Below are 226,652 nucleotides of genomic sequence, written 5' to 3'. Positions count from 1 at the left end.
GTCGGCGGCGGGGTGGTCCACCGAGGCGCGCGCGATGTGGTTGATGCTCATGCGCTCGATGCCGATGTCGCGCAGGGTCCGGGCGTCGAGGTTCTCCAGCTCCATCGCGGTGCGCCGCATGCGATAGGCGCGGCTGATCGACCGGAACGGCCAGGCGAGAAGATGCGCGACGCCGGCCAGGGCGGCATAGGGCTCGGACAGGGCCGAAGCGGCGATCATGAAGGGATTGTCGGTTCTCTGGGTCATGGCGACCTCCTGTGGGGGGACTCGGTTCGCGTCGCTGTTGGATGGCGACTCTGAGGGGGCGATGTTTCGGACCGACTTCCCGATGCTCGCCGTTTTGTTTCAATTGTTTCCGGGTGGGGGTTCATGGAACGATGGGGAATTACGGCCTCAGAGAGACCACCATGGGCGATGGCAGACCCCCGCGCGGATTCCCCGACGCAGAGTTCGAGGCCAGGCTGGCACGCGCCCAGACGCTGATGGCGGCGCGCGGCCTGGACGCGCTGTTGCTGACCACCGAGCCGGACATCCGGTGGTTCACCGGCTTCCTCACCCAGTTCTGGCTGAGCCCGACCCGGCCCTGGTTCCTGGTGGTGCCCGGCGCGGGCAAACCGGTCGCCGTCATTCCGGGCATCGGGTCGGAGGCGATGGGACGGACCTGGATCGACGACATCCGCACCTGGTCTTCGCCGCATCCCAGCGACGACGGGCAGTCCGTGCTGTCGGAGGCGATCCGCGAGGCGGCGGGCGAGGGCGGAATGGTCGGCCTTCCCATGGGGCCGGAGACCCATGTCCGGATGCCGCTGGCCGGCCTGCAGGCGCTGCGCGACGGGATGCCGGGGATCGGCTGGCAGGACGCCACGCAGGTGATGCGCACGTTACGCCAGGTGAAGTCGCCGGCCGAGATCGACAAGATCGCGGAAGCCTGCCGCATCGCCTGCGACGCCTTCGACCGGCTGCCGGAGATCGCCGGGGCCGGAATGACCGAGCTGGAGGTGTTCCGCGCCTTCAAGATCGCCTGCCTTGAGGCCGGGGCGGACGACGTGGACTATCTGGTCGGCGGGGCCGGGCCGGGGGGATACGGCGACATCATCTCGCCGCCCTCGGAGCGTCGCCTCCAGGCGGGGGACGTACTGATCCTGGATGTCGGGCTGGTGTTCGACGGGTATTACTGCGACTTCGACCGCAACTTCTCGGTCGGCCCGCCCTCGGACGCGGTCAGGCGGTCCTACGAGGCGGTCTGGCAGGCGACGGAGGCAGGGCTTGCCGTCGCGCGGGCCGGGGGCACCTGTGCCGACCTGTTCCGGGCGATGAATGCGGTGACGGCCCCCCTGGCCGATCCCTCGGCGGGCGGCGCCGTCGGTCGGCTCGGTCATGGGCTCGGCATGGTACTGACCGAGTTCCCGTCGATTGCCGACTGGGACGAGACGGTGCTGGAACCGGGCTTCGTGATGACCCTGGAGCCGGGCATGGCGACGGCACCGGGCCGCATGATGGTGCATGAGGAGAATGTGGCGATCACGGAGGGAGCGCCGCGGCTGCTGACCCGACGTGCCGCCCGTGATATCCCGGTGCTGAGCGCATCATGAGATCCGGAGACGAAGAACAGGAAGGGAATGAAGATGCCCCTGGCGTTCGAGACGGATGACGGGATCGGAACGCGGGCCACGCTTGGCCTGATCGTGCTGAAGACCGACGAGACCATCGAGCACGAGTTCCGCTGCTTCGTGCCGACCGACGGGGTCGTGCTCTATCACAGCCGGGTGCAGATGGCCGCCGACGTCACCGCGGAGTCCCTGGCCCGGATGCGCGAGGACATCCCACGCGCCACCTCGATGCTGCCGGAGACCGCTCCCTTCGACGTGATCGGCTACGGCTGCACCTCCGGCGCCACGGTGATCGGCCCCCACGGCGTGGCCGCCTGCATCCATGAGCATTATCCGCGCGCGGCGGTGTCCGAGCCGCTGTCGGCGGCGCGGGCCGCCTTCGAGGCGCTCGGACTGCGCCGGATCGCGCTGCTGTCGCCCTATGTGGAGCCGGTGTCCCGCGCCCTGCGCGAGGCGTTTCAGGCTTCGGGCACGGAGATCGGCGCCTTCGCCAGCTTCGACGAGGGGCGCGAGAGCGTGGTCGCCCGCATGACCCCGCGTTCCCTGCTGGCGGCGATCGAGCAGACGGTGGCCGGACAGGAGGTGGACGGGGTGTTCATGTCCTGCACCAACCTGCGCATGGCCCCGGTGCTGGCCGAGGCCGAGCGCCGGATCGGCGTACCGGTGCTCGCCAGCAACCAGGTGCTCGCCTGGCACATGATGCGGTTGGCCGGAGTGCAGGACGCCGTGCCGGCGGGCGGACGGCTGTTCGGTGTTTCAGGACTGGAGCAGGCGGCATAGGTCACGGCGCCCAGCCCGCGGTCCAGGCAGACGGACGCGTGGGTCCCGGCACAAGGCCGGGAAGTGCAAGTCAAAGAGAAGACGAAGGGTAGGGAAGGGCCGGACGACTGTTGCGACCCGTTACCCTTCTCACACTCCCCGGCCTTGGGCCGGGGCCTACGATTCCGCGTGACGCGCGGTACGGCATACGACTAGCCGACGCTGGCCTTGCCTAAGCCGCCAGCTTCGGCAGCAGCCGTTCGATCATCGTCGCGCATTGCTGGAGCTGGTCGAGGCTGACGAATTCGTCCGGCTTGTGCGCCTGTTCGATGCTGCCGGGGCCGCAGACCACCGTGTGGATGCCGGCCGCCTGGAACAGCCCGGCCTCGGTGCCGAACGCCACGACCTCCGCCGCGTTCGCGCCGGTCAGCTCCGACACCAGGGCCACAGCCTCGCTGTCGAGCATCGGCTCCAGCCCTTCCACTTCGCCGATGGTGTGGGTGATGATGCCGGCCTTCAGGTCGACGGCATGCATGCGTGGCAGCAGCTCCCGGTCGACATAGTCGCGCAGGATCTCCTTGGCCAGATCGGCGTCGGCGCGGTTCACCGGCCGCATCTCCCATTCCAGCGAGCAGTGGCGCGGGATGACGTTGCGGGCGATGCCGCCCTGGATCACGCCGCATTGCAGTGTGGTGTGGGGCGGGTCGAACCGGCTGTCGGCCGGCGCGCGGTGGCGCATCACCTCGCCGGTCTCCAGCAGCTTGGCGACGAAGCGGGCGGCGAACTCCACGGCGTTGATCCCGGCATCCGGATTGGAGGCATGGCCCTCCAGCCCGGTGAACTCGGTGGTGTATTCGTAGCAGCCCTTGTGACCTTCGATGATCCGCATCTCGGTCGGTTCGCCGACGATGCAGACCTTGGGATGCAGCCCGCTCTCCGCGATCCCCTCGATCAGCCGTGGCGCGCCGAAACAGCCGGTCTCCTCGTCATAGGTGAAGGCGAGGTGCAGCGGGCGCGCGAGATGGGCCGATGCGAAGCGCGGGGCGAGCGCCATGGCGGTGGCGAGAAAGCCCTTCATGTCGCAGGAACCGCGTCCGAAGATCAGGCCGTCGCGCTCCTCCACGCGGAACGGATCGGAATGCCAGGCCTGCCCCTCCACCGGCACCACATCGGTATGGCCGGACAGCACGATGCCGCCGTCCACCTTGGGGCCGATGGTGGCGAACAGGTTGGCCTTCAGACCGGTATCGTCGGTGGTGATCGCCACATCCGCGCCGAGCGACGTCAGCCTGTCGGCGCAATGGTCGATCAGGTTGAGATTGCTTTCGGCCGACACCGTCGGGAACGATATCAGGTCGCCGAGAATTCCCCGTATATCGGCCAGCGCGTCGTTCATGTGGTCAGCGTCCGTTTCACGGCGTCGCGCCAGCCGGCGAGCAGGCGCTGGCGCTCCTCGTCCTTCATGGCGGGTTCGAACCGGCGGTCGCGCTTCCACTGCTTGGCGAAGCCGGCCATGTCGGGCCACACACCGGCCTTCTGTCCGGCCAGCCAGGCGGCGCCCAGCGCCGTGGTCTCCAGCACCATGGGACGGTCGACCTGGGCGGCGAGGATGTCGGTCAGCCGCTGCATCATCCAGTCGTTCGCCACCATGCCGCCATCCACCCGCAGAACCACGTCGCCGCCATCGGACCAGTCCGCGTGCATGGCGTCAATCAGGTCGGCGGTCTGGAAGCACACGCTGTCCAGGGCGGCACGGGCGAATTCCTTCGGCCCCGTCCCTCGGGTCAGGCCGAACATGGTCCCGCGCGCGTCGGGATCCCAGTGCGGCGCGCCGAGGCCGGTGAAGGCCGGCACCAGATAGACCGCCTGTTCCGGATCGGCTTCATCCGCCATCTTCGCCGACTGGTCGGCCCGGTCGATGATGCCGAGTCCGTCGCGCAGCCACTGGATCGCGGCGCCGGCGACGAAGATCGAGCCTTCCAGGGCGTAGGTCACCTGACCGTCCAACTGGTAGGCGATGGTGGTGAGCAGCCGGTTCTTCGACAGGACCGGCGTGTCGCCGGTGTTCAGCAGGGCGAAGCAGCCGGTGCCGTAGGTGGATTTGACCATGCCCGGCTCGAAGCAGGCCTGGCCGACGGTGGCCGCCTGCTGATCGCCGGCCACGCCCAGGATCGGGATGGCGGCGCCGAACAGGGACGGCTCGGTGGTGCCGAACTCGGCCGCGCTGTCCAATACCTCCGGCAGCAGCGCCTTGGGGATGTTGAGGAGCTTCAGGATGTCGTCGTCCCAGCGCCCCTCGCGGATGTTGTAGAGCAGGGTGCGCGCGGCATTGGTCGCGTCGGTGACGTGCCGCTTGCCGCCGGTCAGGTGCCAGATGAGGAAACTGTCCACGGTGCCGAAGGCGAGCTTGCCAGCCTCCGCCTTCTCGCGGGCGCCGTCCACCGTGTCGAGCAGCCAGGCGAGCTTGGTGCCGGAGAAATACGGGTCGAGCAGCAGGCCGGTCTTCTCGGTGACCATGGCCTCGTTGCCGTCGGCCTTCAGCCGCGAGCACATCTCCGCCGTGCGCCGGTCCTGCCAGACGATGGCGCGGTGTACGGCCTCGCCGGTCTCCCGGTCCCACAGCACCACCGTCTCGCGCTGGTTGGTGATGCCGATGGCGGCGATGTCTCCGGCCGACAGGCCGGCATCGGCGAGGGCGATGCGCACGGTGGCTTCCGTGGTGCGCCAGAGATCCGACGCCACATGTTCCACCCAGCCGGAGCGGGGGAAGTGCTGCTCGAACTCCTGCTGGCCGACGCCCTTGATGCTGAAATGCCCGTCGAAGACGATGGCGCGGGACGAGGTCGTCCCCTGGTCGATGGCGAGAACGTAGCCGGACATTCGGCCTCCCTGCGGTGCTGTTCTTCTGGCCCCGGCACGGTCGGCCGGGTAATCCCCGGATGGGTCTGCGTAAAGATTAACCCTGTCGGTCGATGATTTCGTTGGTTGTTCGTTACTCTGCCGCCTCGGCCCGGCGGGTGCGAGCGTTAATCCAGTCCTCCAGCGCCTTGGCCGAGGCGTCGTCGATCTTCAGCCCGAGCTTGGAGCGGCGCCACAGCACGTCCTCGGCGCTCAGAGCCCACTCGTGTTCGATCAGATAGGCGACCTCGGCGGCGTAGAGCGTGTCGCCGAAATGCCGGCCCAGATCCGCCAGCGACGTCGCGTCGCCCAGGAAGTGACGGGCACGGGTGCCATACTGCCGAATCAGGCGATAGGCGTGCGGCTCGCTGAGGAAGGGATAGTCGCGCATAAGATCGACGACCAGATCGGAGAACCCGCCGATCGGGAAGTCGCCGCCGGGCAGGGTGGCCCCATGGGTCCAGGCCTCGCCGCGCCGGCCGAGCGCATCTTCGATCTTCTCGACCACGGCCTCGGCCAGCTTGCGGTAGGTGGTGATCTTGCCGCCGAAGATATTGATCAGCAGCCCTTCCTTGCCCTTGCCGTCGGTGCGCAGGACGTAGTCACGGGTGGCGACCTGGGCTTCCGAGGCGCCGTCGTCGTAGAGCGGGCGTACGCCGGAATAGGTCCACACGATGTCGTCGGGCGAGATGTCCTGTTCGAAATAGTCGCTGGCGCCGGCGCAGAGATAGGCGATCTCCTCGTCGGAGATCGTCACCTTGGCCGGATCGTCCTTCCAGTCGCGGTCGGTGGTGCCGATCAGCGTGTAGTCGCGCTGATAGGGGATGGCGAAGAAGATCCGGTCGTCGGCGTTCTGGAAGATGTAGCAGCGGTCATGGTCGTAGAGTTTGGGCACGACGATATGGCTGCCCTGGACCAGACGGACGTTGTGGGTGTCGTTCTTGCCGGCGGCCCGGTTCAGCACGGTGTCGACCCAGGGGCCGGCGGCGTTCACCACCACGCGCGCCGTGACGGTCGACCGGGCGCCGGTGACCGTGTCGCGCAGGGTGACCGTCCAGCGGTCGCCGGTGCGCTCGAGACCGGTGACTTCGGTGCGGGTGCGGATGTCCACGCCCCGGTCGGCGGCATCGCGGGCGGTCAGCACCACCAGACGGGTGTCGTCCACGGCGCAGTCGGAGTACTCGAAACCTTTGGTGAACTCGGGTTTCAGCGGCTTGCCGACATCGTCGGTGGAAAGGTCCACGACGCGGGTCGGCGGCAGGTGCTTTCGGCCGCCCAGATTGTCGTACAGGAACAGGCCGAGCCGCAGCAGCCAGGCCGGGCGCAGGCCCTTGTGGTGCGGCAGCACGAAACGCAGCGGCCAGATGATGTGCGGCGCGTTGGCCCACAGTACCTCGCGCTCGATCAGCGCCTCGCGGACCAGGCGGAACTCGTAGTGTTCGAGATAGCGCAATCCGCCATGGATCAGCTTGGTCGACCAGGACGAGGTGCCCGACGCGAGGTCGTTCATCTCGGCCAGTCCGACACTGTAGCCGCGGCCGACCGCGTCGCGGGCGATGCCGCAGCCGTTCACGCCGCCGCCGATGACGAAGACGTCGAGATCCATATCCTTTTGAGCGGCCGCCGGATCGGCTCCGGCATCGGTCGCGGCCATGCGGCACTCCGTTACTTGCTGTTCTTTCGACTTAGGGTCCGCGCCGCAGATTTCCATGGCGCGGGCGCGCCGGGGAGGATCTTCACCGCAGCGCAACACGGTACACAAATCTCAAGGAAATGGCCAACGCCGGGGCCGATTGGCGGCAGTCCTAAACAATCATCCGTCATCGCGAACTTGTTTCGGGATGACGATAGTGGAGGATCAGAAATCCTTCACCAGCCGGATCGCGTCGTAGATCGCGGCGTGGATGTTGCGCGAGGCCACCGCGTCGCCGATGCGGAAGAGCTGATAGGTGCCGTGCGGGTTGCGCACCACCTCCTGCGGCCTTCCGGCGATCAGGGCGTCGTAGTCCATCTCGCCGCCGTTGAGGCTCTCCGGTTTCAGCGCGACATACACCTCGTCCAGGGGCAGGGTGCCGTGCTCGACCACGACCTGATCGACCTCGCGCTCCTCCACCCGCTCCGAATAATCCGAGCCGATCTGCGCGATCAGGCCGTTGCCGGCGCGGCGCACGGCGAGCACCCGCTTGTTGATGGTGATCCGCGCCCCGGCCCTGTCGAAGGCGCGGGCATAGGCCACGTGGTTCAGGCCGCCGATATCCACGGCGAAGAACCGCTCGGGCGTGACGATCTCGAGCTGGGCGCCGGCCTGGACGATGACCTCGCCGGCGGACAGGCCCTGGTGGGCGGCGTTGTCGTCGTAGATCAGCACCCGCTCGCCCGGCTTCACGTCGCCGGACAGGATGTCCCAGGAACTGACGACCAGATCTGCCCCCTCGACGATCTCGGTATTCGGCAAGCCGCCGGTGGCGATCAGCACCACGTCGGGGTTCTCCGCCAGAACGTCGCCGGCTTCGGCATAGGTGTTGAAGCGCATGTCGACGCCCAGGCGGACGCATTGCTCGGCCCGCCAGTCGACGATGCCGATCAGCTCGCGGCGGCGCGGTATCCGGGCGGCGAGCCGGATCTGGCCGCCGGGCTTGTCGGCGGCCTCGAACAGCACGACGTCGTGGCCGCGCTCGCCGGCGACCCGGGCCGCCTCCAGCCCGGCGGGGCCGGCGCCGACGATCACGACCTTCTTCGCCGGACCGTCGCTGCGGGCGATGACGTGGGGGATAGTCCGCTCGCGGCCCGTTGCTGGGTTATGGATGCACAGGGCCTCGTGCCCCTCGTAGATCCGGTCGAGACAGTAGGTGGCGCCGACGCAGGGACGGATGTCGGCCTCGCGTCCGGCGGCGACCTTGTTGGCGATATGCGGGTCGGCGATGTGCGGCCGGGTCATGCCGACCATGTCGAGTTTGCCCTCGGCGATAGCGTGGCGGGCCGTGGCCACGTCGCTGATCCGAGCGGCGTGGAAGATCGGAAACTTCGTCTCCTCCCGGATCTCGCCGCAGAAATCCAGATGCGGCGCCGAGGGGGCGCCCTGGATCGGGATTACGTCGGACAGGGCCGCGTCGCTGTCGATATGGCCGCGGATCAGGTTGAGGAAATCGACCTTGCCGCAGGTCGCGAGGCGGCGCGCGATCTCCACCCCGTCCTCGCGGCTGAGACCCTTGTCCCAATCCTCGTCGGCGACCATGCGCAGGCCGATCAGGAAGTCGGGCCCGACCCGGTCGCGCATGGCGTCGAGCACCCGCCAGGTGAAGCGCAGCCGGTTGTCCAGCGAGCCGTTGTAGTCGTCCGTCCGTTGATTGGTGGCGGGCGACCAGAACCCGTCCAGGAAATGTCCGTAGGCCTCGATCTCGATACCGTCGAGCCCACCGGCCCGCATGCGCTCCGCCGCGTCGGCGTAGTCCTTCACGATGCGGTCGAGGTCCCAGTCCTCGGCCTCCTTGGGAAAGGCGCGGTGGGCCGGTTCGCGCACCGGGGAGGGGGCGAGCACCGGCAGCCAGTCGGAGTGGTTCCAGTTGGTACGCCGGCCCAGATGGGTGATCTGCATCATGATGGCCGAGCCGTGCTCGTGACAGGCATCGCTCATCTCGCGCAGCCAGGGCACGATCTCGTCCTTATAGGCGTAGAGATTGCCGAAGGCGGCGGGGCTGTCGGCGCTGACCACGGCGGAGCCGGCGGTCATGGTGAGTGCGATGCCGCCCTTCGCCTTTTCCGTGTGATACAGCCGGTAGCGCTCGGTCGGCATGCCGTCCTCGGAATAGGAGGGCTCGTGCGCCGTCGACATCAGCCGGTTGCGCAGGGTCAGGTGCTTTAGTTGGTAGGGCTGCAGCAGCGGGTCGGTCGACATCGTTCCCCCTCGACGGCAAGGCGCGGCGGCGTTCGGCGGCGCCTGGGTCCATGGTGTCCCAAAAGCCGGGCGGCGAAAACGGTTCTGTCACCTGTCGATGCGAGGGTTGGCGCGGCGCGGCGACCTGACCGCAGACCGATCGCCGGGGAGTGGCAAGTTGAACCGCGGGAATGCGTCGCGATGTCGGGTTCGACCTCGGCGGCTGCCATGCGCCGTCCCGTGATCACCGCCGATTCAATACGTTGAGCGGTTAGATTCTAGGCTCACCTGGTTTCCGGGCTCTCGGTTGAACCGGAATTTATACGCTGTATGAATGAAAAAATATTAATCCAGATCGCGCGTGTTCGAACGTTGCGGCTCAGGCGTGCATCCGGTCGTGTCGGCAGATAGCCCTACGTTGAAAGTGGGATCGGTATTCGGCCGTCAGATCCAACGGTCCCTGGCCATCGGGCCTGAGCGATCAGGAACTTCGACCTTACTAGCGGTATTGAACCGCGCGCGATCAGAAGTTGTTAAAACGACCCTGAGACGAGGATGCATGAAAGCATATCGGTAGTTTTGACGTTTTCAATGAAAGTAGTTCAGCATACACTCGCGTCATGGCTCCAAGGCTTGAAATTCGTCATCTTCAGATGATCCAGGCGATCGCCGACACCGGTCGGGTCACCGAGGCGGCGGAGAAGCTCGGCCTGACGCCGTCGGCCCTGTCGCACCGGATCCGCGAGGCGGAACGGCGCCTGGACGTCACCCTGTACACCCGGCTGCACAAGCGCCTGCGGATGACGCCGGCGGCGGAGCATCTGGCCCATGTGGCCGAGCGGGTGCTGGCGGATATGGAACGGGCGGAGGAGGACGTCTGGCGGACCAGCCGGGGCGTGGTCCATGTGGTGCGTATCGCCATCGAGGCCTACAGCTCCTACCACTGGCTGCCGGGTTTTCTCAGTTTCCTGCAGAGCGCGGCGCCCGATATCGACATCCAGGTCATGGCCGGCGCCAGCCGGGAGCCGTTGCAGAGTCTGTCCAACCGCCATGTCGATCTGGCGATCATGAGCGGCGAGATCGCGCGCCCGGGGGCGACGGCGGTGCCGCTGTTCGATGACGACCAGTTGTTCATCATGGCGCCTGGCCACGAGTTGGCCGGCCGGGAATACGTGGAGGTCTCCGAACTCGCGGCGGAGGATCTGATCACCTACAGCAAGACGCCGGGGACCGACGGCGAGGTCGGTCAGATGCTGCGCAACGGGGACAGCGCGAAGAGCCGGTCGGTGACCGTCGAACTGCCGGAGGTGATCGTCGAACTGGTCGCCGCCGGACAGGGGACCAGCGTTCTCGCCGGCTGGGCGGTGGAGACGGCGGTGCGGGCGGGCCGAATCAAGGCCGCCCGGATCAGCCACGACGGTGTGGTGTCGTCCTGGTCGGCCGTCATCCGCAGCGAAGATAACGAGCCGGGCAACCCGATCCGGACCGTGGCCTCGCTGCTGTCGAACTGGTGCTCGCGGACCGGCCACGGGTTCCGGCCGGCACCGGAATAGCCGGTTCTATTTCCGCGGCCTGCTGGGGTCGTTCAGAACCGCGATCGCCGGCGCGGGCCGGGCATAGAGAAAGCCCTGGGCGAACCGCACGCCCATCTGCTGCAGGAAGGCGGCCTGCCCTTCCGTTTCCACCCCTTCGACCACGATCGTGCGGCCGAGGTCCTGGACCAGGGTGACGAGGGTTTTCAGCAGCCGGCGGTCGCTCTCGCGATCCTCGATCCGGCGCAGGAACTGCCGGTCGATCTTCAGAATGTCCACCGGCAGGTCGACCAGGGCCGCCAGCGAGGAATAGCCGGTCCCGAAATCGTCCATGGCGATGGTCACGCCCTGTTCCCGGATCCGGTCAATGGTGGCGCGGATGGCGTCGCTGCCCCGGGCCATGTCGCGTTCGGTCAGTTCCAGTTCCAGGGCCGAGGCTGGCACGCCGGTCTCTTCCAGCAGGCGGGCGATCACCTCGTCGAAATTCTGGCTGCTGAGATCCTGGGCGGAGATGTTGACGGCAAGCGGGGCGGTGCGGGACCAGTCGCTGTCGGCCAGCGAGCGCAGGGTCTGGGACAGCATGTGCCGGTTCAGCGCGGTCACCAGCCCGGCCTGTTCGGCGAGCGGAATGAATTCGCCCGGCGAGATCATCGATCCGTCGGGCTGGGTCCAGCGGGCAAGCGCCTCCGCACCGACCCAACTGCCGTCGGTGATGTCCACCTTCGGCTGCAGATAGACGCTGAATTCCCGGTCTTCGATCGCCCGGTTGATGTTGTGCACCAGGCGGGTGCGCCGGCTCATTTCGTTGATGATGCTGGGCATGTAGGCGTGCATGCGCGGCAGACCCGGCTTCGGGGTCGTCGACTTGACCTCCATCAGGGCCGCGGCGGCCCGATGCATCGCCTGTCGGGGATCGGCGGCCTGGTCGGGCAGGGATACCGTACCGGCGCAGACGTCAACCACCACGGCGATGTCCTGGATCTCGATCGGCTCGGCCACCACGGACACCAGCTTGGCCTGCAGGCTCTCGCTCTCCTCGATCGGCATGACCACGTGGAAGGTATTGCCGAAGCCGCGTCCGATGAGCACCGCCGTGCCGAACACCCGCTTCAGACGCTGTGAGAAGGCGACGACGAGCTGTTCGAACTCCTCGATGCCGAAACAGGCGGTGAGCTGGCTGGTGTTGTTCAGCGAGATATGCACGAACAGCATCGGCGGCGGGATCGGGGCGGCGAAGTAGGATTCCAGATAGCTCAGGATGCCGTGCCGGTTCGGCAGCTTGGTGGCGTCGTCGTGGAAGGCGAGGAAGCGGATCTGATCCTCGCGCGCCCGTTCGTGGGTCATGTCGCGGATGGTGGCGACGAACCGGCGAGGCTCGTCGACGGAGCGCGGGATCTCGGACAGCGTGATCGAAACCGGGAACTGCCGCCCGTTCGCGTGCAGCGCCGCCAGGGTGCGGGGAAGCCCGAATGAGGGTTTGGAATGCGGACGGGAATCTCGAAGATAATGGTCGTGATTGATCGCCACCGATTCCGGCATGAGCTTATTCACCGAATGGTGGACCAGCTCGAAGCTTGGGCGGCCGAACATTTTGCAGGTCGCGTCGTTGACCGTCTCGATGATTCCGCGTTCGTCGACCACGACGATCGCGTCGTTGACGGCGTTAAAGACGGTGGACAACTGGCGGCGCTGCGCCTCGATCGTCTCCAGCGCCCGCGACAGCTTGTCCTCGACAGCGGAAAGCCGCGTGGGACGCTGTGGTCCCCCGTTGCCCTTGCTGCCTTCAGACGTCATGCGCATTCCTGAACCATCCTCGGGCACCGCATCCCACAATCCGCTTCGCCCCCCGCGATGCCGAAAAGAGCACGGGTCTCGTTAATGGACTGTGAAGACGGGGGCTTTAATCCGGGTTAACGACCCAGGACCAGAAGGACGATGCCGGCGACCACAAGGACGATCCCGACGATTTCGGCGCGGTTGGTGGTTTCGCGGAAGATGAAGACCGAGGCGATGAAGGTGAAGACCAGTTCGATCTGGCCGAGTGCGCGCACATAGGCAGCGTTTTGCAGGGTGAAAGCGGTGAACCAGCCGATCGATCCGAGCACGCCGCAGACGCCCACCGCCAGCGACCATTTCCAATGAACCAGAACGTCCACCAGGGTGCGGCGTTCGTAGATCGCCAGATAGACGCCCATGATCACCGTCTGCATCACCACCGACACCGCCAGGGTGAAGGCGGCGGCCATGACGAAGCCGTCGTAATCGAGGGTCAGCGCGGCCTTGCGGAAGAACACCACGGACGAGCCGAGCAGGGCACCGCAGAGCAGGCCGATCAGGGTCGGCTTCTCGATCAGCCCGGTGAACAGCCGGCCGACGGAGACCTTGGTCTGGCCGACCGACAGGGCCATCACCCCGACCGCCGACACGACGATGGCGATCAGCGGCACCAGGCCGAGTTCGTCGCCGATGACCAGCCAGCCCAGCAGGGCGACCTGCACCGTCTCGGTCTTGGAGTAGGTGGTGCCGACGGCGAAGTTCCGGAACTGGAACAGCCAGAGCAGGACGGCGGTGAACAGGATCTGCGAGATCCCGCCGAGCAGGCAGTAGATCAGGAACTCCGCATGCACGGTCGGCCAGGGATAGCCGCCGATCTCATGCACCGCCCCCGCATAGATCAGCGCGAAGGGCATGGCGTAGAGGAAGCGGACATAGGACGCGCCGAGGGTCGTCAGCCGGCCCTTGAGGTGCTTCTGCAACACCGAGCGGGCGTTCTGCATGAACGCCGCGAAGATCGTGATCGGTATCCAGAGTTCCATCGACGCGCATCTCCCCCTCCGCGGGTCTGCCGCCGCGGTCCGTCAGCATGGGCGCGGCGCGACGCGTAAGTCCATCGCCTGACGCTGCGAGCAAAGGCGGTTTGCGGGTATGCAGCGAGCCTGTGTTGGGAGAATGATACGTCAAACCCAGTAGGTCAGACGGATGGAGGCGGCGATGAGCGGCGTGACGAAGAGTCAGGCGGAAAAGGATCTCATGGAGCGGGCGCGGGCGGTGCTGCCGGCCGGCGGTTTCGGCAATTTCACGCCGGACATCGTGATCGCGCGCGGCGAGGGCTCCCGGGTCTGGGATGTCAGCGGCAACGAGTATGTGGACTATCTTCTGGGCTCCGGCCCGATGGTGATCGGCCACGCCCATCCCGAGGTGATCGAGGCGGTGACGGCGCAACTTCCGCTGGGCAGCACGTTCTTCGCCGACAGCGAGCCGGGCATCGTGCTGGCCGAGGAGATCTGCCGGGCGGTTCCCTGCGCCGACAAGGTGCGTTTCGTCAGCTCCGGCTCGGAAGCCGACATGTACGCCATGCGGCTCGCCCGTGCCCATTCCAAGCGCGAGAAGATCCTGAAGTTCGAGGGCGGCTACCACGGCATGAGCGATTTCGGGCTGATGAGCCTGGCGCCGAAGACGCTCGCCAACTTCCCCCAGGCGGTGCCCGACAGCGCCGGCATCCCCAAGGGCGTGCGCGACGACGTGATCGTCGCCCCGTATAACGACACCGACCTGGCGGTGCAGATGATCGCCGAATACGCCTCCGAGCTGGGCGGGGTGATCGTCGAGCCGTTCCAGCGCCTGCTGCCGCCGAAGCCGGGCTTCCTGGAGGCACTGCGCGAGGCGACCAGGAAGCACAACGTGCCGCTGATCTTCGACGAGGTGGTGACCGGCTTCCGCTTCGCCTTCGGCGGCGCTCAGGAGTATTACGGGATCACCCCGGACCTCTGCACCCTGGGCAAGGTGATCGGCGGCGGCTATCCGCTCGCGGCGATCGCCGGCAACGACGAGATCATGGCCCATTTCGACAAGAGCCAGGTGGGCGAGGAGGGCTTCACCTTCCAGATCGGCACGCTCAGCGGCAATCCGGTCGCCTCGGTGGCGGGGCTGAAGACCATGGAGATCCTGAAGCGCGACGACGCCTATACCAAGATGTTCGCCACCGGCCGCACCATCATGGCCGCCCTGGAGGAGCATCTGGGTCGGGCGGGGATCGCCGCCAAGGTGGTGGGCGTGCCGCCGCTGTTCGACGTGGTCTTCACCGACCGCGACGTGCACGACTATCGCGGCATGTTCGCCGGCAATGCCGCCATGGCGAAGCGGTTCAACGGGATCATGCGCGAGTGCGGAATCCTGAAGCCGGACAGCAAGTACTATATCGGCCTGTGTCACACCGAGGCCGACGTGGCCCTGACCATCGACGCCATCGCCACCGCCGCCGAGGGGCTGCGCAAGGCGGCGTGAGGCTGCGGCGGATGGTCAGGTAACGCTGGCTATCCGCCCGCCGCGGCCCATATCGTCCCGATTGCGAGTGAACCGACCGGGGCAGGGACGTGGATTCAGTAACTCAGATGGTGCTTGGCGCCGGCGTCGCTGCCGCCGTCATCGGCCCCCATGCCGGCGCCCGCAAGGCCGCCATCATCGGCGCGGTGCTGGGCACGGTCCCGGATCTCGACGTGTTCATTCCGCTGGGCGATCCGGTGACGGATTTCGTCCAGCATCGCGGCCCCTCCCATTCGCTGATCGTCCAGGCACTGGTCACCCCGATCTTTGCCGAGCCGCTGGTCCGGGTGATGCGCGGTCTGCGCGAGCATCGGGGTGCCACGTATCTTGCGGTCTATCTGTGTCTGGCGACCCACGCGCTGCTCGATGCGATGACGATCTACGGCACGCGGATCTTCTGGCCGGTGATGCCCGAGCCCCTGGGGCTGGGCTCCATGTTCATCATCGACCCGCTCTACACGATCCCGCTGATCGTCGCCTTCGTCTGGGCGCTGTGCGTGCGGTCCTGGACGCCGCGGATCGCCCGGGTGGTCAGCGTCGCGCTGATCGTCTCCACCGCCTATCTCGGCTGGAGCGCCATCGCCCAGCAGGTGTCGGAGAAGCGCGGCGATCTGGTGCTGGCCGATCTCGGCATCGAGCCGGATCGCACCTGGGCGACGCCGATGCCGTTCAACACCCTGTTCTGGCGGGTGATCGCCATCGACGGCGACCGCTATCTCAACCTTTATATCCCGCTGCTCGGCACCCAGGAGTCGGTGACCGCCTACGCTCATCCGCGCGGCGAGACCCTCCTGTCCTGTATCGAGGATCTGCCGAAGGCGGCGGAGCTGGCGGCCTTCTCCAAGGGCTTCTTCAAGGTCTGGGAGGCCGACGGCCGGATTCTGGTGTCCGACCTGCGCATGGGTGTCACTCCGAACTATGTCTTCCAGTTCGCGGTGGCCGAGCGCGACGGGGACGCATTGTCGGAGATCGTTCCGGTACGTCTGTCGACGGAACGCGGTGCCGCCGACCGGGACATCGACTGGCTGTGGACCGGAATCCTCGGCGAGCGTGCGGTGCGCCCGGCCGAGGAGGACGATCTCTACACCGGGGAGAGCGCGGTCAGGGTCGCGGGCCCCATGGCGCCCCGACCATCAGCTTGTTCTCCTGGCTGATCAGGTTCGGCCGCAGCTTGGCGGCGAAAGCCATGAACTTCTCGTTGGCATAGACCGCCGCCCAATGGGCCCGGCGGTCGGCGTCGTCGGTGTACTTCCAGACATGGATGAGCTCGTTCATGCCGCCGACATCGCCGACGAAATAGCCGACCAGCTTGTCCTTATGCGGGTCGAGCGCCGGCCAGCCCTCGGTCTCGTAGAGTTTCAGGACCTCCTGCAGTTTGCCGACGACGATCTTGTAGGTGCGCAGCTCGTACAGATCCATGACCCGGTTCCTCCCGTTTGGTTATGCAGGCGATCGTGGCCGAGGGGGACGGGCGGCGGCAAGAGAGCGGCTGGGTGAGCGGCCGGCGCCCCATCACGATCCTGTGTTTCAAGGGCTTCATTCGTTCCGCGTCGTGGCAGATGACTGGCCGACGGCGCCCGTTGCGGTAGTGTTCGCCGCGCCGGCACACTCGCGCCGGTCCAGTCATTCACAGGCACGCGCGACCGCCGGGGGCGGAGCCGCGTGTCCAGCGGAGGCAACGCATGCTCAAGTTCTATTACAGCCTGGCCCCGAACCCGATGAAGGTGGCGCTGTTCCTGGAGGATTCCGGCCTCGACTACGAGGCGATCCCGGTGGACACCCGCAAGGGCCAGCAGCACCTGCCGGAATTCAAGGCGCTGAACCCGAACGCCAAGGTGCCGGTCATCGTCGACGGCGACGTCACCGTGTTCGACAGCAACGGCATCCTGCTCTATCTGGCCGAGAAGACCGGCAAGTTCCTGCCGCCAGCCGGCGACAAGAACCGCGGCGAGCTGATCTCCTGGCTGATGTTCGTCGCCACCGGCCTCGGCCCGTATTCGGGGCAGAAGGTGCATTTCGGCAACCACGCGCCGGAGAAGATCGAGTACGCGATCAAGCGCTACGACTTCGAGGCGAACCGGCACTACGGCATCCTGAACGACCACCTCGAGGGCAAGGAGTGGATGGTCGGCGACACCTACACCATCGTCGACATGGCCCTGTGGGGCTGGGGCCGCATGGCCAAGTTCGTGCTCGGAGAGGAAGCGGCGGCCAAGTATCCGAACGTGACCGGCCTGGTCGCGCGGATCAGCGCCACCGATGCGGCCAAGCGGGCCGAGGCGATCAAGGAACGCCACGCCTTCAAGACCGAGATGGACGACGAGAGCTTCCGCTCGATGTTCCCGGGCACCCACCGCTAGACTATCGGGGAGGGGAGGTCGGCACCCGGCCTCCCTGACCGGACGGCAGAGGAGGATGCCATGGCGAAAGCCCGCTGCGCCTGCGGCGAGATCGTTCTGACCATCACCGGCGCGCCCAGCGCCACGGTGATGTGCCACTGCAAGGACTGCCAGCGCCGCACCGGCGCGCCGTTCGGCGTCGGCAATTACTACACGCCCGATCAGGTCGAGATCGCCGGCAACCCGAAGGCCTACGAACGCGGAACCGACAGCGGCAACCGGTTGCGGAACTTCTTCTGCCCGTCCTGCGGCACGACGGTGTACTGGCTGGCCGGCCCCGATCTCGACCGGCTGGGCATCGCCACCGGCTGCTTCGACGAGCCGGACGGCGCGCTGCCCAACCGGTCGGTCTATGAGGAGGGCCGGCACGCCTGGGTCGATACGTCCGTGATCACACAGCGGTTCCCGCGTGCTCGTCAGTAGACGGGAAAATATATGCTTTTCTTCAATCGGTTGAAGAGCATTTTTACAGTCCCGCTTGAATCTCCAATCCGGTACTTTTGAGCGATTTTCCAGCCTGGAGGGGAGTGGCATGACAGACAGCATCGGCGCCTTCGTGCCCGGCACGGATATCCGCGTGGAAGGGGCGGCCGAGGGTCCACTCACGGGCCTGACCTTCGCCGCCAAGGATCTGTTCGACGTGGCGGGATATCCGACCGGCGGCGGCAACCACGACTGGCCGACCGGACGCGCCGTCCCCACCCGCAACGCCTGGGCGGTGCAGCGGCTGCTCGACGGAGGCGCCACCCTGGTCGGAAAGACCGTCACCGACGAGGTCTCGCTCGGCATCCTGGGCGAGAGCGCCTTCGACGGTACGCCGGTCAACGTCAACGCCCCGGGCCGGGTGCCGGGTGGCTCATCCTCCGGCTCCGCCGCCGCAGTGGCCGCCGGGCTCTGCGATACCGCACTCGGCACCGATACCGGCGGCTCGGTCCGCGTGCCGTCCAGCTTCTGCGGGCTCTACGGCATCCGGCCCACCCATGGCCGCCTGCCGGTCGACGGCATGATGACCCAGGCGCCGACCTCCGACACCACCGGCTGGTTCGCCCGCGACGCCGCCACCTTCGCCAAGGTCTCCGCCCATCTGCTGGACGAGGCCATCCCGACGGACCTGCCGACCCGGCTGCTGGTCACCACCGACACCTTCGCCTTTGCCGAAGACGCGGTCGCCGAAGCCCTGGCGCCGCTGGTCGATCGGCTGGCCGAACTGATCGGCGCCCGCGAGGACGTGCTGCTCGCGCCCCAGGGCCTGTCGGTCTGGGCCCGCGCCCAGCGCACGATCCAGCCGCGCGAGGCCTATGAGACCTTCAAGCCCTGGATCGACACCAACCCCCGCATGGCCTTCGGCGTTGCCCGCGGGCTGATGCAGGGCGCCGCGGTGACCGAGACCGAGCTCGGCTGGGCCAACCAGATGCGCCGGGAGGCGCGGGGACGGCTGAAATCCCTGCTGCCCGCCGGCACGATCCTGTGCCTGCCGACCACGCCGTTTCCGGCCCCGCCCACCGGCCTCTCTATCTCCCAGCAGACGCCGCTGCGCGAGCTGATCACCTGCCTCTGCGCGTTCGGCGGGTTGGCGGGACGGCCGCAGGTGTCTATTCCAGGGGCAACGGTGGACGGCCTGCCCATCGGCCTGTCGATCGTCGGCGGCCCCGGCACCGACGCCGCCCTGATCGCCGTCGCCCGAGCCTTGGAGAGTCATCGATGACCGACGCCCCCCAGCCCGACCGCCGCGTGAACCTCCCCGAGGTCGTGGCCGAGATCACCGACATCTTCGAGCGCTACGAGGCGGCCCTGGCGACCAAGGACGTGGACGTGCTGGACAACACGTTCTGGAACTCGCCGCACACCATTCGCTACGCCATGCACGAGAACGGCTACGGTTTCGACGAGATCCACGCCCACCGGGTGCGCCGCCCGGCCGGGATCAACATCAAGCAGGAACGGCTGAAGCTGGTCATCACCACCATCGGCACGGACTTCGCCACCACCAACCTCGAATTCCGCATGCCGAACGGCCGCACCGGCCGGCAGAGCCAGACCTTCGTGAAGTTCCCGGACGTCGGCTGGAAGGTCGTCGCCGCCCATGTCTCCACCCAGGAGGACAAGTCGCTCTGGTAAGTCTGTAGCCAAGAGCATCGCCAGCCCGCTCCCCCACCCGGCCACCCATCAGGATACTTACGTGGGTGGCCGGGTGGGGGAGCGGGCTGGACCGACTTCAAGTCAACAAATTCAGCTAACCCGATATTCCTCCAGCGCGTCGAAATTCAGGGTCACGCCGTGTCCCGGCCGTTCCGGGGCGACGGCGCGGCCCTTTTCGATGAGCAGCGGGTTCTCCATGAACCGCTCCAGCCCGAAGCCGTGTCTCTCCAGATAGGAGGCGTTGGGCACGGCGGCCATCAGGTGCACATGCAGATCGTGCACCCCGTGGGAGGTGACCGGCAGATGCGCCGCCTCGGCCATGCGGGCGGCCTTCATCCAGGCGGTGATGCCGCCCAGGCAGGCCAGGTCCGGCTCGACGTAGTGCACCCCGCCGGCGGCGATGAGCTGGGAGAATTCCTGCAGGTTGTGGAAATTCTCCCCGGCGGCGACCGGCGTGCCGATCCGCGCGACCTCGGCGTAGCCGGCGACATCCTCCGGCTCCAGCGGCTCCTCCAGCCACACCAGATCGTACGGCGCCAGCGCCCGGGCCGCGGCGATGGCGCGCGGCCGGTCCCAGCCCATATTGGCGTCGGCCATCAGCGCGAAGCCGTCGCCCAGGTAGTCCCGCATGGCGGCGACCCGCTCCACATCCTCGCTGAGCTTCTTGCGGCCGACCTTCATCTTGATCGCCTCGAACCCGGCATCCAGGTTGCCGCTGGTCTGTTCCAGCAGGGCGTCCAGGGTGAAGAACAGGTCGATGCCGCCGGCATAGACCGGCACGGTGGGATCGGCCCCGCCGAGCAGGCGCCACAAGGGCAGGCCGGCGCGCTTGCCCATGAGGTCCCACAGCGCCACGTCCACCGCCGCCATGGCGAAGGCGGCCGACCCGCCGCGCCCGACCCAGTGCAGGCGCCACCACATCTCCTTCCACAGCGCCTCGATCCGGGTCTCTTCGGCGCCGAGCAGCAGGTCGGGCAGGTCGCGGGTCAGCAGGGAATGCACCGAGCCGCCGCCATAGCCGACCGTATAGGTATAGCCGAGCCCCTCGGCCCCGTCGGTCGTCCCGATCCGGGTGGCGATCAGCTCGAAATGTGTGATCTCCTTATGGGTGGAGTCCGACAGCACCACCGGCAGCGGGATGCGGTAGTGGTCGGATCGGATGCGGTCGATGGCCATTGTCGGTTTCCCCCCGGGATCATTGCTTGTAAGCGTTTGGTCACGCCCTTAGGCCCCGATCATCCGTCCGCGACCCGCCAACCGGCAACCCCGCCCCGGTAACCTCAGTATTGGAGCGCCCGTGCCCGCAGAAGCCCTCGTCCTGATCCCCGGCCTGCTGAACGACGCCGAGCTGTGGGCCAGACAGGTCCCGATGCTCGACGATTTGGTCGACCGCATCGTGATCCCGGACACCACGGCCCATGAGGATATCCGCGACATCGCCGCCCAGGTGCTGGCCGAGACCGAGGGCGAGCTGGCCGTCGCCGGCCTGTCCATGGGCGGCTACGTCGCCCTGGAGATCCTGCGCCAGGCACCGGGGCGTATCGAGCGGCTGGCCCTGCTCGACACCTCGGCCCGCCAGGATTCCGACGACCAGCGCCGCCGGCGCACCGGCCTGATTGAGCTGGCCGACAAGGGGAAGTTCAAGGGCGTGACGCCGCGCCTGCTGCCGATGCTGGTGCACAAGAGCCGGCTGGACGACGAGAGCGTGACCCGGCCGATCTTCGACATGGCCGCGCGCATCGGCAAGGACGGCTTCATCCGGCAGCAGAAGGCGATCCTGAGCCGGGACGACAGCCGGGAGCTCCTGGCCGGCGTGACGGTGCCGACCCTGGTGATGTGCGGACGCGACGACCAGCTCACCCCCGTGGATCTCAGCGAGGAGATGGCGGCGGCGATCCCCCATGCGGATCTGCGCATCGTGGAGACCTGCGGCCACCTGCCGGCCCTGGAGAAGCCGGACGCATGCGGCGAAGCCCTGCGCGACTGGCTGCAGGCCTGATCGGTTCCGCACCCGGGACGGACCCTGTCGATTTCTCCGTCTTTCGGGTGTCTGCCCGGATCGGTATATCCAGAAGGTCCGATCTTTCGACCGGCCCGCCGCAGCCAGCCTGCGGCCCTCGCGCCGGCCGCTCCAACCTGATGGATTCCGTGATGAAGAACGTCGAGCCGATCCTCACCCATATCGACACCCACACGCCGGACCTGATCGAGCTGTCCGACACGGTGTGGGGCATGCCCGAAACCCTCTATGCCGAGTACGAGTCCTGCGCCCAGCACACCGCCGTGCTGAAGGCCAAGGGCTTCACCGTCACCGAGGAGGTCGCCGGCATCCCGACCGCCGTGATGGGCGAGGCGGGCGAGGGCGGTCCGGTGATCGCCATCCTCGGAGAATACGACGCGCTGCCGGGCCTCAGCCAGGTCGCCAACATCGCCGAGCCGAAGCCGCTCACCGCAGGTGGGGCCGGCCATGGCTGCGGCCACAACCTGCTGGGTTCCGCCGCCCTGCTGGCCGCCTGCGCGCTGAAGGACTGGCTGGCCGAGACCGGCACCCCGGGCCGCGTGCGCTATTACGGCTGTCCGGCCGAGGAGGGCGGCGCCGCCAAGGCGTTCATGGTGCGCGATGGTGCGTTCGACGATGTGGACGCCGCCATCACCTGGCATCCGGCGACCCACACCAAGGTCGACGACGCCCAGAGCCTGGCCAACACCCGCATCGACTTCACCTTCACCGGCCGCTCCAGCCATGCCGCCGCCGCTCCGCATCTGGGTCGCAGCGCGCTCGACGCCTGCGAGCTGATGAATGTCGGCATCCAGTACATGCGCGAGCACATGCCGAGCTCGGCGCGTATCCACTACGCCTATCTGGATGCCGGCGGCACCGCGCCGAACGTTGTCCAGGGCCGCGCCAAGATCCGCTACACCGTGCGCGCCACCGATCTGCCGGGGATGATGGCGTTGATCGAGCGGGTCAAGAAGGTGGCCGAGGGTGCCGCGCTGATGACCGAGACGAGCGTGCAGCCGCAGGTGATCTCCGCCGTCTCCAACCTGCTCGGCAACACGCCGCTTGAGGAGGCGCTGCAGGACGTCATGGACGGCCTCGGCGGGGTGGCGTTCGACGATGCCGACCGGAAATACGCCGCCGAGATCCAGGCGACCCTGAGCGAGGGCGACATCCTGGCCAGCGCCCGCCGCTTCGGTGTCGAGCCGCGCGAGAACGAGCCGCTCTGCGACTACGTGGTGCCGCGCGACCTCAAGGGCGACGGCATGATGGGCTCGACCGACGTGGCCGACGTGTCCTGGGCGGTGCCGACGGTGCAGGCCCGGGTCGCGACCCACGCCATCGGCACGCCGGGCCATTCCTGGCAGATCACGGCCCAGGGCAAGGCGCCGGCCGCCCATAAGGGCATGACCTATGCCGGAGCGGCCATGGGCGCGCTGGCCCGCAAGCTGTTCACCGACGAGGTGCTGCTGGCCCGCGCCAAGAAGGACCACCAGGCCCGGCTGACCAAGCAGCCCTATACCTGCCCGATCCCGACCGACGTGCAGCCGCCGCTGCAGCCGCGCCCCTCGGCCGCGGCCGAGTAACTTCGGTATCGGCGGAGGGGCGGTGGCTCAGTCCCGCAGCTCCTCCGCCAGCCAGTTCAGAAGCGCCCGGGTTTCCGGGCGTTTCGCGTTTGCTGGGCCGGTATAGACGGCGATCTCCGCCGGTCGCACGACGCTCGCCCGGCAGGGACGGAGCAGCTTGCCCTCGCTCAGCATCCCGTCCACCGTCCGCCGCCAGCCGAGCGCCATGCCCTGGCCGGCGACGGCGGCCTGGAGCACCAGCGGAAAACTGTCGAAGCTCCGCAGGCGGGACCCGGCCCGCTGTTGGCTGCCGATTGCGGCAAACCAGTCGTCCCACTCCATCCAGGCCTGCGGCGCCACGCTGTGGGCGAGCAGCGGGTACCCGGCCAGGTCCTCCGGGGGAAGCGGCAGGGCGCGGCCGGCGAGGAGCGACGGCGCGCAGACCGGGAAGATCTCGTCGCCGGCGGTGAAGGCGAGCGCGGCCGAACCGGCGGGGCGCGAGGCGGTCTGCAGGGCCACGTCATAGGGCTGGGTCGCTTCGGTCACCGGCTGCAGGGTGGAGACCACCCGCAGGGCGATCTCCGGGTGGCGTTCGTGAAAGCGGGAGAGCCGGGGCATCAGCCAGTAGAACGCCTCGCAGAGCTGGCAGAGCAGGATGGCTTCCCCCGCTTCCGGTCGGCCGCGGATGCGGGTCGCTTCGGCGGCGATGTCGCCCAGGGCGGCGCTGACCGTGCGGCCGAGGCGCCGTCCGTCCTCTGTCAGGAACACCGCTCGGTTGCGCCGTTCGAACAGCGCGGCCCCGAGATCCTGCTCAAGCTGTCGGACCTGTTTGCTGACCGCCGCCTGGGTCAGACCGAGCTCGTCCGCCGCCAGGGTGAAGCTTTCATGGCGCGCGGCGGCCTCGAAGCAGCGCAGGGTGGCGAGCGGCGGCAGATGGCGGGCGATAGAACGCATAACTGTGGGTTTCTAAATATGGTGCCTTAGTCATTTGTGCTAGCTTGCGGCATCGGTTTCAACAACCGCATGGAACAGATCCTTCGTCTATGCCCCGCTGGCCGCCCGACCCTGCGCCCGACCGTCCGCGGTGCGCTGGCGATCCTGGTCGCCGTCTTCCTGCTCTCGCTGTCCGACGCTCTGGTGAAGCTGGCGAGCGATCGACTGGCGCTGGGTCAGCTCTTCCTCCTGCGCTCAGTTCTCGCGGCCGGCCTGATCGCAGGGCTGATCCGCCTTGCCGTACCGCGCCCGGCGCGCCGGTGGCGCTGGGGCCGGGCGGTGTGGCTCCGCAGCCTGTGCCTGACCGGCATGTGGGCGGCGTATTACGCCTCGCTGCCGAGCCTGACCTTCTCCCTGGCGGCGGCGGCTTTCTACACCTCGCCGCTCTGGATGGCGGTGCTGTCGCGGGTGCTGCTGCGCGAACGGGTGAGCCCGAGGCGCCGGGCGGCGGTGGCCGTCGGGTTTGTCGGCGTGCTGTTGGTGCTGCGGCCGGATGCGGGGAATTTGTCGCCCGCCGCCCTGTTGCCCTTGCTGGCGTCCTTCCTCTATGCCCTGGCCGGAGTGATCACCTGGCGCTGGTGCCGGACAGAGGAGCCGCTCGGCATGGCGCTGAACCTGAATTTTTGTCTGGGACTGGCGGGGGCGGGCACCGTGGCGGCGCTTGCTCTGTTGCGGCCGGCGACGGGAGAGCATCCGTACCTGCTCTCGGTCTGGCCGGATCTGCGCCCGGATGACTGGGCGCTGATCGGGTTGCGCGGCCTGTTCATGGCGATCATCGCCAGCGCCGTCGCCAAGGCCTACCAGCTAGCACCCGCGCCTGTGGTCGGCGTGTTCGACAACGGCTACCTGCTGTTCGCGACGGTTTGGGCGGTCGCCTTCTTCGGCGAAGCTCCGAGCGTCACCGCCAGTCTCGGCGTTGCGCTGATCGGCGGGTCGGCGGTGCTGGCGAGCCTGCCGCAGGACCGCGCTGAGAATGCACGCGTAGATCCTGACGTGCGTCAGGATGACGTCGAAAATTGAATGTTGCGCCCCACCCGTCATCCTGATGCAAATCAGGATCGAGCCACTCTCATTGGATGTTCCCTGCCCGTCGGCTATGCGCCGGCCTCAGACATCCACCTCCAGCACGAACTTGGCGTTCGCCTGGATGAAGTCGAAGCGGCGTTCGGCCTTCTTGCCCATCAGGGTCTCGACCATCTCGCGGGTGCGCTCGGTCTCGCTTTCCAGTTCCGGCTCGACCACCAGTTCCGGGCCGCCGCTCGGCGGGATCTTCACCCGCAGGAGCTGGCGGGTGGTCGGGTCCATGGTGGTTTCCTTGAGCTGCTTCGGCGGCATCTCGCCCAGGCCCTTGAAGCGGCTGATCTCGACCTTGCCGCGGGCGTTGAAGTCGGTCTTCATCAGCTCTTCGCGGTGGGCGTCGTCGCGGGCATAGACGGTCTTGCCGCCCTGCACCAACCGGTAGAGCGGCGGCATGGCGAGGTACAGGTGGCCGTCGGCGATCAGCCGCGGCATCTCGCGGTAGAAGAACGTCATCAGCAGCGAGGCGATGTGGGCACCGTCCACGTCGGCGTCGGTCATGATGATGACCTTCTCGTAGCGCAGCGCGTCCTGCTTGTAGGACGAGCCGGAACCGCAGCCGAGTGCGAGCAGCAGGTCGCTGAGTTCCTGGTTGGCCCGCAGCTTCTCAACCGAGGCGCTGGCCACGTTCAGGATCTTGCCGCGCAGGGGCAGTACCGCCTGGGTCGCCCGGTTGCGGGCCTGCTTGGCGGAGCCGCCGGCGCTGTCGCCCTCGACCAGGAAGATCTCGGTGCCCTCGTTGTCGGAGCGCGAGCAGTCGGCCAGCTTGCCGGGCAGGCGCAGCTTGCGGGTGGCGGTCTTGCGGCTGACCTCCTTCTGCTGGCGGCGGCGCAGCCGGTCCTCGGCGCGCTCGATCAGGTGTTCCAGCAGCCGGTTGGCGGTTTCCGGATCGCCGGAGAGCCAGTGGTCGAAATGGTCCTTCACCGCCTGATCCACCAGCTTGGTGGCGTGCGGGCTGGCCAGCTTGTCCTTGGTCTGGCCCTGGAAGGACGGCTCGCGGATGAACACGCTGAGCATGACGCAGGCGCCGGCCATGATGTCTTCGGCGGTGATCTGCGCCGCCTTCTTGTTGTTCACCAGCTCGCCATAGGCCTTGATGCCGCGCGCCAGGGCGGTGCGCAGGCCGGCCTCGTGGGTGCCGCCCATCGGCGTGGGGATGGTGTTGCAATAGGCGTGCAGGAACCCGTCGTCCTGGTCGTCCGGCCAGGTGACCGCCCATTCCACGCGGCCCTGTTCGCCGGGCGATTCCACGTCGCCGGTGAAGGGCTGGGTCGCCACGGTGCGGCGGCCCTCCATGGCGCTGGCCAGGAAGTCGGCGAGGCCGCCGGGATAGTGCAGGGTGGCTTCCGCCGGCGTGGTGTCGCCCTCGCGCAGCATGTCGGGATCGCATTTCCAGCGGATCTCGACGCCCTTGAAGAGATAGGCCTTGGAGCGCGCCATGCGGAACAGGGTCGCCGGGCGGAACTTCAGCGCCGTGCCGAAGATCTCCGCGTCGGGATGGAAGCGCACGGTCGTGCCGCGCCGGTTCGGGGCGGCGCCGATCGTCTGCAGCTTGCCCTGGGGCAGGCCGCGCGAGAAATGCTGGGCGTAGAGCCGCTTGTCGCGGGCGACCTCTACCTCCAGACGGTCGGACAGGGCGTTGACCACCGAGATGCCGACGCCGTGCAGGCCGCCGGCCGTGGCGTAGACCTTGTCGGAGAACTTGCCACCGGCATGCAGGGTGGTGAGAATCACCTCCAGCGCCGACTTGTCCGGGAAGCGCGGATGCGGGTCGACCGGAATGCCGCGGCCGTTGTCGCGGATGGTGACGGTCTGGTCGGCGGAGAGCTCGATCTCGATCCGCGAGGCGAAGCCGGCCACGGCCTCGTCCATGGAGTTGTCCAGCACCTCGGCGACCAGATGGTGCAGGGCGCGCTCGTCCGTGCCGCCGATATACATGCCGGGGCGCCGGCGTACCGGCTCCAGCCCCTCCAGGACCTCGATGTCCTTGGCGGAGTAGCCCGAAGTGTCGGCCGCGGCGTTGCTTGCGAACAGGTCTGACATGGGATCCGACAGTGCGAGTTGGACGAGGACGCGTTAGTCTATCGTGTAGCCGCCCACAGGGCGAGCGCAAGATATAGTGCGGTTCACACCGTGAGGGGAAGCCTGATGGAAACCGAAACGGGCCGCCAGCCGCGCGGCGAGATGCAGATCCGTACCATTGCCATGCCGGCCGACACAAACCCGAACGGCGACATCTTCGGCGGCTGGGTGCTGAGCCAGATGGACATCGCCGGCGGACTGGCGGCCGCGCACCGGGCGCATGGCCGGGTGGCGACCGTCGGCATCGAGGCGATGACCTTCATCCGGCCGGTCGGCGTCGGCGACGTGCTGTGCTGCTACGGCGATATCGAGAAGGTCGGCCGGACCTCCATCACCGTGGCGATCGAGGCCTGGAAGATCCGCTGGTTTCAGGAACGCGAGGAGCGGCTGCTGGTGACCGAGGGGCGCTTCACCTACGTGGCGATCGACGACACCGGCAAGAAGCGTCCGCTCGACCGAGCCGCCGGGTGACCGGCGGAACCACAGGGGACGCCGCGCGTTGTCGTGACACCGGGCGCCGGGACAAGGGGGCGGCTGGTCACCAGACACACATGATCCCACGGCCCGCGTTCGCATGACTTTCGACGATATCGAGTCCGCACTCCGCGCCCTATGGGCGGACTCCGCGCAGCTTTGGCAGGGCGACATCTTCGGCATCAACACCGGGCTGGTCGCCGCCGGCACGGCGGTTCTGATCGCCTGCCTGATCCTGCCGAGCCTCCTGGCGCGGATCATTTCCAGGACCGTGGTCACCGTCGCAGACGACGACGGCAGGGCCGTGCATTACCGGCGCCTGCTGAACGCCGTGAAGACGCCGCTGCGCCTGCTGCCGGCGATCATCGCCGCCCTGATCGCCCACCAGTACCTGGAAGCGGACACGGTCCTGCGCTGGACGATGGGCAATCTGGCGCGCTCGCTTCTGGTGGTGATGCTGTTCTGGGCGCTGTACCGCGCCGTCGACCCGTTCGTGCAGCTCAGCACCGGGCTGCGGCTGCGGCTCGGCGGCCCCCTGGTGGACTGGCTGGCGAAGTCGGCCAAGGTGGTGCTGCTGTTCCTCGGCGGCACGGCGGTGCTGGAGGTCTGGGGCGTCAACGTAGTCGGCCTGCTGGCCGGACTCGGCCTGGTCGGCGTGGCGGTCGCCCTGGGGGCCCAGGACCTGTTCAAGAACCTGATCGCCGGCATCCTGATCCTGGCCGAGCGGCGGTTCGAGAATGGCGACTGGATCGAGGTCGACGGCGTGATCGAGGGCACGGTCATGGAGATCGGCTTCCGCTCCACCTCGGTGCGGCGGTTCGACCTGTCGCCGGTCTATGTGCCGAACACCAAGCTGTCCGACAACGCGCTGACCAACTACTCCCGCATGACCGAGCGGCGGATCTACTGGAGCATCGCGGTGGAATACCGCACGTCCATCGACCAGCTCCGCGAGATCCGCGACGGCATCGAGGCCTATCTCATCGGCAACGAGGAATTCGTCCAGCCGGACGGGGGCAGCCTGTTCGTGCGGGTCAACGACTTCTCCGACAGCGCCATCGAGATCCTGGTCTACTGCTTCACCAAGACCACCGATTGGGGCGAGTGGCTGGAGATCCGCGAGCGCTTCGCCTACCACATCAAGCAGGTGGTGGAAGGATCCGGCGCCGGTTTCGCCTTCCCGAGCCGTTCGATCTATGTCGAGACCGTGCCGGACGACGATTCAGGGACGGGCGCCGACCCGAACGGCGACCGCGACACGCCGGAGACCTATGCGCCGCCTGGAGGAGACGTGTCCGCCCGCAGGAAGCCCCGGCCGGGCACGACCGATGATGAGCGCGGCGACGGCGGCGAGGAGGAGGGCGAGTAGCCCGGTCCCGCGGCGCGCTCACGCATCCGTTTATCGACCGGCGGGTCGGGGATGCGCATCCTGCCAACACCCTGTCCGTTCGGGAGGTCGCGATGACCCGGTCCGTCTTTCGCCTACCGCTCGCCGTGCTGTCGGTTCTCTGCGCGTCCGCCTTGGCGGGGGAGGCGCTGGCGGGTGAGGCGGATGTGGTCGGTGTCGAGATCCGCCGCAGCGGCGAGACCTGGTCCTTCGATGTCACCGTGCGCCATGCCGATACCGGCTGGGATCATTACGCCGACCGCTGGGACGTGGTCGCGCCGGACGGCACGGTGCTTGCCACCCGCACGCTGCATCATCCCCATGTCGAGGAGCAGCCCTTCACCCGGAGCCTCGGCGGCGTCGCCGTACCGGCCGGTGTGGAGGCCGTCACCCTGCGGGCCCACGACAGCGTGCATCTGTATGGCGGGGCGGAGGTGAGGGTGGTCCTGCCGCGCTGAGGGCCGGACCGCAAAAGCGAACGGGCCGCCCCGAAGGACGGCCCGCGCCTGTTCCAATCCGCGAAGGATCAGTTCGAGTAGTACATGTCGAACTCGACCGGATGCGGGGTGTGCTCGAAGCGGTACACCTCTTCCATCTTCAGCTCGATATAGCCGTCGATCTGGTCGTCGGTGAACACGCCGCCCTGGGTCAGGAACGCGCGGTCCTTGTCCAGGTTCTCCAGCGCCTCACGCAGCGAGCCGCAGACGGTCGGAATGTCCGACAGCTCTTCCGGCGGCAGGTCGTAAAGGTTCTTGTCCATCGGGTCGCCCGGATGGATCTTGTTCTGGATACCGTCCAGACCGGCCATAAGCATGGCGGCGAAGGACAGGTACGGGTTGCCGGCCGGATCCGGGAACCGGACTTCCACGCGCTTGCCCTTCGGGCTGTTCACGTGCGGGATACGGCAGGAGGCAGAGCGGTTACGCGACGAGTAGGCCAGCAGCACCGGAGCCTCGAAGCCCGGGATCAGGCGCTTGTAGCTGTTGGTCGTCGAGTTGGTGAAGGCGTTGATCGCACGGGCGTGCTTGATCACGCCGCCGATGTAGTACAGCGCCATGTCGGACAGGTCGGCATAACCCGAACCCGCGAACATCGGCTTGCCTTCCTTCCAGATCGACTGGTGCACGTGCATGCCCGAGCCGTTGTCGCCGGTGATCGGCTTCGGCATGAACGTCGCGGTCTTGCCGTAGGCGGCGGCGACCTGCTTCACCACGTACTTGTAGATCTGCAGGTGATCGGCGGTCTGGATCAGCGTGCCGAACTCCATGCCCAGCTCATGCTGGGACGGCGCCACCTCGTGGTGGTGCTTCTCGACCTTCACACCCATCTCGTCCATGACGGACAGCATCTCGGAGCGGATGTCCTGGCCGCTGTCGACCGGCGGGACCGGGAAGTAGCCGCCCTTGACGCCCGGACGGTGCGCCAGGTTGCCTTCCTCGTACTCGCGCGAGGAGTTGTACGGGCCTTCCTCGTTGTCGACCTCGTAGTAGCCCTTGTTCATGCTGACTTCGATCTTCACGTCGTCGAACAGGAAGAACTCGGCTTCCGGACCGAAGAACGCGGTGTCGCCGATGCCGAGGCTGTCCATGTACTTGACGGCGGCCTTGGCGGTCGACCGCGGGTCGCGCTCGTACGGCTGACCGGTCGACGGCTCGACGATGTCGCAGGTGATGGCCAGGGTCGGCTGCGCGAAGAACGGATCCATCACCGCGGTGGCGAGGTCCGGCTTCAGGCCCATGTCGGACTCGTTGATCGCCTTCCAGCCGGCAATGGACGAGCCGTCGAACATGAAGCCTTCGACCAGGCTCTCCTCATCGATCGTGCGCACGTGCTGGGTGACGTGCTGGACCGCGCCGCGCGGGTCCGTGAAGCGGAGATCGACGTATTTGACGTCGTGCTCCTCGATCATCTTCATAACGTTCTTCACGTCGTCAGACATGGTTTCCTTCCTAACGTTGCCGTAGCGCCCCGGAAATTTCCGTGGGGGCTACACTCCCTCTCGATATGCCGGCCTGATGGACCGGCGGGTCGGACCTTTGGGGTCCGTCAGATCGCGTCCGTGCCGGTTTCGCCCGTACGAATACGAACAATTTCATCGACGGTCGAGACGAAGATCTTGCCGTCCCCGATCCGTCCGGTGTGGGCCGCGCTCTGGATGGCTTCGACCGCGCGTTCGACCTGGCCATCCTCCATCACGATCTCCACCTTCACCTTGGGCAGAAAGTCCACGACGTACTCGGCGCCGCGATACAGCTCGGTGTGACCCTTCTGCCGTCCAAATCCCTTCGCCTCGGTCACGGTGATCCCTTGGATCCCGATCTCATGGAGCGCTTCCTTAACCTCGTCGAGTTTGAACGGTTTGATGATCGCCTCGACCTTCTTCATGGGTCCGTGCCTTCGGGGTTGCGTGCGAATGCCCCGCCGATTGGCGGGGCTACGTGGTGGTTAGCACGGTGTGTGCCAATCCTCGCACCTTGGTTAGAGCCTTGATTTCCAAGCCTTCGGCCTGGATCTCTGCGGGAGCTACAAGCGTAGTGTGCCTGAATTTTCGCCATTCGCATAAAAGTCAGTCAACATTAGCCCGTATCTTGAGCAAACGGCCTTTCGGCGTGGATCGTCAGCCCGCCAGCATCTGCTTGATGCGCCGGATCGCCTCGCGGATGTTCTCGGTGGAATTGGCGTAGGAGAACCTCAGATAGCCCTCGCCATAGGCGCCGAAGCTGGTGCCGGCGATCACCGCCACCCCGGCGTCTTCCAGCAGCTTGGTCTGCAGCGCCTTGGCGCCCATGCCGGTCCCCTCGATATTGGGAAAGGCGTAGAAGGCACCGCCCGGCTCGACGCAGCGGAAGCCCGGAATCTGGTTCAGCTCGCCGACGATGACGCGGCGGCGCTCGTCGAACGCCTTCACCATGTCCGTCACCGCGTCCTGCGGCCCGTCCAGGGCGGCGAGGCCGGCGAACTGGGTCGGTGCGTTGACGCAGCTGTGGCAGTTCACCGCCAGTTTCTCCGCATGCCCGAAGATCTCTTTCGGCCAGACCGAGAAGCCGAGGCGCCAGCCGGTCATGGCGTAGGTCTTCGACCAGCCGTCCAGCAGGATCACCCGCTCGGCGATCTCCGGATAGGTCAGCAGGCTGACATGCTCGCGGCCGTCATACAGCATCTGGCTGTAGATCTCGTCCGATAGAAGGTAGACGTTCGGCCACTTCTGCAGGCCGGCCACCAGCTTGTCGATCTCCTCCTTCGGCACCGCCCCGCCGGTCGGGTTGGCGGGGGAGTTGAGGATGATCAGCCGGGTCTGCTCGGTGATCTTCGACAGCATCTCGTCGGCGGAGAAGGCGAAGCCGGTCTCCTCCGACAGCCGGTAGGGCACCGGCTTCGCGCCGGAGAACTTCACCGAGCTCTCATAGATCGGGAAGCCGGGGTTCGGATACAGGATCTCGGTGCCGGGCTGGCCGAAGATCAGGCAGGCGAAGAACATGGTCGGCTTGCCGCCGGGCATGATCATGACCGTGTCCGGATCGACGGTCACGCCGTGGCGGGTGTTGAGGTCGCGGGCCACGGCCTCGCGCAGCTGCGGGATGCCGGCGGCCGGCGTGTAGCCGTGATGGCCGTCGCGCAGCGCCTTGATGCCCGCCTCGACGATGTGCTCGGGCGTTTTGAAGTCCGGCTGGCCGATGCCGAGATTGATGATGTCCTTGCCGGAGGCGGCAAGCGCGTTGGCGCGGGCGAGTACTTCGAAGGCGGTCTCGGTGCCGAGAACGGACATCCGGTCTGCGAGCATGGCGGGCATCGGGCGGTTCCTCGAAATCGTTCAGGTCTCAGGTGCGTTCTGGCGACGCTCGGATCGGCAGTGATACGCTGCCGGCCATAAAACTGCCAGACAGCGAAATCCCGTCCGGGAAATCGTCCGCCGCCAAAAGGAAACTGCCGCATATGATCGAAGTCGTCGAGGATATCGCCACGCCCGACGGGGCCATGGAGACCTTCATCACCCGCCCGGAGCGCTCCAGGGTAGGCGGTGAACCGTACCCGGCCGTGCTGATGCTGATGGATGCGCCGGGGATCCGCGAGGAACTGTACGACATGGCCCGGCGGCTGGCGACGGTCGGGTACTGCGTGCTGCTGCCGAACCTGTACTACCGCGCCGGCCGCGACACCAAATACGGGCCGGACGTCCTGACGGCGGGCAGCGACGACCACACCGCCATGCGGGCGATCCGTACCAAAATGACCATCCCGCCGGTGATGTCGGACGTGCAGGCGATGCTGGACTACATCGACGCGGCGGGAATCGCCCGGCCGGGATCGGTCGGCGTGCATGGCTACTGCATGAGCGGGCCCTATGCCCTGGCGGCGGCGGCGCGCTATCCCGACCGGGTGGCGGCGGCCGCCTCGTTCTATGGCACCTGGATCGTCAGCGACGCGGAGGAAAGCCCGCACGCCACCCTCGGCGAGGCCAAGGGCGAACTCTATATAAGCTGTGCGGAGACCGACGATCTGGCGCCGCCGGACATGGTGGCGGAACTCAGGCGGCTGTTCGAGGAGTCAGGGGCGAGGGGAGAGCTGGAGGTGCATTCGGGCACCCATCACGGCTTCGCGTTCCCGGGCCGCTGGTGCTACGACAGGCCCGCCGCCGAACGGCATTGGGAGCGTCTGATCGCGCTCTACCGCCGTACCATCGAATAAAACTCATGTTGCAATGCAGCAGAGTTTTCGAGAGGTCTGAAATAAGCGCGGCGCCGCCCCGGGGCGGGGGCGACGCCGCTCATTCGGTAGCCGTTAAGCAGGGATCAAACGGCTGCCGGATGGGCACCGCCATGATTGGCGGATTTGGCGTTGGCGAAGAGCGAGACGACCGGCTTGGTCAGCGCGGCGTAGGCGCTGCGGAACGCGGACTGGACCGCGAGGGCGCGCGCCCGGCGACCGGCAGCGATGCCGCGCGCGATGTCTTGCTCGGTGATGGTGCGCATCTGGATCGTCTGGGTGCTCATGGCATGTCTCCTGTCTGGGGCAACCGGGCGGGGTCCGTCGTGGTGCCGTCCGTTGCTGATACGGAAGATGATCTTCGCATCGCACAATTACAAATTCGTAATTCAAAGAAGCAAATTTAGAAAAACTCATAATGCTACCGCCCGCCGAAACAGGCCGAGAGGAGCCTTCCGATGATCACCCTGCGCCAGGTCCGCTACTTCCTCGCGGTCGCCGAGACCGAGAAGGTCTCTGCCGCGGCGACCAACCTGGGAATCTCGCAGTCGGCGATCACGCTGTCGGTCAAAGAGCTGGAGAACCAGCTCGGCGTGACCCTGTTCGAGCGCCGGGTCGGCGGGGTGGCGCTGACCCGCGAGGGCCAGAACTTCATCGGCCATGCCCGCAACATCGAGGCCGCGGTCGCCGATGCGGTGGCCGACATGCACCCGGACCGCACGGACGTGGAAGGCACGGTCAAGCTCGGGGTGACCAATGCCGGGGCCGGGTATTTTCTCATCCCGCCGCTGGCCCGGTTCCAGCGCGCCTTTCCCAACGTGAGCGTCCAGCTTCTGGAGCGCGAGCGCGAGGAACTGGAGGGGCAGGTGCTGTCCGGCGCCGTGGACATCGCGCTGCTGCTGACCTCCAACCTGTCGAACGCCCCGGATCTGGAGCATCGCGGTCTGTTCCAGAGTCCGCGCGGCGCCTGGGTGGCGACCAACCATCCGTTGGCGAGCCGCGACACGGTCAGCCGGGCCGACGTGGTCGAGTTTCCCTACCTGCTGTACCAGATCGACGAGGCCGACCGGTCGTCGCGGGTCTATCTCGCCGCCTCCGGTCTGGAGCCGAAGGTGCTGTTCGAGACCACGTCCCTGGAGGCGCTGCGCAGCATGGTGGCGACGGGGCTGGGGGTGACGATCCTGTCACGCATGCTGTTCCGCCCCTGGTCGCTGGATGGCGGGCGTCTGGAATGGGTCCCGATCACCGACGCCCCGCCGCCGATGGAGATCGGCCTGGTCTGGCGCAAGGGCCATGAATTCTCCGCCGCCGAGGCGCGGCTGGTGGAGTATCTGGAGGCGGCGATTCGTTAGGCGCGCCGTTGCCCGCCGCTGCGCCCGGTGGTAAACGGCGCGACCCATATTCGACGCACGGGGGACCGCCCGATGAAGGCCGCCAACTCGCTCCTGTCCTCCTACGGCACCACGGTGTTCGAGGTGATGTCGCGGCTCGCCATCGAGCATAAGGCGATCAATCTCGGCCAGGGCTTCCCCGACGACCGCGGTCCGGACCCGGTGCTGGAGCAGGCCTCCAAGGCGCTGTACGACCCGCCGAACCAGTATCCGCCGATGATGGGCGTGCCCGAGCTGCGCCAGGCGGTCGCCGACCACAACGGGCGGTTCTACGGCCTCGACGTGGACTGGCAGAAGGAGGTCATGGTCTCCACCGGCGCCACCGAGGGGCTGGCGGCCTGTTTCCTCGGCCTGATCGAGCCGGGCGACGAGGTGGTGGTGATCGAGCCGCTCTACGACTGCTACCTGCCGATGATCCGCCGGGCCGGCGGCATCCCGCGTCCGGTGCGCCTGACGCCGCCGACCTGGGATCTGGACCTGGAGGCGCTGGAGAACGCGTTCAGCGACCGCACCAAGATGATCGTGGTCAACGACCCGCAGAACCCGGCCTCCAAGGTCTACAGCCGCGACGAACTGACGGCGATCGCCGGTCTCTGCCAGAAATACGACGCCTACGCCCTGTGCGACGAGGCCTACGAGCACCTGGCGTTCGACGGCCGCCCGCACATCCCGCTGATGAGTCTGGACGGCATGCGCGAGCGCTGCGTGCGGATCGGCTCGGCCGGCAAGACCTTCTCGCTGACCGGCTGGAAGGTCGGCTACGTCACAGCGCCGGAGCATCTGCTGGGCCCGATCTCCAAGGCGCACCAGTTCCTGGTCTTCACCACGGCGCCGAATCTGCAGCGCGCCGTCGCCTTCGGACTGGCCCAGGACGATTCGTATTTCGACGGGCTGCGCGACGACATGGCGCGGCGCCGCGACCGGCTGACCCAGGGACTGACCGCCATCGGCCTGGCGCCGGTGACCTGCCAGGGGACCTATTTCCTGTTCGTCGACGTGGCGGCCCATCTGTACGACGCCGAGACCGACGAAGGGTTCTGCCGGCGCCTGGTGACCGATGCCGGGGTGGCCGCGGTGCCGGTCTCCGCCTTCTATCTCGACCCGCAGAGCGCGCCGCGCAATTTCATCCGGTTCTGCTTCGCCAAGCAGGATCCGGTGCTGGACGGTGCGGTCGAGCGGCTGGATACCTATTTGAAGGAGGTCGGTCTCGGCATTTAGGTTGACGCCAAGCCGGGCCTGGAATAACAAACGCGTCCGCCGAGCCAAGATGGTTCGGCGCCCGGTGGCGGGTGTAGCTCAGGTGGTTAGAGCGCCAGATTGTGGCTCTGGAGGCCGTGGGTTCAAGTCCCATCACTCGCCCCATTTCCCTATACTGTCGGCATGACATTGCCGATTGATACGGGTCCGACGACACGCGACGCGCTGCTCACCTGCGAGCAGATGGCCGCCTGCGATCGGTTCACCATCGACAACGGAACGACCGGGTTCACCCTCATGCTCCGCGCGGGGCAGGGGGCGGCGCGCCATATCCGACGGGCCTTCCGGCCGGGACGGGTGCTGGTGGCCTGCGGGCCGGGCAACAACGGCGGCGACGGCTTCGTCATCGCCCGCGACCTGCGCGAGCACGGCTGGGACGTCACCGTCGCCCTGCTGGGCGCGGTGTCGTCGCTGAAGGGCGACGCTGCGGAGGCGGCCGCACACTGGGACGGTCCGATGGCGGCCCTGTCGGCCGAGCTTGTCGGATCGGCCGACATTCTGGTCGACGCCCTGTTCGGCGCCGGCCTGACCCGCCCGGTCGAGGGCGCGGCGGCCGAGCTCCTGGCCCGCGCGGCCGGGAGGGCGGCCAGCGGCCGGCTGAAGGTGGCCGCCGTCGACGTGCCGAGCGGCGTCCATGGCGATACCGGGCAGGTGTTGGGCACCGCCTGTCCGGCCGATCTCACGGTTACCTTCCATTGCCGCAAGCCGGGTCATCTGCTGCAGCCGGGGGCCGAGCTGTGCGGCGGGGTGCGGGTCGTGGATATCGGCATCGACCCGGCCGCACCGGCGATGGCGTCGCCGGCCGCCCGTGTGATCGCGCCGGCACTGTGGCAGGACCGGCTGCTGCCGGCCGGACCGGCAGACCACAAGTACACGCGCGGACATGTGCTGGTTCTGGGCGGGGCGATGCCCGGTGCCGCGCGGCTGGCGGCCCGGTCGGCGCGGCGGATGGGGGCGGGACTGGTGACGGTCTGCACGCCGGAGGAGGCAGTGCCCCTGGTCGCCGGCGACGCGCCGGGCCTGATCGTCCAGGACATCCCTTACGACCTGGGTGCCTTCGTGTCCGCGCGGAAGGTCGCCGCCATCGTCGTCGGTCCGGGCCTCGGGACCGGCGCGTATGCTTGGCGGCTGGTGGAGGCGGCGCTGGCCTGCACTCTGCCGATCGTGCTCGATGCGGATGTCTTCTCGCTCTTCGCCGGCAGGCGGCTGCCCGATGGTGGCCCGGCGGTGCTCACCCCCCATGGCGGCGAGTTCGGCCGCCTGTTCCCGAAGATCGACGTGCGCGAGAGCGGGCGCGTCGCCGCGGTGTCCCGGGCGGCGGAACAGTGCGGCCACACGGTCCTGCTGAAAGGCCCGGACAGTACGGTCGCCGCCCCGGACGGCCGCTGTGCGCTCCTGGACGGGGCGCCGGCGACGCTGGCCACCGGGGGGACAGGAGACGTCCTGGCGGGGGCGGTCGCGGCGCTGCTGGGCCGGGGACTGCCGCCGTTCGAGGCGGCCTGCGCCGGCGCATGGTTCCACCGGGAGGCCGCCCGCAGGCTCGGCGGTACGGCGCTGTTAGCCGAGGATCTCGCCGACGCCCTGTGAGGCCGCGGGCTCCCCGGGTTCCTCCGTGCGCGGCTGGCCGAAGGCGATGTCCGTGGTCCTGTCCAGCTTGCGGACCACGTGTTTCAGCAGCAGCCGGACCAGGGTGTGGCTCTCATCGAGCACGGCCTCCAACTGATCGGGCGCCACCTCCAGCGCAATCACCGGGGAGATCGCCCGCGCGCCCCGCGTGTGTGTCGCGCCGTCGATCAGCGCCAGCTCGCCGACCACCTCGCCGGGACCCAGGCGGGCCAGCGACACGGTGCGCGCGCCCGCGGTCTGATAGATCTCGACCGTGCCGTCCTCGATAAGGAACAGGCTGGTCGCCGCGTTTCCCTGCTCGAAGAGAGGCTCATTGGGGTCGAAGTAGTACTTCGAGACGGTCAGCCCGTCGCCCGATCTGGTTCCCACCGCGATGTTCCTAAGGTTAGAGCCCCTCGGCGGTATTACGCGCGGTGCGGCGGCGGGTTCCCTGCGTGAGTATACGTCAGTAACGAGGGTGACGCAGGAACGCTCCGGGCACCGGGGTGCCGGTCAGATCCCCCGCTTCGACTGGCCGAAGGCGACGTCGTTGGTGCGGTGCAGTTTGCGCACCACCCGCTTCAGCAGCATGCGGATCAGAGCGGGGCTCGAGGCCAGGTTCTGGGCGAGCTCTTCGGGATCGACCTTCAGGGTGGTGACATGGGTGAGGGCGCGGGCGCCGCGGGTATGGGGAATTCCCTCGATCAGGGCCAACTCGCCGACGACGTCGCCGCGTCCGAGCCGGGCCATGGTGACGGAGCGGGCGCCGGACTGGCGGAACACCTCCACGGTGCCGTCCTCGATCAGGAAGATACCGGTGGGGGGGCGCCCTCTTGGAAGAGCACCTCGTTCGGCTCGAAATAGAGTTTCGACACTTTCAGTCCGGTATCCGGATTGGCTGTCACGCCGCGTCCCTTCGGGTCTGGTCTGTCCTGTGGTTCCTCCGCAGCCGGGTCGGTTGGAAACCCGGCCGCCGGGCGGTTTCAGCCGTCGCCTTGCAGGGCCGACAGTATGTGCGCGACGCAGTCGCCCGGCGGACGGACGACATCCACCGAGATCGCATCTTCCTCAGGAACCGGCGGCTCCAGGGTCGCGATCTGCGAGGTGAGCAGGCTCGGCGGCATGTAGTGGTCGGTACGCTTCTCGATCCGGGCGCGGATCAGCGCCTCGTTGCCGGCCAGCCGGACCAGCCGAACGTCCGGCCGACCGCCGATCAGAATATCCCGGTAACGCCGTTTCAGCGCCGAGCAGGACACCACCATCCCCTGTCCCGCCGCCCGCCACCGGTCGATATCGGCGGCGATGGCGGCCAGCCAGGGCTCCCGGTCGGTGTCGTCCAGCGGCGTGCCGGCGCGCATCTTCTCGACATTGGCCGGCGGATGGTAGCTGTCGCCCTCCGCATAGCCCCAACCCAGCCTCTCGGCGAGCAATGTGCCGATGGTGGTCTTGCCGACCCCGGACACGCCCATCATGACGACGACGATCGGTGCGGCGGCCGGGACCTGCATCTGCGCGCTCATGAGCCGCTCCAGTCGGCGTGATGGCTGCCGGGGGCGTCGGTTCGCTCGAACGTATGGGCGCCGAACCGGTCGCGCAGGCCCTGCAGGAAGTCGGCCGGCACCCGCGCGCGCACCATGCCGTCATGCCAGGACAGGGCGGAGGTGAGGGCGGGGACCGCATAGCCCGCCCCGATGGCCGCCGCCGCCGTCCGGCGCAGGCCGGGCAGGATCTCGGCCAGCTCGGCACGCAGGGAGGCCGCCGACAAGGGATGGGCGCCGGGCGCCAGCGAGGCGAAGGCGTCGGCCAGGCGGTCGAGCAGGGGTGCCCGCAGGATGCAGCCGGCCCGCCAGACCTTTGCCACGGCGACCGGGTCGACGGCCCAGCCGTCGCGCGCGTCGGCGGCGGCGATGAGTGCGAAACCCTGGAGGAACGACAGCAGGGTGGCGGCGCGCATGGCCGCCTCCAGGTCGGTCGGGGCGATCTGGACCCGATCCGGCGTGTCGGCGGCCAGCGCCTGCCGGTCGTCGCGGGCGGCGGAGACGGCGCGGGCGAAGACCGCTTCGGCGATGGAAGGGGCGGCGACCCCGAGATCGAGGGCGGCGAGCGAGGCCCAGCGGCCGGTGCCCTTCTGCCCGGCGCGGTCGACCACCTTGTCCAGCAGCGGCGCGCCGTCGCTGTCGCGGGTGCGGACCACATCGGCGGCGATCTCCACCAGATAGCCGCCGCCCGGCCCCCGGTTCCAGGTGGCGAAGGTCTCGCCGATCGCGGCCATCTCCAGGCCCAGGCCGTGGCGCATCAGGTCATAGGATTCGGCGAGCGCCTGCATGACGGCGTATTCGATGCCGTTATGGACCGTCTTCACGAAATGCCCGGCCGCCCCGCCGCCCATACGCTCGCAGCAGGGCGTGCCGTCGGCCGCGCGGGCGGCGATGGATCGCAGCATGGGCGCGATGCGATCCCAGGCCGCCGGGTCGCCGCCGGCCATCAGGGCGGGGCCGCGGCGTGCGCCCTCCTCGCCGCCGGAGACGCCGAGGCCGATCAGGTGGATGCCGTCCGCCGCCAGATTCTTCTGCCGGCGGGCGGTGTCGGCGGCGTCGGTGTTACCGCCGTCGATGATCACGTCCCCGGCCTGCAGATGCGGCCGCAGCCCGTCGATCACCGCGTCGACGGCGGCACCCGCGGTCACCATCAGCAGCACGGCGCGCGGCGCGGCGAGCCGTCGGGCGAGGTCCGCCGCCTCGGTGGCCCAGATCGTGCCGTCCGGCAGCTCGGATCTGGCGCGGTCGGCGAGGGCGCCGTCGCGCTCCCACGCCACCAGGGGCACGCCGTGATCGGCTAGGTTCAGGGCGAGATTGCGGCCCATGGTGCCGAGGCCGATGATTCCCAACGGGGCGATGTTCTGCGTCATGACCGTTCCTATCCCAGGCTCTCGCGCCAGGCGTCGCGGGCCTGATATCCCCAATAGACCATCTGGGCGTACCAGGCGCCGATCGGCCCGCCCACGGGGGTGAGGCCGAAGGGTTTGAACAGCTCCCACCGGTCGTCGCCCTCGGCGATGGCGGAGGCGATCAGCTCGCCGCCCATCGTGGTCGTCGCCATGCCGTGACCGCCATAGCCCTGGCTGTACCACACCCCGGGCCGCAGGCGGCCGATCTGCGGCATCTTGTGGGCGGCATAGCCCATGGTGCCGGGCCAGGCGACCTCCGCTTTCAGGTCGGAGAGCTGCGGATACACCTTTTTCAGGTCGGCCATCATGATGTCGGCGAGGTGCGAGGGGTTGGTCCAGCGGCTGATGCGTCCGCCCCACAGGATCCGCGTGTCGGGCAGGGGGCGGTAATAGTCGGCGGCGAAGCGGGTGTCGCCGACGCCGTTGGGCAGGCCCATGACCTCCGTCAGCCGCGCGCCCACCGGTTCGGTCAGCACGACATAGGTGCCGATCGGCAGGGTCGCCGCCGACAGGCGCGGCACCAGCCCCTCGATATAGCCCGAGCAGCAGACCACGACCTGCTCGGCGCGGATCGTGCCGGTGGCGGTGTGGACCAGTTTCGGATCGCGGCCCAGCTCGATCAGCGTCGCCGGGGTGTTCTCGAAGATCCGGGCGCCGGCCTCGGTCGCCAGCCGGGCGTTGCCGCGGGTGAAGTTCAGCGAGTGGAGGGTGAACCCCTTGGGCCGCCACAGGCCCTCGTAATAGCGCGGGCTGCGCCAGATCGAGCGCACCTTCTCGCGGTCCCAGACCTCGATATCGGCGCCGACCAACTCGTTCATCCAGTCGGCCTCGCGCCTCACGCCGTCGGGATCGTCGAACCAGGAGCAGGTGATCCGTCCGTCGACGATCGGCGCCACACCGCCGGCGATGGCATCGGCCCGCTTGCGCACCAGCGCCACCCCCATCTCGCTCAGGCGGTAGAGGCGCAGGGCGTGTTCCTTGCCGACCCGCGAGATCAGCGCACTCAGGCCGCGCGAGAAGCCGGCGCCGACGAAGCCGCCGTTGCGTCCCGACGCACCCCAGCCGATCCGCCGGGCCTCGACCAGGGCGACGGACTTGCCGCGCTCGGCCAGCCCCAGGGCGGTCGACACGCCGGCCATGCCGCCGCCGACCACGCAGACCTCCACGTCGAGATCCCCGTCCGGCGGCGCGAAGGGCGGCCCGTCGTCCCGTGTGCGGCTGTAGTAGCTGTCGATATAGCCGTCGAGGCCGACGCTGCTCGCTTCCATGATCCCTCCCTGCGATGCGGCGCGCAGTCTAGCGGGGAGTGGCCTCGCGATGAACGCCTCTGAAGCAGCCTCAGGCCCGGCGGATGGCGAGGTCGGTAGGGCCGGTGTCCAGAGCCTGGGCGGCGGCGGGGTCGAGCGGCTGGCCGAAGATCGGGCCGCTCGCCACCGTGCAGCCACAGCCCTGCAGGAACGCAAGCTCCTCCGCCGTCTGCACGCCATCGGCACCGACCGTGCGGCCCAGCGCCTGGGCGAAGGCGATGGTAGCGGCCACCGTCTCGTCGAGTGGGCCGAGCGTGCGAGCGGAGAGGACCAGATGGCGGAACGGCTGGCGCGCAAGGGCCAGCATCGGATTACCGCCTGCCCCGAATCCGGTCAGCGTCAGCCGTACGCCCAGGCCGTCGAGCGCGGTCAGCACGTCCGCGCTGGCATCCGGGTCGGCGGCGACCGTGGCTTCGTCGATCGACAGCTCCAGGTCGTCCGCCGGCAGTCGGCTGCGCTCCAGCAGATCGGAGACGATGTCGATCAGTTCCGGCTGCATCAGCAGATCGGGCGCGAGGGGAACGCGGATAGGCGACGGCTGCTTCCAACCGGCAGCCAGATGGCAGGCATCGCGCAGGAGCCGTTCGCAGAGATCGACCGACAGGCTCTCGGCGGCGGCGCTGAGCGCCGGATCCTGGGCCCGCTCGGACCCCGGTGCGCCGATCAGCGGCCGGTCGAGACTGTCGAACAGGCAGGCCTGGAATCCGGTCAGCCGGTGATCGGTCAGCGCGCGCAGGGGGCGCAGGCGCAGGTGCAGGCGGTCATGCTCCAGATCGCGCCACAGAGTCTTGGCGGCCTCGCGCCGGGCCTCGAAATAGCTGTCGATATCCCGGTTGCCGCGCGCCACCGGGGACACCGGCGCGCGTGATTGGACGCGCAGCCCGTGGTGGGCGGCGTGCAGGAGTGTCTCGGCATCGGCGCCGGTGTCGGGATACACGGCCAGACCGGCGCGGCATCGGGCGGTGACGGTGGCACCGGCCGTGGTGAGCGGGCGACTGCCCCGGGCGACCAGCCGGGCGGCCTCGCCTTCGAAGGCCTTGGCATCGTCCAGGTTGGGAACCACCAGGGCGAAGGTGGTGTCGTCGAATTTTGACAGGACGCACGACTCCGGCACCAGACCGCCCAGGCGGATCGCCAGATGTCGCACCACGCTGTCGCGCACGATCTGGCCCAGTTCGTCGGCGATGTCGGACAGGTTGGTGACGCCGAGCAGCACCACGCCGACCCGGCGGCCGTCGCGTCTGGCGGCGCGGATCTGGGCGCTCAGGATTTGCTGCAGGGCCCCCCGGTTGGGCAGACCCGTCATCTCGTCGAGCAGCGACAGCCGCTCCAGCCGTTCTTCGGCCGCCGTGGCGTGGGTCACGTCGATTCCGACAGTCAGCACCCGCTGCACCTGGCCCTTGGCGTCGTGCATCGCCGCCCGGGTGGTCATGAAGGTGCGGGTGCGGCCGTCGGCGTCGATCAGCTTCTCGGATCCGAGCTGGGAGACGGCGGCTCCCGTGGCGATACGGCGGTCGGCCGTGTCGATCGGCCGGCCGGCCTCGTCGCCGAGCAGGTCGGCCGCCGATTTGCCGACGGCCTCCCCGGGGTCGATGCCGAACACGTCGCCCTGATAGGCGTTGATGAACTCGTAGGTGCCGTCCGGGGTCTTGGCGCTGACCAGCGCCGGCATGCCGCTCAGGATGGCGTCGAGCAGCGCGCGTGAGTCCCGGGCCACCCTGTCGGCCTGGAGCCGGTCGGTCGCATCGAGCAGGGCGAAGACGCAGATGACGTCGTCACCCAGCCGATGCGCGCTGGCCTGGATGTCCACCGGGAAGGCGGACGCGTCCCGGCGCAGCGCCCGGCGCCGGTTGGCGCCGATGGCGATCTCCGGTTCCTGCGCGTCGCCACTGATCTTGACGGTGATCCCGGGAACGATGGCGCCGATGGGCTTGTCCAGAAGCTCGACCTCGGACAGGTCGAGGACGTCGCGGGTGTGCTGCGTCGTCATCACGATGCGGCCGACACGATCCGTGGCGATGATCAGGACAGGGAAGGACCCGATCACCCGCTCAAGCGTATGAATCGTATCGTAGAGCGACGCGAGCGTGAGCCCTGTCATCCGACGTCCAACCAGGTAAGTAGATTCCGTGCCAGCTGGAAGAATCACATTTCACTTTAAGAATTGCAATTGATTTCGCTAAATCAGTTCTAGATACTGAATGAGAAGGGCGTTTTGCCCTGTGGAAGCCTTCTGCAGAACGCATGGAGCCGTCCTGATGGATGCCGTCAAACAACGCCGCGACCTCGAACGCCTGTCCCAGGGGGACCTGGACGGGCTGATCAAGCGTCACATCCGGTTCCGCAACGGCCGGCTCGGCGGCGCGCGGGCGGTGCTCTCCTTCTTCGATCTTTCCTGGCTCGAGTTCCACGGCGCCGATCTGACGGATGCCGATTTCACCGGCGCCTGTCTGTCGCGGGCGTCCCTGACCGGCGTGACTCTGGACTACGCCTCGCTCTTCGCCGTCGACATGCGCGGTGCCAATCTCGACGGCGCCAGCCTGATCAAGACCGACATGCGGGGGGTGTGCCTGCGCGGTGCCCGCCTGGTCGGGGCGACCCTGATCGACGCCGACCTGCGGGAAAGCCATCTGGCGGAGACCGGGGAGCGCGACCGCGATCTCCACTGGATCGATATCGATCCGTCGGTGTCGGAGCTGCACCAGGCGGATCTCGCCGGCGCCGACCTGACCCGGGCGAAGATCTCCGGCGCCATCTGCGTCAATGCGAACCTGTCCGACGCGATCCTGCGCGACGCCAAACTGATCCGCTGCAACCTGCGCGGCGCCAATCTGAGTGGCGCCAACATGGACGGCGCGGATCTCAGCTGGGCCAGTCTGGAGAAGGCGGTGCTGCGCGACGCCGTCTTCACCCGGATCACCACCAACATGACAGAGCTCGGCGGCGCCGATCTGACCGGCGCGCTGACCGACCGTCCGGCCGGCCGCACCGAGGAGGATCTGGACGCCCCGCTCGACGCGCTGCTCGCCCGGCATGAGAGCTGGGTGGCCTCGTCCAGCGCCGAGGGTGCCCAGCTCGATGTGTCCGGTATGGACCTGCGGGCGATGGACAAGCTGGCCAGCGCCGATCTGACCGCGCTCGTCGCCGAGGGGAGCGTGTTCTGCGCGATGGACCTGACCGGCGTGCGTATGGCGGCCGGCCGTCTCGCTGGCGCCGACCTGCGCTTCGCCGCTCTGGAGGGTGCCGATCTGCGCGGGGCCGATCTGAGCGACGCGCGGCTGCAGAACGCCCGGCTGACCGGCGCCAATCTCCGCGCCCTGGTCACCGATGCCGGGCACAGCGTCGCCAGCCGTCTGGCCGGCGCCGATCTGCGGTTCGCGGATCTGCGCGGCGTCGACCTGCGCGGCGCGGACCTGCGCAAGGCCGACCTTTCGAACGCCGTCCTGCAAGGGACGGATCTGCGTGGTGCCGATCTGAGCGACGCAATCATGAGCGACCCCACCCGCGCCGGCGCCCGCGTGGACCAGACCACCCGGCTTGCCGTCCGATAGCCGGTCCGAGTGACTTCCCTATCCTGAGATCCTGCCTCAGACCCGCTTCGGCGGGTCTTTTTTTGTCCGGCGGATGGGTCGGATTTTAGCAATAAAAGATGAGGAATTTTCGTGGTTTAGCCGGCGTAATACAGCAGAAGGATTTGCTGGAGCGGCACCGTTTCTGTTGGTACCGTTTGTCCACGTCGAGTTTAGGGAAAAGAAACCTCCCGAGCGGGCGATCCGGCAAACACGGTTCTCGGTCGGATGTGACAGAAACTGAGACGGGGAAGCGCCCAACAGGCTGCCCCGCGCGACGGCCAGCCGCCTCATCCCAACCGCCCAGCGCTGGCCGTCGCTCCCCTTTTCGGCGTAAACCGAAAAAAGCTAACGCCAGAGCGCACCGGCCGCCGGTTTGGCGGGCGCGGAAGTGTCGAATAGCGTCGGCGCGGCGAGGGGCATAGATGGCGCGCCCGGCGTCTGGTCGACCGTCGCGTCCGCCAGGGCGGGGGCGCTGGCCTGCTGCGTCGGCGTGCCGGTCTGGGCGAGGACGTACAGTCGTCCCTCCCGCGCGGCGACGTCGGACGGATCGATCCTCAACACCATCTCATAGACGGGCAGGGCTTCGTCGAGGCGGTCGAGGTCCACCAGCACCTCGGCCAGTCCGGCGGCGGCCTCGATATCCTCGGGGTCGATGTCGAGCGCGGCGGTCAGCAGCGTGGCGGCCTGCTCCGCCGCGCCAAGCCGGGCGGCCAGCAGACCCCAGCCGGTCAGGGGAGCGCCGGCCCAGGGGAAGGCTTCCTGCGCCCGCCGATACAGCTCGATCGCCAGGCGGTTGTCGCCGCGCAGCTCGGCAGCATGGGCCAGCGCCAGCATCCCTTCCGGCCCGTGCAGCCCGACTTCGTTCAGCACGGGCTCGTCGGCCGCGGCCATGCGCGCGCCGCCGGGCAACGCCATCGCGGCGATCAGCAGCATGCCGGCCAGTAGGAGTGAACGCCTCATTTCTGTCCCGCCCCCGAGTCCGCATGGCGGACACGATTCGAATTCAGAAAACCGAAGGTAAATATACCAAAACGCTTTTCATTCTGTAATGTATTTGTGAAACTGTTAATAATTCCTTACCTGCTAGGGACGGCGAGCCGGTAGGAGGCACGAATGCGCGATGCGACAGTCCGAGCGTTCGAAACGTCCAAGACGGAGACGGACGGTTCGGTCGGCGGCCACGACGGGGACGCGGGCGCGGCGGAGGCCGCCGCCCTGTATTCCGACCTGACCGGACTGCTGGAGCGGCTGCACCGGCGGCATCTCGATGTGGTGCGCCTGGCCCTCGAGGGCATGGGCGTGACGGAGATCAATGCCAGCCAGGGCCTGCTGCTGCTCTCGATCGGCGAGGGCGAAGTGCCGGTGCGCGACCTCATCCAGCGCGGCTACTACCAGGCCAGTTCGGCCACCTACAACATCAAGAAGCTGGTGGATTACGGCTATCTGGAACAGCTCCGTTCCGAGCATGACCGCCGCTCCGTCCGCCTGCGCCTCGGCCCGCCGGGCCGTCACGTCGCCGACCGGCTGCGCGACCTGGACCAGCGGCTGGCGCGGATCGCTGTCGAGGAGGAAGGGCTGGGCGAACCGTTGCAGGAAGCGCTGCGGACCCTCAAGAAGCTCGATCGGGTTTGGGCGGATTTTCTCAGCTTCGGGTGAGATCGCGTCCTCGCCGCGCGACCGGTTTCCGGATGATTGCGTCCCACGATAGACGACGGGTTCACTTTCCTCCGTAATCCGGGCTGTGATGGCCCTTAACGAGACGGGAGGAGAGGGCGGATGCGGATCGTGGTCATGGGCGCCGGCGGCGTCGGCGGTTATTTCGGCGCATATCTGGCACAGGCCGGCCATGACGTGGCCTTCGTCGCCCGGGGTGCCCACCTGGATGCCCTGCAGCGCGACGGTCTTCGCCTGGAAGGCTCGCGCGGCGACATCGTCCTGCCCAAGGTGACGGCGACCGAGGACCCGGCGAGCCTGGGCGGCACCGCCGACGTCATCCTGTTCGCGGTCAAGCTCTACGACACCGAGACGGCCGGCGTGACCCTGATGCCCGTCGTCGGGCCCGAGACCATGGTGGTCACGCTGCAGAACGGGGTCGACGGGCCTGACCGGCTGGCCTCCGTGCTGGGCGGGGCGGCCTATGTGTCGGCCCTGATCGCCGAGCCCGGGGTGGTGCGGTATACGTCCGACATGTCGAAGATCGTGTTCGGCGAACTCGACGGCACTCAGTCCGAGCGCGCCCGGCGGCTGGCCGACGCCTGCATCGCCGCCGGTTTCAGCGCCGAGGTGTCCGGCGATATCCGCGCGACCCTGTGGGAGAAGTTTGTGTTGCTGGCCACCAATTCCGCGCTGACCACCGTTCTGCGCCAGCCGGCAGGCGAGATCTATCACGACGGCGAACTGTCGGGCATCGCCCGGGAGATGATGGAGGAGGTGGCGGGTCTCGCCGCCGCCGAGGGGATCAGCATCCATCCCGAAACGGTCGACCGGTCGCTCGCCCTGACCCGCAGCTTCCCGCCTGGAATGTACGCGTCGATGTATCACGACCTGGCCCGCGGCCGGCGGATCGAGGCGGAGAGCCTGTCCGGTCTGGTCTCCCGGCTCGGCCGCGCGCGGGGCGTTCCCGTACCGCTCCACACCATGGCCTGGGCGGCGATGAAGCCTTGGGTGAACGGCGGATGAGGGCTGCTGAGATCTGAATACACTCCCCGGCCTCGTGCCGGCACGAGGCCGGGGAGTGAAGATGTCGGGGGAGGGAGTGCTATGCCATCTTCCTGCGGCCGCTTTCTTTTGCACCCTCGTAAAGGATCCCCTCGCGGCGCCGGAATGCCTCGCGGCAGCGCGCGATATCGGCGTCCGCGAAGCCGCCCGTCGGGCGCTCGGCCAGCTCGAAATTCCCGAACCGGTCCTCGCCCCGGGCCAGGACGGCGATGGTCTTGACCCCGGAGGTCTGCCGCATGCTCGGCTTGATGTAGCGCACCGCCAGGCCGATCCGCCGGTCGTCGGACCGGTTCGGGTGCGAGGCATGGAAGATACGGCCGTGATGCAGCGACATCTTGCCGGTCGGCAGGACGACGTCGATCGCGTTCTCGTCCTTCACCTCCACGGCGACCTCCTGGCCGCGGGTCAACAGGTTGTCCGGGTCGAACGTGTCCTTATGCGGAACGATCTGCTGGAGATGGCTGCCGGGCACGAAGCGCATGCAGCCGCTCTCCACCGTGGAAGGCGACAGGGCGACCCAGGCGGTGATCTGGTCGGTGTCGTCCAGTCCCCAGTAGGTCAGGTCCTGGTGCCAGGACACGAAGTTCTTGGTGTGCGCCTCCTTGGTGAAGAACGAGCAGCCCCAGACCAGCAGGTCCTCCCCCATGATCTCCGACACCGGGCCGGTCAGGGCCGGGTCGCGCACAATGTCGTAGAACTCCGGCAGGATCAGGTGCGGCAGGCCCGTGACCATGGACTTCACCTCCGCATCGGGTGCGGCGGCCTCGGCCGCCTCCAGGGTGCGGCGCAGGGACGTGGCCACCTCCTCTGAGAGGGCGCGGATCGGGTAGACGTAGCCGTCGCGCCGGAAGGCGTCGGCAAGGGAAGAGCCAATGCGAACGGAATGCGAAAGGACGGTCATGTTTCCTCCTGTCGGCCCCCCTCGTTCTTGGTGCCTTGCCCGGATCTGCGCCCGGTGGCCGGCAGGGGGTGCGTCAGGATTATTGTTACACCACAGGTAGCGGCTGATAAGCCCGATCTTCGCCGGAAGGCCTCCGCGGTCTACGCTGCACCGCACAGCGAAATCCGTTGCGTTCCGCCCGCCGCATCGGCACTACACCTGCAGGGAATTCGGTTGCGGGTCTTGAATTCGCGGCCGCCGGCATGACCTGTCACTGACACATCGACCCAGGCAAGCGAATAGAATGAACATATTCAATTGGATGAAAGACGAAATTAAAGCTGTCCTGGAGACCATGGCGGGCTCGGAGGGCTGGCCGGAGGGGCTGCCGTTCGACCGCATCACCGCCGAGCCGCCGCGCGACGCCTCTCACGGCGACATCGCCACCAATGCCGCGATGGTGCTGGCGAAGCCGGTCGGCGCCAAGCCGCGCGCCATCGCCGAGCCTTTGGCCGAGGCGCTGAACCGGCTCGACGCGGTCGACAGCGTCGAGGTCGCCGGACCCGGCTTCATCAACATCCGGCTGTCGCCGTCGATCTGGCAGGCCCAGGTCGGCCGCATGCTGGAGGCGGGCACCGCCTATGGCGCGTCCGCCATGGGGGCGGGCCGCAAGGTCAATGTCGAATACGTCTCCGCCAACCCGACCGGCCCGCTGCACGCCGCCCATGCGCGCGGCGCGGTGTTCGGCGACGCCCTGGCCGCCCTGCTGGAGAAGGCCGGGTTCGAGGTGGCGCGCGAGTATTACATCAACGACGCCGGCGCCCAGGTCGACACGCTGGCCCGCTCGACCTACCTGCGCTACCGCGAGGCGCTGGGCGAGACGGTGACCATCCCGGAAGGTCATTATCCCGGCGAATACCTGAAGGATGTGGGCCGGGCCATCGCCGAGCAGGACGGCGACAAGTGGTTGTCCGAGCCGGAAGAGGCCTGGCTGGAGCCGATGCGCAGCGTCGCCATCAAGCTGATGATGGCCGATATCGAGAAGGACCTGATCGCGCTTGGCATCCGCATGGACCGCTTCTCCTCCGAGCGCGCCCTGGTCGAGGACCGCGCGGTCGACCGGGTGCTGGCCAAGCTGGAGGCCGACGGGCTGGTCTATACCGGCGTTCTGGAGCCGCCGAAGGGCAAGACGCCCGACGACTGGGAGCCGCGGCCGCAGCTGCTGTTCAAGGCGACCCAGTTCGGCGACGACGTCGACCGGCCGTTGAAGAAGTCGGACGGCTCCTGGACCTATTTCTCCAACGACATCGCCTATCACCTGGACAAGCTGGAGCGCGGCTTCCCGGAGATGATCGACGTCTGGGGGGCGGATCACGGCGGCTATGTGAAGCGGATGAAGGCCGCCGTCACCGCGATCACCGGCGGCGCGGGCGACCTCGACGTCAAGCTGTGCCAGCTCGTCCACCTGTTCGACGGCGGCAAGCCGGTGCGGATGTCGAAGCGCGCGGGCACCTTCGTGACCCTAGCCGACGTGCTCGAGGCGGTGGGGCCGGACGTGCTGCGCTTCATCATGCTGACCCGGCGCAACGACCAGACGCTGGAGTTCGACTACCAGAAGGTCAGCGAGCAGAGCCGGGACAATCCGGTGTTCTACGTGCAGTACGCCCATGCCCGCGCCTGTTCGGTGATTCGCAACGCCGGCGAGGCTTTCGGCGCGGACGCCGTCCTGGACCCCGCACTTTCCAAGGCTTCCATGGGTTCCTTGACCGACCCGGACGAGATTGGTCTGATCAAGCTGCTTGCGGGCTGGCCGCGCATCGTGGAGAGCGCGGCGGAGGCGCACGAGCCGCATCGCGTCGCGTTCTATCTCGGTGACGTGGCCGCCGCGTTCCACGGCCTGTGGAACAAGGGCAGGGAAGATGCCCGGCTGCGCTTCATCCTGGAAGACGACCGCGAGACGACCCTGGCCCGGATGGCCCTGGTACGGGCAACGGCCACGGTGGTCGCGTCGGGTCTCGGGGTGATGGGCGTCACGCCGGTGGAGGAGCTTAGGGAATGAGCCAGGATGGCGACGGCCTTCACGCGGACGGATACGACCGCCCCGGTCCCCCGCCGGAACTGCGCGACCCGCCGCGGCGGTCGCGGGCGGTCGGCGCGTTCCTCGCGACCTTCGCCCTTGCGGCCTTCGCCGGAGTGGTCTGGTACGCCTATGACCGCGGGCTGCATGCCGGCAGCGAGGCCACGGCACCGCTGATCCAGGCCGACCCGTCGCCGATCAAGGTGCGTCCGGAGCAACCCGGCGGGCTCGACGTGCCGAACCAGGATAAGCTGGTCTATGGCGCGCTGCGGCCGGGCCAGGGCGAGGATTCCTCGGTCGAGCGCCTGCTGCCGCCGCCGGAGAAGCCGGCCGAACCGCCGGCGCCCGAGCCGACACCGGAACCGGCGGCCACCGAGAACCAGCCGGCCCAGGACAGCGGCACCGCGGCGGACGGCGCTGCGTCTAGCACCGTGCCGATCCCGGCCCGCACGCCGCAGGCGGCACCCAGCACGGCCCAGGACGCCTCCGGACAGACCCCGCCGCCGGTGACCAGCCAGGCCGTGCCGGCACCGGAGCCGGCGGCGCAGCAGCAAGCTCAGGCCGCGCCCGCGCCACAACCCCAGGCCAGCGACATCCCGCCGGCCCGGGCACCTGAACCGCCGGCCACCGAGGCCCAGACGGCCACCGAGACCCAGACGGCCGCCGCCGTCCCGCCGCCGACCCCGGTGCCCGAGGCAAAGCCGGAACCGGTGCCCGAGGCGAAGCCGGAACCGAAATCCGAACCGGTCGCTCAGCCGGCACCTGCGCCGAAGCCTGCCGCCACCGAAGGCCGGTTCCGGGTGCAACTCGGTGCCTTCCGCGACGAGGCGGCGGCGCGCGGCGAATGGAACCGGCTGACCAAGCGCTATCCGGCCGTGCTGGGTGGGCTCAGCCTGCGGATCCAGCAGGTCGATCTGGGTGCCGGCAAGGGCGTGTTCCACCGGATTCAGGGCGGCATGCTGACCGAGGACGGCGCCGAGAAGGCCTGCGCGACCCTGAAGGCCCAGAACCAGGCCTGCCTGCTGGTCCGCCCGTAGAATGACGCGGGCGATCGTCTTCGGCTGTGCCGGCAAGGCGCTGAGCGGCGAGGAGCGCGCGTTCTTCCGCGAGGTCGATCCCTACGGCTTCATCCTCTTCGCCCGCAACATCGAGAACCGCGACCAGGTCCGCGCCCTGGTCGACGACCTGCGCGGCTGCGTGACCCACGCCTCCGCCCCGGTGCTGATCGACCAGGAGGGCGGCCGGGTGCGGCGCATGCGCCCGCCAGAATGGCGCGACTACCTGGCCCCCGGCGTGTTCACCGACGCCTTCGCCCGGAAGCCGGAGACCGCCCTGGAAGCCTTCGCCCTGTCGGCCGAGCTGATGGCGGCCGACCTGTTCGAGATCGGCGTCGACGTCGACTGCGTGCCGATGCTCGACGTGCGCCAGCCGGGCTCCGACACCCAGGTGATCGGCGACCGGGCCCTTGGCGACGATCCGCAGACCGTGATCCGCCTGGGCGAAGCGATGGTCGCCGGCATCGAGCGGGCCGGGGTGGTCGGCGTGATCAAGCACATGCCCGGTCATGGCCGCTCGGTGGTGGACAGCCATCTGGATCTGCCGCGCATCGAGGCTTCGGCCGACGCGCTTCGGGCCGTGGACTATCCGCCGTTCCGGCATTTCGCCGACCGGGTGCCCTATGGCATGACCGGCCATCTACTCTACACCGCCCTGGACGCCGATCGGCCCTCCACCCTGTCCCCGGCGGTCGTGCGGGACGTGATCCGCGGCGAGATCGGTTTCGACGGGTTGCTGTTCACCGACGACATCTCCATGGGCGCGCTGTCCGAAACGAAGGGCGGCGGCCCGATCGGGGAGCGGTCGCGCCGCTCGATCGAGGCCGGATGCGACGTGCTCCTACACTGCAACGGCGACATGAATGAGATGCGGTCGGTCGCCGATGCGGTCGGCGCGCTTGAAGGCGACGGGGCACGGCGGGCGGCCAAAGCCGATGCGCACCGAGGGGCGGTTTCCAGCGGACGGCATTCGCTCGATACTGAGGCTTCCGTCCGGCGTCTGGACGCTCTGCTGAAGGACCTGCGGACATGATGTCCGACCTCGACATCAACGGATTCCTGCTCAACGCGTCGATCTGGGCGCTGCCGGTGCTGCTGGCGATCACCTTGCACGAGGCGGCCCATGGCTGGGCGGCGGCCAAGCTGGGCGATCCGACGGCCCGGCTGATGGGTCGGGTGACGCTCAACCCGTTCGCCCATGTGGATCTGGTCGGCACCGTGCTGATCCCGCTCGCCCTGCTGCTGATGAGCGCGCCGTTCCTGTTCGGCTACGCCAAGCCGGTGCCGGTCAACTTCTCGCGGCTGCGCAATCCGCGCCGGGACATGGCCCTGGTGGCCCTGGCCGGACCGGCTTCCAATATCCTGCTGGCGATACTGGGGGCGTTGGCCTTCCACCTCGTCCCGGTGCTGCCGGACACCGCCACCCAATGGGCGGCGGAGATGCTGCAGCGGCTGGTGCTGCTGAACCTTATCCTGGCGGTGTTCAACATGCTGCCGATCCCGCCCCTGGACGGTGGCCGCATCCTGGTGTCGATCCTGCCGGACTGGGCCGCCTGGAAGGTGGCGCGGCTGGAGCGGGCGGGGCTGTTCATCGTCATCGGCGTGCTGTTCCTGCTACCGTATTTCGCCCGTGAACTGGGGTATGATTTCAACGTCACCGGCGTGCTGATCTGGGCGCCGGTGGATTTCCTGATGTCGGTGATCGCGACATTGACCGGTCACTGAGACCGGATCCGGAGGAGGGGACGCGTCCCATTGGTGACGACCGATCCGTTCGAGAGCCCGCAGCCTGAATATCGCCGGCCGGAGCCGGTGCAGCTTTCGCTGTTCCTCAACCTGGACGGCTTCGAAGGCCCGATCGACGTGCTGCTGACCCTGGCGCGCGACCAGAAGGTCGACCTGCACCAGATCTCCATCCTCGCCCTGGCCGAGCAGTATCTCCAGTTCGTCCAGCAGGCCCAGACCCTCAACCTGGAACTCGCCGCCGACTATCTGGTGATGGCCGCCTGGCTCGCCTATCTGAAGTCGCGGCTGCTGCTGCCGCCGGACGACAGCGACGAGGAGGAGATGGACCCGGCCGCCCTGGCCGAGGCCCTGCGGTTCCAGCTCCAACGGCTGGAGGCGATGCAGGATGCCGGCCGCCGGCTCATGGGCCGCGCTCAGCTCGGCGTCGACGTCTTCCCCCGCGGCGCGCCGGAGAACATCACCGCCCGTTCCCGCTCGGTCTATGACGTGACCCTGTACGACCTGCTGCGCGGCTACGGCGACCAGCACGCCCGCAAGCAGAACCAGACCCTGCGCATCGCCGCCACCGACCTCTACGCGGTCGAGGACGCGGTGGAGCGGCTGCAGGGCTTCATCGGCCGGGTCCCGCGCTGGCGGATGCTGTTCACCTTCCTGCCGGAAGGGCTGCGCGGCTCGCTGCTGATCCGCTCGGCGCTGGCCTCGCATCTGGTGGCGGGACTGCAACTGGCCAAGGACGGGGCGGCGGAGCTGCGCCAGGACGAGACCTTCGGGCCGATCTGGCTGCGCTCCGGCGATGCACGGAAGGATTCCGCCGGATGAGTGACGCCCGAGAGAACAACGACGAGGCCGAACTGCCCGACCTGCTGGTCGACCCCGCGGAACGGAACCGCTGGCTGCGCTTCGTCGAGGCGCTGCTGTTCGCCAGCGCCGACCCGATCGACGAGAGCGAGTTGCGCCGCCGCGTGCCCGAGGAGATCAACGTCAAGCAGCTCCTGACCGACCTGGCCGAGCATTATGCCGAGCGCGGGGTGGTGCTGACCAAGTCGGGGACCCGCTGGGCCTTCCGCACCGCGATCGATCTCGGCCCCATGCTTCGCCACGAACGGGCGCAGCGGCGCAAGTTGTCCCGCGCGGCGATCGAGACCCTGGCGATCATCGCCTACCATCAGCCCACGACCCGGGCGGAGATCGAGGAGATCCGGGGCGTCGCCCTGTCCAAGGGGACCATCGACACCCTGCTGGAGGCCGGTTGGATCGCGCCCCGCGGGCGTCGGGAGACCCCGGGCCGGCCCCTGCAATGGGGCACCACCAACGCCTTCCTCGACCATTTCGGCCTGGATTCCGTGAAAGAGCTTCCCGGCATCGAGGAATTGCGGGCCGCCGGCCTGCTGGACCGCCGCTCTGGCGCCACCAGCATCGCCATGCAGCAGGAGGACCTGGAGGACGACGAGGAGGAGGACGAGGACATCCAGCTCGACTTCCTGCCCGACACCAACGATCCGGACGCGGGCGACCAGCCCTGACGCCGCGATCCGCGGTGCCTTGTCCCGGCCTGTCGCGATGTGTATCTGACAGGTCATGACCGTTTCCGCGCTTCAATCCTCGCACCCGCTCGCGGCCTCGCCGCGGCGCGTTCCGCCGGCTCTGGCCTTGACCGGCATCCGCCACGCCTATGGCGCCGTCCAGGCGGTCGACGGGGTGGATGTGGCCGTGGCACCGGGCGAGGTGGTCTGTCTGCTGGGGCCGTCGGGCTGCGGCAAGACCACGATCCTGCGCCTGGCCGCGGGCCTTGAGGATCTTCAGGAGGGCGAGGTCGCCCTGGACGGACAGCGCGTGGCCGGGGGCGGCACCAATTTGGCGCCCGAGAAGCGCGGCGTCGGGCTGGTGTTCCAGGACTACGCCCTGTTTCCGCATCTCGACGTGATGGGCAATGTCATCTTCGGGCTGACCGGCTGGCCGGCCGGCGACCGGATCGCCCGCGGCGTCGAGGTGCTGGAGATGGTCGGCCTGGCGGACATGGCGGACGCCTTTCCCCATGAGCTGTCCGGCGGCCAGCAGCAGCGGGTGGCGCTGGCCCGGGCGCTGGCGCCGAAGCCTCGGGTCGTGCTGCTCGACGAGCCGTATTCCGGACTGGACGCGCGGCTGCGCGACCGGGTGCGCGACGAGGTGCTGCACATCCTGAAATCCAGCGGGTCCGCCTGCCTGATGGTCACCCACGATTCCGAAGAGGCCATGTTCATGGCCGACCGAATCGCCGTGATGCGCGACGGTCGCATCGTCCAGCAGGGTAGCCCGGCCGACCTCTACTGCGCCCCGGCCGACGCGTTCGTCGCCGCCTTCTTCGGCGAGGTGAACCTGATCGAGGGGCGGGTGCAGGGCGCGGCGGTGGACACCCTGGTCGGAACCGTCGCATCCGACGGGATCGCGGACGGCACCGAGGTCTCGGTCGTTATCCGGCCGGAAGGCGTGCGGATCGAGGCGCTGTCCGAGGGCTTTAGCCGCGATCCCTGCGGCGAAGTCGAGCAGGCCAGGCTGCTGGGCCGCACCAGTCTCGTCCATCTGACGATGCGGGGAGAGGGGGCACGGCTGGGGGAAAGCCTGCACCTTCATGCCCGCGTACCTGGCGTCTTTCTGCCGCGACCGGGTACGCGGGTACGCGTATCGGTCGACCCCGCTCAAACCTTTGTGTTTCCGGCCAACGTCCCCAAATAGAGGAAAGGATCGGAGTGCGTTGCCGCCCTTGGGGTTGGTCGTGTATGGTCCGCCCGAATTCATGGGCATGATCTGGCCGCAATCGCCCGGTACGGTCGGAGAATCATCCCCACTCGAGTCTTGGGAGCGTTTCATGGGTAGTTTCAGCATCTGGCACTGGCTCGTCGTGCTGGCAGTCGTGCTTCTGCTGTTCGGCGGCAAAGGCAAGATTTCCAGCTTGATGGGGGACTTCGGCAAAGGCCTGAAGAACTTCAAGCAGGGCATGAAGTCCGAAGAAGACGAGGCCGAGCAGGCCAACAAGTCCGTCGCCAACGAGAGCGACGAGCAGCAGGACGTCAACAAGAACACCAATCAGACCGTCAAGAGCTGATCCCCGTCCGCGGTCGCGCCCTCGTGGCGCGGCCCCCGGGCTTAAACGGGCGCAGCGAGGGCCGCCATGTTCGACCTTGGATGGCAGGAATTCATCCTGATCGCCATCATTACCGTGATCGTGGTGGGTCCCAAGGATCTGCCGCGTGTGGTCCGTTCCATCAGCCAGTGGGTGCGCAAGGCGCGCTCGATGGCGCGGGAATTCCAGAACAGCCTGGAAGAGGTGGCCCGCGAGGCGGAGCTCGAGGACGTGCGCCGCGAGGTTCAGTCGATCTCCAAGGACGGGATCGGCAAGAGCCTGGAGAAGCAGTTCGATCCCGACGGCTCGGTCCGAAGCAGCGTCGAAGAGGCGCGCAAGTCGGCCAATGCCGAGGAGATCGAGGCGGATCTGAAGGCCTTGGACAGCGAGGCCAAGAGCGGCATGTCCAAGTCGGGTTCGGGGTCGGCATCGGCGCCGGCGGTCGAGACGGCCGAGGACTACGCCGCCAAGTCGGTGACGGCGTCCCCGCCCAAGTCGGATCCACCAAAGGCCGATCCGCCTAAGGCCGACCCGCCCAAGACTGAGGCCGCGTCCGGAACGACCGCGCCGGCCGAGGAGACCAAGACCCCTCGGCCGACGGCCGACAGTGCCGCCTCCGGACAGGGTTGACCTCAGATGGCCGACAGCACCAAGGACCCCGACTCCGATCTCGAGGGCGGTAAGATGCCGCTGCTGGATCATCTGGTCGAGCTTCGCAGCCGGCTGATCTACGCCGTCGCGGCGTTCGTCGTGTGTTTCTTCCTCGGCTATTACCTAGCCGAACCGATCTTCCGTTTCCTGGTGGAGCCGCTGCACGAGATGTGGGCGGGTCAGGAGGGCCGTCGGCTGATCTACACCGCCCTGCACGAGGCGTTCTTCACCTATATCAAGGTCGGCTTCTTCTTCGCCGCCTGCGTGTCGTTCCCGTTGGTGTCGATGCAGATCTGGCTGTTCATCGCGCCCGGTCTCTACAAGCACGAGCGCCGCGCATTTCTGCCGTTCCTGGTGGCGACGCCGGTGCTGTTCCTGCTCGGCGCGGCGATGGTCTATTACATCGTCATCCCGCTCGCGTGGCAGTTCTTCGCCAGCTTCGAGACATCCGGCGTCGACGGCAACCTCGCCATGACCCTGGAGCCGAAGGTCGACCAGTACCTGTCGCTGGTGATGCGTCTGATCTTCGCCTTCGGCGTTGCCTTCGAGCTGCCGGTTCTGCTGATTCTGCTGGCCAAGGTCGGCATCGTCAGCGCCCAGGGCCTGCGGGATAAGCGCAAATATGCCATCGTCGTGGCCTTCGTGGCGGCGGCGATCCTCACGCCGCCGGATGTGATCAGCCAGGTGCTGCTCGCGGTACCGATCATCCTGCTCTACGAGATCTCGATCCTCGCCGCGCAGTTCATCGAGAAGAAGCGCGAGGAAGAGGCCGAGGCAGCGGACGACGACGGCTCCACTCCCTGAACCGTGACCTGACCGCAAGGCTCTCTGGACCGTTTCGGGTGCCGCCGATATAACCGGCGGACCCGCAATCAGCCCGCAGAGCCGGTCATGCACGACATTCGCAGCATCCGCGACGACGCCGCCGCCTTCGACAGAGGTCTAGCCCGCCGGGGCGTGGCGCCGTCTTCCGAAGCCATTCTGGCCAAGGACGCGGAATGGCGATCCGTGACCACCGAGTTGCAGACCGCCCAGCAGCGCCGCAACGAGGCCTCCAAGCAGATCGGCATCGCCAAGCGCAACGGCGAGGACGCCGGCGCGCTGATGGCCGAGGTGGCGGAACTCAAGGACCGTATGGCTCAGCTCGAGGAGGCCGAGCGCACGCTCGCCGCCGAGGTCGAGACCCTGCTGGCCACCGTGCCGAACATCCCGGCCGACGACGTGCCGGACGGGCCGGACGAGAGCGCCAACCTCCTGGTCCGCACCGTCGGGGAGCCGCGCAGCTTCAACTTCGTGCCCAAGGACCATGTCGCCCTAGGCGAAGGCCTCGGCATGATGGACTTCGAGCTCGGCGCCAAGCTGGCCGGCTCCCGATTCGTCGTGCTGAAGAGCGACCTCGCCCGTCTGGAGCGCGCGATCGCGTCCTTCATGCTGGACGTTCATACCGGCGAGTTCGGCTATATGGAGGTGATCCCGCCCTACATGGTGCGCGACGCCGCCGTTTTCGGCACCGGGCAGCTGCCGAAATTCGCCGAGGATCTGTTCCAGACCACCGACGGCCGCTGGCTGATCCCGACGGCAGAGGTGCCGCTGACCAATCTGGTCGCCGACAGCATCGTGGAGGAGGAGGAGCTGCCGCTGCGCTTCACCGCCTACACCCCGTGCTTCCGCTCGGAAGCCGGTGCGGCCGGGCGCGACACCCGCGGCATGATCCGCCAACACCAGTTCACCAAGGTCGAGCTCGTCTCCATCGTCCATCCCGACAAGTCGGACGAGGAGCTTGAGCGCATGACCAATTGCGCCGAGACCATCCTGCAGAAGTTGGATCTCGCCTATCGGGTGATGAAGCTGTCCACCGGCGACATGGGCTTCACCGCCCGGCGCACCTACGATCTGGAGGTCTGGCTGCCGGGGCAGGACGACGGGAAGGGGCAGTATCGCGAGATCTCGTCCTGCTCCACCTGCGGTCCGTTCCAGGCGCGGCGCATGAAGGGCCGCTTCAAGGCGAAGGGCGAGAAGAAGACGGACTTCGTCCACACGCTGAACGGCTCCGGCCTCGCCATCGGCCGCACCATGATCGCCATTCTGGAGACCTACCAGGAGCAGGACGGGTCGGTGACCATCCCGGAGGCTCTGCGGCCGTATTTCGGGCGCGACCGGATCGAGACCGCCGCATGACCCATCGCCCGGTGGACCTCGACGGCGCGCGTATTCTCGTCACCAACGACGACGGCTACGCCGCCGACGGCATTGCGGTGCTGACCCGCATCGCCCGCACCTTCAGCGACGACGTCTGGGTTGTCGCGCCGGAGACCAACCAGAGCGGCACGGGCCATTCCGTGACCCTGCTGCGGCCCCTGCGGCTGCGGCAGATCGAGGAGCAGCGCTTCGCGGTCGACGGCACGCCCACCGACTGCGTCCTGCTGGCGGTGCACGAGGTGCTGAAGGACCGCAAGCCGACCCTGGTGCTATCCGGGGTGAACCAGGGTTATAATCTCGGCGAGGACGTGCGGTATTCCGGGACGATCTCGGCGGCGATGGAGGGCATGGTTCTGGGCATTCCGGCGATCGCGCTCAGCCAGTTCGTGCCGCCGGACGGCAAGGCGCCCTGGGCGACCGCGGAGACCCATGGGCCGGATCTGATCCGCCGGCTCTGTGCCGGAGGATGGCCGGCCGACACGGTTATCAGCGTGAATTTCCCGCCCTGCGGTCCGGACGAGATCACCGGCATCCGGGCCACCACCCAGGGCCGGCAGAAGACGGGCGACGAGGTGATCCGGGGTACCGATCCGCGGGGGCGCCCCTATTTCTGGGTGGGGGCCATGCTGAAGGCCCGGGACGCCGAGCCGGGCACGGACATCGCCGCGGTGCGCGACAAGGCCATCTCGGTGACGCCGGTGGCGCTGGATACGACGGATCGCTCGACCCTGGAGGAGCTGAAAGGGGCATTCGCGTGAGTCACGACAAGGCCCGCAAGATACGCCTCATCATGGGGTTGCGGCGCGGTGGTATCACCGACGCGCGGGTTCTCGGTGCGCTGGAACGCGTCCCACGCGAGCTGTTTGTCGATCCCGCCTTTCTCGATCAGGCGTGGGAGGACCGGGCCCTGCCGATCGCCCAAGGCCAGACCATCAGCCAGCCTTTCGTCGTCGCCTACATGACCCAGGCCCTGGAGCTGACCGACCGCACCAAGGTGCTGGAGATCGGTACCGGATCCGGGTACCAGGCCGCCGTCCTGTCCAAGGTGGCGCGGCGGGTCTACACGGTGGAACGGCACAGGGAGCTGATGACCACCGCCGAGGCGCGGTTCGCCGAGATGAAGCTGCACAACCTGCACACACGGGTGGGCGACGGCTGGAAGGGCTGGCCGGAACAGGCGCCGTTTCAGGCGATCATCGTCACCGCCGCGGCCTCGAAGGTGCCCGACGCGCTGCTGGAGCAGTTGGGCGAGGGCGGGCGGCTGGTGATCCCGGTCGGGCGGTCCTCCGACGTACAGAAACTGATCCGCTACCGCCGCACGGCCGAGGGGATCGTTGAGGAACCGCTGCTCGACGTGCGTTTCGTGCCTCTGGTGCCGGGCGAGGTGCGATCCATCGCCGGATGAGACACGGGGCCGACGATTTGGGAACCGCGGATCACCTTGAGCGTTAGAATATTCCGAGAGTAACTGGGATTCATTGAATAATTCGGCGTTTGAGGTCATAAGGGCGGTGTGACACGATTGTCGTCCTTTCCGCGAGTGCCGATGGGGGTGACGTGAAGCAGGCCGTTCTGATCGCGGTAGCCGCTCTGCTCCTGGCCGGATGCGCCATGAGCTCGACGCCGCGTGCGCTCAACGCGCCCCGTCAGGGTTCGGCCGCCGCCAGCACGATCCCTGCCGACGGTATCGTCGTCGTCCGCCCCGGCGACAACGTCTATCAGATCTCCCAGCGCTACGGCGTCAGCCCGCGGGCCATCATCGACGCCAACGGCCTGCGGCCGCCCTATCTGCTGCGCCCGGGCGATCAGGTCCGCCTGCCGGCGAGTGCGGTTCACGTGGTGCGCTCCGGCGACACAGTGTCGGAGATCGCCGAGCGTTACGGCGTGTCCATGCGCTCCCTCGTGGTCGCCAACAACCTGAGGCCGCCCTACACGATAAGGGTCGGCGAGCGGCTGCGGCTGCCCACGGGGTCCGACGCGCCGCAGGGCGAGGTCACCGTCGCCGCCCGTCAGCCCAAGACGGCCCCGCAGCCCCAGGTCGGCTCCAGCGACGTCCCGCCGCCCACGCCCGGCGGCAACCGGCCCTGGAGTGCGGGCGGTCAGCTGCACTTCCCGGTCTCCGGCGAGGGGACCCGGAACACGACGGTCGCCGCCGCGCCGGGAACGCCGGTGCCGCAGCCGCGCCCCGGCACGGTGCCCCAATCGGCACCCTCGGAGCCGGCCGCCCAGACCGTCGCCACAAGGCGCAGCCTCACGCCGACCGAGACCCGGGCGGTCCTGCTCACGCCGCCGCCGAAGACCGGCCGCGGCTTCACCTGGCCGGTGAAGGGGCGGGTGATCTCCGGCTTCGGACCGCGCGAGGGCGGACTGCACAACGACGGCATCAACATCCTGGCCCCGGCCGGCTCGGAAGTGCGGGCGGCGGAGAACGGGATCGTGGTCTATGCCGGCAACGAGCTGCGCGGGTTCGGTAACCTGCTGCTGGTCAAGCACGACGACGGCTACACCACCGCATATGCCCATGCCGACCAGCTGCTGGTCGGCCGCGGCGACCAGGTGCAGCGCGGTCAGGTGATCGCCACGGTGGGCCAGACCGGCAACGTGTCCCAGCCGCAGCTGCATTTCGAGATCCGCAAGGGGCCGCGCCCGGTCGATCCGAGCAAGCAGCTGCCGCCGGCGCAGATCTCCATGCTGGAAGCCGACTGAGATGACGCCCGAGGAGTTCCGCCGCCACGCCCACGCCATGGTCGACTGGATGGCGGACTTCCTGGACGGGGTGGAGCAGCATCCGGTCCGCGCCCAGACCCGGCCGGGCGAGATCTCCGCCAGACTGCCCGAGAGCCCACCGGACATGGGCGAGGCGATGGAGACCATCTTCGCCGACTTCCAGCGCGACGTGATGCCCGGGATCACCCATTGGCAGCACCCGCGGTTCTTCGCCTATTTCCCGGCCAATTCCAGTCCGCCCTCGGTCCTGGCGGAGATGCTGACCGCCACGCTGGGCGCCCAGTGCATGCTGTGGCAGACCAGCCCGGCGGCGACCGAGATGGAGACCAGGGTGCTGGACTGGCTGCGCCAGATGGTCGGCATGCCGCGGGGCTTCACCGGAGTGATTCAGGACAGCGCCTCCAGCGCCATTCTGGCCGCCATCCTGACCGCGCGGGAGAAGGCGACCGGCTGGGGCGTGAACGCCGAGGGCCTGAAGGCGCATCCGCCGATGGCGATCTACACCTCGGAGCAGACCCATTCGGCGACCGAGAAGAACGTGAAGATCGCCGGCCTCGGCCTTGCCGGATTCCGCAAGATCCCGGTGGACGACGCCTTCCGGCTGCGGGTCGACTCCCTGGAGGCGGCGATCGAGGCCGATCTGGCCGCCGGCATCCGGCCGGTCTGCGTGGTCGCGTCGATCGGCGGCACCGGGGTGGGGGCGGTCGATCCGCTGCGGGCGATCGGTGAGTTGTGCCGGCGCTACGACATCTTCCTGCACGTGGATGCCGCATGGGCCGGAAGCGCTCTGATCTGCCCGGAACACCGCTGGATGTTCGACGGCATCGAGCTGGCCGACAGCGTGGTCTTCAACCCGCACAAGTGGCTGCTGACCAATTTCGACTGCTCGGCCCATTACGTGAAGGATCCGGACGCCCTGGTCCGCACCTTCTCGATCCTGCCGGAGTTCCTGAAGAGCCGCGAGGCCGATGCCGTCTTCGACTACCGGGACTGGGGCGTGCCGCTGGGCCGCCGGTTCCGGGCGCTGAAGCTGTGGTTCGTGATCCGCAGCTACGGGGTGGAGGGGCTGCGGACGATCATCCGCGAGCATGTGCGCCTGGGCGGGCTGTTCGCTGCCTGGGTCGAGGCCGATCCCGACTTCGAGATCATGGCACCGCCGATGCTGTCGCTGATCAATTTCCGCTTCCATCCGTCCGGCGTGGACGATCCGGCCGACCTAGACCGGCTGAACGAGGCGCTGCTGCACCGGATCAACGACGACGGCCGGATCTACCTGACCCAGAACCGGGTCGGCGGCCGCTATGTCATCCGCATGTCGATCGGCCAGACCCGCACCGAGCAGCGCCATGTGGAAGAGGGCTGGGCGGTGATCCGGGAGCTGGCGTCGGAATAGTCCTCCAGCGCGCCCTCAATACGCCCGTGACCAGTGCATCATCGGCGGCGGGGGAAGGTCCGGGCCGTACAGGCTCCACTCGGCTTCCACCACCGGGGCCGTGACGCCGCCATAGCCGGCCAGCGCCCGGTCGACGATCTCGGGCTTGTACGGCGTGTGCGCCACGTTCAGTACGTTGCTCGACCGGGTCCACTCGAAGGCGAAATGCCCCAGCGCTGTCACCTGACCGGCTGGCACGGTGATGATCCAGGCCTGGTTCTCCACCCCGCGTGGCCCGTTCTTCACCTGGAAGCGTTCGCCCTCGGTCACCGTAACGCGCTCGGTCCGCCAGCCGCCATGCACGCCGGAGTGCCAGCCGTGGTGGAACCAGTAGGGATGCGGGCTGTGGCGATAGTCGTGATAGCCGAAGCCGCCGCCATAGGCGGGACGGTACTCCTGGCTCTTGCCGGTGACGATGGCGGCCTCGCTGATCAGGTAGCGGCCCGGGGCGACGAGGAGGACGGTCGCCGCGTCGTCGTTGGAGACGGCGAAGCGGATCGGCTCGTCCCGCTCGCTCGATGACAGCAGGCGGTCGCTGCCGTCGGCCAGCCGGGTGAAGGTGAGGGTGCCGTCGCGCTGACCGGCGCTGATGCCGACCAGGACCAGGGCGCGCGGGTCGCCGGGGCCGAAGGCGATCTCCGGTGGTGCTGCCGCCTGCTGGCCGACACAGCCGCCCAGGACGAGCATGATCGCCAACAGGGCGATGGTGAGCGCGGGGCACCCACCCGGCGACAGGCTTCGGCGCGCGGCTGCAATGTGCGCCATGGCGAGTTCTCCTCAGATCCACCGGCAGGTATCGGGTAACGCACGGGCGGCCGATATCCGTCGCCCGACTATATGGGGATCAGAACAACCATGCCCAGATCAGGGGCAAAAGGATCGCGGTCGCCAGGGCGTTCAGCCCCATGGCGAGCCCGGCGAAGGCGCCGGCGACCTCGTTGACCTGCATGGCCCGGGCGGTGCCGATGCCATGGCCGCCGACGCCGATGGCCAGACCCCGGGCGCGCCAGTCGCGGATCCGCATCAGGTTCAGCAGGATCGGCCCCAGGGTGGCACCGAGCACGCCGGTCAGGATCACCAGCACCGCCGTCAACGACGGCAGACCGCCCAGCTTCTCGGAAATGCCCATGGCGATCGGCGTGGTCACCGATTTCGGCGCGATGGAGGCCACCACCTCGGGACTGGCGCCGAGCGCCCAGGCGATCGCCGCGGCGCTGGCGGCGGCGGAGAGCGACCCGAGGACCAGCGCGCTTATCAGCGAGGCGGCGGACCGCCGAACCCGCTCGATCTGGTTATAGAGCGGAATCGCCAGGGCCACGGTCGCCGGACCCAGCAGGAAATGGACGAACTGGGCGCCCTCGAAATAGGTCGCGTAGTCGGTGTCGGTGATCAGCAGCACCGCCACCAGGATCAGGACGGCGATCAGCACCGGGTTCAGCAGCGGATGCAGGTTGAAGCGCCGGTACAGCCGCGCGCCGATCAGATACGCCACCAGTGTCAGGGTCAGGTGGAGCAGGGGGCTGGAGGAGAGATAGACCCAGATGTCGCCGAGATCGGTCATGGTGCATCCGGTCCCTTGCGCCCGGCCAGCTTCTCGAAGCCGACCATGGCGAGCGCGGTGACGGCGACGGCGACAAGGGTGCTGAGCACCAGGGAGACGCCGATCGGCAGCAGCGCCTCGCGGATCAGGGCCACGTGCAGCAGCACGCCGGTCCCGGCGGGCACGAACAGCAGGGAGAGATTGGACAGCAGCCCGTTCGCCGTCTGCTGCAGCGGTGCCGGCACGCCGCGCCGGATGCAGAGGCCGAGGAACAGCAGCACCATCCCGACGACCGGACCCGGCACCGGGATGGCGAAATAGGCGACGGCCACCTCGCCCACGAGCTGGCAGGCGAGCAGGAGGGTCAGGCTTTCGAGCATTGCCCCTCCCTCGGGCCTGGCCTCAGGCGACCTTCTTGCCGTATTCCCCGGCCAGGTCCTGGATGAACTGCCAGGCGACGCGCCCGGAGCGCGCACCGCGGGTGACCGACCACTCGCGCGCCCGGGCGATCAGTTCGTCGCCGCTCACCGGGATGTCGTAGGCGGCCACATAGCCCTCGATCATGGCGAAATAGGTGTCCTGATCGCAGGTGTGGAAGCCGAGCCACAGGCCGAAACGGTCGGACAGGGAGACCTTCTCCTCGACCGCCTCCGACGGGTTGATCGCCGTGGAGCGCTCGTTCTCGATCATGTCGCGGGCCATCAGGTGGCGTCGGTTCGAGGTGGCGTAGAACAGCACGTTGTCCGGCCGGCCCTCGATGCCGCCGTCCAGCACCGCCTTCAGCGACTTGTAGGCGTTGTCCTGGTGGTCGAACGACAGGTCGTCGCAGAACACGATCGCCCGGCGGTCGCCCTCGCGCAGCGCGTTCAGCAGGCGCGGCAGGCTCTCCATGTCCTCGCGGTGCATCTCCACCAGGGCCAGCGCACCCGGCGTCTCGGCGTTGATCTCCGCATGGATCGCCTTGACCAGGGAGGACTTGCCCATGCCGCGGGCGCCCCAGAGCAGGGCGTTGTTGGCCGGGAAGCCCTTGGCGAAGCGCTGGGTGTTCTCCAGCAGGGTCTTGCGCTGCAGCTCGACGCCCTTGAGCAGGTTCATGTCGACCCGGTTGATCTTCTTGACCGGGTCGAGACGGCCGTGCTCGGCGTTCCAGACGAAGCCGTCCGCGGCATGGATGTCGCTCGGCTCCGACGGTGGCGGGGCAAGACGGTCCAGCGCGTCGGCGATGCGGGTCAGTAGGGCGTGGGTGTCGGCATCAAGGCTCATCGGTCGCGGTCCGGGTTGTGAAGGCCAGGGCGGCACCGATCGCGGCGCCAGACGTGTCCGCATCGTCACCGAAGGCGGTGCCGTGGCGCGGCCGGACGGCCCGGCAGTTGCGCGCGCGGAGGCGGCGGACGTTACCGAGGCAGAAACCCCGGGTCAATTCGCCTCGTCATTGGTGGCCGAGACCGCTGCCGCGTCGTTGCATTTCATGCCTCCGTGGGTATAGTCCCGCCACTTCGCGCCCCCATATACGGCGGGTTAAACGAGAGCGGATGCGGTCCGCGGGAGATTTTCGCATGCTCATTTCGACAGCCCACGCGCAGTCACTCGGTGGCGGTAGCGGCGATTTCCTCGTCCAGCTTCTGCCGCTGGTGCTGATTTTCGTCGTGTTCTACTTCCTGCTCATCCGTCCGCAGCAGAAGCGGATGAAGCAGCACAAGGAAATGCTGGCGAATGTGCGCCGCGGCGACCGGATCGTCGGCAATGGTGGCCTGATGGGCACGGTCACCAAGGTCAGTGACGACGACGACACCCTGACCGTCGAGATCGCCGATGGCGTGCGGGTGCAGATGCTCCGCTCCATGCTGGCCGAGGTGCGCGGCAAGGGCGAACCGGTCAGCAAGCCGCCGAAGAAGAAGGCCGGCAAGGCCGAGGCCGCCGCGAACGAGGACGCTTCCGAGGCCGAACCCGCACCGGCCGAGGTCGCCGATGGGGAAAAGTCGGACAAGACCTGATCCGCGCGTCGCCTGATCCAGCCCGAGCCCGGCGGAGAGCCTGCCCATGATGCAGTTCGATACCTGGAAGACGATCCTTGTGGCATTCGTCTGCCTGGCCGGGGTCGCGTATGCCGCCCCGAACCTGATGCAGAAGGGCATCGGCGACGATCTGCCGATGGGCGTGCCGGGCAAGCAGATCAGCCTGGGGCTCGACCTTCAGGGCGGGTCCTACCTGCTGCTGGAAGTCGAGGCCGATGTGGTCGTGCAGGAACGGCTCGAGGCCATCGTCGACGGCGCGCGCCGCGCCCTGCGCGAGGCCCGGATCGGCTATGTCGGTCTCGGTGTCGAGGGCGACGCCGCCGGCTTCACCCTGCGCGAACCGGCCGATCTTGAGCGCGCCCGGGAGATCGCCGCCGAACTCGACAGCGACGCCACGGTCAGCGTGGAGGGCGACCGGGTCGCGCTGACCATGGGCGAGGAGGCGATCCGGCAGATCAAGATCAACGCCGTCCAGCAGTCGATCGAGATCGTCCGCCGCCGCGTCGACGAGACCGGCACCCGCGAGCCGCTGATCCAGCGTCAGGGCATCGACCGCATCCTGATCCAGCTTCCGGGCATCGACGATCCGCAGCGCATCAAGGAACTGATCGGCCAGACCGCCAAGCTCACCTTCCATCTGGTCGCCGTGGGCGCCGATGCCGGCCGTCCGCCGCCGGGTGCGCGTACCCTGCCGATGCTCGAAGGCGGCGATATCGTGATCGAGCGCCGGGTCATGGTCAGCGGCGAGAACCTGGTCGATGCGCAGCCTTCCTTCGACCAGAACAGCCAACCGGTCGTCACCATCCGCTTCGACAGTGCCGGCGGTCAGCGCTTCGGCCGGGCCACTTCGGAGAATGTGGGCAAGCCCTTCGCCATCGTGCTCGACGGCCAGGTGATCTCCGCTCCAGTGATCCGCGAGCCGATTCTGGGCGGGTCGGCCCAGATCAGCGGCCGTTTCTCCGTTCAGGAGGCCCAGGACCTCGCCCTGCTGCTGCGCGCCGGTGCTCTGCCGGCGCCGCTGACGGTGCTGGAGGAACGGTCGGTCGGTCCGGGCCTGGGTGCCGATTCCATTGCCGCCGGCGAGATCGCCGCGGTGATCGGCCTCGTCCTCGTCGTCGGTTTCATGGTCCTGTGTTACGGCCTGTTCGGGATCTTCGCCAACATCGCCCTGTTCGTGAACATCATCCTTATTCTTGGCGCTCTCTCGGCGTTGCAGGCGACCCTGACCCTGCCGGGTATCGCGGGAATCGTGCTCACCATCGGCATGGCGGTCGACGCCAACGTGCTGATTTTCGAGCGGGTGCGCGACGAGTTGGCGGCGGGGCGCTCGCCCATCAATGCCCTCGACGCTGGCTACAGCCGAGCGTTGACGACCATCATCGACAGTAACCTGACGACCCTGTTCGCCGCGGTGTTCCTGTTCGCGCTCGGTTCCGGCCCGGTGAAGGGCTTCGCCGTCACGCTCGGCATCGGCATCCTCACGTCGATGTTCACCGCCATCATGGTCACACGCCTGTTCGTCGCCCTGTGGGCGCGGCGGCGCCGGCCGACCAGCCTGCCGATCTGAGGGGAGAGAACCGATGAAGCCGCTCCGCCTCGTGCCACGGGACACCGCGGTCCCGTTCGTCAAACACCGGCTGCTGGCCTTCGCCTTTTCAGCGGCCCTGGTCCTCGGTTCGATCGCCGCCGTTCTGGGAATCGGGCTGAATTTCGGTATCGATTTCAAGGGCGGCACCCTCATCGAGGTGCGGACCAGCGAGCCGGCGAACATTGGGCAGATGCGCTCCGACCTGAACGGGCTCGACCTCGGCGAGATCAGCCTCCAGGAGTTCGGCTCCGAGCGCGACGTCCTGATCCGCATCCAGCGTCAGGAGGGCGAGGAGGCGGAACAGATCAAGGCGATCGAGGTGGTACGCAACACCTTGCCGGCCGATGTGGAGTTCCGTCGCACCGAGTTCGTCGGCCCGACCGTCGGTCAGGAGCTGATCGAGGCGGGGATCCTGGCGGTCGGCCTCGCGCTGCTGTCGATCCTGATCTACATCTGGTTCCGTTTCGAGTGGCAGTTCGGTGTCGGTGCCATCGTCGCACTCAGCCACGACATCATCTCGACCCTGGGTCTGTTCGCGATCATCCAGCACGAGTTCAACCTGGCCACGGTGGCCGCCGTGCTGACCATCGCCGGCTACTCGATCAACGACACCGTCGTGGTTTACGATCGGGTGCGCGAGAACCTGCGGCGCTACAAGACCATGCCGCTGGCCGAGCTGTTCAACATCTCGGTCAACGACACCCTGTCGCGCACCACCATGACCTCGCTGACGACGCTGCTGGCGCTGTTTGCGATCTACTTCTTCGGTGGGGCCGTCCTGGCGGATTTCGCCCTGGCGATGATCTGGGGAATCGTGGTTGGGACTTATTCCTCGATCTTCATCGCCGTGCCGCTGCTGCTCTATACCGGCCTGCGGCGGGGCGATGACGACACCGGCGACGAAAGCATGCTGCCGGAATACGAACGCACGGTGAAGAACGGGAGCTAGGCATGGTCGACATCACGCCATTGGTCGCCCAGGGCGTGCAGATCATCCACGGCTATGGTGACGGCAAGTTCCGCATCGGTGAGGTCAGCCATACGGGCCCCGTGCTGGTGCGGGCGGAGAACACGCAGCCTTGGGATGTGTCCGTCGACGTTGCGATTGCGGAACTCGACCTTGCCACCCTCGGCCCGATCCTCGACGCCGAACAGACCTACGACATCCTGCTGATCGGGACGGGGACGAAACAGGTCTTCCTGCCCCCGGCCCTGCGGTCGCGGATCCGCGAGAAGGGGCCCGTGGCCGAGGTGATGGATACCGGTGCCGCCTGCCGCACCTTCAACCTGCTGCTGGCCGAAGGCCGTCAGGTCGCGGCGGCGCTGTTGCCGGTTGAGTGAACCGGCGGCGAGTCGCCCATGCACATCCGGCGCCGCGCTGCTGTCTGTGGATAACGGGGATAAACCGTAAAGCGCCGTTCCGGTAAGCGTTTCAGCCGACCGATCGTCGGGATGGTTCCGGGCATCGGTTGGGTACGGAATGGCTTTTTGTATCGCCCCATTCAGACGCTACGATGACCGACCGTCATACGGGCGGGAAACGAGGGTTTCCGTGATGAACTTCGACACGCCGAGCGATCTGATCCAGCCGGGCGAGGGCGGGCGCGGCCAATGGGCCAAGCCGACCACCGGTGTCCTGCCGTATCAGGAGATCGAGCGGATGATCGCCGATGGCCAGATCAGGGGCGCGGTCGCCGTCGACCCCTCGCAGATCCAGCCGGCCAGCCTCGACCTGCGGCTCGGTCCCAAGGCCTACCGCGTGCGCGCGAGCTTCCTGCCGGGGCAGGGCGGCACGGTGATGGAGAAGATCGACCAGCTAGACGGCCGCCCGGAGCTCGACCTGACCGGCGGCGCGGCGCTGGAGCGTGGCTGCGTCTATGTGATCGAGCTGCTGGAGAGCCTGAACCTGCCCCATGACGTGGAGGCGCTGGCCAATCCGAAGAGCTCCACCGGCCGTCTCGATATCCTCACACGCCTGATCACCGATGGCGGTACTGCCTTCGACCGGATCGACAAGGGCTATAAGGGCCGGCTGTTTCTGGAGGTCGTACCGCTGTCCTTCAGCGTCGTGGTCAGCCAGGGGTCGCGCCTGAACCAGCTCCGCTTCCAGCGCGGCGCCAGCACCCTGTCGGCCAAGGAGGTGCGTGAGCGCCACGCCCTCGGCCATTTCGCCAAGGTCGCGGACGGCGACACCCTGATCCCGCCGCGGGACACGCTGGTGCCGTTCTCCATCGATCTGCAGGGTGGGGGCAAGGGCGCCATCGTCGGGTACAAGGCCCGCAAGAACGCCCGCAAGATCGATGTAGACAAGCCACGCGCTTATCCGGTCGCGGAGTTCTGGGAGCCGCTGCTCTGGGACCAGGGCCGGCTGATCCTGGAGAAGGACGAGTTCTACATCCTCGCCACCCGCGAGGAGGTGGCGGTGCCGCCGGATCTTGCCGCCGAGATGCTGCCCTTCGACAGCCAGTCCGGCGAGTTCCGGGTGCATTACGCCGGCTTCTTCGATCCCGGATTCGGCTGGGTCGACGGCAAGGCCCAGGGCAGCCGGGCGGTGCTGGAGGTGCGCTCCTACGGCGTGCCCTTCACCCTGGAGCATGGACAGATCGTCGGCTGGCTCGACTACCGCCGGATCGCCAACGGACAGACCGACATGGTCTATGGCGAGGCGATCAAGTCGAACTACCAGGGCCAGGGCATCGCGCTCGCCAAGCATTTCATCCCCGACAGCGCCGGCTGAGCCGCGCCGGCCGGTGCCATGACCGAGACCGACCTGGCCGTCCATACCGCCGCCTGCGCTCAGATCGTGCAGCGCCACGACCGCGAGCGCTATCTGGTCTCGCTCTTCGCCCCGCCTGACGCCCGGGACGGGTTGTTCGCCGTGCTCGCCGCCAATCACGAGATCGCCAAGACCGCCGAGGTGGTCAGCGAACCCATGATCGGGCAGATCCGGCTGCAATGGTGGTGCGAGGCGTTCGACGGCATCGAGGCCGGGACGCCCCGGCAACACGAGGTCGTCCTGCCGCTGGCCGCCGCCGCCGCGCGCCACCCGGACGTGCTGGACGATCTGCGTCGGATCGTCGACGCCCGCGACGCCGACCTGTCCGGCGAACCGGCCGCCGATCTGGACGCGCTGGAGCACTACGCCGCCGCGACCGGGGGCGGGATCACCGTCGCCATGGCCCGCGTCCTGGGGGCGGATACGGGGATGGCCCGCGATCTCGGCACCGCCTGGGCGCTGATCGGACTGGTCCGGGCCTTGCCGGGACTGCTGGCCGGCGGCCGGGCGCCGCTACCGGCATCGCTACTGGAAGAAAACGGCGTAACGCTCTCCAGGATAAGGGATCTTCCAGGATCTGTGGATTTGGCCGCCCTGTGCCGACCGATCGTCGGCCGGGGCCGGGAGAGGCTGTCGGCCGTGCGGGCGAACCCGGCGCTAAGGCACCGCTCCGCCCGGGTGCTCCGCCTGATGGCCGCCCGGGCCCAGGACCTGTCGATCACGCTGCAGCGTGCGGGCGACGACCCCCGATCGTCATCGGTGGCGGACATCCCCGCCGGTCTTGCCTGGCGCCACGCGCTGCGAGCGGCGTGGTACCAGCTGGGGTAGCGGGCGCGCACGCGTCCCAGAGATCGGGACGTTGTTCTGGTATCGGGAACCTTTCCTCGTCTTCCGGGCCTTGCGCCGGGATCGAGGAATGGAGCCGCCGCAGCTTTCGGAGCGCATTTCCTTAGGCTCCAGCCAGCCTTGTCCTGGGCCCCGGCACAAGGCCGGGGAGACGGAAAGGCCGGTGGAAGGCGCTGCGCTACTCCGCCGCGACTGCCGGGCGGCCGAGCCACGTGTCCAGGTCGGCGAGGGCCCGGACGGCGAGCGCCTTGCGGCGGTCGGTGCCCTTCAGCTTGCGGCGCTTACCGTTGGCCGTGATCTGCTCCTCCGGCGGCGGGAACAGCCCGAAATTCACATTCATCGGCTGGAAGGTCTCCGCGTTCGCCCCGCCGGTGATATGGCCGATCAGCGCGCCGAAGGCGGTCGTCGCCGGCGGCATGTCGGGTGCGCGGCCCAGCCGCTCGGCCGCGGCGAACCGGCCGGCCATGAGGCCGATGGCGGAACTCTCCACATAACCCTCGACCCCGGTGATCTGTCCGGCGAAGCGCAGGCGCGGGTCCGCCTTCAGCCGCAACGTGCCGTCCAGCAGGCTGGGGGAATGGATGAAGGTGTTGCGGTGCAGTCCGCCCAGACGGGCGAACTCGGCATTCTGCAGGCCCGGGATCATGCGGAAGATCCGGGTCTGCTCGCCGTAACGCAGTTTGGTCTGGAAACCGACGATGTTGAACAGCGTGCCCAGCGCGTTGTCCTGGCGCAGCTGGACCACGGCGTGGGGGCGCCGGCCGGTGCGCGGATCGGTCAGGCCGACGGGCTTCATCGGCCCAAACCGTAACGTCTCCGGCCCGCGCGAGGCCATGATCTCGATCGGCATGCAGCCTTCGAAATAGGGGGTGTTCTCCTCCCACTCCTTGAAGTCCATCTTGTCGCCGTCGAGCAGTGCCTGGACGAAGGCGGTGTACTGTTCCTCGTCCATCGGGCAGTTCACGTAGTCGGCGCCGGACCCGCCCGGTCCCGGCTTGTCGTAGCGCGACTGGAACCAGGCGGTGTCGAAATCGATGCTCTCGGCATGGACGATCGGCGCGATGGCGTCGAAGAAGGCCAGGCTGTCGGCCCCGGTCAGCTCCCGGATCGCCTCGGCCAGCGGGTCGGAGGTGAGCGGGCCGGTCGCCACGATAACGCTGTCCCAGTCCTTCGGCGGCAGGCCCGCGATCTCTCCCCGTTCGATGGTGATCAGCGGTTCCGCCTCCAGCCGTTCCTGCACGGCGGCCGAGAACCCGACCCGGTCGACCGCCAGGGCCGAGCCCGCCGGCACCTGATGGCTGTCGGCGGCGGCCATGATGATCGAGTCGCAGCGCCGCATCTCCTCGTGCAGCACGCCGACCGCATTGGCCGTATGGTCGTCGGAGCGGAAGGAGTTGGAACAGACCAGCTCCGCCAGCTGTTCGGTCTGGTGGGCGGCGGTGCCGCGCTGCGGGCGCATCTCGTGCAGGACGACGGGAACGCCGGCGCGGGTGAGCTGCCAGGCGGCTTCGCTGCCGGCGAGACCGCCGCCGACCACGTGGACGGGAGCGGCCGCGACGGGGCCGTCGGAGGCGGGCGTTAAGGGAATAGACATCATTTCCTCGCAGTCTGTGCGGGAGATAACCTCCGCCCGGCGACGGCGCAAGGGCGGGGCTGCGATGAGATATCGTGGTTTCGCCTAAAATCGAGGCGAAATTTCCGGTAGTGTACCTTTTGAACCGTCAGTCTGCGGCTCCTAGCGAGGCCGGACGCCCGACCGGGGAAGGCATGTCAGAGACCTACGAAAGCGGAATTCCTCGCGAAACGAAGAGAACCGGCTTTCTGCAATCCTTCGACCGGCAGAAACTCGATCCGGGCGATATTGCCGATTTCACCTCCAAGGTCCTCTCCTTCGTCCGCGAGAACCGGGTCGCCGCCGACGCGCTGATCGCCGGCAACGTGCAGATGCTCGGCTTCGAAGCCCTGAAGGCGCGGTTCGGCGACAGCTGGGAAGGGATCAAGGACAAGGTCCATCTTCTCACCGAAGGTGTGATCAAGCGCCACATCTCCTCCTCGGATGTCTTCCTGCTGATGAACGACGAGAAGTTCGTCGTGCTGTTCGGCAAGGCGACGCGGGAGAAGGCCGACGCGACGGCCCGGAAGATCGCCCAGGAGGTCAATTCAAAGCTGAGCGGCGCCGGCGCCGGCATGGATGCGGTGTCCGTGCGCCCGGTGGTCTTCGAGGTGCCGCGCGACGATACCAGCGCCCTGAAGAGCCCGGCGACGCTGGAGAAGTCGGTCGAGGAGGCCCAGCGCGACGCGGAACGGGCGGAGGAGGCCCGGGTCGAGGCCGCCAAGGATCGGATGGTCATGCGGTTCTGGCCGGTCGCCAATGTGCGCAAGCGTCTGGTCTCCTGCTACCACGCCGACCTGCACGTGCCCGAGGACCTGGATCTCGGGCAGGGCGAGGATGGCGCCTCGGGAACGGGGGCGGTCGAGGCGGCGCTTGACCGGATGGTGCTGACCCATGCCAGCCGCGCGCTGACCGAGGCGGCCGGCCGCAAGATGCGGGCGCTGCTGATCGTGCCGGTGCATTTCGAGACGGTGGCGGCCAAGAGCTTCCGTTCGGCCTATCTGGATGTCTGCAAGCTGCTGCCCCGCATCGCCGAGCAGCGGATGATGCTGATGGTCCGCGACCTGCCGGACGACGTCCCCCAGGGACGGCTGCACACGATCTTCACCTATCTGTCCCCGTACTTTTCTGGATTCGTGGGGGATTTCAGCCTGTCGTTCCGGCGCGCGGACAAGCTGGGCGGGGTCGGGCTGGTCGCGGTCGCGGTCGACGGCGCCAAGGTCGGCGCGCTGACACCCAAGGCGGCGAAGGAATTGAAAGAGTTCAGCGTCGGCAACCGCGCGGGCAAGATGCGGCGCTATTTCTACGGCGCCGCGACCTTCGATGCCGCCACCGCCGCCCGCCGGGCCCAGTTCGACTACGTCCAGGGTCTGGGGGTGGCGCCCTCCATGCCGATCCACGGCAAGGTCTTCAACATCTGACCGGCTTCCGGCGATGGGCCGGGCTGACCAGGGCGACGCGCAAATCGCCGCTCAGGCGGCTGGTGCACCGGAAACGTTGAGGCCGATCGCGGCCCGAGGGCGTAGAGGGCGAACGGCACATAGGGCCGCCCATCGACACATACTCACTCCCCGGCCTTGTGCCGGGGAGTGCGGGGATGGGAAGGGGAACGAGAGAAACCGCGCCGTACCTCCTACGCCGATTTCTTCGCCGGGGCCGGGCGCAGGTAGCGTTTCAGATAGGAGCCGGTGTAGCTGCCCTCGGTCGCCGCGACCTCTTCGGGCGTGCCCTGGGCGACGATGCGGCCGCCGCCGTCTCCGCCCTCGGGGCCGAGATCGACCACATGGTCGGCGGTCTTGATGACCTCCAGATTGTGCTCGATCACAATCACCGTGTTGCCGGTGTCCACCAGCGCCTGGAGGACTTCCAGCAGTTTGCGCACGTCGTCGAAATGCAGGCCGGTCGTCGGTTCGTCCAGGATGTAGACCGTCCGCCCGGTCGCCCGGCGGGACAGTTCCTTGGCCAGTTTCACCCGTTGTGCCTCACCGCCTGAGAGCGTCGTCGCCTGCTGGCCGATCTTCACATAGCCGAGGCCGACCCGCTCCAGGGTCTCCAGCTTGTCGCGGATCGACGGGACCGCCTTGAAGAAGGTAGCGCCTTCTTCCACCGTCATATCAAGAACATTCGATATCGACTTGTCTCGGAAGGTAATTTCCAGCGTCTCTCGATTGTACCGCTTGCCCTTGCAGACGTCGCAGGTGACGTAGACGTCGGGCAGGAAGTGCATCTCGATCTTGATCACGCCGTCGCCCTGACAGGCCTCGCAGCGCCCACCCTTCACGTTGAACGAGAAGCGGCCCGGCGCGTAGCCGCGGGCCTTGGCCTCGGGCAGGCCGGCGAACCAGTCCCGGATAGGGGTGAAGGCGCCGGAATAGGTCGCCGGGTTCGAGCGCGGGGTGCGGCCGATCGGCGACTGGTCGATGTCCACGACCTTGTCGATGTTCTCCAGCCCGGCCAGGTGCTCGAACGGGGCGGCGTGTTCGCGGGCGTTGTGCAGCCGGCGGGCCAGCGCCTTCCACAGGGTCTCGATCACCAGGGTCGACTTGCCGCCGCCGGACACGCCGGAGATGCAGGTGAACGTGCCCAGCGGGATCTTCAGGGTGACGTTCTTCAGGTTGTTGCCGGTCGCCCCGGTCAGCACGAGCTGCTTGCCCTTCTTCGCCTTGCGACGGGTGGCGGGGATCTCGATCTGCTCGAAGCCGGACAGATACTTGCCGGTGAGGCTGGCGGGATTGGCCATGACCTCCGCCGGGGTGCCGGCGGCGACCACCGTGCCGCCATGGACGCCGGCGCCCGGGCCCATATCGACCACGTAGTCGGCCTCGCGGATCGCGTCCTCGTCATGCTCGACCACGATCACCGTGTTGCCCAGGTCGCGCAGCCGCTTCAGGGTGGCGAGTAGGCGGTCGTTGTCGCGCTGGTGCAGGCCGATGGAGGGTTCGTCCAGCACGTAGAGCACGCCGGTCAGGCCGGAGCCGATCTGCGAGGCGAGGCGGATACGCTGGCTCTCGCCGCCCGACAGGGTACCCGACGAGCGCGACAGGGTCAGGTATTCCAGCCCGACATTGTTGAGGAAGCCGAGCCGCTCGTTGATCTCCTTCAGGATCCGCTCGGCGATCTCGCCCTGCTTGGTTGTCAGCGTGCCGGACAGGGCGTTGAACCAGTCGACCGCGGCGCCGATGGAGAACTCGGTCACCTCGGAGATGTGCAGCCCGGCGATCTTGACCGCCAGGGCCTCCGGCTTCAGGCGCTGGCCGTTGCAGGCCTCGCAGGGCGCGACGGACTGATAGCGTCCGAGTTCCTCGCGCACCCACGAGCTGTCGGTCTCCTTCCAGCGGCGGTCCATGTTGGGGATGACGCCTTCGAACGGCTTGTTGGTCTTGTAGCTGCGCAGCCCGTCGTCGAAGGTCATGGTGACCGGCGTCGTTCCGCTACCGAACAGAATGCCCTGACGGGCCTCCTCCGGCAGATCCTCGAACGGGGTGTCCTGGGAGATGTCGAAATGGGCCGCCAGACTCTTCAGCGACTGGGCGTAGTATTTCGAGGATGAGCCGGCCCAGGGCGCGACGGCGCCGGCCTTCAGGCTCAGCTTCGGGTTGGGCACCACGAGCTGCTCGTCGAAATACATCTGGCTGCCGAGCCCGTCGCAGGTCGGGCAGGCTCCGAACGGGTTGTTGAACGAGAACAGCCGCGGCTCGATCTCGTCGATGGTGAAGCCGCTGACCGGGCAGGCGAACTTGGCGGAGAAGGTGTGCCGCTCACCGCTGTCCGCATCGTCGGCGAACAACAGCCCGTCGGACAGGTCGAGCGCCGTCTCGATCGAGTCGGCCAGGCGGGTGCCGATGCCCTCGCGCACCACGAGGCGGTCGACCACCACCTCGATGTCGTGCTTGCGCTTCTTGTCCAGCGCCGGCACGTCCTCGATCTCATACAGCTCGCCGTCGACCCGTACCCGCTGGAAGCCGCGCTTGCGCAGGTCCAGCAGTTCCTTGCGGTACTCGCCCTTTCGGCCGCGCACGACGGGCGCCAGCAGATAGAGCCGGGTGCCCTCGGACAGGGCGCAGATCCGGTCGACCATCTGGCTGACCGTCTGGCTTTCGATCGGCAGGCCGGTGGCCGGCGAATAGGGGACGCCGATGCGGGCGAACAGCAGGCGCAGGTAGTCGTAGATTTCGGTGACGGTGCCGACGGTCGAGCGCGGGTTGCGCGAGGTGGTCTTCTGCTCGATCGAGATCGCCGGCGACAGGCCCTCGATCAGGTCGACGTCCGGCTTCTGCATCAGTTCCAGGAACTGGCGCGCGTAGGCCGACAGGCTCTCCACGTACCGCCGCTGTCCCTCGGCATAGATCGTGTCGAAGGCGAGGGAGGACTTGCCGGACCCGCTGAGCCCGGTGAGCACCACGAGGCTGTCCCGCGGCAGGTCGACATCGACGTTGCGCAGGTTGTGTTCGCGCGCGCCGCGGATGCGGATTGCTCGCAGTTCTTCGGCTGCGGGCTTGGGCAAGGAGGATTCGGGCGCCATCGGGTCCTCGAAAGTCGGATAGGGAGAACAAATATAGTACAGCGAGGTCCGGTATGACCACCTGCCTGAATACGCACCCTAAGTATAGCCTTGGGTCTCCAGAACAAGGCTGTGGACAACTTTCAGGGGGTTGCAGGGTCGGCCGCGCGACTCGGGTCGTTACGGTATCGCATTGAATGAGTCGGCGTAGCGGCGTTGAAACCGGGTATTCAGTTTCCGGCGGGTTTCCGCGACCGGTATTTTCCAGGCGCCGACGTTCGGCAGCCTTTGCGCCGGGCGCTCGGCTGTGGGATTGTCGGCCAAACCGTTCCATGGACCGCACCATGGAGCTCGGACCGGAACAACAAGAGAGCGAGAGACATGGCGGGCAGCGTCAACAAGGTGATCCTGGTCGGCAATCTGGGCCGCGACCCGGAAGTGCGATCGACCCAGGACGGGCTGAAAATCGTGAACCTCGCGATTGCGACCTCGGAGCGCTGGCGCGACCGGACCTCCGGCGAGCAGCGGGAGCGTACCGAGTGGCATCGCGTGGTGATCTTCAACGAGAACCTGGCGCGGATCGCCGAGCAGTATCTGCGCAAGGGCAGCTCGGTCTATATCGAGGGCCAGCTCCAGACCCGCAAATGGACCGACCAGAGCGGCCAGGAGCGCTATTCGACCGAGGTCGTGCTGCAGCGCTATCGCGGTGAGCTCACCCTTCTGGGCGGCCGTGGTGATGGCGGCGGCGGCGGGGGCGGCGGCGACTACAGCCGCGGCGACGATTACGGCGGCGGCTCCTCGGGCGGCGGCTACGGCGGCGGTTCCTCCGGTGGTGGCGGTTCCTCCGGCGGCGGTGGCGGCCAGCCGCCCATGGGCGGTCCGAGCGATCTGGACGACGAGATCCCGTTCTAAACCGTATCGGCACCAGGGGAGGGGTGATGGACCGGTTTCGCGACGCCAACCGGGCGAAATGGGATGAACTGGTCCAGCCCCATCTGACCTCCGGCTTCTACTCGGTCGATGCCCTGCACGCGGGGAACCGTCGGCTGGATCCCATCGTCGACCGCGAACTCGGCGACGTCGCCGGGCTGTCCGTCCTGCATCTCCAGTGCCATTTCGGTCTCGATACCCTGACCCTGGCCCAGCGCGGGGCGACGGTGACCGGGCTCGATTTTTCCGGCGAGGCGATCCGGGCGGCCCGCGCCCTGGCGCAGGAGACCGGCCTCGCCGCGACCTTCGTGGAGGGCGATCTCTACGCCGCGCCCGACCTGATCTCCGGAAGCTTCGACCTGGTCTTCGTGAGCTGGGGCACGATCTGCTGGTTGCCCGACCTGCCTAGCTGGGCGCGCGTTGCGGCGCATTTCCTGAAGCCGGGCGGCCGGCTGTATTTCGCCGACTGCCATCCGATGGCCTATGTCTGGGACGAGGGACAGGGTGCCTGCGATCCGACGCGGGGGCGGTTCCAGACCAAGTATCCCTATTTCCACGATCCGGCACCGATCGAGCTGGACGATCCGGACGACTACGGCAGCGGCCATAAGACCGCGAACACCCGCACCTATGAATGGGCGCACCCGGTCTCCGAAATCGTCACCGCTGTCGCGGCCGCGGGCCTCGTCTTCGAGTTTTTGCATGAGCATCCGGCGATCACCTGGGCCCTGCTGCCGGGGCTGGTGAAGCAGGACGAGGACCTTCACACTTGGCCCGTGGGCACCGATCCGATCCTGCCGTTGAGCCTGTCCTTTCAGGCCCGGAAACCGGCCTGATCCGGGTCCGCACGCATACGATTTGAGTTCAACATTTTCTGAAATTTAAGGATATTGAAGGAATTCGAACCGAATCTGATGTTCTCAGGCTCGTCGTCGGGCGAACGGTCAAACTTCGAGTGGGTTCTCCGGAGCATACGGGTAGGCTAATGAAGCTTGGGACGATGACCGGGGCACAAGGCTCCGAGGCAGCGCGTTTCGGACTTCTGATGCCCGTCATCGGCCTGATCGCCGTACTGGTGATCACGGTTTTCGCCGTCGCCTGGCTCGCCGCCGACACCCAGGATCGCCAGGCCGTCAGCGCCATGCGCCATACCGTGGGCAGCATCGTCGATGGCAACCGGCGGGAATTGGGAGGCTGGACCGCCGACTACGCCTACTGGGACGCCTTCGTTGAGCATGTGGTCGTCGAACCGGACCCGGTCTGGATCGAAGGCAATGTCGGCCTCTACGCACGGGAGAACCTGGCGGTCGACGTCACCCTCGTGATCGACGGCTCCAACGAGCCTTACGTGATCTCCGCCGCCGAGGATCTCGACGTCGAGGGCGACCTGCTCACCCTGCCGCCGGCGCTGGTGGATCTTGCCCGCGCCGCCAGGGGCGGTGCCGGTCCCCTGGAGATGCGCCCTGAGCCGCAGCAGACCTATATCCGGTTGGATGACACGGTGTTCATGGCCGCTGCCGCCGTGGCGAAATGGGAAAGCAAGCCGGATCTGCCGGCGCGCAAGGGCGGTCCGGTCGTCCTGATGTACCTGCGGCAGATCGACGAGACGATGCTGGCCCAGTTCGGGGCGGACTACATGATCAACGGCCTGACGCTGGCGCCTGCCTTCGATCCGAAGGGGGCAGCGTTCGATCTGATCGGGATGGACGGGAGGTCTGTCGCGCAGCTCGCCTGGATCAACCCCACCCCCGGAACCGAGTTCCTGCGCAGCCTGAGGATTCCGATGGTCGTCATCCTGGCGATCGCCGCGCTCTTCCTGGCTTGGATTTTCGTCCGTTTGCGCGCCGTGTTCCGCAAATTCGTGGCGAACCAGGAGGCCTTGATCCAGCGGACCGAGGCCCTGCGCATCGCCAGGGATGAGGCGGACCGGGCCAACCGGGCCAAGACGGAGTTCCTGGCCCAGATGAGCCATGATCTGCGCACGCCGTTGAACGCGATCCTCGGATTCTCCGAGGTGATCGCGCTCCAGACTTTCGGTTCCGACGCCGCGGCCGCCGTCCGCTATCGGGACTATGCCCGCCAGATCCATACCGGCGGCGACCACCTGCGCTCGCTGATCGACAGCATTCTCGACGTGGCCCGGCTGGATGCTGGCCGTTACGAACTCCGCAGCGAAACCGTCTCCCTCGACGAGGCGATCGAGACCTGCCTGTCGCTGCTCAAGGACACACTCGAGGCAAAAGCGCTCAAGATCACCGCACCGAGTTCCGGGCTGAGTGTGTGGGCCGATCCCAACGCTCTGGAGCAGATCCTGCTCAACCTGGTCGGCAACGCGGTCAAGTACACCCAGGCGGGTGGCGCGATCGCCATCGGTGCCAGTCGCACACCGAGCGGCATCGCCGTCGCCATCAGCGACACCGGCCGGGGGATGTCGCAGGCCGATGTGGCGTCCGCCTTCGAGCTGTTCAGCCGCGGCGGGGCGGGACCGGGCACGACGACCGAGGGCGCGGGGATCGGGCTCAGCATCGTCAAGCGGCTCATCGACTTGCACGAGGGGACCGTCCGCATCGACTCCGCGCCCAATCTCGGGACGACCGTGACCTTCGTCCTGCCTGAGCGACCCGCCCTGCCGGAGGGCGCTTAAGCCCTTGTCTGCGTGCACTTACGGGGTGGGGTGCGGTCTGCCCGCGCGGCTTCTCGCGGCCGATACACGCGGAACTTGATACGGAGGGGCTGAATCGTGATATTTCGGCGCCGCAACATTGCTGGAAATCGGCGATTTTGCTAAGATTTAACGAATCAGTCGGCAATTCGATTCCGACCTGTTCACCGCCGGCATGATCCTTGTCGAAACCTACGATCGGAACCCCTCGGTTGTCTGACTCAACACCCGGTCCGCACGACATCGCACCTGTCTCCATCGAAGACGAAATGCGCCGCTCGTACCTCGATTACGCCATGAGCGTAATCGTGGCCCGGGCGCTGCCCGACGTCCGCGATGGCCTGAAGCCGGTGCACCGTCGCATTCTCTACGCCATGAAGGTGGGCGGCTACGACTGGAGCCGTCCGTACCGCAAGTCCGCCAACATCGTCGGCGCGGTCATGGGTCAGTATCACCCGCACGGCGACAGCGCGATCTACGACGCCATGGTCCGCATGGCGCAGGAATTCTCCATGCGCCTGCCGCTGGTCGACGGCCAGGGCAACTTCGGCTCCATGGACGGCGATCCGGCGGCGGCCATGCGCTACACCGAGGCCCGCCTCGCCAAGGCCGCCGAGGGCCTGCTGCGCGACATCGACAAGGAAACCGTCAACTTCGTCCCGAACTACGACGAGACGACGGAAGAGCCCTCGGTGCTGCCGGCGGAGTTCCCGAACCTGCTGGTCAACGGCGCCGGCGGTATCGCCGTCGGCATGGCGACCAACATCCCGCCGCACAATCTGGGCGAGGTGATCGACGCCTGTCTGGCAATGGTCGACAATCCGGGCATCACAGTCGACGAACTGATGCGCCTCGTGCCGGGACCGGATTTCCCGACCGGCGGCCTGATCCTCGGCCGCGCCGGCATCCGCGACGCCTACCACACCGGCCGCGGCTCGGTGGTGATGCGCGGTCGCGCGGTAATCGAGGAGATCCGCAAGGACCGGATGGCAATCGTCGTCTCCGAGATCCCGTACCAGGTGAACAAATCCCGCATGATCGAGCGGATCGGCGAAGTCGTCCGCGATAAGGTGGTCGAAGGGATCTCCGATCTGCGCGACGAAAGCGATCGGGACGGCGTGCGCGTCGTGGTCGAGCTGAAGCGCGACGCGGTACCCGAGGTTGTGCTGAACCAGCTCTACCGCTTCACCCCGCTGCAGACCAGCTTCGGCGTGAACATGCTGGCGCTGAATGGCGGCCGGCCGGAGCAGATGAACCTGCGCGACGTGATCTACGCCTTCGTGCAGTTCCGCGAGGAGGTGATCACCCGGCGCACCCGCTTCCTGCTGAAGAAGGCGCGCGAACGGGCGCATATCCTGGCCGGTCTCATGGTGGCCATCACCAACCTGGACCCGGTGATCGAGCTGATCCGGGCATCCTCCGACGCCGCCCAGGCGCGCGAACGCCTGTGCGCCAGGGCCTGGCCGGCCGGCGACGTGGCGCCGTTCATCGCGCTGATCGACGATCCGGGGCACAAGGTGCAGGACGACGGCACCTATACCCTGTCGGAGATCCAGGCCCGAGCCATTCTGGAGCTGCGCCTGCAGCGTCTGACCGGGATGGAGAGGGGCAAGCTGATCGAGGAGGCGGAGGAGATCGCCGCCAAGATCAAGGACTTCCTGGACATCCTGACCTCGCGGACGCGTCTTCTCGACGTGATGCGCGGCGAGTTCCTGCAGTCGAAGGAATCCTGGGCCAACCCGCGCCGGACCGAGATCGAAGAGAGCGAGTTCGAGCACGACATCGAGGACCTGATCCCGCGCGAGGACATGGTCGTCACGGTCAGCCATGCCGGCTACATCAAGCGGGTGCCGCTGACCACCTACCGCTCGCAGAAGCGCGGCGGCAAGGGCCGTTCGGGCATGGCGACGCGCGAGGAGGACGTGGTCAGCAGGCTGTTCGTGGCCAATTCCCACGCGCCGATCCTGTTCTTCACCTCCCGCGGCCAGGTCTACCAGCTCAAGACCTACCGCCTGCCGGAAGGCACGCCGCAGTCCCGTGGCCGGCCGATGGTCAATCTGCTGCCGCTCGAAGAAGGCGAGTGGATCCAGACCGTCATGCCGATGCCGGCGGACGAGGAGAGCTGGAAGCAGCTCCATGTCATGTTCGCCACCGAGGCGGGCACGGTGCGGCGCAACGCGCTCAGCGACTTCACCAACATCAACAAGGCCGGCAAGCGCGCGATGCGGCTTGAGGGCGACGACCGTCTGATCGGCGTGATGCCCTGCACCGACGCCGACGACGTGTTCCTGGCCAGCCGCGACGGCAAGGCGATCCGCTTCCATGTGACCGATGTGCGCGTGTTCCAGGGGCGCGATTCCCTGGGCGTGCGCGGCATCCGGCTGCTCGGCGAAGACAAGGTCGTCTCCATGTCGATCCTGCGCCGCTTCGACATCGACGGGGCCGCCGGCGGCGAGGTCGATGCGACCGACGAGATCCGGCGTAGGCACATTCTGACGGTCACGACCAAGGGCTTTGGCAAGCGCACCCTGATCGACAATTACCGCCTGACGAACCGGGGCGGGCAGGGCATCGCCAATGTCGATCTGACCGACAAGAACGGGCTGGTCGCCGGCTCGTTCTCGGTGGCCGACAACGACCAGATCATGGCCGTGACAGACAAGGGCCAGGTGATCCGTTGCCCGATCGGCGACGTGCGCGAGACCTCGCGCCAGGCCCAGGGCGTCTATGTCTTCCGGGTGGCCGAGGAAGAGAACGTCGTCTCCGTTTCCCTGGTCGGGGAGACCAGCGAGGAAGAGGCGGTGGAGGACGTGATCGACGAGGCGATCGAGTCCGGTGAGTTGGGGGAGAGCGGGGACGACACCCCAGAGGCTCCCTCGGGTGATGCGGACGAAGGGGGAGAGGCGCCGCAATGACCGATAAGAAGACGCGCGTGGGGGTCTATCCCGGCACGTTCGATCCGATCACCAAGGGTCATATCGACATCATCCGCCGCGCCAGCAAGACGGTCGACCACCTGGTGGTCGCCGTCGCGCGCAACGCCGGCAAGGGTCCGCTGTTCAGCCTGGACGAGCGGGTGGAGATGGTGCGTGACGAGATCGCCGACATCCTGGTCCGCAACCGTGAGGACGGGTTCATCGGCACGATCGAGGTGAAGCCCTTCGGTTCGCTGCTGATGCATTTCGCCGAATCCCAGGGGGCCAGCGTGATCATCCGCGGCCTTCGGGCGGTGTCCGACTTCGAGTACGAATTCCAGATGGCCGGCATGAACGCCCGCCTGAACCCGAAGATCGAGACCACCTTCCTGATGGCCTCGGACCGCCACCAGTTCATCTCCTCCCGCTTCGTGAAGGAGATCGGACGGCTCGGTGGGGAGATCACCGAGTTCGTCTCTTCCAGGGTGGCCGAGCGGGTGATGCATCGCTTCGACGGCGATCCCGCCAAGGACAGTCAGGCGAAGCAGACCGGACCGTTTACCGGATAACGACACCGGATCGGGCGCGCGAGCGCCGCCCGGTCCGGGGTTGAGCGGCCGGCGATAAACTCAATTTTAAGAATGTCTCGGTAAAAGTGCTCCCATAACCAAGGAGCATTGAGCTGATGGCGCTTGAGACCAGCTACGATCTGCCCGCCTCCCCGGGCGTCTTCGATAACCTGTGCCGACCCGGGATCCTGGTCACCGCGTCCTATGTCGCGATCGCCACGCTCTATATCGTCTTCTCCGACCACCTCGTCGCGCTGATATCGAGCGATCCCGAGGTGCTCATGGACCTGCAGATGACGAAGGGGCTGGCCTTCGTCGCCGTCACGGCGACGGCCCTCTTCCTGGCATGGACGACGCTCGAAAAGCGGGAGCGGCGCGAACGCGCCCGCTACGAGAACACCCGCAAACGCCTGGATGAGCTGAGCAACGCCCTTCCCAATCCTCTGGTGGTCCTGAATCTCGACGGCGATCTCGTCGAGTGGAACACCGCGAACCAGGCGGTGCTCGGCTATTCGTTCGAAGACCTGTCGGGCATGAGCGTCGATGATCTGGCGCACCCGGACGACCTGGCGAATGCCAAGGCTGCGATCGATCACGTTCGCACGACCGGTCGCGCGGCCAGCGCCGATGTCCGCGTCGTGACGGCGGACGGCAAGGTCCTGTCCTATCGTTGGCACGGCGCCCCACTGTTCGACCCGGATGGCGCGGTTTCCGACATCGCCGTGGTCGGCATCGACATGACCGACCTGAAGGACACCCAGGATCGGCTGCGCGGCGCGCTCTGCGGGGTGAAGCACGTGCTGAAACAGACGGTCGACGCGATCGCCATGGCCGTCGAGAAGCGCGATCCCTACACTGCGGGCCACGAGAAGCGTGTCGCGGTTCTCGGCCTCGAGATCGCGCGGGAAATGGGCCTGTCGGAGGATGCCTGCGAAGGGCTGGAGTACGGCGCGCTGCTCCATGATGTCGGCAAGCTGGCGGTCCCCACCGGTATCCTGACGCGGCCCGGACGTCTGACCGACAGCGAGTTCGACGTGGTGAAGTCCCATGCCGAACACGGTTACGACATCGTGCGCTCGATCGATTTTCCCTGGCCGGTCTCCGACATCGTCCGCCAGCATCACGAGCGCCTGGATGGGTCGGGATATCCGCAGGGGCTCAAGGGCGAGGAGATCTGCCAGGAGGCGCGGATCATCGGCGTCGCCGATGTGGTCGAAGCGATGTGGAGTCACCGGCCGTACCGCGCCGGCCTGGGCATCGATGCGGCCCTCGACGAGCTGCGCGCCGGCAGCGGCACCCGGTACGATGCCGACGTCGTGAGGGCCTGCGAGACGGTCATCGCCCGCGGCTTCGCCTTCACCCCCGGCACGGCATGACGGCGCAGCCGTCAACTCTTGACCCGCGTGGTCGGGCAGGGCGATGGATGCGCTTTTGCGTCCACTTTTACTTGACCCGGCGGGACGTGCTGCCTAGCTTCCGGCCACCCTTTGGCGGGCGCGTAGCTCAGTTGGTAGAGCATCTGACTTTTAATCAGACGGTCACAGGTTCGAACCCTGTCGCGCTCACCACTACTTAGACGACTTATCCACAAGTCGGAATTCGCCAGGGGTAACACTGGGGTAACAAATGCAGGCGATATGAGAGGGGATGGAGCTTCCGACGTCGCCCAGCTCGCCCGCCTGTCGGAACATTGGCGCATTGTGCCGGAAGGTAACGACCGCCAGAGCCTAGGGCAGGCCTATCAAAGCTGGCGAGGTCGAGCGGCACCGACAGCGACCGGGATTCCCCGCATTGGTGAGACTCACGCAGCCGCCAGAGGCTCAGCCTTAGGTCGGTATGCGGCGGCGGTGAGGGCAAAGGGGCACCACGGTTCCGGCCTCAATTAAGTGCGTGCGGCGCGTATAGATTCGAGACATTGCCGTCACGGCAATCGCGAAACGCTGAGATCGATGGGAAAGGATTCCCGCACAGATAGCGACGAAGGGATGGGGCGACAGACTGTTCGCTTCTTTGACCACCCATAACTCTTTCCAATCCAAACAGAAAATCACCGCAAGGTCACCTGCGCAGCCGACATACCGAGGGGAACGTTCACGAGCGCGTTATTCGGGAAACTTGTAAATTCCCAACTTTTCAGCTTGGTTTAATCGATAGACATGATCGTCAAATGACCTTTCCCTATACATCTGATCAAAACAAATATCGACAACATTACTGCTTGCTGCGTTTACATTAACTTCTGCGCAATAAACAGAAAGTAGCACGCTCTTTGGTAAGTTCGCAGATTGTATTCGTATTTTTACAGCATCTTCCGGAAGACTCTCCCATTTTTTCTCTGGAGATTCAACCGCCAATGCTTGAAACGGCGCAACAAACAGCATTAAAATCATCCAAAATCCAACAATATGCACCGAAACATCCTAGAATTAGTTACAGAAGTGCGCAGAATAATGAACGCTCCGAGAGGTCGCAACGACTAAAGTATCAACCAATATAAGAAACTCTCTGCTGTGTTGAGCTTGACGTGGCTGCGTAGGGCCCTCAATCCCCCAACCCGTCGAGCTTTCCCTCCGGGCGATCGATTGACGCTTTCATGGCCACGGACCGTAACTCCAGGGTAATGGCGCTGTAGGCTCGCACAAAGAAAACGTCGGCATAGTTTGCCCTCCAAGACGGCGGTCTTCCAGTATTCCCCGCCGTACTTCGCCAGGATATCGTCGTCTGTCATCGGTCAGGATCTCGATGTTCCTTCATCTCCGCGCGAACGTCTTCCTCATTCATCTCGTGAGGGAGACGGAAGCCTTTTTCGACCCGGAACCTTTCTGGCGCTCTAACGCCAAAAGGCTCTTGCAGCGAGGTTGAAAGAGCCATCAGCCCTCTAGCCGCAAGTTCCGGATCCCATCCATGGCACGTTCGCACAAAGTACCGGACGGCACCCGTGGCCATCTCGTCAGCGGCCGTGACCTTCACTGACAGCCGACGTAAATCCTCGGAATGCACCCTTAAGATCTCTGGACCATCTGGTCGGTAGAGGTTGCCATCTTCGTCGTGATCGAGAAGCCACGAACCTACATTTGCCGTGAAGATAAGCGCCTCGTAGGATTCACGCCGAAGCTGCCGCAGGTCGGTATATGGGGCCCCAAAAAGGTGGAACGTTATCCATCCAACACCACCCAGCGCGAGCGCGAGAATTGACCCTGCAACGTGCTCCAACATGGATCAGCACCTTCGCGGCAATGACACCACTCTATCTTACCATGACCACGCGGTGCTCAATGCTCGCCCCATCACTGCACGGGGCAGGCGCGATGATCGATGCGGCGTCACACCCCTAACCAGTCCAGCAGCTCCCGCCTGTCGGTCGAGGCTTTCATAGCCATCGGCTTCAATTTGAGTGTCATGGCGCTGTAGGCGCGAATTAGTAGAACGTCCGCCGAGTTTGCTAATAGGACCGCTGTTTTCAGATCAGGGCCACGCGCTTCGGAATACTGGCGTGCGGCGGCCTCAGTCGACTCGAACTCGCTGACCTCCATCATGGCGAGAGAGGCGTCGGAAAAATCCCAAAACACATGTCGGAATGTTGCCGTAGGAAACGTGCTGTTGATGAAAGAAATCAGGTGGGCGCCAGTCGGGTAGCCGGTCACAACCATCTGGATCGTGATGTCGTTGAGCATCGACGACTTCAGACCGACGCTGGCTGCCATGCGGTTCCCACCCGTCGTTTTGAGCTATCGCATTCAGTTTGATGCGATTTGATTTCAATGGTGATGCATGGGGTATGCGCTTGCAAATCCCGATTCCGAAAAGAAAGAGGGCGCCAGCGAACCGGCGCCCCTCGCGCAGCAGGTACAGCGTCAGCCGCAAATAGTACCCTCTCTGGCAGTTGCCTGGAGCGCCGCCATCCTCCGCGAGACCTCGAGCTTGTCGGCCGGTGACAGATGCGGGGCGAGGATCGCGGCGAGCCGGTCGGCGAGCGGCAGGACGTGCCGCGCCTCACCGACGGTTGTCGTCTTCTCGTCGGGCGTCACCATGTCCAGCAGCAGGCACCGGAGCGCTTCCACGTCAGGGGTGTTGCCGGTCATGCCTCACCGCCTTCCCCGTCCATCGCCGGAAGAACGGGAAGGCCCATGGCGTGCAGATCCGCGCTGATCTTCCGCCGGTCCCCCATCGTGGTGTGGTGGGCGAATAGCCGCTCCGTCGAGCCGGTCCATTCCTCCTGCCAGAGCACGGCAACGGCGCGAACAAGGCTGTACCGCACAGCATCCGCAATCCGTGCCACCCGGCCTGAGTACTCGTCAGACACGCCAGGACGGGGCGCGCGTTCATACGCGAGTGATTCAAGGTCATCGACCTTAGACCGCAGGGTCAGCAACAGGGCGCCCACTTCGCGCGGGTCGGTCGGTGTGGCGGCGCCGAACGCCTCGAATACGAGATCAGCCAAAGCCCCGCCTTCGTCCGGCCGGTCCAGCTCGTCGGATTGGTTCATGTGGTCGCCCGCAATCTGCACCAGCGACCAGATGATCGGGGCGACGGTTTCACCTGCCGTGCCGGTCATGCCACACCCCCTTGCCGCAGGTCGCCCGCGACTTCCGTGCGCAGCCTGTCGAGCATCGGACAGGTCCGGCCGATCAGGACGTGCCCTTCCTCGACCAGTCGCAGCAGCGTGGACGGCGGGATATCGCACCCGGCGCGTTCCTCCGCCATGACGGTCAGCTTGGCGACAAGACCCGCCATCGTCGCCGGGACCATGGCAGCGACCTGATCAGCAACCGCCATCTGTGCCGTGGTGGCTGCGATCTCGGCGGGTGTCTCTTCCCACTCCCCAGGATCGCGGGGAATGGCGTAGAGCCGTGCCAGTTCCGCCGACAGGGCATGGAAGCGATCAGAGAGTGCGATCAGATCCGCGTCAGGATTCGACAGGGCAGCAGCCGTCCCGGTGCTGGCGGCGATCGCGGGGACCGCGAGACCGGCAAGGGCCTGGCGGCGGGTGATGGTGGGCGTTGTGCGATTTAACATGACATCCTCCATTGTGCAAAACACACAATAGATATGTCATTTCCACCACTGTTCTGTCAACACAATCATTGTATATTTGACACAACGCTCCCCAGCGCCTATAGGCAAGGAATGGTGACAGGCACTCAGATACGAATGGCGCGCGCGGCAGTGGGTTGGTCAACCCGTAAGCTGGCCGACGATGCAGGTGTACATCACAACACGGTAAGCCGGATCGAGCGCGGAGAGCCGACAAACAAGGGCACCCTCTTGTTGCTTCAGCAGGCCTTAGAAGCCGCCGGCGTCGAGTTCATTCCGGAAAACGGTGGCGGGGCTGGGGTGCGGCTCACGAAGAATTGATTGGGCACGGGAAGACCGCGAATGTCGATTCTAGCAGAAATCTCAGCATTCGTAGCATTGGCAGTCTCTCTCCTTAATGCCGTCTATACACTCTTGCAATACCGAAGGGAATCTATAAGACAAGATCATGAAGATATGCCAATTATTGAAGCTTCTGCACATCTAAATGATAAAAAAAACTTCGCTGAAGTACCAATTGTAATACGAAATACCCGGTCATCTACTATTCTCATCGAAAGCATCACTATCACGGGCTGGAAAAACATATCTCTACATGGATATTTCGGAGACCCAGTACAATTTGACGATATAGAACTAATGGATATCGAATCAAATTCTGATACTACAAGATATAAATTAGATCCGATTGACGATTCGCATTTTAACTCACATTCGATAGCGATTGGGTATTATAATTACTTTATTCCCAGCAAAAATATAGAAGATAAAAGTTTGAATATTGAGATCATTTTTTCATGGCAAAATCCAGAATTTCGCCGAGTTCGGGTCCGTAGAACCGTCAGGCTGAGCAAGTCCGACATCGAGAGGCTTCATTACAGCGTATGACCGGCAATACGGCGGGCAGTCGTGGTTGGTGCGGCAGATCTCTCTTTCCCGACCCGCTCATCGTCACAGAGAGGTGTCCGGCCACCGACACGGTCGCCTCGGTGAGATCGGCGTTCAGGCGATTGGCTTAATGTGTTCGAGTTAAGGAGTAGGGCATAGTCTCAGGAGCCTTCGATCTGTCCCAGAGCCCACTGTTTCAGAGCTTCGACTCCCACGTCCTTGATGACCTTCAGCGGCATGGACGCCAACTCCGCCGGCGAGAACGTGTTCTTTATCTGTCCCCAGACGGTATCATTGCATCCGCCGTTTCGTGACCTCGTCCCCCCGTTACACAGAAATCCGGTAACGGGTTACGGCAGTTGTGTAACAAATTTAGGCAGCCGGCTTTTGGGCTTCCGACTTCCCGCTCATGGCGTCGGACAGATAGCCGGCCGCGGCCACGGTCGCCTCGGTGAGATCGCCGGCGCAGACTTCGGCCACGGTCTTCTCGACCATCTTGGCATTGGTGCGGGGACGTCCCAGGGCGATGTGAATGATTCCGCCAACGGCGTTGACGTCGAATGCCTGCACGCGCTGGATCGCAGGCACCAGCCCGCCGAAGGCCTGCGATATGTCCATCATCGCCCGGGCGGTCGGGACCAGCATGACGGTCTCGCCGTTCAGCGTCAGCGGGTGCCCGGCGGCCGGGGTGGTCTTGGGGGCAGTGGCTTTTTTGGTGGTCATCGGTATCTCCTAGCTATCGGTCATGGATGGGCTGGCCTTTGCATCGGCCCCTAACGCTTCAGCCACCATGGCGGCGAAGGCATCCTCTTTAGCGTCCGGCTCGGCCAGCTTCTCTTTCGCCCAAGCGACGGTCATTCCGCCGGGCAGCAGCTTCGCCACGATCTCGGCACGCGCTATGTCCAACTGCTCTTTCACAGCCGCCTTGCCTTCCCGGGTGCTCATCGCGGGCGCCAACAAAGGGCGGATCGTGGCAATGGAGGCGTCGGCCTGGCGGTTCGCCAGATCCTCTGCACGGGCGATGAATGGCAGCGAGCCATCCGGCCAGTCGGCAGCCATGGCTGCGGCCATGTCGGCCCGCAAAGCGTCCCACTGCGGCTTGAACCGACGCTCGACGCCACGGCCTACAGCGGCGATTGTTCCACCGGAAATCATGCCGCCACCTCGCTCTGAGCCATACGGAAGGCGGCCACGTCCTCAGCGTTCGGATCGAAACCCAACGCGGCCACGTCTCGGTCGTAGCCATCGAAGACGGCAGCGATCCGTTGGCTGCATCCGGTCTTGGTGGCTACCGATAGGTGCAGGACACCGCCGACACACATGGTCGCGTCGAAGCGATCACGGATTCGACCCTGCGCCATCGCCATGGCGACGAACTGCGCCTCAGCGACCTGTCGGGGAATGGCGAGGTTGCCGCATCCAGGGGCGAGGTAGACGCCACGAACGAAAGAGCGCGGTTCCCAGGTCACATCTCCGCGCCGCTTGGCCTGCTTCACCACCAGATCGCCGGCAGAGTCCGACCATCCAGCAACCGTCACTTCAAACCCGCCACCGTCGCAATCGTCGTCACTCAGTTCGCGGATGAAATCGTTCGCCAGCGCTTCGGCCTGATCGACCGTTTCGGCCTCGCTGGCAAGCGCATCGAAGCGGTCGCCAGTGGCTACCAGACCCCGTGTGCTCGAGATGAACCGACCCGAGGGGGCGACCTCAGCCTTGCGCTCGCACAGGCTCACCGGGCTGCCGAGAGCGTTGTAGACGATGGTATCGGTGCCGAACCAGACGGCATCCTGCAGGAAGGCGATGTTCAGGACTGACATTTGAAGACCTCCATGACTTCGGCGGCGAACTCTGCCGCGAGGTGATCGGGAAAATCTCGGGCATCCGCGACCTCAGCTTCCATCTCAGCCATGGCGCGCTCCGCGTCTTTCACGCGCTGGCTGTTCTGTTCCCAGGCGGTATTCAGCCGTTCGGTCTCCGCGATGGAGCCCCGGATCTGCGCCTCCAGATCGTCGGTGATCTCCAGGCCCTCGGCCCGATACTTGTTGATCGTCTGTTGTATCCGGGCCTCGTCTTCGCCCAGCTCCAAGCGGGTGCGGGCAAAGCGTTCCTGTGCGCCCAGGTCCGCGACGATTTCATCGATTTTGAGAGCGTCGGCGCGGCGTTCTTCCAGGCCCGTTAGATCCTCCAGAATGGGCAAGTAAGTCTGGCCGGTGCGGGCCATGACTTGGCCGGATTCGATCGCTTTGGCGTTCGCCTTGTTGAACGCATCGGCCATGCCCTCCGCCCGGTCCAGCAGATCGGCGCGTTCTTCGAAAGCGGTCAGGGCATCCCGGCCACCCATGCCGAACGCCTCCATGGCTCCGCTCGCCGCGAAGAGCTGCTGCTGAATGTCGTTGAGGTTGTCGGTGATCCGCTTCGCTGCCGTGGTCGGCAGTATCCTGTCCGCGACCGTGCCGTCGCCACTGGTCGGAGCAATGGCGCCCGTTCGAATGCGCTCAATCGCGGCCTCGACCTCTGCCAGATCGGCCCGCGCACCGGAAAGCGTGCCGAACCAATCATCCGGGTTTGTCTGCTCCAACGTGGCAATCGTCTGCCGTAGAGCCGTGGCGCGCTCTTCTAGAATCTCCATGGACTGCATGGAAGCCGGGCCGAAATTCGCCTGCAGCCTCTCGCCCATCCAGTCGAATGCATTTCCCAGACCGATAACGGCATCCGCCATCACTGACGATGCACCGGACACCTCGTCGGCGCGGCCAATGAAACTGACAAAGCCATTTTCAAGAACGGTGAACGCTTGGCCTATCGTGCTTTCGGTCTGTTGAAACTGCGCATCGATGTTCGGGAGCTGGGTCAGGAAGGCGTTAAAGAATGCCTCGGATGAGACGCTGCCATCGTTCACCAGCGTCCGGAGCCGCGAGACACTGCCGCCGGCCTTGTCCAGACCATCGGCCACGGCCTGAGCGATCCGGGGGGCGCCTTCAAGAATGCTGTTGAATTCCTCGGCGCGGACGATCCCGCCGCCAATGGCCTGCGAAAGCTGGAGCAACGCGCCCGATGCGGTCGCGGCCGAACCGCCGGACACTGCCAAGGCTTTGCCGACGCCTTCCGTGAACTCCAAGAGCTGCTGCTGATCGGCGCCCAACTCCTTCGCAGCGACAGACAGGCGGGCATAGAGCTGCGCATTCGCGGACAGATCGGTGCGGGTGCGCTGTGCGATCGCAAGAAGCTGGTTAGTGACCTTCGCGGCCTGTTCGGTCGAGCCAGTCGCCACGGTGAGGGAGTTTTGAACCTGTCGCCAGGCGTCCGCGTATCGCCCAATCTCGCGGACACTGAGCGCCACACCGACTCCAGCAAGGCCCCGGGTTAGCAGGCTTCCTGCCTTGTTCACGCGGGCCATGGCGTCATCGACGCTCTTCATGTGCCGCGAGGTTTTGCGGTCGAAGTCGGCGATCGTGCCGTCCGCCTTGCGCAGTTCGCGACGGAGCTGTTCGGACGTGGCATCAAGGCGAACTAGGAGCTGTTCAGTCGTCACCATCAACGGCCTCCATCACGATTGTTTCAGGCTCGAATGCATCGGCCGGCAGGCGGTCGGCTTCACCAGGCAGCAGCAGGTTTAGGCGATGCAGATAGCTCGCCTGCGATTCGAATGTCGGCGGGTCCTCGGGATCAATCGCCGGTACGTCCAGTGAGTTGCCGATAAGGCTGTAAGTCTCGATGTCTGAGGACGTGATCCAGCGCACGGGCAGTCCCAGGTGGAACCGTGGCAGGGTGCAGAGGGGGATAAAGTCAGGCGTGCCGGTTCCGCCGAAGCGCTCGCGTGGTGTGGGCAGATCCGTCAGCAGGGCGGGCCACGCCTCCGGATCGGCCTTAGCAATCGGACGATCAGCCGCAAGGCGCGGTGCGGAGAACCGCCACCAGCAGGTCGGCCGAGTGCCGGGGTGATCCATCGCCCATTGAGCGACGATATCGGCGCCGTAGCGGTCCCAGGATTTGCGCAGGTTCAAGCCACCGGAGAACCACGGGCAGGTGTCGTGCTCCAGGGCGAAAACGTGGAACTTTCGCGCGTCTGCGGGCAGCGGCATATCGTTCATGATCGCCCAGCATTCCGGCGATATGTCCGGCTGTCGGTTGCGGCTACGGCGTCGGCGCGTCGTCGGCATCAGCGGCGTCCCCCGCTCGGACGGTTGGCCAGCGGCTCCAAGTCTAAATTCAGCTTGCCCAGTGCCGTGATCATGCCGGCGCGGCTGTCGCGCTCGACCACCAGCATCGGGTTCGCCTTAAGCTGACCGAAGCGGTCCCGACAACTTGCGCCCTCGCGCTTTATGATGCTCTGCGCACCCCGCATTCGGCAAAACGCCTCCAATGCGACGGTCAACAGCAGCAAGCCGGCATCATCGTCGAGCCCGTATTCCTCAACGATCTTCGACCACCAGGCCTTGGCCTCGACGGTTAGGTGCCGTGGTGGCGGCGGGTTCTCTCCGGGTCTGCGCGCAGTGCTAGCCAGATCAGGGCGAAGGGCGCGAATCTCTGCGGTTTTAGGAGGGGATTTTTTCAAAGCAAATCCTTCCGCGTACGAAGGTTTGACTGCCGCACCGGACCGTGACACGCGCCCAGAGGGCTTTTCACGGGTGCCCCCCCGGTGCCCTTCCGGTGCTGGTCGGTCGGCATTGCTCAGGCCTCCGTAGTAACCTTGCCGGCCATCACGGCGAGAATTCCGCCGTCCTGTTCGATCTCGAACACGGTGCTCGCCACGTTGCCGAACTGCTCGGCGGTCAGGTTCACGCCATGCTGCGCACCGATCTTGGCGGCGCTGGCGAGACACACACCGATGGCCTCTCCGATGGCCTCCTGCCGGTCGCTGCCGTCGAGCGTGGCCAGGGTGATGAATGCGGCGGCGGCGCGCTCGATCTCGGTGCTCAGTCGGTACAGGGCGGCCTGCTGCTGCGCGGTCATTGATGCGGGCATATTGGCGGTCTCCAGTTGGTGGTTGTCAGGGTCGGTCATCGGCTGGCCTTCCTCGCGGCGATAGCCTCATACGCGGCGATGGCACCGTTCACTGCGCCGAGCCTGATTTCGATCCGGTCAAGTGCGGCATGGAGTGGTGCCATTCCGGCGTCGAGCTCGCGCTCAATCATTGCGGCGAGGGCGTCGCGAAAATCGGCGGTAGGCTTGGTCATTGGTTGCTCCCGTGGTCGGTGGTGCGCGGAGCACCGATGGCGTGCTCTCCTGGGTGCTCCGCGCGACCGTCCGCGTGGTTCGGCATGCTCGCCGGTGCGGTTGAGTGCTGGTGTTGCTGGTGGCGCTGCGATGGCGCTTGCACGCGAATGCGCGGCTTGCCGGTCATCGGTTCGCTCCGTGCCTGCGCTTCCATCTGGGCGATCCCTGCGGCCAGCGCGGCGTTCTGCTCTTCGAGAGCGGCGGTGCGGGCCTTCAGGTTCTCGTGCGCTGCGCTGAAAGCGAGGGCGACTTCGGCGACCTCGACCAGCACTTTGCCCAGCGGCTCGTACAGGTGCCCCGCCTTCACCTTCGGCTCGATGTCGTCGAGGATGTCCTGCACCCGCTCGATCCAGAGTGCGCGGCGGTCGACCAGGTCGAGCGGCTCGCCGCGCTCCCGCTTGGTCTCGGCGACGGCGACTGCCACTAGGTGGCGCCGTTCCTGCTGCCGTCGGATCTCGGCTTCAGAAGGCTGCGGCTTGGCGGAAGCCGGCGGCGGTGCATCGGTCACGCTGTAGTGCAACAGCGGCGGCGTCTCGCGGGTCGCGGCCGGGGCGGGTGCCGGTGGCGCGGCGGGCGCGGGCTTGTGCCGCTCACGATATTCCCGGAGCGCGGTTAGGCGCTGTCGAGCTTCCCACTCTTCATCGGAGAGCTTACAGGTGGTGTACCAGCGCTCGTTCAGGTCGTCCAAGTCGGCGTCGGTCCATACGCGCGGCTCTTTCACCTTCGGGCGGCGCGGCTGTTCCGGAGCCTCGACAGTCTCGGTGATCGGCTCAGCGGCGACGGTGTCGGTCATCGTGCCAGCCTCCAAGCGGACTGCGGTATCGGTCCGTCGCTCGCCTTCGCGTGCCGGCGGCTGGCGTTGAGCAGCCGGCGCATGTTCTCGATTCCGCTGCGCAGGTCACGGAGGCGGGGCAGCAGCGAATTCGGCAAGACAAAGCCGCGCTGCCGAATCTCGACGGCGGCGACGGTGGCCGGGTCAACGAGGCGGTCCAGTTCGTTCAGCCGCTCTCCGACCGTGTCAGCGAGAATCTCGAGACCGTCGAGGAGCCGGGCGACCGTCGCGTCCTCAAAAGCCTTCGCTTCGGCTTCCAGTGCGGCCTGCGCGTCGTCCTCGGTGGCGTACAACCCGGCGAGGGTCTGCCCGATTTCGTCCGCTTGGGCGCGTGTGATCGCTTGCGGCTGGCCTGCGACCTGTCGTTCGAGCAGCCTCATTGCCTCGACGTGCTTGACCTGCCCGGCCTCGCGGGCGGCGACCGCACCATGCAAGGCTTGCTCGGCTTTGAGCAAAGATTCAGGCTTTGGCGGCACGGCCAACAGGTCGATGTAATCTTCGCCGGCTGGCTTGGTCTTGGCTTTCAGCATCGCCATGAACTCGACCTCGATCTCGGTTTATCTCTGAGAATATTACTCTGTTTCTGACGTGCAGTTGTTCTTATTTTGATCATTTGAATCAAACAACGTTTGATATTCTGACAAGCGTTCTGCGCATAGACGGAGCATGACCTCCGAAATAGCTTTCTCGCTGGTCGATTTTTTGGGATCTAACGTTCCCTTGGCGACCATTTGTCTTACCAAGCTGCGGGTCATTTGTTGCTGATAGAAGAAATCGCCGCGCTCAAGCGCCCTCATTTTCTCTTGGTGCTTGCGCCAACGGAGCGTGCTGTCTGCCGGGGTGCTGGTCCTGCGCCGGCTCACTCGACACCTCCAACGGGTTTCCCCTCCACCCAACGGTGGGGGAACCCGATATAGATATTTATATCTATAGGCACACACGCACCGCAGACCGCCCGCAATGAAATCAATAACTTACCGCACTTCCCGCAGACATCCCGCAGACACACCGCCCGCAATGATTTCAACAACTTACCGGGGGACTTCCCGCACTTCCCGCATCCGCTCATTGCGCACCTCGTGCGCTTCTGACGATGCAGTTTCGAGGGTGTCGATCTGGTCCAGTCGTGGTGCCGATGACGATATCGCCACGCTGAAACAGTGCCTCCATCGCCCTCCGCAATTCGGTCTTCGTGAACCGCTTTCCTTTGATCGGTGAAGCGGCCATGACCTTGGGTGCATAGCGGGGAGAGTTTGACGCGTCGGTGACGTGGCGGCCCTGAGTATCAAGCCGGTCCAGGGCAGCGAGGAATGCGTCTTCCGTATTGAGCCGGTCGATGGTGCCGACCATGCCGCTACCGCCCTGGTCCTCGCGGACAAAGGCGCCGTCTTGAAGGTGCAGGCGCCACTCTCCACCATCCGCCGAATAGTTACTCTTGGGGTGCTGGAGGATGCGGAGAGACCGATCCGGCGGGCCTTCATCTTCATCGGTATCGGGCCGTTTGAGATACAGGCGAGACCGCACGGCAGCGTTCCAGGCTGTTGATCCGCTGGTGCCGCTGCCGCTGGAGAGACCGGCCGCCGAAGGGTGCGCGGCGAGCAAAACGGCGCCGTCGATTTCCAGGGCGATCTGCCGCAGAGAGCCGATGAAGTGCCGCACCTGTCCACGGTGATTCTCATTCCCGCCGTACAGGTCGTGCAGGCTATCGAGCACCAGCAATCGGGCATTGGTGGCGATTGCGTGGTTCATCACGTCAGCGAGGAAGCTGGTCTCTTCTGGCTCACCTGTCCGCACGTCGTATCGGACCATCAAGTTGTCTAAGCCGACCCGGGGGACGTAAGTCAGCCGGTCGCCAAGATCTGCGAACGAAGCGCCCAAGCTCGGCAGGATCGCGGCCATGCGTCGGTGCAGCTCGTCCTCGTCATCCTCCGCAAAGAACCCAGCGGCCGGCATCTGATCGACGTGAAACCCTAGGAAGGGGCGGCCAAGGGCGACACACGCCAGCATTTGCAGCAGCAGCGTGCTCTTGCCGATTCCTCCGTCACCGGAGAGCATGACCACAGAGCCGGACGGCACCAGATCGGGAATGATCCAACGTCGAGGCGGGACGGGCCTACCCTCCAGGGAAGACGGGTAGATGACCCTAAGCCCTCGCCGCAGTCGGTCAGGCGCGGGCGAAACCGTAACGGGCGTGGCGAACTTCTCGACCTCAATTGCCGACATGGCGCACCTCCCATCCGAGAACGTCTAGGAAGGCCTGCCGCTCCGCTGTGTCTGGCGGTATTCCGCCGTCGTGCTCACCGATTGCCGCACGCTCATGCCAGGCAACAAGGCAATCATTCCAATCCATGTCGGCGGGCGGGCGAAGGTGGAGCACTTGACGGCCCTCGGCTGCGAACCGCTCCGCAGCACGGGACACCACTTTTTCCCCGGCCGGGTCGCCATCGGGGGCGAGAATGACGGTCTCGACCGCATCCGGAAGGATGACGTTGTAGAAACCGGATGTGCCCAGCACCGCCCATGTCGGATGCCCGGTCATCTCCACCAGCGACAGCGCGTCCTCTATGCCCTCGGCCAGCAGCAGCGTGGCGCCGGCCTTGGCGAGCCTGACGGCACCACCACGGATCGAACCAAGGGCCTTTTTCGGAGCGGCCACCGGAGCCTTGCCGGTGGCATCGGGCGTCAAAAAGGTCCGGTGGACTGCAACCAGTCGGCCATCATCCCCCTGCACCGCAGCGACCATCGCCGGATAGAACGTCGTCCGGTCATAGGCGAGCGAGCGGTGCCAACGGATCGAAGGCGGCGGCGCAACGCTAATGCCGCGAGTAGTCAGATATGCGAACGGTGGCGAGTCAGCCTCGCCCCAAATCGACCGGGCTTTGTCGGTGCGAACCTGTTCATCGTCGCGGCTGCCCTGACATTCTGTGCGACCTGTCTCCCGCTCCTCGACCTCGACCAAACCGCGATGGCGGATCTCGTCGGCTACGGCGGTGCTAGGGCAGCCACCGAAGCATGTGTAAAGCGGGCGGGTCTCGCCATCCGTCACCAAAAGCGACGGGTTGCGGTCGCCTTTGCCGTTGCCGTGAGTCGGCACCGGGCAGCGGGTTAGCCATCCACCACCGGAAGGCTTCGCGCCACTGTAGAGCGTGCGGGCGATAGTGCGGGCGCTGGTCATCGGCGCCCCCTCGGAAGAGAGCGGCCTTTGCGCGCCATGAAGGCCTCGGCGTCCGCGATGACGCGGCTGCGCCAGTCGTCGAGGCTCAGCGCGGCTTGTACTTCTGAGGCATTAGAGTTAAATTCTTGATCGTCTGGACTCCCAAGCCGGACAAAATCTGAGGCCCCGCGGTCCACTCGGACGGCGGGGCTTCGCACTTTTTCGCACACCATCTGTATTTACGCCGCTTTCCGAGGACGGGCCTGTTCCCAGGCGATGAGATCGGCGAGGCGCCAATATCGGCGCTTGGCGATGTAGTGTGGTGCGGGGAAATCCTTCGCCGTGTCAGCAAGCCAGCGATGCAGCGTCATCGATGTGACGCCATAGCGCTCCCACACCTTGCGTGCGGGCAAGAACTGATCGTCTGCGGAAGAATAATGGTCCATAGGATACGAACTCCACTGGTGTGGCGTTCGCGATCCGTCGTCGGTACCGTTGCCGGTCAAGGACAGACCGGAACGCCGTTAGCGTCACGATCATGCCTTGGGTCCGCGCCCTACGTGTTTCCCCCTGCTGGACCAAACAAGGGGCGCCTTGGGATAGTTAGAGACTTGGAGCCCGGCAGTGCTCCAGATCTGTAGCGCATCCCAACTATATATGGTTACGGTGTGTTGCGCAAAGGGATAATATTGTGTCCGCGATCAGCGCTGGTGATCGTCTCCACATAGTTCCCCCAAGTATCCAGAGCGGCGCGCATTTCCTCGATATAAGCGTGGCGATTATACACTGCCACGATGCCGCCGAGGCTTCCGCTGGTATGGTTCAACACCTTCTCGGCCACCTGTAGGCTGATCCCAAGGCGGGCCATGTTCGACGCCATTGTCCTACGAAGGTCATGGAACCGCCACGGCGGCATATCGTCTGCTTCATTCGTCGCAGCGGCTTCTCTTCTGCTCTTGTCGACCAGAGCATCCAAACGGTGTTTCGCCCTAGAATGTCCAGACACGGCCGTTGTGCCAGTCGTCGTGAAGACGAACCGGCGAGTGCTCTTGATCCGGGGCAGGGAGGCGAGTACCGCCACCGCGGCATTGGATAGCGGCACAATGTGTTCGCGGTCGGACTTCGCTCGAGTGCGCGGGATCGTCCAGAGCTTGTTGTCGATGTCGATTTCAGTCCAGGTCATGCCGGCGACCTCATTCAACCGCTGCCCAGTCAGCACTAGCATTTTCACCAGCCCTGCGAATGGCGGTCCTAGCTCTCCGGCCGCACTCCAAATTTCCGCCAACTCGACGTCAGACAACACTCGGTCGCGGGATGTCTCCTTATTCGGTGCGATACCCTTGGCGGGCGAATCTGGGATGATGAGCCGGTCATGTGCGGCCCACCGAAACAGCTTTCTCAGCGCGGCCAAGGTACGGTTCGCTAAGATCGGAGCTCGGGCGGTAATTTTGTCGAGCACATCAACCACATCACGCGGCGTAATGTCCTGAACTCGCTTCCGCTGCCAAGTCACAGCCGGGCCATCGGCGGCGAGGATAAGGGCGGCCGGGTCATTTGGATCCGGCATGAGCCCTATCAGGCGAGCAGTCTGCATCCATGTCCGGTTGCGCGGCTTCGAATACCGTTCGATGAACAGCTTCGCCACCGACACGAAGTTGTCACGGTCGGCGGCCTCGCGGCCGTTGGCGGCGCGCTTGGCCTCCCGTCGCTCGCCGGCTGGGTCAGCGCCCCGTGCGATAGCAGCCTGTTGGATCTTGGCCAGCGCCCGCGCGTCGGTGAGGGTGAGCACACCCCCTAGCGTCGGGTCTGCGGTCGAGCCGGCCGCGTCGGGCGGTACGGTTCCCAGGGTGAGCTTTCGCGGCTGCCCCCGGTGGCGATAGCGCAATGCCCAAGACTTCGCGCCGGAAGGCTGGATCACGAGGAACAGACCATCGGCTCCACCGTCCCGGATTTCACGGCGAGCGGTGCCGGCGGTTGCACTGTTCACGGATGCGACGGTGAGCTTGGCGGCCATTGATTTCCCCCTAGGGTAACGCCTGGGGTAACAGATTTGCCCCGTTAGGGACCGTTACCCAGCGTTGCTAACAGTGCCCAACATTGTGTCTTAAAGCAAGGAAATTCAAGGGGAACCGCGTTCCACGACGTTCTGACTTGTTGCGTAGCGTTGCGATATGTCTGGTGACTTTTAATCAGACGGTCACAGGTTCGAACCCTGTCGCGCTCACCAGATCTCCGAACTTTAATCCCCGATCACTCCCTGCGCCTTGCGGCGTCCCCGGCGGGAAGCCGCAGGACTTCGGCACAGGCAAGCTGCTTGCGAGTACTCGCTAATTACCAGACGGTTTTTCCGGTTTTACTTCCATGGGCGAGCCCGGAACGGCTATCCGCTTTTCACGACCTCGCGGGCATCGTATATTGCAGATGCGTGAATCGCGTTTGGGCGTGGGAGTCCGACGATGTTCGACTTTTTGAAGGTCAGCAAAGACAAGAAGAAGCCCATCCGGCCGAAGGTGATGAACACCCCCAAAAAGGCCGAATCCAAGGGTGTCGTAAAAATAGACAAATTTGTCTTTAATATTCGCGATATTAATGACAAGGGGTTTATCCTGGACCCCTACGACAAGGACATCGTGGTTTCCGGCCAGCGGTTCCGGTTCGAGATCGACGCGATGTACAAGGACAAGCAGATCAAGGGGCGGGCCGAGGCGGTCGTCACCAAGATCGTCGACAACGCGCTGGCCGCGGCGTTCCTCACGAAATTCTTCTGAAGCCGTTCGCGCAGTCCGACACCCGACCTGCACTACCCAGGCCCCGTACCGCACACGCCCGGGCCGCGGTCCCCGGTGCCGCTGTCCATTGTCGCCCGCCGCCGATTCGGCCATACTCCTGCAATGAGCGAACGCGACAAGGCCCTCAAGATCCTGCGTGCGGTCCGGCAGAAGATCGATCCGGACGTGCTGGCGCGCGCCCAGAGGGCCGCTCTCGTTCAGATCGGCCAGAAGCCGCCGGAGCCGGAGAACGAGGCCTCGCGCCTGTTCAAGCTGGCACTTGAGAACGGCGGCAAGCGCCGCGTCGAGATCCTGCGCGAGCTCGAGCGCAAATTTCGCCACAAGCTGAACTGATCGCCCAGCCCGGCGACGGACGGTCAGGCATTCGGCCGTTTGGCGAGCACCGCGTCGGCCAGGGCGTCGATTTCGCCGATGTGGTTGTAGATCTGGCTCGACACCCGGACATACAGGCCGCCGGCCAGCGGATTTACCCGGGTCTGGATCCGGTCCTCGCGTAGCAGACGCAGGCGCAGGTCGCGGGCGGTCTCGAATCCGGTGCCGTAGCCGTCCGGCAGGCGGACCATCACCATCGATCCCACCATGCTCTCCGGCTGGCCCATCTCGGTGCCCCAGGCGGCCGACAGCCGGCGTCCCGCCGCCATGGCCAGCGCGTGGTTATGGGTCCGGATCGCCTCCACCCCGAACCGATCGACGAAATCCAGTGCCGCCGGCAGCGACTGCTGAGCCGAGCCGTCGCGGGTGCCGACCCAGTCGAACTCCTCGTGGAAGCCGTTCAGATAGCCGTGGCTGATCACCGCCGGGTGCAGACGATCGATGACCCGCGGCCCGGCCCAAAGGAAGGCGCAACCCTTGGCCGCGAAAAGCCACTTATGGCAGGTGCCCGTGTACCAGTCGGCGCCGAGCGCCTCGATGTCGAGTCCCATCATTCCCGGCGCATGGGCGCCGTCCACCAGCACCAGCGCGCCCGCATCCCTGGCGGCGGCCGTCATCGCCTCGACCGGCAGGGCGAGGGCGGTCGGCGAGGTGACGTGGTCGATAATCGCGAGCCTGGGCTTGCTCTGCGCCAGTGCTGTTTCGAAGGCGGAGAGCGCCTGCTGCGGCGATTCCGCCGGGAAGGGCAGGGTCCACTCGGCAATCTCCGCACCGGTCATGGTGCACACGAAGCGCACGGTATTGCGGACCGCCCCGTAGGTCTGGTCGTTGATCAGGATCCGGTCGCCCGGCTTCAGGTCGAGGGACCGCAGGATCGCGTTCACGGCCTGGGTCGGGTTCTCCACCATGGCGAGGTCGTCGGCCCTTGCCCCCACATAGGGCGCCAGCCGGGCGGCGGCGGCGCGCAGGGCCGGGCGGAACTCGAACTCCATGAACCGGCTGGGCTCGGCCTCCATCCGGTCGCGCCAGTCGCGCTGGGCCTCCAGCACCAGACGCGGCGTCGCCCCGTAGGACCCGTGGTTGAGGTGGAGGGACGCCTCTTCCAGACAGAAGAGCGGGCGGAGATCGGTGCCGAAGGCGGAAGGAGCGGTCGTCATGGCGGGAGTTTGCCGCACAGCGCCGGTGTCCGCCAAGGTCACTTTGTCCCCGGGACAATGAAACCGTGCCTTATTTTGGCCGGACCCTGTCGCTACTTGGCGACGGCAAGAACAGCGGGGCACGGGAGCGGCGATTGTGCCGCGCGGTGGCTTGACGTTATGGTGGACGTCGATATTGCACCGCACACGCAACTTGCCGCGTACCCTGGCGGCGGGGGGCGAGGCTCCCTAGATTATCGTGATCGCCTGTCGGCTTATTCGCGCAGAGGAGGCCGCCACAGATGGCGCCGAGCACCAAGGTCTCATTGTTTTCCCGGTTGCGGACCTATTTCTTTGCCGGCGTCCTGGTCACGGCGCCGATCGGCATAACCCTGTATCTCGCCTGGCTGATCATCGATTTCATCGATAACCGGGTCACCCCGCTGATCCCGGCGCGCTACAACCCCGAGACCTATCTTCCCTTCAGCATCCCGGGCCTCGGCCTGATCGTCGCCGCCGTCGTGCTGACCGTCGTCGGCGCCTTCACCGCGGGACTGGTGGGCCGCTGGCTCGTCAGCCTGTCGGAGCGGCTGATGGCCCGCATGCCGGTGATCCGCAACGTGCACAGCGCGCTGAAGCAGATCCTGGAGACCGTGCTGGCGCAGCAGTCCAAGGCGTTCCGGCAGGTGGTGCTGATCGAGTATCCGCGCCGCGGCATCTGGGCGATCGGGTTCCTGACCGGCGACACGGTCGGGGAGGTGCAGAACCTGACCACCGACGACGTGATGAACGTGTTCCTCCCGACCACGCCGAACCCGACCTCCGGTTTCCTGCTGTTCGTGCCGCGCGAGGACTGTCACGTGCTGTCCATGACCGTCGAGGAGGGGATCAAGATGGTGGTCTCCGGCGGCATCGTCACGCCACCCGACCGCCGGCCGAAGGACGATCGCGAAGTTCCGCGCATCCCCGCTGCCTCGCCAGAGCATCCCGAGGGGCCCACCCGGCAGATCGACGCGGCCTGACATCAATCAAAAAGAACGGCATATCAGGGAGGACAGAGGCACATGACCGACGCGGCCATGGCGGTCTGGGGCGACACCGCGCCCGAAGGCGACGCCGAATTCAGCGAATGGTACCACCGCGAGCACATTCCTGAGCGGGTCGGGATGCCCGGCTGGCGCAACGGCCGACGCTACCGCAAGATCGGGCGCGGCAAGCACAAGTATCTCGCGGTCTACGATGTCGACAGCATGGCCTGTTTCGACGACCCGGCCTATCGCCACGCGCTCGACCATCCGACCGAGTGGACCAGCCGGATGATGGGGCATTTCCGCAATTTCGTGCGCGCCACCAGCCGGGTGCGGTTCTCCAGCGGCGAGGCCCTGGGCTCTGTCATCGCAACGGTGCGCTACGACCCGGGCACTGGGGATGCCGAGGAGATCGCCCGCTGGCTCGCCGGCACCGCGCTGCACGATCTGCGCAACCGCGAGGGCATCACCCGGGTGCAGCACTGGCAGGCGGACATGGGCCGCTCGCTGGCCAAGACCGCCGAGCAGGCGATTCGCGCCGGCAGGGACGGCGAGGCGCCGTTCACCGCCGTCGTCGAAGGGACGGAGCGCGCCTTCGTCGAGGCGGCGCTGGTGGAGGCGGGGATCGTCGAGGGCCTGGCCGACCGTGGCGCCCGGAAGGTGGAGAGCGGGCTGTACAGCATGCTGTTCGCGCTGCACGGCTGACCGCGCACGCGCGTTTCGCCGGCTAACCCGACATTTCCCCCAGTCGCTTGTACAGGTAGGTACGGCTGATCCCGAGCGCTTCGGCGGCGCGTTTCTTGTTGCCGTCGGCGCGGTCCAGCGCCTCGGCGATCAACCGCTCCTCCAGCGCCCGCAGCTGCACCTCCAGGGGCGCCGCCGGGTCGGGATGCGGCTCGTCGCCTACCAGATCCGGCAGGTCCGCCGGCGTCAGCTCATCCCCTTCGCAGAAGATCGCCGCCTTCTGCACCGTGTTGAACAGCTCGCGCACATTGCCGGGCCAGGAATGGGCGGCCAGCAGCGCCATGGCGTCGGCCCGCACCCCCCGGCTGGGCAGGTTGTGGCGCTTCACCGTGCGCGCCAGGAAGGTGCGCACCAGGGCCGGGATATCGGCCGCCCGGTCGCGCAGCGGCGGCAGCCACAGGGTGAGCGCACCGATGCGGAAATACAGGTCGGCGCGGAAATCCTCCGCCTCGATCATCCGCTCCACCGGCCGGTTGGTGGCGGTGACCAGGCGGAAGTCGGCGCTGCGCGAGCGGTGGCCTCCAAGGCGCTCGAACGTGCCTTCCTCCAGTACCCGCAGCACCTTGGCCTGGATGTCGATGCCCATGTCGCCGATCTCGTCGAGGAACAGGGTGCCCTTGTCGGCCAGCTCGAACTTGCCCGACCGGCCGCGCTTGTCGGCCCCGGTGAAGGATCCTGGCTCGTAGCCGAACAGTTCCGCCTCGACCAGGGTGGCGGGCAGGGCGGCGGCGTTCAACACCACCAGGGGCTTGGCGGCCCGGTTCGACTGGCCATGCAGGGCGCGGGCGACCAGCTCCTTGCCGGTGCCGCTCTCGCCGCGAATGAGGACGGAGATGTCGAGCGGAGCGACCCGGGCGATATCGGCCTTCAGCTTCCGGATCGGCGGGCTGTCGCCGATGATCGCCTCCAGATCCGCCGGCCGCGGGCGCATCTCCTCCAGCTCCCGGCGGTAATAGTCGACCTCGGCCCGCAGCTTGGCGATCTCGCGGCCGAACTCCAGCGCCTGATCCGGCCCCTTGAACATGACCTGGCCAATGGCGCCGACGGTCCGGTCGTCCCGGTTGATCGGGAAGCGGCTGACGATGCGGGCGACCCCGTTCATTTCCTGGAGCCGGCCGATCTGGGCGCGGCCGGATTTCGCCACCTCGGGCAGGCGGGTGTTTTCGATCACGTCTTCGGCAGGAAGGCCCAGGCCCTCGCCGCGTTTCATGCCGAAGAACTTCGCATGCACCGGGCTGACCCAGCGCAGCAGCCCCTCGGCATCGACCACGGTGATCGCCTCGTAGGGGTTGGTCAGGAAATGGGCGAGGATCTCGTGGGCGAAATCGACGCTGGCGGCGAAATCCACCACCGGGTCCTCGGCCCCTGCCGGCCAGACCAGATGCAGGGCGACGCCGCTTGCGGTATGGCGCGACAGCACGGACCAGACCGTGTCGCCCAGGTCCACGCTCCAGATCCGGCGGTCCGGATCGGCCGCGGTCAGCGCACGGTCGACAGCATCGGGCAGGCGCGGCCCGTCGGTGAAGACAGGCGTGCCGTCGGCGGCGAGAAGGCGGATGCTGGGCGATGTGTCCATGATGCGAACAGTAGAAAATCGCATTGTCCGCGTCGAGAACAGTTCTTTACACGAATTGGCGGATGTCTGCCGTTTTTCACTGTGGCACGGCCATTGCCCTCTGGAGGGGTGGAGGAAACGCTCATGACCGATCCGAAACTGCCCCTGGACGATCTGCCCCAGGCGCCGAAAGGCGCGCCGTTCGACTTGCTCGAGGGCGTGCGGGTGCTCGACCTGACCACGTCCATCGCCGGGCCATACGCCACGCTGCTGCTGGCGGACTACGGCGCCGATGTTGTGAAGATCGAGCGGCCCGGCAGCGGCGACGACGCCCGCGCCTGGGGCCCGCCGTTCCTGGACGGCGACTCCCTCTGGTTCATGTCGGTTAACCGAAACAAGCGCAGTGTAGCCGTCGACTACACGGCCGATCCGGGCCGCACCCTGTTCGAGAAGCTGGTCTCCGCCGCCGATGTGGTGGTGCTGAACCAGGTACCCCGGGTGCAGGAGAAGCTGAAGACGGATGCCGCCACGCTGCAGGCACTCAATCCCGGCCTGATCGTCGCCTCGGTCACCGGTTTCGGGCTGACCGGGGAACGCAAGGATAAACCCTGCTATGACCTGATCGCCGAGGGCTATTCCGGCGTGATGGACCTGACCGGCGAGCCGGACAGCCCGCCGCAGAAGGTCGGCACCCCCGCCGCCGACCTGCTGGCCGGTCACGATCTGGCGCTCGCCGTCGCCGCCGCCCTGGTGCGCAAGGGCCGCACCGGGCAGGGGGCCGTGGTCGACGTCTCCATGGTCGAGAGCATGACCCGTTTCATGGTGCCGCGCATCGCCAGCTATCTGGGCTCCGGCGAGGTGCCGGCCCGCTCCGGCGCGCGCGACAGCGTGATCGCCATCTACCAGGTCTTCGACACCGCCGACGACCCGATGACCCTGGGTCTCGGCAACGACGCGATCTGGCAGCGCTTCTGGCAGGCGGTGGGCAATCCCAAGCGCGGCGAGGATCCGGCCACCGCTACCAATGCCGGTCGCCGCGAGGTGCGCGCCGAACTGGTCGCCGAGATCCAGGCGATCCTGAAGACCCGGCCTCGCGCCGCGTGGCTGGACCTGTTCGACGCCAACAAGGTGCCCGCCGGTCCGATCCAGCGGGTGGACGAGGTCTGCGCCGATCGCCACCTGTACGAGCGCGGCTTCCTCTATACGATCGCGCGGGAGGGCAAGAGCCCGTCGCCCCAGGTCGGCACCGGCGTGCAGATCGACGGCCGGGCCAATGCGCCGCGCCGCGCCCCGCCGGATCTGGGCGCCCACGAGACCGACATCCGCGCCGACTGGCTCGGCGAGAGCTGACCCCGGCCACCTGAAGAGCACCATCCCAAGGGAAGAGACGCATGTCCACGACGTTCGAGACCATCCTGTACGAGGAAGACGGCCCCATCGGCTGGATCACCATCAACCGGCCGGACGACGGGAACATGTTCACCCCCGTCACCTGTATCGAGATCCGCGACTGCATCGAGGCGATCCGCCGCGAGACCCGGACCCGCGTCGTGGTGCTGACCGGCGCCGGCGAAAAGTTCTTCTGCATCGGCGGCCGCAAGGACGGGATGGAGGACACCAATCTCTATGCCGGCGTGCTGCCGACACTTGAGATGTACGACGCCATCGACAAGCTGCAGAAGCCGGTCATCGCCATGGTGAACGGCTTCGCCGTCGGCGGCGGTAACGTGCTGCATACGGTCTGCGACCTCACCATCGCCAAGGAAAGCGCGGTGTTCCGACAGGTCGGCCCGATGATGGGCAGCTTCGATGCCGGCTACGGCACCTGGTACCTGGAGGACGCCATCGGCAAGAAGCGGGCGAAGGAGATGTGGTACACCAACCGCAAGCTCTCCGCCGCCGAGGCGCTGGACTGGGGCCTGATCAACCGCGTGGTGCCCGACGACAAACTGCGCGAGGAAACCCGCGCCTGGGCCCTGACCATCTCCGAGCGCGGCCCGATGGCGCTGGCCGGCATCAAGCACGCCTTCCTCGCCCGCCACGGCGGTGTCGGCGGCCTGGGCCGCGTCTCCCACGACATGCTGCTGAAGCTGTATCTGAAGACCGAGGAGAGCCAGGAGCTGTCCAAGGCCTTCGGCGAGCGCCGCACGCCCGATCCGGACAAGTTCGGCCACTGAGGGGGCGCCCCATGAGCCGGCTGCTCACCCTGCACGACCCGGCCACCGCCCGGCGGTACTACGAGGCCGGGCTGTGGCACGACGAGACGTTTTACGCCCTGCTGGCCAAGCACGCGGCGGCACGGCCCGACGCCAAGGCGGTGCGGGATTCCGCCCGCCACCTGACCTGGGGACAGCTGAAGGACTGGGTCGACGCCATCGCCGACAGTCTGCACGAGGCGGGCGTGGTCACTGGCGAGCGGGTGGCGCTGTGGGCGTCCAACCGCGTCGAGGTGGTGGCCGCGTTCCTCGCCTGTTCGCGCCAGGGGTATGTCTGCAACCCGTCGCTCCACCGCAACTACACGGTGGAGGAGATCACCGGCCTGCTGCAGCGGGTCGGGGCGACGGCGGCGGTGGTGGAGACCGGCTGGGGAGCCGATACCGACCGGCATGACCCGGTCGCCGCCCTGCAGGGGCTGGAGGCGATGCGCAAGGTCTTCGTCCTGCCGCCGCAGCGCGAAGAGGGCGACCTGCCGAAGATCGGTACCGCGCCGCGCAGTCTTCGCGCACCCGATCCGAACCCGGACAGTGTCTGCTATCTCGCCTTCACCAGCGGCACGACGGGGCGGCCCAAGGGCGTGATGCATTCCGACAATTCGCTGCTGGCCAATTGCCGCGACCTGGTGAAGGACTGGCACCACGACACCTCGACCGTCCTGCTGACCCTGTCTCCGCTCAGCCACCATATCGCCTGGGTGGCGGTGGGCCAGTGGCTGGTCGCCGGCATGGAGTTGATCATCGACGATCCGGCGCCCGGCCGGTCGCGGCTGGACTGGATGGTCGAGACCGGGGCGACCTATGTGATGGGCGTGCCGACCCATGCCATGGACATCCAAGCGGAGCAGGCCCGGCGCGGCATCGAGAAGCTGGGGTCGGTGAACCTGTTCTACATGGCCGGCTCGCCGATCCCGCCGGCGGTGGCGGAGCGCTTCGTGCGCCAGGGCGTGCGGCCGCAGAACATCTACGGCATGACCGAGAACTCCTCGCACCAGTACACCCACCCGGTGGATGACGAGGCGACGATCTGTGCGACCTGCGGGCGCGGCGGGGCGGGCTATGAGGTGCGGATCTTCTCCCAGGAGAACCGGGACGAGGAGGTACCGCCCGGCACCATCGGCGAGATCGGCGGCAAGGGAGCCGCGCTCATGCTCGGCTATTTCGACAACCAGGCCGCCACCGAAGGCTCGTTCAACCGGGACGGCTGGTTCCTGTCCGGTGATCTCGGCGTGCTCGACGGCAACGGCAACCTGTCCATCGTCGGACGCCTGAAGGACGTCGTCATCCGCGGCGGCCACAACATCTTCCCGGCCCGCGTCGAAGACCTGGCGGTGAAGCATCCCAACATCGCCAAGGCGGCGGCGTTTCCGGTGCCGGACGAGCGGCTGGGCGAGAAGCTGGCCCTGGCGATCCTGCCCAGCGGCGAGAGCCCCGATGCCGCCACAGTGCTGAGCCATCTCTACGCGGTGGGCCTGTCGAAATACGACATGCCGGAATACTTCCTGGTGATGGACAGCTTCCCGCTGACCCCCAGCGGCAAGATCCTGAAACGCGAGTTGGCGGAGTGGGCGAAGACCGGACGGATTGCGCCCGAGCCCTGTCGGTTCAAACAGCCCGAAGACGCCTGAGGAGGGCGCCGACATGACCGTGACCCTGGCCCTGTCCGAGGGGATCGCCACCCTAACTATCGACCGTCATAAGGCACTGAATGCGCTTAATTTCAGTCTGATATCGGATATCTCTGAGAAACTGGACGAGGTCAGGGTGTCCGACGCCCGCGGCCTGCTGATCACCGGGGCGGGCGAGAAGGCGTTCTGCGCCGGCGCCGACATCAAGGAGCTGATGGGTCGCGACCTGATGGCCCAGAAGCGCGGGGCCGAGGCGGGACAGGCGACCTTCGCCAAGATCGCCGCCCTGGAGATCCCGTCGCTCGCCCTGATCAACGGCTTCGCCTTCGGCGGCGGGCTGGAGATGGCGCTGGCCTGCACCTTCCGCATGGCGGTGCCGACCGCGAAGATGGGCCTGCCGGAGATCAAGCTCGGCCTGATCCCCGGATATGGCGGGACCCAGCGTTTGCCGCGCCTGATCGGCGAGGGCCGGGCACTGGAGATGATCCTGACCGGCCGTACGGTGGACGCCGAAGAGGCGCTTCGCATCGGTCTGGTGAACCGGCTAACCGAAACCGCGGACTCAGTTGCAGACGCCCAGGGTTTCCTGGGTGAGGTGACCCGCTACGGCCTGCCGGCGATCAGCTTCGCCAAGGAGGCGGTGACCCGCGCCCTGGACCTGCCGATCCACGAGGGGCTGAAGGTGGAGGCGGATCTCTCCACCCTGTCCTTCCGCACCGAGGACGCGGACGAGGGCTTGGCCGCCTTCGTGGAGAAACGCAAACCGACCTTCCAAGATCGATGAGAGGCGACCGCTGATGGCCACCGTACTCGACCGCCTGGACGCCAGCCTCGACCTGCCCAAGGACGAGGCCATGGTGCTGGACAGCGTGCGCCAGCTCGCCGCCGAGAAGATCGCACCGCGCGCCGCGGGTCACGACCGCAACGGCACCTATCCGGCCGACAACATCGCCGAGATGAACGACCTCGGCATGAACGCCATGTTCGTGCCGGAAGCATATGGCGGGCTCGGCCTGTCCTACACGGTCTATCTCGCCTGCGTGCGGGAGATCTCCAAGGCTTGTGCCTCGACCGGCATCATCTGGGCCACCAACTTCCACGGCATGAAACCGGTGATGGACTTCGGCACCGAGGCACAGAAGCAGCGCATCTTGCCGACCATCGCCGCCGGCGGCATCGGCTCGCTCTGCATCACCGAGCCGACGGCCGGCTCTGACGCCACGGGCATGAAGACCCGGATCACGCCGGACGGCAATGAGACCGTCGTCGTCAATGGCGGAAAGACTTTCATCTCCAACGGCAACGTGGCCGACCACCTGCTGGTCTTCGGCAAGTGGAGCGAGATCGACGATCCGCGCAAATCGATCACCGCCTTCGTGGTCGACAAGGACACGCCCGGCCTGGAGGTTCTCCGCAAGGAGGAGAAGATGGGCCACCGGGCCGCCCCGACGGTGGCGCTGTCCTTTGAGGACATGAAGATCCCGCGCGAGAACATCATCGGCGAGCCGGGCGATGGCTTGCGCATCCTGCTGTCCTCGCTGAACAAGTCGCGGCCCAGCGTGGCGGCCCAGGCGCTCGGCATCGCCCGGGCGGCGTTCGAGGACGCCATCGACTACATCAACGACCGCCGCCAGTCGGGCAAGCGGATCGTGGAGTTCCAGGGCATCCAGTTCACCCTGGCCGATCTCGCCACGGATCTGGCGATGTGCGAGGCGTGGCTGTGGAAGGTCGGCCGTATGGTCGACGGCGGGGCGACGGATTTCGGCATCGAGGCCTCGATGCTGAAGATGCGCGGCTCCGACCTCGCCATGCGGATCGCCGACGAGGCGGTGCAGCTCCATGGCGGCTACGGCTACTGCCAGGACTACCGGGTCGAGCGGCTGATGCGGGATGCGAAGATCACCCAGATCTGGGAAGGCACCAACCAGATCCACCGCCAGCTTATTGGCCGCAGCTTCGCGCGCAAGGAGTGACAGCATGACCACCATCCAGACCGTCGGCGTGTGCGGGGCGGGGACCATGGGGGCGGGGATCGCCATCGTGGCGGCCCGCGCCGGCTACCGCACCGTGCTCTACGACACCAACGCCAAGGCGCTGGACCGGGCCAAGGGCCAGACCGAGGCCTTCCTCGCCAAATCGGTGGAGCGCGGCAAGCTCACGCAAGCGCAGGTCGACACCGCCCTGGCCGGCTACAAGACGACCGATACGCTCGACGGGCTCGCCGAGTGCGACATCGTCATCGAGGCGGTGTTCGAGAACCTTGCCGTGAAGCAGGAGCTGTTCGGCAAGCTGAACGACGTCTGCCCGGAACACACGCTGTTCGCCTCGAACACCTCCACACTGTCGATTACCCAGATCGCTTCGGGCTGCGGCCGCGAGGACCGGGTGGTGGGCATGCACTTCTGCCTGCCGGCCCAGCTCATGAAGCTCGTGGAGATGTCGCCGGGGCTGAACACCTCGGACACTTCATTCGCCGCCGCCTGGGCGTTCTGCGAGGCGCTGGGGCAGAAGCCTGTAAAGACCAAGGACGCGCCGGGCTTCATCCTCAACTACTTCCTGGTGCCGTTTAACAACGACGTCATCCGCCTGATCGAGGCCGGCGTGGCCGAACCGGCGGATATCGACCGGGCGATCAAGGCGGGCCTCGGCTACAAGATGGGGCCGTGCGAGCTGCTGGACCTGATCGGGCTCGACACCCAGGTGCTGCTCTGCGACGCGTTCTACGGCGTCACCCACGACCCGCGCTGCGCCGCGCCGCCGCTGCTCCACCGCATGGTCGCCGCGGGGCATCTCGGCCGGAAGTCGGGCCGCGGCTTCTTCTCCTATGACACCGACAAGATGTACGGGGCCTGAGCCATGGTGAGCTATTCGATCGTCGATACCGGCGACAGCCGGTCGTTTCCTGAGGATCATCCCTTCCTGGCCGGGTCCGGCGCGGAGGGCGAGGTCGTCGCCTATATCGGGGCCGGCGCAATTTCCGCCTGGCAGGAGGACCTGTCGCGCACCGCCATCCTGGTCGAACTCCATACCGAGACCCTGGGCGAGGTGACCGGCGAGAGCCGGGGCGAGGAGGGCTCCAACACGATCGGCTTTTCCCGTTTCCGCGTCGGCGACGGGGCACCGTCCGATCTGGTGGAACTGGTGCGCCAGCCCCATACCGATCCGGCCGCCCTGGAGGCCGCCCGCATGGTGCTTGAGGGCGCCGGCTTGCAGGTCTCGGAGTGCTTCGACTTCGCCGGCCGCATCCTCGACCGGCTGATCCGGCCCTATTACAACGAGGCGCTGGCCAAGCTGGACGAGGGACTCGCCACCGCCGACGACATGGATCTGACGGTGAAGCTCGGCCTGGGCTATCCGGAAGGGCCGATCGAGCTGCTGGAACGGACCGGCCTGCATCACCACCACGACGTCACCCAGGCATTGTTCGAGGTCTACGGCACCCGGCACTACGCCCCGGCCCGTCGGGCACGGGTGGCGAAGAAGCGCGCGAAACGGGGGCTGTCCTGATGGCAGGCGCACGCAAACCGCTCGCCGGCGTCCGCGTCATCGACTTCTCCACCCTGCTACCGGGGCCCATGGCGACCCTGATCCTGGCCGAGGCCGGAGCGGAGGTGATCAAGCTTGAGCGCCCCGGCAGTGGCGAGGACATGCGGGCCTACCCGCCGATGGTGACCGAGGACAGCGGGGTCAATTTCGCCCTGCTGAACCGGGGCAAGCGCTCGCTTGCCGTCGACCTGAAGGACCCGGCGGCGGTCGAACAGGTAAAGGCTCTGATCAAGGATGCCGACGTGCTGGTCGAGCAGTTCCGACCCGGCGTCATGGACCGGCTGGGCCTGGGCTACGAGGCGGTCAGGGCTTTGAACCCGGCCCTGGTCTACTGCTCGATCACCGGCTTCGGCCAGACCGGACCGAAGGCCAACCTCGCGGCCCACGACCTGAACTACATGTCGGAGACCGGTATTCTCAATCTCGGGGCCGACAGCCGGGGCGATCCGGTCCTGCCGCCGGTTCTGGTGGCGGATATCGGCGGCGGCACCATGCCGGCGGTGATCTCCATCCTGCTGGCCCTGCGCGAGGCGGAAAAGACGGGAGAGGGCGCGTTCCTCGACGTCGCCATGGCCGACAACCTGTTTGCCTGGGGCTACTGGGCGCTGGGCGAGCGGGCGGCCGGCAAGGGCGATCCGAAGCCGGGCGGCGAGTTGGTCACGGGTGGCACACCCCGCTATCAGGTCTACCGCTGCGCCGACGGCCGCTGGCTCGCCTGCGCGCCGCTGGAGCCGAAGTTCTGGGCCAATTTCTGCGAGGTGATCAACCTCGATCCGGCCCTACGCGACGACTCTATGGACCCTGCGGCGACCATGGCGGAAGTCCGAGCGATCATCGCCTCGCGCACCAGCGCCGATTGGCTTGCGGCGTTCGAGGGCGTGGACGCCTGCGTCACCCTGGTGAAATCGATTTCCGAGGCGGCGGACGACCCGCATTTCCAGCAGCGCGGCCTGTTTGCCGGCGCGATGCAGGCCGGCGGCACGGCCATGACCCCGCTGCCGCCGCCGATCGCCCCGATCTACCGCGATCCCGAGGGCGGGCAGTCGTTCCCGGCCCTCGGCGATGCCAATACCGACCTGATGCCCGATCTGCGAAAGGAATAGATCCATGCGCGCGGTGATGATGGAGGCGTTCGGCGCGCCGGAGACAGCGATGGTCAAGGACCTGCCGTCGCCCGTGCCGGGTCCGGGTCAAGTGGCGATCCGCACCCGGGCGGCGGGGGTGAACTATCCCGACCTGCTGGTGGTGGAAGGCAGGTATCAGCACAAGCCGCCGCTGCCCTTCGTTCCCGGCAAGGAACTGGCGGGAGAGATCACGGCGGTCGGCGCCGGCGTGACCGCCTGGAAGCCGGGCGATCGGGTCATGGCGCAGATGGAATACGGCGCCTTCGCCGAGGAGGTCGTCGCCGGCGTCGACCAGTGTTTCGCCATTCCCGATGCCATGGCCTTCGGCGATGCGGCGGCCATGGGGCTGGTCTATCAAACCGCCTGGTTCGCGCTGCTCGACCGCGGCGGCTTCGTGCCCGGCGAGCGGGTGCTGGTGATGGGCGCCACCGGCGGGGTCGGCATGGCGGCGATCCAACTGGTGAAGGCTCTGGGCGGCACCGCGCTGGCGGGCGTGTCGACCATGTCGAAGGCCGATGCGGCGCGGCAGGCGGGGGCGGATCACATCATCGACCTGTCGGTGGAGAACCTGCGCGACGGGCTGCGCGATCAGGTCCACGCGGTGACCGACGGCCAAGGCGCCGATGTCTGCATCGATCCGCTCGGCGGCGACCCGTTCGATGCGGCGATGCGGGCGCTGGCCTGGTGCGGAAGGATGGTGGTCGTCGGCTTCGCCGCCGGGCGCATTCCGGTGATCAAGGCGAACTATCTGCTGGTGAAGAACATCGCGGTCAGCGGCCTGCAATGGTCCGACTACCGCGACCGCACGCCGGAGCGCATGGCCGAGGCCCAGGCGGAGATCTTCCGCCTGCACGCCGAGGGCAAGCTGTCGGCCAACGTGATGGCGACCTATCCGCTGGAGCGGATGGCCGAGGCCATGGCGGTGATCTCCGACCGCAAGGTGGTGGGGAAGGTCGTGCTGGAGATGTGAACCCTCCAAGACCCAATTCTCACCCGGCTTCCCGGGCCTGACCCGGGACCCGGCCTTCCGCGTGTTGGAGCATTGGATTTGAGATCTCCGGCGCTCCAGCGAGCCCAGTTCTAGAGCGCGATCGGTTCAGATCGAAACGATCTGTGCCGTGAATCGCCCTCTATCCCCTTAAAGATAGAGCACATTCACACGAGCAGATATTTCCATCTGATCGTGATTTTCTCTAGGTCCGGGCGCGGGGCCGGGAAGACGGGGGAGGGGCGACGGTCAGTACCGTCCCAGAAACCGCTCCAACGCCTCCCGAGCGGCGGGTTCTTCCAGGGTCGGGGCATGGCCGATTTCCGGCAGGACAACCACCTCCATCGCCCGGTGCCGGCGCTGCATCTCCGCTGCCGTCTCGGCCGACAGCACGATGGACCTGCCGCCGCGCACCAGCAGGACCGGCACCGCCGTCAGCGCGGCGAACAGGGCCCAGAGGTCCGTGTCCTTAGCCTCGGCGCCGGCCAGCGGCTTCACGATCGCCGGGTCCCAGTCCTGGCGCAGGCTGCCGTCGGGTTCCTCGCGATAGGTGGTCCTGGCGAAGGCGACCCACTCCTCCTCCGTGGTGAAGGACAGGTCAGGCAGGATCCTGCGCATCTCCGCCGCCGCATCGGCCCAGCTCGCCGGCCGGCGCTCTCGACCCATGACCTCGATGAGAAAGTCGCCGCCGCTGTCGGGAATGTCCGGGCCGATGTCGTTCAGCACCACCGCCTCCAGGCAGGTCGGCGCCATCGCCGCCAGCGCCATGGCCATCAGCCCGCCGAAGGAGGTGCCGATCGCCACGACTCTGTGAAGGCCGAGAGCGACCATCACCGCGCGGATGTCGTCGGCCATCGCCGGTGGCGCATAGGCGGCCGGGTCGTCCGCATATTCGGACCGTCCCCGGCCGCGGTAGTCCAGGCTGACCAGACGGCGCGGCGCGATGCGTTCGGCCACATGCACGAAGTCCTTGGTGGTGCGGGCATAGCCGGGCAGGCCCAGCACCGGCACGCGCGGGTCCAGCGGATCCCCCCAGTCGGCGGTGTACAGCCGCGCCCCCGACCGGCTGGTGACGAAGCGCTCCCGGCAGTCGACCATGGGCATCCCGTCAGGCGAGGCAGAGGATGGCGGGCAGGGGCTCCAGCGTCTTCAGCTCGATATCCGGCGAGCCCGGTAGCCGCTCGCGTGCCTGGCCGAAACGGTTGCACCAGACGACCCGGAAGCCGAAGGCGGAAGCCGCCGCCGCGTCCCAGGCGTTGGACGACTGGAAACTGATGGCGCCGGGGGTGGAGACGCCGAGGCCGGCCATGGCGAGCTGGTAGACCCTCGGATCCGGCTTGAACACGCCGAGTTCGTCGACCGACAGGACCGCATCGAGCAGGGCTGTGCAGCCGGTGCTGTCGCACACGCTTTCCAGCATGTCCGGCGACCCGTTGGACAGGATCGCGGTCTTCATCCCCGCGGCCTTCAGCGCCTGCAGCACGCCGATCACCTCCGGATAGGTCTCCAGTGTCCGGTAGCTGTCCATCAGCGCCTGGCGCAGGCCGGTGGGCGGGCCGCCGGGAAAGGCGGTCTCCAGCGCGAAGTCCAGGGCCTCGCCGGTGACCTGCCAGAACGGCACGTAGTGCTCGGCCCCCATCAGGCTGCGCAGCCAGGAATAGGCGAGCTGCTTGCTGCGCCAGGTGTCGGACATGACCTGCGCCGCCTCGACCTCCAGACCGAAATCGTCACGGCATCGAGCGACGGCGGAATGGACATCGAACAGCGTCCCGTAGGCATCGAAGACGCAGGCCTCGATGCCCTCGAACCGTTCGGTCATGGTGTCCCCCTCAGTTTCTTTTCAGCGCTGCCTGTTGCCGGTCCAACAATACGCCGCAGGAATAGACGCACCAGACTTTCTGGGCGCCGGGGGCGAGGGCGGCCATTGCGGTCGTCTGATCGTGATCGTTGGCAAGCCGCTCGCGGTAGACGTGCAGGGCTTCCAGAACCCGCTGCACGTAGTTGCGGGTCTCCGAGAACGGGATGCGCTCGATCCAGTCGATGACGTCGACACTCGGATCGCTCGGGTCGCCATGCGCCCGCACCCAGGCGGCAACCCGGCCCGGGCCGGCGTTATAGGAGGCGATCGCCTTGATGTAGTGGCCGTCGAATCGGTCGACCATCTGCTTCAGGTAGGTGCTGCCGAGGCGCACGTTGTAGTCCGGTCGGGCGATCAGCGAGCCCAGATCGTACTCCAACCCGATGGACTTGGCCGTTGCCTGCGCCGTCGCCGGCATGAGTTGCATCAGGCCGCGGGCGCCGACACGGCTGATGGCGGTGGCCTCGAAGCTGCTCTCCTGGCGGATGATCGCGTGGACGAAGGCCGGCTCCGGACCCTGGGTCGGGATCGGGTCGAGCAGCGGATAGCCCAGCGCCGGCAGGATCATCCGGCCGGTCGCCGCCCGGCGGGCGGTGAAGACCGCCGTGCCGAGTTCGCCGGCCTCCGCGGCTATCTCGGCGATCAGTGCGGAGCGGTCGATATCGTCGCTGGACACGGCCAGATGCCGCAGGAACAGGCGCGCGGTCCCGTCCATGCGCAGACGGAGCAGGGCCCGCGCCGCCTGCACCTCGTCATCGGCGAGGAAGGCCGCCCGGACCGCCGCGTCGGGCGCGGCCGGAACCGGCAGGGAGATCCGCTTCGCACCGATCCGGGCGGCGGCGAGCTGGCCGTAGAACGTGGTCTGGAACGCGGCGCCCCGGGCATACCATTCGCGGGCGGCATCCGGATTGCCCAAAACCTCGGCGGCCCGTCCGGCCCAATAGGCGGCGCGGGCGGAGCTGATCGGGGTGGAGACGTTGCCGTGGAGCTGGGTGAAGTGGCGCAGAGCGTCCGTCGGCCGATCGAGGAACCGCAGGGAAATCCAGCCGGCCAGCCATTCCGCCTCGGCGAACGGCGCGCCGGAGCGCTGGTTGTGGGAGGCGGCAAGCAGATACGCGTCCTCCAGCTTGCCGTCGTCCAGGGCCTCGCGGATGTGCCAGGCCCGTTCGCGCCACCACAGGGCGGCGAATTCCGACGAGGGCGGTGCGGCGAACATCATCTCGCGCGCGCCGATCGCCATGCCGGCCTGCCGGCGCCAGCGCAGGCGCTCGTAATGCAGGCCCGGATCGTCCTGCAGATCCTTCGGCACCCGACGGATCGCGTCGTCCACGCTGGCCTGCTTGAAGCGCAGGCGCAGCCGCGCGTCGGCCAGCTTCCGCCAGCCATCGGGCACATGGTCCATGGCCTGGCGGGCGGCGCCGGAATGACCGCGCCACAGCATCTCGTCCAGGCGCTCGATGTGGTCGATCTGGCGCAGATGCTTGCCGTAGCGGTTCAGGAACAGCGTCTCGTCGCGCTTGCCGAGTTCGATATGGCGCCAGGTCTCGCGCGCCAGGGTCTCCACCGCCGCCGCGTCACCCGTCCGGGCGACGGCCTCCAGGTGGGCCAGGCGGCCCCGGGTCGAGCGGGGCGGGTGCTTGGCGAACCACTCCAACCGGCGCGCCAGGCCGATATCGCTGCCCATCAGCTCCTCGCCGCGTGCGACCAGGGTCGCCTCGTCGGGCCAGCCCGGATGGTCGTGCAGGAAGCGCTCGATCTCGGCGAAGGTCGTCGGCTGGTTGCCGTCGCGTAGCCGGGTCCACTGGAACAGGGCTTCCAGACTCGGATCCCGGTCGCGGCCGCGTACGGCCGCCGCCTCCGCCCAGTCGCCGGATCCGGCGAAGGCGAGGGTGGTGCGCCAGGCGGCATCGGATCGCGACAGTCCCGCCAACCCGTCCGGCCGCGGCATCGGAACCGGCACGGCTCCGGCGGCGACCGGCGCCGCCGATCCGGGGCGTAGCTCCGGCGCCGGCGCGGTGGCGGCGGCCAGCACTGTGCCTGTCCAGGCCAGCGCGGCGACGCCGAAGACGAACGAGAGACCGCGAGCGATCATAGCTCTTCTCCGCACGATCGACGGCGCCCTGCGGGGGGAGGTGGGAGCCGACGTCGAACGACCAAGGTAATGCTGCGGCCGCTAACCGCCAAGCGGGCAAGAAAAAATAGCCGCCGAGGCATACTTGCCCCCAGGTGGGTGCGGGCGTAATGTCGCCCGCTCAACTTCCACGAAACTGCCGACTCGGGAGAAAGCCGATGGGCTACGCATTCGGACAGCCGTTGTTCAAGGGATCACTCGTTGCCTTGATCACGCCGTTCAAAAACGGCGCGGTGGATGAGAATGCGTTCCGAAAACTCGTGGACTGGCAGATCGAGCAGGGCACCCATGGCCTTGTTCCGGTCGGCACCACGGGGGAAAGCCCGACCCTGAGCCATGCCGAGCACAAGCGTGTGATCGAGCTCTGCATCGAGCAGACCGCCGGCCGCGTGCCGGTAATCGCCGGCGCCGGCTCGAACTCCACTCAGGAAGCGGTCGAGTTCACCGAGCACGCGGCCGAGGCCGGTGCCGACGCGGTGCTGCACGTCATGCCGTATTACAACAAGCCGACCCAGGAAGGCATGTTCCGGCATTTCGAGGCGATCAATAACGCCGTCGATATCCCGATCATCATCTACAACATTCCCGGTCGCTCGATCGTGGACATGTCGGTGGACACGATGAAGCGGTGCTACGAGGAGCTGAAAAACGTCACCGGCGTGAAGGACGCGACCGCCGATCTGGTCCGTCCAATCAAGCAGCGCATGGCCATGGGGTCGGATTTCTGCCAGCTCACCGGCGAAGACGCCTCGGTGCTTCCGTTCCTGTCGCATGGCGGGCACGGCTGCATCTCGGTCACGGCGAATGTCGCGCCCAAGCAGCTTTCCGAGATGCATGTGGCCTGGCAGAACCGCGACCTGGATACGGCCTTCGCCATCAACGAACGGCTCCAGCCGCTGCATGCCGCGCTGTTCAGCGAGAGCAGCCCGGGGCCGGTGAAATACGCGGCCAGCCTGCTGGGGATCTGCGAGTCGACGGCGCGCCTGCCGATCTACGAGATCGCCGACGAGAACAAGGCGAAGGTCGAGAGCGCCATGCGCCATGCCGGTCTGCTGAACTGATCATCGCATCTGCGGAAACGGAACGGCCCGTCCCTGGTGGCGGGCCGTCGCCGTTTCGGGTGCGGCTCGCGACCCCGACACTCGACATGAGGGCGGGGCTGCCTATATACGCACGTCAGCATTTGAGGAGAGAGCGCCATGGCGGGTAAGCAAGGCGCCCGCAAAGAGGTTGCTCGAAACCGGCGGGCCCGACACGAATACAGCATCGAGGACACTCTGGAGGTCGGTCTTATCCTGACCGGCTCGGAGGTGAAGTCGCTGCGGCAGGGCCGCGCCTCGATCAACGAGGCCTATGCCGGCAGCGAGCATGGCGACCTCGCCCTGATCAACTCCCATATTCCGGAGTACAAGCCGGCTGAGCCGTTCAACCACGAGCCGCGCCGGGTGCGGCGTCTTCTGGCCCATCGCCGGGAGCGTGACAGGCTGCTGGGCCTGATCCGGCGCGAGGGCTACACGCTGGTTCCGCTGTCGCTGTATTTCAACGACCGGGGCATCGCCAAGCTCGAGATCGGCCTCGCCCGCGGCAAGAAGTTGGTCGACAAGCGCGAGGACGCCAAGAAACGCGACTGGGAACGCCAGAAGGCCAGGCTCCTGCGCGAGAAGGGGTAAGGCCGGCGGCGCTTGGTGCCCGACGTCTGCCCTGTCTCCGGGCATGTTCCGGGCCTACACCACAGCCGCTGCGAGCGCTTGAATGAGTGCCGTCTGACCTGTGGGCCCCGAAAAAAATCCGGGGAGAGGAAAGAGGCGGAGACTCACCCCGCGTCCAACAACCCGCGGACCCGCCGGAACACGTCGTGGAACATCTCTTCCGTCAGCCGACCGGTGTTCGTGTTGTACCGCGAGCAGTGGTAGGAGCCGACCATTCTGCGGCCATCCCCAAGCTCATGCACCGCGTTGTGGCCGAACTTCGCCGACGACTTTTTTCGGCCGAGCGCCGCCAGGGTCGCCCCATGGGCCAGCGAGCCCAGGACGAGGATCACCTTGAGCGCCGGCATCTCGGCGATCGTCTCGGCGAGGAACGGCCGGCAGTTCGCGACCTCCGCGCCGACCGGCTTGTTCTGCGGCGGCACGCACCGCACCGCGTTGGTGATCCGGCAGTCCACCAGGGACAGGCCATCATCCGCCCGCTTGTCGTAGGCGCCGGTGGCGAATCCGAATGTCAGCAGCGTGTCGTAGAGCAGGTCGCCGGCATAATCGCCGGTGAAGGGGCGGCCCGTTCGGTTCGCCCCCTTCAGCCCCGGCGCCATGCCGACCACGAGCAGTCGCGCACCGGCGCTGCCGAAGCTCGGCACCGGTGCGTTGTGGAATTCGGGATACAGACGCCGGTTCTCGTGCCGGAACGCGACAAGGCGCGGGCAGAGACCGCAATCCGCAGGCGGGTCACTCAGCATGACGGCAGGCGATCGCTCAGCACTCGGCCGGGTCAGCGCCGGGGCGGCGGCGTGCGACGCACCACCGCAGGAGGCTCGTCGTCCTCGTACTCGTCGTCGACGTAATCCTCGTCGAGATCGTCATCCGCCTCGACAGGGGCGGATGGCGGGGCGCCCGGCCGCTCTCGACGTGGACCACGGTCGGAATGGACGCGCTCGATCTGGGCGGCCAACTGATCCAGTTCGATGAACTGGTCGGCCTGGCGGCGGAGCTCGTCGGCGATCATCGGCGGCTGGGTGCGGATCGAGGAGACGACCGACGCGCGCACGCCCTTGCGCTGCACGGCCTCTATCAGCGAGCGGAAATCGCCGTCTCCGGAGAACAGCACCACATGGTCGACCCGGTCGACCATTTCCATCATGTCCACCGCCAGTTCGATGTCCATGTTGCCCTTCACCTTCCGGCGCCCGGCGCTGTCGGTGAACTCTTTGGCAGGCTTGGTGACCAGCGTGTAACCATTGTAGTCGAGCCAATCGACCAGCGGTCTGATCGGCGAATACTCCTGGTCTTCCAGCAATGCGGTATAATAAAACGCGCGAATCAACCGCCCTTTACCTGCGAACAGGTCGAGCAGACGTTTGTAGTCGATGTCAAAGCCCAGCGATCTTGCGGCGGAATAGAGGTTGGCGCCATCTATAAAGAGGGCCATCCGCTCATCAGGATGGAATAACATATGCAATCCTTTCAATTGCTTTTACGCTCATCTTGAGCTGAATTCTTTAGAATTCGGTGGTCGGCTGAGTAATGAGGCCGCCCGCGTCGAACTGTTTGCAGTCTAGGTCCGATTATGGGCTGATGTACAGGCTAAAGGGCTGCCGCGGAGGCATCGATCACATGGTTAATTTCGCACCGGCGACACCGCGCCGGGGAGGTCTCGACACGGTGCCCGGCGGCCCGATCACGGCGCCTTGCGCGGGCGTGTCGGCATGATCGTCGTCGCCGTCGGCGCCAATCTTGCGGCAACCGGATACGAGACGCCGCTGGCCACCTGCGAGGCGGCCGTGACCCGTCTTGCGGAGGACTCGGATATCCGGGTCACCGGCCGCTCGCGCTGGTACGAATCCGAGCCGGTGCCGGTTTCGGACCAGCCGTGGTATGTGAATGGAGCGGTCGCGGTCGAGACCGATCTCCTGCCGGAGGTCCTGCTGGCCCGGCTGCATCTGATCGAGGAGTCCTTCGGCCGGGTGCGGCGGGTGCGCAACGAGGCGCGGCCGCTCGATCTCGACCTGATCGATTATCACGGCCAGGTGCGCATCGGCGCGGTCGCCCCGACGCTGCCGCATCCGCGCGCGGCGGAGCGCGCCTTCGTGCTGCTGCCGCTTCAGGATCTGGATGCGGACTGGCGCCACCCGGTCACCGGCGAGCGGGTCTCTGTGCTGATCGACGGCCTGCCCGGGGCGGGCGGGGCGATCCGTCCATTGGCCGACTGACCGCCACTGCGCGCCGTCGCGTCGGTTTTGCCGCGGGAAACCCGGATAGGCGCTTGTTTTCCGGGCATCCGGCCACTATATTCCGCGGCTCCGCCTAATATTGTGCGCACCCGATCGAGAGGCTTTTGATGGCCCGCGTTACTGTCGAAGACTGCATCGTCAAGATCCCGAACCGGTTCGACCTGGTGATGGCCGCGGCCCAGCGCTCGCGCGACGTCTCCGCCGGCTCCGCCATTACCGTCGAACGCGACAACGACAAGAACCCGGTCATCGCCCTGCGCGAGATCGCCGACGAGACCGTCGATATCGCCGCGCTGAACGAAGCCCTCATCAAGGGTCTGCAGAAGCATGTCGAGGTCGACGAGCCCGAGGACGACGACATGGAGCGCCTGATCGGCTCCGATGCCGGTTCGGGCAACGTCGGACTGGACGGCCGGCTCGCGGAGGGTGAAACTCTCGATGAGGATGCGGCGGCGGGTCTCGGCATGGGAATCGAGCAGAGTGACGGTGGCCAGCAGTTCGAGGATGTCGACGACAGCGAGCTCGACCGCGAAGGTTGATCCGACTGCTGTGCGCGCGGCTTGCGGCCCGGCCCGGCGACCCCACACTCGTCAGCACCTGCCTGAGGTGCTGACGCCATGATCCGGCAATACGAACTCGTCGAGCGCGTGCGTGCCTACGATCCGACCACGGACGAGGCGGCACTCGACCGCGCGTATGTCTACGCGATGAAGATGCACGGCTCGCAGACGCGGGCCTCCGGCGACCCGTATTTCTCCCATCCCCTGGAAGTCGCCGGAATCCTGACCGAGATGAAACTCGATCACGGCACGGTCATCACCGCGCTACTGCACGACGTCATAGAGGATACCGAGGCGACGCTCGCCGATGTGCGCAACCTGTTCGGCGACGAGATCGCCCGGCTGGTCGACGGCGTCACCAAGCTGACCCGGATCGAGCTGCAGTCCGACCGCACCAAGCAGGCCGAGAATTTCCGCAAGCTCGTGCTGGCCATGAGCCAGGACATCCGCGTGCTGCTGGTGAAGCTGGCCGACCGAGTGCACAACATGCGCACCCTGCATTTCATAAAGAACCCGGACAAGCGCCGGCGGATCGCCGCCGAGACCATGGACATCTATGCGCCGCTCGCCGCGCGCATCGGCATCAACGAGATCAAGGACGAGCTGGAAGATCTGGCCTTCGCCGAGATCAACCCGGACGCCCGCACCTCCATAAAGGCCCGGCTCGACTACCTGCGCAGCCAGGGCGGCGACATGGTCAACAGCATCATCGCCGAGCTGCACGAGAAGCTGGCTGATGCCGGCGTGATCGCCGACATCTCCGGGCGGATGAAGACGCCGTATTCGATCTGGCAGAAGATGCAGCGCAAGGAGGTCGGGATCGAGCAGCTCTCCGACATCATGGCGTTCCGGCTGGTGGTCGACGATATCGGGGGCTGCTACCAGTGCCTGGGTGCCATGCACGGCTCCTATCCGGTGGTGCCGGGACGCTTCAAGGACTACATCTCCACGCCGAAGCCGAACGGCTACCGCTCGCTGCATACCGGCGTGATCGGCCCGCACCGGCAGCGCATCGAGGTGCAGATCCGCACCCGCGAGATGCACGACATCGCCGAACTCGGCGTCGCCGCCCACTGGAACTACAAGCAGCGCGACGGGATCAACGAAGGCAAGCAGTACCGATGGATTCGCGAACTGCTCGACATTCTCGAGCAGGCATCCGGCCCGGAAGAGTTCCTGGAACACACCAAGCTGGAGATGTACCAGGACCAGGTGTTCTGCTTCACGCCGAAGGGCGACCTGATCGCCCTGCCGCAGGGGGCGGTCCCCATCGACTTCGCCTATGCCGTCCATTCCGAGGTCGGCGACCGCACCGTCGGTGCCAAGCTGAACGGGCGTCTGGTGCCGCTGATGACCCAGCTGCGCAACGGCGATCAGGTGGAGATCGTCACCTCCAAGACCTCCACGCCGTCGCCGAACTGGGAACAGATCGTCGTCACCGGCAAGGCCAAGGCGCGGATCCGCCGCTTCGTGCGCCTGAAACGGCGCCAGCAGTTCTCCGACCTCGGCAAGGCGATGCTGCAGAAGGCGTTCCGCCAGGAGGGCCACCCGTTCTCCGAAAAACAGATCGAGCCCTTGCTGGGACGCTTCCACGCCGAGGCGGTGGAGGATCTCTACGCCGGCATCGGCGAGGGGCTGGAGAGCGCCCTGGAGGTGGTCCATGCCGTCCATCCGCCAGTGGTCGAGCCGAAGAAGGAAGAGAACGTCGTTCCGATCGCCCGGGCGCGGGGCCGGACCAAGCGCGGCCGGCAGAAGGACGCGCTGCCGATCCGTGGCCTGATAGACGGCATGGCGATGCATTTCGCGCGGTGCTGCCATCCGCTGCCGGGCGAGCGGATCGTCGGTATCGTCACGACCGGCAAAGGTGTGACCATCCATACCATCGACTGCGAGACCCTGGAGGGGTTCCAGGATCAGCCGGAACGCTGGGTCGACGTGGCCTGGGACGACGATGCGGACTCGGCCCATGTCGGCCGGCTGTACGTGGTGATCGCCAACGAGCCGGGCAGTCTGGGCTCGCTGTCGACGGTGATCGGCAAGAACGGCGGCAACATCATGAACCTGAAGATCGTGAACCGCTCCATCGACTTCTTCGAGATGCTGATCGATGTGGAGGTGGCCGATATCCGCCATCTGACGACGATCATCGCCGCCCTGCGGGCGACGCCGGTCATCAACTCCGTCGACCGCGCGCGCGGCTGAGGGGGAGCGGCATGATCCTGGGCATCGGCGCCGATCTGGTCGACACGAGGCGGATCGCCGCGGCGCTGGCCCGGTTCGGCGACCGCTTCCGCAACCGCTGTTTCGCCGACCTGGAGATCGCCCGGGCCGAAGGCGCGTCGAACCCCGCCCTGGTCTATGCCAAGCGGTTCGCCGCCAAGGAGGCGGTCTGGAAGGCCCTGGGGGACGAGGCCCGCGACGGCATCAAGTGGCGCGAGCTGGTGGTGGAGAACGCCCGCTCGGGCAAGCCGCGCTTCGTGCTCAGCGGTCGGGCGGCGGCTCGGCTGGCGGAACTGACGCCCAAGGGAATGATTGCCCGCATCGATCTGTCTCTGTCGGACGAACCGCCTTACGCACAGGCGTTCGTCGTGGTCTCGGCGGCACCGGCCTCCCTGGAGGCCTTGCGGCCGGCCGACGGTTAGGCGGCAAACCGTCGCCTCGCGGCGAAAGGCCGAGGGCATTGCTTGCTCCGGCGCGTCAAATTCGGCATACCCATCCATGCTCTCGCATGTGGCGGAGGGTGCCAGGATCATGTCAGGATGGGTTTCGATGGCTGCAAAAAAATCGGGCGGGTACGGTGAGTTGATCCGCACCGTGGTAATCGCCTGTGCCATCGCGCTTGGCATCCGGACGTTCTTCTACGAGCCGTTCAACATTCCCTCGGGCTCGATGATCCCGACGCTGCTGGTCGGCGACTACCTGTTCGTCTCCAAGGCGTCCTACGGCTACAGCCGCTATTCGCTGCCGCTGGCGCTGCCGCTGATCCCCGGACGGGTGCTGTTCACCCCGCCGGAGCGTGGCGACGTGGTCGTCTTCAAGCTGCCGAGCGACAACAGCACCGACTACATCAAGCGCATCGTCGGCCTGCCGGGCGATACCGTTCAGGTGAAGGGCGGCATCCTGCACATCAACGGCGCGGCGGTGAAACGCCGGCAGATCGAGGATTTCCAGCCGGAGAACGGCGCGCGGCCGGTGGCACAGTTCATCGAGACCCTGCCGAACGGCCGAGAGCACCGGATCCTGGAACTCAGCGACACCATGAGCGCCGACAATACGCCGGTCTATCACGTGCCCGCTGGTCACTACTTCGCGATGGGCGACAACCGGGACAATTCCCGCGACAGCCGCTTCCCGGAGGTCGGACCCATTCCCGAGCAGAACCTGGTCGGCCGGGCCGACATCCTGTTCTTCTCTCATGACGGCGATGCCCGGCTCTGGGAGGTCTGGAAGTGGCCCTTCGCGATCCGGTACGGCCGTCTGCTGGACGGCATCGAATGACCTCCGACGACTCGGATCTGGCGACCCTGGCTACGATCCTGAACCATGAGTTCGAGCATACCGAGGTTCTGCGCCGTGCCGTCACCCATGCCAGCGCCGAGCCGCGGGCCTGGAACGCTTATGAGCGCCTTGAATTCCTGGGCGACCGGGTGCTGGCGCTGGTCGTCGCCGAGCAGCTTCTCGACCGCTTTCCGCACGAGCGCGAGGGCGCCATCGCCAAGCGTCACGTGAACCTGGTGCGCCGCGAGGCGCTGGCCCAGGTGGCCCGTACGATCGACCTGGGACGGTTCCTGATCCTGTCGCGCGGTGAGGACGATGCCGGATCGCGCAACAGCGACACGATCCTGTCGGACGCCATGGAAGCGGTGATCGGTGCGCTCTATCTGGATGGCGGGCTGGAGGCGGCCCGGCGTTTCATCCTGACCGAATGGAACCGGCTGCTGGAGCTGGACCTGCGTCCGCCCCAGGACCCGAAGACCACGTTGCAGGAATGGGCGCAGGGTCGCAAGCTGGCGCTGCCGCGCTATGTCACGGTGACCCAGTCCGGTCCGGCACACGCGCCTGAATTCACGGTCCAGGTCATCGTCGAGGGCCAGGAGCCGACGACCGGCATCGGCCGATCCAAGCGGCTCGCCGAACAGGCGGCTGCCGCCGAACTCATCAAACGGGTTGGAGCATGAACGCGCCCAAGTCCCATTGCGGTTTCGTCGCCCTGCTGGGCGCGCCGAACGCGGGCAAGTCTACGCTGGTGAACCAGCTCGTCGGGGCCAAGGTCTCCATCGTCACCCACAAGGTGCAGACGACCCGCACCCGGATCCGCGGCATCGCCCTGGAAGGCGACGCCCAGATCGTTCTGGTCGACACGCCCGGTATCTTCAAGCCCAAGCGGCGGCTCGACCGGGCCATGGTGCACGCGGCCTGGGCCGGGGCCGGGGATGCCGACGTGGTCGTGCTGGTCGCCGATGCCCGCCAGGGCCTCGACGACGACACGATGCGGATCATCGAGGGCCTGAAGGCAGCCGGCCGCAAGGCGGTGCTCGCCCTGAACAAGGTGGACGACATCAAACGCGAGAAGCTGCTGCCGATCGCCGCCGAATTCAGCGAGGCGTTCGAGTTCGAGCGGGTGTTCATGATCTCCGCCCTGAACGGCAACGGTTGCGCCGACCTGCGCACGTATCTGGCCGAGCGCATGGCGCCGGGTCCGTGGCTGTATCCCGAGGACGAACTCAGCGACCTGCCGATGCGGCTGATGGCGGCTGAGATCACCCGCGAGAAGGTCTTCCTGCGTCTGCATGACGAACTGCCGTATTCGGCGACGGTGGAGACCGACCAGTGGACCGAGCGAGACGACGGCTCGGTGCGGATCGACCAGACGCTGTATGTGGAGCGCGACAGCCAGAAGAAGATCGCGCTCGGCAAGGGTGGGCAGAAGATCAAGGAGATCGGCTCCCTGGCCCGCACCGAACTGGAGGAGATGCTGGAGCGCCGGGTGCACCTGTTCCTGTTCGTGAAAGTCCGCGAGAACTGGCAGGACGACCGCCAGCACTTGCGCGAATGGGGCCTGGAATGGGACGTCTAGTGCCGTGATCCTGACGACAGTCGGGACCTTACCTAGACACCTCCACGCCTCGACCGTCATCCTGACGCACGTCAGGAGCTGCGGGGCACTACCGCCAGAGCGTTGATCCTGATGTGCATCAGGATGACGGTTAGGGTGGGGATGAAAAGAGTTCCGTCTTCTGCCCACGACCACACGGCCCCATGATCGACTGGCAAGACACCGGCATCGTTCTCTCCGCCCGGCCGCATGGCGAAGGCTCGGCGATCGTCACCCTGCTGACCGCCGAGCACGGCCGCCATGCCGGTCTGGCGCGGGGGGCCTTCGGCGGGCGTGGACGCGGGGTGTATCAGCCGGGCAACCGGGTCACCGCGGAATGGCGCGCCCGGCTGGCGGAACATCTGGGAAGCTGGACCTGCGAGCTGGACACCGGGTATGCCGCCGGGGTGATGCACGACCCGCTGCGGCTGGCCGGTCTTTCCGCCGTCTGCGCCCTCGCCGACGCCGCCCTGCCGGAGCGCGAGCCGCATCCGCATCTGTACGAGGCGCTCGGTGCTCTGCTGGAGGTCATGGCCGACGACAGCCTGGGCGATGCCTGGATCGCGGTCTATGTCCGCTGGGAGATCGGGTTGCTGACCGATCTCGGCTACGGGCTCGACCTGGACACCTGTGCCGCGACCGGCACCAACGACGACCTCGCCTATGTCAGTCCGCGCTCCGGCCGGGCGGTGTCGCTCGCGGCGGGCGAACCGTATCGCGACAAGCTGCTGACCCTGCCCCGATTCCTTGTCGGAAACCCTGGGAGTCGCGGCGGGGGCGACTCGGACGATCTGTTCGCCGGCCTGGCCCTGACGGGATTCTTCCTTGAGCGCCATGTGTTTGCGACCCATGGCCGCCAACCGCCCCCGGCGCGGACGCGATTCGTTGAACGGTTCGCCGAGCGCGCTACAGTATCTGGTGGAGGTTCCAACGCATGAGTACGACATCTTCTGATCTGCCGTCGCCGCCCCCGAGCGAGCCCGGCACCGTCCGCGACACCTGGCTGGCCGATGCGTTGAGCGAGCGCTACCTGGCCTATGCCCTGTCGACCATCATGGCGCGCTCGCTGCCGGATGTACGCGACGGGCTGAAGCCGGTTCACCGACGGCTGCTGTTCGCCATGCGGCAGCTCAAGCTCGATCCGGGCAGCGCGTTCAAGAAGTCGGCCCGCGTGGTCGGCGACGTCATGGGTAAGTTCCACCCCCATGGCGACTCGGCGATCTACGACGCCATGGTGCGCCTGGCCCAGGATTTCGCCGTGCGCTACCCGCTGGTCGACGGCCAGGGCAATTTCGGCAATGTGGACGGCGATAACGCTGCGGCCATGCGCTACACCGAGGCGCGGCTGACCGAGGTCGCCCAGCGGCTGCTGGAGGGTATCGACGAGGACACCGTCGACTTCCGCGCCACCTATGACGGCGAGGGCGAGGAGCCCGTCGTCATGCCGGCCGCCTTCCCGAACCTGCTGGCCAACGGCGCCCAGGGCATCGCCGTCGGCATGGCGACCTCGATCCCGCCGCATAACGTGGACGAGCTCTGCGACGCGCTGCAGCACCTGATCAAGTCTCCCGACGCGCGCATCGAGACCCTGGTGGACAAGGTCTCCGGCCCGGACTTCCCGACCGGGGGCATCCTGGTCGAGTCGCGCGAGTCGGTCATCGAGTCCTATCGCACGGGACGCGGATCGTTCCGCGTGCGGGCGCGCTGGGAAGTCGAGCCGCTGAAGAACGGCACCTGGCAGATCGTGGTCACCGAGATCCCGTACCAGGTGCAGAAATCCCGCCTGGTCGAGCGCATGGCGGAGCTGCTGCAGGCCCGCAAGCTGATGCTGCTCGGCGACATCCGCGACGAGTCGGCGGCCGATATCCGCCTGGTGCTGGAGCCGAAGAGCCGCAACGTCGACCCCGACGTGATGATGGAGAGCCTGTTCCGTCAGACCGATCTGGAAAGCCGGATCTCGCTGAACCTGAACGTGCTCGACAAGGACAACGTCCCGCGGGTGATGAGCCTGCCGGAGGCACTGAAGGCGTTCCTCGATCACCGCCACGAGGTTCTGGTCCGGCGCACCAACCATCGGCTGGGCAAGATCGCCCACCGCCTGGAGGTGCTGGACGGCTATCTGATCGCCTTCCTCAATCTGGACGAGGTGATCCGCATCATCCGCGAAGAGGACGAGCCCAAGGCCGAACTGATGCGGACCTTCGAGCTGTCCGATGTCCAGGCCGAGGCGATCCTGAACATGCGCCTGCGCTCCCTGCGCAAGCTGGAGGAGATCGAGCTGCGCAAGGAGCACGAGCAGCTCTCGGCCGAACGCGACGACCTCAACGACCTGCTGGGCAACGAGGAGCGCCGCTGGAAGGTGATCGGCCAGCAGATCGGCGAGATCCGCCGGGCCTTCGGCAAGTCGACCGAAATCGGCCGCCGCCGCACCGATATCGGCACCGCGCCGAGTGCGGTGGTCATCCCGACCGAGGCCATGGTGGAACGCGAGCCGATCACCGTCATCTGCTCCGAGAAGGGCTGGATCCGCGCCCTGCGCGGCCATATCGGGGCCGATCAGGAGGTGAAATACAAGGAGGGCGACGGCGAAAGGTTCCGCGTCCATGCCGAGACCACCGACAAGATCCTGGTCTTCGCCACCGACGGTCGCTTTTACACGATCGGCGGCGACAAGCTGCCGTCGGGACGCGGCCATGGCGAGCCGATCCGCCTGATGATCGACCTCGCCAATGACGAGGACATCGTCACCATCTTCCCGCACAAGACCGGCGAGAAGCTGCTGGTGGCGTCGACCGAGGGGCGGGGCTTCATCGTGCCGGCCGACGATGTGCTGGCCCAGACCCGCTCGGGCAAGCAGGTGCTCGGCACCGACGCGAAATCGAAGGCGCGGGTCTGTATCCCCGTCGCCGGCGACGCCGTGGCCGTGGTCGGTACCAACCGCAAGCTGCTGGTCTTCGACGTCGCCGACCTGCCGGAGATGGGCCGGGGCAAGGGCGTGATCCTCCAGAAGTACAAGGCGGGCGGCACCCTGGCCGACGTGACGGTGTTCAAGGCGGAGGAGGGGCTGTCCTGGTCGCTCCAGGGCGGTCGCCGGCGCACGGAGACCGACCTGACGCCGTGGCGCGGCAAGCGCGCCGGTGCGGGCAAGATGCCGCCGACCGGCTTCCCCCGTCCGCCGCGGTTCACGTAGCCGCGCTCATTATCCCATCGGCTATGGTCATCCCGAACTCGTTTCGGGATGACGAACTTGGGCTTGGGGAAGGGGCGGCGCCTATTCCGCCGGTGCCGTATAGGTCTCCCACCCGTCCGGTCCGAGAAGCTCGACCGGGCGGTACAGCGTCTTGTAGGACATCTTCCGGCAGCCCTCGATCCAGTAGCCGAGATAGACGTAAGGCAGGCCCTCCTCGGTCGAGCGGCGGACCGAGTCGAGCACCATGAACCGGCCGAGCGCCCGTTTCGGCGCACCGGGTTCGAAGAAGCTGTAGACGGCGGAGAGCCCGTCATCCTGATGGTCGATCAGGATCGTGGCCCACAGCACCCGCCGGGCGTCGCGGTATTCGATCAGCGAGGACTCGATAGGCGAGCGCTCGACCATGGCGGCGTAGTCGGCCTCGTCCATCAGAGCCATCTCGCCATCGCCGTGACGTCCCGACTGGTAACGGGAGAACAGATCGAACTGCTCGCGGGTGGCCTCGTTGGGTACCACCTCGCCGGTGAGGTCGGCATTGGCGCGCAGGATTCGGCGCTGTCCCTTGGTCCAGTGAAAATCCGCCACCCGGACCCGCACCGGTACGCAGGCCCGGCAGCCTTCGCAGGCGGGACGATAGGCCAGGTGCTGGGTGCGGCGGAAACCGGCCCGCGCCAGGGTGTCGTGGGCGTGGCGCCCGCGCCGGGTCGAGAGATCGCAGACGAGGCGCCGCTCCTGACGATCCGGGAGATACGGACACGGCATCGGCAGCGTATGGAAGAAGGTCAGCGGCGGAGCAAGCGTGGCGTCATGCATGCGGGGTGATCAGCCTCCCACCCGTGGGGCGGGGGCCCCGGTGTCGTTCAGGACCGGTCCGCCCCGATCGTTCGAGGCGGCCGGCGGTGTACGTGGCGGTGTGCCCGGAGGCGCGCCGGAATCGTCGGCGCCGCCGGCGGGACTGCCGCCCAGGGAGACGCCCGGGCTGTTGCCGGCGACCGAGGGATCGAGCAGGTTCAGCTCCTGCGCCTGTTCCGGTGTCAGGTTCTTCAGCACGATGCTGATGCGGCGGTTGGTCGGATCGGCGGGATCGTCGGCCACCAGCGGCTCTCGGTCGGCGCGGCCGGCGACCTTCTCGATCCGGCTGATCGGAATGCCGTTCTCCTCCAGCACCCGGCGCGAGGCGTTGGCGCGGTCGGAGGACAGCTCCCAGTTTGTATAGGTCGACCCCGGTGCGAACTGCGAACTGTCGGTATGGCCGGAGATCTCGATGTTGTTCGGCATCTTCTTGATGACCTCGGCCACCTTCTCCAGCAGCGCGCGGGTCTGGTCGTACATGGCGGCACTGCCGTTCGGGAACAGGGCGATACGCTCCTGGTCGATGAGCTGGATGCGCAGGCCCTCCGGCACGGCGTCGATCTTCAGCGACTCACCGGCCTCCGACAGCTCCGGCGTCTGCTCGATAGCCTCCTTCAGGGCGGCCTCGGCCTCTTCGAACTGCTGCTGCTCGCGCTCACGCAGCATCTGCTCCATGACTTCCTGGTTCACCGTGCCTTCCTCGTCCTCGCGGGAACCGAGGCGGGATTCGATGTTCTCGGGATCGTCGGAGTCCGGATCGAGGGATTCAGTGCGCTCCGCCTGCGGTCGGGCGACCTGCGGGGTCGAGATCATCGGCGGCGAGGAGGCGGATTTCAGCGCGCCGGGCACGGTGATCGACGTGCCGCCGAGCACGCCGCCGGAGCCGGAGCGGGTGGAGCGGCTGATGGCCGTGGGGTCGAAATAGTTGGAGATACCCATCTTCTGCTCCTCCGTGGTCGCGTTCAGCAACCAGAGCAGCAGGAAGAAGGCCATCATCGCGGTCACGAAGTCGGCATACGCCACCTTCCAGGCGCCGCCATGGTGTCCGCCATGTCCGCCCTTCTTGACCTTCTTGATGACGATTGTGGCGTGGTTGTCCACCGTTCGCGTCCCCTAATCGTGACCAGTGGCTACGCTCTTGCAAGGTCGGTGCCGAACCCGACCCCGTCAACCCCCGGACGGGGGCCCTCGTAGATGCGTCGGCTAGACCGGGGGCAGGGCGGCAACGGCTTCTTCCACCTCGAAGAACGACGGCCGGTCCTTGGACAGCAGCGTCTTGCGCGCGAATTCCACGGACACGGCCGGGGCATAGCCGGACACATGGGCCAGCAACCCGGCGCGGATGCATGCCAAATATTTGGCGTCGGCATCAAAAGTATTCTTCATAGCCGCGGCCAGCGGGCTGACGAAGCCATAGGCCAGCAGAATGCCGAGGAAGGTTCCGACCAGGGCGCCGCCGATCAGCTTGCCGAGCACCTCGGGTGGCTCGGTGATGGAGCCCATGGTCTTGATGATGCCGAGCACGGCGGCCACGATCCCGAGCGCCGGGAAGCCGTCGCCCATGGTCTGGTACGCGCTCTGAACCGCGGCATCTTCCGCATGGTGGGTCTCCAGCTCCTCGTCGAGCAGGTCGGCCAGTTCATGCGGGTTGTCGGTGCCGAGAGTCATCATGCGCAGGTAGTCGCACAAGAACTCCATGGCATGGTGGTCGGCGGAGAATTTTGGAAAGGCCTGGAAGAGCGAACTCTCCTCCGGTCTCTCGATATGGGATTCGATCGCGAGCATGCCCTTGGTCTTCGCCAGCTTGAAGATGGCGTAGAGCAGGGAGAGCAACTCCAGATAATCGTCCTTATTGTATTTCGCACCCTTCAGCGCGGATTTGAATCCGTACCCGGCCTTGGCGAGGATGTGCTTGGGGTTGGCGACGATGAACGCGCCGACGCCGGCGCCGCCGATGATGACCAGCTCGAACGGCTGCCACAACGGCGCGAGCTTTCCGCCCATCGCCATGTAGCCGCCGATCACACAGACGGTGACAACCACCCATCCGATGATAATGAACATCCCCGGCCCCGCTCGCGATTCTGCCGCTTTGCCATGCACCGCTTCCGGTACGATGAAACAGAATACCCGGTATTGAGCGTATTCGCGAGCCTTTCGAAGCGCGGCGGTTTGAAACAGGCCGCCGCGCGCGCTATGTAGCGTCCCGCCGCCTTAACGCGAGGTTCCGATGACCGCCCCTGCCGACGTGTCGCCCGGAGATTTCCGGGCCGTTCTAGGAAGCTACGCGACGGGCGTGACCGTGGTGACCACGCGCGCGCCCGACGGTGAACCTGTCGGGCTGACGGTGAACAGCTTCACCTCGGTCTCCCTCGATCCGCCGCTGGTCCTGTTCTGCCTCGACCGCGAGGCGGGCAGCCTGCCGGCCTTCGAGACGGCGGACGGTTTCGCGGTGAACATCCTGAGCGCGGATCAGGCGGCGGTGTCGAACCGCTTTGCGGATCCGCAGGCCGCCCGTTTCGACGGCGAGGGGGTGGCCGACTGGTCGACCGGCGCGCCGATCCTGGCGGACGCTCTGGCGGCGCTCGATTGCACCGTGCATGCGCGCCACGACGGCGGCGATCACATCATTCTGGTCGGCCGGGTGCGGCGGCTTGCGGTGCTGTCCGATGACGAGCCGCTGATCTACTGGCGCGGTGTCTACCGAAAGCTCGGCTGAGCGCAGGGGCAGCCGCCGGATCCGCCGCCGCGTCAGCCGCCGCGTCAGCCGCTGCCGGGGCCGGCTTCGGTGCCGAGCAGCCGGGCCTCAATCCCCAACTCGACGAACCGGGCCAGGATCTCGTCCACATGGGCCGGGTTGCGGGTCTCCACCACCACGTCCAGGTCGGCGTTCTTGATCGGCGTGTCCTGGAACATCCGCTGATGCAGGACCTCCACGATGTTGCCGCCGGTCTTGCCGATGGTCTCGGCCACCGTCGCCAGCATGCCGGGCTCATCGTGAATCTCCAGGCGCAGGCGGATCAGCCGCCCGTCGCGTACCAGCCCGCGCATCAGCACCGAGGACAGCAGCCGGGAATCGATGTTGCCGCCGCAGATCACCGTCGCCACCGACTGTCCGGCGAACCGTTCCGGCGCATGGAGCAGGGCGGCGATACCGGCTGCACCGGCACCTTCCGCAACCACGCGCTGCTGTTCCACGAGCAACTGGACCGCGCGCTCGATCGCCCGCTCCGGCACCAGGATGATCTCGTCGACCAAGGCCGCGATGATCCGGCGGGTCAGAACGCCGGGCTCCTTGACCGCGATCCCCTCGGCCAGGGTCGAGCCGCCGGCCCGGTTGGGCAGGCCCTTCACCGCGTCGTACATGGACGGATAGCTGTCGACCTGTACACCGATCATGCGGATGTCCGGGCGCCGCGCCTTCAGGGCGACTGCCATGCCCGCCATCATCCCGCCGCCACCGATCGGGACGATCACGCTGTCCACGTGGCCCCCATCGGCATCGATCTCCAGGCCGAGTGTGCCCTGACCCCTGATGATGTCCGGATCGTCGTACGGATGGACCGGGACCAGGCCTTCCCCGTCGATCAGCGCCTGGGTGCGGGCGACGCAGTCGGCCACCGTGCGGCCTTCGAGTACGATCCGGGCGCCATGGGCACGGGTGCGCTCGACCTTTGAAAACGGGGTGGTCGCGGGCATCACGATGGTGGCGGGGATGCCGAGCCGGGCGGCATGGTAGGCCACCCCCTGGGCGTGGTTTCCGGCGGACATGGCGACGACCCCGCGCCTGCGTTCCGCCCCGGTCAGCCCCTGGAGTTTCACGAAGGAGCCGCGCACCTTGAACGAACTCGTGTGCTGCAGGTTCTCCAGCTTCAGCGACAGGGCGCAGTCCAGGGTGGCGCTCAGGTTCGGTGCCTCGATCAGCGGGGTGCGCAGAACGGCGCCGTCGAGCAGACGGGCGGCGTCCTCGACCATCTCCGGGGTGACCGGCAGGTCGGCGGGGAGCGTCTCGGGTGAGGTTGTCATGGCGGCGGGATCATACTCGCGGTCCGTCGGAACGGAAGCGATTCCCGTTGGTTGCTGAAAATGCGCGTGATGCGAGTCCGATTTCCGTCCGGTCCGGCAATCCTCCGATTGGATTCCGCATTGCAAAATGGTAACACTAGGAGGTCAGGGGGAAGGGGTGCGGGCATCGTCGGGTGGCCCGCCTATTTATTGCCTTTTCGTGGAGGCGTCCTTGTCTGGCAGTCGCATTCAGCATCGGCTTTGGACCTCCGCGGCGAGCGTCGTAGCGGTATCGGCCATGCTGTGTCTGGCGATGCCTGCCGGCGCCCAATCGCTCTCCGGCCAGCCGCTCTCCGGCCATTCGCTCGCCGGATCGTCGGCTCCCTCGGAGACTGGGGCTGCGAAGGACGCGCCGCCGGCCGCCTGGTACGTGGTCGGGAATTTCGACCGCGACGACCATACCGAAATCGATCGCTTCGTCGGGTTCGACGACCGCCGTGTCCTGGCGGACGAGGGCACCCGCGGCATGGGGCTCGGGCTGACCTTCTCCAATGCCGAGGCCGAACGCACGTTGAGCTTCACGGCCCCGTCGACGGACCTCGGGGGCGATGCCGAGGACCGGTTCACCTTCCTGGTGTCGGGCGCCTATGATTGGCATACGGGCACGATCGTCACGCCGCGCTTCATGGCCGGTGTCGGCGTCAGCTACCTGGATTCGAACGCCGTCCCCACGCGGCTTCGCCAGGACGTCGGCGCGGGGGGCGAGATGGCCCCAGCCATGCAGGTGGGAATCGGTGCGGATGTGAGCCTGTCCGCCAGCCTCGACCTGAGTGCCGAATACCGCGCCTCGGTACGCGGCGCCGCCGATTCCGGCGTGGAGCAGGAACCGCAACTCGATCAGAAGTTCATGATTGGGGCGAGGTTGCGCTTCTAACGATTTGATATTTAATTGTAATAGACATTCTAAGCCGGCATCGCAGAAACGCCGGCCATGATCGATTCCGGGATGAGCCTTTCCCGTCCGACGAAAGCCGATCCCTTACGGGGAGAGAGTCAGTTCGTGGGTCGGCTCTTCCTGGGCGACCAGGCGCAGGCCCTCGTTCCGCACCCAGGCCTCGTGCCAGGTCAGGCTCATGGGCGACAGCAGGTTGCCGGACGGGCCCAGGGCGGCGACGAAGCGCGAGTTCTCCAGGTTGGCCAGATCGTAGATCACCCGGAGGCCGGCCCCGTGGCGGTGGCGGAACGGATCGTCCTGCGGCCCGGAAAAGCTGCCGCGGGAGACGGTGTAGTCGCCGCCGCCGGTCGGGGTTCGGGTGGTGAGGACCTCACCGACCACCGGCACACGAGTCCACAGCGGATGGGAGAACCAGGCCCGGTGTGCCGCTCCCCATGTCCAGGTGTCGATGCTGTTGCCGTGTAGCCGCGCCAGGAGCGTCAGCGCGTCCTCGTAGGCGCCGGCGATCATGTCGGCGCAGCTCTCGCGCTCCTGGGCCGTGCGGGTATCGTCGCAGAAGGCGTGCTCGTCGCGCAGAACCGTCAGCAGGGTGGCGGCCCGGGCCCGGCTGTAGTCGGTCAGCAGGGGACCCAGATCATCGGCGAACAGCCGGACGGTCAGCGCCCGCACCCAGGCGGCGAAGATCAGCGGCTCGGCCCGGTCGGCCGCCATGGTGCCATCCCAGTCGCGCAGCAGGGCGGCGGCACGCGCCTCCAGCCCCTTGCCCTCGGCCTCGGGAAGGTGTGGCAGCATGAGCGGCAGCAGGTCCCGGGCGAACAGCGAGGCCGTATCCATCTGCATCGATGCCATCCCGGCGACGGAGCGGTCGCCGTCGGCGAGCATGTCGGCGATGCGCCGGGCTCGGTACGGCGCGTCGAAGGAACGGGCGATGAACAGGTCGGGATCGGCACCGATCACCCGCTCGTTGGCGTTCACCAGCACCCGGTCCTCCGGATCGAGCACCTGGGGCAGGGCCTCGAACGGCGCCCAGCCGGTCCAGTCGTGGGTGCCGGTCCAGCCCGGGCTGGGATAGAAGCCGTCGCCGGTGGCACGCAGAGGCACCCGACCGGCCGACACGAGTCCCATCCGGCCCGCCGTATCGGCGAAGAGCACGTTCTGCTGCGGGGCGTGGAACTTGCGCAGTGCCCGGACCATGCCGTCGACGTCGATCGCGGCACCCATGTCGAACAGCGCCTGGGAGGTGTCGTCGTCCTCGGTGAAGGAGGCCGACGCCAGGGCCAGCACCGTGCCATCCGCGGCGGCGTCTGCGGCGTCGCCCATCGCATCGGAGACGACGGGACCGTGGCGGGTCGTGCGCACCGAGTGCTCGACGGTACCGCCGTCCACGCCGAAGCGTTCCACCCGGGTCTCGAACGGCGCGGATCCGTCCGGTGTCAGGTATCGGCTCGGATCGGCAGGATCGATGCGCTCGACGAACAGGTCCTGGGTATCGGAATGGGTGGTGGTGAAGGTCCAGGCGACCGCGCCGTTATGGCCGATCACCAGGAACGGCACGCCCGGCACGAAGGCGCCGACGCGCAGATAGCCCGGCGACTCCACCCGGGCCAGCCACCACAGGTTCGGGCTCTGCAGGCCGAGATGCGGATCGCCCGCCACGATCGGCACGCCCGAGGGGGACAGCAGCCCGTCCACCGCCCAGGCGTTGGAGGCGCGGCGCGGCCGCAGGATCTCCGGCAGCATCCGATCCAGTGCGGCGAGACGGGTGCCGCCCACCAGATCAACGGCCGAGAGGTCCGGAGCGGTGAGACTGCCGTCGCTGCCCTCGAACGGGGCATAGAGCAGGTCGATCTGATCGGTGGAGAGCCCGGCCTTGAGCATCCGGGCCCGGGTGATCTCGCCGAACCAGTTGCCGGCGAGCTGCATCGACATCAGCCGCGCCCAGACCAGACTGTCCGCCGGCTCCCAGGGCTCCGGATCGATACCGGCAATGAGGAATTCCGGCGGCAGCGGGCCGGTGCGGGTCTCCAGATAGCCGTTCACCCCGGCCACGTAGCTGTCCACATGGGCCTTCGCGCGGTCCGACAGCCGACCGTAGGCGACCTCGGCGAGCCGGCGCAGGCCGAGCGTGCGCAGGAGCTTGTCGGTGGGCAGGGTGGCCTCGCCGACGATCTCGGACAGGCGGCCGGCCCCGGCGCGGCGCATCATCTCCATCTGCCACAGACGGTCCTGGGCATGGGCATAGCCGAGCGCGAAGCTGGCGTCCTGCGGGCGGGCGGCGCGGATGGTGACGGTGCCCGCCTCGTCGCGCTCGATCAGCGCGGGGGCGGCGAGGGCGGAGAGGCCGACGATCTCGCCGTCGATCTCCGGCACGGAGCCCTGGAGCCAGAACAGCCCCAGGGCGCCGATGAAGTTCAGGCCTAGAAAGACGAGGACCGCGCCGATCACCAGGCGACGGATCAGGCTGGAGCCCATACCGCTCTCCCGCTCTGTGTCTGCGCGATCCCGACGGTATCAGGTCTTGTTGAAGATGACCGTCTTCTTGTGGGTGAAGTGCTCAAGCATCGCCTCCAGCGTGGCTTCCTTGCCGAGGCCGGAATTCTTCACGCCACCGTAGCTGAGGCCCGGCTGCACAACCAGGTTCTGGTTCACCTGGACGAAGCCGGCTTCCAGCTTCTCGGTCACGTTCAGCGCCGCGTGCAGGTCGTTGGTCCACAGGGTGGCCGCCAGCCCGTACTCGGTATCGTTCGCCGCCGCGACCACTTCGTCCAGGTCGGTCCAGCGGATGATGCAGGTGACCGGTCCGAAGATCTCCTCGCGCGACAGCCTGCTGTCGTTGGTCATCTCGGTGAACAGCACGGGGCGCACGAACAGGCCGTCCTTGAACTTCTCGTCGGTCGGCATGGCCGAGCATTCGATCGGCTTCGCGCCGGCCTCGGACTTGCCGTGCTCGATATAGCCGGTGACCTTCTTGAACTGCTCCGGCGAGATGATGGTGCCGATATCGGTCTTCTCGTCCAGCGGGTCGCCCATGACCATGGCGTCGACCTGGGCGCGCAGCTTCTCCACGAAGGTGTCGTAGAGGCTGTCATGCACGAAGATGCGGCTGGCCGCCGTGCAGGACTGGCCCTGGCGGGTGAAGCGCATGCCGACCACGGCACCATTCAGCGCCTTGTCGATATTGGCGTCGGCCATGATGATCATCGGCGATTTGCCGCCCAGCTCCAGCGTGACCGGGATCAGCTTGTCGGCGGCGGTCCTGTAGACGATCTTGCCGGTCTCCACCGAACCGGTGAAGGTTACCTTGCCGACCTTCTTGTGTTCGACCAGCGGCGCGCCGCATTCCGGGCCGAAGCCCGACAGCATGTTGAAGATGCCCGGCGGCAGGATCGAGTTCATGATCTGGCAGACGCGCAGCACGGTCAGCGGCGCTTCCTCGGCCGACTTCACCACCACCGCGTTGCCCGCCAGCATCGCCGGGGCGATCTTCAGCGCCATCAGCAGCAGCGGCACGTTCCACGGGATGATCGCGCCGACCACGCCGATCGGCTCGCGCACCGTGATGGTGAGCATGTCCGGATGGTGCGGGACGGTCTCGCCCTTCAGCTCCGAGCCGAGGCCGGCATGGAAGTGGAAGGCGTCCGCCAGGATGGAGGCTTCCACCCGGCTCTCGGTGCGCAGGGCCTTGCCGGTCTCCAGGGCGATCAGCCGGCCCAGCTCCTCGACATGCTCCTCCAGCGCCTCGGCGCATTTGTAGAGCAGCTTGCCGCGGTCGCGGGCGCGCATCTTGCCCCATGCCTTCTGCGCGGCGGCGGCATCCTCAACGGCCCGGTTCACGTCCTCCGCATCGCCGGCGGCGCCAAAGCCGATGATCTCGCCGGTCGCCGGGTAGATGACCTCGAAGGTCTTGCCCGACGCGGCCTGAACGAGCTTGCCGCCGATCAGGTGGCGGCCGCTGAGGGCCTTGGCCAGCGCGTAGGGGTCCAGGTTCGGCTCGAGCGACGGCTCCTGGCCGTAGTCGAGATCGCTCACCATCAGGTTCATTGTTCGATCTCCCTCAGAATTGCATCGCGGTCTTGGTCCAGGTTCGGAGCCGGGAGCCGCGTTGTCGGGTCCGGAAAGCCGGAAATCTTGATCGGGTTACCGACCACCTTCATCGGGCCGGTGACCGGGTCGTCCACGGTGACGACCATGTTGCGGGCCGCCGTCTGCGGATACTCGACGGCCTGACCGATATCGTTGATCGGCCCGGCCGGCACGCCGGCGGCGTCCATCACGGTCATCCAGTGGGCGGTCGGCTGGGTCTTCAGCACCGCTTCCACTTCGGCCTCGAGTTCGGTGACGTGGGTCGCCCGCAGGTCGTTGGTGGTGTAGCGGTCGTCGGTCTTCCACTCCGGCTTGCCCAGGGCGTCGGCCATCTTGTGGAACAGTCCGTCATTGCCGGCGGCGATGATGATGTAGCCGTCCTGGGTGTTGAAAGCCTGGAACGGGGTGATCGACGGGTGCCGGGCGCCGAGCGGACCGGGCGCCTTGCCGGTCACGAAATAGCGCATGGCGGCGTTTTCCAGCAGCGCCACCTGGCAGTCGAACATGCCGATATCGACCTTGCGCGCCTCGCCGGTCATGGCGCGGCCGAACAGGGCGGACATCACGCCGATCGCGGTGAACAGGCCGGCGCCGATGTCGCCGATGGAGGTGCCGATCCGGGTCGGCGGCGATCCCTCGTGACCGGTGATGCTCATGATGCCGCCCATGCCCTGGACGACCATGTCATAGGCCGGGCGCTTCATCTCCGGGCCGGAATGGCCGAAGCCGGAGGCCGAGGCGTAGATCAGCTTGGGATACTTGGGATGGAGATCCTCCCAGCCGTAGCCGAGCTTCTCCATCGTGCCGGGGCGGAAGTTCTCGACGATGACGTCGGCCTTCGCCAGCAGCTTCTCGAAGGTGGCGCGGTCGCCGTCGTCCTTCAGGTTGAGCGCTATACTCTGCTTGCCGCGGTTGACCGACTGGAAATAGGCCGACTTGCCGTTGACGAAGGGGCCGTAGTGCCGGGCGTCGTCGCCGGTGCCGGGGGTCTCCACCTTGATCACCCGGGCGCCGAGCTCGGCCATCATCAGGGTGCAGTAGGGGCCCGCGAGAATGCGGCTCAAATCGACGACGGTGATGCCGCTGAGCGGCCCGGCCTGTTTGTCGGCCGCAGATGTCCCGGCCGCTGTCTGCTCCGCTGCCATGCGGGGCTCTCCCTTCCTGGATTACACGCTTTTGGCCGGTTTTAGACCACGGGCGGGAGGGCGACAAGCGGGCGATCTGCCGCCTGTCGCCGTCTGTCTCGATCCAGGGAGAGAGGGGACGATCGTGCCTGTGATCAGGCCTCGGCCTTCTTCTTCGCGCTTTCGATCCCCTGGCGGATCAGTTCCATGGCTTCCTCGGCGTCGCCCCAACGGTCGACCCGTACCCACTTGCCGACCTCGAGGTCCTTGTAGTGGGTGAAGAAGTGCTTGATCTGGTCGGTCAGGATCGCCGGCAGGTCGGTCCAGGAGGCGACGTCCGAGTAGTACGGGTGCAGCTTGTCGACCGGCACGGCCAGGATCTTCTCGTCCATGCCTTCCTGGTCCTCCATGATCAGCACGCCGACGGGCCGCACGTTGATCACCGCCTTCGGCATGATCGGGTTGCTGCCGACCACCAGAACGTCCACCGGGTCGCCGTCATTGGCCAGGGTGTGCGGCACGAAGCCGTAGTTGCACGGATAGGTCATCGCGGTGTGCAGGAAGCGGTCGACGAACAGCGCGCCGCTGTCCTCGTCGAACTCGTACTTCACCGGGTCGGAGCCGAGCGATACCTCGATCAGGACGTTGACGTCGTAGGGCGGGTTCTTGCCGATGGGAATGTGGGAGATGCGCATGGGAAAGTCCCCGGGCTCGCGTGAAGTGGATTATGTTGCGCTGCGACATAGACCGCCCGCGAGCCGAGGGCAAGGCGCGATTAGTTGCGCACCACGTCTTTGAGGATGTCCGCGACGATCCGCGTCCCGATCTCGATCAGCACGACGTCGGTGCCGACGGTCTCCAGCGAATAGCCCCTCGGGATCGAGACCTGGCGCAGCAGGTCGTTCGGCGCCACCTGCTTGGCGATGCCCGGGGGCAGCGGCTTGCCGCGGGCAAGGTTCTTGGCGATGCCCGGGGGCAGCGGCTTCGCAGGCTGCGGATGGGTCTGGAAGTAGCGGGTGATCGTCGCGCGCTCGCTGTCGCTCAGCAGAATGCCCGCGAGCACGGCGCCGGCCGCGGCGGCCGCCGCCACCCCGTCGGAGGTGCTGCTGGATCCGCCGCCTCCCTTGTTGCCGGGATTACCCGCATGGGCGGGCTTACCGTTGCCAGCATTGCCCGGTGCCTTGTCGTTCTTGGCCAGGGCCGGGCCGGCGAGGGCGATGGACAGGGCTGCGGCAAGGGCGATTGGCTTGAAAGCCATGGGGGTGTCTCCTGAAAGCTCAAACGCTTGACGATATCACACACGCCAAAGCAACGGGCCGGTTCCACTGATAGAACCGGCCCGGCCTTCAGAAATTCCGATAGACGGTCAGGAAAGTGCCGCGACCGCGCGCTTGGCCATCACGGTGATCAGGTGCGAGCGGTACTCGGCACTGGCGTGGATGTCCGAGTTCAGCGTGTCGGCATCCACGGCCACGTCGGCAATGGCGTCGGCCGACAGGTTGGAGGACAGCGCGCTCTCCATCTCCGGTACCCGGAACACGCCGTCCTGGCCCGCTCCGGTGACCGCGACCTTTACGCCGCCGCCGGTCTTGGCCACGAACACGCCGACCAGGGCATAGCGCGAGGCCGGGTTGATGAACTTCTGGTAGGCCGCCTTCTCCGGCTTGGGAAAGGACACCGAGACGATCATCTCGCCCTCGTCCAGCGCGGTCTCGAACAGGCCGGTGAAGAACTCGTCCGCCGGTACCTCGCGCTTGTCGGTCTTGATGGTGGCGCCGAGCGCCATACAGGCCGCGGGATAGTCCGCCGCCGGGTCGTTGTTGGCCACCGAGCCGCCGATGGTGCCGCGGTTGCGGACCTGCGGGTCGCCGATGCCGCCGGCAAGGGCGGCCAGGGCCGGGATCGCCGACTGGACCTCGGCGGACTTGGCGACGGCGCCGTGGGTCGTCATCGCACCGATGGTGACGGTATCCCCGGACACGGTGATGCCGTGGAGCTCGCCGATGCCCCCCAGATCGACCAGATCCGACGGCTGGGCCAGACGCTGCTTCAGCGTCGGCACCAGCGTCATGCCGCCGGCCACGAAGGTACCGTCCTCGGCCCCGCTGCGGGCGGCGACCGCATCGGCGACGGACGACGGCTTGTGATAGGCGAAATCGTACATGGCTTGTGTCTCCTGTAACCCTTGGTCAGGTCATCTGTCGTCTATTCGGCGGCGACGGCGGGGGAGGCGGCCTTGAGGGCCTTCCACACCGTCTGCGGGCTTGCGGGCATCGGCATGTCGTGTACGCCCAAATCCCAGAGCGCGTCGACCACCGCGTTGATCACCGCCGGCGGCGAGCCGATGGCTCCGACCTCGCCGCACCCCTTCACCCCAAGGGAGTTATGGGCGCACAGCGTGATTTCGGTGCCGGCCGAGAAGCTGGGGAAGTTATCGGCCCGCGGCATGCAGTAGTCCATGTAGGAACCGGTCACCAGCTGTCCGTCGGCGTCGTAGACGCAGCCTTCCAGCAGGGCCTGGCCGATTCCCTGGGCGAGGCCGCCATGGATCTGGCCTTCCACGATCATCGGGTTGATGACCCGTCCGACATCGTCCACTGCGGTCATCCGCTGCACGGAGACGACTCCGGTATCGGGGTCGACCTCCACTTCGCAGATATGGCAGCCGCCGGGGAAGGTGAAGTTCAGCGGATCGTAGAACGCCTTCTCGTCCAGCCCGGGCTCCAGCTCGTCGTGCGGGAAGTTGTGCGGGACGTAGGCGGCCAGCGCGACCTCGCCGAACGCCATCGAGCGGTCGGTGCCGGCGACGGTGAAGGTGCCGTCCTTGAACTCGATGTCGCTTTCTGACGCCTCCAGGATATGGGCGGCGATCTTCTTGGCCTTGTTCACCACCTTGTCCATGGCCTTCATGATCGCCTCGCCACCGACGGCCAGCGAGCGCGAGCCGTAGGTGCCCATGCCGAACTGCACCTTGTTGGTGTCGCCGTGGCTGATCTCGATATTCGACATCGGCAGGCCGAGCCGTTCGCACACGAGCTGGGCGAAGGTGGTCTCGTGGCCCTGGCCGTGGCTGTGCGAGCCGGTGAAGACCGTCACCGAGCCGGTCGGGTGCACCCGCACTTCGGCCGACTCGTAGAGACCGGCGCGGGCGCCGAGCGAGCCGACGACGGCCGACGGCGCGATGCCGCAGGCCTCCAGATAGGTGGAGTAGCCGATGCCGCGGCGCTTGCCCCTGGCCTCCGACTCTTTGCGCCGCGCCTCGAAGCCGGCGACGTCGTGCACGGACTCCGCCTTGTCCAGGGTCGCGGTGTAGTTGCCGCTGTCGTATTGCAGCGCCACCGGCGTCTGGTAGGGGAAGGCGTCGGCCGGGATGAAGTTTGCCCGGCGGATATCGGTCTGGCTCATGCCCATCTCGCGGGCGCATTTGGCCACCAACCGCTCCAGCAGGTAGGTCGCCTCCGGCCGTCCGGCACCGCGATACGCGTCCACCGGCACCGTGTTGGTGAAGATCGCCTTCACATTGCAGTAGATCAGCGGCGTCGAATACACGCCGGCCAGCAGCGTGGCGTAGAGATATGTCGGAACGCAGGGGGCAAAGGTGGACAGATAGGCGCCCATATTCGCCTTGGTCTCGACTTTAAGCGCCAGGAACTTGCCCTCGCTGTCCATCGCCATCTTGGCCTTGGAGATGTGATCGCGGCCATGGGCGTCGGAGATGAAGGCGTCCGAGCGGTCGCAGGTCCACTTGATCGGCCGGCCGACCCGCGGGGCCGCCCAGGTGACGATCGCCTCCTCGGCATAGTGATAGATCTTCGAGCCGAACCCGCCGCCCACATCGGGGGCGACAACCCGCAGCTTGTGCTCGGGAATCGACAGGACGAAGGCACCCATCAGCAGCCGGATCACGTGCGGGTTCTGGCTGGTGGTGAACAGGGTGTACTCGTCGGTCGACCGGTCGTACTCGCCGACCGCCGCCCGCGGCTCCATCGCGTTGGGGATCAGGCGGTTGTTGACGATGTCGATCTCGGTGACGTGATGGGCCTTGGCGAAGGCCTCGTCGATCTGCGCCTCGTCGCCTATCTCCCAGTCGTAGCAGAGGTTCGTGCCGATCTCGTCATGCACCAGAGACTTACCGGCCAGGGCGTCGTTCATGTGCACGACGGCCGGAAGCTCTCCGTAGTCGACGGCGATCAGCTCGGCCGCGTCCTTGGCCTGGGCGTAGGTCTCGGCGATCACCACGGCCACAGGGTCGCCCACATGGCGCACCTTGCCCTTGGCCAGCGGCGGGTGCGGCGGCTCGTGCATCGGCGAGCCGTCCTTGGAATGCACCTGCCAGCCGCAGGGCAGCCCGCCGGTCTCCATATCCGCGCCGGTAAAGACCGCCAGCACGCCCGGCGCCGAGGTGGCGGCACCGGTGTCGACGCTGTTGAGCGTGGCATGGGCGTGGGAGCTGCGCAGGATATAGGCGTAGGTCTGGTTGGGACGGTTGATGTCGTCGGTATAGTTGCCGCGACCGGTCAGGAACCGCTTGTCTTCGACGCGCTTCACGGCCGCGCCGATGCCGGTACCTCCCTCAGGCATGCTCTCTCTCCCTAGTCGCCGGTCCCCTTGTTCTTTTTCTGACAAGGGGTTGCCGGACATTGTTTCGAGATCAGTCTAAGCGAACCACGCGAGTCGCCGGTCCGGTCACATCGTCTGTTGGGCCTGCTGGATCGACTTCACGATGTTGTGGTAGCCGGTGCAGCGGCAGATGTTGCCTTCGAGCCACTCGCGGATTTCGTGCTCGCTGGCCTTCGGGTTCTTCTTCACCAGATCGACCGCGCTCATCACCATGCCCGGGGTGCAGAAGCCGCACTGCAGGCCGTGGTTGTCGCGGAAGGCTTCCTGCATCGGGTGCAGGGTGTCGCCGTCGGCAAGGCCTTCGATGGTGGTGACCTCGGCGCCCTCGGCCTGGACGGCCAGAAGCGTGCAGGACTTCATGCTGTCGCCGTTCACATGGACGACGCAGGCGCCGCACTGGCTGGTGTCGCAGCCGACATGGGTGCCGGTCAGTCGGAGATTCTCGCGCAGGAACTGAACGAGCAGGATCCGGCCCTCGACCTCGCCGGAGACCTTCTTGCCGTTCACCGTCATGGATACCGTGGGCATGCCCTTATACTCCCTCGTGAAGCAGTCGACTGGTTTGGTTGGCAGGGGGCGTTTTGGCGTTCCCGTATACGGTGCCGCCCCTCTCTGGGTGCAGTCTCATTCCCCGCCCGCCCAAGGTCAAGCGGCGAGGCCGCTCGGCGGGTGCCCCGTTATGTCGCGCCGGCTTGTCGGGGTGTGCCACCAACCTTCCTCCTCTCAAACACTCCCCGGATTTATTCCGGGACCTACGGTTGTGAAGCCCCGGTCGCCGGCGAGTGCTTACAGGCGGCCGAGCGGCTGACGGATGGGCCCTGGAACAAATCCGGGGAGTGAGATACGGGGAGGGGGCGAAACGAAAATGGCCGCCGGAGTGTTCCCGGCGGCCATCGATCAATGTGGAGATCATAAGGAAGAGCCCTCAGTACACCACGACGCTGCGGATCGACTTGCCCTCGTGCATCAGGTGGAAGCCCTCGTTGATCTCGTCGAGCGGCATGGTGTGGGTGATGAGGGAGTCGATATCGATCTTCCCGTCCATGTACCAGTCGACGATCTTCGGCACGTCGGTGCGGCCGCGGGCTCCGCCGAAGGCCGTGCCGCGCCAGGACCGGCCGGTGACCAGTTGGAATGGGCGGGTGGAGATCTCCTGGCCGGCGCCGGCGACGCCGATGATGATGCTCTCGCCCCAGCCCTTATGGGCGCATTCCAGGGCCTGGCGCATGGTGGTGACGTTGCCGATGCACTCGAAGGAGTAATCGGCCCCGCCGCCGGTCAGCTCCACCAGGTGGCCGACGATATCGCCGTCGATCTCCTTGGGATTGACGAAGTGGGTCATGCCGAACTGCTCGCCCAGCGCCTTACGCGCCGGGTTCAGGTCCACGCCCACGATCATGTTGGCACCGACCATCTTGGCGCCCTGGATCACATTCAGGCCGATGCCGCCGAGACCGAAGACGACGACGTTGGAGCCCGGCTCGACCTTGGCGGTGTTCACCACGGCGCCGATACCCGTGGTCACGCCGCAGCCGATGTAGCAGATCTTGTCGAACGGCGCGTCCTGGCGGACCTTGGCCAGCGCGATCTCCGGCAGCACCGTGTGGTTGGCGAAGGTCGAGCAGCCCATGTAGTGGAACAGCGGCTTGCCATCGAGCGAGAACCGCGAGCTGCCGTCCGGCATCAGGCCCTGGCCCTGGGTGACGCGGATCTTCTGGCACAGGTTGGTCTTCGGATTCAGGCAGTACTCGCACTCCCGGCATTCCGGGGTGTAGAGCGGGATCACGTGGTCGCCCTTCTTCAGGGTCTTCACGCCGGGGCCGACATCGACGACGACGCCCGCCCCCTCATGGCCGAGGATCGAGGGGAAGATGCCTTCCGGGTCGCCGCCCGACAGGGTGAAGGCGTCGGTATGGCAGATACCGGTGGCCTTGACCTCGACCAGGACCTCGCCCTCCTTCGGGCCTTCCAGGTCGACGTCGCAGATCTCCAGCGGCTTGCCGGCGGCGAAAGCGACGGCGGCGCGTGTCTTCATGGTTTCCCCCTCGGGCTCGGCGGCAACGGATCCGGGTCTTGGTGCCCGGTCCTCATCGTGTCGGATCAGGCGTTCGCTGTGACGACAAGCAGCACGGTGGCGGCGGCCAGGGCCACCCAGGAAAGGGCGGCGGCCCAATGCAGGCCGTCGTAGACGTTCTCGGCGGGAATCCCGAGGCGCTTCATCTCTTCGCTACGCGGGTCGGCGGTTTCGGTCACGGCATGATCCTCCTTCTTGGCAGGGGCAGATTTGGGAGCGGCCGCCGCGGTCTGGGCGCCGGCGGGCTTCGCGTCGGACGCCGGGGTTTCGGCGGCCGGCACGGCGGCAGCGTCGCCGGGTGCGCGTTCCGAGGCGATTTCCTTGAATTTCTCGAAGAAGTCGTTGGCGTATTTCTTCGCCGTCGAATCGATCAGCCGGCTGCCGATCGCGGCGAGTTTTCCGCCGACGCTTGCATTGACCTCATAGGTCAGGATGGTGGCGGGGGCGCCGTCCTCGGTGGTTTCCTCGAGATTGACCTTGGCCCCGCCCTTGGCGAAGCCGGCGGCGCCGCCCTTGCCTTCGCCGACGATCGTGTAGCTGACCGGCGGATTGAGATCCTGGAGCTCGACCGCGCCGGCGAATTTCGCCTTCACCGGGCCGACCTTGGCGGAGACCTTCGCGGTGAAACCATGTTCACCGGTCTTCTCGATTTCCTCACAGCCCGGAATGCATTCCTTCAGCACGTCCGGATCGTTCAGCGCCTCCCAAACCGTCTGGCGGGGAGCGGGGATGATCTGTTTGCCGGTCATGTCCATCGGGACGATCTCCTGGGTCGGCGGGCTGTCGTCGCAGTCACGTATCACACGGGATCTATCATGATTGCGCGCGGCTTGTCACCGACCCGGCGGTGTGTCAGTTCGGGCGCATCCGGGGTTTCGGCGGCGTGGGGCATCGGGCATACTCGCGCGCTTTTAAAGGCCGGTGTCCGAGCATCGGCGGGGTATCGGTCGCGAAGACGCCGTGGGAGGACGAACGAGGATGCCGAAGACGTTGATTGGCGGAAGTTGGGCGATTGGCCGGAACGGGGCGCGCCATTTATTCAGATCCGTGCCGGCGGCGATGGCCCTGATGGCGCTCAGCGCCGGGTCGGCCATGGCGGCGGGCGAGGGGGCGCCGCATCTGAACGGCGCCGAGCTCAATCTCCTCTGGGTGATCCCCTTCGCCGGCATCCTGCTGTCCATCGCCATCTTTCCGCTGGTGGCCGGTGAGTTCTGGCACCATCACTTCGGCAAGATCTCGGCACTCTGGGCACTGTCCTTCCTGGTGCCCTTCGCGCTGATCTTCGGGTTCGACCTCGCCCTGTACGAGGTCATCCATGTCGGGCTGCTGGAGTACATCCCCTTCATCATTCTGCTGCTGTCGCTGTTCACCGTCGCCGGCGGCGTCCGGGTGACGGGCACCCTGCGCGGCACGCCGGAGATGAACACCGGCATCCTGCTGCTCGGCACGGTGATCGCGAGCTGGATGGGAACCACCGGCGCGGCCATGCTGCTGATCCGGCCGATCCTGAACGCCAACGAGGACCGCAAGCACAAGGTCCACGTTGTCGTGTTCTTCATCTTCCTGGTGGCCAATGTCGGCGGCTCGCTGACGCCGCTCGGGGATCCGCCGCTGTTCCTTGGATTCCTGAAGGGCGTGTCGTTCTTCTGGCCGACCACGCATATGCTGGCGCCGATGGCGCTGGTCTCGGTAATCCTGTTGGTGCTGTTCTACGGGATCGACAAGTACTTCTGGGCCAAGGAGAGCGAGGAGGTCCGGGCGGTTCCGAGCACGGCGGGCGAAAAAATCGCTCTGGAGGGCAAGTTCAATATTCTGCTGCTCGCCGGCGTGGTCGGTGCCGTCCTGCTGTCCGGCGTGTGGAAGCCGGGCATCAGCCTCGTGATCTACCATGTGCCGTGGGATATCCAGAATATCGTCCGCGACGTCCTGCTGCTGGCGATCGCCTTTATCTCCTGGAAGGTCACCAGCCTGGAGAGTCGCCTGGCCAACGGCTTCACCTGGTTCCCGATCCTGGAGGTGGCCAAGCTGTTCGCCGGCATCTTCCTGACCATCATTCCGGCGATCGCGATTCTGAAGGCGGGCACCGACGGCTCCCTGCGCGACGTGGTGTCGGCGGTGTCGACGGAGACGGGAGAGCCGGTGAATATGGCCTATTTCTGGCTGACCGGCATTCTGTCGTCCTTCCTGGATAACGCACCGACTTACCTGGTGTTCTTCAACACTGCCGGCGGCGACGCCCAGGAGCTGATGGGGCCGATGGCCAACACCCTGCTGGCGATCTCCGCCGGTGCGGTGTTCATGGGCGCCAACTCCTATATCGGCAACGCACCGAACTTCATGGTCAAGGCCATCGCCGAGGAGCGTGGCATCGCGATGCCGAGCTTCTTCGGATATATGATCTGGTCGGGTTTGATCCTGATGCCGATCTTCCTCCTGATCAGCTTCGTGTTCTTCGCCTGACGGGGCGTCGACACGACGGCATGAAAAAAGGCCGGGCGCCCTCGAGGGGCGCCCGGCCTTTGCTTTTAGGTCCTGCGGTAGACCCCGTCAGGCGGTGAGGGAAGTCGTCTCCCCCTCACGGACCACGGCCGGATCGTACGCCTTGCGGGCAAAGACGGCGCGGACCATCGGCTCGAAATGCTCCAGCGGCGGGGTCGGGTAGGTGGGGTCGAAAGAGGCCTGGTCCCAGCGCTCGCAGAAGTCGGCACAGAGCTGGAAGCACGGGTGGTCCCGGAACCGGTCGCGGGCGTCGCGGTCCCAGCCGTAGTGATGGGCGTAGTAGAGCATCTGGAAGATCCCGTGATGCTCGACCACCCAGCTCACGTCCCAGCGCACGAACGGTCGGATCACCTCCGCCGCCATGCGGTCGTGGTTCTGCGGGGCGAGGGCGTCGCCGATGTCGTGCAGCAGGGCGCCGACGATCCAGTCGATATCTGCCCCGTCCGCCTCGGCCCGGGCGGCTGACTGCAGACCGTGCTCCAGCCGGCTGATTTTGTAGCCCTCCAGGGTCTGCTCGCCCTGGCGGCGCAGCTCTGCCAGGAGCCGGTCCGCCGTTCCCGACTGATAGGCATGTTCGTGCTCGGCCAGAAGCAGATAGTCCTCGCGCGTGCCGTCCTTCATCTGCGTGAAGGAGACCGTCGCCGCCGAATCGCCCCTGGCAGGACCGCTGTCCATGGTCATCCTCCTCGGTTCGCTCTCGACTCCGTCGGTGAGCCGGTTCGGTCAGTGGGACATCAGGACCGGGCGGTCCAGGTTATGCAGCACATACTCGGACACCCCACCCAACAACAGTTCGCGCCAGCGCGCCCGGCTGTAGGCGCCCATAATCATCAGGTCGCAGTCGTAGGCGGCGGCGCGGGCTAGTAGCTGCTCGCCTATGTTGCCTGCTTCGTGAATGTCCGTGTGTACGGTCGCGTTGACCCCGTGCATCGACAGATATCGGCCGATGCCCACCCCCTTCAGAGAGTTCGCCTCTTCCTGTTCGGTAAAGACATGGACGTCTTCGGCTTCCAGAAGGAACGGCATGGCCTCGCGGATCGCTCGGCTGGCCTCCTTGCAATTGCGCCAGGCGACGGCGACACGGGTGCCGACCCGGCGGCCCGGCGACCAATACTCCTCCTCATGGGGCAGGACCAGGGTGGCGCAGCCGGCCTCCAGCGCGATCTCTTCGGGATGATGCAGGGCGATGCTGCTGGTGACCCCTTTGGGGGGAGCCTGGGAAACGACTACCAGATCGCTCAAATGGGCGTACTCGGCGAGCTGCGCGACATGGTCGCCTTCGGTCATGTGGTATTCATGACTGCAGTCGGCCTTGGAGAAGCGGTCGACCAGCTCCATGCGAATGTCCTCGGCCTTCTTCTTTGCGATGTCGCGCTGTTCGGCCAGGAAGACGTTGGAGGCGGCGCGGCCGGCGGCACCCGCGGGCATGGTCACCGGCGCGGTGTTGTACAGCACATCCAGATGGCCGGAGAACCGGGTTGTCAACTGGATGGCGAGTTCCAGGCGATCCCTGTGCCTGTCGTCGTTCGCCATGTGACAGAGGATCGATTTGATCGCCATCGGGCCGTCTCCGGTTCGGTTTCTTATGGTTCAACTGCGGGCCGAAACCCTAACGGGCGCGCCGGTTCGAGGCAATGCGGCGCTGTGTGCCCTGCGCCGTTTTCCCGGGCGGTTGTCACCCTGACACCGCGTTGGCGCAAAGCCTTTTGCGAAAATAGGTATGGAATACTGACCTAAAATAGGACAGAAATCCTGACATAATAATTTTATGTCCCACAGGAGGATCGTTATGGAAGCTGTGTTCTGGTATGGCGACGAATGGCGCAATGAACAGCCGCTGGTGTCGGGGCCGCTCGATCTGGCGTTCTGGTCGGGCAACACGGTTTTCGACGGTGCCAGGGCGATCGCCGGCTGCGCGCCCGATCTCGACCGGCATTGCGCACGTCTGATCAGGTCGGCCGCGGCGATCGGCATGACCTGCCCACTGACGGCCGAAGAGGTTCACCGGCTCTGCATCGAGGGGCTGGAGTTGCTGCCAGCCGACAAGGACTACTACCTTCGGCCGATGGTGTTCTGCAGCGGCGGCTCGATCCTGCCGGAGACCGGCGATATCCGCTTCACCCTGGCAATCTTCGAGGCGCCGATGCCGCCGGAGAACGCCGGCAAGGCGACGATGACGTCGATCCGCCGGCCCGCCCCCGACCAGGCGCCGACCGACGCCAAGGCCGGCTGTCTGTATCCGAACTCCCAGCGCGCCCGGCGCGAGGCGATGGCGAAAGGGTTCTCCCTCGGCGTGGTCCGCGATCACGACGGCAACGTGGCCGAGTTCAGTCATGCGAATCTGTGGCTCGCCAAGGACGGGGTGGCGATCACGCCGAAGCCGAACGGCACGTTCCTTGACGGGATAACCAAGAACCGGGCCTCTTCCCTGCTTGCGGGCGCCGGTATCGACGTGGTCCAGCGCACCGTGACCCCGGCCGATCTCGACGAAGCCGACGAGATCTTCACGACCGGTAACATGGGCAAAGTGCAGACCGTGACCGGCTGGGAGGCGCGGGAACTTCAGCCGGGGCCGATCTTCCGCGCCGCCCGCGATCTCTACGCGGCTCATGTCGAGGCGAGCCGCGTGCCGAGCGCCGGCAGTGCCTACCGCAGGGCGGTGGCGTAGCTCTCCACCGGCGGGGTGGTCTCGATCAGCCCCGCCGCCTTCATGAAGGCCGCGAAACGTTCGTAGCGGCCGATATCGAGGGCGGCGGGCCGCAGGGCGAAGCGGGGCAGGGTGTCCCGCCAGGCCCGACGGTTCAGCTCGTCGTCCAGATCCGGGTTCAGCTCGATGAATTTCTGCCACGAGTCGTCCGGATGGTTGATCAGGTACTGGGTGCCGACCTCGATCGCGTTGAGAAAGCGCTTCAGACGCGGATCGCCCACAAGCTTCGTGTTGGTCAGATAGATCAGCTCGTCATAGGGCGGCACGCCGTGCTCTTCGACATAGAAGGCACGGCCGGGCCTGCCGACGATGTCCATCTGGTTCAGCTCGAAATTCCGATAGGCGCCGATCACCGCGTCCACCTGGCCGGAGATCAGGGCCGGGGACAGCGAGAAGTTCACGTTCACCAGCTCGTAGTCGTCCTTGCCCAGCCCGGCGTTCTTGAGGACCGCGCCCAGCACCGCGTGCTCGAAGCCGCCGACGGAGAAGCCGATCTTGCGGCCTTTCAGGTCGGCGATTTCCTTGATCGGGCCGTCCTCCAGCACCACCAGCGTGTTCAGCGGCGTGGCGATCAGCGTGCCGAACCGCACCAGAGGCAGGCCGACATCCGCCTGGATGTGAAGCTGCGGCTGGTAGGAGATGGCGACCTCCGCCTTTCCGGCGGCGACCAGCTTCGGCGGGTCGTTCGGATCGGCCGGGGCGATCATCTCCACCTCGAGCCCCTCCGCCTCAAAGGCGCCGATGGCCTCGGCGACGAAGAGCGGGGCGTGATCCGGGTTCACGAACCAGTCTAGCAGGACGGTCAGCTTGTCGGCCGCCCGCGCCGGTGTGGCGAGGGTAAGCGCGAGTAGCAGGGCGAGCAGGAAGCGCATGCGTTTCTCTCCGATTGGCATGTTTGTTCAGGACTCGGCCTCGCCGGGCTGCCAGGCCACGGCGCGGCGCAGGAGGGCGTCGACGATGGCGTAGAGCGCCACCGCCATGAGGGCGAGGGTAAGGAGCGCGGCGAACATCAGGTCGATCTGCAGACGCGCATTGGCGTGCAGCATCAGGTAGCCGAGGCCGGCGGACGACCCGACCCACTCGCCGACCACCGCGCCGATCGGCGCGACGGCGGTCGCGACCCGCAGGCCGGACGCGAAGGCGGGCAGGGCGGCCGGCAGCCGAACCCGGCGGAACAGCCGCGTCCCGGAGCAACCCAGCGACCGCGCGGCCTCCAGCCACAGCGGATCGACCCGGCGCAGCCCGTCATACAGGGCGGAAGTGACGGGAAAGAAGATGATGAGCGCGGCCATGGCGACCTTGCTGGCCATGCCGTAGCCGAGCCACAGCACCAGGATCGGCGCCAGCGCGAAGACCGGGATCGCCTGGCTGATCACCAGGATCGGCAGCAGCCAGGGCCGCAGGCGGCGCCATTCCGACAGCATCACCGCCGTCGCGAGCCCGACCAGCACCCCGATCATCAGGCCCAGCACGATCTCCAGCATGGTGATGCCGGCATGATGCAGGATGGTCGGCGCGCGTTTCACCCAGGTCGCGGCGACCTCGGCCGGCCCCGGCAGGATGAAGGCGGGCACGCCGCTCAGCCAGACGACCAGTTGCCAGGCCATGATCAGACCGGCGGCGATGGCGAGCGGCCGCAACCGTTTCACGAGGGGATTGTCTGACGAATAGGCGGGTGCGCTCGCGCGCATGCAAGCCTCCTTGCTCCCTACGCCGGTACAAACCGGATCAGGTTCCTGGGGTCGTCCGAAGATCGGACCTCTCAGCCGCTGGATGCGGCTCCCCCGAAGTGGCGAGGCGGAGAATGGACCGGGCGGGCGGACTTGGCAATCTGCGATCTGATCGATTGGGCTCTCGCCACTTGGCAACCGGCTGTGCGCGCTCCAGAGTCCGGCACATGGACATGGCCAGCCCCTCAGACCAAAGCCCGATCGTCGACCCGTCGGTGATCGCCCGGCGCGACCCGGCCTGGACCGCGGGTGTGCTGAAGCCGCCGCCGCCGACCTTTCCGCACCGGCCGATCCTGATCGCCAACGAGATCTACCGCCATTCGGTCTATGGCCGCCGCCACCCACTTTCTATTCAGCGGGTAACGCCGGTGGTCGACCTGGCCCGGGCCCTGGGCTGGCTGGACGAGGGGCAGTATCTCGACTGCCTGCAGGCCGGGCCCGAGCAGCTCACCCGGTTTCACGATCCTGACTACATCGCCGCGGTGGCCGAGGCGGAGCGCACCCGGCACGTCTCGGAGGAGATCCGAGACCGCTACAATATCGGCCGCAACGGCAACCCGGTCTTCGCCGAGATCTTCCGCCGTCCGGCCACATCGTCGGGGGCCTCGATTCTCGCCGGAACCCTGCTGGCCGGGGTGGAGCGCGGGGTGATCCATTCCCTCGCCGGCGGCACCCATCACGGGCGGCGCGCCATGGCCTGGGGGTTCTGCTTCTTCAACGACCCGGTGCTCGGCATCCTCGCCATGCTCGACCACGGGTTGGAACGGGTCGCCTATGTGGATCTGGATGCCCATCACGGCGATGGGGTGCAGGACGCCTTCCACCACGACGACCGGGTGCTGACCGTCTCGGTGCACGAGGCCGGGCGCTGGCCGCGCACCGGCGCCGTGGACGACCGGGCCGGCGGGACCGCGCGCAATCTGCCGGTCCCCCAGGGCTTCAACGACAGCGAGCTGGAGGTGCTTGTCGAGACCGCCGTCGCACCCCTGGTCGAGCGGTTCTTCCCCGATGCGCTGGTGATCCAGACCGGTGCCGACGGCCTTGCCGACGACCCGCAGGCCAAGCTGGACCTCTCCAACCGCGCCCTGTGGGCGGCGGTGGAACGGCTGGTGCATTGCGCGCCCCGGGTATTGGTGGTCGGCGGCGGCGGCTATAATCCCTGGTCGGTGGCCCGGGCCTGGACCGGGATCTGGGCGACCCTGAACGGAATCGACCCGGACGTGCCGACCTTTGGCGCCGCGGAGGACGTGCTGCGGGGCCTGGAATGGAACCACAGCCGCGGCCGCAACCCGCCGGAGCACTGGTTCACCACGATCGCCGATCCGCCGAATCGCGGCCCCGTCCGCGACGAGATCCACCGTCTGGCCGAGGCCGTGCTGTCGCCATGAGAAACCTAGTTCTTGCCGTCTTCCTGTTGCTCGCCCCGGCCGCCGCCTGGGCGGCGGAGCTCGTGCCGCTGACAGTCACGACCGAGGAGGGGGTCGCGCACCCGTTCCAGGTGGAGATCGCCGACTCACCGGACGAGCGGGCGCGGGGCCTGATGTTCCGCAAGGAGTTGGCCGAGGATCGGGGCATGCTGTTCCTGTTCCCCCGGCGCGAGCGGATCGCCATGTGGATGCGCAACACCGAGATTCCCCTCGACATGCTGTTCATCTCTGACGACGGCCGGGTGACGCAGATCCACGAGCGCGCGGTGCCGCATTCGGAAGCGGTGATCTCCTCGCGCCGCCGGGTGCGCTATGTGCTGGAACTTCCGGGCGGTACCGCCGACCGGCTGGGCCTGGCCCCGGGGGCGCTGGTGACCTCCGAGGCGATGCGGTAGCAGAGTGCTCGACGGAATGGACTGGCTCCTGTCATCCCAACCCGCCCCCGGATCAAGCTCGGTGGCGTTCGGGATGTCGGTTGAGAGAATACAGGATCGACCTCATCCCCGCTTGCGCACCAGGGTGAGCCCGTCGCCGATCCCCAACATGGCCATGGAGACCCGCTCGTCCGCCCGGATCTTCGCGTTCAGGGCGCGGATGACCCGGGTGCTGCCGCTCTGGTCCTCATCGTCCACCACCGCGCCGGACCACAGCACGTTGTCCACCAGGATCAGCCCGCCGGTGCGCACCAGCACCAGGGCCATCTCGTAATAGGCGTCGTAGTTCGGCTTGTCGGCGTCGATAAACATCAGGTCGACCGTGCCGGCCTCGCCACCGTCGATCATCGCCTGCAGGGTCTCGGTGGCCGGTGCCAGGCGCAGATCGATGCGGTCTGCGACCCCGGCCTCCTCCCAGAACGGACGACCGATCCGGGTGAACTCGTCGCTGACGTCGCAGCACACTAGGGAGCCGCCCTCGGGCAGCGCCAGCGCCATGCGCAGCGCCGAGTAGCCGGTGAAGGTTCCGACCTCCACCGCGCGCGTCACCCCCAGCAGTTCCACCAGGAAGGCCATGACGTTGCCCTGGTCGGCGGAGATCTGCATGCCCGCGCTGGGCATCGCGGCGGTGGCGGCGCGGAGCCGGGCGCCGATCTCGGGCTCGCGACCGCCGATTTCGGTCAGATAGGCGTAGAGCGTCGCGTCGAATGTCAGGGATCGGTTGGCCATGTTTGTCTCGTCAGAGGATACCGGGTGCGGCGCAGAGGGTGACCGACCGGCGCGGGCTGGGCAAGCCATGCGCGGCCGCACTGTCGGAACCCGACCGCAGGTCCCGGATTTCCGGCGATCCAAGGCTCGGAGGCGGCGTCGGGATGGAATGGCGAGGCGACTCTCGGCTTGCGATGCCGGGGTTGTGCGGATATCCATCTGCCAGGGATGTCGGGGCACGGGGTGTAGCGCAGCCTGGTAGCGCATCTGCTTTGGGAGCAGAGGGCCGGCGGTTCGAATCCGTCCACCCCGACCACGACATCGGATATACTTGCCGGCCAAAGGGTTGGACGGCGACAGAGTGAGGAGCGGCCTTGCGATGATGGTGCGGATCTACAAGCCGGCGAAGACCGCCATGCAGTCGGGACGGGCCAAGACCAACGCCTGGATGCTGGAATACCGGGCCGAGTCCCGTCGCATTCCCGAGCCGCTGATGGGCTGGGTGTCGGCAGGCGACACGACCAATCAGGTCCGCATCCCGTTCGACAGCAAGGACGAGGCGATCGCCTTCGCCCGCAAGCACGGCTTCGCCTTCACGGTGCAGGAGCCGCGCGAGCGGGTTCTGAAGCCGAAGGCCTATGCCGACAATTTCGCGTTCAACCGCCGCAGCAACTGGACCCACTGACGTCCACCAGCCGCCGCTTTGTGTGGCGCCAGGGCGCCCATAGCTCAACTGGATAGAGCATCCGCCTTCTAAGCGGACGGTTGCAGGTTCGAGTCCTGCTGGGCGCGCCATTCCCCGGCGCTTTGCCGGAATGTAATTCCAGCTAAACTGCGCCGACGATGCCGTAGCGGATCTGGATCTTGGTCCCGAAATCCGGATTTCCCGGAATATAGGGCATCGGGCCCGTGACCTCCAGGCGCGTCAGGCTGCCCTCTGTCTCCAGGCCGTTCAGGCTGCCCTCGAAATCGCGGGTGTCCCAGAAATCCTGGCGGCAGGTGAAGACCGCCACGCCACCCGGTCGCAGCACGCGCATCCATTCGCGCAGCAGCGGCGTCTGTTCCACATAGGTGAGCACACCGACGCAGAGAATGCCGTCGACGCTGTCCGTCTCCAGCGGCAGCGGACCGTTCAGGTCGACCGGCTGCAGGTCGGCGTAGATGCGCTTCTCCCGGGCGACGTCCAGGCTCGCCTGGGACATGTCGAAGCCGATCAGCGGACCGCCGAAGCCGGCCTCGCGCAGTGCCACGCCGGTCATGCCGGTTCCACACCCGCAATCGAGCACCCGCACGCCGGCACTGTCGTCCAGGTGCTTGGCGAGGTACTCGGCGGCACGGTCGGGGGCCTCATAGCCCCATTCGGCCAGTTCGCGGTCGTAGTCGCTGGCCCAGGCGTCGTAGGTGGCGGCATTGGCGCTGCCGTCCATGGAAACCTGGCCGTCGCTGCGCAGGATCTTGTCGTAATCGGTCACAATCGCTTCCCGTCGGGTCTTGTGGATCTCGCTGCGGGTGAGCGCTCCAGCCTAGCGCCCCCCGCCGCGATGTCGACCCCCGCAGCCCGCCGGGTGCCTCAAGCGAGAGACGTGACTCCGCGGGCCAGGGCCTTGGCGGGATCGACGAACGGCATCGCCACGACGGTTGCCGCGCGCGGACCGTCCGGCGTATCGACGATGACGCCGGTGCCGACGACGTGGTCACCGACCGGCGCATAGCCCATGGCGATGTTGCGGTGCAGACGCGGCGAGTAGATCGCGCTGGTCACCGAGCCCGGCCTGCCCTCGGAGCCGAAACGGGCGGTCCAGCGCTCGACATTGGCGGGGATCGGATCGCCCAGGATCTCGATGCCGACCAGCCGACGGGTCACGCCGTCGCCGGCGATCCGGCGCAGCGCATCCTTTCCGACGTAATCGGCGTCCAGACCCAGATCCACGAGCCGGTCCAACCCAAGTTCGAACGGGTTGTTCTCCGCCGTCATGTCGGCGCCGTAGGACAGCAGCCCGGCCTCGATCCGGCGGATCGCGCTCGGTCCGGAGGGCGCGACGCCGAGGTCGGCGCCAAGCTCGAACAGCCGCTCCCAGAGTGCGTCGCCGTAACGGCCGTCGCGCAGGAAGATCTCGTAGCCGAACTCGCCGGACCAGCCGGTGCGGGCGACCACGACCGGGGCACCGTCCAGGTCGGTCTCCACGAAGCGGAAGTATTTCAGCTCCTCGACCCAGTCGCCGAACACACGCTTCATCAGGAGTCCGGATTTCGGCCCCTGGATCTGCAGCGGCGAGACGTCCGGTTCGCCGACCGTCACGTCCCAGGCGCCGGCGCGGGCCAGCGCCTTGACCCACAGCAGCAGGTCGCCGTCGGCAACCGACAGCCAGAACCGCTGGTCGTTCAGCTTGAGCAGAACCGGGTCGTTGAGCACGCCGCCGTCATGGTCGCAGATCAGCACGTACTTGGCCTGGCCGGCGGTCATCTTCGACAGATCGCGCGGCGTCAGGTGCTGGGCGAAGGCGGCGGCCTGCGGGCCCCAGATTTCCACCTGGCGCTCGCCGGCGACATCCCAGACGGTCACGTCGCGGACCAGAGACCAGTAGTCGGCCTCGCCCCGGTAGGAGACCGGCATGTACATGTGATTGTAGATCGTGAAGGCGGATGCGCCCCAGCGCCGGGTCGCGGCGTAGTAGGGCGAGGTGCGTACCCGCGGGCCGAAGACCAGTGTCGGGTCCGTCGCGGCGGCGGTCGTTGCGGGGGTGATGTCGAAGTCCGGGCTCACAGTGGCCTCCATCGTCTGCGTGTCGAGGGGCCGGTCGGTGCCGAAGCGCTTTAGCTTTTGTTGACCCGGAGCAAGCTGCCCCTCAAATCACCGGGAGTCCGTCGGGGCGGACCAAGCCCATACCGTTGATGTGGCGATAAAAAATCCGCCCTCAAGAGCCGATGCGGCCGGGCGGATGTGTCGATCCGTTTAGCCGCATTTGTTAAGCGCCCGCAAGCAGGATGCAAATCGGCGCTGACGCGAAAAATGCGAGTATCGCCGGTCGGCGTCAAGCGGATTCGAAGACGTCTAGCCGTGCCGTCTGACCACGGTTTCGCGATGCCAGATATAGAGCCCGCTGACGACAACCAGGGCTGCGCCCGCCAGTGTCCAGGTCCCCGGTACGTCGCCCCACACGACCAGGCCCAGCACCAGCGCCCACAGCAGGCTGGTGTACTTGAACGGCCCGACCAGTCCGACCTCGCCGAGCCGCAGGCTCTCGATCATGAGTCCCTGCGCGACGGCGACCAGGACCGAGGTGACCAGGAACAGCCCCAGTTCGGGCAGCGTCGGCACGACCCAGCCGAAGGGCAGGGTCAGCAGCCCGGCGAAGGCGACGATGCTGGTGGAGACGATCAGCACCATCAGGGTCGATTCTCCGCCGGTGCCGAGCTTGCGGGTGGCGATGTCGCGCAACGCGCCGACGAAGGCGGCGACGATGGGGATCAGGGCGACGATGCGGAACATCTCCGGGGTTGGGCGGACCATCACCACCACGCCGGCGAACCCGACCGCGACCGCGCTCCAGCGCCGCCAGCCGACCGGCTCCCCCAGGATCAGGGCGGCCAGCGCGGTGGCGAAGATCGGTCCGGCGAAGGAGATCGCGATGGCGTCGGCGATCGGCAGCAGCCACAGCGACGTCACGAACAGAAAGGTGGAGACCGCCATCAGCCCGCCCCGCGTCAGGTGTAGCGGCCAGCTCTTCACCCGCAGGACCGATCCCCGACCGGAGACGATCGCCCAGCCATAGACCATCATCACCACCAGCCCGCCGCGCATCGCCAGGACCTGGCCGACCGGATAGCGTTCGGCCAGCCATTTGGCGATGGCGTCGTTGACGGTGAGGATGCCGGCAGCGGCGATCATCATCAGGATCGCCTTGGCGGGTGCGGAGGAGCCGGACGTCGGCAGGGCGGGGGAAACCATCCATCCTCTCTACGCCCGGGCGGCGGAAGAGGGAAGGTGTGAAGGACCTCGGGTTCCCGCTTGGCCGGCTCGCCTCCGTGGTGCTATCACCCCGCCCATGCTGTCGATCCGAAACATCACCGTGCGCGTCGCCGGACGCATCCTGCTCGAAGACGCGACCGCCACGATTCCGCCGGGCCACCGGGTCGGGCTGGTCGGGCGCAACGGGACGGGAAAATCGACCCTGCTGAAGGTGATCGTCGGCGAACTGCAGACCGACCTGGGCTCGGTCAGTCTCACCGGGCCGTTCGCGCTGAACAACGCCATCGGCTGGGTGCGCCAGGAGGCGCCGGGCGGCACCGAGACGCCCATCGAGCATGTGCTGGCCGCCGACAAGGAACGCGCCGCCCTGCTCGACGAGGCGGAGATCGCGACCGATCCGCACCGCATCGCCGAGATCCAGACCCGTCTGGTCGATATCGACGCCCATGCCGCCCCGGCCCGGGCGGCGCGGATCCTGGCCGGTCTCGGCTTCACCGAGGACATGCAGAAGCGGCCGCTGTCGGAGTATTCCGGCGGCTGGCGGATGCGCGTGGCGCTCGCCGGCGTGCTGTTCCAGGAGCCGGAACTGCTGCTGCTCGACGAGCCGACCAACCACCTGGATCTGGAAACCACAATCTGGCTGGAACAGCACCTGAAGGCCTACCCCAAGACCCTGATCATCGTCAGCCACGACCGCGATCTACTGAACTCGGTGCCGACGACAATCCTGAACGTCGAGAGGCTGACTCTCACCCAGTACACCGGCAACTACGACGATTTCGAGCGTATGCGCGAAGAGCGGCTGGGCCAGATCGAGTCCCAACGCATCAAGCAGGAAGCGCAGCGGAAGCATCTGCAGTCCTTCGTTGACCGGTTCCGCGCCAAGGCATCGAAGGCACGCCAGGCCCAGAGCCGCATCAAGATGCTGGAGAAGATGGACGTGATCCCGGCCGCCGTTGGCGATCCGGAGACCCGTTTCCGCTTCCCCGAACCGGAGGAACTCGCTCCACCCTTGCTCGCGATCGATAAGGCCTCGGTCTCCTATGAGGCGGGCAAGCCGATCCTGCGCCACCTGGACCTGCGGCTGGACCCAGACGACCGGATCGGATTGCTCGGCGCCAACGGCAACGGCAAGACCACGCTCGCCCGGCTGATCGCCGACGAGCTCAAGGTCTCGGGCGGCGAGATCCACCGCGCCGCCAAACTGCGGGTCGGTTATGTGGCGCAGCATCACGCCGATGAGCTGGATCCGAACGACACCGCCGTCGAGCATCTGACGCGGCGACTGAAGGGGCATGCGGTGGATCGGGTGCGGGCCCGACTGGGCTCGGTCGGTCTGACCCAGGACAAGCAGACCACGCGGGTCGGCGCCCTGTCCGGGGGCGAGAAGGCGCGGCTGTCCCTGGCGCTGGTGATGGCGGACGACCCGCATGTGCTGGTGCTCGACGAGCCGACGAACCACCTGGACATCGATGCGCGTACCGCGTTGGTCCAGGCGATGAACGACTTCTCCGGCGCGGTCATCCTGATCAGCCATGACAGGCGGCTGATGGAGCTGACGGTGGACCGCCTGTGGCTGGTTGCGGACGGGACCGTGTCCCGCTTCGACGGCGATCTCGCCGCCTATCGCGACCACATTCGCGACGATCGCCGGGGCGAGAAGGGTCGCGACAAGGACGGCGAGAAGGTCAACAAGAAGGACCAGCGCCGCCAGAATGCGGAGAGCCGGCGCCTGTCCGCCGAGTTGCGGAAGAAGGCGAAGGATGCCGAAAAAGCGCTGGAGAAGCTGGTGCAGCAGCGCGAGACGGTCGTCGCCAAGCTGGGCGATTCCTCGACCTATGACGGGTCGACGGCGGAGCTTCAGAAGCTGATTCAGAAAAAGGCGGATCTCGACGCCGCGATCGAGAAAGCCGAAGAACACTGGCTGGCAACCGCCGAGGCGCTGGAATCGACAGCGGCCTGACCGGCGGACCAAGGGAGGAAGTGGAATGGCCAAGACGATCGATGCCGCGACCCTGAAGGCGGCCCTGGACGGCGACGGGGAGATCGCGCTGATCGATGTGCGCGAGCAGGCGGCCTACGGCGCGTCCCACCCGATTCTGGCCGCCAATATTCCGCTGGGTCAGCTCGAGCTCCGGGTCGGCGAGCAGATCCCGCGCCGGTCCACGCCGGTCGTGGTCGAGGATGCCGGCGAAGGGCTGGCCGAGCGCGCGGCCGCGCTACTGGAAGGCTTCGGCTACACCGACGTCGCCGTGCTGGACGGCGGCACCAAGGCCTGGGCGGTGGCGGGCTTCGAGCTGTTCAGCGGCATGTACGTCCCGTCCAAGGCATTCGGCGAGTTCGTCGAGCATGCCTACGACACCCCCTCGGTGTCGGCCGACGAGCTGAAGGCGATGATGGAGTCCGGCGAGAAGCTGGTGGTGCTCGACAGCCGGCCGATGGACGAATACCGGGTCATGAACATCCCCACCGGCATCGACGTGCCGGGTGCGGAGCTGGTCTACCGGGTAGGGCAGGTGGCACCCGATGCCGACACGACCGTGGTGGTTAACTGCGCCGGCCGCACCCGCTCGATCATCGGCGCCCAGTCGCTGATCAATGCCGGCATCCCGAACAAGGTCGTGGCTCTGCGCAACGGCACCATGGGCTGGCACCTGTCGGGCTATCAGCTCGAGCACGGCAACGACCGCACCGCGCCGGAGCCGGCCGAGGACATCCTGGCCAAGGCCGTGGCGCAGGCGGAGGCTTGTGCGCAACGCTTCGGCGTGAAGACCGTCGATGCGGATACCCTCGACGCCTGGCGCGAGCAGCGGGACAGCCGCACCCTGGCGATCCTGGATGTGCGGACATTGGAAGAGTTCGAGGCGCGGCGCATCGCCGACAGCCGTCATGCGCCGGGCGGCCAACTCGTGCAGGCGACCGACAGCTACCTGCCGGTGCGCAACGCGCGGGTCGTGCTGGTCGACGACCGCAAGGTGCGGGCGCTGATGACCGCGAGCTGGCTGGTGCAGCTCGGCTGGCGCGACGTGTATGTGCTGACCGCGTCGCTCGACAGCCAGCGCACGGTCTCGGGCCGCTACACGCCGGAGATCCTCGGCCTCGACGCCGTTTCGGAGGTGAAGACCGTTCCGGCCGCCGCCGCCCGGTCCCTGGCGGAGGCCGGTGCGGTCGTCCTCGATCTGGCCAAGGCGCTGGACTACCGCGACGCCCATCCCGAGGGCGCCTGGTGGGCCGGCCGGGTGGCCATCGCCGACAATCTGTCGAAGATCCCGGCGGACAAGGCCATCGTCCTGACCTCGCCCGACGGCATGCTGGCCCGTTTCGCCGCCGCAGATCTGAGCGGCACCGGGCGCGACATTTCGGTGATCGAGGGGGGCACCGCGGCCTGGAAGGTGGCCGGCCTGCCCCTGCAGAGCGGCATGACCGCCGTCCTGTCGGAGCCGGATGACAGCTACCTGCGGCCCTACGATCGCACCAACAAGGCAGAGATCGAAAAGGCGATGAACGACTATCTGACCTGGGAAGTCGCGCTGGTCGAGCAGATCAAGAAGGCCGGCGGCATCAGCTTCAGGCACTTTCCCGCCTGACCGATCGGGGCCTTTAGCGGGCCGCGCGCACCTGCGGTTCGTCGGCCAGACGGGTGTCCAGCACCAGCTCGCGGAACCGACGGTAGAGCCGCGGCTCCAGATGCGGGCCGGCCATGGTGTCCATGATGGCGAAGGCCTGGTCGCGCTCCATCGGCTCCTTGTAGTCGCGCCGGTCGGTGAGGGCGGAGAACACGTCGACCACCGCCGTGCACAGCGACATCTCGTGGATCTGACCCCGGGTCTGGCCGTCCGGGTAGCCGGTACCGTCCAGCTTCTCGTGGTGATGGCGCACCGCGGAGATCAGGTCCGGCAGATCGCGGTAGCCTTCGTTGACCAGTTGGGCGCCGTAGACCGGGTGCAGGCTCATCTCCTGACGCTCCGCCTCGGTCAGCGAGCCCGGTTTCGCCAGGATCGACAGCGGCACCTGCATCTTGCCCAGATCGTGCAGCAGTCCGGTCTCGGCCATGAGCCGGAGCTGGTCGTCCCCCACGCCGATCGCGCGGCCGAAGGACGCCATCAGGATTCCGACCCGCAGACTGTGGGCGAAGGTGCTGTCATGGTGCCCGCGGAGCTGATGGAGCATCGGCGCCACGCTCGGATCGCCGGCGAGATCGACGACACTGGCGGCAGCGCTGGCGACCAGCTTGCGGCCTTCCAGGTCGATCCCGCCGGTCGCGGTCATGTCCTCCAACTGCGTGAAGAGCTGCCGGCCGCTCTGCATGACCTGGCCGGCGGGTTTGGACAGGGCGCTGAGAGTCTCGTCCTCGCTGACGGTGCCGTACGCCCGCCAGAAGCTGTTCAGGAACTCGCCGGTCTCCGGCGACCCGGTGATCGCGGCGTCGATGACCCGTTCCTCGATCAGCCGCCCGATCGGCAGGGTCATCTTCGGCGCCACCATGATCAGGGACTGCCGCCCGCCCGCCCGCAGGGCGTTCGCCTGCTGCGCCAGCCACATCCCGTCGCCGCCGACCAGCTGGTTCTCGATCACGATGCAGTCCGGGTGGGTCTCGAACGTCTTCGCGGCGCTCGGGTCGTTCGGGATCACCGTGATGGCGAAGGTCTGCCGCAGGACGTTGAGCACGGCCGCATAGCGCGCCGGGCGGGCGGTGCAGAACACCAGCCTCGGCTTACGTGCCGCGATGGGAGACCTGTTGGGCAAGGAGACACCTCGATCAGTCGGATCCGGCCCTACCTATCGGTCAGGCGGCTGAGGATAGCAGGGATCCTGGTCGGAGCGGTTAACGGAGCACTCAACCCGCAACGGCGGCGATCGCCCGCATGCGGTCGAGCCCGGCCTCCACATCGGCGATCAGATCGTCCGGATCCTCCAGTCCGGTATAGAACCGGACGATGGGACCCTCGTGCGGCCAGGTCGTGGCGCTGCGTTCCGGGGTGATGTCTGTCGGCTTGACCAGGCTTTCGAACCCGCCCCAGCTCGCGCCCATGCCGAACAGCGTGAGCCCGTCGTAGAAGGCGGCGAGTGCCTGATCCGGCACCGGCTTGAAGACGGCGGAGAACAGGCCGCTGCAGCCGCTGAAATCGCGCTTCCACAGGGCATGGTCCGGATGGCTCTCCAGGGCAGGGTGGAGCACGCACTCGATCTCCGGGCGTCCTTCCAGCCATCGGGCCAGCGCGAGGCCGGTCTCGCCGGTCTGTCGCAGGCGGATCTCCATGGTGCGAAGGCCGCGCGCCGCCAGATACAGATCGTCGGGCGCTACGTAGTGGCCATGCAGCCGCACGGTGGAGCGGACCTGCTCGCTGTAGTCGCGGGTGCTGGCGAGCAGCCCCATGATCACGTCTGAATGGCCGCCAATATACTTGGTCACCGCCTCGTTGACGATGTCGACGCCGAGCGCGAACGGATCGCAGAACAGCGGCGTACCCCAGGTGTTGTCCATCATCACCACCGCGCCGGCCTTGTGCGCGACCTCGGCGATCGCCGGGATGTCCTGGACCTCGAAGGTCTGGGAGCCGGGGCTCTCGGTATAGACGCAAGCCGTGTTGGGGCGCATCAGCCCGGCGATGCCGGCGCCGATCCGGGGGTCGTAATAGGTCGTCTCGACCCCGAACTTCGCCAGGACCTGCTCGCAGAACTTTCGGGTCGGGAAATAGGCGGTGTCGGTCATCAGCAGGTGGTCGCCGGCCTTCAGCACCGCCAGCAGCCCGGCGGTGATCGCCGACAGGCCGGAGGAGGTCATGACCACGTCGCCCGCCTTGTAGATCTCGCAGAGAGCCGCCTCCAGACGGTAGGTGGTCGGCGTGCCGCTCACCCCATAGGTGATCGGGGCGTCGATCCCTTCATTATAATTCGGCGGCGGGGCGGAACGTACCTGGCGCCAGGCCTCCAGGCTCGGGGCGAGGACCGTCGAGGCGTGGAACACCGGAGTATTCACGACTCCACTGAACTCGTGCGGCGTGCGCCCGGCGTGAATCAGTCGGGTGCGTGTCTTGTGCTGGCGGTCTTCGGCCATCTTTTCCTCGAAAGGGTTACCTCGGGTGTCCAGGAGCAAGTCGGGACAATGTTCGTTGCGTGCAGTCTCGGTTCGTCTGGCGCCTGGGACAAGAGCACTCGCGCCGAGACCTGGAAAGCTTGCTTTTCAGGTAAACGCCATGTTGGAATGATCATGTTCCGGGCGGCTTGCATCCTTTGACGGCATCCGAACGGCAATTGCACGCCTTTTGGGCAATTGTCTGGCGTGACGGGGGGCAAAAAGTCGCGGAATTCGGTCAATGACATCCTGGCAAGGTCTTTGCGAAGGCTGGAATCCGGGATCGCATAGGTCGATCCAGTTACAACGATAACCTGGGTGGGTTTCACATCATGAAGAAGGTCAGCCTTTTGGCTCTGGGCGCGGGGTTCTTGGCAAGCCTCGCGATTACTCCCGAGCCGGTCCTGGCACAGGACAGCACGCTGGAGATCGTCAAGAACCGCGGCATTCTGCGTTGCCAGGTCGGCACGCCGGCGCCCGGTTTCTACTCGCTGTCCGATGACGGCAAGTGGTCCGGCTTCGACGTCGAGAACTGCCGCGCGGTTTCCGCGGCGATCTTCGGCGACCCCGACAAGATCGAGTACCAGTCGGTGACGTCCGCCGTCCGGTTCACCGCGATGGCGAACGGCGAGTCCGATGTGCTGTCGCGCACCACCACGTGGACCCTGTTCCGCGATACGCAGCTCGGCCTGGATTTCACCACGGTGAACTTCTATGACGGCCAGGGTTTCATGGTCACCAACGACAGCGGCGTGACCAGCGCCCTGGAGCTTGCCGGTGCGACGGTCTGCGTGCTGACCGGTACCACCACCGAGCTGAACCTGACCGACTACAGCCGGACCAACTCCCTCGACATCAACCCGGTTGTGTTCGAGGACAGCAACGTGCGTGACAGCACGTTCTTCTCGGGCGGCTGCGATGCCATCACCAACGACAAGTCGAGCCTGGCCTCGACCCGCGCCAAGGCGCCGGACCAGTCGATCTTCACCATCCTGCCGCAAACCATCTCGAAGGAGCCGCTGGGCCCGGTCGTTCGTCAGAACGACAGCCAGTGGAACGACATCGTGATGTGGTCGCTCTTCGCCATGATCAATGCCGAGGAGATGGGCATCAATTCCGGCAACGTCGACGAGATGAAGGCCAGCAGCACCAACCCGGAAATCAAGCGCATGCTTGGTGTCGAGGGCGACCTGAACAAGGGTCTCGGCCTTGAGCCGGAGTGGGCCTACAACATCATCAAGACCGTGGGCAACTACGCGGAGAACTACGAAGAGTTCATGGGTCCGAAGACCGTCATGAACATCCCGCGGGCCGGGTCGGTGAACGACCTGTGGACCAAGGGCGGCCTGATGTACTCCCCGCCGTTCCGGTGATCGTCTGAATGCTTCGGTGCCCGGTCGAGTCTTCGACCGGGCACCGTTTCTTTAGACATTAAAATTACTGCGGTTCGGAGGACGCGCTGATGTCCGCTGTCGACAAGGCTGTCCCGCGTAGGGACGCGCGCTCGATTTCAGAAATCGTCAATGACGAGAGATTTCGGTCGATCTTCTATCAGATCATCGTTGCCGTCGCCGTCATCTGGACGGCTCAGTACCTGATCACGAATACCGCCGAGAACCTTCAGGCTCGCGGCATGTCCACCGGCTTCGAGTTCCTGAGCAGTACGGCAGGGTTCTCGATCGCGTGGTCGATCATCGACTACGAGGCCGGGGACACCTATTTCCACGTCTATCTTGTCGGCATCGCGAACACGCTCATCGTGTCCTTCTTCGCGATCATCGCCACCACGCTGCTTGGTTTCGTGGTCGGCGTGATGCGTCTGTCCAGCAACTTCGTCGTCGCCCAGATCGCCTCGGCCTATGTCGAGGTGATGCGCAACGTGCCGTTGCTGCTGCACATCCTGTTCTGGTTCACCCTGTCCTCGGCCCTGCCGTCGCCCAAGCAAAGCCTGGGCTGGCTGGATAGTTTCTTCCTGAACAACCGAGGCCTGTACGTGCCGGCTCCCGTGCCGGGCGACGGCTTCGACATCGTCATCATCATGGTGCTGATCGGCATCGCCGTGGCCTACGGCGTGACGGTCTGGGCCACCAAGCGTCAGATGGCCACCGGCCAGCGCTTTCCGGCCTTCTGGACGGGCGTCGGCCTGGTGGTCGGCCTGCCGCTCCTGGCGTTCTTCGCCCTGGGCGCGCCGCTGACCTTCGACTATCCGGCGCTGAAGGGGTTCAACTTCCAGGGCGGTGCCGATGTGCCGCGGGCGTTCTGCGCCCTGCTGTTCGCCCTGGTCCTGTACCACACGGTCTTCATGGCCGAGGCGGTGCGCGCCGGCATCCTGTCGGTCAGCCACGGCCAGACCGAGGCGTCCTACTCCCTCGGCCTGAAGCCGAGCTGGACCCTGCGCCTCGTCGTCATCCCGCAGGCCATGCGCGCGGTCGTCCCGCCGATGATCAGCAACTGGATGAACGTCGTGAAGAACTCGTCGCTGGCGATCGCCATCGGCTATCCGGATCTCGTCGCGGTCTTCATGCAGACCTCGCTGAACCAGTCCGGCCATGCGATCGAAATCGTCGCCATGGTGATGCTGTTCTACATGACCGTCAGCCTGACGATCTCGGCAGCGCTGAACTACTACAACAAACTCGTTCAGATTAAGGAGCGGTGAGTCATGACGGATGCGACTCAATCCGACACCGCCTTCCGCCCGAAACCGAGCCTGCCTCCGCCGGCCAATACGGTCGGCGTGGTGGGCTGGCTGCGCAAGAACCTGTTCGGCGGCCCGATCGACACGATCCTGACGCTGCTGGGCGTCTACCTCCTGTACCTGATCGTCCAGTTCGCCGTCGAATACGGCATCATCAACGCGGTCTGGACGGCGGATACCTATCGCGAGTGCCTCGACATCAACCTGGGTGAGGGGGCCTGCTGGGCCGGCATCGGTGCCTGGTTCAACAGCATGATGTACGGCCGCTATCCCGACGAGGAGCAGTGGCGGGTCAATCTCGGGGGCATCATCCTGCTGCTCTGGCTGATCCCGTTCTGGCTGCCGAAGGTCACGGGCAAGATCCAGGTCGGCATGTCGGCCGTTCTGACCTTCCCGTTCCTCGCGGCATCGATGTTCATCGGCGGCGATACCGGGATCTTCCTGCATGTGATGGCCTCCATCGCCCTGACCCTGTTTGTCGCGGTCTGGCTGCATGTGGCCGCGTGCTACGTCCTGGGCAGGTCGCTGCCGGAGCTCCTGATCTCCATAACCGGCTTCACCGACAAGGACGACCGGCTGCACAAGTACGTGCTGCTCGGCGCCTTCGCGGTCGGTTTCGTGATCGCCCTGATCTACCACATGAGCTGGGACCTGGTTGAGGTGCAGACCACGATCTGGGGCGGGCTGTTCCTGACCCTGGTGATCTCCGGCATCGGCATCGCCTCGGCTCTGCCGAACGGCATTCTTCTGGCGCTGGGCCGACGTTCCAAGATGCCGGTCATCCGGGTGTTCTGTACCTCGTTCATCGAGCTGTTCCGCTCGGTGCCGCTGATCACCATCCTGTTCATGGCCGTGACCATGATGCCGCTGTTCCTGCCGGTCGAATTCAACCCGCCGAAGCTGGCGATGGTGATCGTGGCGGTCTGCATCTTCGCCGCTGCCTACATGGCGGAGACGGTGCGCGGCGGTCTGCAGGCGGTCAACAAGGGGCAGTACGAGGCCGCGCAGTCCATGGGGTTGTCCTTCTGGAAGATGATGGCTCTCATCGTGATGCCGCAGGCCCTGAAGCTGATGATCCCGAACATCGTCGGCAGCTTCATGGGCCTGATGAAGGACACCACGCTGGTGTCGATCATCGGTCTTTACGACATCCTGCTGATGGGCAAGGCGGCGGGTCAGAATCCGAGCTGGCTTGGGTTCCATACGGAGCCGCTGCTGTTCACTGCGTCCATCTTCTTCGTGCTCTGCTTCGCCATGTCGAAATACAGCCAGCATCTCGAACGGACGATCGGCGGCGGCTACGGCCGGCGGTGACGGTCCGATAACGAACGAGAACAGGGAATCCACCAATGAGCCTCGACACTCAACTCCCCGACGACGGCGTCCATGTCGCCTCCGCCATCTCCGACGAGGTGGTCATCGAACTGGCCTCGGTGAACAAGTGGTTTGGCGAGTTCCATGTCCTCAAGGACATCAACCTCTCGGTCAACAAGGGTGAGCGGATCGTGATCTGCGGCCCGTCCGGGTCCGGCAAGTCGACGATGATCCGCTGCATCAACCGGCTGGAGGAACACCAGGCCGGCGATATCATCGTCAACGGCACCGAGATGGGCACCAACATCAAGAACATCGACGCGATCCGTCGCAACGTCGGCATGGTGTTCCAGCAGTTCAACCTGTTCCCGCACCTGACGGTGCTGGAGAACTGCACGCTCGCCCCGATCTGGGTGAAGAACATGCCCAAGGCCGAGGCCGAGAAGATCGCCATGCAGTATCTCGAGCGGGTGAAGATCCCCGAACAGGCGGCCAAGTATCCCGGCCAGCTCTCCGGTGGTCAGCAGCAGCGCGTGGCGATCGCCCGTTCGCTCTGCATGAGCCCGACCATCATGCTGTTCGACGAGCCGACCTCGGCCCTGGATCCGGAAATGATCTCCGAGGTGCTGGACGTTATGGTCGGCCTCGCCGAGAGCGGCATGACGATGCTGGTGGTCACCCACGAGATGGGCTTCGCCAAGCGCGTCGCCGACCGGGTGATTTTCATGGACCAGGGCGAAATCGTGGAGCAGAACACTCCGGACGAATTCTTCACCAATCCCAAATCGGATCGTACCAAGCTGTTCCTGAGCCAGATCCTGGCCCACTGACCGCGTCCGAGATTGGATGAGACGGCCAAACCCGCGGGGGGCGGGGGAGGTCCGGGGGGCGTGCCGGTTCGCTGGTGCGCCCCCTATCTATTTGGCACACCATAAAAACACCAAAGAGACCAACGGGAGGATCTTATGGTCGAGGACAAGGGCGTTGCCCTGATCGCCGGCGTGTCAGGCATCGTCGGGCGCGGCATCGCCACGCGGCTGCTGGTGCAGGGGTGGCGGGTCATCGGCCTGTCCCGGACCCCGCCGAAGCCGGCGATCGACGGGTTGGAGCATGTGGCGGCCGACCTGACCGATGCCGAGGGGCTGAAGGCGGCCCTGGCGCGGCTCGGGGCGGCGGTCACCCATATCTTCTACGCCGGCCGCGCGCCGGATCCCGATCCGGAAGTCGAGGCGGCGCGCAATACGGCGATGCTGGTGAACACGGTCGAGGCGGCGCAGGCTGCGGGCGCCCGCCTGGTCCACGTCCATTCGGTGCATGGAACCAAGTGGTACGGCAGCCATGTCGGTCCGTTCAAGACGCCGGCCGAGGAGGACGATCCGCGCTGTGCGGTGCCGAACTTCTATTTCGACCAGCAGGACTGGCTGGAGGCGGAGGGGCCGAAGCGCGGCTTTTCCTGGTCGACCACCCGGCCGCATCTGCTGATCGGCTTCTCGCTCGGCTATCCGCACAACATCCTGAGTGTCGTCGCCGTCCACGCGGTGCTGTGCCGCGAGCAGGGGCGGCCGCTGACCTTCCCGGGAACCCAGAGCCATTTCGACCGGGTCTCCCAGGTCACCGATATCGATCTGCTGGTCGACGCGATGCAGTGGTGCGCGACCAGCCCCTCGGCCGCGAACCAGCCGTTCAACGTGATCAATGCCGACTATTTCCGCTGGAAGGAGGTGTGGCCGGACATCGCCGCCTTCTTCGAACTGGAGCCGGCCGGCGTGCAGACCGAAAGCCTGACCGACGCCTTCGCCGCCGCCGCCGGTCCCTGGCGGGAGATGGTGGCGCGCGAGGGGTTGAGCGAGCCGGATATCGGCCGGATCGCCAATGGACCCTATGGCGATGCCACCTTCGCAGCGACCTGGGACGACATGTCGTCGACGGTGAAGATCCGCCGTGCCGGGTTCGACCGGGTGTATGCCAGCCGCGACAGCCTGCTGGGCGCCCTAGCGGCGTATCGGCGTCACCGTGTCATTCCCTGACAGCGAGACCGCATCGGACGGGGTCGGACGCCGCTGGGGGATGGGCAGGCCGGCAAGCCGCGGATCCGGCAGGGTCTCGACATACTGGTCGAACGGCACGAAGCCGGCCTTCTGGTAGGTGCCGATCGCCCGGGGGTGGTCCAGGTCGCAGGTATGCACCCACAGCCGCGTCGTCGGACCGGTCCAGGCGATGTCGATCACGGTGTCCAGCAGGTAGCGTCCCACGCCGCGCCCGATGAACTCCGGCATCAGTCCGAAATAGGCCAACTCCACGTTGCCGTCGTTCCGGCGCCGGTCGATCTCGCCGTAGCCGGCGGGCGCGCCGTCGACGTAGAGGACGTAGATCTCCACCTTGGGATCGGTGATATGGCCGGTCAGTTCCGCGTCGTCCATCAGCCGGCGCGACACCCAGGTCCAGTCGCCGCCCACGGTGTTGTAGAGGTAGCGGTAGAACGAAACGGTCGGCGGCTCCGCGCGGATCAGCGCGGTGCGCATGCTCGCCGGCGGGTGCGGAGAAGGGCGGGTCGGCCGGTTCAGCATCTCCAGGGAGGTGACGACGGTATCCACGGTGCCGAGCCCGATCGCCGGCGCATCGACCATGGGTTTGCTCATCACCACCCGCGGCTCCTCGCTCCAGCCGAGCTTGGCGTAGAAGTCGCGCACCTGGGCGTTGGTGTCGCGGATCAGCAGCTCCGCCTTGGGCACGCCGCGGGTCTTCATCCAGGCCTCGGCGGCCTTCATCACCTGACGTCCCATGCTGGCGCGGCGGCGGTTCGGATCGACCGCCACGTAATAGACCCAGCCCCGATGCCCGTCATAGCCGACCATCACCGACGCCACGACCTTGCCCAGGACATGGGCGACCAGAATGTCGGAGTCCGGCGCGCGGCGCGCGGACTCGATGTCCCGGCGCGGGTCGTTATGCGGCACAAGCAGGCCACAGCGCTCCCACAGGTCGACGATACCGTCGATGTCGTCGGTCTCGATCGGCCGGAACGTCAGGCTCATTGGGCGTCGGCCGGACCGGTATCCACGGGCGTATCCTGGCGCGAGCCCCAGTCGGACCAGGAGCCGTCATAGACCGCCATGCCGGGATGGCCGAGCCGATTGGCGTTCAGCGCGATCATGCAGGCGGTGACGCCCGACCCGCAGGAGGAGATCGTCGGCTTCGACGGGTCGAGGCCCGCCGCCTTGAACTTCGCCGCCACGGCGTCGCTGTCCAGGGCCGTCTTGGTGTCCTTGTTCACCAGCTCGGTGACCGGCAGGGAGCGGGAGCCCGGGATATGGCCGGAGCGCATGCCGGGACGCGGTTCCGCCTCCTCGCCGGTGAAGCGGCCGGCTGGCCGGGCGTCGACGATCTGCACGTCGCCCGCCTTCACGGCCGCCAGCACGTCGTCGCGCGACTTCACCAGTTCCGGGCGGAAGCGTGCCTTGAAGTCGGTCGCCGGGCGCCGCTTCGCCGGGCCGGTCTCCATCGGCCGGCCCTCGGCCTGCCATTTCGGCATACCGCCGTCGAGCACCGCCACCTTGTCGTGCCCGAACAGCCGGAACATCCACCAAGTCCGCGCCGAGGACTGCATGCCGTAAACGTCATACGCCACCACCAGAGTGTCGGCATCGATGCCGAGCGCGCTCGCCGCCTTGGCGAAGGCGTCCGCCCCAGGGACCATGTGGGGCAGGGGATCGTCCGGGTCGCACACCTTGTCGATGTCGAAGCGCTGGGCCCCGGGAATGTGGCCGTCCGGAAACTCCGCATCGGCGTCGCGCTTGGCGGTCGGCAGATGATACGTGCCGTCCAGGACCACGACCTTCGGGTCGTCGATATGCGCGGCCAGCCAGTCGGTGGAAACGAGTGCGTCGGTCATGGTCTGAAATCCTCTCAGTCGTCCAGCCAGGCCGGAACGGGCAGATTCTTTTCGCGCAGGAATGCCGGGTTGAACAGCTTCGACTGATAGCGCGCGCCACCGTCGCAGAGGATGGTCACGATGGTGTGACCCGGCCCCATCTGCTCGGCCAGCTTGATCGCGCCCATCACGTTGATGCCGCTCGACCCGCCGAGGCACAGGCCTTCTTCCTTCAGCAGGTCGAACACCACCGGCAGAGCCTCCTCGTCGGTAACCTGGAACGGCTGGTCGACGACGATATCCTCCAGGTTGGCGGTGATCCGGCCCTGGCCGATGCCTTCGGTGATCGACCCGCCTTCCGCCTTCAGCTCGCCATGGGCGTAATACCCGAAGATCGCGCTGCCCATCGGGTCGGCGAGGCCGATCTGGATGTTCTTGTTGCGCTCCTTCAGGGCCATGCTGATGCCGCCGAGCGTGCCGCCGCTGCCCACCGAGCAGATGAAGCCGTCGACCTTGCCGTCGGTCTGCTCCCAGATCTCCGGACCGGTGGTCTCGTAGTGGCCCTTGCGATTGGCGACATTGTCGAACTGGTTCGCCCAGATGGCGCCGTTCGGTTCCTGTGCCGCGATCTCCTCCGCCAGGCGGCCGGAGTAGCGCACGTAGTTGTTCGGATCCTTGTACGGCACGGCGGGCACCAGGCGGAGGTCGGCGCCGCACAGGCGCAGCATGTCCTTCTTCTCCTGGCTCTGGGTCTCCGGCATGACGATGACGCTGCGATAGCCCAGCGCATTGCCGACCAGGGACAGGCCGATTCCGGTATTGCCGGCCGTGCCCTCGACGATGACGCCGCCGGGCCGCAGCAGGCCTTTCTCCTCCGCGTCGCGCACGATGGCGAGCGCCGCGCGGTCCTTCACCGAGCCGCCGGGATTGAGAAACTCCGCCTTGCCGAGAATCGTGCAGCCGGTGCGTTCCGACGCCGCCTTGAGCTTGATCAGGGGGGTATTGCCGATCGCGCCGATGAAACCGTCACGCACGTCCATGAGGTCGTCTCCGTCCGTCATCCTGTGGCCGACGCGGATCGCGCCGAACTCGTTGCTGGGAGCCTAGCCGGACGGAACGCGGGGATAAAGCTCAGGCGAGGGGGAAACCGGCCGCAGGACGGTCAATACAGTGATCGCGAATGCGAACGAGGGAAGTCAGCCGTCGCCCTGCTCCGCCAGCTTGGCGAGGCGCGGACCCAGCATCCGATAATACATCTTCTCGCTCTTCAGCAGCGGCCCCATGGATTCGTAGAAGGTCCGCGCCTTGTCGTTCCAGGGGTCCGCGGTCCAATCGAGCTGGGTCACCCCACGTTCCACGCAGATCTCCGCCAGCCTGGTCATCAGCCGGCGGCCGATCCCGCCGGTCCGCGCCTTGCGGGTGACGAACAGGTCCTGGATGAACACCGCACTCTGGCAGTTGGCCAGCGCGAAGGTCTCGTTGAAGACGAGAAAGCCGACCGCCCGATCTGCACCGTTGGCGATCAGGATCTCGACCGCCGGCGGCTCTCGGAACGCCTTGTCGGCGATCACGTGGGCCATGTAGGACCGCTGGTAATGGACGGGCAGGGAGTAGAAGGCCAGCAGCTCCTGGCTGAGCAACGCGAGCGCGTCCGCGTCGGCCGGGGTTGCGAAGCGGATATCGACAGGCGCCGGTTCACGGCCACCATAGGCTATCGCTTCCCCCTCAACCGCCATGTGGTAGAACCCCCTAAGTCCCCGCCAACCAGTGAGATCGACCATGGCTGTGCGTACGGAAAGTGTCAACTTCACCGGGGCTTTGGGCGATACGCTCGCAGCCCGGATCGACCGTCCGACGGGCCCGACCCGCGGATATGCGCTCTTCGCGCACTGTTTCACCTGTTCGAAGGATCTCGCCGCCGCCCGCCACATCGCCACGGGTCTCGCCGAGCGCGGGATCGCCGTGTTGCGATTCGACTTCACCGGCCTCGGCCACAGCGAGGGCGAGTTCGCCAACACCACCTTCGCTTCGAACGTGGACGACCTGGTCGCCGCGGCCGATTTCATGCGCCGGGAGTATCGGGCTCCGACTATTCTGGTGGGGCATTCCCTGGGCGGCGCGGCGGTGCTGGCCGCCGCGGCGCGGATCGAAGAGGTGCGCGGCGTGGCGACGATCGGCGCACCGTCGGATCCGACGCATGTGATCCATAACTTCAAGGGAAGCCTCGATGCCATCGAGCGTGACGGCGCTGCGGATGTCGAGCTCGGCGGCCGTCGGTTCCAGATCCGGCGTTCCTTCGTGGAGGATCTGCGCGACCATCGCCTGACGGACATGGTGACGGCCCTGCGCAAGGACCTGCTGATCTTCCATGCGCCCCTTGACGAGATCGTCGGCATAAACAACGCCACCGAGATCTTCGTCGCCGCCAAGCACCCCAAGAGCTTCGTCTCTCTCGACAAGGCGGACCACCTGCTGACGCGCAAGGCCGACAGCGCCTATGTGGCTGCCGTTCTGGCGGGCTGGGCCGAACGCTTCCTGGACGACTCCAGACCCGATGGCGTGCGCGCCGAGGAAGGGGAAGTGGTGGTCGCCGATGCCGGAGACGGCAAGTTTCCGCAGTGGATCGCTGCGGGTCCCCACCACCGGCTGCGGGCCGATGAGCCGGTCTCGGTCGGCGGTACAGATAGCGGCCCCGGCCCCTATGACTTCCTGTTGGCCGGGCTCGGGGCCTGCACCAACATGACCCTGAAGATGTACGCCGACCGTAAGGGCTGGACCTTCGACCGGCTGGAGACCCGTCTGCGCCATGCCAAGGTGCATGCCGAGGATTGCGCGGACTGCGAGTCCCGCGAGGCCAAGATCGACCGGATCGACAGGGTCCTGGTGATCGAAGGGGACTTCGACGCCGATCAGCGGGCCAAGCTTCGCGAGATCGCCGACAGATGCCCGGTGCACCGCACCCTCCACTCGAAAATCTCAATCGTGACGACGCTGGAAGGCGACACCGACGACGAAGCGGCGTCATGATCACGCTGCACCTGATGCGGCACGCCAAGTCCGACTGGGACGGCGGAGAGGCTGACCATGACCGGCCACTGGCGCCGCGCGGCGAACGGGCCGCCGCCGCCATGGCGGTCTATTGCCGACAGCAGGGGATCGCGCCGGATTTCGTTCTGTGTTCCAGCGCCCGCCGGACCCGGGACACTCTGGAGATCCTGCGCGCCGGCCTGCCCGAGGGCGTGCCCGTCGAGACCACCCGGGACATCTACATGGCCAGCGCGGCGCAACTGGTTGCCCGCCTGAAATCGATCCCGGTACGGGCCCGGGTTGCCCTGGTGATCGGGCATAATCCAGGGATGGAGGACGCCGTGGGCCTGTTGACCGGCGCCGGCGTCGGCGTGAAGTTCCCGACCTGCGCGCTGGCGACCCTGGAGGCGGCCAGCGGTTGGGCGGCGCTTGCGCCCAAAGGGGCGGACCTGCGCCGGTTCATCACGCCGAAGGACCTGGTCTGACCGGGAACGGACCTAAGCCCGGGCGGTGACGGTGAGGGTGCGTCCGTCGGGACGGGGGAGACGCAGGGAGTAATAGCGCCAGACGGTCCGGTTGCCGTCGACCTCGACCATTCCGTGGCACAGCTCGAAGATCGGCTCCCCGGCCTGATAGGCCCGCAGCATCCGCCCCTCGGCCCACCGGCCGTAGTTCGCGTCCGGCAGCTCTGACAGCGGCATGCCGGCCAGGCTGGCGTTCCTGGGGAAGAGCTGGATGCCGGCCCCCTGCCACTCCATCAGCATGCGGTCGCCGTCGACCCGGGTCATGGTCGCCCTCCTGGCGATATCCTCGGGCACCTGACCCAAGCCGGCCCTGAACAAGTCCAGCGCCTGCCGCTGCTCCGACGAGGCGAGCCGCTCGAAATCGCGAATGGAGAGTTCCGTTACCTCGTAGGTCCTGGCCGATACCGCGCCGTCTTGGAAAGCTCCGTCCTGGGTCGGCCGGTTGGACGGCCAGTTCTGCCGCGCGTCGGAGTTTCCGCCTTTCAGCAGGCCGGATCCGTCCAGAAACGATCGCCGGGCGACCATACGGGGCAGCAGGGAGTCCTCGACCTCCGGATTCCGGAATCGGACGCCGGATCCGGCTCCGTTGCCGCGCAGAAACTCGATGCCGGCATTCTCCAGCGCCCATTGCAGGCTTCGGCTCGTCGTTGTCAGGGGAACGCGTATGCCGCCTTCGAACTCGATCACCGTGCGCTTGCTGATTCCGGCAAGATCGGCGAGCTGCTGCTGGGTAATGCCAAGTAGGGCGCGGGCGCCTCGGCATTGACTGGGGTTGATCATCCGTCTGTCACTCACTGCCCGTCCCAAATGCCTCGCCAGCACGTGGGATGGACATCATGCTGGTTTTTTCTTTCTACGATTATGCATGTTTGGCGATCGATGGACACCATGGCGACGGCGTGGACCTCGCCCAGCCATCGGATCGCGCCTCAGCCAGGCACATATATGGTGGCTGCCGTTTCGACATGGCATGGCGACGGCCGGAACCGTCCGGCCGGTTGGTCTGCGTCAGTCTGTCGTATTGGTGCCTGAAAAGCTGGCTCCCGGGGAGGGATTCGAACCCCCGACCAAGCGGTTAACAGCCGCTCGCTCTACCACTGAGCTACCCGGGACCAGAGACCGCGCTGTATAGCGTCCTGTCCGATGTCGTTCAAGACGAATGTCGCCTTGTTTCCCACTCTGGAGGCCCCGACCGGAATCGAACCGATGTACAAGGATTTGCAGTCCTCTGCATAACCACTCTGCCACGGGGCCGTGTCTGAGCGGGAGAGGCGTGATACCCGAGCCGGCATGCCCGTGCAAGAGGCTTCCGGCCCTGGCGGGTCCGCCGCGACCGGTTGATCCGCGTCGCCGGTCGATTTTGCGCCGTCGCGGCCCTGAAATTCCCGACGACACCAGCGCCCGGTTCCTCGACCGACCCTGTGAGCAGGTGCAGCATTTCGAGTCTTGTCACGCCTTAAAGATATATCATTATATCATTTCATGAGATCCCGTTTGCCCCACTCCGGCCGTGATTCCCGTCTCTCGCAGGCGGCCGGTCGGGCTGCGGAGCGACCCGCCGGCGGGGAGGCCGGGGCGCTGGGGCGGTTCCGCTCGCCGCTCTACCATCAGATCTACCTGATCATGCGCCAACGCATCGTCGACGGCGAGTTCGGCACCGGCGGCACCCTGCCGAGCGAACAGGTTCTGGCGGAGTTCCACGGCGTGTCGCGAATCACCGCCAAGCGGGCGCTGGACGAGCTGGCCAATGACGGACTCGTCGTACGGGAACGCGGCCGCGGCACGCGGGTCGTCGAAGGCCGCGCCGGGGTGAGGATCTCCGGCCAGGGAACCGGTGCGTTCGACGCGTTGCTCGCCATGGGCGGGGAGACCGAGGTCTCGGTGAAGGAATTCGGCTACGGGCCGGCTGAAGACGACGTGGCCGCGGCCCTAGGCCTGGCCGTCGGCACTACCGTCCAGCGCGCGGTGCGCGTGCGCTCGATCGGCGGCGATCCGTTCTCCCATCTGACCACCCATGTGCCGGAAGAGATCGGTCGCCGGTTCGAAAAATCGGACATGGCCAATACCCCGCTGCTGACCCTGCTGGAACGCGCCGGGGTGATGCCCGCCGCCGCCGATCAGGCGGTCTCGGCGACCTTGGCGGACATGGTTGTGGCCGACCGGCTGGGAATCGGCGTGGGCGCGCCGCTGCTGCGCATCCGCCGGGTGGTGCGCGACGGCGAGGGTCGGGCGATCGAGCTGCTCGTGGCGCTGTACCGATCGGACCTTTACCGGCTGACCATGACCCTGAGCCGCGGCGGCGACGCCGAGGCCGGCTGGTCTCCCGAGGCGGTGACCGGAACCCCTTTCTCGGCCGGTGACATCTGACACGCCGCCGGCGATGCCGGGGAGTAGGGAGAGACTGAACTGACGTGCGGGACCCTGCACAAGAACGGGGCGCGCACCAACGGCGAGAGATCGCCAGAACCTGAACAGGAGACGGAGGTTGGTTATGAAAAAGTCTGTGCTTTTGGGGGCCGTCGCAGCGCTGGGGCTTGCGGTCGCCGGCCCGGTCTCGGCCGAGACCATGAAGTTCGCCGCCGATGTCGGCTACGCGCCTCATGTGATGGCTGTGCCGGCCGGCGGCGTGGAAGGCTACAACGTCGACCTGACCGCCGAGGCCGCCAAGCGGCTGGGTGTGGAATACGAGATCGTCGACCAGGAATGGTCCGGCATCTTCGCCGGTCTGGCAGCCGGGAAATACGTCGCCATCATCGCCCCGACGACCGTGACCGAGGAGCGGGCCGAGAAGATGCTCTTCGGCGAGCCGTATTTCGAGGTGAACTACCAGTTCCTGATCAAGCGCGGCGCGCCGCAGGTCGAGAAGCTGGAGGACCTGAAGGGCAAGACCATCGCCGTCAACAAGGGCAACTTCTACGACAAGTACCTGTCCGAGCGTCAGGATGAGTACGGCTGGAAGATCGAGCGCTTCGGCAAGAACGCCGATGCCATCGCCGCCGTGGCCGCAGGACGGGCCGACGCCAACTTCGCCGGCGACACCGTGGTCGGCTGGACGGCGAAGAAGAATCCGCTGGTCGTCCCGTCCACGCTGGTCATCAAGTCGGGCAGCGTCGGCGCCTTTGCCTTCGACACCTCCAACGCCGAGCTGCGCGCCAAGTTCGAGAAGGTGATCGAGTGCATGAAGGCCGACGGTACGGTCGCGGAGATTCATGAGAAGTGGACCGGTCAGAAGCCGATCGAGGGCGGTGCCGCCTACAAGGTCGAGCCCGGCATCGGCGTGCCCGGCATGCCCGGATACGACGAGACCGCGTCCGACAGCGGCTGCTGAGGACCAGACAATCGCCGCCGGCCGCCTCGTGTGGCCGGCGGCTCCCCACCGCACCAGCCGCCGTCCGTTCGCGCGAGGTCCCCTATGGCGCACGCCCAAACCGCCCCATCGAGATATGTCGTCGAGGCCTATGACATCCATAAATCCTTCGGCGATTTCGAGGCGTTGAAGGGCGTCAATCTGACCGTCGCCCCGCAGGAGCTGGTGTTCATCATCGGCCCGTCCGGATCCGGCAAGAGCACCATGCTGCGCTGCTGCAACCTGCTGGAACAGCCGACCAGCGGCCAGGTGAAGATCACCGGCGAGGAGATCACCAACCGCAGCGTCGACATCAACAAGGTGCGCCAGCGCATCGGCATGGTGTTCCAGCAGTTCAATCTCTACCCGCACATGTCGGCCCTGGGGAACGTGTCCCTCGCCCTGCGCAAGGTGAAGAAGATGGCGCGCAGCGAGGCCGAGGACCGCGCCCAGGCCGCGCTTCAACGGGTCGGTCTCGCGGACAAGGCCGGCAATCACCCGACAGAGCTTTCCGGCGGTCAGCAGCAGCGGGTGGCGATCGCCCGCGCCATCGCCATGGAACCGGATGTCATTCTGTTCGACGAACCGACCTCCGCTTTGGACCCCGAACTGGTCGGCTCGGTGCTGGAGGTGATGCGCGAGCTGCGGGAGAGCGGGATGACCATGGTCGTGGTGAGCCACGAGATGCGCTTCGCCCGCGACGCCGCCGACCGGGTCATCTTCATGGATGGCGGCTTGGTGGTGGAAGAGGGCACGCCGGAGCGGATCTTCACCGACGCGCGCTCGGACCGGCTGAAGTCGTTCCTGCACAGCGTCACCGGGCACTGAGACGCCGAGATGGAGCGTTTCCTCGATCAGTTCTTCAATCTGGAGATCATGGCCCGCTACCTGCCGGACGTGGCGGCGGGCTTTCTGGTCACCATCCAGCTCGCCCTTTCGGTGATCGTGACCGGTCTGCTGTTCGGCCTGGCGCTGGCGGTCGTGCGGGCGTTCCAGGTCCGGCCGGTGAACTGGCTGATCATCCTGTTCGTCGACCTGTTCCGCGCGCTGCCACCGCTGGTGATCCTGATCATCTTCTATTTCGGCCTGCCATTCATCGGCATCACCATGTCGGCCTTCGTGATCTCGTGGATCGTGCTGGCTTCTGTGCTCGCCGCCTTCGCCGAGGAGATCTACTGGGCCGGCATCACCTCGGTGAACAGGGGCCAGTGGGAGGCGTCGCGCTCCACCGGCCTCGGCTTCACACAGACCCTGTTCTACGTGGTGATTCCCCAGGCGATCCGGATGACCATCCCGCCGCTGACCAACCGCACCATCGCCATCACCAAGAATACCGCGCTGGCCAGCGTGGTGACGGTGGAGGAGATGCTGACCGTGGCGCAGACCTCGCTCGCCTATGCCGCCAACACCTCGCCGCTGACCATGGCGGCGATCGGCTACCTGCTGATTTTCTTCCCGCTCACCATGGCGTCGCGCTGGGTCGAGACCCGCTACGCCTGGAAGCGGTGAGGGGGAGGGACGATCATGCTCGACTGGGAAGTCATCAAGTTCAGCTTCTTCAACGAGGACAGCCTGCGCGAGGTCTGGCCGCTGCTGATGAGCGGCTGGTGGATGACCGTCAAGCTCTGCCTCGCCGTGGTACCGCTGGGCTTCTGCTTCGGCGTGTTCCTGGCGACCGTGCACAGCTTCCACATCCGGGCGCTGAACTGGGGGCTGGTGGTGTTCGTCGACTTCTTCCGCTCGATCCCGCCGCTGGTGCTGCTGATCTACGTCACCTACGGCCTGCCGTTCTTCGGTTGGGACGTCCCGCCCTTCGCCGCGGTGCTGGTCGCCTTCACCTTCAATTCCGGCAGTTATTACGGCGAGATCGTACGGGCCGGCATCGAGAGCATTCCGGCCGGCCAGATGGAGGCGGCGCGCTCCACAGGGCTCACCCGGGTGCAGGCGATGATCTACGTGATCCTGCCCCAGGCCTTGCGCAATGTGGCGCCGGATCTGACATCGAATACAATCGAGCTGATCAAGGCGACGTCGATCGCTAGCGTCGTGGCCCTGCCGGAACTGCTGCGCATGGGCCGCGTGGCCCAGGGACTTGTCTACAACGCCACCCCGCTGATGGCGGTGGCGGCGATCTATCTGCTGATGCTGTGGCCGATGGTCCGTCTGCTCTCGCGACTGGAGCGGCGGATGATGTCGGCCCGTTAAGAACTTTACCCATGGGAGGATGAGATGACCGGGTATCTGGATACGGTCTGCGACTTCATCGCGAACACCACGCTGGCGGATATCGCGCCGGCGGCGGTCGATCGGGGCCATCGTGTCTTCGCAGACACAATGGCCGCGATCGGCGCGGGTGCGCGCGAGCCGGAGGTGCAGGCGCTCAAGGCGAAGCTCGTGCCCGTGGCGGGTGGCGAGTCCAGCATCATCGGCACCGGCCTGCGCACCGAACCCGCCAAGGCCGCCTTCCTCAACGGTACCGCCGGCACCTTCCTGGAACTGGACGAGGGCAACCAGTACAGCCGCGGCCATCCGGGCATTCACGCCATCCCGGCCGCCCTGGCCTTCGGCGAGGTCCATGGCAAGTCGGGGGCGGAGGTTATGACCGCCGCGATCCTCGGTTACGAGATCGGCGCGCGCATCGGCATTTCCGCAAAGATCCTGCCGACCATGCACCCGCACGGCACCTGGGGCACCGTCGGGGCCGCCGTCGCCGTCGCCAAGCTGGCCGGGGCGGATGCCGCCAAGATCCGCGAGACCATCAACGTCGCCTCCAGCCTCGGCCTCGCCACCAGCCGGCAGACCATGCTGCAGGGCGGCACGGTGCGGAACTCCTTCGCCGGATTCTCCGGCCAGATGGGCATCCTCGCCTGGCAAATGGTGGAGAGCGGCTTCACCGGCGAGGCCGACGGCTTGTCGACCGTCTGGGGCACGGTGATCTCGACCGAGTGGAAACCGGAGGAGATGACCCGTGAGCTCGGCTCGCGCTGGGAGATCGCCCGCAACTACTTCAAGCGCCACGCCTGCTGCCGCTACAACCACGGCACCCTCGACGCCCTGGCGATGATCGTCGACAAGCGCGGCGGCCTGAGCCCCGACGAGGTGCAGAAGGTGCGGGTGGAGACCTATTCGCTCGCCGCCCAGCTCAGCGACACCTCGCCGAAGAACACGCTGGCCGGAAAGTTCTCGGTGCCCTTCGCCGTCGCCTCGACCCTGATCAACGGTTCCAGCGGGGTGGAAAGCTTCACCTGGGACAAGGTGCTGGACGAGACGATCCAGGCCTTTGCCGACAAGGTGGAGGTGGCCGAGGATCCGGCCCTGACCGCCCTGATGCCGGATTTCCGCCCGGCCCGGGTGATCGTCACCCTTACCGACGGCACCGTGCTGGAGGCGGAGACCAAGACCAACCGCGGCGACACCGAAGACCCCTACGACGACGTCGAACTCGACCGCAAATACGCCGAGCTGACCGGTCTGGTCTGGCCGGACGCGGTGGCGCGTGGAATCTACGAGGACTGCTTCCGTCTGGAGGAGCTGGACGACATCAACGCGCTGACCCGCCGGCTCAACGCAGTCTCCCTCGCCGAGGCCGGGGAGTAGATCCATGACGCAAACGACGGAGCGTATGCACGCCCTGCTGAAGAGCGAGGGGATCGTGCTCGCCCCCGGCTGCTGGGACGCGCTGACCGGCCTGCTGGTGGAGCAGGCCGGGTTCGACGCCGTCTATGTCAGCGGCGCGGGCATCGCCTATACCCGCCTCGGCCGCCCGGATATCGGGCTGATGGGGCTGCGCGAGATCGCCGACACCCTGACGGCGATCCGCGAACGCATTTCCATCCCGATGATCGTCGACGGCGACAACGGCCACGGAAATGCTCTTAGCGTGCAGCGCACGGTCCGCGAATACGAGCGGGCCGGCGCCGACGTGATCCAGCTTGAGGACCAGTCGCTGCCGAAACGCTGCGGCCACCTTAAGGGCAAGGGCTTGGTCAGCGCCGACGAGATGGTCGGCAAGCTGCGCGCCGCCCTCGACACCCGGCGGGACACGCTGATCATGGCCCGCACCGACGCCATCGCCGTGGAAGGATTCGAAGCCGCCCTGGACAGAGCCGAGCGCTATGTCGAGGCTGGCGTCGATCTCCTCTTCGTCGAGGCGCCGGAGAGCGACGCGCAGATCGCCGAGATTTCCCGCCGCTTCGCCGGCCGCGTGCCGCTGCTCGCCAACATGGTGGAGGGCGGGGCGACCCCGATCCGCTCCACCGAGCAGATGGCGGAACACGGCTTCAAGGTGGTGATCTTCCCGGGCGGCACGGCGCGGGCCATGGTGCCCGCCCTGCAGGCCTATTTCGCCTCTCTCAAGCAGCACGGCACAACCGCGCCCTGGCGCGACCGGATGCTCGACCTCAAGGGCCTCAACGACGTGCTCGGCACGCCGCAGATGCTGGAGGAGGGCGCCAAATACGACGCCGCCGCGGTGGCACAGGGTTCAACTCGTAAAGGAACAGGAACAGATGGGGACGATTGATCCCGTCACGCTGGCGGTCTTGAACGGCCGTCTGGAACAGATCGCGGACGAAATGGACGCCACGCTGTTCCGCAGCGCCTTCAACCCGATCATCGCGGAGGCGCACGACGCTTCCCACGGGCTGTATCACGCCGAGACCGGCGAGACCCTTGTCCAGGGCAAGTCGGGCCTTCCGATCTTTGTCGGCGCTATGGCCTTCGCGGTGAAGACCGTGATCGACAAGGCCGTGCGCGACGGCGGCCTGGAAGAGGGCGACGTCTACATCTTCAACGACCCGTATGACGGCGGCACCCACCTGTCCGACTTCCGGCTGGTGCAGCCAATCTTCCGGGACGGCAAGGTGTTCTGCTACCTCGCATCGGTCGGCCATTATCACGACGTCGGCGGCAACGTGCCGGGGAACTACAACCCGGCGGCCACGGAGAGCTTCCAGGAAGGCTTTCTGATGCCGCCGGTGAAGCTGTTCGAGGCCGGACGGTTCCGCCAGGACGTGGTCGATATCCTGCAGGCCAACTCGCGCCTGCCGAACAGCCTTTACGGCGACCTCAACGGCCAGATCAACGCGCTCAAGCTGGGCGAGGGGCGGTTGCGCGACCTGCTGGACGAATACGGAGACGCCACCGTCGCCACCGCCTTCGAGGAACTGAAGAGCCGGGCCGCGACCCTGATGCGGGCGCAGATCGCGTCCCTGCCGGACGGGACCTACCGGGCCAAGGACTTCCTCGACAATGACGGCATCGTCGACGAGGCGCTGCCGCTGGAACTGGCGATCACCGTTTCCGGCGAGAAGCTGACCCTGGACTTCACCGGCTCTGCGCCGCCGTGCCTGGGCCCGGTGAACATCGCGCGGTCGACCACGGTCGCCGCCTGCTACGTGGCGATGAAACACATCTTCCAGGAAGTGCCGGCGAACGCCGGCGTGCTGGAGCCGATCGAGTTCGTCATTCCCGAGAACTCGATCCTGGCGGCAAAGGCACCCCGCCCGGTCGGCGGCTATACCGAGACCATCCTGCGGCTGATCGATCTCAGTTTTCAGGCCCTGGCCCAGGCGGCGCCGGAGCGGGTCAACGGCTGTGCCTACGGCACCATCAACGCCCTCTCCCTGGCCGGATACCGGCGCGAGGACGGGCGGCGCTGGGTCATGTTCAGCTTCTTCGGCGGCGGCCATGGCGGCCATCCGGAGGGCGACGGCCTGAACCACGGCAACGCGCCGATCTCCACCGCCACGATCCCGCCCCTGGAGATCCTGGAGGCGGCCTATCCGGTGATGTTCCGGCAATGGGCGCTGCGCGAGGATTCCGGCGGGCCGGGCCGCAACCGCGGCGGCCTGGGTGCCGTCTACGAGATCGAACTGCTGGAGGAGAAGGCGGACGCCTTCCTGTTCGGCGAGCGCGGCCGCTACGCCCCGCCCGGCGTCGTAGGCGGCGAGGCGGCGGCGATGAATCGATTTACCTATCCGGCCGGACCGGACGGCGGCGAGGCGCATCCGCCGATGGCCTCCAAGATGGTCGGCATCAAGCTGGCCAAGGGTCAGTCGGTGCTGCTGGAGACACCGGGTGGGGGCGGCTATGGCCCGCCCGTCGAGCGCGAGCCCGCCCGCGTGGCCGAGGATGTGCGCCTCGGCTATGTCAGCGTGGCCTCCGCCCGCGACCGGTACCGGGTCGTCGTCGCCGCAGACGGCACCCTCGATGAACAAGCGACCAGCGAGCTCCGAGCAGCATGAGCACGAACACCCCCCATCTCATTGCCGGCGTCGATGTCGGCGGTACCTTCACCGATGTCTTCGTCCTGGACGAGGCGGCAGGGACCGCACGCGTCGCCAAGGTTCCCTCCACCCCGGCGAACCAGGCGGTCGGCTTCCTGTCCGGCCTGGAATCCGGAGCAGGGGACCTGACCGCCCTGTCCACCGTCGTCCATGGCACCACCGTCGGCACCAACGCCCTGCTGGAGCGCAAGGGTGCGGCGACCGGCGTGATCACCACCGCGGGGTTCCGCGACGTCCTGGAGATGCGCCGGCGCGACCGGCCGCAGACCTGGGGCCTGTGGGGCCAGTTCGTGCCCGTGGTGCCCCGCGACCGGCGCCTGGACGTGGCCGAGCGCACCCTGGCAGACGGCACCGTGCGCCAGGCGGTCGACCCGGACGCGGTCAAGGCGGCCGCCAGGCGGCTTCAGGATCTCGGCTGCGAGTCCGTGGCCATCGTCTTCATCAACGCCTATGCCAATGACGACAATGAGCGCGCCGCCCTGGAGGCGCTGCGCTCGGTCTGGCCGAACGACTACGTCACCGCCAGTCACCAGATCGTCCCGGAGATCCGCGAGTTCGAGCGCAGCTCGACCGCGGCGCTGAACGCCTATCTGCAGCCGCCGGTCGGCCGCTACCTCGCCCGCCTGGAACAGGCCCTGGGTGAGGCGAAATCCCCGGCCCAGGTGCTGATCGTGCAGTCGAACGGCGGCGTCATGAGCCTGGACACCGCCCGCAAGGTGCCGATCCGCACCGCTCTCTCCGGCCCGGCGGCCGGCGTGACGGCCGCGGCGCATATCGGCTCGGTCGCGGGCTATCCGAACCTGATCACCTGCGACATGGGCGGCACGTCCTTCGACGTCTCCCTGGTGGTTGAGGGCGAGAGCGCCCTGGCGGCCCAGACCTCCATCGATTTCGGGCTCGTCGTGCGCTCGCCGATGATCGAGATCATCACCATCGGCGCGGGCGGCGGGTCCATTGCCCGCGTCGATGCCGGCGGCCTGCTGCAGGTCGGCCCGGAAAGTGCCGGCTCCGACCCAGGACCTGTCTGCTACGGCCTCGGGAACACCCGACCGACCGTGACCGACGCCAATCTGGTGCTGGGGCGGATCAACGCCGACCGGCCGATCGGCGGCAAGCTGGACAGGCTGGACGTGGCGGCCGCCCGGCAGGCGATCACCGACCATGTGGCGATCCCGCTTGGTCTGGAGACGCCGGAGGCCGCGGCCGAGGCGATCATCCGGGTCGCCAATGCCAAGATGGCCGGCGCCATCCGCGTCGTGTCCATCGAGCGCGGCCACGACCCCAAGGAGTTCGTCGCCGTGCCGTTCGGCGGCGGCGGATCGCTCCATGCCGGCGCCCTGATCCGCGAGGTCGGGCTGAAGAAGGCCCTGGTCCCGCGCTATCCGGGCGTGACCAGCGCGCTCGGCTGCACCATTGCCGACCTGCGCCAGGATTTCGTGGAGACCTGGAACGTGCTGCTGGACGATCTCGACGCCGATGCCCTGCGCTCGGCCATCGACCGGCTGGACGGCGAGGGCACGAAGACCGTCAAGGGTGCGGGCGTGACCCTGGAGGGCATGGAGACCGTGGTCGAACTCGACATGCTCTATGTCGGCCAGACCCACACCGTCGCCGTGCCGATTCAGGCGGCCAAGGGCCAGGCGGTCGACAAGGAGGCCGTGCGCGCGGCCTTCGAGGCGGCCTATTCGAGCACCTATGGCCGGCTGCTCAAGGGCATCCCGATGCGGATCCTTAACCTGCGGGTCGCGGTGGTCGGCAAGCGGCCGCGCTTCGACCTGTCGCTGCTCGCCCCGGAGCCGGGAACGACGGTCGAGGGCGCGATCCGCGGCACCCGCGACGTCTATGTGGACGGGGCGTGGCACGAGGCGACCATCGTCGACCGCCTGGCCCTGCCGGCCGGCGCGGAGATCAGGGGTCCGGCCGTGCTGGAGCAGAGCGACACCACCATCCTGATCGAGCCCGGGCTGGTCGGCGAGGTCGACACCTATGGCAACGTGCTGATCGGAGAAGCCTCATGAGCGGCGACCTCGCCTTTCCCGATCCGTCGGCCACCGCCCTGGTGCTGGTCGACCTGCAGAACGACTTCATCCACCCCGATGGCGCCTATGCACGGGGCGGGTCCAAGGCGGACGAGATCGCCGCCCTCCCGGCCCGTCTGGCTCCGCTGGCCGAGGCCGTCAGGGCCAAGGGTGGGTGGATCGTGTCCACCCACTTCACCCTGGTGCCGGGCAGGGGCGGCGAGCCGATGATCTCGCCGCATCTGAAGGCGATCCGGCCGTTCCTGCGCAAGGGCGACTTCCTGTCCGGCGGCTGGGGCCACGATGTGGTCGATGCACTACAGCCGATCGACATCAAAGTAGAGAAGGTCGCGTTTTCAGCCTTCTACATGAGCCGGCTCGAGTGGGTTCTGAGGAAGGCGGGCATTACCACGCTGATCTTCGCCGGCATCGTGACCAATGGCGGCGTCGCCTCCACGGTGCGCGACGCCCATGTGCGCGACCTGGAGACGGTGGTGCTCGAGGACGGCTGTGCCGCCTTCTCCGAGCAGGTGCATCGCACCGCCATCGACGCCCTGCGCCCGGTCAGCACCGTGGCCACCATTGCCGAGGTGGCCGCCGCCTGGGAATCCGCCTGATGGGTATCGTCCGGCGCGAGAGCGGCCCCGAGGCCCATGTACCGGTGCTGGTCGTCGGCGCGGGCGCCTGCGGCCTGATCGCCGCCCTGGCCGCCCATGACGCGGGTGCTGCGGTCATGGTGTTGGAGCGCGACCCTGTGCCGGCCGGGTCCACATCCCTGTCGGCCGGCTACATCCCGGCCTGCAATACCCGCTGGCAGGCGGAGGCCAATGCTGACGACGGCGTCGACCGGATGCTCGGCGACATCCAGAAGAAGAACCACGGCGAGGGCGATCCGGTCCTCGGCCGCGCGGTCTGCGAGGCGTCGGGGCCGACACTGGAATGGCTCGCCGACGCCCATGGCCAGTCCTTCATCCTGGAGACCGCGTTCCGCTATCCCGGCCACACCGCCTACCGGATGCATTCGCATCCGCAGAAGACCGGGGTGGCGCTGGTCGGATCGCTCGCCGCCGCAGCGGAGCGGGCAGGCATCGACATCGTCTGCGAGGCGCCGGTACGCGACCTGATCGCCGACGGTGCCGGCAAGGTGCTGGGCGTCGTGATCGAGCGGCCGGACGGCTCGACCGACGAGATCGGATGCGATGCGCTGGTGCTCGCCTGCAACGGCTATGGCGGTAACCCGGAGATGCTGCGCAGCTACATCCCGGAAATGGCCGACGCCCTGTATTTCGGCCATACCGGCAACCAGGGCGACGCGGTGCGCTGGGGCACCGAACTCGGCGCCGCCGTCGCCCAGATGGGCAGCTACCAGGGTCACGGGTCCGTCGCCCATCCCCACGGGGCCCTGATCTCCTGGGCGCTGATGATGGAAGGCGGTGTGCAGGTCAATACCGAGGGCGCGCGCTTCTCCAACGAGCATGCCGGCTATTCCGAACAGGCTCTGAAGGTGTTGGCGCAGCCCGGCGGCATCGCCTGGAACGTCTACGACCGGCGCCTGCACGAGCTCGGCATGCGGCACGAGGATTATCGCGGCGCCCACGGGATGGGTGCGATCCGCGAGCTGCCGGATCTGGCGGCGCTGGCAGACCTGATCGGTTGCCCGCGCGACCGTTTGGCGGCGACTTTGGCCCATGCGACGGAAGCCGCGGCGGGGCAGCTGGAAGATCCGTTCGGCCGAGACTTCACCACAGCCCCGACCCTGGACACGCCGCCATATTTCGCCGTGCGGGTCACCGGCGCGCTGTTCCATACCCAGGGCGGGCTGTCGATCGACACGTCGGCCCGGGTGCTGACCGCGGAACGGGAGCCGCTGCCGAACCTGTTCGCCGGCGGCGGGGCCGCGGTGGGTCTGTCCGGCTCCGATGTGGAGGGGTACCTTTCCGGAAACGGGCTGGTGACGGCGGTCACGCTTGGACGGATCGCCGGTACCGGTGCTGCCCGACTGGCACAGGAGACGACGGCATGAGCGACTATCCCCGGAATCTCATCGGCTACGGCGCCGAGCTGCCCCATGCCGCCTGGCCGGACGGGGCGCGGGTCGCCTTGAATTTCGTACTCAACGTGGAGGAGGGGTCGGAGACCAACATCCTGCACGGGGACGCGAAGAACGAGGGTGGCCTGTCCGAGGTCGTCGGTGGACGCCATCCGCCGGGGCAGCGGGATCTGGGCATGGAATCGCTCTACGACTACGGCCCGCGCGCCGGGTTCTGGCGCATCCATCGGCTGTTCACCGAGCGCAACCTGCCGCTGACGGTCTATGCCTGCGCCATGGCGCTGGAGCGCAATCCGGTGGCCACAGAGGCCATGGCCAAGGCCGGCTGGGATTTCGCCGGTCATGGCTGGCGCTGGATCAACCACTACGAACTCACCGAGGAGCAGGAGCGCGAGCATATCGCCCGCGCCATCGAGATCACGCAACGGCTCACCGGCCAGCGCCTGAAGGGCTGGTACTGTCGCTACGCCCCCAGCCCGAACACCCGGCGTCTGCTGGTAGAGACGGGTGGTTTCCTTTATGACAGCGACAGTTATAGCGATGACCTTCCGTACTGGGTTAAGGTGGACGGAGTGGACCACCTGGTCATCCCCTATGCACTGGACACCAACGACGTGAAGTTCGGCGCCCCGGCCTCCTACGGCTCGGGCGAGGACTTCTTCCGCTACATCACCGACGCCTTCGACCAGCTCTGGGACGAGGGAGCGCAGCGCCCGCGCATGCTGTCGATCGGCCTGCACCAGCGTCTGGTGGGACGGCCGGGCCGCGCCCGGGCCCTGGCCAAGTTTCTGGATCACGTACAGGCCAAGGGATCGACCTGGATCACACGGCGCCTCGAGATCGCCGAGCACTGGCACCGGGTCCATCCGCCCGCCGGTGGGTCGGTTGGAAGCTGACTGATCCTGAAGCCGGACAAACAAAAAGCCGCGGTCCTGGAAAAGGGACCGCGGCTCAGGTCGATACCGGCATGGTTACCTCAGCGTTTGCGCACTCCGAACCAGCCGGAAGCGAGATACGGTGATGCAAGCATCGGTGCCTCCGTTTGTTGCTGTGACAGTCCTTAAACTATGGGTAGGCGCACTGTGTGCGTCAATCCTCGATTCGCTCGACGAATCCGGGATTTGTCGGCTCTATCCACAGCTTGTCCACAGGCCGTGCACAGGCGTTTCGTGGCCAGTTGCGGCGCGGAGTTCATTGTGTCGGGCCAAGCTCTTGCCTATAAAGCTCGTCTAGGAATTTCCGCGCCGACCATCCCGCTATCGATGGGGGCGCACGTTGCGGTGAGGAATGCGATGGTCGACTACGCCCTGGCACGCCTGAACATGGTCGAGAGCCAGATCCGGACCAACAAGGTCACCGACCCGGCCCTGATCAATGCCTTCGACACGATCCCGCGCGAGTTGTTCGTGCCCAAATCCAAGCGCGGCATCGCCTATGTCGACGAGGCGCTGGAGGTCGGTGCCGGCCGCTACATGCTGGAACCGATGGTGCTGGCGCGCCTGCTGCAGGCGGCCCTGCCGAAGCCGGGTGACGTGGCCCTGGATGTGGCCTGCGGCACCGGCTACGCCACGGTGGTGCTGTCCAAGCTGGTGTCCGTCGTGGTCGGCGTCGAGGAGGAGCCGAGCCTTGTCGATTCCGGCAACGCCAATCTGGAGGCCCTGGCGATCGACAACGCGGCGATCGTCAACGGTCCTCTGGCCCAGGGCTACGGCAAGCAGGCTCCCTATGACGTCATTCTGATCGACGGCGGGGTTGAGACCGTGCCGCAGAAGCTGTTCGACGAGTTGGCCGATGGCGGCCGTCTGGTCACCGTGGAGGGCGGCACGCCGACCGAGCCAGGCGTTGCGGTGCTTTACGAGAAGCTCGGCTCCCATATCGGGCGCCGGATTTTGTTCGACGCGGGCACGCCGCTGCTCGCGGGCTTCCGCCGGGAGGCCGGGTTTGTCTTCTGAGCGCGGGACGCCATATACCCGCGGCAACGCCCCCATTCCTCCGACATCGCATTGCCAGGGCATTCGAAAGCTGAAAGGAAGACCATGACCTCGTTCGCGAAGTCGCTCCGTTCGTCGGCCGCGGTCGTGGCCCTGCTGGCCGGGATCGCCGTCATCGGCACCCCCGCGGCCCAGGGACAGACCCTGGAAGAGGCCCTGTCGCTGGCCTACGAGACCAATCCGGAACTGCTGGCGGCGCGGGCCGACCTGCGGCGCACGGACGAAAGCGTCACCCAGGCCAAGGGCGGCTGGCGCCCGAGCATCAGCGCGGCGGGCAGCTTCGGCATCACCGACGTGAAAGGTGAGAACCGGGGCGTCACCACCACGGACGACCATTCCTACCCGATCACCGGCTCGATCACCGCGACTCAGCCGCTCTACACCTTCGGGCGAGTCGACGCCCAAGTGGACGAGGCGGACGCCAATGTGGAGGCCGCGCGGGCGGGTCTGTTCCAATCCGAGCAGTCCACGCTGCTGGACGCGGTGGTCGCCTATGTGAACGTCATCCGCGACACCTCGATCCTCGAGCTGCAGATCAACAACGTCGAACGGCTGGACAAGCAGCTGGAAGCGACCCGCGACCGGTTCCGGGTCGGCGAGGTGACGCGAACCGACGTGGCGCAGTCCGACGCCCGCCGGGCCAGTTCCGAGGCGGACCGTACCCAGGCCGAAGGCAATCTCATCACCTCCCGCGTGGCCTTCGAGCGTGTTGTCGGTACCGTGCCGACGACCCTGACGGAGCCGTCGATCCCGCCGGGTCTGCCCACGACCCGGGACGAGGCGGTCGATATCGCGACGCAGGAGAGCTACACCCTGATCCAGGCAAAGTTCCAGGAACTGGCCGCCCGCCATGTGGTGTCTCAGGCCGAAGCTGAGCTGCTACCGGAACTGAACCTGGTGACCCAGGCGGAACAGACCTACAACACCAATGGCGGTGACAACGAGGTCACCACGCTGACCGCCGAGGTTCAGCTCTCCGTGCCGATCTACCAGCAGGGCGTGGTCTATTCCCAGGTCCGCTCGGCCAAGGAGAACGTGAACCGAATCCGACTGCTGGTCGACAACGAGCGCCGCGCGGTCGTCGAGAATGCTGCCAGCGCCTTCGAGGACTACAAGACCGCCCTGGCGCAGATCGAGTCGCTGCGCTCGGAAGTGAATTCTGCCGAGATCGCGCTGGACGGCGTGCAGCAGGAAGCCACGGTCGGCGCGCGCACCGTGCTGGACGTCCTGGACGCCGAGCAGGAGCTGCTGGATGCCCAGGTCAACCTGGTCACCGCCGACCGCAACGCCATCGTCGCGGCCTTCTCCCTGCTGGCTTCGCTGGGCCGGCTGACGGCCCAGGATCTGGGGCTGCCGGTCGAGATCTACGACTATGATCGGCACTACCTGGCGGTCGAGTCGAAGTATTACGGCACCGAGCCTCCGGGACGTATGCCGGGCAACTGATGGCGATTCGCGTGAAGTATTGGCCCGACAGAGGTTTATGGGCTAGTCTTCAGATTCGAATGTACCGGACAGCCAGGGTCGCCGGGGCGAAGGCATGAGCGATACACAAGAACCATCCATGGAAGAGATCCTGGCGTCGATTCGCCGGATCATTTCCGAGGATGGGGAAGACGAGGAAGAGGCGCCGGCGGAAGAAGAAGCCGTCGAGGAGGCTGAGCCGGACCCTGAGCCCGAGCCGGAACCCGAACCTCTGCCCGAACCGGAGCCGGAGCCTGAGCCGGAACCCGCGTTCGAGGAAGAGGAGGAAGAAGAGGAGGAGGACGTCCTCGACCTGTCGGACATGGAAGCCGACGAGGACGAAGACGCCGAGCCCCTGTTCGATGAGCAGCGCTACGCCCAGCCGCAACCCGAGCCCGACCCGGAGCCTGAACCCGAGCCGGATCCGCTTCCGGAACCCGAGCCCGACCCGGAACCCGAGCCCGAGCCTCAACCGGTCTACGCGCCGCCGCCACCGCCGGCCCCGCGCGCTGCTCCCCAGCCTCAGCCTCAAGGCCTAGTGTCCCCGCCACAGGCCCAGGAGACGGTGCATTCCTTCTCCGAGCTGCAGGCCAAGCTCAACGAGGACTATCAGGAGCTGCCGCTCGGCAACGGTGCGGTCACCCTGGAGCGTCTTACCCGCGAGCTGATGCGGCCGATGCTGAAGGACTGGCTGGACCAGCACCTGCCGTCGATGGTCGAGCGCCTGGTGCGCGAGGAGATCGAGCGTCTGGTGATGCTCTCCCAGCGCCGGGATCGCTGGTAGCCCGATTTCCGCCCCGACCCATGTCGGGAGGGGCTGAAAACCTCACGGAAACCGCCGGCCGGGTGTGGCGTTTCGCGCCCGCTTGGCCTATGAACGGCCTCCGTCGTCATTGAAGCAGGTGGACGGTCCCGGATCCGGCCCGGCTGGTTCCGTCCCTGCGCCGGTCAAGGACCCGACAGATGCTTGAGAAGACCTATTCCCCCGCCGATGTCGAGGCCCGGCTGTATGGCCGCTGGGAGAAGTCCGGCGCCTTTGCCTGCGCACCCGAGTCGAACGCCCAGCCCTACACCATCATGATGCCGCCGCCGAACGTCACCGGCAGCCTGCATATGGGCCACGCCCTGACCATGACCGTGCAGGATATCCTGACCCGCTACAACCGCATGGCCGGCCGCGACGCCCTGTGGCAGCCCGGCACCGACCATGCCGGCATCGCCACCCAGATGGTGGTCGAGCGCAATCTGGCGGCCGACGGCATCGATCGCCGCGACATCGGCCGCGAGGCCTTCATCGACAAGGTCTGGGAGTGGAAGGGTCAGTCCGGCGGCACCATCGTCAACCAGCTCCGCCGCCTGGGCGCCAGCCCGGACTGGGAGCGCGAGCGCTTCACCATGGACGAGGGGCTGTCCAAGGCGGTGCTCAAGGTCTTCGTCCAGCTCCACAAGGAGGGCCTGATCTACCGCGATAAGCGGCTGGTGAACTGGGACCCGAAGATGGTGACGGCGATCTCCGACCTGGAGGTCGAGCCCAAGGAGGTCGACGGCAATCTCTGGCATTTCCGTTATCCGCTGGAGAGCGACCCGAGCAAGCACATCATCGTCGCCACCACCCGCCCGGAGACCATGCTGGGCGACACGGCCATCGCCGTGCATCCCGAGGACGAGCGCTACAAGGACCTGATCGGCCAGTACGCCATCCTGCCGCTCGTCGGCCGGCGGATCCCGATCATCGGCGACGAGTATGCCGATCCGGAGCAGGGGTCCGGCGCGGTGAAGATCACTCCGGCCCATGATTTCAACGATTTCGAGGTGGGCAAGCGTCATAACCTCGAGATGATCAACATCATGGATGCCCGGGCGCATCTGAACGACGAGGTGCCGGAGAAATACCGTGGCATGGAGCGGTTCGCCGCCCGCAAGGCGGTGGTCTCCGACCTGGACGAGGCCGGGCTGCTGGAGAAGATCGAGCCGCACCGCCACACCGTGCCCCATGGCGACCGGGGCGGGGTGCCGCTGGAGCCGTGGCTGACCGACCAGTGGTACTGCGACGCCGCCACCCTGGCCAAGCCGGCGATCGAGGCGGTGGAGACCGGCAAGACCGTCTTCGTCCCGAAGAACTGGGACAAGACCTATTTCGAATGGATGCGCAACATCCAGCCCTGGTGCATCTCGCGCCAGCTCTGGTGGGGCCATCAGATCCCGGCCTGGTATGGTCCGGACGGCGAGGTCTTCGTCGCCGAGAGCGCCGAGGAGGCCGTCGCCGCCGCCGAGACGCATTACGGCAAGGCGGTGGAACTGACCCGCGACGAGGACGTGCTGGACACCTGGTTCTCCTCCGCGCTGTGGCCGTTCTCCACGCTCGGCTGGCCGGACAAGACCCCGGAACTGGAGCGCTACTATCCCGGCGACGTGCTGGTCACCGGCTTCGACATCATCTTCTTCTGGGTCGCCCGGATGATGATGATGGGGCTGCACTTCATGAAGGAGGTGCCGTTCCACACGGTCTACATCCATGCCCTGGTGCGCGACGCCAAGGGCCAGAAGATGTCGAAGTCGAAGAACAACGTCATCGACCCGCTCGACCTGATCGAGACATACGGCACCGACGCCCTGCGCTTCACCCTGGCCGCCATGGCGGCGCAGGGCCGCGACATCAAGCTGGCCGAAGGGCGCGTGGAAGGTTACCGCAACTTCGCCACCAAGATCTGGAACGCCGCCCGGTTCTGCGAGATGAACGGCTGCAAGGTCGATCCGAATTTCGATCCGGCGGCCTGTACCGAGACCGTGAACCGCTGGATCGTCGGCGAGGTCGCCAGGACCGCCGACGCGGTCGCCGGCTCGCTGGAGGCCTACAAGTTCAACGAGGCGGCCGCGGCCCTCTATCAGTTCTTCTGGGGCACCTTCTGCGATTGGTACCTGGAGTTCACCAAGCCGATCCTGCAGACCCCGGAGGGCGGCACCGAGCATCCGAGTGCCGCCGAGACCCGGGCGACCACGGCCTGGGCGCTGAACCGGGCGCTGCACCTGCTGCACCCGATCATGCCGTACATCACCGAGGAGCTGTGGGCGAGCTTCGGCGAGGAGGCGGACCAGCTCCTGGTCTCGCGCCCCTGGCCGGCGCTGTCCAGCGACCTGATCGACGCCACGGCCTCGGCCGAGATGGACTGGGTGGTCCGGCTGATCTCCGAGGTGCGCTCCATTCGCGCCGAGATGAATGTGCCGCCGTCGGCGCAGATCCCGCTGCTGCTGGTCGGTGCCAATGCGGAAACCGCCGAGCGGGCCGAGAAGTACGGCGATCTGCTCACCCGTCTTGCCCGGCTGTCCTCGATCGAGACCGGCGGGTCCGCCCCGGCCGGTGCGGTCCAGGGCGTGCTGGACGAGGCCACCCTGGTGCTGCCGATCGCCGACGTGATCGACATCGCCCAAGAGCGCGCCCGCCTCGCCAAGGAGATCGCCAAGGCCGAAGGCGAAATGGCCAAGATCGACAAGAAACTCTCGAACCAGGGATTCCTCGCCAAGGCGCCGGAAGAGGTGGTCGAGGAGAACAAGGATCGGCTGGCCGAGGAGACGGAACGCCGCGACCGTCTGGCCGCCGCGCTGAGCTGTTTGGAGCAGGTCGGCTAGGCCCGCGACGGCGACCCCGCTACTACCAAGTCACAACCGCAGCGCCGGGGTCTTCGCCCCGGCGTTTTCTGTTGCACCACCTGTCTCGTCGAACCACCAGATATAGGATTCGAATTGGTATTTCGGCTCGTAATGTCGGGCCGATGGGCTTTCCACAGTCATAGACACATGTGGCGATCCGCCATGCGCACCGCTCGGATCGCCACACCGGTTAGGACGCACACTGAACACGTCCCGCAGGCCGCTAGACGCCTTTCAACAGTCTCCTGACATCCCTGGACCGGTCGGTAGCGCGGCGTCCTACCGGACTCAGGCGACCGCGCCGATCCTGCGGCGGGCGGCACGCACGCGTATGGCCACCACGATCAGGGTGCCGGCGACCACGCCCGCGGTCAGCAATACCGTCTCGGGCCGGAAGCGGGTCACGTCGATCAGCCCCAACCCGAAAGCGGCCTGTTCCAGTGCCATGCCGATGACCGGTAGCGCGGTGCAGCAGGCCATGTAGTTCTGCGAGCCGATCAGCCTTGTCGACCAGAAGGTTAGAAACATCGAGGGACCGCGCAGGAACACCCCGACCAACACGGCGGAGACGATCAGCGGGGCGCTCCAGTCCACCTCGCCGACGCCGCCGTCTTCCAGTATCCGCAGGACCAGGAACAGGCCCGCCGTGACCAGCAGCACCGCACCGGTGAAGCGGGCGCGGCTGCCCGGCTCGGTGCCGCTGTTGTCCGGGTGGCGCTCGGCGAGCAGGGTGCCGGCGACCAGGCAGACTTCGTTCAATAACATCAGGATAACGGCCGGATTGGCGATCCCGCCCTCCAGGGTCATCACCAGCGGCGCGATGGAGGCCAGGAGCACCGCATGGCCGAGCCATTCCAGGCGGGCGGGGCGCCGACCGAGGACCAGCCAGACCGCGACCGCCACCATCGGCACGTTCACCGCCCCCAGAACCCCCGCCTCCATGGCGCTGACCCAGACCAGCACGGCGGTGAAGAGGGCGGCGGACAGGACCCGCAGAACCCCGAGAATCCAGGTACTTGGCCGCCGGAAACTCGCCAACGACAGCCGGCCCTTGCCGCCGATGGCGAGCAGGCAGAGCCCACCGGCGCAGAGCTGCAGAAAGGTATAGGCCCAGGGGTCGAAACCGAAGCGGACCAACAGGATACGGCTGATCGCGATCAGGGCGGACCAGGACAGGATGGCGGCGGCGGAGACGAGGATCGCTTGGCGCATCGGGGACCTCTTCGCGGGGTCGATGCCCCCGGTATAGGACAGCAGCCCCTCGCTTTTCGTTCCACGAATTCGGTTCTGGCGTTACAAATTCGTTTCATGAACTGGGACGATCTTCAGGCGTTTCTCGCCGTTGCCCGCACCGGCAGCCTGCGCCGGGCGTCGATCGAGCTCGCCGTGAGCCAGCCGACCGTGGCGCGGCATATCCGATCGCTGGAAAGCGATCTCGGTCTGCCCTTGTTCGAGCGCGACCGCGACGGCCACCGGCTCACCGAGGCCGGGGCGGAACTCCTGCCCGAGGTGCGGGCGGTTGAGACCACGGCCCTGCGGGTCGAACGCCGGGCCCGCGACAAGATCCGCGGCCTGGCCGAGACGGTCCGGGTGGAGGCGATGGAATGGCCGGCCGCTCTTCTGGCTCGCGGGCTCGGCACGCTACCGACCGGGCCACGGGTCGAGCTGGTGCTGTCCGGCGATACCATTACGCAGGCCGCCAGGGTTCCGGAGATCGTCGTGCGCCACCGCATGCCGCCGATCGGCGAGGGGCTGACCTGGCGGATAGGATCGATTGCCTGCGCGGTCTACGGGGCGGCCTCCTTCGCCGACGGTCGCGCGCTGCCGCTGGAGAGGGCGGATCTGGCCGCCCTGCCGTGGCTGACCTTCATCGCCGAGCAGCAGCATTATTCGGCCATGCAGTGGATCACCGAGCTGATCGGCGACCGGCCGGCGGCGGCCCGCATGTCCCGCACCGACCAGATGGCCGCCGCCGTGGCGGCCGGCGCCGGGGTTGCGGTCCTGCCGTGCTTCATCGGCAACGCCCTGCCGGGGGGTCTGCGCCTGTCGCCGGAGATCGCCGCGCTGCAAGCCGATTACTGGGTCGTCGCCCGCGAGGAGCTGTCGAACAACCCGTCGGTGCGCAGCGTCGCCGGCTGGATCGCCACCTGCTTCCACGAGGAGCAGATGGCCGAGCGCTGAGGGGACGCGTCTCGGGGACCGGATGCGGATGCCGATTTCCATGCGTTTTCCCGGCGCCGCCGCTCGTCTAAGCTCCTCGCGTCAACCCACTGCGGCGATGAGGACAGACCATGGCGCGGATCGCGATCGGCGGATTTCAGCACGAGACCAACACCTTCGCGCCGACCAAGGCGGGCTGGGACGCCTTCAATATCGGCGGTGGCTGGCCGCCGGTGACCACCGGCAACGAGCTGTTCGCCGCCATGGAGGGCCGCAACATCTCCTGCGCCGGCTTCATCGAGGGCGCGCAGGCCGCCGGCCACGAGCTGGTCGCCACCACCTGGGCCGCCGCCGCGCCCTCGGACGTGGTCACCGACGAGGCGTTCGACCGGATCACCGGCATGATCTGCCAGGGGATCCGGGACGCCGGCGCCATCGACGCGGTCTATCTCTGCCTGCACGGCGCCATGGTGACCGAGAGCCATGAGGACGGGGAGGGCGAGACCGTCGCCCGGGTGCGCGAGGTGGTCGGCCCCGACCTGCCGATCATCGTGTCGCTCGACCTGCACGGCAACATGACCCGGCGATTCCACGAGCTGGTCACCGCCTGCGTGGCCTATAAGACCTATCCCCATGTGGACATGGCCGATACCGGCAAGCGGACCGCCGCCGTGCTCGACCGCATCCTGACCGAGGGCAAGCCGGCCAAGGCCTATCGCCAGATCGACTTTCTCATTCCGCTGTCCTGGCAGTGCACGATGATGGCGCCGTCCGGGCCGGTCTACGACCGGATGACCGCGATGGAGACCGGCGGGGTGTGGACCACCTCCTACCTGCCGGGCTTCCCGGCCGCCGATATCGCCGATTGCGGGCCGAGCATCTTCGCCTACGGCGCCACCCAGGCGGACGCGGACCGGGCGGCCGACGCCATCGCCGCCGATATCCGCCGCCTGGAGCCGGAATTCGCCGGCAAGATCTACGACCCGGACGAGGCTGTGGCCGAGGCGGTGCGGCTGTCCCAGGGGGCGTCCAAGCCGGTGGTGATCGCCGACACCCAGGACAATCCGGGCGCCGGCGGCAACGGCGACACGGCGGGCATGCTGAAGGCGCTGGTGAACACGGGCGTGGAGAAGGCGGCGATCGGCCTGATGATCGACCCGGAAGCGGCCAAGGCGGCCCATGCCGCTGGGGTGGGGGCGCAGATCACCATCCCGCTGGGCGGCTGTTCCGGCATCCCCGGCGACACGCCACTGGAGGCGACCTATACCGTGGAGGCGCTGCATGACGGCCAGACCACGGGCACGGGACCGTTCTACAAGAACGCCAAGATGCGGTTGGGCCTCTCCGCCTGCCTGCGGATCGGCGGGGTGCGGATCGCGCTGGCGACCCACAAGGTGCAGATGGCCGACCAGAACCTGTACCGCTATGTCGGGATCGAGCCGACCGAGCAGGCGATCCTGGTCAACAAGTCCTCGGTGCATTTCCGCGCCGATTTCGCCCCGATCGCCCACGAGATCCTGGTGGCGGCCGCCCCGGGTCCGATGATCGCCGACCCGGCCAAGCTGCCCTGGAAGAAGCTGCGCCGGGGCATGCGCCTGTCGCCGCTCGGCCCGGTCTGGAACGGGCCGGTCTGGAACGGGTAGGGGGCCTACTTCGCCGCCGGGGCCGCACTCATCTTGTCGGAGAAACCCTGGGCAAGGATCTGGGCGACGCTGCCGTCGCAGGCATGGATGGTGACCTGGGTGCAGGCGGCTACGCTCATCAGCGCGCAGGCGGGAAGGACGGTGCCCCATCTTTCCCCGAATGCCCACATGCCCAACCCCGCTCCGTCGCCCATGACCAGGCCGGACACCGCGTCGGCGGCGAAGAGGTGGCACTCGGGACCGAAGGCCAACGGGACGTCGAGGTCCTCGAAGAACACCGTGGCGCCGCAGAGACAGCCTCCCTCCACGGCCGCGCCCGCGATCATTCCGGGTCGGCCAGGGTGCACCAGACCGGCGTGTGGTCGCTGGCCTTCTCCTTGCCGCGCGGCTTGCTGTCGATGCCGGCGTCCTGCAGCCGGTCGGCCGCCTGGGGCGACAGCAGCAGGTGATCGATGCGGATGCCGTGATCCTTCTGCCAGGCGCCGCCCTGATAATCCCAGAACGAGTATCTGTGCGGGGTGGGAACCTTGGCCCGGAAGGCGTCGGTATAGCCCAGATACAGGATCTCGCGGAACGCGGCCCGGGTCTCCGGCCTGATCAGCGCGTCGCCCTGCCAGGCGACCGGATCGTGCACATCGTCGTCGGTGGGGATGACGTTGTAGTCGCCGCCCAGCACAACGGGGCGCTCCTCGGCGAGCAGTTCGGCCGCCCGGGCCTTCAGCCGTTTCATCCAGCCGAGCTTGTAGGGGTATTTCTCGCTGTCGGCCGGATTGCCGTTGGGCAGGTAGATCGTCGCCACCCGCACACCCTCGACCGTCGCCTCCAGATAGCGCGCCTGCTCATCCGCGTCGTCGCCGGCGAGCCGGGCGGAGACGTCCTCCAGGCCGCGTCTGGAGAGAATCGCCACGCCGTTATAGCTCTTCTGCCCGTGCACGGCGCACTGGTAGCCCAGGTCCTCGATCTCCAGACGGGGAAAGCCCTCGTCGACGGTCTTGATCTCCTGCATCAGCACCACGTCGGGCTCGGCGGTCTTCAGCCAGTCCAGGACGTTCGGCAGACGCGCCTTGATCGAGTTGACGTTCCAGGTGGCGATCTTCATGGGGTCGGCTTCATGGGCTTGGGCCTTCTCGCTCGCGGATGGGCGCGGGAGGCCAAAGGTCAGCGCAAACGGTCGGCGACCGCAAGCCCGTTAGCCGGAGGCAGCGGGAGAGGGGAGGCGCTCAGCCGATCGCGAAGCTGGTGCCGCAGCCGCAGGAGGCGGTGGCGTTCGGGTTCTCCACCGCGAAATAGGCGCCGATCAGCTCGTCCTTGTAGTCGAGTTGGGCGCCGGACAGCAAGTCGAGCGAGACGTCGTCGACCAGGACCTCGACGCCGTTGCGTTCGAAGACATGATCGTCGTCGTTCACCGTGCGGTCGAAGTCGAAGACGTACTGGAAGCCGGAGCACCCGCCGCCGAGCACCGACACGCGCATCTTCAGCGCGTCGCCGTCGGCTTCCTGGGTCTTCAGGAAGGCGATGCGTTTGGCGGCACTCTCGGTGATGGCGAAGGCTCTATCCTGAACGGCGCCGTCGGGCATGTTTGCGATCCTTTAACACTCTTGGTTCAAAGATAAGGCTCGGAGGCCCAGGCTTCAACGGGTGGCAGGATGGACGGGTGGGCGGAGCGGCAGAATACCATGGAGCGGTCGGAGCCCTACGCCACGAATCACCGTGACTTTCTGAGCTCGGTGGACGACGCGCCGGACGGCGCGTGGCGGGATCTTGCGCGTGTCTGGTTCGAGGCCGGCGGCACGATCGGCTCCCTGCCGGATTATGCGGATTTCGACGTTCTCCGCATGCCGGCCCGCCACTGGGCCAATGTCTGCCTGACCAAGCTTGTCGGCGCGGGACGACGGGAGTTCAGGGTGGTGATGATCGGCAGCGCCATCGAGGCCCATAACGGCTTCTACGGCAACAACCGGCCGATGCGGGCGCTGCCGCTGAAGAACCAGGACGTCATGCGCCGCGAATTCGCCTGGTCCCTGCGCCATGGCGGTCCGGTGCTCTCGGAAGGGCCGTATATCGGCGCGGTCGACTATGTGCGCAGCGTGCGCCGGCTGATCACGCCCTACCGGATCTCGGCCCGGGAATACGCGTTTATCTTCTACGCCTATTTCGAGCCGTATCCGGAGAAACGACCTCGGCTGTGATCACGCCGCTGTGAATACGCCTCTATGACTCCAACAGCCGTCACGGTACTTTTGCAATCGATGACGGGATGCCGCTACTGGCAGGGCAGAGAACCGACCTCGAGTAGAAAACCGACCCGGGCGGGTCAGAAGGCAGCGAATGAGTGGCTATACCATCACGTTCAACGCCGAGCGGGATGTCGCCGAGATCGACTTTCGGGACCGCTTCGTCGCCGAGACCGTCATTCCGATCATCCATGAGCTGCGCGGCCTCGAGGACGGGGTCGAGCGCAAGGGTATCGTGTGGGATCTGCGGCAGGCCGATCTCAGCGGCCTGACGATGGCGATGCTGCGCGACGTCTTCACCGTGAAGAACGAGGTCCGGCCGACCAGGCCGGTCCGGCCGCTCTCCATCGCCTGCGTGGTCTCCAATCCGACCGACGCGCATATCCTCAAGCTCTGGGCCGAGGGCCTGGACGATTCCAGACCCTACCGCCGGCGCTGGTTCTTCTGCACGCAGGAGGCCCATGCCTGGATCCAGGGCCAGGATCCGGCCGCGCCCTATGGCGCGGAGGACGGCGTCACCGGTGAGCGATCCGATGACCGGTCGCCGGTTCCACCGTCGTCCGCGAGTTTGGCGGGCTAGAGTGCGATCGGTTCAGATCGAAACGATCTGTACCGTGAATTGCCCTCTAACCCATTTAAGATAGAACGAATTCACCTGATCAGATCGGTTCGATCCGGGCCACGACGAGCTGTGGAACCCCGTTTCCGGTCCTGGCGAAGGAGGTTCCGCCGGGCGAGATCGTCGCCGTCACCCGGCTGCGGAACGCCGAGAAGCTGTCGAAGGTGACCACGTCCACCGGCGTGTCGAACTCCAGCGTGATGTCGAAGCCCTGTCCGTGACCGAGCGTGCGCACCGCCAGCACGCTGGCCTCGAACGGTTGACCGAGATACCGGCCGGCGACCCGGTCGCCGACCTGCAGGGCGACCTCCGGCGCGTTCGACAGCCGTGCCGACAGAACGTTCCAGCTCGCAAAGCCCTGGTCCCGGGCGACCTGTTCCAGCGCTGCGGAATGGCTGATCGTCCGACCCGCGGCCGCCCGTTCGGCACGCAGGGCCCTGGCCCGCGCCTTGGCCTGGTCGATGGTGTGGATGGGGTTGGTGTGGATTGGGGAGGTCATGAGGTGACTCCGTTCCTCGCATACGGTCGCGCAGAGCGGGGCTCGCCTTGCCGCCGGACCGGAGGAGGGGTCACGTACCGCACTGTCTTCGCGGCCGAGGCGGCCGGGAGATCTTCACCGTCGGGACACGCCCGGCGAGCGGCGGGCGTCTCTCACCCGTCGCCGTAGCTACGGGGGCGGCGGACCGCTGTCAATCGCCATCGTCAGACCCGGCGTGGGTCGGGTCGCGCGGGAGGATCGCGACCTGCAGCCAGTATTCCCGCAGCGACCTCAGCGCCGAGAAGAACCCTTCCAGGTCCACCGGCTTCTTGATGTAGGTGTTGGCGCCGGCCTCGTAGCAGTTGTTGACGTCCCATTCGTCATCCGACGTGGTCAGGATCACCACGGGGATCGTGGAGAGGGCCGGGTTGCTTTTCAGCGTCTTCAGGACCTCGCGGCCGTCAACGCCAGGCATGTTCAGGTCCAGCAGGACGAGCCCCGGACGGGGACACTCGGGGCTGCCCATGCGCTTGATATAATCCAGCGCCTCGCGACCGTTCTCGCAGCGCAGGATCGGGTTGGCCAGGGGCCCGTCGCGCTTGAGCGCCCGCACCGTCGCCTCGTAGTCGTCGTCGCTGTCCTCCACGATGAGGAGGGGCTGAACTTCCGCCAAAGGTTTCATGGCGTACTCCCTTGCAGGTCGAAGAAGAAGGTCGTGCCGGCGCCGGGCGTCGACTCGAAGCTCAGATGGCCGCCATGCCGCTCCACGATCCTGCGCGCGAAGCTCAGACCCACCCCCGTCCCCGGGCCATAGGCCTTCTCGCTGTTCAGCCGCTTGAAGATCTTGAACACGGTGTCGTGGAACTCCGGCGCGATGCCGATTCCGTTGTCGCGCACGAACAATGCGACCCGCCCCGCGGGCTCGGCTCCGTCCTGCCGGACGCCGATCTCGACCAGCGGCGCCTCCTGGTCGTTGTATTTCAGGCCGTTGACGACGAGGTTGTAGATCAGGCTGGTCAGACGCGAGCGGTCGCCGCGCACCGTGGGCAGATCCGGCGCGATGCGGACCTCTGCGTTGTTCGCCGCCAGGGTCTCGGCCAGATCCGCTCGGATCTCCTCGGCGAGGGCGCGAAGATCGACCTGCTCGAACTTGAGCGCGTCGCGACCCAGGCGCGAGAAATGCAGCAGTTGGCTGATCAGCCGATCGGCGCGGGCGCAGAGTTCCTTCAGCCGGGCGATGCGCCGGTGGCCGTCCTCGTCCAACTTGTCGCCGTGATCCTCCGCCAGGAACTGGGTGTGGTTGCTGATCGCCCGCAGCGGCTCCTTCAGGTCGTGGGAGGCGATGTAGGCGAACTCCTCCAGTTCGGTATTGCTGCGCTCGAGCGCCTCGGCATGGGCGCTGATCTCCGCCTCCAGCCGCTTGCGTTCACTGATCTCGCGGATGATGCAGCTCAGGATGTCGCCGTCGTCGGTCTGCACCGCGCTGACGGTGAACTCGACCGGGATGATCCGGCCGTCCTTGGTCCGGGCATCCTGCTCCCGCAGCTCGCGGAGAACGCCTTTTCGGTCGGGTCCCCGAAGCAGACGCGTGCCGCCCCGGCGGTCGTCGCCAGGATTGTCGCCAGGATTGTCGCCAGGATTGTCGCCAGAATCATCACGAACTCCGGGGCCGGAGGCGGCCGGATCGACCATCAGGGTGTCGATGCCGCGGCCGATGATCTCGCCGGGCGAGTAGCCGAAGACCTTGGAGGCCCCGTTGTTGAAGCTCCGGATGATGCCCGCTGTGTCCACGGTGACCATCGCGTCCACGGTGTTGTCGAGAATCGACTGCAGGCGGGCGAGGGTGGCGGCTTGCGTGGCCTCGATCCGTCGCCGCCTGTCGATCAGCGTCTCCAGCGCCCGCGCCACCTCGCCGATCTCGTCCGGCCGGTCGGTCGGCAGGTTGACCGCCTCGTTGCCCGGCGTGCCGCGGCGCAGCGCGGTGGCCAGGCGGAGCAGGGGGGCCGTCAGCCACCGGGAGATCAGGAAGGCGACGAGCGCCATAACAGGAATCAGGCCGAGGGCGAGAAGAATGGCCGAGCGCCGGGCCTCGCTCACCTCCTTCAGCAGCAGCGCGCGGGGTTGGCTCAGCACCACGACGATGCCGACGGAGCGCGCCACCTCCGGGGCGAAGCGCACGGTGCTGACCACCCCGTCGTCGTAGACATGCGTACTGGCGCCGTGCACGCCGTCGCCGTCCGCCGCGATCGACCTGCTGAGATGCGGCGGCAGGCCGTTTCCCGCGCCTGCCAGAACCAGATCGTCGACCCGGCCGGAGGCGCTGCGGCGCACGTAGTCGCCCGCCTCGGTGACGATATACAGCTCCCGGGAGGGCGGGATTCGTTGCAGGATCTCACGGACCACGCGGCCGAAATGGGCATTGATGACGAGCAAGCCTTCTGTCTGGCCCGCGCTGTCCGCGACCGGCGTCACCGCCCGGAGCATGGGGTTGTCGGCTTCCGTCTGGCCGAAATCGACGTTCAGCGTGATGTCGGAGAAATAAACCTCGCCCGGGGCGAGGGTCAGGCTGTCCCGGAAATAGGGCTGCGACGCCTTGGGCTGCAGGTCCGCCTCCCCGGTGACCCGGATAGACCCGTCCTCCGACTGATCCACGCGGACGAGTTCCAGCCCGTCGTCGGCCAGACCGATGTAGCGCATCTGCGCGTAGTCCGGCCGCGCCGCCACGATCGAGGAGAAGATGATCTCCACCTGCTCGCGCCACTGGGCCTCGGTGACGCCGTCCGGCGGTTCAGCGCCGCCGTTGCGCGTCGAGCGGACGATTTCCTTCAGCGGCGGCATGCGGGAGACCGTCAGCACATCGTTGCGGAGCTGTTCGATGTGCCCCTTGACCTGGGCGGCGACCAGCTCCGCCTCGGAATTCAGGGCATCGGTCGCCTTGGCGAGGGTGAGCCGCTCAACCCAGAAGAAATACGGCACGCTGACCGCGATGATCGACAGCACGACGGCCGCACAGACCAGAAGAACATATTTCGCCCGTAGGGTGAGGGAAAGGCGGCCGGTCGGGGAGGTCCGGATTACCACGGCGCCCGCCCTCGATAAAGGCGGCCGCGCGCCGGTCTCTCCGCCAGTTTCGACCAAACCATTGAATTAACCATATTAATCAGGTGGCATCCGGATACCTGAACTAGAGGATTTTATCTAGGACGCCCTGATTCGGATCAAGTTTTTATTAAAGTTTTATCCATACTTTCGGTTGAGGCGCTTCTGGCGCCGACACTCCGAACACAATCGGAGGCATGGTACAATCGGAGGCGCGACAATGAACCGGAGTCACGAGGCCTGATGCGCAGGATCTTCATCATCGATGATTGCGAGGACGACTGCGAGGCGCTGGCCCGGACCCTGAAGGCCCAAGGCGTCGATCAGATCCGCTGCTTTCACGAGCTACCGGATCTGGCCGCGCTCGAGATGGACGAGCACGGCCTGGTGATCCTCGACCTGATCCTGGGCAACCATACCGACGGGCTGAAGGTGCTGGAGCAGATGTCTGCACTCGGGCTCACGAAGACCCCGATCTTTCTGGTCAGCGGCGTGATGAGCAACCTGCTCCAGGTCGCGGAATCCTATGGCCGCGCCCGTGGGCTGACCATCGTCGGTTCGGTGGAGAAGCCGGTCTGCCCCTCGGAGATCGCCAGGATCCTGCCGCTGAGATGACGGGGACGCCGGGCTGTAGCACCCCCGGCCCCATTCAAAGCGCGGGAAAGCCGCCGACCATCTTGTCCAGGGTGAGGGGATAGTCGCGCACCCGCACGCCGCTGGCATTGTAGGCGGCGTTGGCGATCGCCGCCGCCGCGCCGCAGATGCCGAGCTCGCCCACGCCCTTGGCCTTCAGCGGACTGGCCACCGCGTCCAGGGTGTCGAGGAAGATCACGTCCTGGCGGCCGATATCGGCATGTACCGGAACCTCGTAGCCGGCAAGGTCGTGGTTCACGAAATAGGATCGGCCCGTGTCGGTCGCGAGTTCCTCCGACAGGGCGGCCCCGGTGGCCATGGTCATGCCGCCGATCACCTGGCTGCGGGCGGTCAGCGGGTTGAGGATCCGGCCGCTGTCGCAGACCGCCAGCATGCGCCGCACCCGGATCTCGCCGGTGCCGCGATGCACCCCGACCTCGGCGAAATGGGCGCCGAAGGTCGCCACCTTGTAGTCCGACTTGAAGTCGCCGAAGGACATCTTGTCCTCGGCCTCCACCGGACCGTCCAGATCGGCCAGGGCGGTCTGCGTATCGCCGGCGATCACTTTGCCGTCGCGGAACTCGGCTGCATTGACGCCGAGCTGCCGGGCGATGCGGTCCTGCAGGGCGAGGCAGGCGGCATAGACGCCGGAGGTGGCGCTGACCGCGCCGAACTGGCCGCCGGAGCCCGAGGAGACCGGATAGGCGCTGTCGCCGAGCCGGACCTCCACGTCATCGATCTCCAGGCCCATGGCCTCGGCCGCGGTCTGGGCCAGGATGGTGTAGGAGCCGGTGCCGATATCGGTCATGTCGGTCTCCACCACCAGCTTGCCCGCCTCCAGCCGCACCCGGGCGCCGGAATCCAGGGTGGGGGAGCCGCGATAGGCGCCGGCCATGCCGTGGCCGACCCACCAGTCGCCGTCGCTTGTTGCGCCGGGGGCGGTGTTCCGGGCGTCCCAGCCGAACTCGGCCGCCCCGCGCTCCAGGCATTCCACGAAGTGCCGGTCGGAGAACGGCATGTCCGGGTCGCTCGGGTTGACCTGGGTGTCGTTGACGATGCGGAACCGGACCGGGTCCATGCCCAGCTTTTCCGCCATCTCGTCCATGGCGATCTCCAGGGCCATCAGTCCGGCCGCCTCGCCGGGCGCGCGCATGGCGTTGGCCTCGGGCAGGTGCATCCGGGCCAGATGCTCGGTCACCCGTCGGTTGGGCGCGGCATAGAAGAACGGGGTCTGAGCCGTCGAACTCTCGCCCTTGCCGTCGGGCAGGGCATGGGACGCCGCCTCGTGCTCGATGGCGGTGAGCTTCCCGTCGCGTCCGGCGGCCAGGCGGATCCGCTGGATCGTGGCGGAGCGGTGGGTGGTGTTGTTCATGATCATCGGCCGGGGCAGGGCGAGCTTGACCGGCGCGCCGACCGCCCGGGAGCCGAGCGCCGCCAGCACCGTGTCGGCCCGCAGGAACAGCTTGCCGCCGAACCCGCCGCCGATGAACGGGCTGTCGACCCGGATGCGCTCCTTGTCCAGGCCGAAGGTGTCGGCCAGCGCGGTGCAGGCCCACTCGATCATCTGATTGGAGGTCCACACCGTCATGTCGCCGCCGTCCGACCAGTCGACGATGGACGCATGCGGCTCCATCATCGCGTGGCTCTGGGACGGGGTGCGGTAGGTCGCGTCCAGCGTGACCTCGGCGGCGGCGAAGGCGGCGTCCACATCGCCGACCTCGGTCGACGGCTCGCCGGTGCCCTGCAGCCGCGCGAACGCGGCCTCCAGATCGGCCTCCACCGGATCCGGCGCGTAGCTGACCTGGATCAGGCCGGCGGCGGCGCGGGCCTGCTCGAAGCTGTCGGCCACCACGACGGCGATCGCCTGGTGGTAATGCCCGACCGCGTCGCCGCCGAACAGCCGGGCGGTGTTGTCGTCGGAGATCGGCAGCGGGTCGATGTCGAGGGTCGTGACCACGGCGCGCACGCCGGGTGCCTTGCGGGCGGCCTCGGCGTCCATCGCGGTGATCCGGCCCTTGGCGATGCCGGCGCCCAGCGGATAGCCGTGGAGCTGACCGGCGACCACGTCGTGCCGCTCGTAGGCGTAGGGGGCGGTACCGGTGGCCTTCAGCGGCCCGTCCCGGCGCTCCATCGGCCGGCCGACGATGCCGGCATGGTCGAAGCGGTTGTCTTCGGCGGGATGCGTGAAGTCCATCGGATTACTCCTCGGAGCTTGGGGCGGCCATCAGGGTAGCCAGCGTCCGTTCGGCGAGCGTGATCTTGAAGGCGTTCTGGTCGGTCGGGCGCGCGCCCTCCAGCAGGCGGGCCATCACCGCAGCGGCCCCGTTCGGCAGTTCCGCGTCGGCCTCGGCCGAGCGCCAGGGCTTCGGCGCCACCCCGCCCAGCGCCACCCGGCCGCTGCCGTCGGGCTGGCGGATCAGGGCGACGGAGACCAGCGCGAAGGCGTAGGACGCCCGGTCGCGCGCCTTGTGATAAGCGTGGTGGCCGCCGACCGGAGCGGGCAGGGTGACGGCGGTGATCAGCTCGCCCGGCGCCAGGGCGGTCTCCCGCTCCGGCGTGTCGCCGGGCAGCCGGTGGAACGCCTCGATGGCGATCCGCCGGGTGTCGCCGGACGGCGTCACCGTCTCCACCTCGGCATCCAGGATCCGCATGGCGACCGCCATGTCGGACGGATGGGTGGCGATGCAGGAGTCCGACGTCCCGACGATCCCGAGCTGGCGCGAGAACGCCCCGGCGCTCAGCGCCGCGCAGCCGCTGCCGGGCGTCCTTTTGTTGCAGGCCTGGTCGGTGTCGTAGAAATACGGACAGCGGGTGCGCTGCAGCAGGTTGCCGCCGGTGGTCGCCTTGTTGCGGAGCTGGCCCGAGGCGCCGGCGACGATGGCGCGCGAAAGCACCGCGTAGTCGTGTCGCACCCGACTGTCGGCGGCAAGCGCGGTGTTGCTGACCAGCGCGCCGATCCGCAGTCCGCCGTCGTCGGTCCCGGTGATCTCGTCGAGGCCGAGGCCGGTCACGTCGATCAGGTGGCCGGGACGCTCGATCTCCAGCTTCATCAGGTCGACCAGGTTGGTGCCGCCGGCGATGAAGCGGGCGCCGTCGATCTCGGCGGCCCGGGCCGCGGCGGCGGCCGGGTCGCGCGCCTTCTCGTAGGAGAACGCTCTCATCGGTTCTTCTCCCGTGTCGCGTCGGTTGGCTCTTCCGCGCTCTCGTCGACCTCGATGATCGCGGCGAGGATGTTGGAATAGGCGCCGCAGCGGCAGATGTTCCCGGACATGCGCTCGCGGATCTCCGCGTCGGTCAGCGCGATCTCCGCGCTCAGGTCGCCGGTGACATGGGACGGGATGCCGGCGCGCACCTCCTCGATCACCGCGCGGGCCGAGGCGATCTGGCCCGGCGTGCAGTAGCCGCACTGGAACGCGTCATGGGCCAGGAAGGCCGCCTGCATCGGGTCGAGCCGGTCGGGCGTGCCGATCCCCTCGACGGTCTCCACCGCATCGCCGTCATGCATCACCGCGAGGCACAGGCAGGCGTTCACCCGCGTGCCGTTCACCGAGACGGTGCAGGCGCCGCACTGGCCATGGTCGCAGCCCTTCTTGCTGCCGGTCAGCGTCAACTCCTCGCGCAGGGCGTCGAGCAGGGTGGTGCGGTTGTCGAGGTCGAGGGTATGGCGCGTCCCGTTGACGCTCAGGGTGATCCGCGTGCGCTCGGGCAGGGCATTCCGCGTGCGCTCGGGGCGGTCGGCGGGGCCGCCCGACCCCACACCTTCCGGCGCAAAACGGGATGTGCTGAGGCGGCTGGCGATGGGGGGGCTCATCGTCTGTCCTTCCGTCAGGGGCGGTGTGTCCTCCTGGGGGAACACGACAGACCGCGGGCCGGTTCCGAAATCGCCGTCCGTTCATGGCCGTCAGGAACACGACTCACGTATAATCCCGGCCAGCGCGGGACCCGATACGGGCAGGAAAGCGGCGGACATGACGATCGGAATCGGTGCCTTCGGGCGCAGAGCCGGAGCGGCGGTGCTCGCGGCCTGGGCCGAGGCGGAACGGCGCGCGGCGGGCGACCTGCACGGCTTCGCCGTGTTCACCGTGCTCGGCGCCGACGGCGAGCCGGAATCGCTGGAGTGCCAGCGCGGCGGCCTCGCCACCCTCCGCGCGCAATATGGCCGGGCGCAAGCCGGCCGGGGGCGGGCAGACGCGCTCGCCCGCATGGCGGAGGCGGAGGTCGCCGGGGTGATCACCAGCGGGCCGGACCGGCCGGAGCCGCTCTCCCAGTTCCTCGCCGCCGGCCCCGCCGGGCTGGTGACCGGCCACCGGCTGCCCAACCTGGCGACCGCCGAGGGCGTCGCGGCGAACCGGGCGGCTCTGGCGCTGATCGGGAAGGGGCTGCCGCCGCGTCACGCGGTGGAGGCGGTGCTGGAGGGCGATCCGGACATCGATGCCGGGCTGATCGCCGTCACCCGGACCGGCCTCGGCGTGGCGAACAGCGCCCGCGTGCAGGGCCGCGACGACCTGGGCCAGGCGCTGATCCTCGCCGCCGACCGCCGCTACGGCCTCAGCCTGCTGCACAATTCCATAGCGCCGATCGAAGGCCTCGCCGCCGCCGTCGCCGCGGCCGGGGAAGCGGTGCTGCGGCAGGCGTGGGCCGCTTGTTCCGGTCGAGGGACTTGGCAGCGCATAACCGATGCCTCACCCTTCCACCAAGCCGCAGGCCATCACGGAAGGCTGAAAACAGCGGCAAAGGGGGCGAAAATGACAGACGGAGTCGGGTTCAGCACGACCATGCTGAACGAGCGGACGATCGAGATGATCGTGACGGGCTACCCGGCGGCGGACGATCTGTTGGCCTTCATCCATGCCACGTTTCCCGACGCCACGTTCAGCCACGTGCTCTGGAACTTCAGCCGCGCCTCGCTGGCGATGTTGGAGATCGGCGATTTCAAGGATCTTGCCGCGGCGGGCCGCCAGTTCGCCGCCGCCCGTGGGGCCGATGCCAGGACCGCGGTCCTGGTGCAGAGCACGGCCGACGTGCTGCTCGTCCGCGCCTACAGCGCCATGACCTTGGACCTGCGACCCATGGCCGTGCGCGCGGCGACCGACCGCCGGGAACTGCTCGACTGGCTGGGTGCCTGACGTTGTCATACTTAGAGTGTAAGGTGAAAATCAGTCGGCGAGCGCCCCGACAGGCTGAGCTACTCCCCATCGGTTGGACAGAGACGGAAGCTACGGTGTGAAGTCTGCTGATCTTCGAGAGAGGAGATCAGAGCTGTCGAAGCGCAAGCAATACAAGCCGGATTTCAAAGCCCGTGTCGCCCTTGAGGCACTGAAGGGCGAGCAGACGATCGTGGACCTGGCGATCGCCCTCGACAGCATGTTCACCGAACTTGGCCGGTGCGCGGCCCTCAACATGGGGGAGTATCCGCACGCTGCCGACCGGTATGCACGCCTCGCCCTGAAGGCGCAGTCCAATTGCCGTGCAACCCTGGAAGACCTCGCCAAACTCCACCAGCCGCGAGAGCAGACCGTGCGGCATGTTCATGTGGACGACGGCGGCCAAGCTATCGTTGCCGAGCAATTCCACCGGCACTCAGGGCGGAAGCAAAATGACGTTTCAGCCGAACAATCCCAGGCAACCGGATCGACTGGCGATGGCCCCAGATGCTTGGCTAGGACGCGGGCTGGGACGCCCTCCCAATCCCGGGCGGCGAGGGGACGGCGGCGATGCAGGATGCACGGCGGGACCAATCCGGGCGCGCCAAAGGGCAACCGGAACGCTGGGAAGCATGGCGCGCAGTCACAGGCGGTGCGAACAGACTTACCGCTATGGGTCGAGTGTTGAAAAAAGTCAGCGTGCCGCCCCGCGCGTCGATCTTCCAACAACAGTGGTTCACAACGACAGACCCACATGTCGCATTGATGAGATGAGCGGCGATCCAGAGATCTGCCGTGTCGCGTTTCCAAAGTCTGTGGGCGCTGGGTCAGGCGACGAGGAACCAGTCGGCGGACGCGGACGACGTGTCGACGCCGATCAGGGTGACGGTGTTGCCGTTTCCGAGGTCGACCAGTGTATTGCCCGACCCGTCGGCGGAGAGCCGGGCGAGCAGGTCGGCGGCGGTGGCGATGGCGGTGCCGTTGAGGCCGGCGGCAACCGCGATCACGTCGCCCTCGGCGGCTGAGAACCCGCTGACCGCGTCGGCGCCGCCGGCCGCCGCAAAGCAGAGCCGGTCGGCGCCGAGCCCGCCGACCAGCAGGTCGTCGCCCGCCCCGCCCGACAGGGTGTCGTCCCCCTGACCGCCATAGAGCGTGTCGGCGCCGACATTGCCGATCAGCACGTCGGCGTCGAGATTGCCGTAGAGCACGTCGTCGCCCTGGCCGCCGAACAGGATGTCGGCGCCGTTATTGCCGTGCAGCACGTCGCCGGCCTGGTTGCCGTAGAGCAGGTCGGCGCCCTGGCCGCCATACAGGGTGTCTCCGTCGGCCCCGCCCGACAGGGTGTCGGCGCCGGCATTGCCGTAGAGCAGGTCGAGCCCGGCCCCGCCGCGCAGCACGTCGTCGCCGGCCCCGCCGGAGAGCGTCTCGGACAGTGCGCTGCCGGTGATCGTGTCGTTGCCGGCGGTGGCCTGGGCGGCGCCGCCGCTGCTGCCGCCGCCGCTCCCGCCGCCGCTGGACGGCGCGGCACCGATATCGGTCAGGGTGACGTCGTTGCCGTCGTTGCCGGTATAGCTGATCCGGTACTGGCGCCCGCCGCTGGTGAAGGTGGCCGCCTCGGCGAGGCCGCTGAAGGTGCCGGTGACCGCGTCGGCCCCGTCATTGGCGATCAGCACGTAGCTGTGCCCGGTGCTGGAGGTGTAGCCGAAGGTCGTGGTGAGCGTGGCGTTGCTGATGGTGACGCTGCCGGTGACCGAGATCTGGTCGTAGCCGGTACCGGCCGCGGTGCCGTCGATCTCCATGCTGGCGGTGGAGCCGGAGGCCAAGGTGAGGTTGCCGGTGGCGATCGTACCGGGACTGTTGCCGGGGGCGATGGTGGCGCCGTTCTGCACCTCCACCGGGGTGGAATAGGTGCCGGTGCCGCTCAGGGTGACGCCCGACGCGACGGTGAAGGTGCCGGTGCCGGTCAGCGTTCCGGAAAAGCTGCTGGCCGCCGCGTTGGACAGGGTGAGGGTGCCGGCGCCGATGGTCACGGTGCCGGACCCGGTGAGGGAACCGATGGTCTCGGTCGTGCCGTTCAGGTCGAGCGTCGCGCCGGCGCCGATGTTCACCGTCGCGCCGTCGTCGATGGCGTTGCCGCCGGCGAGCCGGACGGTTCCCGCGCTGATCGTGGTGGTGCCGGTATGGGTGTTGGTGCCGGATAGGGTCAGCACGCCGCTGCCGGTCTTGGTCAGGCTGCCGCTGCCCGAGATCACGCCGGAGAAGGTGGCGTCGGATCCCTGGGCGACCGTCAGCGCCCCCGCCCCGATCGAAACCGTCCCCGCCCCGGACAGCGTGCCGACCGTCTCCGTGGTGCCGTTCAGGTCGAGGGTCGCGCCGGCGGAGACCGACACGGCACCGCCATCGGCCAGCGCACTGCCGCCCGAGAGTTGCAGGGTCCCGGCCGACACCGTGGTGCCGCCGCTGTAGGTGTTCGCGCCGGACAGGGTCAGGGTGCCGGCTCCGGACTTGGTCAGGGCGCCGGTGCCGGAGACGTCGCCGGAGAAACCCAGCGCGTCTGAGCGGTTGAAGGCCAGGGTGGCGTTGTTGGTGACGTTGCCGGTGATTGAACCGGCGGTACCGCCGTTGCCGACCTGCAGGGTGCCGGCGGTGACCGTCGTGCCACCGGTATAGGTGTTGGTGGCGATCAGGATGGTGGTGCCGGTGCCGGTCTGGTTGACCGCCGTCGAGCCGGTGATGGGTACCGCCGTGCCGGTGCCGCTTCCGTCGCTGCTGAGGACGTGGCCCGCCGTGGTGTGGTTGAAGTTGACGGTGGCTGTGCCGGACACGCCGTTGATCACGGGCGCGCTAACGATGCCGGCGGCACCGCCGCTGCCGATGTTGAGCGTGCCGCTCGACCCGCCGAGGGCCCCCAACCTCACCCCGAGTGAATTGGTCGTGGTGATCGTTCCGCCTGCCGAGACCGTGAGCGTCCCCATGCCCCCGCTGCCGACGCCGATTGCATAGCCGCCGCTGCTGAAGGTGCCGGTGCCGTCGACCAGCATGGTTCCCGTGCTGCCGGCCGCGTTGCCGATGACGGCGCTGCTGTTGTTCGTGGTCAGGCTGCCGCCGCTGAGGATCTGCAGCGTGCCCGAGCCGCCGTTGGAGCTCCCGACGGTGATGTCGTTGCAGGTTGGCGCGGCGCTGGTGATCTGCGCGGTCCCGCCGTTGTCGATCACGCCGGAGTTCGGAATGCCGGAGGGGACGACGCCGCCGACCCAGTTGGCGCCAACGTTCCAGTCGCCGGTGCCGAGGTTGTTCCAGTTGATCAGCAGCACCGGAAGGGCGGCCAGCGCGGCGGCGTCTAGCGCCGGCTGACGGGCCGGGCGGCCGCGATCAAGGGTCCAGGACCCGCCGAGCGCCGTGCCGCCGACCGGCCGGCCCGCGGCCGCCACCGGACAGCCGGTCGAATCCTCTAGCGCCGCGACGAAGGCCCAGCCGACCGCGCCTTTGGCGACCGAACAGGCGTAGAGCTCGACCGGCGCGCCGGCGAGGTCGGCACCCAGAACCGCCATCTCTTCCCGCCGGGCGGCCAGGGCGGCGGCGGTCACCGGCCGATCCCCGAGGATCAGCCCCCCCGGTCGGCCGTGGCAGATCACGACGAGCCGCCGCCCGGGTGCCTGCCGCACCGCGGCCGCGAGCTGCGCCAGCCCGTCGCGCGCCGGGTCGATCCGCACCACCCGGGCCGGTACCCTCAGCGCCGCAAGGATCGCGTCCGCCTGCGGCACCCGGCCGTCGACGACGACCAGCGCGGCGGCCTCAGGGTTCGCTTTGCTGGACCGCACCCCGGCTCCCTGGATGTTCTCGACGCTTCTCGGGGCGGTATCGGCGCCTGGGGCGAGCATGGGCGCGAGCCTCCGCTGGCCGGCAAGACTGCGGCCTGCTGTTCGGTCTCCTCCACCCGAACCGATTCTGCCCGGAAGCGACGCTATCGCTATCCGGGAAGTTTGGAATTTCCAATTTCTTTGAAAAACGCTGTTGGTGCGCAGCGAGTTCGCGTTAAATTTATGGCGGGGAAGCAAGGTTTCCGGGCATTTCCGAAAAATGCCTTTAATGTGGAAAGCGCGTCGACGAATGACGATTATTTCCGAAATTTTCCGAATCCTGGCATTCGATCTGTCATGATTCGTGTCGTCGCGCCCTCTTTCGACCGGAAGCTGCAGCTCATCATGCGGGTGATCGGTGCCGTTACCCACAAGCAGCTTTACGCCCGCCTGAAGGCGATCAATCCCCATACCCAGTATGTTCCGGAGCTGGCCTATAAATGGGTCAAGGCGCAGTCCTCGCCCCGCAATCACTCGGTCTATGACGACCTGGCCGCCCTGGTCGACCTGACGGATCGGGGCCAGCCGGTCGGCGGTTCCTATCTGCGGGCCTGCGACTACGCGACGTTCCGGGCGCTGATGGCGGCGCGGTATCGCGGGCAGCTTCCGGCGGACGACGGGGAGGCCGACTGCCCGACGCACAAGGCCGGCGGTCCGGCAGGCGGTGGGGGTGGTAGCGGCGCGGAACCGGAAGAGTCAGGCACCGCCGACGAGATGGCAGGGCTGTCGGATCTGCCCTCCGCGAATGCCGTTCCGCCGTATCTGGCCGGCGCCTATCTGGTGCTGTCCCGGTCCTGGTCCGCGCTTCGGCCGACCTCGCTGCTCTGCGGCGAGCTCATTGTCCGCCGGCGCCAGGACGGGCGGTGGATGGCCACGTATCTGGAGCGTCTGCCGGCCGGCGACATGCGGATGTCCGGGCAGATCCACCGGATCGGACCGAGTGTGCTGAACCTTCTGGTCGACGCGGAGGGGGACAACGCGATGCCGGTGATCCTGTCCGTTCCGCCGGCCCCTGGCGTCGTGCTGTGCGGCGTGATGAGCGGCAGCGCCCTGCAGGACATCGACATGGGACCGTCGGCCGGCCGGGTCGTCTGTCTGAAGATGACCCACCTGACGCGGCCCACGGGCGGGGATGCTGCCCCGGGCGACGACGATCCGTCGGCGGTCGGCTTCGCGGCCGGGACGACCTATCTGGCGGCCTCCCCGGCGGCGATCGCCGAGCGGCTGATGACCGTCGGCGTGGCGGCCGGGCGCGCCCGCAGGCTTGCCGCTCCGATCGGTGCGCTGCTGACCGGTAGCGCCGAGATGGGCGTGGTGAGCACGGGCAACGAGCAGATCGGCAGCCTGATCCGCGAGATCCTGCGCGACGATCACCATCCCGGGGCGGACAAGGCCAGCAACGACCGTTTCCCGTCACGGGTCTGGTAGGGACCTAGATGAGCCGGGCGGTGCGGACGAGATCAATGACAGCTCTGGCCTGAACGGCGCATCGACCCCGGATGACCTCTGCTTTGATTGAACGGATCTGATACCGTCGAATGACGGCTACGGGTCGTCTACTGCGATCTGAGCTAACGTGCTCGATACAGAGCCAAGCGCCAGCCCCACGAGCCGTTATGGGAATGAGCGCTTGTCCAAAAAAAATTATTCGATTTTTCAAACGATGCTGGCGGACGGGGTGTCTGCCAAATTGAGATCCGAGATGATCCTGACAGATCCTATAAACCCCATGAACCTGCGATTGTTACGAGCGAATCGTCCGAGGTAGTTGAACTATGTCCGACTGCATCCCACATTTTTTGTTGGTTAGAATGTGGGGTAC

Annotated in this window: 215 protein-coding genes, 6 tRNA genes and 1 riboswitch (1 of these 222 only partly in view); of the genes, 120 read left to right on the top strand and 101 right to left on the bottom strand. The window is 66.9% G+C overall.

Annotation, left to right across the window (positions count from 1 at the left end):
* On the bottom strand, positions 1–246 hold the 5' portion of the coding sequence (locus tag BLS34_RS02895) for a YjiS-like domain-containing protein (protein WP_028794652.1). It extends 27 nt beyond the left edge of the window; only the first 246 of its 273 coding nucleotides appear in the window; it begins with the start codon at positions 244–246; its stop codon lies off the left edge, out of view.
* Between the two features lie 161 nt (positions 247–407).
* Here BLS34_RS02895 and BLS34_RS02890 point away from each other — a divergent pair, with 161 nt between their 5' ends.
* Together BLS34_RS02890 and BLS34_RS02885 are read left to right on the top strand one after the other, a co-directional pair.
* Entirely contained in the window at positions 408–1,592 is a 1,185-nt protein-coding gene (locus tag BLS34_RS02890) for a M24 family metallopeptidase (protein ID WP_093148003.1), read from the top strand.
* Positions 1,593–1,619: 27 nt separating this feature from the next.
* Positions 1,620–2,390 carry a maleate cis-trans isomerase family protein gene (locus BLS34_RS02885; protein ID WP_093148001.1) on the top strand — a complete coding sequence of 257 codons (771 nt, stop codon included), beginning with the start codon at positions 1,620–1,622 and terminating at the stop codon, positions 2,388–2,390.
* A gap of 211 nt (positions 2,391–2,601) precedes the next feature.
* Here BLS34_RS02885 and argE read toward each other — a convergent pair whose 3' ends face one another.
* The 4 genes from argE to BLS34_RS02865 form a co-directional block, all read right to left on the bottom strand.
* Positions 2,602–3,765, bottom strand: coding sequence for an acetylornithine deacetylase (argE, locus tag BLS34_RS02880; protein ID WP_093147999.1), 1,164 nt, complete (start codon positions 3,763–3,765; stop codon positions 2,602–2,604).
* Entirely contained in the window at positions 3,762–5,249 is a 1,488-nt protein-coding gene (gene glpK, locus BLS34_RS02875; RefSeq protein WP_093147997.1) for a glycerol kinase GlpK, read from the bottom strand. The genes argE and glpK overlap by 4 nt, the downstream gene beginning before the upstream one ends.
* Positions 5,250–5,361: 112 nt before the next feature.
* On the bottom strand, positions 5,362–6,921 hold the full coding sequence (glpD, locus tag BLS34_RS02870) for a glycerol-3-phosphate dehydrogenase (RefSeq protein ID WP_245565608.1): 1,560 nt from the start codon (positions 6,919–6,921) through the stop codon (positions 5,362–5,364).
* A gap of 204 nt (positions 6,922–7,125) precedes the next feature.
* Positions 7,126–9,162 carry an NADH:flavin oxidoreductase gene (locus BLS34_RS02865; protein ID WP_093147996.1) on the bottom strand — a complete coding sequence of 679 codons (2,037 nt, stop codon included), beginning with the start codon at positions 9,160–9,162 and terminating at the stop codon, positions 7,126–7,128.
* A 599-nt stretch (positions 9,163–9,761) separates the two neighbouring features.
* Here BLS34_RS02865 and BLS34_RS02860 point away from each other — a divergent pair.
* A complete protein-coding gene (locus BLS34_RS02860) occupies positions 9,762–10,694 on the top strand; it encodes a LysR family transcriptional regulator (RefSeq protein ID WP_084618870.1) in 933 nt (310 codons plus the stop codon).
* A gap of 6 nt (positions 10,695–10,700) precedes the next feature.
* Here BLS34_RS02860 and BLS34_RS02855 read toward each other — a convergent pair whose 3' ends face one another.
* Entirely contained in the window at positions 10,701–12,473 is a 1,773-nt protein-coding gene (locus BLS34_RS02855; protein ID WP_093147993.1) for a putative bifunctional diguanylate cyclase/phosphodiesterase, read from the bottom strand.
* 110 nt (positions 12,474–12,583) lie between these two features.
* The gene (locus BLS34_RS02850) at positions 12,584–13,489 is read right to left on the bottom strand and encodes a DMT family transporter (protein ID WP_093147992.1); all 906 of its coding nucleotides are present in this window, start codon (positions 13,487–13,489) and stop codon (positions 12,584–12,586) included.
* A 175-nt stretch (positions 13,490–13,664) separates the two neighbouring features.
* On the opposite strand from BLS34_RS02850, the gene BLS34_RS02845 reads away from it, so the two are divergent.
* Positions 13,665–14,957: an aspartate aminotransferase family protein gene (locus tag BLS34_RS02845; protein WP_215906023.1), complete on the top strand. Its 1,293-nt coding sequence runs from the start codon at positions 13,665–13,667 to the stop codon at positions 14,955–14,957.
* Between the two features lie 89 nt (positions 14,958–15,046).
* Positions 15,047–16,150: a metal-dependent hydrolase gene (locus BLS34_RS02840; RefSeq protein ID WP_175474076.1), complete on the top strand. Its 1,104-nt coding sequence runs from the start codon at positions 15,047–15,049 to the stop codon at positions 16,148–16,150.
* Here BLS34_RS02840 and BLS34_RS02835 read toward each other — a convergent pair.
* Positions 16,098–16,415 carry an NIPSNAP family protein gene (locus BLS34_RS02835; protein ID WP_028794664.1) on the bottom strand — a complete coding sequence of 106 codons (318 nt, stop codon included), beginning with the start codon at positions 16,413–16,415 and terminating at the stop codon, positions 16,098–16,100. The two genes, BLS34_RS02840 and BLS34_RS02835, sit on opposite strands and share 53 nt — an antisense overlap.
* 263 nt (positions 16,416–16,678) lie before the next feature.
* Here BLS34_RS02835 and BLS34_RS02830 point away from each other — a divergent pair, with 263 nt between their 5' ends.
* The 4 genes from BLS34_RS02830 (at position 16,679) to hpxZ (ending at position 19,513) form a co-directional block, all read left to right on the top strand.
* A complete protein-coding gene (locus BLS34_RS02830) occupies positions 16,679–17,356 on the top strand; it encodes a glutathione S-transferase family protein (RefSeq protein ID WP_093147986.1) in 678 nt (225 codons plus the stop codon).
* A 60-nt stretch (positions 17,357–17,416) separates the two neighbouring features.
* Entirely contained in the window at positions 17,417–17,818 is a 402-nt protein-coding gene (locus tag BLS34_RS02825) for a GFA family protein (protein WP_093147984.1), read from the top strand.
* Positions 17,819–17,927: 109 nt separating this feature from the next.
* The gene (locus tag BLS34_RS02820; RefSeq protein ID WP_093147981.1) at positions 17,928–19,100 is read left to right on the top strand and encodes an amidase; all 1,173 of its coding nucleotides are present in this window, start codon (positions 17,928–17,930) and stop codon (positions 19,098–19,100) included.
* Complete coding sequence (gene hpxZ / locus BLS34_RS02815) at positions 19,097–19,513, top strand: oxalurate catabolism protein HpxZ (protein WP_093147980.1); 417 nt, start codon at positions 19,097–19,099, stop codon at positions 19,511–19,513. The genes BLS34_RS02820 and hpxZ overlap by 4 nt, the downstream gene beginning before the upstream one ends.
* Positions 19,514–19,624: 111 nt before the next feature.
* Here the strand turns inward: hpxZ and BLS34_RS02810 are convergent, their stop codons facing one another.
* Complete coding sequence (locus tag BLS34_RS02810) at positions 19,625–20,710, bottom strand: mandelate racemase/muconate lactonizing enzyme family protein (RefSeq protein ID WP_093147977.1); 1,086 nt, start codon at positions 20,708–20,710, stop codon at positions 19,625–19,627.
* Between the two features lie 121 nt (positions 20,711–20,831).
* On the opposite strand from BLS34_RS02810, the gene BLS34_RS02805 reads away from it, so the two are divergent.
* Both BLS34_RS02805 and BLS34_RS02800 read left to right on the top strand, forming a co-directional pair.
* Entirely contained in the window at positions 20,832–21,533 is a 702-nt protein-coding gene (locus BLS34_RS02805; protein WP_093147975.1) for an alpha/beta fold hydrolase, read from the top strand.
* A gap of 152 nt (positions 21,534–21,685) precedes the next feature.
* Positions 21,686–23,119 carry an amidohydrolase gene (locus BLS34_RS02800; protein WP_093147974.1) on the top strand — a complete coding sequence of 478 codons (1,434 nt, stop codon included), beginning with the start codon at positions 21,686–21,688 and terminating at the stop codon, positions 23,117–23,119.
* A 27-nt stretch (positions 23,120–23,146) separates the two neighbouring features.
* Here BLS34_RS02800 and BLS34_RS02795 read toward each other — a convergent pair whose 3' ends face one another.
* A complete protein-coding gene (locus BLS34_RS02795) occupies positions 23,147–24,052 on the bottom strand; it encodes a LysR substrate-binding domain-containing protein (protein WP_093147971.1) in 906 nt (301 codons plus the stop codon).
* Positions 24,053–24,121: 69 nt separating this feature from the next.
* On the opposite strand from BLS34_RS02795, the gene BLS34_RS02790 reads away from it, so the two are divergent.
* Positions 24,122–25,111, top strand: a complete 990-nt coding sequence (locus BLS34_RS02790) for a DMT family transporter (RefSeq protein WP_093147970.1) — start codon at positions 24,122–24,124, stop codon at positions 25,109–25,111.
* Between the two features lie 87 nt (positions 25,112–25,198).
* Here BLS34_RS02790 and parE read toward each other — a convergent pair whose 3' ends face one another.
* Entirely contained in the window at positions 25,199–27,211 is a 2,013-nt protein-coding gene (gene parE / locus BLS34_RS02785; protein WP_093147968.1) for a DNA topoisomerase IV subunit B, read from the bottom strand.
* A gap of 105 nt (positions 27,212–27,316) precedes the next feature.
* On the opposite strand from parE, the gene BLS34_RS02780 reads away from it, so the two are divergent.
* The 3 genes from BLS34_RS02780 (at position 27,317) to BLS34_RS02770 (ending at position 29,569) form a co-directional block, all read left to right on the top strand.
* Positions 27,317–27,721 (top strand): acyl-CoA thioesterase, encoded by a 405-nt coding sequence (locus tag BLS34_RS02780; protein ID WP_028794673.1) that lies wholly within the window; start codon positions 27,317–27,319, stop codon positions 27,719–27,721.
* A gap of 103 nt (positions 27,722–27,824) precedes the next feature.
* Complete coding sequence (locus BLS34_RS02775; RefSeq protein ID WP_093147966.1) at positions 27,825–29,093, top strand: mechanosensitive ion channel family protein; 1,269 nt, start codon at positions 27,825–27,827, stop codon at positions 29,091–29,093.
* Between the two features lie 92 nt (positions 29,094–29,185).
* Positions 29,186–29,569 carry a hypothetical protein gene (locus BLS34_RS02770; protein WP_093147964.1) on the top strand — a complete coding sequence of 128 codons (384 nt, stop codon included), beginning with the start codon at positions 29,186–29,188 and terminating at the stop codon, positions 29,567–29,569.
* A gap of 68 nt (positions 29,570–29,637) precedes the next feature.
* Here the strand turns inward: BLS34_RS02770 and glnA are convergent, their stop codons facing one another.
* The 3 genes from glnA to BLS34_RS02755 all read right to left on the bottom strand — a co-directional run bounded on the left by glnA (position 29,638) and on the right by BLS34_RS02755 (position 32,901).
* A complete protein-coding gene (glnA, locus tag BLS34_RS02765) occupies positions 29,638–31,050 on the bottom strand; it encodes a type I glutamate--ammonia ligase (RefSeq protein ID WP_093147963.1) in 1,413 nt (470 codons plus the stop codon).
* A 107-nt stretch (positions 31,051–31,157) separates the two neighbouring features.
* Positions 31,158–31,496, bottom strand: a complete 339-nt coding sequence (locus BLS34_RS02760; RefSeq protein ID WP_028794676.1) for a P-II family nitrogen regulator — start codon at positions 31,494–31,496, stop codon at positions 31,158–31,160.
* Between the two features lie 232 nt (positions 31,497–31,728).
* Positions 31,729–32,901 (bottom strand): pyridoxal phosphate-dependent aminotransferase, encoded by a 1,173-nt coding sequence (locus BLS34_RS02755; protein ID WP_093147961.1) that lies wholly within the window; start codon positions 32,899–32,901, stop codon positions 31,729–31,731.
* A gap of 143 nt (positions 32,902–33,044) precedes the next feature.
* Between BLS34_RS02755 and BLS34_RS02750 the strand changes: the two genes are divergently transcribed.
* Complete coding sequence (locus tag BLS34_RS02750; RefSeq protein ID WP_093147958.1) at positions 33,045–33,797, top strand: dienelactone hydrolase family protein; 753 nt, start codon at positions 33,045–33,047, stop codon at positions 33,795–33,797.
* Positions 33,798–33,901: 104 nt separating this feature from the next.
* Here the strand turns inward: BLS34_RS02750 and BLS34_RS02745 are convergent, their stop codons facing one another.
* Positions 33,902–34,102 carry a hypothetical protein gene (locus tag BLS34_RS02745; protein ID WP_093147956.1) on the bottom strand — a complete coding sequence of 67 codons (201 nt, stop codon included), beginning with the start codon at positions 34,100–34,102 and terminating at the stop codon, positions 33,902–33,904.
* A gap of 171 nt (positions 34,103–34,273) precedes the next feature.
* Between BLS34_RS02745 and BLS34_RS02740 the strand changes: the two genes are divergently transcribed.
* From BLS34_RS02740 to BLS34_RS02725, 4 genes are all read left to right on the top strand, one after another.
* Entirely contained in the window at positions 34,274–35,167 is an 894-nt protein-coding gene (locus tag BLS34_RS02740) for a LysR family transcriptional regulator (protein ID WP_028794680.1), read from the top strand.
* 72 nt (positions 35,168–35,239) lie between these two features.
* Positions 35,240–36,424 (top strand): aminotransferase, encoded by a 1,185-nt coding sequence (locus BLS34_RS02735; protein ID WP_093147954.1) that lies wholly within the window; start codon positions 35,240–35,242, stop codon positions 36,422–36,424.
* A gap of 67 nt (positions 36,425–36,491) precedes the next feature.
* Positions 36,492–36,568: transfer RNA gene (locus tag BLS34_RS02730), tRNA-His, on the top strand.
* 18 nt (positions 36,569–36,586) lie between these two features.
* The gene (locus tag BLS34_RS02725; protein WP_093147951.1) at positions 36,587–38,050 is read left to right on the top strand and encodes an NAD(P)H-hydrate dehydratase; all 1,464 of its coding nucleotides are present in this window, start codon (positions 36,587–36,589) and stop codon (positions 38,048–38,050) included.
* Here BLS34_RS02725 and BLS34_RS02720 read toward each other — a convergent pair.
* From BLS34_RS02720 to BLS34_RS02695, 6 genes are all read right to left on the bottom strand, one after another.
* The gene (locus BLS34_RS02720; protein WP_175474075.1) at positions 38,021–38,458 is read right to left on the bottom strand and encodes a Crp/Fnr family transcriptional regulator; all 438 of its coding nucleotides are present in this window, start codon (positions 38,456–38,458) and stop codon (positions 38,021–38,023) included. The genes BLS34_RS02725 and BLS34_RS02720 overlap by 30 nt on opposite strands.
* Positions 38,459–38,581: 123 nt before the next feature.
* Positions 38,582–39,055: a Crp/Fnr family transcriptional regulator gene (locus BLS34_RS26610; protein WP_281241200.1), complete on the bottom strand. Its 474-nt coding sequence runs from the start codon at positions 39,053–39,055 to the stop codon at positions 38,582–38,584.
* The gene (locus BLS34_RS02710) at positions 39,052–39,588 is read right to left on the bottom strand and encodes a gluconokinase (RefSeq protein ID WP_245565609.1); all 537 of its coding nucleotides are present in this window, start codon (positions 39,586–39,588) and stop codon (positions 39,052–39,054) included. The genes BLS34_RS26610 and BLS34_RS02710 overlap by 4 nt, the downstream gene beginning before the upstream one ends.
* Positions 39,585–40,976, bottom strand: coding sequence for an NADP-dependent phosphogluconate dehydrogenase (gene gndA / locus BLS34_RS02705; protein WP_028794685.1), 1,392 nt, complete (start codon positions 40,974–40,976; stop codon positions 39,585–39,587). Before gndA ends, BLS34_RS02710 begins: the two co-directional genes overlap by 4 nt.
* A gap of 8 nt (positions 40,977–40,984) precedes the next feature.
* Positions 40,985–42,283 (bottom strand): NAD(P)/FAD-dependent oxidoreductase, encoded by a 1,299-nt coding sequence (locus tag BLS34_RS02700; RefSeq protein WP_093147944.1) that lies wholly within the window; start codon positions 42,281–42,283, stop codon positions 40,985–40,987.
* 70 nt (positions 42,284–42,353) lie between these two features.
* Positions 42,354–44,423 carry an EAL domain-containing protein gene (locus BLS34_RS02695; RefSeq protein ID WP_093147941.1) on the bottom strand — a complete coding sequence of 690 codons (2,070 nt, stop codon included), beginning with the start codon at positions 44,421–44,423 and terminating at the stop codon, positions 42,354–42,356.
* A gap of 157 nt (positions 44,424–44,580) precedes the next feature.
* Here BLS34_RS02695 and BLS34_RS02690 point away from each other — a divergent pair, with 157 nt between their 5' ends.
* Entirely contained in the window at positions 44,581–45,873 is a 1,293-nt protein-coding gene (locus BLS34_RS02690) for a pentapeptide repeat-containing protein (protein ID WP_245701891.1), read from the top strand.
* 366 nt (positions 45,874–46,239) lie between these two features.
* Here the strand turns inward: BLS34_RS02690 and BLS34_RS02685 are convergent, their stop codons facing one another.
* Positions 46,240–46,854 (bottom strand): tetratricopeptide repeat protein, encoded by a 615-nt coding sequence (locus tag BLS34_RS02685; RefSeq protein WP_084618873.1) that lies wholly within the window; start codon positions 46,852–46,854, stop codon positions 46,240–46,242.
* 153 nt (positions 46,855–47,007) lie between these two features.
* Between BLS34_RS02685 and BLS34_RS02680 the strand changes: the two genes are divergently transcribed.
* Together BLS34_RS02680 and BLS34_RS02675 are read left to right on the top strand one after the other, a co-directional pair.
* Entirely contained in the window at positions 47,008–47,550 is a 543-nt protein-coding gene (locus BLS34_RS02680) for a MarR family winged helix-turn-helix transcriptional regulator (RefSeq protein ID WP_093147939.1), read from the top strand.
* A gap of 120 nt (positions 47,551–47,670) precedes the next feature.
* Entirely contained in the window at positions 47,671–48,573 is a 903-nt protein-coding gene (locus tag BLS34_RS02675; RefSeq protein ID WP_093147937.1) for a ketopantoate reductase family protein, read from the top strand.
* Between the two features lie 79 nt (positions 48,574–48,652).
* Here the strand turns inward: BLS34_RS02675 and BLS34_RS02670 are convergent, their stop codons facing one another.
* Positions 48,653–49,513: a phytanoyl-CoA dioxygenase family protein gene (locus BLS34_RS02670; protein ID WP_093147935.1), complete on the bottom strand. Its 861-nt coding sequence runs from the start codon at positions 49,511–49,513 to the stop codon at positions 48,653–48,655.
* Positions 49,514–49,796: 283 nt separating this feature from the next.
* On the opposite strand from BLS34_RS02670, the gene argS reads away from it, so the two are divergent.
* From argS to BLS34_RS02595, 15 genes are all read left to right on the top strand, one after another.
* The gene (argS, locus tag BLS34_RS02665) at positions 49,797–51,551 is read left to right on the top strand and encodes an arginine--tRNA ligase (protein ID WP_093147933.1); all 1,755 of its coding nucleotides are present in this window, start codon (positions 49,797–49,799) and stop codon (positions 51,549–51,551) included.
* Positions 51,548–52,606 carry an SPOR domain-containing protein gene (locus tag BLS34_RS02660; RefSeq protein ID WP_093147931.1) on the top strand — a complete coding sequence of 353 codons (1,059 nt, stop codon included), beginning with the start codon at positions 51,548–51,550 and terminating at the stop codon, positions 52,604–52,606. The genes argS and BLS34_RS02660 overlap by 4 nt, the downstream gene beginning before the upstream one ends.
* Before the next feature lies 1 nt (position 52,607).
* Positions 52,608–53,657, top strand: a complete 1,050-nt coding sequence (gene nagZ, locus BLS34_RS02655) for a beta-N-acetylhexosaminidase (RefSeq protein WP_093147929.1) — start codon at positions 52,608–52,610, stop codon at positions 53,655–53,657.
* Positions 53,654–54,349, top strand: a complete 696-nt coding sequence (locus BLS34_RS02650) for a site-2 protease family protein (protein WP_093147927.1) — start codon at positions 53,654–53,656, stop codon at positions 54,347–54,349. Before nagZ ends, BLS34_RS02650 begins: the two co-directional genes overlap by 4 nt.
* Before the next feature lie 33 nt (positions 54,350–54,382).
* Positions 54,383–55,189 (top strand): segregation and condensation protein A, encoded by an 807-nt coding sequence (locus tag BLS34_RS02645; RefSeq protein ID WP_211228902.1) that lies wholly within the window; start codon positions 54,383–54,385, stop codon positions 55,187–55,189.
* Positions 55,186–55,893 (top strand): SMC-Scp complex subunit ScpB, encoded by a 708-nt coding sequence (scpB, locus tag BLS34_RS02640; protein ID WP_093147924.1) that lies wholly within the window; start codon positions 55,186–55,188, stop codon positions 55,891–55,893. Before BLS34_RS02645 ends, scpB begins: the two co-directional genes overlap by 4 nt.
* A 55-nt stretch (positions 55,894–55,948) precedes the next feature.
* Positions 55,949–57,082 (top strand): ABC transporter ATP-binding protein, encoded by a 1,134-nt coding sequence (locus tag BLS34_RS02635; protein ID WP_093147922.1) that lies wholly within the window; start codon positions 55,949–55,951, stop codon positions 57,080–57,082.
* Positions 57,083–57,215: 133 nt separating this feature from the next.
* Positions 57,216–57,452, top strand: coding sequence for a twin-arginine translocase TatA/TatE family subunit (locus BLS34_RS02630; RefSeq protein ID WP_093147919.1), 237 nt, complete (start codon positions 57,216–57,218; stop codon positions 57,450–57,452).
* Positions 57,453–57,518: 66 nt separating this feature from the next.
* Entirely contained in the window at positions 57,519–58,100 is a 582-nt protein-coding gene (gene tatB / locus BLS34_RS02625; RefSeq protein ID WP_093147917.1) for a Sec-independent protein translocase protein TatB, read from the top strand.
* A 6-nt stretch (positions 58,101–58,106) separates the two neighbouring features.
* Positions 58,107–58,925 (top strand): twin-arginine translocase subunit TatC, encoded by an 819-nt coding sequence (tatC, locus tag BLS34_RS02620; protein WP_028794697.1) that lies wholly within the window; start codon positions 58,107–58,109, stop codon positions 58,923–58,925.
* 87 nt (positions 58,926–59,012) lie between these two features.
* Positions 59,013–60,299: a serine--tRNA ligase gene (gene serS, locus BLS34_RS02615; RefSeq protein ID WP_028794698.1), complete on the top strand. Its 1,287-nt coding sequence runs from the start codon at positions 59,013–59,015 to the stop codon at positions 60,297–60,299.
* A complete protein-coding gene (gene surE, locus BLS34_RS02610) occupies positions 60,296–61,078 on the top strand; it encodes a 5'/3'-nucleotidase SurE (RefSeq protein ID WP_093147916.1) in 783 nt (260 codons plus the stop codon). Before serS ends, surE begins: the two co-directional genes overlap by 4 nt.
* Positions 61,075–61,725 (top strand): protein-L-isoaspartate(D-aspartate) O-methyltransferase, encoded by a 651-nt coding sequence (locus BLS34_RS02605; RefSeq protein WP_028794700.1) that lies wholly within the window; start codon positions 61,075–61,077, stop codon positions 61,723–61,725. The genes surE and BLS34_RS02605 overlap by 4 nt, the downstream gene beginning before the upstream one ends.
* A gap of 152 nt (positions 61,726–61,877) precedes the next feature.
* Complete coding sequence (locus tag BLS34_RS02600; protein ID WP_093147914.1) at positions 61,878–63,026, top strand: LysM peptidoglycan-binding domain-containing M23 family metallopeptidase; 1,149 nt, start codon at positions 61,878–61,880, stop codon at positions 63,024–63,026.
* 1 nt (position 63,027) lies between these two features.
* Positions 63,028–64,440, top strand: coding sequence for a pyridoxal phosphate-dependent decarboxylase family protein (locus tag BLS34_RS02595; protein WP_093147912.1), 1,413 nt, complete (start codon positions 63,028–63,030; stop codon positions 64,438–64,440).
* Between the two features lie 15 nt (positions 64,441–64,455).
* Here BLS34_RS02595 and BLS34_RS02590 read toward each other — a convergent pair whose 3' ends face one another.
* From BLS34_RS02590 to BLS34_RS02575, 4 genes are all read right to left on the bottom strand, one after another.
* Positions 64,456–65,244 (bottom strand): hypothetical protein, encoded by a 789-nt coding sequence (locus BLS34_RS02590; protein WP_093147910.1) that lies wholly within the window; start codon positions 65,242–65,244, stop codon positions 64,456–64,458.
* Between the two features lie 79 nt (positions 65,245–65,323).
* On the bottom strand, positions 65,324–66,040 hold the full coding sequence (locus BLS34_RS02585; RefSeq protein ID WP_093147908.1) for an LrgB family protein: 717 nt from the start codon (positions 66,038–66,040) through the stop codon (positions 65,324–65,326).
* Entirely contained in the window at positions 66,037–66,399 is a 363-nt protein-coding gene (locus tag BLS34_RS02580) for a CidA/LrgA family protein (RefSeq protein WP_028794706.1), read from the bottom strand. The genes BLS34_RS02585 and BLS34_RS02580 overlap by 4 nt, the downstream gene beginning before the upstream one ends.
* Positions 66,400–66,421: 22 nt before the next feature.
* Complete coding sequence (locus BLS34_RS02575; RefSeq protein ID WP_093147907.1) at positions 66,422–67,282, bottom strand: ATP-binding protein; 861 nt, start codon at positions 67,280–67,282, stop codon at positions 66,422–66,424.
* 293 nt (positions 67,283–67,575) lie between these two features.
* Here BLS34_RS02575 and yajC point away from each other — a divergent pair, with 293 nt between their 5' ends.
* The 6 genes from yajC (at position 67,576) to BLS34_RS02545 (ending at position 73,226) form a co-directional block, all read left to right on the top strand.
* Entirely contained in the window at positions 67,576–68,013 is a 438-nt protein-coding gene (gene yajC / locus BLS34_RS02570) for a preprotein translocase subunit YajC (RefSeq protein WP_028794708.1), read from the top strand.
* 46 nt (positions 68,014–68,059) lie between these two features.
* Entirely contained in the window at positions 68,060–69,601 is a 1,542-nt protein-coding gene (secD, locus tag BLS34_RS02565) for a protein translocase subunit SecD (RefSeq protein WP_093147905.1), read from the top strand.
* A gap of 13 nt (positions 69,602–69,614) precedes the next feature.
* Positions 69,615–70,571 carry a protein translocase subunit SecF gene (secF, locus tag BLS34_RS02560; protein ID WP_093147903.1) on the top strand — a complete coding sequence of 319 codons (957 nt, stop codon included), beginning with the start codon at positions 69,615–69,617 and terminating at the stop codon, positions 70,569–70,571.
* Between the two features lie 2 nt (positions 70,572–70,573).
* Positions 70,574–70,963 carry an Mth938-like domain-containing protein gene (locus BLS34_RS02555; RefSeq protein WP_093147901.1) on the top strand — a complete coding sequence of 130 codons (390 nt, stop codon included), beginning with the start codon at positions 70,574–70,576 and terminating at the stop codon, positions 70,961–70,963.
* Positions 70,964–71,177: 214 nt separating this feature from the next.
* Complete coding sequence (locus tag BLS34_RS02550; protein WP_093147900.1) at positions 71,178–72,359, top strand: 2'-deoxycytidine 5'-triphosphate deaminase; 1,182 nt, start codon at positions 71,178–71,180, stop codon at positions 72,357–72,359.
* An 18-nt stretch (positions 72,360–72,377) separates the two neighbouring features.
* Entirely contained in the window at positions 72,378–73,226 is an 849-nt protein-coding gene (locus tag BLS34_RS02545; RefSeq protein WP_093147898.1) for a phytoene/squalene synthase family protein, read from the top strand.
* A gap of 196 nt (positions 73,227–73,422) precedes the next feature.
* Here the strand turns inward: BLS34_RS02545 and trmFO are convergent, their stop codons facing one another.
* Positions 73,423–74,838, bottom strand: a complete 1,416-nt coding sequence (trmFO, locus tag BLS34_RS02540; protein WP_093148137.1) for a methylenetetrahydrofolate--tRNA-(uracil(54)-C(5))-methyltransferase (FADH(2)-oxidizing) TrmFO — start codon at positions 74,836–74,838, stop codon at positions 73,423–73,425.
* A 173-nt stretch (positions 74,839–75,011) separates the two neighbouring features.
* Between trmFO and BLS34_RS02535 the strand changes: the two genes are divergently transcribed.
* Positions 75,012–76,277, top strand: coding sequence for a hypothetical protein (locus tag BLS34_RS02535; RefSeq protein ID WP_093147896.1), 1,266 nt, complete (start codon positions 75,012–75,014; stop codon positions 76,275–76,277).
* Between the two features lie 212 nt (positions 76,278–76,489).
* Here BLS34_RS02535 and uvrA read toward each other — a convergent pair whose 3' ends face one another.
* Positions 76,490–79,378 carry an excinuclease ABC subunit UvrA gene (uvrA, locus tag BLS34_RS02530; protein ID WP_093147893.1) on the bottom strand — a complete coding sequence of 963 codons (2,889 nt, stop codon included), beginning with the start codon at positions 79,376–79,378 and terminating at the stop codon, positions 76,490–76,492.
* Positions 79,379–79,738: 360 nt separating this feature from the next.
* Here uvrA and ssb point away from each other — a divergent pair, with 360 nt between their 5' ends.
* The 7 genes from ssb to BLS34_RS02495 all read left to right on the top strand — a co-directional run bounded on the left by ssb (position 79,739) and on the right by BLS34_RS02495 (position 88,001).
* Complete coding sequence (gene ssb, locus BLS34_RS02525) at positions 79,739–80,269, top strand: single-stranded DNA-binding protein (RefSeq protein ID WP_028794716.1); 531 nt, start codon at positions 79,739–79,741, stop codon at positions 80,267–80,269.
* A gap of 26 nt (positions 80,270–80,295) precedes the next feature.
* Positions 80,296–81,123, top strand: a complete 828-nt coding sequence (locus tag BLS34_RS02520) for a class I SAM-dependent methyltransferase (RefSeq protein WP_093147890.1) — start codon at positions 80,296–80,298, stop codon at positions 81,121–81,123.
* 209 nt (positions 81,124–81,332) lie between these two features.
* A complete protein-coding gene (locus tag BLS34_RS02515) occupies positions 81,333–82,931 on the top strand; it encodes a sensor histidine kinase (protein ID WP_175474074.1) in 1,599 nt (532 codons plus the stop codon).
* A gap of 230 nt (positions 82,932–83,161) precedes the next feature.
* Entirely contained in the window at positions 83,162–85,864 is a 2,703-nt protein-coding gene (gene gyrA, locus BLS34_RS02510; RefSeq protein WP_093147886.1) for a DNA gyrase subunit A, read from the top strand.
* Complete coding sequence (gene coaD, locus BLS34_RS02505; RefSeq protein ID WP_028794719.1) at positions 85,861–86,433, top strand: pantetheine-phosphate adenylyltransferase; 573 nt, start codon at positions 85,861–85,863, stop codon at positions 86,431–86,433. The genes gyrA and coaD overlap by 4 nt, the downstream gene beginning before the upstream one ends.
* Before the next feature lie 116 nt (positions 86,434–86,549).
* The gene (locus BLS34_RS25785) at positions 86,550–87,809 is read left to right on the top strand and encodes an HD domain-containing phosphohydrolase (protein ID WP_051244782.1); all 1,260 of its coding nucleotides are present in this window, start codon (positions 86,550–86,552) and stop codon (positions 87,807–87,809) included.
* Positions 87,810–87,925: 116 nt separating this feature from the next.
* A tRNA-Lys gene (locus BLS34_RS02495) sits at positions 87,926–88,001 on the top strand.
* 534 nt (positions 88,002–88,535) lie between these two features.
* On the opposite strand, the gene BLS34_RS25260 is transcribed toward BLS34_RS02495, so the two are convergent.
* The 6 genes from BLS34_RS25260 to BLS34_RS02475 form a co-directional block, all read right to left on the bottom strand.
* Positions 88,536–88,844, bottom strand: a complete 309-nt coding sequence (locus BLS34_RS25260) for a hypothetical protein (RefSeq protein WP_139189071.1) — start codon at positions 88,842–88,844, stop codon at positions 88,536–88,538.
* Between the two features lie 313 nt (positions 88,845–89,157).
* Positions 89,158–89,649: a hypothetical protein gene (locus BLS34_RS25255; RefSeq protein WP_139189069.1), complete on the bottom strand. Its 492-nt coding sequence runs from the start codon at positions 89,647–89,649 to the stop codon at positions 89,158–89,160.
* Positions 89,650–89,756: 107 nt separating this feature from the next.
* Positions 89,757–90,137, bottom strand: a complete 381-nt coding sequence (locus tag BLS34_RS02490) for a hypothetical protein (protein WP_093147884.1) — start codon at positions 90,135–90,137, stop codon at positions 89,757–89,759.
* Between the two features lie 150 nt (positions 90,138–90,287).
* The gene (locus BLS34_RS02485; RefSeq protein ID WP_093147882.1) at positions 90,288–90,515 is read right to left on the bottom strand and encodes a hypothetical protein; all 228 of its coding nucleotides are present in this window, start codon (positions 90,513–90,515) and stop codon (positions 90,288–90,290) included.
* Positions 90,512–90,988, bottom strand: a complete 477-nt coding sequence (locus BLS34_RS02480) for a hypothetical protein (RefSeq protein WP_093147880.1) — start codon at positions 90,986–90,988, stop codon at positions 90,512–90,514. Before BLS34_RS02480 ends, BLS34_RS02485 begins: the two co-directional genes overlap by 4 nt.
* A complete protein-coding gene (locus BLS34_RS02475) occupies positions 90,985–91,449 on the bottom strand; it encodes a hypothetical protein (protein ID WP_093147878.1) in 465 nt (154 codons plus the stop codon). The genes BLS34_RS02480 and BLS34_RS02475 overlap by 4 nt, the downstream gene beginning before the upstream one ends.
* Positions 91,450–91,482: 33 nt before the next feature.
* Here BLS34_RS02475 and BLS34_RS02470 point away from each other — a divergent pair, with 33 nt between their 5' ends.
* Positions 91,483–91,788, top strand: a complete 306-nt coding sequence (locus BLS34_RS02470) for a helix-turn-helix domain-containing protein (protein ID WP_425441416.1) — start codon at positions 91,483–91,485, stop codon at positions 91,786–91,788.
* Positions 91,789–91,809: 21 nt separating this feature from the next.
* On the top strand, positions 91,810–92,355 hold the full coding sequence (locus BLS34_RS25250) for a hypothetical protein (protein ID WP_139189067.1): 546 nt from the start codon (positions 91,810–91,812) through the stop codon (positions 92,353–92,355).
* Between the two features lie 372 nt (positions 92,356–92,727).
* On the opposite strand, the gene BLS34_RS02465 is transcribed toward BLS34_RS25250, so the two are convergent.
* The 15 genes from BLS34_RS02465 to BLS34_RS02405 all read right to left on the bottom strand — a co-directional run bounded on the left by BLS34_RS02465 (position 92,728) and on the right by BLS34_RS02405 (position 103,572).
* Positions 92,728–93,078, bottom strand: coding sequence for a hypothetical protein (locus BLS34_RS02465; protein WP_093147876.1), 351 nt, complete (start codon positions 93,076–93,078; stop codon positions 92,728–92,730).
* A 9-nt stretch (positions 93,079–93,087) separates the two neighbouring features.
* Entirely contained in the window at positions 93,088–93,510 is a 423-nt protein-coding gene (locus BLS34_RS02460; RefSeq protein WP_093147874.1) for a hypothetical protein, read from the bottom strand.
* Positions 93,507–94,172: a hypothetical protein gene (locus BLS34_RS02455; protein WP_093147871.1), complete on the bottom strand. Its 666-nt coding sequence runs from the start codon at positions 94,170–94,172 to the stop codon at positions 93,507–93,509. The genes BLS34_RS02460 and BLS34_RS02455 overlap by 4 nt, the downstream gene beginning before the upstream one ends.
* Positions 94,160–95,890 (bottom strand): tape measure protein, encoded by a 1,731-nt coding sequence (locus BLS34_RS02450; RefSeq protein ID WP_093147870.1) that lies wholly within the window; start codon positions 95,888–95,890, stop codon positions 94,160–94,162. The genes BLS34_RS02455 and BLS34_RS02450 overlap by 13 nt, the downstream gene beginning before the upstream one ends.
* Positions 95,877–96,515: a hypothetical protein gene (locus BLS34_RS02445; protein WP_139189065.1), complete on the bottom strand. Its 639-nt coding sequence runs from the start codon at positions 96,513–96,515 to the stop codon at positions 95,877–95,879. Before BLS34_RS02445 ends, BLS34_RS02450 begins: the two co-directional genes overlap by 14 nt.
* On the bottom strand, positions 96,515–96,910 hold the full coding sequence (locus BLS34_RS02440; RefSeq protein ID WP_215906022.1) for a hypothetical protein: 396 nt from the start codon (positions 96,908–96,910) through the stop codon (positions 96,515–96,517). Before BLS34_RS02440 ends, BLS34_RS02445 begins: the two co-directional genes overlap by 1 nt.
* A 116-nt stretch (positions 96,911–97,026) precedes the next feature.
* The gene (locus BLS34_RS02435) at positions 97,027–97,359 is read right to left on the bottom strand and encodes a hypothetical protein (protein ID WP_093147865.1); all 333 of its coding nucleotides are present in this window, start codon (positions 97,357–97,359) and stop codon (positions 97,027–97,029) included.
* On the bottom strand, positions 97,356–97,532 hold the full coding sequence (locus BLS34_RS25780) for a hypothetical protein (RefSeq protein ID WP_175474073.1): 177 nt from the start codon (positions 97,530–97,532) through the stop codon (positions 97,356–97,358). The genes BLS34_RS02435 and BLS34_RS25780 overlap by 4 nt, the downstream gene beginning before the upstream one ends.
* A complete protein-coding gene (locus BLS34_RS02430) occupies positions 97,529–98,365 on the bottom strand; it encodes a hypothetical protein (RefSeq protein WP_093147863.1) in 837 nt (278 codons plus the stop codon). The genes BLS34_RS25780 and BLS34_RS02430 overlap by 4 nt, the downstream gene beginning before the upstream one ends.
* Positions 98,362–98,940, bottom strand: a complete 579-nt coding sequence (locus tag BLS34_RS02425; protein ID WP_093147861.1) for a hypothetical protein — start codon at positions 98,938–98,940, stop codon at positions 98,362–98,364. The genes BLS34_RS02430 and BLS34_RS02425 overlap by 4 nt, the downstream gene beginning before the upstream one ends.
* Positions 98,941–98,976: 36 nt before the next feature.
* Positions 98,977–99,267 carry a hypothetical protein gene (locus BLS34_RS25245; protein ID WP_139189064.1) on the bottom strand — a complete coding sequence of 97 codons (291 nt, stop codon included), beginning with the start codon at positions 99,265–99,267 and terminating at the stop codon, positions 98,977–98,979.
* 202 nt (positions 99,268–99,469) lie between these two features.
* Positions 99,470–100,627, bottom strand: coding sequence for an AAA family ATPase (locus tag BLS34_RS02420; RefSeq protein ID WP_093147858.1), 1,158 nt, complete (start codon positions 100,625–100,627; stop codon positions 99,470–99,472).
* Positions 100,614–101,579, bottom strand: a complete 966-nt coding sequence (locus BLS34_RS02415; protein WP_093147857.1) for a DUF7146 domain-containing protein — start codon at positions 101,577–101,579, stop codon at positions 100,614–100,616. The genes BLS34_RS02420 and BLS34_RS02415 overlap by 14 nt, the downstream gene beginning before the upstream one ends.
* A 218-nt stretch (positions 101,580–101,797) precedes the next feature.
* Complete coding sequence (locus BLS34_RS02410; RefSeq protein WP_093147855.1) at positions 101,798–102,004, bottom strand: helix-turn-helix transcriptional regulator; 207 nt, start codon at positions 102,002–102,004, stop codon at positions 101,798–101,800.
* Positions 102,005–102,219: 215 nt separating this feature from the next.
* Positions 102,220–103,572: a tyrosine-type recombinase/integrase gene (locus BLS34_RS02405; protein WP_093147853.1), complete on the bottom strand. Its 1,353-nt coding sequence runs from the start codon at positions 103,570–103,572 to the stop codon at positions 102,220–102,222.
* A 442-nt stretch (positions 103,573–104,014) separates the two neighbouring features.
* On the opposite strand from BLS34_RS02405, the gene BLS34_RS02400 reads away from it, so the two are divergent.
* Both BLS34_RS02400 and BLS34_RS02395 read left to right on the top strand, forming a co-directional pair.
* Positions 104,015–104,326 carry a hypothetical protein gene (locus tag BLS34_RS02400; protein WP_028794720.1) on the top strand — a complete coding sequence of 104 codons (312 nt, stop codon included), beginning with the start codon at positions 104,015–104,017 and terminating at the stop codon, positions 104,324–104,326.
* A 123-nt stretch (positions 104,327–104,449) separates the two neighbouring features.
* The gene (locus BLS34_RS02395) at positions 104,450–104,680 is read left to right on the top strand and encodes a hypothetical protein (protein WP_028794721.1); all 231 of its coding nucleotides are present in this window, start codon (positions 104,450–104,452) and stop codon (positions 104,678–104,680) included.
* Between the two features lie 23 nt (positions 104,681–104,703).
* Here the strand turns inward: BLS34_RS02395 and BLS34_RS02390 are convergent, their stop codons facing one another.
* A complete protein-coding gene (locus tag BLS34_RS02390) occupies positions 104,704–105,876 on the bottom strand; it encodes an aminotransferase class V-fold PLP-dependent enzyme (RefSeq protein ID WP_028794722.1) in 1,173 nt (390 codons plus the stop codon).
* 281 nt (positions 105,877–106,157) lie between these two features.
* On the opposite strand from BLS34_RS02390, the gene BLS34_RS02385 reads away from it, so the two are divergent.
* Entirely contained in the window at positions 106,158–106,877 is a 720-nt protein-coding gene (locus BLS34_RS02385; RefSeq protein ID WP_051244783.1) for a DUF502 domain-containing protein, read from the top strand.
* Between the two features lie 42 nt (positions 106,878–106,919).
* Positions 106,920–107,588 carry a DUF4286 family protein gene (locus BLS34_RS02380; RefSeq protein ID WP_093147851.1) on the top strand — a complete coding sequence of 223 codons (669 nt, stop codon included), beginning with the start codon at positions 106,920–106,922 and terminating at the stop codon, positions 107,586–107,588.
* A 22-nt stretch (positions 107,589–107,610) separates the two neighbouring features.
* Here BLS34_RS02380 and BLS34_RS02375 read toward each other — a convergent pair whose 3' ends face one another.
* Complete coding sequence (locus tag BLS34_RS02375) at positions 107,611–109,203, bottom strand: sigma-54 interaction domain-containing protein (RefSeq protein WP_175474072.1); 1,593 nt, start codon at positions 109,201–109,203, stop codon at positions 107,611–107,613.
* 123 nt (positions 109,204–109,326) lie between these two features.
* Between BLS34_RS02375 and BLS34_RS02370 the strand changes: the two genes are divergently transcribed.
* From BLS34_RS02370 to BLS34_RS02330, 9 genes are read left to right on the top strand one after another with little or no spacing between them, the layout of a single operon-like run.
* Positions 109,327–110,532, top strand: a complete 1,206-nt coding sequence (locus tag BLS34_RS02370) for a CaiB/BaiF CoA transferase family protein (RefSeq protein ID WP_093147847.1) — start codon at positions 109,327–109,329, stop codon at positions 110,530–110,532.
* A 41-nt stretch (positions 110,533–110,573) separates the two neighbouring features.
* Complete coding sequence (locus tag BLS34_RS02365; RefSeq protein WP_093147845.1) at positions 110,574–111,359, top strand: enoyl-CoA hydratase-related protein; 786 nt, start codon at positions 110,574–110,576, stop codon at positions 111,357–111,359.
* Positions 111,360–111,370: 11 nt separating this feature from the next.
* Positions 111,371–113,023 (top strand): class I adenylate-forming enzyme family protein, encoded by a 1,653-nt coding sequence (locus BLS34_RS02360; RefSeq protein ID WP_093147843.1) that lies wholly within the window; start codon positions 111,371–111,373, stop codon positions 113,021–113,023.
* Between the two features lie 13 nt (positions 113,024–113,036).
* Positions 113,037–113,807, top strand: a complete 771-nt coding sequence (locus tag BLS34_RS02355; RefSeq protein ID WP_093147841.1) for an enoyl-CoA hydratase/isomerase family protein — start codon at positions 113,037–113,039, stop codon at positions 113,805–113,807.
* 13 nt (positions 113,808–113,820) lie between these two features.
* Positions 113,821–114,996: an acyl-CoA dehydrogenase family protein gene (locus BLS34_RS02350; protein ID WP_093147840.1), complete on the top strand. Its 1,176-nt coding sequence runs from the start codon at positions 113,821–113,823 to the stop codon at positions 114,994–114,996.
* A 4-nt stretch (positions 114,997–115,000) separates the two neighbouring features.
* A complete protein-coding gene (locus BLS34_RS02345) occupies positions 115,001–115,876 on the top strand; it encodes a 3-hydroxyacyl-CoA dehydrogenase family protein (RefSeq protein ID WP_093147838.1) in 876 nt (291 codons plus the stop codon).
* Positions 115,877–115,879: 3 nt separating this feature from the next.
* A complete protein-coding gene (locus tag BLS34_RS02340; RefSeq protein ID WP_215906021.1) occupies positions 115,880–116,530 on the top strand; it encodes a 3-hydroxyacyl-CoA dehydrogenase family protein in 651 nt (216 codons plus the stop codon).
* Positions 116,530–117,672 carry a CaiB/BaiF CoA transferase family protein gene (locus BLS34_RS02335; protein ID WP_093147837.1) on the top strand — a complete coding sequence of 381 codons (1,143 nt, stop codon included), beginning with the start codon at positions 116,530–116,532 and terminating at the stop codon, positions 117,670–117,672. The genes BLS34_RS02340 and BLS34_RS02335 overlap by 1 nt, the downstream gene beginning before the upstream one ends.
* Positions 117,673–117,676: 4 nt before the next feature.
* The gene (locus BLS34_RS02330) at positions 117,677–118,663 is read left to right on the top strand and encodes an NADPH:quinone oxidoreductase family protein (protein WP_093147835.1); all 987 of its coding nucleotides are present in this window, start codon (positions 117,677–117,679) and stop codon (positions 118,661–118,663) included.
* A 267-nt stretch (positions 118,664–118,930) separates the two neighbouring features.
* Here BLS34_RS02330 and BLS34_RS02325 read toward each other — a convergent pair whose 3' ends face one another.
* The 3 genes from BLS34_RS02325 to BLS34_RS02315 are packed head-to-tail and all read right to left on the bottom strand — an operon-like array spanning position 118,931 to position 122,631.
* Positions 118,931–119,779 (bottom strand): alpha/beta fold hydrolase, encoded by an 849-nt coding sequence (locus tag BLS34_RS02325; protein WP_051244788.1) that lies wholly within the window; start codon positions 119,777–119,779, stop codon positions 118,931–118,933.
* Between the two features lie 10 nt (positions 119,780–119,789).
* Complete coding sequence (locus BLS34_RS02320; protein ID WP_093147834.1) at positions 119,790–120,500, bottom strand: haloacid dehalogenase type II; 711 nt, start codon at positions 120,498–120,500, stop codon at positions 119,790–119,792.
* Positions 120,501–120,510: 10 nt separating this feature from the next.
* Positions 120,511–122,631 (bottom strand): lytic transglycosylase domain-containing protein, encoded by a 2,121-nt coding sequence (locus BLS34_RS02315; protein WP_093147832.1) that lies wholly within the window; start codon positions 122,629–122,631, stop codon positions 120,511–120,513.
* A 197-nt stretch (positions 122,632–122,828) separates the two neighbouring features.
* Here BLS34_RS02315 and dapA point away from each other — a divergent pair, with 197 nt between their 5' ends.
* Both dapA and smpB read left to right on the top strand, forming a co-directional pair.
* Positions 122,829–123,731 (top strand): 4-hydroxy-tetrahydrodipicolinate synthase, encoded by a 903-nt coding sequence (gene dapA, locus BLS34_RS02310; protein WP_028794733.1) that lies wholly within the window; start codon positions 122,829–122,831, stop codon positions 123,729–123,731.
* 138 nt (positions 123,732–123,869) lie between these two features.
* Positions 123,870–124,340 carry an SsrA-binding protein SmpB gene (gene smpB, locus BLS34_RS02305; protein ID WP_028794734.1) on the top strand — a complete coding sequence of 157 codons (471 nt, stop codon included), beginning with the start codon at positions 123,870–123,872 and terminating at the stop codon, positions 124,338–124,340.
* Between the two features lie 143 nt (positions 124,341–124,483).
* Here smpB and BLS34_RS02300 read toward each other — a convergent pair whose 3' ends face one another.
* Together BLS34_RS02300 and BLS34_RS02295 are read right to left on the bottom strand one after the other, a co-directional pair.
* The gene (locus tag BLS34_RS02300) at positions 124,484–125,122 is read right to left on the bottom strand and encodes a uracil-DNA glycosylase (RefSeq protein WP_093147830.1); all 639 of its coding nucleotides are present in this window, start codon (positions 125,120–125,122) and stop codon (positions 124,484–124,486) included.
* Positions 125,123–125,154: 32 nt separating this feature from the next.
* The gene (locus BLS34_RS02295; protein ID WP_028794736.1) at positions 125,155–125,835 is read right to left on the bottom strand and encodes a LabA-like NYN domain-containing protein; all 681 of its coding nucleotides are present in this window, start codon (positions 125,833–125,835) and stop codon (positions 125,155–125,157) included.
* A 253-nt stretch (positions 125,836–126,088) separates the two neighbouring features.
* Here BLS34_RS02295 and folK point away from each other — a divergent pair, with 253 nt between their 5' ends.
* The 9 genes from folK (at position 126,089) to parC (ending at position 135,458) form a co-directional block, all read left to right on the top strand.
* Positions 126,089–126,592 carry a 2-amino-4-hydroxy-6-hydroxymethyldihydropteridine diphosphokinase gene (gene folK, locus BLS34_RS02290; protein ID WP_093147828.1) on the top strand — a complete coding sequence of 168 codons (504 nt, stop codon included), beginning with the start codon at positions 126,089–126,091 and terminating at the stop codon, positions 126,590–126,592.
* A 128-nt stretch (positions 126,593–126,720) separates the two neighbouring features.
* On the top strand, positions 126,721–127,152 hold the full coding sequence (gene rpoZ / locus BLS34_RS02285) for a DNA-directed RNA polymerase subunit omega (protein WP_093147826.1): 432 nt from the start codon (positions 126,721–126,723) through the stop codon (positions 127,150–127,152).
* 78 nt (positions 127,153–127,230) lie between these two features.
* Positions 127,231–129,375, top strand: a complete 2,145-nt coding sequence (locus BLS34_RS02280) for a RelA/SpoT family protein (RefSeq protein ID WP_028794737.1) — start codon at positions 127,231–127,233, stop codon at positions 129,373–129,375.
* Between the two features lie 11 nt (positions 129,376–129,386).
* Positions 129,387–129,815, top strand: coding sequence for a holo-ACP synthase (acpS, locus tag BLS34_RS02275; RefSeq protein ID WP_093147824.1), 429 nt, complete (start codon positions 129,387–129,389; stop codon positions 129,813–129,815).
* Positions 129,816–129,942: 127 nt separating this feature from the next.
* Positions 129,943–130,671 (top strand): signal peptidase I, encoded by a 729-nt coding sequence (gene lepB / locus BLS34_RS02270; protein WP_028794739.1) that lies wholly within the window; start codon positions 129,943–129,945, stop codon positions 130,669–130,671.
* Positions 130,668–131,351 (top strand): ribonuclease III, encoded by a 684-nt coding sequence (rnc, locus tag BLS34_RS02265; RefSeq protein ID WP_028794740.1) that lies wholly within the window; start codon positions 130,668–130,670, stop codon positions 131,349–131,351. Before lepB ends, rnc begins: the two co-directional genes overlap by 4 nt.
* Positions 131,348–132,250 (top strand): GTPase Era, encoded by a 903-nt coding sequence (gene era, locus BLS34_RS02260; RefSeq protein ID WP_028794741.1) that lies wholly within the window; start codon positions 131,348–131,350, stop codon positions 132,248–132,250. Before rnc ends, era begins: the two co-directional genes overlap by 4 nt.
* A 182-nt stretch (positions 132,251–132,432) precedes the next feature.
* A complete protein-coding gene (recO, locus tag BLS34_RS02255) occupies positions 132,433–133,206 on the top strand; it encodes a DNA repair protein RecO (RefSeq protein ID WP_093147822.1) in 774 nt (257 codons plus the stop codon).
* Positions 133,203–135,458 carry a DNA topoisomerase IV subunit A gene (parC, locus tag BLS34_RS02250; RefSeq protein ID WP_093147821.1) on the top strand — a complete coding sequence of 752 codons (2,256 nt, stop codon included), beginning with the start codon at positions 133,203–133,205 and terminating at the stop codon, positions 135,456–135,458. The genes recO and parC overlap by 4 nt, the downstream gene beginning before the upstream one ends.
* Before the next feature lie 81 nt (positions 135,459–135,539).
* Here the strand turns inward: parC and BLS34_RS02245 are convergent, their stop codons facing one another.
* From BLS34_RS02245 to motA, 3 genes are all read right to left on the bottom strand, one after another.
* Positions 135,540–136,271: an arginyltransferase gene (locus BLS34_RS02245; protein WP_093147818.1), complete on the bottom strand. Its 732-nt coding sequence runs from the start codon at positions 136,269–136,271 to the stop codon at positions 135,540–135,542.
* A gap of 9 nt (positions 136,272–136,280) precedes the next feature.
* Entirely contained in the window at positions 136,281–137,411 is a 1,131-nt protein-coding gene (locus tag BLS34_RS02240; RefSeq protein WP_093147817.1) for a flagellar motor protein MotB, read from the bottom strand.
* Positions 137,412–137,513: 102 nt separating this feature from the next.
* Positions 137,514–138,374, bottom strand: coding sequence for a flagellar motor stator protein MotA (gene motA, locus BLS34_RS02235; RefSeq protein ID WP_028794745.1), 861 nt, complete (start codon positions 138,372–138,374; stop codon positions 137,514–137,516).
* A 166-nt stretch (positions 138,375–138,540) separates the two neighbouring features.
* On the opposite strand from motA, the gene BLS34_RS02230 reads away from it, so the two are divergent.
* A complete protein-coding gene (locus tag BLS34_RS02230) occupies positions 138,541–139,029 on the top strand; it encodes a flavin reductase family protein (RefSeq protein WP_028794746.1) in 489 nt (162 codons plus the stop codon).
* A 44-nt stretch (positions 139,030–139,073) separates the two neighbouring features.
* On the opposite strand, the gene BLS34_RS02225 is transcribed toward BLS34_RS02230, so the two are convergent.
* Complete coding sequence (locus BLS34_RS02225) at positions 139,074–140,336, bottom strand: threonine ammonia-lyase (RefSeq protein ID WP_093147815.1); 1,263 nt, start codon at positions 140,334–140,336, stop codon at positions 139,074–139,076.
* A 211-nt stretch (positions 140,337–140,547) separates the two neighbouring features.
* On the opposite strand from BLS34_RS02225, the gene BLS34_RS02220 reads away from it, so the two are divergent.
* Entirely contained in the window at positions 140,548–141,249 is a 702-nt protein-coding gene (locus tag BLS34_RS02220; RefSeq protein ID WP_139189062.1) for a hypothetical protein, read from the top strand.
* A gap of 105 nt (positions 141,250–141,354) precedes the next feature.
* Here BLS34_RS02220 and BLS34_RS02215 read toward each other — a convergent pair whose 3' ends face one another.
* The 10 genes from BLS34_RS02215 to BLS34_RS02170 all read right to left on the bottom strand — a co-directional run bounded on the left by BLS34_RS02215 (position 141,355) and on the right by BLS34_RS02170 (position 153,974).
* The gene (locus tag BLS34_RS02215; protein WP_093147810.1) at positions 141,355–143,742 is read right to left on the bottom strand and encodes a penicillin acylase family protein; all 2,388 of its coding nucleotides are present in this window, start codon (positions 143,740–143,742) and stop codon (positions 141,355–141,357) included.
* Between the two features lie 39 nt (positions 143,743–143,781).
* On the bottom strand, positions 143,782–145,311 hold the full coding sequence (locus tag BLS34_RS02210; protein WP_084618880.1) for an aldehyde dehydrogenase family protein: 1,530 nt from the start codon (positions 145,309–145,311) through the stop codon (positions 143,782–143,784).
* Complete coding sequence (locus BLS34_RS02205) at positions 145,308–146,498, bottom strand: CaiB/BaiF CoA transferase family protein (RefSeq protein WP_051244791.1); 1,191 nt, start codon at positions 146,496–146,498, stop codon at positions 145,308–145,310. Before BLS34_RS02205 ends, BLS34_RS02210 begins: the two co-directional genes overlap by 4 nt.
* 134 nt (positions 146,499–146,632) lie before the next feature.
* Positions 146,633–147,172 (bottom strand): inorganic diphosphatase, encoded by a 540-nt coding sequence (ppa, locus tag BLS34_RS02200; RefSeq protein WP_028794751.1) that lies wholly within the window; start codon positions 147,170–147,172, stop codon positions 146,633–146,635.
* An 80-nt stretch (positions 147,173–147,252) separates the two neighbouring features.
* Positions 147,253–147,735, bottom strand: a complete 483-nt coding sequence (locus tag BLS34_RS02195) for an anti-virulence regulator CigR family protein (RefSeq protein ID WP_028794752.1) — start codon at positions 147,733–147,735, stop codon at positions 147,253–147,255.
* Between the two features lie 108 nt (positions 147,736–147,843).
* Entirely contained in the window at positions 147,844–148,641 is a 798-nt protein-coding gene (locus BLS34_RS02190) for an FAD binding domain-containing protein (protein WP_093147809.1), read from the bottom strand.
* 41 nt (positions 148,642–148,682) lie between these two features.
* Positions 148,683–151,058 (bottom strand): xanthine dehydrogenase family protein molybdopterin-binding subunit, encoded by a 2,376-nt coding sequence (locus tag BLS34_RS02185; RefSeq protein WP_028794754.1) that lies wholly within the window; start codon positions 151,056–151,058, stop codon positions 148,683–148,685.
* Between the two features lie 105 nt (positions 151,059–151,163).
* Positions 151,164–151,625 (bottom strand): (2Fe-2S)-binding protein, encoded by a 462-nt coding sequence (locus BLS34_RS02180; protein WP_093147807.1) that lies wholly within the window; start codon positions 151,623–151,625, stop codon positions 151,164–151,166.
* Between the two features lie 397 nt (positions 151,626–152,022).
* The gene (locus BLS34_RS02175; protein WP_093147805.1) at positions 152,023–153,132 is read right to left on the bottom strand and encodes an S-(hydroxymethyl)glutathione dehydrogenase/class III alcohol dehydrogenase; all 1,110 of its coding nucleotides are present in this window, start codon (positions 153,130–153,132) and stop codon (positions 152,023–152,025) included.
* Between the two features lie 65 nt (positions 153,133–153,197).
* Positions 153,198–153,974: an SRPBCC family protein gene (locus tag BLS34_RS02170; protein ID WP_342739270.1), complete on the bottom strand. Its 777-nt coding sequence runs from the start codon at positions 153,972–153,974 to the stop codon at positions 153,198–153,200.
* A gap of 265 nt (positions 153,975–154,239) precedes the next feature.
* Between BLS34_RS02170 and BLS34_RS02165 the strand changes: the two genes are divergently transcribed.
* A complete protein-coding gene (locus BLS34_RS02165; RefSeq protein ID WP_245565612.1) occupies positions 154,240–155,631 on the top strand; it encodes a sodium:proton antiporter in 1,392 nt (463 codons plus the stop codon).
* A gap of 87 nt (positions 155,632–155,718) precedes the next feature.
* On the opposite strand, the gene BLS34_RS02160 is transcribed toward BLS34_RS02165, so the two are convergent.
* On the bottom strand, positions 155,719–156,345 hold the full coding sequence (locus BLS34_RS02160) for an HD domain-containing protein (protein WP_215906020.1): 627 nt from the start codon (positions 156,343–156,345) through the stop codon (positions 155,719–155,721).
* Between the two features lie 48 nt (positions 156,346–156,393).
* Positions 156,394–157,230, bottom strand: a complete 837-nt coding sequence (locus BLS34_RS02155; RefSeq protein ID WP_093147802.1) for a universal stress protein — start codon at positions 157,228–157,230, stop codon at positions 156,394–156,396.
* A gap of 229 nt (positions 157,231–157,459) precedes the next feature.
* Here BLS34_RS02155 and BLS34_RS02150 point away from each other — a divergent pair, with 229 nt between their 5' ends.
* The gene (locus BLS34_RS02150; protein WP_093147800.1) at positions 157,460–158,338 is read left to right on the top strand and encodes a branched-chain amino acid aminotransferase; all 879 of its coding nucleotides are present in this window, start codon (positions 157,460–157,462) and stop codon (positions 158,336–158,338) included.
* On the opposite strand, the gene BLS34_RS02145 is transcribed toward BLS34_RS02150, so the two are convergent.
* Both BLS34_RS02145 and BLS34_RS02140 read right to left on the bottom strand, forming a co-directional pair.
* Positions 158,317–159,249 (bottom strand): ABC transporter substrate-binding protein, encoded by a 933-nt coding sequence (locus tag BLS34_RS02145; RefSeq protein ID WP_093147799.1) that lies wholly within the window; start codon positions 159,247–159,249, stop codon positions 158,317–158,319. The genes BLS34_RS02150 and BLS34_RS02145 overlap by 22 nt on opposite strands.
* A 27-nt stretch (positions 159,250–159,276) precedes the next feature.
* Positions 159,277–160,068, bottom strand: coding sequence for an ABC transporter permease (locus BLS34_RS02140; protein WP_093147797.1), 792 nt, complete (start codon positions 160,066–160,068; stop codon positions 159,277–159,279).
* A riboswitch (TPP riboswitch) is annotated at positions 160,065–160,173 on the bottom strand. Its footprint overlaps the gene before it by 4 nt.
* 107 nt (positions 160,174–160,280) lie before the next feature.
* On the opposite strand from BLS34_RS02140, the gene BLS34_RS02135 reads away from it, so the two are divergent.
* The gene (locus BLS34_RS02135; protein ID WP_215906019.1) at positions 160,281–161,495 is read left to right on the top strand and encodes an acetoin utilization protein AcuC; all 1,215 of its coding nucleotides are present in this window, start codon (positions 160,281–160,283) and stop codon (positions 161,493–161,495) included.
* Positions 161,492–161,929, top strand: a complete 438-nt coding sequence (locus tag BLS34_RS02130; protein WP_028794765.1) for a DUF192 domain-containing protein — start codon at positions 161,492–161,494, stop codon at positions 161,927–161,929. Before BLS34_RS02135 ends, BLS34_RS02130 begins: the two co-directional genes overlap by 4 nt.
* Positions 161,930–162,031: 102 nt before the next feature.
* Here the strand turns inward: BLS34_RS02130 and BLS34_RS02125 are convergent, their stop codons facing one another.
* A complete protein-coding gene (locus BLS34_RS02125; protein ID WP_175474071.1) occupies positions 162,032–162,697 on the bottom strand; it encodes a class I SAM-dependent methyltransferase in 666 nt (221 codons plus the stop codon).
* A gap of 218 nt (positions 162,698–162,915) precedes the next feature.
* On the opposite strand from BLS34_RS02125, the gene BLS34_RS02120 reads away from it, so the two are divergent.
* The 3 genes from BLS34_RS02120 to BLS34_RS02110 all read left to right on the top strand — a co-directional run bounded on the left by BLS34_RS02120 (position 162,916) and on the right by BLS34_RS02110 (position 163,471).
* Positions 162,916–162,992: transfer RNA gene (locus BLS34_RS02120), tRNA-Pro, on the top strand.
* A 45-nt stretch (positions 162,993–163,037) separates the two neighbouring features.
* On the top strand, positions 163,038–163,361 hold the full coding sequence (locus tag BLS34_RS02115) for an ETC complex I subunit (protein WP_425425911.1): 324 nt from the start codon (positions 163,038–163,040) through the stop codon (positions 163,359–163,361).
* 33 nt (positions 163,362–163,394) lie between these two features.
* A tRNA-Arg gene (locus tag BLS34_RS02110) sits at positions 163,395–163,471 on the top strand.
* 32 nt (positions 163,472–163,503) lie between these two features.
* On the opposite strand, the gene BLS34_RS02105 is transcribed toward BLS34_RS02110, so the two are convergent.
* The 3 genes from BLS34_RS02105 to BLS34_RS02095 all read right to left on the bottom strand — a co-directional run bounded on the left by BLS34_RS02105 (position 163,504) and on the right by BLS34_RS02095 (position 166,625).
* Positions 163,504–164,148, bottom strand: a complete 645-nt coding sequence (locus BLS34_RS02105) for a class I SAM-dependent DNA methyltransferase (RefSeq protein WP_093147793.1) — start codon at positions 164,146–164,148, stop codon at positions 163,504–163,506.
* Positions 164,149–164,246: 98 nt separating this feature from the next.
* Positions 164,247–165,440: a glycine cleavage T C-terminal barrel domain-containing protein gene (locus tag BLS34_RS02100; RefSeq protein ID WP_215906018.1), complete on the bottom strand. Its 1,194-nt coding sequence runs from the start codon at positions 165,438–165,440 to the stop codon at positions 164,247–164,249.
* 288 nt (positions 165,441–165,728) lie between these two features.
* Positions 165,729–166,625 (bottom strand): DMT family transporter, encoded by an 897-nt coding sequence (locus tag BLS34_RS02095; RefSeq protein ID WP_093147789.1) that lies wholly within the window; start codon positions 166,623–166,625, stop codon positions 165,729–165,731.
* 97 nt (positions 166,626–166,722) lie between these two features.
* On the opposite strand from BLS34_RS02095, the gene BLS34_RS02090 reads away from it, so the two are divergent.
* Positions 166,723–168,609 carry an ABC-F family ATP-binding cassette domain-containing protein gene (locus BLS34_RS02090; RefSeq protein WP_093147788.1) on the top strand — a complete coding sequence of 629 codons (1,887 nt, stop codon included), beginning with the start codon at positions 166,723–166,725 and terminating at the stop codon, positions 168,607–168,609.
* 25 nt (positions 168,610–168,634) lie between these two features.
* Positions 168,635–170,233 carry a rhodanese-like domain-containing protein gene (locus BLS34_RS02085; RefSeq protein ID WP_093147786.1) on the top strand — a complete coding sequence of 533 codons (1,599 nt, stop codon included), beginning with the start codon at positions 168,635–168,637 and terminating at the stop codon, positions 170,231–170,233.
* Between the two features lie 13 nt (positions 170,234–170,246).
* On the opposite strand, the gene BLS34_RS02080 is transcribed toward BLS34_RS02085, so the two are convergent.
* Both BLS34_RS02080 and metC read right to left on the bottom strand, forming a co-directional pair.
* Positions 170,247–171,392: an HD-GYP domain-containing protein gene (locus BLS34_RS02080; protein ID WP_139189060.1), complete on the bottom strand. Its 1,146-nt coding sequence runs from the start codon at positions 171,390–171,392 to the stop codon at positions 170,247–170,249.
* 91 nt (positions 171,393–171,483) lie between these two features.
* Positions 171,484–172,704 (bottom strand): cystathionine beta-lyase, encoded by a 1,221-nt coding sequence (gene metC / locus BLS34_RS02075; RefSeq protein WP_093147782.1) that lies wholly within the window; start codon positions 172,702–172,704, stop codon positions 171,484–171,486.
* Between the two features lie 350 nt (positions 172,705–173,054).
* Between metC and BLS34_RS02070 the strand changes: the two genes are divergently transcribed.
* The 5 genes from BLS34_RS02070 to BLS34_RS02050 all read left to right on the top strand — a co-directional run bounded on the left by BLS34_RS02070 (position 173,055) and on the right by BLS34_RS02050 (position 178,761).
* Positions 173,055–174,095, top strand: a complete 1,041-nt coding sequence (locus tag BLS34_RS02070; protein WP_093147780.1) for an amino acid ABC transporter substrate-binding protein — start codon at positions 173,055–173,057, stop codon at positions 174,093–174,095.
* 89 nt (positions 174,096–174,184) lie between these two features.
* On the top strand, positions 174,185–175,381 hold the full coding sequence (locus BLS34_RS02065) for an amino acid ABC transporter permease (RefSeq protein ID WP_093147778.1): 1,197 nt from the start codon (positions 174,185–174,187) through the stop codon (positions 175,379–175,381).
* Between the two features lie 3 nt (positions 175,382–175,384).
* Positions 175,385–176,734, top strand: coding sequence for an amino acid ABC transporter permease (locus tag BLS34_RS02060; protein WP_028794775.1), 1,350 nt, complete (start codon positions 175,385–175,387; stop codon positions 176,732–176,734).
* A gap of 35 nt (positions 176,735–176,769) precedes the next feature.
* Complete coding sequence (locus BLS34_RS02055) at positions 176,770–177,564, top strand: amino acid ABC transporter ATP-binding protein (RefSeq protein WP_038014192.1); 795 nt, start codon at positions 176,770–176,772, stop codon at positions 177,562–177,564.
* Between the two features lie 135 nt (positions 177,565–177,699).
* A complete protein-coding gene (locus BLS34_RS02050; protein WP_093147776.1) occupies positions 177,700–178,761 on the top strand; it encodes an SDR family oxidoreductase in 1,062 nt (353 codons plus the stop codon).
* On the opposite strand, the gene BLS34_RS26370 is transcribed toward BLS34_RS02050, so the two are convergent.
* From BLS34_RS26370 to BLS34_RS02025, 4 genes are all read right to left on the bottom strand, one after another.
* Entirely contained in the window at positions 178,726–179,769 is a 1,044-nt protein-coding gene (locus BLS34_RS26370) for a GNAT family acetyltransferase (protein ID WP_245701889.1), read from the bottom strand. The genes BLS34_RS02050 and BLS34_RS26370 overlap by 36 nt on opposite strands.
* Entirely contained in the window at positions 179,766–180,626 is an 861-nt protein-coding gene (gene sseA, locus BLS34_RS02035; protein ID WP_093147774.1) for a 3-mercaptopyruvate sulfurtransferase, read from the bottom strand. The genes BLS34_RS26370 and sseA overlap by 4 nt, the downstream gene beginning before the upstream one ends.
* A 14-nt stretch (positions 180,627–180,640) precedes the next feature.
* The gene (locus tag BLS34_RS02030) at positions 180,641–181,645 is read right to left on the bottom strand and encodes a cysteine synthase A (protein WP_093147772.1); all 1,005 of its coding nucleotides are present in this window, start codon (positions 181,643–181,645) and stop codon (positions 180,641–180,643) included.
* Between the two features lie 156 nt (positions 181,646–181,801).
* Positions 181,802–182,341, bottom strand: a complete 540-nt coding sequence (locus BLS34_RS02025; RefSeq protein ID WP_175474070.1) for a GNAT family N-acetyltransferase — start codon at positions 182,339–182,341, stop codon at positions 181,802–181,804.
* A gap of 43 nt (positions 182,342–182,384) precedes the next feature.
* On the opposite strand from BLS34_RS02025, the gene BLS34_RS02020 reads away from it, so the two are divergent.
* Positions 182,385–183,632, top strand: coding sequence for a bifunctional alpha/beta hydrolase/OsmC family protein (locus BLS34_RS02020; RefSeq protein WP_093147767.1), 1,248 nt, complete (start codon positions 182,385–182,387; stop codon positions 183,630–183,632).
* Positions 183,629–184,117: a SixA phosphatase family protein gene (locus BLS34_RS02015; RefSeq protein ID WP_175474069.1), complete on the top strand. Its 489-nt coding sequence runs from the start codon at positions 183,629–183,631 to the stop codon at positions 184,115–184,117. The genes BLS34_RS02020 and BLS34_RS02015 overlap by 4 nt, the downstream gene beginning before the upstream one ends.
* Before the next feature lie 12 nt (positions 184,118–184,129).
* On the opposite strand, the gene BLS34_RS26160 is transcribed toward BLS34_RS02015, so the two are convergent.
* From BLS34_RS26160 to BLS34_RS02000, 3 genes are all read right to left on the bottom strand, one after another.
* The gene (locus tag BLS34_RS26160; RefSeq protein ID WP_215906017.1) at positions 184,130–184,936 is read right to left on the bottom strand and encodes a helix-turn-helix transcriptional regulator; all 807 of its coding nucleotides are present in this window, start codon (positions 184,934–184,936) and stop codon (positions 184,130–184,132) included.
* A gap of 257 nt (positions 184,937–185,193) precedes the next feature.
* Positions 185,194–185,268 (bottom strand) — tRNA-Asn (locus BLS34_RS02005).
* A gap of 68 nt (positions 185,269–185,336) precedes the next feature.
* Positions 185,337–185,410, bottom strand: a tRNA-Cys gene (locus BLS34_RS02000).
* Positions 185,411–185,638: 228 nt separating this feature from the next.
* On the opposite strand from BLS34_RS02000, the gene BLS34_RS01995 reads away from it, so the two are divergent.
* From BLS34_RS01995 to BLS34_RS01930, 14 genes are all read left to right on the top strand, one after another.
* Entirely contained in the window at positions 185,639–186,523 is an 885-nt protein-coding gene (locus BLS34_RS01995; RefSeq protein WP_093147763.1) for a GntR family transcriptional regulator, read from the top strand.
* Between the two features lie 124 nt (positions 186,524–186,647).
* Positions 186,648–187,484, top strand: a complete 837-nt coding sequence (locus tag BLS34_RS01990; RefSeq protein ID WP_038014195.1) for a transporter substrate-binding domain-containing protein — start codon at positions 186,648–186,650, stop codon at positions 187,482–187,484.
* Positions 187,485–187,568: 84 nt separating this feature from the next.
* Positions 187,569–188,330 (top strand): amino acid ABC transporter ATP-binding protein, encoded by a 762-nt coding sequence (locus BLS34_RS01985; RefSeq protein ID WP_093147762.1) that lies wholly within the window; start codon positions 187,569–187,571, stop codon positions 188,328–188,330.
* Positions 188,331–188,339: 9 nt separating this feature from the next.
* Positions 188,340–189,011 carry an amino acid ABC transporter permease gene (locus BLS34_RS01980; RefSeq protein WP_028794783.1) on the top strand — a complete coding sequence of 224 codons (672 nt, stop codon included), beginning with the start codon at positions 188,340–188,342 and terminating at the stop codon, positions 189,009–189,011.
* A 15-nt stretch (positions 189,012–189,026) separates the two neighbouring features.
* Positions 189,027–189,707 (top strand): amino acid ABC transporter permease, encoded by a 681-nt coding sequence (locus BLS34_RS01975; protein WP_028794784.1) that lies wholly within the window; start codon positions 189,027–189,029, stop codon positions 189,705–189,707.
* Between the two features lie 24 nt (positions 189,708–189,731).
* Positions 189,732–191,099, top strand: coding sequence for an MmgE/PrpD family protein (locus BLS34_RS01970; protein ID WP_093147760.1), 1,368 nt, complete (start codon positions 189,732–189,734; stop codon positions 191,097–191,099).
* 4 nt (positions 191,100–191,103) lie between these two features.
* Positions 191,104–192,024, top strand: a complete 921-nt coding sequence (locus BLS34_RS01965) for an isocitrate lyase/PEP mutase family protein (protein ID WP_245701888.1) — start codon at positions 191,104–191,106, stop codon at positions 192,022–192,024.
* Entirely contained in the window at positions 192,011–193,747 is a 1,737-nt protein-coding gene (locus BLS34_RS01960; protein WP_093147756.1) for a hydantoinase B/oxoprolinase family protein, read from the top strand. The genes BLS34_RS01965 and BLS34_RS01960 overlap by 14 nt, the downstream gene beginning before the upstream one ends.
* On the top strand, positions 193,744–195,807 hold the full coding sequence (locus BLS34_RS01955) for a hydantoinase/oxoprolinase family protein (protein ID WP_093147754.1): 2,064 nt from the start codon (positions 193,744–193,746) through the stop codon (positions 195,805–195,807). Before BLS34_RS01960 ends, BLS34_RS01955 begins: the two co-directional genes overlap by 4 nt.
* The gene (locus tag BLS34_RS01950) at positions 195,804–196,424 is read left to right on the top strand and encodes a cysteine hydrolase family protein (protein WP_093147751.1); all 621 of its coding nucleotides are present in this window, start codon (positions 195,804–195,806) and stop codon (positions 196,422–196,424) included. Before BLS34_RS01955 ends, BLS34_RS01950 begins: the two co-directional genes overlap by 4 nt.
* A complete protein-coding gene (locus BLS34_RS01945) occupies positions 196,424–197,830 on the top strand; it encodes an FAD-dependent oxidoreductase (RefSeq protein ID WP_093147748.1) in 1,407 nt (468 codons plus the stop codon). The genes BLS34_RS01950 and BLS34_RS01945 overlap by 1 nt, the downstream gene beginning before the upstream one ends.
* The gene (puuE, locus tag BLS34_RS01940) at positions 197,827–198,753 is read left to right on the top strand and encodes an allantoinase PuuE (RefSeq protein ID WP_093147746.1); all 927 of its coding nucleotides are present in this window, start codon (positions 197,827–197,829) and stop codon (positions 198,751–198,753) included. Before BLS34_RS01945 ends, puuE begins: the two co-directional genes overlap by 4 nt.
* A 396-nt stretch (positions 198,754–199,149) precedes the next feature.
* Positions 199,150–199,809, top strand: coding sequence for a protein-L-isoaspartate O-methyltransferase family protein (locus tag BLS34_RS01935; protein ID WP_093147744.1), 660 nt, complete (start codon positions 199,150–199,152; stop codon positions 199,807–199,809).
* Positions 199,810–199,893: 84 nt separating this feature from the next.
* The gene (locus tag BLS34_RS01930) at positions 199,894–201,294 is read left to right on the top strand and encodes a TolC family outer membrane protein (RefSeq protein ID WP_028794791.1); all 1,401 of its coding nucleotides are present in this window, start codon (positions 199,894–199,896) and stop codon (positions 201,292–201,294) included.
* A gap of 49 nt (positions 201,295–201,343) precedes the next feature.
* Here the strand turns inward: BLS34_RS01930 and BLS34_RS26365 are convergent, their stop codons facing one another.
* Complete coding sequence (locus BLS34_RS26365; RefSeq protein WP_245701887.1) at positions 201,344–201,844, bottom strand: hypothetical protein; 501 nt, start codon at positions 201,842–201,844, stop codon at positions 201,344–201,346.
* Positions 201,845–201,850: 6 nt separating this feature from the next.
* Between BLS34_RS26365 and BLS34_RS26360 the strand changes: the two genes are divergently transcribed.
* Both BLS34_RS26360 and BLS34_RS01920 read left to right on the top strand, forming a co-directional pair.
* Positions 201,851–202,096 carry a DUF2497 domain-containing protein gene (locus tag BLS34_RS26360; RefSeq protein ID WP_245701886.1) on the top strand — a complete coding sequence of 82 codons (246 nt, stop codon included), beginning with the start codon at positions 201,851–201,853 and terminating at the stop codon, positions 202,094–202,096.
* Positions 202,097–202,275: 179 nt separating this feature from the next.
* Positions 202,276–204,939 carry a valine--tRNA ligase gene (locus tag BLS34_RS01920; protein ID WP_093147742.1) on the top strand — a complete coding sequence of 888 codons (2,664 nt, stop codon included), beginning with the start codon at positions 202,276–202,278 and terminating at the stop codon, positions 204,937–204,939.
* A 309-nt stretch (positions 204,940–205,248) separates the two neighbouring features.
* Here BLS34_RS01920 and BLS34_RS01915 read toward each other — a convergent pair whose 3' ends face one another.
* Complete coding sequence (locus BLS34_RS01915) at positions 205,249–206,172, bottom strand: EamA family transporter (RefSeq protein WP_175474067.1); 924 nt, start codon at positions 206,170–206,172, stop codon at positions 205,249–205,251.
* A 96-nt stretch (positions 206,173–206,268) separates the two neighbouring features.
* On the opposite strand from BLS34_RS01915, the gene BLS34_RS01910 reads away from it, so the two are divergent.
* Complete coding sequence (locus tag BLS34_RS01910; protein ID WP_175474066.1) at positions 206,269–207,141, top strand: LysR family transcriptional regulator; 873 nt, start codon at positions 206,269–206,271, stop codon at positions 207,139–207,141.
* 110 nt (positions 207,142–207,251) lie between these two features.
* Entirely contained in the window at positions 207,252–208,763 is a 1,512-nt protein-coding gene (locus BLS34_RS01905; RefSeq protein ID WP_093147737.1) for a M81 family metallopeptidase, read from the top strand.
* A 5-nt stretch (positions 208,764–208,768) separates the two neighbouring features.
* Here the strand turns inward: BLS34_RS01905 and BLS34_RS01900 are convergent, their stop codons facing one another.
* The 3 genes from BLS34_RS01900 to erpA all read right to left on the bottom strand — a co-directional run bounded on the left by BLS34_RS01900 (position 208,769) and on the right by erpA (position 210,340).
* Positions 208,769–209,089 carry a hypothetical protein gene (locus tag BLS34_RS01900; RefSeq protein ID WP_093147736.1) on the bottom strand — a complete coding sequence of 107 codons (321 nt, stop codon included), beginning with the start codon at positions 209,087–209,089 and terminating at the stop codon, positions 208,769–208,771.
* The gene (gene xth, locus BLS34_RS01895) at positions 209,086–209,862 is read right to left on the bottom strand and encodes an exodeoxyribonuclease III (protein WP_093147734.1); all 777 of its coding nucleotides are present in this window, start codon (positions 209,860–209,862) and stop codon (positions 209,086–209,088) included. The genes BLS34_RS01900 and xth overlap by 4 nt, the downstream gene beginning before the upstream one ends.
* A gap of 121 nt (positions 209,863–209,983) precedes the next feature.
* Positions 209,984–210,340, bottom strand: coding sequence for an iron-sulfur cluster insertion protein ErpA (gene erpA / locus BLS34_RS01890; RefSeq protein WP_028794799.1), 357 nt, complete (start codon positions 210,338–210,340; stop codon positions 209,984–209,986).
* A 99-nt stretch (positions 210,341–210,439) separates the two neighbouring features.
* Between erpA and BLS34_RS01885 the strand changes: the two genes are divergently transcribed.
* Both BLS34_RS01885 and BLS34_RS01880 read left to right on the top strand, forming a co-directional pair.
* Complete coding sequence (locus tag BLS34_RS01885) at positions 210,440–210,952, top strand: hypothetical protein (protein WP_139189058.1); 513 nt, start codon at positions 210,440–210,442, stop codon at positions 210,950–210,952.
* Positions 210,953–211,091: 139 nt separating this feature from the next.
* On the top strand, positions 211,092–211,577 hold the full coding sequence (locus tag BLS34_RS01880; protein WP_093147730.1) for a hypothetical protein: 486 nt from the start codon (positions 211,092–211,094) through the stop codon (positions 211,575–211,577).
* Positions 211,578–211,656: 79 nt separating this feature from the next.
* Here the strand turns inward: BLS34_RS01880 and BLS34_RS01875 are convergent, their stop codons facing one another.
* The 3 genes from BLS34_RS01875 to BLS34_RS01865 form a co-directional block, all read right to left on the bottom strand.
* Positions 211,657–212,115 (bottom strand): glyoxalase superfamily protein, encoded by a 459-nt coding sequence (locus BLS34_RS01875; RefSeq protein ID WP_051244803.1) that lies wholly within the window; start codon positions 212,113–212,115, stop codon positions 211,657–211,659.
* A 190-nt stretch (positions 212,116–212,305) separates the two neighbouring features.
* On the bottom strand, positions 212,306–212,776 hold the full coding sequence (locus BLS34_RS01870; protein ID WP_093147728.1) for a response regulator: 471 nt from the start codon (positions 212,774–212,776) through the stop codon (positions 212,306–212,308).
* Positions 212,773–215,175 carry an ATP-binding protein gene (locus BLS34_RS01865; RefSeq protein WP_175474065.1) on the bottom strand — a complete coding sequence of 801 codons (2,403 nt, stop codon included), beginning with the start codon at positions 215,173–215,175 and terminating at the stop codon, positions 212,773–212,775. Before BLS34_RS01865 ends, BLS34_RS01870 begins: the two co-directional genes overlap by 4 nt.
* Positions 215,176–215,436: 261 nt before the next feature.
* Here BLS34_RS01865 and BLS34_RS01860 point away from each other — a divergent pair, with 261 nt between their 5' ends.
* Positions 215,437–215,808 carry a response regulator gene (locus BLS34_RS01860; RefSeq protein WP_093147724.1) on the top strand — a complete coding sequence of 124 codons (372 nt, stop codon included), beginning with the start codon at positions 215,437–215,439 and terminating at the stop codon, positions 215,806–215,808.
* Between the two features lie 34 nt (positions 215,809–215,842).
* On the opposite strand, the gene paoC is transcribed toward BLS34_RS01860, so the two are convergent.
* Genes paoC through BLS34_RS01845 form a run of 3 tightly spaced genes read right to left on the bottom strand, consistent with a single transcriptional unit; the run spans position 215,843 to position 219,637 of the window.
* A complete protein-coding gene (gene paoC, locus BLS34_RS01855; protein WP_093147722.1) occupies positions 215,843–218,020 on the bottom strand; it encodes an aldehyde oxidoreductase molybdenum-binding subunit PaoC in 2,178 nt (725 codons plus the stop codon).
* Positions 218,021–218,024: 4 nt separating this feature from the next.
* On the bottom strand, positions 218,025–218,987 hold the full coding sequence (locus tag BLS34_RS01850) for an FAD binding domain-containing protein (protein ID WP_028794806.1): 963 nt from the start codon (positions 218,985–218,987) through the stop codon (positions 218,025–218,027).
* A complete protein-coding gene (locus BLS34_RS01845; protein ID WP_093147719.1) occupies positions 218,984–219,637 on the bottom strand; it encodes a 2Fe-2S iron-sulfur cluster-binding protein in 654 nt (217 codons plus the stop codon). Before BLS34_RS01845 ends, BLS34_RS01850 begins: the two co-directional genes overlap by 4 nt.
* Positions 219,638–219,794: 157 nt before the next feature.
* On the opposite strand from BLS34_RS01845, the gene BLS34_RS01840 reads away from it, so the two are divergent.
* Entirely contained in the window at positions 219,795–220,952 is a 1,158-nt protein-coding gene (locus BLS34_RS01840) for a DUF6963 family protein (protein WP_093147717.1), read from the top strand.
* Positions 220,953–221,079: 127 nt separating this feature from the next.
* Here BLS34_RS01840 and BLS34_RS25775 read toward each other — a convergent pair whose 3' ends face one another.
* A complete protein-coding gene (locus tag BLS34_RS25775) occupies positions 221,080–221,400 on the bottom strand; it encodes a hypothetical protein (protein ID WP_093147714.1) in 321 nt (106 codons plus the stop codon).
* On the opposite strand from BLS34_RS25775, the gene BLS34_RS26605 reads away from it, so the two are divergent.
* Positions 221,344–221,658, top strand: coding sequence for an HGGxSTG domain-containing protein (locus tag BLS34_RS26605; protein ID WP_281241199.1), 315 nt, complete (start codon positions 221,344–221,346; stop codon positions 221,656–221,658). The two genes, BLS34_RS25775 and BLS34_RS26605, sit on opposite strands and share 57 nt — an antisense overlap.
* Before the next feature lie 139 nt (positions 221,659–221,797).
* Here the strand turns inward: BLS34_RS26605 and BLS34_RS01830 are convergent, their stop codons facing one another.
* Positions 221,798–224,851 carry a DUF4347 domain-containing protein gene (locus BLS34_RS01830; protein ID WP_175474064.1) on the bottom strand — a complete coding sequence of 1,018 codons (3,054 nt, stop codon included), beginning with the start codon at positions 224,849–224,851 and terminating at the stop codon, positions 221,798–221,800.
* 276 nt (positions 224,852–225,127) lie between these two features.
* Between BLS34_RS01830 and BLS34_RS01825 the strand changes: the two genes are divergently transcribed.
* Complete coding sequence (locus tag BLS34_RS01825) at positions 225,128–226,258, top strand: hypothetical protein (RefSeq protein WP_175474063.1); 1,131 nt, start codon at positions 225,128–225,130, stop codon at positions 226,256–226,258.
* The last annotated feature ends 394 nt before the right edge of the window (positions 226,259–226,652 follow it).

Origin of the sequence: Thalassobaculum litoreum DSM 18839 (assembly GCF_900102465.1) — a bacterium.
GTDB classification, from domain to species: domain Bacteria; phylum Pseudomonadota; class Alphaproteobacteria; order Thalassobaculales; family Thalassobaculaceae; genus Thalassobaculum; species Thalassobaculum litoreum.
This window is presented reverse-complemented; position numbering and strand designations above follow the sequence as displayed.

Coding starts and splice junctions, on each gene's coding strand:
- BLS34_RS02890 (WP_093148003.1), top strand. CDS start 408: ATGGGCGATGGCAGACCCCCGCGCGGATTCCCCGACGCAGAGTTCGAG.
- BLS34_RS02885 (WP_093148001.1), top strand. CDS start 1,620: ATGAAGATGCCCCTGGCGTTCGAGACGGATGACGGGATCGGAACGCGG.
- argE (WP_093147999.1), bottom strand. CDS start 3,765: ATGAACGACGCGCTGGCCGATATACGGGGAATTCTCGGCGACCTGATA.
- glpK (WP_093147997.1), bottom strand. CDS start 5,249: ATGTCCGGCTACGTTCTCGCCATCGACCAGGGGACGACCTCGTCCCGC.
- glpD (WP_245565608.1), bottom strand. CDS start 6,921: ATGGCCGCGACCGATGCCGGAGCCGATCCGGCGGCCGCTCAAAAGGAT.
- BLS34_RS02865 (WP_093147996.1), bottom strand. CDS start 9,162: ATGTCGACCGACCCGCTGCTGCAGCCCTACCAACTAAAGCACCTGACC.
- BLS34_RS02860 (WP_084618870.1), top strand. CDS start 9,762: ATGGCTCCAAGGCTTGAAATTCGTCATCTTCAGATGATCCAGGCGATC.
- BLS34_RS02855 (WP_093147993.1), bottom strand. CDS start 12,473: ATGCGCATGACGTCTGAAGGCAGCAAGGGCAACGGGGGACCACAGCGT.
- BLS34_RS02850 (WP_093147992.1), bottom strand. CDS start 13,489: ATGGAACTCTGGATACCGATCACGATCTTCGCGGCGTTCATGCAGAAC.
- BLS34_RS02845 (WP_215906023.1), top strand. CDS start 13,665: ATGAGCGGCGTGACGAAGAGTCAGGCGGAAAAGGATCTCATGGAGCGG.
- BLS34_RS02835 (WP_028794664.1), bottom strand. CDS start 16,415: ATGGATCTGTACGAGCTGCGCACCTACAAGATCGTCGTCGGCAAACTG.
- BLS34_RS02830 (WP_093147986.1), top strand. CDS start 16,679: ATGCTCAAGTTCTATTACAGCCTGGCCCCGAACCCGATGAAGGTGGCG.
- BLS34_RS02825 (WP_093147984.1), top strand. CDS start 17,417: ATGGCGAAAGCCCGCTGCGCCTGCGGCGAGATCGTTCTGACCATCACC.
- BLS34_RS02820 (WP_093147981.1), top strand. CDS start 17,928: ATGACAGACAGCATCGGCGCCTTCGTGCCCGGCACGGATATCCGCGTG.
- hpxZ (WP_093147980.1), top strand. CDS start 19,097: ATGACCGACGCCCCCCAGCCCGACCGCCGCGTGAACCTCCCCGAGGTC.
- BLS34_RS02810 (WP_093147977.1), bottom strand. CDS start 20,710: ATGGCCATCGACCGCATCCGATCCGACCACTACCGCATCCCGCTGCCG.
- BLS34_RS02800 (WP_093147974.1), top strand. CDS start 21,686: ATGAAGAACGTCGAGCCGATCCTCACCCATATCGACACCCACACGCCG.
- BLS34_RS02795 (WP_093147971.1), bottom strand. CDS start 24,052: ATGCGTTCTATCGCCCGCCATCTGCCGCCGCTCGCCACCCTGCGCTGC.
- BLS34_RS02790 (WP_093147970.1), top strand. CDS start 24,122: ATGGAACAGATCCTTCGTCTATGCCCCGCTGGCCGCCCGACCCTGCGC.
- parE (WP_093147968.1), bottom strand. CDS start 27,211: ATGTCAGACCTGTTCGCAAGCAACGCCGCGGCCGACACTTCGGGCTAC.
- BLS34_RS02780 (WP_028794673.1), top strand. CDS start 27,317: ATGGAAACCGAAACGGGCCGCCAGCCGCGCGGCGAGATGCAGATCCGT.
- BLS34_RS02775 (WP_093147966.1), top strand. CDS start 27,825: ATGACTTTCGACGATATCGAGTCCGCACTCCGCGCCCTATGGGCGGAC.
- BLS34_RS02770 (WP_093147964.1), top strand. CDS start 29,186: ATGACCCGGTCCGTCTTTCGCCTACCGCTCGCCGTGCTGTCGGTTCTC.
- glnA (WP_093147963.1), bottom strand. CDS start 31,050: ATGTCTGACGACGTGAAGAACGTTATGAAGATGATCGAGGAGCACGAC.
- BLS34_RS02760 (WP_028794676.1), bottom strand. CDS start 31,496: ATGAAGAAGGTCGAGGCGATCATCAAACCGTTCAAACTCGACGAGGTT.
- BLS34_RS02755 (WP_093147961.1), bottom strand. CDS start 32,901: ATGCCCGCCATGCTCGCAGACCGGATGTCCGTTCTCGGCACCGAGACC.
- BLS34_RS02750 (WP_093147958.1), top strand. CDS start 33,045: ATGATCGAAGTCGTCGAGGATATCGCCACGCCCGACGGGGCCATGGAG.
- BLS34_RS02745 (WP_093147956.1), bottom strand. CDS start 34,102: ATGAGCACCCAGACGATCCAGATGCGCACCATCACCGAGCAAGACATC.
- BLS34_RS02740 (WP_028794680.1), top strand. CDS start 34,274: ATGATCACCCTGCGCCAGGTCCGCTACTTCCTCGCGGTCGCCGAGACC.
- BLS34_RS02735 (WP_093147954.1), top strand. CDS start 35,240: ATGAAGGCCGCCAACTCGCTCCTGTCCTCCTACGGCACCACGGTGTTC.
- BLS34_RS02725 (WP_093147951.1), top strand. CDS start 36,587: ATGACATTGCCGATTGATACGGGTCCGACGACACGCGACGCGCTGCTC.
- BLS34_RS02710 (WP_245565609.1), bottom strand. CDS start 39,588: ATGAGCGCGCAGATGCAGGTCCCGGCCGCCGCACCGATCGTCGTCGTC.
- gndA (WP_028794685.1), bottom strand. CDS start 40,976: ATGACGCAGAACATCGCCCCGTTGGGAATCATCGGCCTCGGCACCATG.
- BLS34_RS02700 (WP_093147944.1), bottom strand. CDS start 42,283: ATGGAAGCGAGCAGCGTCGGCCTCGACGGCTATATCGACAGCTACTAC.
- BLS34_RS02695 (WP_093147941.1), bottom strand. CDS start 44,423: ATGACAGGGCTCACGCTCGCGTCGCTCTACGATACGATTCATACGCTT.
- BLS34_RS02690 (WP_245701891.1), top strand. CDS start 44,581: ATGGATGCCGTCAAACAACGCCGCGACCTCGAACGCCTGTCCCAGGGG.
- BLS34_RS02685 (WP_084618873.1), bottom strand. CDS start 46,854: ATGAGGCGTTCACTCCTACTGGCCGGCATGCTGCTGATCGCCGCGATG.
- BLS34_RS02680 (WP_093147939.1), top strand. CDS start 47,008: ATGCGCGATGCGACAGTCCGAGCGTTCGAAACGTCCAAGACGGAGACG.
- BLS34_RS02675 (WP_093147937.1), top strand. CDS start 47,671: ATGCGGATCGTGGTCATGGGCGCCGGCGGCGTCGGCGGTTATTTCGGC.
- BLS34_RS02670 (WP_093147935.1), bottom strand. CDS start 49,513: ATGACCGTCCTTTCGCATTCCGTTCGCATTGGCTCTTCCCTTGCCGAC.
- argS (WP_093147933.1), top strand. CDS start 49,797: ATGAACATATTCAATTGGATGAAAGACGAAATTAAAGCTGTCCTGGAG.
- BLS34_RS02660 (WP_093147931.1), top strand. CDS start 51,548: ATGAGCCAGGATGGCGACGGCCTTCACGCGGACGGATACGACCGCCCC.
- nagZ (WP_093147929.1), top strand. CDS start 52,608: ATGACGCGGGCGATCGTCTTCGGCTGTGCCGGCAAGGCGCTGAGCGGC.
- BLS34_RS02650 (WP_093147927.1), top strand. CDS start 53,654: ATGATGTCCGACCTCGACATCAACGGATTCCTGCTCAACGCGTCGATC.
- scpB (WP_093147924.1), top strand. CDS start 55,186: ATGAGTGACGCCCGAGAGAACAACGACGAGGCCGAACTGCCCGACCTG.
- BLS34_RS02635 (WP_093147922.1), top strand. CDS start 55,949: ATGACCGTTTCCGCGCTTCAATCCTCGCACCCGCTCGCGGCCTCGCCG.
- BLS34_RS02630 (WP_093147919.1), top strand. CDS start 57,216: ATGGGTAGTTTCAGCATCTGGCACTGGCTCGTCGTGCTGGCAGTCGTG.
- tatB (WP_093147917.1), top strand. CDS start 57,519: ATGTTCGACCTTGGATGGCAGGAATTCATCCTGATCGCCATCATTACC.
- tatC (WP_028794697.1), top strand. CDS start 58,107: ATGGCCGACAGCACCAAGGACCCCGACTCCGATCTCGAGGGCGGTAAG.
- serS (WP_028794698.1), top strand. CDS start 59,013: ATGCACGACATTCGCAGCATCCGCGACGACGCCGCCGCCTTCGACAGA.
- surE (WP_093147916.1), top strand. CDS start 60,296: ATGACCCATCGCCCGGTGGACCTCGACGGCGCGCGTATTCTCGTCACC.
- BLS34_RS02595 (WP_093147912.1), top strand. CDS start 63,028: ATGACGCCCGAGGAGTTCCGCCGCCACGCCCACGCCATGGTCGACTGG.
- BLS34_RS02590 (WP_093147910.1), bottom strand. CDS start 65,244: ATGGCGCACATTGCAGCCGCGCGCCGAAGCCTGTCGCCGGGTGGGTGC.
- BLS34_RS02585 (WP_093147908.1), bottom strand. CDS start 66,040: ATGACCGATCTCGGCGACATCTGGGTCTATCTCTCCTCCAGCCCCCTG.
- BLS34_RS02580 (WP_028794706.1), bottom strand. CDS start 66,399: ATGCTCGAAAGCCTGACCCTCCTGCTCGCCTGCCAGCTCGTGGGCGAG.
- BLS34_RS02575 (WP_093147907.1), bottom strand. CDS start 67,282: ATGAGCCTTGATGCCGACACCCACGCCCTACTGACCCGCATCGCCGAC.
- yajC (WP_028794708.1), top strand. CDS start 67,576: ATGCTCATTTCGACAGCCCACGCGCAGTCACTCGGTGGCGGTAGCGGC.
- secD (WP_093147905.1), top strand. CDS start 68,060: ATGATGCAGTTCGATACCTGGAAGACGATCCTTGTGGCATTCGTCTGC.
- secF (WP_093147903.1), top strand. CDS start 69,615: ATGAAGCCGCTCCGCCTCGTGCCACGGGACACCGCGGTCCCGTTCGTC.
- BLS34_RS02555 (WP_093147901.1), top strand. CDS start 70,574: ATGGTCGACATCACGCCATTGGTCGCCCAGGGCGTGCAGATCATCCAC.
- BLS34_RS02550 (WP_093147900.1), top strand. CDS start 71,178: ATGAACTTCGACACGCCGAGCGATCTGATCCAGCCGGGCGAGGGCGGG.
- BLS34_RS02545 (WP_093147898.1), top strand. CDS start 72,378: ATGACCGAGACCGACCTGGCCGTCCATACCGCCGCCTGCGCTCAGATC.
- trmFO (WP_093148137.1), bottom strand. CDS start 74,838: ATGTCTATTCCCTTAACGCCCGCCTCCGACGGCCCCGTCGCGGCCGCT.
- BLS34_RS02535 (WP_093147896.1), top strand. CDS start 75,012: ATGTCAGAGACCTACGAAAGCGGAATTCCTCGCGAAACGAAGAGAACC.
- uvrA (WP_093147893.1), bottom strand. CDS start 79,378: ATGGCGCCCGAATCCTCCTTGCCCAAGCCCGCAGCCGAAGAACTGCGA.
- ssb (WP_028794716.1), top strand. CDS start 79,739: ATGGCGGGCAGCGTCAACAAGGTGATCCTGGTCGGCAATCTGGGCCGC.
- BLS34_RS02520 (WP_093147890.1), top strand. CDS start 80,296: ATGGACCGGTTTCGCGACGCCAACCGGGCGAAATGGGATGAACTGGTC.
- BLS34_RS02515 (WP_175474074.1), top strand. CDS start 81,333: ATGCCCGTCATCGGCCTGATCGCCGTACTGGTGATCACGGTTTTCGCC.
- coaD (WP_028794719.1), top strand. CDS start 85,861: ATGACCGATAAGAAGACGCGCGTGGGGGTCTATCCCGGCACGTTCGAT.
- BLS34_RS25785 (WP_051244782.1), top strand. CDS start 86,550: ATGGCGCTTGAGACCAGCTACGATCTGCCCGCCTCCCCGGGCGTCTTC.
- BLS34_RS25255 (WP_139189069.1), bottom strand. CDS start 89,649: ATGTTGGAGCACGTTGCAGGGTCAATTCTCGCGCTCGCGCTGGGTGGT.
- BLS34_RS02490 (WP_093147884.1), bottom strand. CDS start 90,137: ATGGCAGCCAGCGTCGGTCTGAAGTCGTCGATGCTCAACGACATCACG.
- BLS34_RS02485 (WP_093147882.1), bottom strand. CDS start 90,515: ATGACCGGCAACACCCCTGACGTGGAAGCGCTCCGGTGCCTGCTGCTG.
- BLS34_RS02480 (WP_093147880.1), bottom strand. CDS start 90,988: ATGACCGGCACGGCAGGTGAAACCGTCGCCCCGATCATCTGGTCGCTG.
- BLS34_RS02475 (WP_093147878.1), bottom strand. CDS start 91,449: ATGTTAAATCGCACAACGCCCACCATCACCCGCCGCCAGGCCCTTGCC.
- BLS34_RS02470 (WP_425441416.1), top strand. CDS start 91,483: ATGTCATTTCCACCACTGTTCTGTCAACACAATCATTGTATATTTGAC.
- BLS34_RS25250 (WP_139189067.1), top strand. CDS start 91,810: ATGTCGATTCTAGCAGAAATCTCAGCATTCGTAGCATTGGCAGTCTCT.
- BLS34_RS02465 (WP_093147876.1), bottom strand. CDS start 93,078: ATGACCACCAAAAAAGCCACTGCCCCCAAGACCACCCCGGCCGCCGGG.
- BLS34_RS02460 (WP_093147874.1), bottom strand. CDS start 93,510: ATGATTTCCGGTGGAACAATCGCCGCTGTAGGCCGTGGCGTCGAGCGT.
- BLS34_RS02455 (WP_093147871.1), bottom strand. CDS start 94,172: ATGTCAGTCCTGAACATCGCCTTCCTGCAGGATGCCGTCTGGTTCGGC.
- BLS34_RS02450 (WP_093147870.1), bottom strand. CDS start 95,890: ATGGTGACGACTGAACAGCTCCTAGTTCGCCTTGATGCCACGTCCGAA.
- BLS34_RS02445 (WP_139189065.1), bottom strand. CDS start 96,515: ATGCCGACGACGCGCCGACGCCGTAGCCGCAACCGACAGCCGGACATA.
- BLS34_RS02435 (WP_093147865.1), bottom strand. CDS start 97,359: ATGACCGACCCTGACAACCACCAACTGGAGACCGCCAATATGCCCGCA.
- BLS34_RS25780 (WP_175474073.1), bottom strand. CDS start 97,532: ATGACCAAGCCTACCGCCGATTTTCGCGACGCCCTCGCCGCAATGATT.
- BLS34_RS02430 (WP_093147863.1), bottom strand. CDS start 98,365: ATGACCGACACCGTCGCCGCTGAGCCGATCACCGAGACTGTCGAGGCT.
- BLS34_RS02425 (WP_093147861.1), bottom strand. CDS start 98,940: ATGGCGATGCTGAAAGCCAAGACCAAGCCAGCCGGCGAAGATTACATC.
- BLS34_RS02420 (WP_093147858.1), bottom strand. CDS start 100,627: ATGTCGGCAATTGAGGTCGAGAAGTTCGCCACGCCCGTTACGGTTTCG.
- BLS34_RS02415 (WP_093147857.1), bottom strand. CDS start 101,579: ATGACCAGCGCCCGCACTATCGCCCGCACGCTCTACAGTGGCGCGAAG.
- BLS34_RS02410 (WP_093147855.1), bottom strand. CDS start 102,004: ATGGACCATTATTCTTCCGCAGACGATCAGTTCTTGCCCGCACGCAAG.
- BLS34_RS02405 (WP_093147853.1), bottom strand. CDS start 103,572: ATGGCCGCCAAGCTCACCGTCGCATCCGTGAACAGTGCAACCGCCGGC.
- BLS34_RS02400 (WP_028794720.1), top strand. CDS start 104,015: ATGTTCGACTTTTTGAAGGTCAGCAAAGACAAGAAGAAGCCCATCCGG.
- BLS34_RS02395 (WP_028794721.1), top strand. CDS start 104,450: ATGAGCGAACGCGACAAGGCCCTCAAGATCCTGCGTGCGGTCCGGCAG.
- BLS34_RS02390 (WP_028794722.1), bottom strand. CDS start 105,876: ATGACGACCGCTCCTTCCGCCTTCGGCACCGATCTCCGCCCGCTCTTC.
- BLS34_RS02385 (WP_051244783.1), top strand. CDS start 106,158: ATGGCGCCGAGCACCAAGGTCTCATTGTTTTCCCGGTTGCGGACCTAT.
- BLS34_RS02380 (WP_093147851.1), top strand. CDS start 106,920: ATGACCGACGCGGCCATGGCGGTCTGGGGCGACACCGCGCCCGAAGGC.
- BLS34_RS02375 (WP_175474072.1), bottom strand. CDS start 109,203: ATGGACACATCGCCCAGCATCCGCCTTCTCGCCGCCGACGGCACGCCT.
- BLS34_RS02370 (WP_093147847.1), top strand. CDS start 109,327: ATGACCGATCCGAAACTGCCCCTGGACGATCTGCCCCAGGCGCCGAAA.
- BLS34_RS02365 (WP_093147845.1), top strand. CDS start 110,574: ATGTCCACGACGTTCGAGACCATCCTGTACGAGGAAGACGGCCCCATC.
- BLS34_RS02360 (WP_093147843.1), top strand. CDS start 111,371: ATGAGCCGGCTGCTCACCCTGCACGACCCGGCCACCGCCCGGCGGTAC.
- BLS34_RS02355 (WP_093147841.1), top strand. CDS start 113,037: ATGACCGTGACCCTGGCCCTGTCCGAGGGGATCGCCACCCTAACTATC.
- BLS34_RS02350 (WP_093147840.1), top strand. CDS start 113,821: ATGGCCACCGTACTCGACCGCCTGGACGCCAGCCTCGACCTGCCCAAG.
- BLS34_RS02345 (WP_093147838.1), top strand. CDS start 115,001: ATGACCACCATCCAGACCGTCGGCGTGTGCGGGGCGGGGACCATGGGG.
- BLS34_RS02340 (WP_215906021.1), top strand. CDS start 115,880: ATGGTGAGCTATTCGATCGTCGATACCGGCGACAGCCGGTCGTTTCCT.
- BLS34_RS02335 (WP_093147837.1), top strand. CDS start 116,530: ATGGCAGGCGCACGCAAACCGCTCGCCGGCGTCCGCGTCATCGACTTC.
- BLS34_RS02330 (WP_093147835.1), top strand. CDS start 117,677: ATGCGCGCGGTGATGATGGAGGCGTTCGGCGCGCCGGAGACAGCGATG.
- BLS34_RS02325 (WP_051244788.1), bottom strand. CDS start 119,779: ATGGTCGACTGCCGGGAGCGCTTCGTCACCAGCCGGTCGGGGGCGCGG.
- BLS34_RS02320 (WP_093147834.1), bottom strand. CDS start 120,500: ATGACCGAACGGTTCGAGGGCATCGAGGCCTGCGTCTTCGATGCCTAC.
- BLS34_RS02315 (WP_093147832.1), bottom strand. CDS start 122,631: ATGATCGCTCGCGGTCTCTCGTTCGTCTTCGGCGTCGCCGCGCTGGCC.
- dapA (WP_028794733.1), top strand. CDS start 122,829: ATGGGCTACGCATTCGGACAGCCGTTGTTCAAGGGATCACTCGTTGCC.
- smpB (WP_028794734.1), top strand. CDS start 123,870: ATGGCGGGTAAGCAAGGCGCCCGCAAAGAGGTTGCTCGAAACCGGCGG.
- BLS34_RS02300 (WP_093147830.1), bottom strand. CDS start 125,122: ATGCTGAGTGACCCGCCTGCGGATTGCGGTCTCTGCCCGCGCCTTGTC.
- BLS34_RS02295 (WP_028794736.1), bottom strand. CDS start 125,835: ATGTTATTCCATCCTGATGAGCGGATGGCCCTCTTTATAGATGGCGCC.
- folK (WP_093147828.1), top strand. CDS start 126,089: ATGATCGTCGTCGCCGTCGGCGCCAATCTTGCGGCAACCGGATACGAG.
- rpoZ (WP_093147826.1), top strand. CDS start 126,721: ATGGCCCGCGTTACTGTCGAAGACTGCATCGTCAAGATCCCGAACCGG.
- BLS34_RS02280 (WP_028794737.1), top strand. CDS start 127,231: ATGATCCGGCAATACGAACTCGTCGAGCGCGTGCGTGCCTACGATCCG.
- acpS (WP_093147824.1), top strand. CDS start 129,387: ATGATCCTGGGCATCGGCGCCGATCTGGTCGACACGAGGCGGATCGCC.
- lepB (WP_028794739.1), top strand. CDS start 129,943: ATGGCTGCAAAAAAATCGGGCGGGTACGGTGAGTTGATCCGCACCGTG.
- rnc (WP_028794740.1), top strand. CDS start 130,668: ATGACCTCCGACGACTCGGATCTGGCGACCCTGGCTACGATCCTGAAC.
- era (WP_028794741.1), top strand. CDS start 131,348: ATGAACGCGCCCAAGTCCCATTGCGGTTTCGTCGCCCTGCTGGGCGCG.
- recO (WP_093147822.1), top strand. CDS start 132,433: ATGATCGACTGGCAAGACACCGGCATCGTTCTCTCCGCCCGGCCGCAT.
- parC (WP_093147821.1), top strand. CDS start 133,203: ATGAGTACGACATCTTCTGATCTGCCGTCGCCGCCCCCGAGCGAGCCC.
- BLS34_RS02245 (WP_093147818.1), bottom strand. CDS start 136,271: ATGCATGACGCCACGCTTGCTCCGCCGCTGACCTTCTTCCATACGCTG.
- motA (WP_028794745.1), bottom strand. CDS start 138,374: ATGTTCATTATCATCGGATGGGTGGTTGTCACCGTCTGTGTGATCGGC.
- BLS34_RS02230 (WP_028794746.1), top strand. CDS start 138,541: ATGACCGCCCCTGCCGACGTGTCGCCCGGAGATTTCCGGGCCGTTCTA.
- BLS34_RS02225 (WP_093147815.1), bottom strand. CDS start 140,336: ATGACAACCTCACCCGAGACGCTCCCCGCCGACCTGCCGGTCACCCCG.
- BLS34_RS02215 (WP_093147810.1), bottom strand. CDS start 143,742: ATGGGCTCCAGCCTGATCCGTCGCCTGGTGATCGGCGCGGTCCTCGTC.
- BLS34_RS02210 (WP_084618880.1), bottom strand. CDS start 145,311: ATGAACCTGATGGTGAGCGATCTCGACTACGGCCAGGAGCCGTCGCTC.
- BLS34_RS02205 (WP_051244791.1), bottom strand. CDS start 146,498: ATGGCAGCGGAGCAGACAGCGGCCGGGACATCTGCGGCCGACAAACAG.
- ppa (WP_028794751.1), bottom strand. CDS start 147,172: ATGCGCATCTCCCACATTCCCATCGGCAAGAACCCGCCCTACGACGTC.
- BLS34_RS02195 (WP_028794752.1), bottom strand. CDS start 147,735: ATGGCTTTCAAGCCAATCGCCCTTGCCGCAGCCCTGTCCATCGCCCTC.
- BLS34_RS02190 (WP_093147809.1), bottom strand. CDS start 148,641: ATGTACGATTTCGCCTATCACAAGCCGTCGTCCGTCGCCGATGCGGTC.
- BLS34_RS02185 (WP_028794754.1), bottom strand. CDS start 151,058: ATGCCTGAGGGAGGTACCGGCATCGGCGCGGCCGTGAAGCGCGTCGAA.
- BLS34_RS02180 (WP_093147807.1), bottom strand. CDS start 151,625: ATGCCCACGGTATCCATGACGGTGAACGGCAAGAAGGTCTCCGGCGAG.
- BLS34_RS02175 (WP_093147805.1), bottom strand. CDS start 153,132: ATGAAGACACGCGCCGCCGTCGCTTTCGCCGCCGGCAAGCCGCTGGAG.
- BLS34_RS02165 (WP_245565612.1), top strand. CDS start 154,240: ATGGCGCTCAGCGCCGGGTCGGCCATGGCGGCGGGCGAGGGGGCGCCG.
- BLS34_RS02160 (WP_215906020.1), bottom strand. CDS start 156,345: ATGGACAGCGGTCCTGCCAGGGGCGATTCGGCGGCGACGGTCTCCTTC.
- BLS34_RS02155 (WP_093147802.1), bottom strand. CDS start 157,230: ATGGCGATCAAATCGATCCTCTGTCACATGGCGAACGACGACAGGCAC.
- BLS34_RS02150 (WP_093147800.1), top strand. CDS start 157,460: ATGGAAGCTGTGTTCTGGTATGGCGACGAATGGCGCAATGAACAGCCG.
- BLS34_RS02145 (WP_093147799.1), bottom strand. CDS start 159,249: ATGCGCTTCCTGCTCGCCCTGCTACTCGCGCTTACCCTCGCCACACCG.
- BLS34_RS02140 (WP_093147797.1), bottom strand. CDS start 160,068: ATGCGCGCGAGCGCACCCGCCTATTCGTCAGACAATCCCCTCGTGAAA.
- BLS34_RS02135 (WP_215906019.1), top strand. CDS start 160,281: ATGGCCAGCCCCTCAGACCAAAGCCCGATCGTCGACCCGTCGGTGATC.
- BLS34_RS02130 (WP_028794765.1), top strand. CDS start 161,492: ATGAGAAACCTAGTTCTTGCCGTCTTCCTGTTGCTCGCCCCGGCCGCC.
- BLS34_RS02125 (WP_175474071.1), bottom strand. CDS start 162,697: ATGGCCAACCGATCCCTGACATTCGACGCGACGCTCTACGCCTATCTG.
- BLS34_RS02095 (WP_093147789.1), bottom strand. CDS start 166,625: ATGGTTTCCCCCGCCCTGCCGACGTCCGGCTCCTCCGCACCCGCCAAG.
- BLS34_RS02090 (WP_093147788.1), top strand. CDS start 166,723: ATGCTGTCGATCCGAAACATCACCGTGCGCGTCGCCGGACGCATCCTG.
- BLS34_RS02085 (WP_093147786.1), top strand. CDS start 168,635: ATGGCCAAGACGATCGATGCCGCGACCCTGAAGGCGGCCCTGGACGGC.
- metC (WP_093147782.1), bottom strand. CDS start 172,704: ATGGCCGAAGACCGCCAGCACAAGACACGCACCCGACTGATTCACGCC.
- BLS34_RS02070 (WP_093147780.1), top strand. CDS start 173,055: ATGAAGAAGGTCAGCCTTTTGGCTCTGGGCGCGGGGTTCTTGGCAAGC.
- BLS34_RS02065 (WP_093147778.1), top strand. CDS start 174,185: ATGTCCGCTGTCGACAAGGCTGTCCCGCGTAGGGACGCGCGCTCGATT.
- BLS34_RS02060 (WP_028794775.1), top strand. CDS start 175,385: ATGACGGATGCGACTCAATCCGACACCGCCTTCCGCCCGAAACCGAGC.
- BLS34_RS02055 (WP_038014192.1), top strand. CDS start 176,770: ATGAGCCTCGACACTCAACTCCCCGACGACGGCGTCCATGTCGCCTCC.
- BLS34_RS02050 (WP_093147776.1), top strand. CDS start 177,700: ATGGTCGAGGACAAGGGCGTTGCCCTGATCGCCGGCGTGTCAGGCATC.
- BLS34_RS26370 (WP_245701889.1), bottom strand. CDS start 179,769: ATGAGCCTGACGTTCCGGCCGATCGAGACCGACGACATCGACGGTATC.
- sseA (WP_093147774.1), bottom strand. CDS start 180,626: ATGACCGACGCACTCGTTTCCACCGACTGGCTGGCCGCGCATATCGAC.
- BLS34_RS02030 (WP_093147772.1), bottom strand. CDS start 181,645: ATGGACGTGCGTGACGGTTTCATCGGCGCGATCGGCAATACCCCCCTG.
- BLS34_RS02025 (WP_175474070.1), bottom strand. CDS start 182,341: ATGGCGGTTGAGGGGGAAGCGATAGCCTATGGTGGCCGTGAACCGGCG.
- BLS34_RS02020 (WP_093147767.1), top strand. CDS start 182,385: ATGGCTGTGCGTACGGAAAGTGTCAACTTCACCGGGGCTTTGGGCGAT.
- BLS34_RS02015 (WP_175474069.1), top strand. CDS start 183,629: ATGATCACGCTGCACCTGATGCGGCACGCCAAGTCCGACTGGGACGGC.
- BLS34_RS26160 (WP_215906017.1), bottom strand. CDS start 184,936: ATGATCAACCCCAGTCAATGCCGAGGCGCCCGCGCCCTACTTGGCATT.
- BLS34_RS01995 (WP_093147763.1), top strand. CDS start 185,639: ATGAGATCCCGTTTGCCCCACTCCGGCCGTGATTCCCGTCTCTCGCAG.
- BLS34_RS01990 (WP_038014195.1), top strand. CDS start 186,648: ATGAAAAAGTCTGTGCTTTTGGGGGCCGTCGCAGCGCTGGGGCTTGCG.
- BLS34_RS01985 (WP_093147762.1), top strand. CDS start 187,569: ATGGCGCACGCCCAAACCGCCCCATCGAGATATGTCGTCGAGGCCTAT.
- BLS34_RS01980 (WP_028794783.1), top strand. CDS start 188,340: ATGGAGCGTTTCCTCGATCAGTTCTTCAATCTGGAGATCATGGCCCGC.
- BLS34_RS01975 (WP_028794784.1), top strand. CDS start 189,027: ATGCTCGACTGGGAAGTCATCAAGTTCAGCTTCTTCAACGAGGACAGC.
- BLS34_RS01970 (WP_093147760.1), top strand. CDS start 189,732: ATGACCGGGTATCTGGATACGGTCTGCGACTTCATCGCGAACACCACG.
- BLS34_RS01965 (WP_245701888.1), top strand. CDS start 191,104: ATGACGCAAACGACGGAGCGTATGCACGCCCTGCTGAAGAGCGAGGGG.
- BLS34_RS01960 (WP_093147756.1), top strand. CDS start 192,011: ATGGGGACGATTGATCCCGTCACGCTGGCGGTCTTGAACGGCCGTCTG.
- BLS34_RS01955 (WP_093147754.1), top strand. CDS start 193,744: ATGAGCACGAACACCCCCCATCTCATTGCCGGCGTCGATGTCGGCGGT.
- BLS34_RS01950 (WP_093147751.1), top strand. CDS start 195,804: ATGAGCGGCGACCTCGCCTTTCCCGATCCGTCGGCCACCGCCCTGGTG.
- BLS34_RS01945 (WP_093147748.1), top strand. CDS start 196,424: ATGGGTATCGTCCGGCGCGAGAGCGGCCCCGAGGCCCATGTACCGGTG.
- puuE (WP_093147746.1), top strand. CDS start 197,827: ATGAGCGACTATCCCCGGAATCTCATCGGCTACGGCGCCGAGCTGCCC.
- BLS34_RS01935 (WP_093147744.1), top strand. CDS start 199,150: ATGGTCGACTACGCCCTGGCACGCCTGAACATGGTCGAGAGCCAGATC.
- BLS34_RS01930 (WP_028794791.1), top strand. CDS start 199,894: ATGACCTCGTTCGCGAAGTCGCTCCGTTCGTCGGCCGCGGTCGTGGCC.
- BLS34_RS01920 (WP_093147742.1), top strand. CDS start 202,276: ATGCTTGAGAAGACCTATTCCCCCGCCGATGTCGAGGCCCGGCTGTAT.
- BLS34_RS01915 (WP_175474067.1), bottom strand. CDS start 206,172: ATGCGCCAAGCGATCCTCGTCTCCGCCGCCGCCATCCTGTCCTGGTCC.
- BLS34_RS01910 (WP_175474066.1), top strand. CDS start 206,269: ATGAACTGGGACGATCTTCAGGCGTTTCTCGCCGTTGCCCGCACCGGC.
- BLS34_RS01905 (WP_093147737.1), top strand. CDS start 207,252: ATGGCGCGGATCGCGATCGGCGGATTTCAGCACGAGACCAACACCTTC.
- BLS34_RS01900 (WP_093147736.1), bottom strand. CDS start 209,089: ATGATCGCGGGCGCGGCCGTGGAGGGAGGCTGTCTCTGCGGCGCCACG.
- xth (WP_093147734.1), bottom strand. CDS start 209,862: ATGAAGATCGCCACCTGGAACGTCAACTCGATCAAGGCGCGTCTGCCG.
- erpA (WP_028794799.1), bottom strand. CDS start 210,340: ATGCCCGACGGCGCCGTTCAGGATAGAGCCTTCGCCATCACCGAGAGT.
- BLS34_RS01885 (WP_139189058.1), top strand. CDS start 210,440: ATGGAGCGGTCGGAGCCCTACGCCACGAATCACCGTGACTTTCTGAGC.
- BLS34_RS01880 (WP_093147730.1), top strand. CDS start 211,092: ATGAGTGGCTATACCATCACGTTCAACGCCGAGCGGGATGTCGCCGAG.
- BLS34_RS01875 (WP_051244803.1), bottom strand. CDS start 212,115: ATGACCTCCCCAATCCACACCAACCCCATCCACACCATCGACCAGGCC.
- BLS34_RS01870 (WP_093147728.1), bottom strand. CDS start 212,776: ATGAAACCTTTGGCGGAAGTTCAGCCCCTCCTCATCGTGGAGGACAGC.
- BLS34_RS01860 (WP_093147724.1), top strand. CDS start 215,437: ATGCGCAGGATCTTCATCATCGATGATTGCGAGGACGACTGCGAGGCG.
- paoC (WP_093147722.1), bottom strand. CDS start 218,020: ATGGACTTCACGCATCCCGCCGAAGACAACCGCTTCGACCATGCCGGC.
- BLS34_RS01850 (WP_028794806.1), bottom strand. CDS start 218,987: ATGAGAGCGTTCTCCTACGAGAAGGCGCGCGACCCGGCCGCCGCCGCG.
- BLS34_RS01845 (WP_093147719.1), bottom strand. CDS start 219,637: ATGAGCCCCCCCATCGCCAGCCGCCTCAGCACATCCCGTTTTGCGCCG.
- BLS34_RS01840 (WP_093147717.1), top strand. CDS start 219,795: ATGACGATCGGAATCGGTGCCTTCGGGCGCAGAGCCGGAGCGGCGGTG.
- BLS34_RS01830 (WP_175474064.1), bottom strand. CDS start 224,851: ATGCTCGCCCCAGGCGCCGATACCGCCCCGAGAAGCGTCGAGAACATC.
- BLS34_RS01825 (WP_175474063.1), top strand. CDS start 225,128: ATGATTCGTGTCGTCGCGCCCTCTTTCGACCGGAAGCTGCAGCTCATC.